The following is a 230,686-nucleotide window of genomic DNA, read 5'->3' on the forward strand; positions in this document are numbered from 1 at the left end:
CAAAGTTTGTGTAGATCTGTAGTTCATTCAGGAGATAATCTAACGGGCGAGGGTGAAGGAGACGATGAGCAAATCAGAATCAACCTCTCCTCCGTACCTGCCGATGTTCATAGAATTCTTATCGTTGTAAACATCTATGATTGTGTGAATCGCAAACAGGATTTTGGCATGATTGAGCGTGCATATATACGCATTTTGGATGGGAAAAACTCTCAAGAGCTGGTCAAGTTTAACCTATCCGATAGTTATTCAGGCATGACAGCCCTCATCTGTGGCGAAATGTATCGACATGGTGCAGAGTGGAAATTCTCTGCAATCGGTGAAGGTGCTCATGCGGTACATATCGATGAGCTTGCTCGTCGTTATACGTAGTAAATGATTACGCATAATGCAATTTTGCATCTAATTATATCGTGAAGCGGAGATGAATCGAATGGCTATCAATCTATCCAAAGGTCAGAAGATCGACTTAACCAAAACAAATCCGGGGTTGGCCAAAATCACTGTAGGTTTGGGCTGGGATACCAATAAGTATGATGGCGGCAAGGATTTTGACCTGGATGTATCCGTGTTCTGTGCGAATGCTGACGGTAAGGTTAACGGAGAAAAGAATTTTATTTTCTTCAATAATCCGCAAAATGAAAATGGTTCCGTTGTTCATACGGGTGACAACCGTACGGGTGAAGGGGATGGCGATGATGAGCAAGTAAAAATCGACCTACCTAACGTTCCGGCAGATGTCGAGAAAATTGCATTCACCATTACCATCTATGAAGCACAGGAGCGCAGCCAGAATTTTGGACAGGTATCCCGCGCATATGTACGTATCGTAAACGAAGCGAATTCGGAGGAATTGATCCGTTTCGACCTTGGTGAAGATTTCTCCATTGAAACAGGTGTTGTGGTTGGCGAGTTGTACCGTCATAGCGGTGAGTGGAAATTCAGCGCGATTGGTAGCGGTTATCAGGATGGTCTGGTTGGCCTTACACGGGATTATGGTTTGCAATAGGCTCCAGTGAATATATCCATTTCTGACCTTATACAAGACAGGGAAGCCGTCGATTAGACGGTTTTCCTTTTCATTACTGTAGGCATCTCTCATGAAGAAAGGTGGACGAATATATGACAATTAGTTTGGCTAAAGGACAACGTATTGATCTGACCAAAACAAACCCTGGTTTGACAAAAGTTGTGGTGGGCCTTGGATGGGATACCAATAAATATAGCGGCGGAGTCGATTTTGACTTGGATGCTTCAGCATTTTTGCTTCATGAAGACGGTAAAGCCAAAGGAACGGACGATTTTGTATTTTACAACAATCCAACGGGCGGTGCCGGGTCACTAACTCACACGGGAGATAACCGTACAGGTGAGGGAGAAGGCGATGATGAGCAGATTATCGTAGACTTCAGCAAAGTTCCTGCGAATATTACCCGGATCGGTATTACCGTAACGATCTATGATTATGAAGCACGTGCACAAAATTTTGGACAGGTGTCCAACGCTTTTGTTCGCGTCGTAGATGCGTCCAACGAACGTGAAGTTCTGCGTTATGATCTGGGAGAAGACTTCTCGACGGAAACGGCTGTTGTTTTCTGTGAATTTTACCGCTCAGGTTCCGATTGGAAGTTCCAGGCAATCGGTAGTGGTTTCGCCGGTGGACTTGCTGCGCTCTGCGAGAACTACGGATTAGATGCCAAATAGGAGAAGAAAGGTGAATCTGTTATGGCTGTAACTGTCGTCAAAGGGCAAAAAACGGACCTGACCAAAACCAATCCGGGACTTTCACGTCTTACGATTGGTATTGGTTGGGATTCTCCTTCAGCGCTTGAACTTGATACATCTGCATTCCTTCTCGGGGCTGGTGGTAAAGTATCCGGTGATGAAGATTTTATCTTCTATAACCAGCCAACAACGGCATTTATTACGTACAAGGATACACCGCAGCAATCGGACAAAAAGCAATTTGATATTGATCTGAGCAAAATTCCTGCCCGTATTGAGAAAATTGCGTTCAGTCTGACCATCTATGAAGGTGAGTCCAGAAACCAAAGCTTTGGTCAGGTTCAGAATACCTATATTCGCTTTGGGAATGCCAGTAACGGACAGGAAGCATTGAGATATGATCTGGCTAGTGGATTTACCGTGGAAACGGCGATCGTCATTGGCGAGTTATATCGACATAACGGAGAATGGAAGTTTAATGCGATTGGCTCCGGTTTTGCCGGGGGACTAAATGCATTGTGTGGCAATTTTGGCGTGAGCGTCGAGGATAATGCTTCATCTTCACAATCTGCTCCTCCTGTACCTCAGCCCCCAGCGCCGAAGCCTCCGGCTCCGCCAGCTCAACCGCCTCAACCCAAGATTGAACTGAATCTGAACAAGATTGAGCTGAAGAAAAAAGGCGATACGATTAACCTGAAGAAAAATGCAGGAGGACTCGGAGAGATTTTAATCAATCTCAACTGGAATCAACAGACCAACCGAGGGCTGTTCGGGCGAAACAAGAGTGTGGATCTGGATCTCGGTTGCCTTTATGAAATGATGGATGGCAGTAAAGGGGTCATACAGGCTCTTGGAGAATCATTCGGGTCCCTTAACCGATATCCGTACATAGCTCTGGACGGGGATGACCGGACAGGGTCAGTGAGGACTGGAGAGAATCTTCGTATTAATGGTGAACGTGTTGCTCATATCAAGCGTATCCTCGTGTTCACTTACATTTATGAAGGTGTCAAAAACTGGTCACAGGCTGATGGAGTCGTAACGATTAACCAGAAAGACGGTCCTGATATTATCGTCCGCATGAATGAACATGGAAGTTCCTTGGGAATGTGTGGTATTGCCATGTTCCGCAACGTGAATGATGAGACGTTCAGTATTGAAAGAATTGTCCAGTTCTACAATGGACACCGCGCCCTGGATGAAGCCCATGGGTGGGGAATGCGCTGGACTGCCGGCAGTAAATAACAATTTGAGTTAGCGGAGGCTGCCTTTTCATGTTTAGTGATTTCTTTAAAAGCATTAGTGAGAACTACGGCCATTTCTTCTCTTGGACCGAGATTGTAGCCACACTATCTGACCCTGTAAGCTGGGGGATTATTGGTAGCTTGATCTTGCTGGAGGGGCTTCTGTCTGCGGATAACGCGCTGGTACTGGCTGTTATGGTTAAGCATCTGCCCAAGGAACAGCAGAAGCGAGCATTATTCTATGGTATCTTAGGAGCTTATATTTTCAGGTTTATTGCGATTGGGCTGGGGACATTCCTCGTGAAGATCACCTTGATCAAAGTGCTCGGAGCATTATACCTGTTATACATTGCCTACAAAGGACTATTCAAGTCTCAGGAAGACGAGAATCAGGAAGGCAAGCAATATTCATTCTGGAAAACCGTACTCATGGTCGAACTGATGGATATTGCTTTCAGTATTGACAGTGTTATTGCGGCGTTTGGTATTAGTGAGCAGATTTGGGTACTTTTCCTCGGAGGTATCATCGGAGTACTCATGATGCGTGGTGTTGCGCAGATCTTCCTTAAACTTATTGACAAGTTTCCTGAACTGGAAAAAGCGGCATTTATCCTTATTGCTATTATTTCAGTGAAAATGATGTTGAGTGCTTTTGGTTTCCATATCTCTAACGTGATCTTCTTCTCGTTATTGGTCGCTGTATTTGCTGGAGCGATTCTCCTCGGTTCGGCAAGAAGAAAAAAGGAAAACAAAGGTCAGACCTCTTAAAAAATGTAACTCTGCCCTCAATCCCTCCGCTTCTTGGAGGGATTGGTTTTTATACCCCGACAGCATTCATTTCATCATGCAGACTGACTTGAAGTCAGAAGATGCAAGGAGGAGAATAACCTGAAATATTTTAATTTTTTGAACTCTGAGGAGGAAGAAGCGCTATTTTTTTCTTCACCCGTATCGTTTAGTCATCGAACCTCCAAAGAAATACTGGCATATGCTGTTGGGGCTGCTTTGTACATGCCAGCCACCCGTCCGCATATTGCGGACGATATTATGAACGGTAAGCATGAAGGACTCACGACCATCATCATTGACCTGGAAGATGCAGTAGGTGACGAGCAAGTAGAATTTGCGGAGCAATGTTTGGCGCAGCAGCTTACATTTCTAGCAGGGCACCTGGAGACGGGAAAGTTATCGCCCAATCAATTGCCTTTGCTTTTTGTCCGGACGAGGTCCCTGGAGCAGCTGGAACATCTTTTTGAGGTGTTAGGTGAGCGAATGACCTTGTTAACAGGTGTGGCACTTCCCAAGTTTGACTGTACGAATGGAAGGGCTTATCTGCAGCTTGTTCACGAATATAATCAGCAGAAAGACAGTACTCATCCACTCCTGTACGCTATGCCTATTTTGGAGACAGCGGGTGTAATCTATCGGGAAACACGCTGGGATACATTGATCCAAGTGAAACAGATTGTGGACGAGTATGCTCCCTATATCCTGAACATCCGAATTGGTGCAACGGATTTCTCAAGCTTGTTTGGTCTGAGAAGAAGTCCGGAACTCACGATATATGATATTGCAACCATACGTGATTGCATATCCGATATCATCAATCTATATGGACGTGCAGACAACGGTTATGTAATATCCGGGCCGGTATGGGAGTATTTTAGCCAGCGGGAGCGTGTATTCAAGCCCCAATTAAGACAGACGCCATTCGAAGAATCACTAGGTAAGCCGGGCAAGAACCTGAGAATGAAATACATCTCTAACTCTATGGATGGACTCATGCGTGAGGTCATGATGGATAAGGAGAATGGCATTGTCGGAAAAACGATCATTCATCCAACACAGATCAAGCCCGTTCAGGCGATGTATGTCGTAACGCATGAAGAATTCATGGACGCACAGGGCATTGTAGGCCGTAATGACGGAAGCATGGGTGTTTTCAAAAGCACGTATACCAATAAGATGAACGAGATTAAACCACACTTGAGTTGGGCGAAACGAATTTTAATCCGATCACAAATATATGGGGTGTTACATGAACAGCAGCATTATGTCGGGCTCTTGCCCAAACATGAACAAACATACGTTTCCTATTCTTGATCAATTCCATGTCACGATTGAGACCACACATAATCCATTGGAAATTCCATTGGAGAATCTGTTCTCCATGGCGGCTCGATTGAATAAAAAACGATCATTTCTCTTTGTCAGTAAATTGCTTGGCAAGCATATTGCCGTCAATCCGTATACTTCACTGCTCAGCGGAGCGGCTCTGGCGGTTCTGCTGTATGAAGATTTAAGTCAAGGAGAAGACAAACGAATTGCAGCGTGGAAACAATGCATGGTCCGCGGATTAATTGATCCGGATCAAGCTCGTGAGGCTTATGAGTCTTTAATGAAAGTTCAGATGACTTTGCCTGAAGACGTGAGATTTGTCGGTTTTGCCGAGACAGCTACCGCTCTGGGACACAGCATGTACGAGCTGTTCGCTGATCGTGCAACGTATATTCATTCCACAAGAGAGTACCTGCCTGAAATCGAGCCGGATATTCAATTCGAGGAGGAGCATTCTCATGCGATGTCTCATCGCTGTTACGCTCTGGACTCGGAATCACTCGCAGAGGGTGGACCTCTTGTTCTTGTGGATGATGAGATCACAACGGGCAATACCACATTGAACATTATTCGGGATATCCAGCGCACCTATCCGCGCAAACAATATTATATTGCGTCTTTGCTGGATTGGCGGACTGATGCAGATGAGCAGAAATTCACAGCACTGGAACATGAACTTGGAATAACGATCACTCCACTATGCTTGTTAAAAGGAAAAATTCAGGTGATGGGCGAACCATCTATCGATGCTTCTGGAGAGAAGACGGGTACTGAATCCGCATCGTTGATACATGTTATATCTGTTGCCGGTGAACTGGAGCCATGGCGCGCTGTATCTGCGGATTCGAAGGGGAATCGCTGGTCGGCTCCTTATCTTCGGTACACAGGCCGATTCGGCATTCATTCAAGTCATAATGCTGGTCTGGACTCAGGTATCTCCAGGATCGCAGCCCTGTTGCGAGAAAAAAGGAAGGGCCGGCATACCCTTGTGATGGGTACAGGGGAGTTTATGCATATTCCGATGCGAGTTGCCGCTGAGATGGGTGACGGGGTGATGTATCAGTCCACGACTCGGAGCCCAATCCATACGGTGAATCGTCCAGGATATGCAGTTGTTGCAGGTGAAGGATATGCTTCGCCAGAAGATCCGACTGTTCGCAATTATATATACAATGTATTACCTGGGCAATATGATGAGATTTTTGTTTTGATGGAAAGACATATGTCTGAAGAACGAATGCAGCCTATGCTGGATGTATTGTCCCAACTCGGATGTAAGCAAATATACGTGGTGTACTGCGGTGTTCCACAGGAGGGCTGAGAAGACAGCTATGAACTTACCTACAATTGAGAGTGTGCTGAAGCGCAAAGTTAAATCACCTGACCCACTAGGCAGTTATGACCCGTCTGACGTTGTATTTCTGTTGAAGGATTTAAGTCATATTCAGTTGGAAAAAGAGACCGGAGAGCGTGAACAAGCCATTCAGTCGGGTGTGCATTATTCGGAAATGCTGCCCGTGGAGTATCACCCTACGGATGAATATATTGAGTTGTTCCATGATACATTGGCGCAATCTGCAGAGAAGGTCGCTATGGCTGCCGCCGTTGTAGCGGAGATGATCGTGCGCAAGAGGGGACTGGATACCGTTCTGGTCTCGCTCGCTCGTGCCGGAACGCCAATTGGCATTTTGGTCAAACGTTATATTTCCATGAAATATAATGTGGATATGCCTCATTACAGTATTTCCATTATTCGTGGAAAAGGGATTGATGAGAACGCCATTCTATATATTGGGCAGCAGCATGGACTCCATGCACCTATTCAATTCATTGATGGCTGGACAGGCAAGGGAGCCATTCGCAAGGTGCTGGTGGAAGCTTGTGAAAGCCTGAATGAACGTTATAGCATCAGATTGGATGATGATCTTGCCGTGTTGGCCGATCCCGGGCAATGCTCGGCTACATATGGAACCCGAGAAGATTACCTGATCCCAAGCGCTTGTCTGAACTCAACCGTATCCGGCCTAATGAGCCGTACCGTACTGCGGGATGACCTCATCGGACCGGAAGACTTCCATGGAGCCAAGTGGTACAAAGAGTGGGCTTCATCCGATCTGTCCAACGTGTTTGTGGACCAGGTATCTGATTACTTTGCCAAAGTTGAACAGGAGGCATCCCTTCAAGCGGATGAAGCACTTGCTCATCCCCCCGAAGTGACCTGGCAGGGAATGCAGGATATCCAATCCATTCAACAGGCATTCGGTATCGGTGATGTGAATCTGATCAAGCCAGGGATCGGAGAGACGACGCGGGTACTATTGCGCCGTGTACCTTGGAAGATCCTGATTGATCGTCCGAACAATCCTAATCTGAGACATATTATGCTGCTCGCACAAGACCGGGGTGTCCCGGTTGAAGTGTTCCCTGGATTGAGCTATTCATGCTGCGGTATTATTCAATCGGTAAAGGGGGGCGGCGAATGATTTATGCAAGTGATCTGGATCAGACCCTGATCTATTCCCGGCGTTCGATGGGCGTTTCCGAGGATGCCCCAGGACTCGTCCCAGCCGAATGGATTCGTGGTGAATTATCAGCCTTTATGTCAGCCGAGGCGTTGCATCGTCTCAAGACTCTCCCCGAAGATATTATATTTATCCCTGTGACTACACGGACAGTGGAGCAGTACCAGCGTATTCGGATTTTTCAGCAGGATGTCATTCCGGCTTATGCGATAACGAGTAATGGTGGAAATATTCTAATTAACGGTGAAGTGGACCTGGCCTGGAACGAATATGTTCGTTCTCAGCTTCAACAGCATTCGGCTACGGCAGATGAGGTAAGACAGATGTTTGGTGATGTGCTGAACAGCGACTGGGTTGCAGGGGAGCGACTATGTGATGAGTTGTTCTATGCCTTTGTCATTCATCGTGACCGTATGCCGTTAGAGCAAGTTACAGAGAAGATTCAGGCGTTGGGAGCGTTGGGATGGGAGGCTTCCATCCAAGGGCGCAAGCTGTACCTTGTTCCTTCTGGAGTGAACAAGAGCGCTGCGGTAGAACATGTTCGACAGCAGATCGGACATGTTCCTGTTATAGCCTCTGGGGACTCTTTACTGGATCGTTGTTTACTCGATTTCGCAGATTATGCTATTGCTCCACGGCATGGCGAACTTTACCGGGAGAAGCAGCGGAATCCCGATGTGATCCCTTACCAGTTCACCGAACAATCCGGTATATTTGCCGCCGATGAGATATTGGAATATGTCCGCTCTACACACCATGTTGCGATAGGAGATGCTGTCTCATGAACAAGACCCGTATTTATTTTAATCGTTGGTTCTCGGTGGCGTATCACTATATGAATCTGATTCGAAACAACGAAGATGGTATGCAGTTCGAGATCTACGGCACGCATTCCGATCCGAATAACATGGCACTCCAGGGATGTGATCATGCGGAGTTGGAACCAAAGGTTACGGGAAAAGAGTATGTTGATTTCTGTCTTGATTTTTGTCGTAGACATCAGATCCATATATTTATCCCACGTCTCCATATGCTGGATATCAGTAAGAATGCTCATCTTTTCGAAGAGATCGGCACCAAGGTTCTGGTTTGCAAGGATACAGAGTTGTTGGAACAATTGATGGAGAAAGACCGTTTCTATGAATCTGTACGTGAACTGGGAATCATGAATATTCCGGATTACTTCACTGTCAGCAATGCCTCCCAATTCAAACAGGCCTATGATGCACTTTCCAACACTGGACATGAGGTGTGTTTCAAACCATGTAATGGTGAAGGCGGCATGGGATTCCGGGTGATCGACAATAGTCGTAATCCATTGGAAGAGTTGTTTGGGCACACTCAGAACCGTATCTCTTTTGAAGATGCTTTCCGTGCCTTTTCTACTGTGGAGTCCTTTCCAAACATTATGGTCATGGAACGTCTCGAAGGTTATGAATACAGTATAGATTGTTTGGCTAACAGTGAGGGGAATCTGCTCGCGGCTGTGCCTCGCTGCAAAGCAGGTGGACGACTAAGAAGGCTTGAAGAGCATGCTGAACTATTAAAAATTGCAAGTGATGTTGCTGCTGCTTATCGCATTCCATATAACTTCAACATCCAGATGAAATATCGTAAAGAGACTCCGAAACTTCTGGAGATTAATCCAAGAATGTCCGGGGGATTACATGTGTCCTGCCTTTCGGGAATCAATTTCCCATATCTGGCTGTGAAGCTGGCTCTGGGTTATGAAGTCGGCCCCCTTTCTCCGCAATACGGTATATTGGGAAGTCATGTGGAACAACCATTAATTATGGATACGCAGAAAGTTAGAAGCCATTAGAGATTAGTTTCCAAACATTGACACCTTCTGACTGGTTTTCTTACAATACGATTATGAAGATGATCTTGATAATTACACAGGAATCAAGTGATCAAGTGCAGTCTTCATTTGTTCATTGTATATCATGTGTTGTTACAGGCAGGAGGATAAACGATGTTACGCATAACAAAAATCGGGCTGGGTGCGCTGATTGGATATGGCCTTGCGGCTGTAAGCAGTCCCTTTGTTCCTGAATTTGTATCATGGGCAATCCCGGCTTTGGCGACAATGGCCGGAGGTATAATTCCTTCAAGGCCCCCTGGGCCAATCATTGAGACATCTGGTTCTGACCCCGATCGCAGAAGAGTTGTTGAAATGAACGGCGGAGCAGGGGAACAAGCTGTGGGTAATCGATCTGCTAACCAGGAGGTCAGTCCGACCACTGAACGTGCAGAAACCTCTGGACGATCGGAAGCAGGACGTTCGCCACAACAAGAAGAATCAGATCCTATTTTTGGTCCAGTCATTGAATATCTCGAAGTTTTGGAAGATATGGTGATCTCTGAGGGCCAAAAAAATGAACTGGACAATGAAATTGTGGAGAAGTCATTAGCCCTTTTTGCCAGATTGCAGCGAGTCATTCCGGCACTGAAAGAGTTAAACAACGGGGATATTAACCATACGATGCGCAGATTGATTTTGAAAGATTTAAATGGTTTTATTAACCCTTTTCTCCGTTTGAGTGGAGAAGCCAAGCGAACCAATCGCAGAATGTTGTTAAATGGCCTGAAGGATGTCGATTCCAAGATTTCAGAGATTGTATCTACAATCGAACATAAAGATCTATTGGAGCTTCAGAACAAAGCAGAGCTTATTCATCAAAGGTATAATAGCTCCGAATTATAGGAGGGATGGTTGGTATGGCAACGGAATATATTCAATTAAAACAGGATGACCAGCAGCGGATTAATCAGGAGGCAACCCAATTAATTCAAAAGGTATCGCAAACCGATGCTGTTCAACTGGATTTATTAATGGATGATATCGGCAAGCTGGGTGTGAAGACACAGGAAAAAGCGGGACAAACGCTGAAAATGCTGGATCGACCTGTGAATGATCTCATGTCCGGCAATCGGGCTGAAGTGTCCACGATGATCTTGAAGCTGAGAGATGAGTGTGAAAGTTTACAGCAGAGCAAAAACGTTAGTTTTGTAGGGCGGTTACTGCGCAAAAGTCCACTGAAGAACTATGTCTACCGTTACCAGTCTGTGCGAACCAATATTGATAGTATTATTAATGGTTTACGGGATGGGAAGGACAATCTGGAAGAGAGCATTGTGAGTATGCGTCAGTTAAAACGGTCTTCCATTCAGGAGATTTATAACCTGCAAACCAAAATTGCTTTTGGTAATCAGTTGAAGGATCTGTTTGAGGCAGAGATTGCCAAGCCTGAGAATGAGAGCCGCAAGGCTCACTTGGAGCGTGGATTGCGTAAGGTGGTTACCCGCACTCAATCCATGACCGAAATGATCATGCTGTATAATCAAGCTATTGCAGCTACGGATATTATTAATGATAATAATGATAAACTTATTGATTCCGTGAACAATGCCATTGATAAGACAGCCAATCTGATTACGGTATCTGCCATGATTGCCATGGCTTTGAATGATCAGGAAAAGGTCATTTCCGCTGTGGAAGCAACCAATAAAACAATTGAAGAACAGTTCAAGGAAAATGCCAGATTACTGCGTACAACGACAGAAAAGACCAATGATTTGTTAGCCAAACCGGCCATGTCCATGGAATCGGTGAACCAGGCCATCGGAGATCTGATGTCTGCTCTCGATCTGTCTGAGCAGTCCAATCGCCGCATTATCGAGAGCTGTAATGACTATACAGCCAAGATGACTGCGCTCAATGCAGGCATGAGTGAAAGGTTGGGGCTGGAGGCTCCCAAGGCGGGGAATATTCAATCTAAAAACCAACCCGATGCCAACTCGTTAAGCTCTTATTTGGATTAGTTTTACATTTGGTTTCTATGTTTGAGTTTCATATTTTTTTCATAGGATTGAAGTAGAGAGGCGCTGGTGCGTCTCTTTTTTGCGTCTATAGCTTGAATTCATAGAAATCCTTAAGGTCGAGATCAATGCAGGTTTATTCAATTTTTCAAGCGGGAATACTGGGCATATACTGCATTCTATTGCATACCATATGTATATATGTTGCAGCTTCATAATGAAAGGGGCCAGGGGTATGCTATCTCTCATTATTGCCGGTATTGCCTGTGTATTAATCGTTGTTGCAAGTAGCGAGAAGGCTGAGTCGATTGCGGAGTTGAATGACCGTTAAACTTCTGTATTTTTTATGGAGCGTTTGATAGAATGAAGGTAAACTTTGGAAGTGTGTGAAGGAGATTACTTAACATGCTGGAATTTTCATTCGAAATTATTGACGAGACCAAGATTAACATTCAGTACAAATACGGCAGTCAGTTATTTAATTTTAATCTTTTTTGGTCCAATGGACATTGGACATTGCATCCATTTGATGGCATTCTAATCGAGAATCGGGATATGTGTAGCCTAATTGTTGCGGACTTGCTGAAGAACAAGGATTTTCACGTGATGCTTGCAAAAGAAAAGATCATGCTATCTCATTTGCGAACTACCGTAAATCTTCAGCCTGACGATCCGGAACAATTCGAAGTAAATCCTCGAATCGATGATCGTTCATATCAGGGTGATGATGGTCTCATGAGTTACATAGAAAATCATAGTTTTGAAGAGATACTTCAGCAAGAACAGCAGCAGATTCATGCAAGAGTGGAGTTTTTTCAAGAGATCATTCAAAAAATGTTCATGGAAGGCATCGGACCCGAAGACCCTGATTTTAGCAAGGTTCAATCGATTATTCGAATATACAAGGATACATTTGATAGGCTGGGGAATATCAGCGATAATCATATGGGAGATTACAATAACAAAAGATGGTAGATTTATGACTCTGATATATTGGTGGAAGGTCAACCATCCAAAATAATAATGAAGTGTGCATTAATCCAAGTCCGGGCCATGCCGGGCTTTTTGGTTTATTCATTTTTTTTGTGAAAACGTCAAACTTTGCAGGTCTGTAATGTGTTATTTAAGTAATGTAGTGGCATATTTAGGTGGGGAATACAAATATATAGGCGTGTTAGTGAGGTTCGATAAGGTCAGGTGCGGTCTCTCAATAATGTGCTCATGGGAGGAAGGTTCAGATGATTACACCTACAGTAGCAAGGCAGGAAGAGGCTCAATTATACGAGGAGTTACGGCGTGCGGTCGAAGAATTCGAAGAGGGCGAGCAGAGACAAACTGTTCTGAATCGGATGATCAGACAGCTCAGGTTCGCTAAATGGCGTAAAGATCGAATGCGTAAGATCGATGCATACTGCCAAAGGATCAAGCCCGCGACATTATGGATTATCTTAACCACAGGTGCTCTGGTGCCCGTCTTGTTATTCACGATGTTCATCTGGGTATCTCTATGGGTAGAGTAGCAGACAACTAGAGAGATAAGGAGAGATCAATTCCGTATGTTATTTATTGTGTTTTTGATTGCGCTCGTATTTGGTGTTTTGTTGATTTTTCGAATGGATGAGGACAGAAGGTTAAAAGCCGGAGCGCTGACCGTGGTCGTGTTCAGTATTTTGCTGTGTATGCTACTCATATTCCAAATGGGTAGTTACGGAGGCGATTCTTTTAACTATTTGGGGTTTTTTAACATGTCGTATGGAGCGGCCAACGTATGGATTCACATCTTTATTGTGACGACGCTGGCGGGGTTACTGACGTATCTGGGTGCGAGTGAGTAGTAGAGAAGTGAGGTTAGACCGTGAGGGGAGTTGGTCAGGACTACTCGTCACAGTCTAACCTTTTGCATATAAAGAAGTGTAACTAATCTCATAAAAGAGCCTTGCTTTTTTTACAAGGATGAGTCACTCGGGTAAACAGAACCAATACTGTTTAGTGTAAATCATGAGTATTCTTGTTCAAAGATTGTACGTTTCCCTGAATGTACTGGTGGTAATCGCGGAAGCTGCTGATGTGATGCAAGGAATCGGAATTCTCGGATTGAATCTTAATCTTGCCATCCTGAGGCAATTTCTTCATCTCGGCAATGACCGATTTGGAACCTTGAATATCACCTGACATGTCCTGAATTCGCTGTAATAAAGCGGGATGTCCTTCATGCTGGAGCATTTCGGCGAGTGGTCTCATCTCCTCCAGCTTCTGGCTCGACCGATCAAGCACGGTCATTACTTTGTCTCCATCTGTGCTTGCACTAAGCGAAACCATCCGGTGGATATGATCTTTCTCCATACGCTCAAGTGCTTCGAGATGGGAAGCTTCCAGTCGTTTGGGATCGCTCCAACTCTCCGATCGGACGGTGTCATTCTGCTGCTGGGAAGCATTATTCGCAGTGCCATTGCCACATCCCCATAACAAAGTTGAGCAAGTTAACACAGCTCCAACAGCAATCATACTTTTTAATCTCATACTGTCACTCCTTCGATAATTTCCTGAAGGTAGTATGAGCAATTATATCCAAAATGATGCTTACTCGCTTCATTTCTTTCCCATAATTAAGCATATCACTGGTTTATCTGGTCAAAACGGCCTAGATGAATTCAAATTTATTTAGCTATTCAAACGAAATTACAGACTTTCTGCTTATTTTTGCAGGCATCTGTTTTCGGGTGTATAGATATTGATTTATAATGAATGGATATAAATACAGGTAAATTGTTACAAATAAACTACACCTAACAACTGAAAAAAAAGAGACCTGGACGTTTTGTCCAGGCCATTCCTAATGAAATATAAAAATTGGTGTATCACTTTGCAGTTTTTTCTCAGGAAGAAGGTACTTCCTTTTTTGGATTTCGACTGTCGATAAACCAACCTGGTCCTTCTACACTGATAACCTCCTGTGAGTCGTAGTTATAGGAAACGGTGATACGTTCATCCTCATGTCCCGTTATATGACCGTATAGATATAGACGTGAATGGATGGAAGGATCATCAATATCGTGACTCGTTACAATAAAGTCCGCATTATAGTATTTCTTTATGTACTCAACACTTATTGGTGTAGCTGTTTCAACAATACTTTGCTTATCTGAGGTAGACATACTTGAACATCCTCCTAATAAGAATAGAAAAATAAGTAAGGTCAGAGCTGCAGGTTTTATTCGCATAAGCGTTAATTCTCCTTTTATGGAAATAAACTCTAAGCACACTTTAATACAAATTAATGTAATAGACAAGGTGGGGTATCATGACATACATAAATGATAAGACCTATTGGACCATTGCTGATGAGGTATACAAACGAGATTTACCATCTTCCGGATATAAGAATGAAAATCTTCCAGGTTGGACAATAGTTGAACCGAAGGGGGCCATGCTTCATGATACAAATGGTTCTGGATTTGATGCTACTGTGTTTTACAATGAGGATAATAATCAAGTTATTATTGGTTATCGGGGAACTGAACCCCCTGATCGTCCCAAATGGAGTGTACTAACAGATTGGGAGACTGATTTAAATGATGTTGTAGGTAATCGAACCAAGAATTTGGAGGAAACTCACAATTATATGGAGCAGTATAAGGAAGAGATTGCGGCGCTGCCTCTGCATCAACAAATGCCTTTTATTGAAGCTGAATCTAGGTATCAGAATAATCAATTTATTCAGGCACTGAACCTCTTTGATAAAGTAAAGGAGGAGTACCCGGAAGCTGATATCTCAACCACTGGACACTCGTTGGGAGGTGCTCAAGCCGAATATGTTGCGATTCGTAATGGAGTATCATCAGCGAGTTATAATCCGCCAAGTATCGTAAATTTACTTCCTGATGATTTGCAAGAGAAGGTTCGGAACGGAGATTATCTGAAAACGAATGTGGCCTATGTCCATCCAGGGGATTCTGTGGGTTCTGGTGTGAAGAATGCCGAGCAGCATGTTGGTGCTACTTATTATATCAATTCTACTTTTGAAGATGCTAATCGTTACGAGACAATCCCCATGTTCTTACCGATACCTCGCGAGACGTGGTGGGAACAAAGATTGTTCGGTAACAAGTGGTCGTTTGAATTTATTCGTGTCCCGTCTATATCCGGAGAACAGAGTGTATTATCCAAGTTTTTGGATTCCATGCTAGTCGGTCAGAGAACACATAGTATGGATCATTTTACATTCGATGAGAAAGGGAACATAAGTAATACATTGTTTACGATAGATGGGCAACGTGTGGATGGTCAGCCTAGAGTAGAAAATTATTCAGAGATGATGAAGGCAAGAGAAGAGTTTAAGGAAGCGATGAATATGCTGGTTGAGAAGCATGGTTCAGCTATGGGAGGGTTCGGCCAACTTGCGGCAACAGTACTAGGAATCAGTCCAGACGCTATGAATAGACAGAACTCAGCATACTATGTTGGCGACCGACATGGGAGCACTATTCAACTAACACCTGAGGAGCTTGGACATTCTTCCAGACAGATGCGGGAAAGTCTGCATGGCTTTGCCAATGATGCCCGCTCTTCAATCCAGATGTTCCAAGCACATATATCAACAAGTGAGAGTCAGTCCTTTACACCCATTGCCTATGATGCTACGGCAACGTTGGAGCGGATTAATCGGTGGTACCAAGAATCCATTACAGAGATCGCAGATTATATCGAACGGAAAAGACAGGATTTTGTTCTGGCAGATCGATAATAGTTTAGCTGCAATGAACTACAGGAGGTGTACATATGGGGAGAATATCTGTCTCTCTGTCAGATTTGAGAAGAGCGATCCAGCAGTGTGAACAGTTACAGCAACGCTTGATTCAACAGGAGCAGCAGATGCGAAACATATATGGAAGACTGCAAGATTGGAAGGGAGAATCTGCTGTACAGTTGTCTGCAAAAATGTCAGCGTTTCTTGAAGGAACTACATCCAAACTAGCAGAGCTAGAAGCACACAAAGAACAATTAAAACAATATATAAGGAAGATGGAAGAAGCCGACCGCGAAGATCGACGCAAAGCTCGGAACCTTTAGTAATCGTCCTTATTTTTCGAGCTGGGAGGAATAATGTTTATCTATAACAATTTGATCTGGCGCTGGACCATCAATCTTCTGTATCCTGCCATCATCTTTGTCTTCCAGAGCTGGGGACCGATACTGGATACTTGGACAGGTCCTATTTTGTTCGTCGCGGTGTTCTGCTTTCTATGGAGTGATGTGAAAGATATGTTCCTTTCTACGGGCTTGACATGGTTTATTGCCATCCCGTGTTGGTGGTATTGGATTGAGCGTCCGAAACCATCATTCGGTGCTGAGAATTTTGCCGCACATCTATGGTTAATTGTACTTATGTACATTGTCTTTGTGCTCATCCCTCAGACGTTGGTCCTGACTACGCGGTTGCGGGTCATGGATTATTATAAGAAATGAAAGTTACAAGACCTCGCTATGAACGGTCTGACTCCTGCGGTAATCCAGCAACCGATTAAGGAGATGATATGGGACATAAAAGGTCTGAACGACGAAGGATATATTATCTACTCATCTCTTGATAATGAAGAGTAGGAGGTGAATTATAACCTAAAAAAATAAGCCATCCTCCTGTGTTGTTCCTCATGATAAGCGGGATGGCTTGGTTCTATACTTTTCTCTTATATTTTCCTGTATATGGGATCGTAAGGTGTATATTGAGTTCCTCAATAGAATCCTCGGATAGAATTAATTTTTCTCCGTCACCGGATAACTTGTGCCACAATTTCGGGTCTTTGCGGTACAGTTTTTCTTGCAGGCCGAATACATCAACTCCTCGTTCCAAGCCATGGCGATACGTTTCCATAATCTGTTCTTTTAGTTTATCTTCACTTACCCGGGTCATTTCATCGTATGGCATGGGAACCAGATATTCATATAATGCTGTTAGATATTTGGCATCAATAGAGAATGTGACGTGATCTCCGTGGATAATCGGTTTAATTTTAATGGTAGGCAGACCAACACTGAGAGCGCCGTAGATGACATTGTCCTTCTGGATCAGCAAGGGTGCTCGGCGCATGCCTTTGACTAGCCAGTGGTAACCCGGTAGATCATTGTGTGACATGAACTCAAAATTCTTTCCCGTCCTCTCGAAAAAGGCTCCTTCGATCAGGAACAGATCATGTTCTTTTTTATTTTGGAGCCAGAGTTCCTTATTCAAAGAAATGACTGGTAGATACGTCGTAGTTGCTGGATCATTGTGCGTTGCAATCAATTCGAAGCTGAGTACGGGTGCAAATAAAGAGTTTTCCATGTAACTGGGCAAAGGATTGTGGAGGATGCTATCCAGCGGTGAAAGATTGTAGATGGATGCTGTGCTCAAAATATCCAGTAAAGGTTCACGTGTACCATATACCCAGGTGGTATAACGGGCCTCGGGGAAGCGCCCGAGCATGTCAAACACATCCTTGATGTGTTTGTTATTCAACACTCCGTCTGCAAGTACAATCGCGGTCACATGTCCCCAGGCAATGTGTAATTGTGAGGCACGCCATAATTCGTTCATCGCGAGACTCATTGTCTTCCCTTCAGCATGACCAACCCAGATCGGAGGTGCTTCCGCAGTTTTGCTGGAGCTCTCACTTTTGGCTATACTCGAAAAATCCAGTGTCTGTACATAAATGTGATACATACCGTCTTTGAAATCGATACCGATCGCCTTTGCATAGTCTACCTGCTGAATTTCGTATGCACTCCAGCATCCGGTCGTCATGAGGACTAGGGAAAGACTCAACAATCCTAGCACACAGCGACGCAACAGTCTGTTCATCGTTCATTACCTTCCTTGCGCGGTTTCTGCGTCTCCAAATAGACAGGTCTGCGTTTGCCAATGCCCGTTGGCATTTTGAATAAAGATGAGAGGGCTTGTTTGAAACTCAGTGGGGTTAAAGGCGTCAGATAGGGGATGCCAAATGACTTGAGATCAGTCAGGTAGATGAGAAACAAAATCATTGACAGAATGAACCCGTAGATGCCCAGTGTTACCCCTAAGACAAAACATAGAAAACGAAGAATCAGGATGGAACTTGTCATGACTTGATTGACAATGGTTGCTCCAGCAACCACCGTTACTGCAATAACGACAATCATCAACGGGGATACCATACCGGCACGGATGGCTGAGTCCCCGATAATCAAGCCACCCACGACCGTTAAGGTCTGACCGATGGCGCTTGGCAAACGAACCCCGGCTTCCCGGAACAATTCCATCAGCAACATGATTAGAAACATTTCTATGCCCGATTCCATAGGCAAACCCATCCGTCCAACAGATATTGTTGCCACGAGTGGAAAAGGAATCTGATCCATATGAAAAGAGGTTAACGCAATATAAAATCCGGGCAAAAATATGGTGACCAACAGACCGATAAACCTCAACATGCGACCTACATTGACAGGTAAAAAAGGAAAGCTGGCATCTTCTGGTGATTTGAGCAACAGAAACAGATTAACGGGTCCGATGATTGCACTGGGATTACCATCTACAATAAGAATGAAGCGACCATTGAGCAAGCATTCTGCTGCAAAGTCTGGCCTGCCGGTATAGTGAGTTAACGGAAATAAGGTGATCTTGGCAGGTGATAACAACTCTTCAAGTTCATTGGCCGTCATGATACGCTCTGTTTGGATTGTGCGTAGACGATGCTTGACTTCATCAATTAATTCCGAATTGGCAATGTTCTTGATATACATCAATGCTACCTTGGTGGCTGACCGTGAGCCAATAAGTTCGATATTGCAGGCTAATTGGTTGGTACGCAGTCTGGTACGAATCAAAGCGACATTCACTGCAAGAGGTTCGATAAAACCGTCCCTCGCTCCACGGATGGATACTTCTGTCGTGGATTCTTCCGGTGTCCGTGTAGGTATGTTGGAAATGTCTAGACTCCACATGGCTTGAAGAGAGGGGAGGCAGATTAGAATATGTCCTTCAAATACACGTAGGGACATGAGTTCAGTCCCATACGCCGGATCATTCAGATCAAGAGTGCTCCACTGGAGGCTGATATTTTTTTCGATGTCAGAAATGCGAACAAAATGAGTTGATTCATAGGTCCTTTTCAAATCTGGCAGAATGATATCATAGATGGCTTGAGTATCGACCATACCGCTGCAATAGCACATAATCAGCTTCATTTGCGAATCGCCAAATATATGTTTATCGATGATGACATCATCAGACCCGGCAAAAAAGGTTGTCAGATTGTGTTCGGTCATATGGAAAGGTGTATTCGGTTCAGGTTTTGTTGGTGTTGTTTTGGGTGGATTCGACATGTTGAGCAACCTCCTTGTCCTTTTTGTGAATGAGAGCGGCCAGCGTTAACAGGACAGTAACGATTGCCACATAAGCCAGCATGACGGGAAACTGGATATGGTCCACATAATAATCCACATAATCAATGCGCCACCACTGGATGGCAAAAGCGCACATAACGAATGAGATACAGAGAATGGTGATATATCGCTTCTTCGGTCTGCGGATATCCAGCAGGTCCACGATAAGATATATCGAGATGGCTACTCGGGCGAATGAACCGCTCAGCCATTGGTATATGGAGAGAAAATCCACGTGCTGAAACAACTTGCCGATATTCACAAGTTTCCATTGTTCATAGGGACTGTTTCGCTGTTTGGCAGCCTCTTCCGGTCCAAATTCCACAATGGCTCCCATGGTAGGTCCAATGGCCATACTGATCATGAAAATTCCAAGTAACAGGACATGCCACCAGCGCAGTTTGCTTTTGATCTCATGCTGGAATAACATTAGAATCCAAATCTCCATTAGTCCGGCAAGAGAATAGATCATACCCCGCATAATCGGAGCGAAGCCGTGTTCCATCATGGGGAATAACTGACCATAATCTTTATACTTCATATTGGCAGACATGACGAAGTAGCCAAGCAGAATAACTAGTGGCAGAAGGATGCTCGAAGTCATGGCAATAGAACGGATTCCTTTAGCTGCTGACCATGCTGCAACGAGTACACCGACTCCGGCTAACACATAGGTGGGTGTGAACGGTAGATAGGTAGATACCGTCCAGTTCGTTGTTTCATATAAAGTATGTGTCCCTAAAGCAAGCAGCAAAATTGCAGCGGTTATGCGAAAAATCCACGATGGAATAATGCCAAACTCTCGGGTGATCCAATCGGTCAACCGCTGTCCACGCACGCGCCGAATAACGATAAACATCATGCATAGAAACAACATGAAGAGCGGTGCAGCTACAACAACTGACAACCAGCCGTCCCGACCAGCCTCTTCAAGAATTGCAGGAATGGACAAGACGTGACAGACCAGTCCGGCACTTAATAAAATGATGGAAAAGGATAGCCAGATCGTAATTTGTCCTTTTTCCTGGCTCATTGCATTCACCGTCCGCTCAAGGTAGTTTCCGTTAGGTTGCACAGCATATGGGAAATTGATTCCTTTTTCAGATTTTTTCACAAAAAGCTGCAAACGAGATGGACGGACTAACCAGAAAGCTATAACATACAGATATAGCAATGTCGAAGACAAGTACTGAGCGAAGCATAGAGAAATAGGGAAAATAGGGAGGAAACCTGCGATGACAAATACAACGAAGGCACCTGGAGAGACGAAAGTTGGCTTTATTGGTACAGGCGTGATGGGGAAAAGCATGGCTGGGCACATCCAGCAAGCGGGATATCCGCTGCATGTGTACACACGAACCGCTGCCAAGGCGGAAGCGTTAGTGAAAGAAGGCGCCGTATGGCATGATACACCAGGCAAACTGGCTGCCGCGTGTGATGTCATCATCACGATGGTGGGTTATCCCAAGGATGTGGAGGAGATCTATCTCGGTGAAGATGGTCTCGTAGCCAATGCTAAACCGGGGTCATATCTGATTGATATGACAACATCCAGTCCGCTTTTGGCGGCAAGAATCTCTGAAGCTGCGGAAGCCAAAGGACTGCATGCACTGGACGCGCCTGTATCGGGCGGCGATATCGGAGCGCAGAATGCCAAGCTGTCCATTATGGTTGGAGGAAGCTCGGCGGCCTTTGAAGCCGTGCGTCCGCTGTTTGAGCAGATGGGCAGCAACATTGTGCTGCAAGGCAAGGCAGGAGCCGGGCAGCATACCAAAATGTGCAACCAGATTGCCATTGCCTCTGGCATGATGGGCGTATGCGAAGCACTCGCCTATGCCAAGACGTCTGGTCTGGACGCGGAGACCGTGCTGAAGAGCATTGCTACCGGGGCAGCCGGAAGCTGGTCACTCAGCAATCTCGGTCCGCGCATGATCGCAGGCGATTATGAGCCTGGATTCTATGTGAAACATTTTATCAAAGACATGGGCATTGCACTGGAGTCTGCAAAAGAGATGGGCATGAACACGCCTGGGCTGGCTCTGGCCGAATCCCTGTACCAGGAAATAGCGAATAATGGTCTGGAAGAGAAGGGGACACAGGTTCTCTACACCTATTATCTTCAGGCTTAACAACCAAGAGAACAGCAGCGCATTCTTTTTCGATTCAGGAAAGGTTGCGCTGTTTTTTTTATTTTACGGCTTATTTATGCGTCTAAAGTCACGGAATTGGTTAAATGTTCATATGTACTTTGCGTATTAGAGAGATTTTGGTCGTTAACCCTTTATTTTAACCCCTCTTTATCCGACATAAGTAATAGAAGTTTACATAATGAATGTGTCAAAGGATGTTATTCCTCCTGTAATGGTCACCCGTAACCCACACTATAATAGAACGGAGCTTGCCCATGTTCAAGAAAATCCTGTCTCTGTTCAAGACACAGCCAGAGCTTGCGAACCCGATTACAGCCTCCGCTTCAGCTTTACCATCGACGACAGCCATTCCTCCGCGTATGGTCCGCAGTAAACGCAAGAAAAAAGCGGAAGGGGACTGGACACGCCCGCCGGAGGAGCCTAGTACAGCAGATCAGCTGATGGGTCTTCCAAGTGAGTATAAAGTGCTGAACGATCTACTTATTACCAATCCGAAGTCACGCTCAGGTTATTCGCAGATCGATCATGTTGTAATTGGACCTCGGGCCATCTTTGTAATCGAAACCCGCAATCTGACGACAGGTGAGATTCGCGGCGGAAGAAGAGAGGCCAATTGGTCGGTCAGCAGCAGCCGGGTCAAAATGTACAATCCACTCATGCAGCATCGTGCACATGTGGAAGCCATTCATGCACACCTCGGAGACTACAAAAGAGTGCGTCTCGTCTCCATGGTGACCTTCACGAACCGTTGCCGCATTAGTGTTGATCCTGCTGTAAGATATGTGAATTCGGATGAACTGATCATCTATGACCATGAATTGGTGGAGACAATTCAGCGCAAGACGGAACGACTTGAGTCTGAAGTTCCTGAGACTGTATTTCAAGAGAAGGATATTCAGGCGATTCACGCCCTCTTATCATCGGTGAACTCGACCGATCCTCAGATTCGGTCAGAACACATGGAGAAGGCCAAAGGAATTAAATAATCACACTTCATGAACACTGTTGTCCATACGGATGACAGTGTTTTTGTGTCGATCTTGTCAGTTAATACACGAGTAGTAAAAGGCTTTAGACACAGGTATATCGTCGTATACACCCCATTTTTGACTTATGATACAATGTAGAACGTGTTCAGTTGTGAATCGATTATGTTATCTGAAAGGATATTTTTGTAAATAAATTGTTCAAGGGTTGGAGTAGAGGTTAATGTTTCTCAGGAATATACATACGATAGGGGAAGATCATATGATGAAATGGAATGATACGATAAAGACGTTTACGGTTATGTTCAGTTTGGCAGCGATACTGACAGCTTGTGGTGGTGGAGCGAAAGAGACGTCATCATCATCCGAAACAAGCAGCTCGAATGCTGCTGTAACCGAAACGGCAGCAAACGGTTCGACTGCTGGTGAGGAGACAGGTTCAGACGCCAAAGAATCTTCTTCGACTGATGACGGCAAGATTGGAAAGGACTCTACACTGGAAGAGTTGAAGCAGCAGTATGCGGATAAGCTTGGCTATATCCGTATCCCTCTTACGGATCATCCAGTGCGCCGGGTTAGTGAGAACGATTCCAAAAATATAAATGTGGCCAATTATAGTGATGCTGTTGTGGACATGAACGCAGAGGTGCCGATTCATTCCGATTCACAGCGGTTGATTGATGATGCCTTTCCTTATTTCACAACTGTACAAGCACCTGACGAATCTTATGTAACCTGGGAAGAAGCAACCAATCTGGAACGTGCCATGGTGAAAACGCTGTTTATCGCCCGTGAAGGTCTGTTGATTACGGATGATGCAATGAAAAATAAGGATTACAGCAGTACATCGTTCCAGGACTCTATGGATTTCTTCCGTGTGACAGCAAAATTTGAATCCATGGCACCTGTTGCTCAGCATCCACGTGACATCACGCTTAGTACGCTATACGACAAAGCCCGTACTTCGTGGGGCAAGCTTGCAGAGATGGACCCGGAGCAGGATGAAGCGGCGTTTGCCGAGATGTATAAGACGGCGAGAAGTGATGCCAATAATGCCATGGGGCTGCTCAATGTTCTGCTGTCTACAAATGAGGAAGAACGTGTAGAGGAGATCTACGGAAAGTGAAAGTAGTAAAGTCATAGTAGTGATGAACAGAATTGGAATGCGTTGAACGAATGAGCTATATGCCTAGGTCTCACATAGAACCCTGACTACCGGGATAATCGGTGGTTAGGGTTCTATGCGTTGTAGCGAAGGGGTGCTTCATTTTTTGCTGCCAAAATGATGATAAGTTTGTTGTTTGGGAAAAGTAGGGTAATAAGAATAGAAGCGGCATTGTAAAATACGCTATAATAACCATATGTGTACATAGAAATGATTACATATTGGACGCAGTGGAGAAATCAACATGTCTAATGGAGGCTCTGAGCTGGAACGTGTTATCGGTTTAGGGTGCTCCGAGCCGGAGGAATGCTTATGATCAAGCTGTTGTACTACTTGAAGAAGTACCGAGTTGCCGCGATTGCAGCCCTGGTCATGATGTTAATTGAGCTTGCAGTGGAGCTGGCTCAGCCTTATCTGATCTCCAAGATCATTGATAACGGTATTCAGCAGGGAGACCTGTCGGTCGTCTGGTTATGGGGTGGTGTGCTGGTTGGCAGTGCTGTCGTGGCTTTTGCTGCCGGAATTGCCAGTTCGTTCTTTGCATCCCATGCGAGCCTGGGGTTTGGATACGATCTGCGGGAGAAGTTGTATGACAAAGTGCAAACGTTCTCTTATGCCGTCTTTAATCGGTTCGCGACATCGTCCCTGATTACCCGATTAACGGGAGATGTGACCCAGGTTCAGGACACGGTCTTCATGAGTCTGCGCTTCATGACACGTGTACCGCTGGTGGTCATTGGCAGCATGATTATGGCAGTCATCGTGAATCCGAGGTTGGGGTTGCTGCTGGTTGTCATGGTACCTGTACTCCTCATTGTTGTGGTGTGGATGATTAAAAAGGCAGCGCTGCTGTTCCGCAATGTGCAGCGCAGACTGGATGCCGTCAATGGAGTCATCCAGGAGAATCTGACAGGCATTCGGCTGATCCGTGTCTTCGTACGGATGGGCCATGAGATTGAACGCTTTGCCGGATTCAGCGGCAAGCTGATGAAAGGCACAATCTCCGCGCTGCGCCTGACGGAGACCACGATGCCGTTCATGCTGCTGATGATGAATGTCTGTATCATCGCCGTGTTATGGTTTGGACGAGTTGACATCGCCTCCGGTAATGCAACCGTAGGTGAAGTGGTTGCGGTCATTAACTATCTGCTTCGCACCATTGGTGCCATGTCTGCATTATCATGGATTCTGGTGACGTTCTCCAGAGCAAGCGCTTCGGCACAACGACTGAATGAAGTATTTAATACGGAGGATACGTCAGAGACTGAACAGAATAAGGCGGTATCAACGACTACACCAACTGCTGGATCTGTACAATCTTCGCATTTTCCGCAATCTGTATACTCAGCGAAGAAACAGCGCACTGTGCAGGGTGCAGTGGAATTCCGCAGCGTAGGTTTCAGTTATCCGAATAGTGAAATTACAGTGCTGGACAACATCACATTCACCGCAAAAGCGGGGGAACGTATTGCCATTATGGGAGCAACAGGCTCAGGCAAATCTTCACTGGTGCAGCTTATTCCCCGGTTATACACGGAGGATCAAGGTAAGGTCCGAATTGATGGTACGGATGCAACAGAACTGGATCTGTCCATGCTGCGTGGTTCGATTGGTTATGTGCCTCAGGAGGTTGTGCTGTTTACCGGTTCCATACGGGAGAATATAGCCTGGGGCCGAGAAGATGCCACATTGGAAGAGATCGTGGAAGCCGCCAAGCGCGCCCAGATTCACGAAACAATAGAGAATTTACCCAACGGTTATGATACCTTGCTGGGTCAACGGGGCGTCAATCTCTCCGGTGGTCAGAAGCAGCGTCTATCCATTGCACGAGCATTGGTACGCCGACCAAGTATTCTGATTCTGGACGATAGCACGAGCGCACTGGACGTGGCGACAGAAGGCAGACTGCTGGATGCACTGGAAGAATTGTCGTGTACCACGTTTATTATTACGCAGAAGATCAGTTCCACAACATCTGCGGATCTGATTCTGCTGCTGGATGATGGACAACTCATTGGACAGGGAAAACATGAAGACCTGATGGAATCATCAGAGCTGTATCGTCGAATTCATGAATCACAATACGGGGAGGGTGCACAGCATGTTCAAAGCATTCATTGAGCCTTTCCGTCAGCCGCCACCGCCGATTGACCCGGAGACGCTACGATCAGGCGGTGGTCGCAAACCCAAGGCAAGAGCGAAGAACTGGTCCGGTACACTTGGTCGGATCTGGACCTATCTGGCACGGCGTAAGGTCAAGCTGTCCATGGTATTGCTGATGGTTCTTGCCAGCTCCGCACTCGCTTTGCTTGGCCCCTACATGGTAGGGGTGGCCGTGGATGATTTCATCGCGGGTGAAGCCGGTTCAAGCTGGACACGGTTTCTGATTGGATTAACCGCAGTGTACGTCTTGTTCTCTCTAACATCCTGGTTACAAAACATATGGATGATCGAAATTGCACAGGAAACCGTGTTCCGCATGCGGTATGATCTGTTCTCCCATCTGCACAAGCTGCCGATTCCATTCTTCGGTAAACGCCAGCAGGGAGAGATTATGAGTCGGGTGACCAATGATATCGAGAATGTCAGCGGTACGTTGAACAGCTCAGCGATCCAGATTTTCTCAAGTGTATTAACGCTGCTCGGAACGTTTGGCGTTATGCTGTGGCTCAGCCCGCTATTGACCCTGCTTACCTTTATCGTTGTGCCTTTGATGGCCATTGGTATGCGTTGGATTACACGTAGAACGGGACCACTCTTTAAGGAACGGCAGCGCAATCTGGGTGAACTTAACGGTTATATTGAAGAGACGTTATCCGGGCAAAAGATCATTAAGGCATTCTCCCAAGAGGAGCGGGTGATTCGCGGTTTTGAGGAACGGAATACCCGCATCCGGATCTCCGGTTTCTGGGCACAGACGATCTCTGGTTTTATCCCCAAACTGATGAATGGATTGAATAACTTGAGCTTTGCGATTGTCGCGGGCATCGGCGGTATTCTGGCGATTCAGGGTTCCGTAACGGTCGGGGTGATCATTATCTTTGTGGAATATGCCCGTCAGTTTACCCGTCCGCTCAACGATCTGGCGAACCAGTGGAATACGTTATTGTCCGCAATTGCGGGGGCTGAGCGTGTATTCGAGGTGCTGGACGAAGATGAGGAAGCGAAGGATGAAGGGGCAGCGGTATCTCTGGATAAAGTGGAGGGAGCCGTTCGTTTCGACAAAGTATCCTTTGGATACGATGAAGGACGTAACATTTTGCATGACATCAGCTTTGAAGCCAAACCGGGTGAGATGATTGCCCTGGTAGGTCCGACCGGAGCGGGGAAAACAACATTGATTCAGCTGTTATCCCGTTTCTATGATCCGACAGGTGGAACATTAACGGTAGATGGTCGTGATATGACCACCATTCGACGTGAGAATCTGCGGTCTCATATGGCGTTTGTGCTTCAGGATTCATTCCTGTTTCAGGGTACGATCCGGGAAAATATTCGGTTTGGCCGTCTGGACGCAACGGATGAAGAGGTGGAAGAAGCCTCCCGTCTGGCGAATGCCCATTCGTTCATTGTGCGAATGAAGGATGGGTACGACAAAGTGCTCCAGGCCGACGGAAGTGGTATCAGTCAGGGGCAGAAGCAGTTGCTCGCCATTGCCCGGGCAATTCTGGCTGACCCTTCCATCCTCGTACTGGACGAAGCAACGAGCAGTATTGATACCGTCACGGAGATCAAAATCCAGGAAGGGCTGCAACGTCTCATGCAGGGACGAACCAGCTTTGTCATTGCTCACAGGCTCAACACGATCCGGCAGGCCGACCGAATTCTGGTGCTGAAGGATGGGCATCTGCTGGAGCAAGGTTCGCATGATGCGCTGCTGGAACAAGGCGGTTTCTACAGCGAGCTGTATTACAGCCAGTTGCGTAAGAAGGCGCAATAGAGGATTAAAGCGCAATAAGGTGCAGTAAGGGAAGGCAAGGTGACTAAGGAATACAGGAATTGGTTCTGCTGAAGATCGCTTTGCGCTCAAGTTTGGGAAATGACTTGAGCAGTACCTTTTATTCTGGTGAGGACGTTAACGTGGACAAGGCTCAATATTGACAAAAGGATTGGAGACCCTAGACGGGGGCCCCAATCCTTTTTTTATATGTGCGACAACTTTAACGAACATGACAAAAGCTATTTGGCGAAATACAAAGGTTGTGAGATTCTAACGAACCAGAGAGATGTTATTGACCTGAATGAGCGTATTTTAAGCTGATGCTGGCCTGGAAATCGGAATATAAGGCTTCTGAAGTTCGTTACATTTTGAGATCATTTAAAAAAACCTCGAATAAGGTGCCTGATGTTCGTTAGCGTTCGGACCTACCTGCGAGTTGCCCTTGTCGGAAGCTGAAGCTGAGGAAATCAAAGTATAAGTTAAAAAGGGTTGACCTAAGGGAAAGCGAATCGCCGAGCTATTGTGGAGTTGGTCACTCGGTGCAATCAAAGGAAGAGCAGGAAGGAGGGCATGAGGATTATGCCTTCTTTCCTGCTCTTGTAATTTACACGTACAATGGCGAATGCACCGACGAGTGCACTGACAAATGTACTGACAAATGCATCGCATTATACAACGCGGCATCTGAACCTGACATTTACTTTGTTACACTGCTCAGCTTAAATGCTCCGTCTGTCAGCTTATTCGTATTGGCGAAGTCCACACCAGGCTGAGTTGTTGATGGATCGATGATCGCAATCGCAATATCATAGGTGCCAGCAGTAAGACCGGAGACCGAAATGGAGTCGGTCAAGGTGTAGGTACCCGTTTTCCATGTGGTCAGATTAATGTTTGTAGTTTTCTTCGCAACAACGGTATTGCCGCTGCGGAGTTGAATCTCAACCGGCCAAGCAAACGGGAAATGCTGTACGCCTTTATTTTCCACCTTAATCGTTGTGGTAAACGTGCTTCCGCTAATGGTGGATGGATGCGATATTTCCTTCACGACAAAGTGGTAACCCATTCGTTTCTTGAGTGCGTCAATATTGGCCTGTAATGCATGATTCAGCGGGAGTGAGGCCGGAGAATTCGGTCCAAGCCAGCTTGGTTTACTTAGCTCCGTTTGACGCAATGTTTCCGTAAATCCGCTACCGGAGGTTAAGGATGCCAACATTCCTGAGGCACCGCCATAAAATTCTCCACCAGAGATACGGGTTTCCCAGAAGTTCGGGTGTCCTGGTTGCTGCTGGCCGATGTCATCCCAATAGCCATTCTGGGTACCTGTGTACCAGCCCCAATCGGCATCGAAGCTGTCTTTATGTCCAAACACATCGTTGAACATGCCCATAACCATGCCTTTATTGTTGGTTTTCGCCAAGGCGATACTGCGGCGGATCAGAACCTGCATTTTGTCCTCTTTGCCAGCAAAGGCATCAATGTAATGCTGAACATACTTGTTCGAGATGTCATTGGTAGGGAAAGCGCCTGTGTAATTGGTTTCACCATTGGGTCCGACATAAGGCCACGTATGGAACTCGCCCCAGTGACCGAGGGAACCGATCTGGACAAAAGCGACCGGACGATCATTCGTATTGTACCTTGCGGCAATGGCTTCGATGGCTAATTGGTGCCGTTCTTGCAGATAGGTGGAATTGTAGTTGGGGGAGAAGCCCATGTTGTTGCCTGTGCCCATGCCTCCGGTTGTATCGTTGTATACGGTTCCGGGTGATTCTCCACGGGCAACCATGTCATTGTAGAGCCAGTCGGGAATATCCCGATGAGCCTGTCCTGTTGGGCTGTCCAGAATGAAGCGAAACACCACTTTGACGCCTTTACTTTTCCAGTAGGCAAAATTATTGGTGGCTTCAATCGCACTAAAATCATAGGTGCCTTTGGTGGACTCCAGCTCCTTCCAGGTTACGCCGGCATATACGAGCCTGTGCGGCTGTGCATATGTCGTGCTCTTGGCCGAAGGCGCCCAGCCTTTGAATGGATTGTTGAGTGGGCTGTCCAGCTCTACAGGATTCACCACGGTATTGTTCCCCGTACCCCCGCCCGATCCAGACGAGGTCAGGAGATAAGCGGGCAGTATTTGTCCAGCTGCGGGCAGTCTGGATGTATCCGAGCTGTTATCGATATACCCGACTCGAACTGTACTGCCTGCACTGATTTGCAGTGTCGAGAGAGGGATAGCAACCTCGATGATGGAGGAGCTACGGTAGAATTGGGAGCTTGTTAATGTGCTGTTGAAATTCCAGCTCCAGTCGGTTCCGCTGCCGCCATAGCGGTATAATCCCGTATTTTCAAGGAGCCACTCCACACCTGTAGTCCCCCAGCCCGCAGCCTGGTAACCGGTTGAAGTATTATTATCGGTGTTAATCCAGAAGTTGCCCATCGCCGTACTAAGACCAGAGCCTTGAACGAGCAGATAGAGGTTGGTCCCATCATTCGTTACTTTGAGCGTCTGGGCTGTGCCGCTATTGGTCGTGAGAGTACTAACGCTGCTCCAGTCGCTCACATTGCCATCAATGGTGATGGTTGCAGCAGAGGCTTTGGGTAAGGCTCCCGCAGGCAAAAGCAGGGTAATCATGAGGACAAAAGCCAAAAATAGTCCAAAGCTCCTCTTACTTCGATCAAATAATCTTGTCATGGTATACCTCCTGAATAATGAATTATGGATGATAACTCGTTCTGTCACACCTTCATGTCATGAGGGACAGTTAAGGAAGCTCAACTCCTTTCGAATCCGCATGGAGCGGTACGATAATGACGTTGTATGTAAGAATCATGGTAGTAAGTGAGGGTAAATGACTGAAAAGATGAGGGAATTAGTTTGCGGCAAATATAAAATGTGATATTAGTTCTTGAATTCCGCGTCTAAATTGCATTATAGGGGATGAATAGAGGAGATTCAACAGATTTTTTCCAGAATTTATTGAGTTTTCTATTGAAAATGAGAGTGTCTAATTGAAAAATGAACAGGTATTTTTATGAATTCAATGTTAATTTTGCCGCAATAAAAATAGAATTACAATAAATTATGTGACATAGAAATAAAAATGTAAACGCTTAATTTGCGATAATTTCAGAGTTAAGTAGTTTATTTGTATATAAAAACGCTTGAAAATATGTTGCGGCAAAATAATTAAAAATCTAGCCAAAACCAATTGACAAGCAAATAAAACTATTTTACTATCGTTACATAGTCATCGTCTTGTTAGATTTCTTTACATCGAATTGGTGTCAAGGCATTTGCCGCAAATTTATGAGCAACGGAGAGTGTAAGCATGGGGAAGATAAAAATGGCTTTTATCGGTGTAGGAGACATGGGGTCACATCATTGTATTGGTTTTGATTTGCTCGAAGAGAGTGAGGTTCGTTATATCTGTGATATGAATGAGGCCAATGTGGCACGTACACTGGCTGAACTCAAGAACAGTAACCCCACTATAGTTAGTGATTATCATGAACTGCTTGCCAAGGAAGATTTGGATGCGGTGGTCATCAGTGTGCCGAACTATCTGCATCGTGAAGTAGCGGTCGCTTTTTTGGAAGCTGGCAAGCATGTATTTCTGGAGAAACCGGTCGCCCATACCATTGAGGACTGTGATGCCATTATAGAAGCGGCGGAAGCCTCGGGACAGGTATTGCAGATCGGATTGGTTTATCGGTATTCGAATCTGTATCGCCGAATGGAGAAGGAATTGGAGAACGGCCGTCTTGGCGAAGTGAAATTGATGTGGTGCAAAGAATTCCGAGACCCGTTCCCACCTGCGGATTGGTTCTATGACAAAACCAAGTCCGGGGGAGCGATTGTAGAGAAGGACTGTCATCACTTCGATATTTTCAACTGGATGATCCAGGCGAAGCCTGTCCGCGTATTTGCCTCTGGAGGCCAGCATGTGATGAAGCAAGGAGAGCGCAATCAGATTCAGAATTCATACAGTCACTATCCGACAAAAGAAATCTCGGATACCTCCATCGTCGACCATGCCTTTATCACCATTGATTATGATAACGGCAGCAAGGCCAATCTGGGCCTATGCATGTATCTGAAACCGCGCAATCTGATGGGAGAAGGGCTTGAGATTGGCTTGATCGGAGAGAATGGCGGTCAGATGGTGGCCCGTAATGACAAGACGATTGATATCGTTGGCGGGCAGGACTGGACGAAGGATCATCTGGAGATTGATGTGACCTCGGATTCCATTATGGGCGGTCATACGGGGGGACAGACTCAGCGTATTGATTTTCTTAAATGTGTACAGGAAGGCAAGCAGCCTTTTGCAAGTGCACAGGTTGGTCGTAACGCGTTGCTTATTGCCCTGGCGGCAGAGAAATCCATTTTGGAAGAACGGTATGTCTATTTAGAAGAAATTTCAGGCTGAGGGGTGTCATCATGAACAGGTTGAGAAAATATGACACGCTGCTGTTCTTTCTCTTCATTTTGCCTTGGATCATTGGATTTATCACCTTTTTTATGATTCCTTTTGGAACCTCGGTATTCTATGCCTTTACGGATGCCAGACTTCCTGGAGCAACCAACTTCAACTTTGTCGGGATCGATAATTTTACACACATGATGGACGATCCCATCTTTTTGAAAAGTCTGCTGAACACGATGTATTTTGTAGTATTTGGTGTTCCGATTGTAACAGCAGGCATGCTTGGTCTGGCAATGCTGCTTAATTTTAATGTCAAAGGAATTGCCTTGTTCCGCACCTTCTTCTATTTGCCGACCTTGGTGCCGATTGTGGCAACGGTCATAATCTGGCGGCTTGTATTCAACTCCGAATTTGGCATCTTGAACGCTGGACTTGGCGCACTTGGTATAGGCAAAGTGGACTGGATTGGCGGGGAACATACGATTAAGCCGGTCATCATCATGCTTCAGGTCTGGATCTCCGGCAGCGGGGTACTGATCTTCCTGGCTGCACTGAAAAATGTACCCAGACATCTGTATGAAGCGGCAGCCATCGATGGTGCCAGCGGGATACGTCGATTTTTCCAGATTACGCTGCCCATGATCAGTCCTTCCATTCTGTTTGTCATCATTATTCAGACCATGTATAACTTTCAGATGTTTACGGAAGCACTCCTGTTATCCAAGGGTGGTCCGAACTACTCTGCCTATACATTTGTCTACAATATCTACAAGTCGGCCTTTACCGATCTGAAATTCAGCATGGCGATGACACAGTCCATTTTCCTGTTCGCCGTGATCTCACTTGTCACCCTGATCCTGATGAAAGTATCAAACCGCTTTGTGTACTACGAGGGAGAACGATAGGAGGAGAGTTACATGAATAGCCGAAAAATAGCGGTAAAAACGTCCCAATATACGTTGCTGATCGCAGCGTTAATGCTATTCGCAGGGCCTCTTGTATGGATGCTCTCGACCATGCTGAAAACCAAAGCGGAAACGTATAAGATACCTCCAACCATCCTGCCAGACACATTCAGTCTGGAAGCCTTTGAACGATTGTTCGCTGTACAGCCGATGATGTGGCAGTGGATTCAAAACTCATTGTTCATTTCCTTTTTTGTTGCAGCGGGAGCGGTGGTGTCCAGTTCACTTGTCGCTTACGGTTTCTCCCGCTTTGTGAACAGATACCGTAATATGTTGTTCCCGGTTGTACTTGTTACGTTGATGATTCCCCCGTCCATTATGATGATTCCCTCATACGTCCTTTTTTCCAAGTTAAACTGGATTGACACCTGGTTGCCGCTCATTGTTCCAGCCTGGCTCGGAGGCGCCTATTATATCTTCCTGTTTCGCCAATTCTTCATGACCATTCCCCAGGAGCTGGATGAAGCTACATATCTCGATGGCGGCAATCGCTGGACGGTATATGCACGAGTGATTATGCCGCTGTCCAAACCCATTATTATGACAACCATCATTTTTGCCTTTGTGAATTCCTGGCTCGATTTTCTGGGGCCGTTCCTGTATATCAAAAATGCAGAAATGTTCACCCTGAGCGTAGGCTTGCAGCTCCTGATTGGTCAGACGAGCCAGGATCTGCCAGCACTTGCTGCGGGAGCATTCATCAGTATTGTTCCGATCGGTCTGCTATATCTGTTTGCACAACGTTATATCGTTGAGGGGGTGGTGCTCACGGGCACCAAAGGGTAGAGAGGCTGCCTGCTTTCCGGTTTTCAGGTGAACAGGACTTATTGATATGACTTAAAGGGGAGCTGTGTATATGAAAGCGAAGAGCAAACGGCTATTCAATGTGTGGGCACTTGTACTTGCTACAATGGTGGTCATCAGTGGATGTGTGAATGGAGGATCGTCGGAAAATGCCAACTCTGGAGGTTCCGGAAGCAGTGAAGGCTCAGGCGAGCCGGTAACCATCACGTACTCACAATGGGGGACGGCAGAAGAGCTTCATCGTACACAGGAACTGCTGGATCAGTTCATGAAGGCCAATACCGATATTAAGGTCAAACTGGAAGGCAAGGATTGGGGCAGCTATTGGGACGGACTGACAGCGAATGCGGCGGGGGGAACACTGCCGGACGTGTTCAAAACGAGTTATGCATACGTGGAGAAATACGCCGAACTGGGTATTTTCAAGGAATTGGATGGCTTGCTGGCGGAAAATCAGTTTGATCTGAACAATGTGGACAAAAGTCTGCTAGGTCTTCACCAGTATCAGGGTAAACAAGTATCCTTACCTATCGATGCCAACGTCATCGTATGGTATTACAACAAGGCGATCTTTGAGAATGAAACCACGAATCCTCATGATGCTCCCGTCCCTTCGCTCGAGCCCACATGGGATGAAATTACCGATATTGCAACCAAGCTGACGCTGGATAAGAACGGGAAAAGCGCAGACGAAGCGGGTTTTGATGCCGGAAACATCAAGCAGTGGGGCTTGTCCATTTCACCAGGATCAACGATGGATTGGTTTCTGGAGCCGGAACTGTGGTCCAATGGTGCGAAGCTGGTGAATGATGATGGTTCCCTTGCGCTTGAGACACCTGAAGCGATGGAAGTGCTGAACTATTTTATTGACTTGACCAAAAATAAAAAGATCAACACCACACCTGCACAGATTGAAGGTTTAGGTGGACAGGTGAATCTTGCGATTACGACATCCAAAGTAGCGATGAATCCGGGTGGCAGCTGGAATACAACCAACTACCAGGAGGCTGGCGTAGATTACGGTATCTCGTATTTACCAAAATTCAAAACAAACCAAACTGTTGTTCAGCCGGCAGGTCTTGCGATCAGTTCCAACACCAAGCATGAAGAGGCGGCATACAAGCTGCTTGCCTGGCTTGCGGGTCCGGATGGACAGACTGAACTTGCAAAGCAAGGCTATTCCATTCCGGCTAACAAGGCCGCAGCGGATGCTTATATCGCTACTGTAGGTGAAGATAATAAAATCTTCCTGGATGCTCAGCAGTATGGCATTGTATCCCCATTTACAACCAAGAAAACCGATCTGGTCTGGACGTACGGCGAGCAATCACTCAAACTTCCTCTCGCTGGGGACGGTGACCTAACCGCAGCATTGAAGGATTTGGCCTCCAAGATGCAATAAGCAGATAAAGAGGTGGAGAAATAGAAGGCTATAACCAATTGGCGGCAGTCGTGGGGAGATCGAGTTCCCTGGCTGCCGTTATTATGTTACGGAGACTGTGTTCTTTGTTGTAAGGGGCGGTTGGAAAGGAAAGGGAAGGGGGTGTCTTGTTGTTCGATGCCTCGTATCGTATTGACTTATGATGAGTTGAAATATAGAATTATATTTGCCGCAAATTTGGTTATGCAGGAATGAAATTGCCCCAATACGAATGGGGTTTTAAATACATAGATTAGAGGAAAGGTGGGGACTTCACATGGCAAAATTGAAGGATATTGCAGACCGCGTTGGTGTATCGATCTCTACCGTTTCACGTGTGATGAAGAACGATGTCAATCGATCGGTCAGCGATGAAACCCGCAAAAAGATCTGGGACACCGCTGAGGAGCTGGGTTATCGCTCACAGCGTCCGGCCAAGAAAAAGAAGACTGAACCTAAAACGGCCTATGCAATTGGTTGTGTGGTCGCCATTCCGCAGAACAAATACAACAGCCCTTATTTTTCAGTCATTATGGAAGGCATAGAGAAGCAGCTTGCTGAAGCGGGAATGCGGCTGGAATTTGTGTATAGCATCGAGAACGATGGAGATACCGTACAATTGCAATCTCTGGTGAAGGAACATCGGATTGATGGCATGATTGTAGTGGAACGAATTGACCCGGAAGCTTATCGCTGGCTCAAAGCTAATGTACGGACTGTTGTTGGAGTGGACATTACGGACCCGGACATTCCAGTCGTTGGTTATGATCGTGAAGAGGCGGCGAGAGAGGCCACGAATCATCTGATTGAGCAAGGACATCGGATCATTGCCTACATTGGCGGTGCGGAGTACAAGAATGATTTTCGTGAGGAAAAACGTTTCCTTGGATACCAACGTGCGATGAATGGTGCGGGATTAACGATTGATGATCACTGGGTTATTGATGTGAAATGGGATGTTTCGCTGAGTTATGAATTGACCAAGCAGGCATTTACCAATAATGCGAATAGACCTACAGCCATTTTTGCCGCCAGTGATATGATGGCCATTGCAGCCATGCGCGCTGCAACAGAACAGGGACTCCGCATCCCGGAGGATATCGCCTTTTTTGGGGTGGATAATATTGAAATATCCGAATTCACCTCTCCGCCATTATCGACCATTCATGTACCGAAGCTGGAGATGGGCATGTTCGCGGTTAAACAGCTGCTCGATTATCTGGATCATCAATATGAAGTGGCTGTCAAAATGATCGTTCCGTACCGCTGCATATTCCGCCAATCTTCCAATGGCAAAATAGAATAGCTATCAACCCAAGAGTTCCCTTGTCCAAGTTGGACGAAGGGAACTTTTGATTTAAGAAATTAATCGTAGATCACATTTTTCCCTTCTTCACTTAGTTTCTTTAAAGAGGTGAGCATATGATTGATCTCTTCATCAGAGTGTCTTTCCCAGGAAGCTAATTCCGCTACTATTTTTAGAGGTGATTTAGATCGATATGAGCGTGTTGGATTGCCGGGGAATCTTTGATCCGTTAAGTTAGGATCATTTTCAAAATCTCCTAATGGTTCTACAATGTAGATTCTTTCTTTGGCATTCGTTTTTGCTAATTCAGCACCCCACTTAGCAGCATTTAATGTTCCGGTGAAGTAAATGTGGTTAGATTTTTTATCTTGGTAGTTGGATAAGTATTGCGGTTCTAATAAATCTCCAATGTTCAGTTCTGCTTTAGTACCATGAAAAAAGGGTCCATGATCTAATACATTTTTTGGGTCATTCATACGGATGCACCTCTTTTTTTAGATTTGTATTTTAGCAGTATAGTGTAGGAATCGCCAAAAAAACAGTCTATAAAAAACATAAAAATAACGTTACAATAGAAATAGAGAGAATGATATTGAGCGGAAATTATCTATATAGGCTGAATTAAAGGGTATGGTTTGGCACAGAAAAATGAACTATTTATGTTGTTCGTGATATTTCAAAAAGCAAGGAGCAGACTGCACTCGGCAGTCTGCTCCTTTTTTATAGCATTCTGGACAACTTCCGGTATTCCCGGGGGGAAATGCCTTCATATTTGCGGAACATGCGGCTGAAATAATGAATGTCCGGGTAACCGCTTTGTACACCGACCGCCTCAATGGAATGATCGGTTTCCCGCAGCAACTTACGTGCCTCGCTTAGACGGATGGATTGAATGTATTCATTGGGCGGCATGCCCGCAATCTGTTTGAACAATTTGGCCATGTGATCCACACTCAGGTTTAATTGTTTGGCGATGCCCGAATTGGTCCACGGATTGGAAGGGGCGCCCTCTATACGTTTCATGAGCTCAACCAGCTTCTCTCCGTGTACCGAATCATGGCGTGACGAACTTCGCCAGGATGAACGCAGCAGATGGGTCAATATTTGCAGCATCAAGGCTTTGCATACCAGCTCATATCCCGGTGGGCGCATCGTAAATTCATGTACCAATTGTTCCATAAGCTGCACGGTAGCTGGAGAAGGGGTATAGGTCGGGTTGAAGGATAGCGGCGTCATGCCTTCTGCGCAAGCTTCCACTGCGAATTTATGATGCAGAACAGTCTCTTCGTTCACAACCATATCGGCCTCGGTCTGAATGGTCAATTCGTTGAAGAAATCAAAATGAATGCCAATGAAACGTGCTTCCGGGCTGGAAACCACCTCATTCTGATGATAGACACCGGCAGGCAGCAAGATTAGCTGACCAGCCTTCAGATTAAAATTAATATCGTTCATATAAGTTGCAGCTTCGCCTTGAGAGACGTACAGAAGTTCAAAATCATACAAACGCCGCTTTGCCAGTTTGCCGGGAGGAAGGCTCTGGAATTGAGCATAATGCACGTTGGGGGACCATTCCTTGTAAGTGACGGTTCGTTGCAGAGGATATATCGCTTGTTGCAGAGACATAAGTTCCATCTCCTTTTTCAATGAGATTGGGCCAAATAGATCTAATTGAAACTAAACGGAATTGTGCAAATAATCTCTTTATCTCCTAAATAAATAATCACGTAATTTATTTATAATATATGTATTATCACATGTTCTTACGAGAGAGACAACATCACGGATTAAGCTAAAAAAGGAGAGGATGGACATGAACTCTCTCCCGGTGGAACGGAGCACGAGTTATTGTTGCGAACGACTCAGGTCCGTTGCACAGAATGGATTTCCCACGGCTACGGATTGGGAGCGATGTGTTCCAGTGGAACTGGTGGACACGGTAACAGGCAGACCACCTCATCAATCTACAGAAGTTCGATTTGGCTGGAATCCCGAATACTTGCATATTCGCTTTGTATGCCAGGATGATCACGTCGTATCTGATTTCACGGAAAGGAACCAGCCATTATACGAGCAGGATGTGGTTGAACTGTTCATTGATGAACAGGGGGATGGCAGGAACTACATGGAACTTGAGATCAGTCCGCACAACGTGATATTTGATGCACTCATTCACAATAACGACGAAGGTTCAGCATTCCAGGCAGATGTAACCTGGCAGCTGGAGGGGTTGCATACGTCTGTGGAAGTGGATCGTCAGGGCCATCGGGTGTATCTGATCCATATTCCAGCGAGTAACTTCCAGTCGCCCCTGACTAAAGGGGCGTGCTGGAGGGTCAACGTGTACCGTATTGATGAGAATGTGCAGGGAGATCGGGAGTATCAGGCATGGCAGCCCACAGGGGCTGTAAACTTTCATCTACCTGCCCGGTTTGGTTATTTTCAATTGGGATAGCTGTGCATCACTGAAGAACAGGTTTGTATATTTTGGAGGAGGGTATTCGGATGAAAAAAGGGATTAATATATGGTCGTTTCCAGGAGATGCCTCTATTACGGATTGTATTCAGACGGCGAAGCAAGCTGGCTTTGAGGGGATTGAACTATCCCTTAATGCAGAAGGTGAACTGAGTCTGTCTGCCACAGATCAGGAGGTTCGTGACATTCAGGGACGTCTGGAGGAAGCTGAACTCGAAATCGCGGGACTTGCAACCGGGTTCTACTGGGATTACCCGATGACGAGCGCTCGTCCGGAGATTCGCACGAAAGCACTGGATGTGTGTAAAAAACAGTTGGAACTTGCCGCGGCATTTGGTGTGGATACCATTTTGGTCATTCCGGGCGCGGTTGGTGTGGATTTCATTCCAGACAGCGAAGTGACGGATTATGAAGTTGCTTATGAACGGGCGCAAGAAGCCCTTGCGCACCTGCTGCCGTATGCGAAAAGTGCAGGCGTATCCATTGGCATTGAGAACGTATGGAACAAGTTTTTGGTATCCCCGTTAGAACTGCGTGCCTTTATTGATTCTTTTGGCTCAGAGTATATAGGTTCGTATTTCGATGTGGGCAATGTCGTGCAGAACGGTTACCCGGAGCAGTGGGTTCGCATTCTGGGTCATCGGATCAAAAAGGTGCACTTCAAGGATTACCGTCGTCAAGCGGGAGGGCTTCATGGATTTGTGGATCTGCTGGCTGGAGATGTGAATTATCCGGCGGTGATGCAGGCATTACAGGCTATTGGTTACGACAACTACGTGACTGCGGAGATGATTCCGCCTTACGCTCATCATTCGAAGCAGATCATTTTCAATACATCCAAAGCGATGGATGCCATTCTTGGGCGTTCTCAGTAACAAATTCGGATAACAACGTTTATTGGAGTGTTCATTCTATTTTGATATGGGAGGTAGAAATATGTTAAAAGTGGGATTGATCGGTTTTGGGTTTATGGGACGTATGCATTTTGACAACTATGTACGCCTTGCCTCTGAAGGGGAACCCGTGGAATTGGTAGCCATCTGCGATCTGAGAATAGAGGAATTGAAGCACGGTAAAGCAGCCGGTAATATGGCAACAGAGCAAGAGGTATATGATCTCACACCTTATCGTTTGTACGACAATATCGACGCGATGCTGGAGCAAGAGGAACTGGATATCATTGATATTACGCTGCCCACACCATTGCATGCTGAATTAACATGTTCCTTGCTGGAGAAAGGTTATCATGTATTGTGTGAGAAACCGGTTGCGCGCCATTCGGCGGAAGGCTGGAAGATGGCAGAAGCCGCCAAAGCGACAGGAAAAACACTGATGATTGGGCAATGTTTACGCTTCTGGCCAGCCTATGCCTATCTAAAATCCGTAGTAGAAGATGGTCGTTATGGAGCGGTCAACGCAGGTTATTTCTTCCGCGGTTCGGGTTTGCCTCAAGAGTGGTTCCTGGATGGGGAGAAAAGCGGGGGCTGCATATTAGATATGCACATTCATGATGCGGATATTATTCACTGGGTGTTTGGCAAACCGGATCAAGTATCCACGCTCGCTCGCAACGTCATTCCGGGAAGCGGTTATGATACAGTGTCTACCAATTATGTGTACCCTGATGGAAAAGTGCTGAATGCCCAAGCCGACTGGACGTTGGGGGGAGACTATGGTTTCTCGATGACGTATCGGGTGAATTTGGAGCAGGGGAATCTGGTCTTTGAGAATGGAGAGCTAAAAGTAAATCCCAACCATGGTTCTGGTTTCGTCGCGGAGCTGTCACCCGACTCGGGATATTATCACCAGCTCAAATATTTTATCCAGTCTGTTCACACGGGCACGCCTGTATCTGTATGTACACCAGAGAGTGCAACAGGCACGCTTGAGTTAATTGAAGCCGAGATACGTTCAGCAGATGAGCACGGCACATTGGTTACGGTAAATTAGGGGCAGATTGAGAAGTCGTAGAGTTGATATTGTAAAAATAAAGAAGGGGCTGTCCTTGTCATGAATATGACGGGACGCCCCTTTTAAGCATCGAGGGGGTGGCTCGTTCCACTCGCTTACAATTACGGTGTGAGCAGAGAGAGGCGCAAAGGGATGAGCGCTAACGAATCGGAGACACGTTATTCAGGAGTATGAAGCAACTACGGAAATCTAAGGAACCTGAGACGCCCTATTTAGAGATTTTGAGCCGTATATCGCGTTAATCTTCAGATTTTTAGGAAATAGCGTGTCTGGTGTTCCTTACAATTAAAAATGAGGGGAGGGGGCACTAATAAGACTCCCAAGGTTCCTTAGAATAAAAATGAGCATACTAGTAGCTTAAAACAAGAAACGGCCTACAAGCCCACAAGCATACAAGCAGCTCACACGCTAACTTGTATGCTAAATCCTCTTAAAGCCGCCTAAACCCTCCTAAATCATTCTAGATCATTCTAAATCCTTCGAAATTACTTACCCGAGTCCATCGACAGTAGCAGTCATTCCCCCTTACGACCAACAACCCGCCAGTTATCCGCCTGCTCCACTGTTAAAGGTTGGTGTCTGCGGATGTAATCCTCTACCAGTGCGGCCATATCCGTGGCTCCTTCGTGCAGCACTTTTTTACCTGGATACATCGCATAATCTCCACCGCCAGCAGCACGGTAGCTGTTCATCACAACAGAGTACATGCCATCCATGTCCATTGGCTTGCCTTCACGTTCCAGCTTCACAACTCGACTACCTACAGGCTGGGAGATATCCAGCTCGTATTCCATACCAGCCCACATATCGTAATTATAATGCTGAGGTTTGGGTTCCATATAAGCCGGATTGACTGCCACCTCGCCAGAAGCATTTACTTCAAAGTAACGAGCTGTTTGTTCCAACGCCTCCCGGACATCCTGACCACTCAGCTCCAGCACGGTCAGAGTATTAGGATAGATAAAGTTGGATAACACGTCCCGTACGGTGATGTGACTCCCGAAACCACGGGCTTCTTCACTTAGCATGGCGGTATTGGAGAGCTGCGCTCCAGTCGCTTCCATCTGCACTTGATGTACAAAAGCAATAAAAGGATGCGCCTTAAGCCGCAGAGCCGTTGCATTGGAGATGGACAAATCCCCAGCAACCTCGCCAATCGGTTGATCCAGCCATGCTTGTGCTTCAGCTTCCAGCTCGTCCGTAAGCTTCATAACTGTAGCATCAGGTTCGACCTCATTATGTTCATCCAAAAGCAACAATCGTGCCTTTTTATCTGTAATCTTCCATTCCCCGCCCGATGATTGCTCCAACTGAACGGATACATGCCCCGCACCATTTCCGCTGAATCCCGGCTGAATGACGGTTACACCATGGATAGTAGCGGTAAGCTGACGATGCTGATGTCCGGTAATCAGCACATCGATGCCTTCGATGTCCCGACAGATGGCATAGCCTTGATTTTCTCCAGTTAACCGTTCGGCAGGCTCTCCTGTTTCCAGATCACTCTCAAACCCGCCATGATAACTGACAACCATTACATCTGGTTGTTCATGCTCGCGTATATAGTTAACCCATGTACGAATGGTCTCCAAGGCATCAAGGAACTGCAGACCTTCGATATTCTTCGGATGCTCCCAGTTCGGGATATAATGTGTCGTTGCACCCAAGAGTGCAATTCGAACACCGGAGGAGAGTGTCTTCATTAGATAGGGAGGGCCGAAGGCTGGTAGAGCTGCACCTGTTGGAAGATCTTTCGAAGATTCTGATTCATTGTCTCTGTCGTGCTCAGCATGAACAATGTTGGCTGACAGCCAAGGGAAGTTGGAAGCTTCAACTGCTCGGCGCAGCAGATCCTGACCATAGTTGAACTCGTGGTTACCCATCACCGCAGCATCATAACCGAGTTCATTTAGAACTGTGATGAAGGGATGCCCTTCGTTGTTGGAAATCTGTGAAGCTGCATAAGAGGCCAAGGGTGATCCTTGCAGCAGATCCCCGTTATCCACCAGCATCAGTTCAGGTGAACGCTCGCGTTCCTTACGAATCAGGGAAGCCAGCAAGGCAAGCCCAGCCGGGCGGTACGCATTGGTATTGTAATGAATGGGGCGAATTGCCCCGTGCAGATCACTGGTATACAGAATATCGAAGCTTGCCGTAGGGTGTATGGATGTCATTTTACAATCTCCTCTAATATATAAGTTCTTCCCATATCTTCAACCATAATGAGCCTATTTTAACAGACTACAAGTCGCGCTGACAGCCTGACAGGAAACTTTACAAAACTCCAAATTTCGTTTCACATCGCGCAAATATTTGGCAATTATAGTAGACAAGTACTGAAAAATAGAAACTCTTTGGAGGGTGTTCGTTTGAAGAAGTCTGCATTATTTTTACCATTGTTGATTTTGGTTCTGTTTCTGAGTGCTTGTGGGTCTAGTAGTACAACTGGTTCGGCTAACGGGGAGAATGCGAGTTCGAATGCATCCGGCACGGCGACGGCAGAGACAGAGAAGCCTGTCGAAGGTTATGTGCCAACGGAATTGACGGTTCAATTTGTTCCTTCCCAGAATGCAGACACGCTTGAAGCCAAAGCAAAACCGCTCGAGAAGTTGCTGGGTGACAAACTGGGCATCCCGGTAAAAGTCAGCGTATCCACGGACTACAACACAATTATTGAAGCCATGGCTTCCAACAAAGTAGACGTAGGTTTCTTGCCTCCGACAGCTTATGTACTGGCGAAAGAAAAAGGCGCTGCACAAGTTATTCTGCAAGCACAACGTTTTGGTGTAAATGATGAGACTGGAGCTCCAACAGAGCAACTGGCGGATTCCTATAAATCCATGTTTATCGTGAAAAAAGATTCGCCGATTCAATCCATTGAAGACCTTAAAGGTAAAAAAGTCGCTTACCAAAACGTAACGTCTTCCGCAGGTTATGTATGGCCAGCAGGTCTGTTGCTCGACAGAGGCATTGATCCATTAAAAGATGTAACACCTGTAACGTTGAAAGGTCATGACCAAGGTGTGATCGCTGTATTGAACGGTGACGTTGATGCAGCAGCGATTTTCCAGGATGCCCGCAACACGGTAGCCAAAGACTATCCGACTATATTTGAAGATACACGTGTACTGGCGTTCACTGAGCCTATTCCTAACGATACCATTGCCGTTCGTACAGACATGAATGCCGATTGGACTGCGAAGATCAAACAAGCCTTCATCGATATCGGTAAAGATACGGAAGGTCACCAGATCATCAAAGAAATCTATACGCATGAAGGTTATGTAGAATCCGATGATAGCAAGTTTGAGATCGTTCGTCAGTATGGCGAAAAAGTGAAAGGTGAATAATTTGGATCCAAAAGTAGTTCGGGATCTGTTCACTTTGTAGTCGCTCTCTTGGATGGGAACAGCTTAATCGTAGCAATGGACAGGCCAGTTCAGCGTGATCTACGCTGCGCTGGCTTGTGCCATTATAGCAAGGACTTAGGTATGGTTGATCATTATGAATGAAAGAAGGATTATTGCCATGATTGAGCTTCATAACGTTACCAAAACTTACGCTAACGGCACCAAGGGCCTGGATAATATTAATCTAAAATTTGAGGAGGGGGAATTCATTGCTGTAGTGGGTCTGTCGGGTGCGGGTAAATCAACTCTCCTGCGATCCATTAATCGGCTGCACGACATTAGTGAGGGCGAGATTCTGATTAACGGAAGTTCCATCACGAAGGCACAGGGCAAACGGCTACGCATGATCAGACGTGACATCGGCATGATTTTCCAAAGCTTCAATCTGGTGAAACGGTCCAGTGTACTCCGAAACGTACTTGCTGGACGCGTTGGATATCATTCCACCATGCGTACCATTCTGGGTCGTTTTCCCAAAGAGGATATTGAACTTGCATTTACGGCGCTGGATCGCGTAAATATCTCAGAGAAAGCCTATTCCCGTGCAGATCAGTTGTCTGGTGGTCAGCAACAGCGTGTGGCTATTGCCCGTGTACTGGCTCAGGAAGCAAAAATCATTCTGGCTGACGAACCAGTTGCATCACTCGACCCGCTTACAACGAAGCAGGTTATGGATGACCTGAAACGCATCAATCAGGAGCTTGGGATTACCACGATTGTCAATCTTCACTTTATTGATCTTGCGAGAGAGTATGCGACCCGTATTGTCGGATTGCGAGCAGGCGAGGTCGTATTCGATGGCCCGGTGGAAGAGGCAACGGATGAGCGTTTTGCAGAAATATACGGCAGACCGATTCTCGCTGACGAATTGCTGGACAAGCAGGCTGTGCATGAGCAGGGAGAAGTTGTGGTATGAAGGGGCAGTCCAACGTTCCACTTCAGAATGTAGGCGGAGTGGGGAAGGAACCTGGTTCCAGCCCGGCTCAGGTTGTGAATCGCCCGAAACCGCCTGGGCGTACGAAACATCTGCTCACCCTGGTGATCATTCTGCTCCTTCTGTGGGCCAGTGCCAAGCAGACGGATGCCAGCTTCACGGAGCTGTTTGAAGGTTTTCCCAACATGCTGGATCTGCTGAAGGAGATGTTCCCACCCCGGTGGAGTTACTTTGATAATATCGTGCAAGGCATGCTGGAAACGATCCGAATGGCCCTGATTGGAACAACCATTGGTGCCATTATTGCGATCCCGATCTCGATCATCTGCGCGGGTAACCTGATGCCGAGTCGCTGGATCTATTATCCGGCGCGCTTTCTGCTGAACCTGATTCGGACTGTACCGGATCTGCTTCTTGCTGCTCTATTTGTAGCTGTGTTTGGTCTGGGTCCAATCCCCGGAATCTTGGCACTGGCTGTGTTCTCGGTTGGTCTGATTGCGAAGCTGACCTATGAGACACTGGAAACGATTGATCAGGGGCCGCTGGAAGCGATGACGGCTGTCGGTATGAACCGGATTCAGCTCATTGTATATGGCGTGGTGCCGCAATTGGCTGCTCAGTTCACATCCTATGTGCTGTATGCTTTCGAAATTAATATACGTGCTGCTGCCATTCTCGGACTGGTGGGAGCCGGAGGAATTGGACTCTATTATGAGGCCACACTTGGCTTCCTGGAGTATGACAAGACCAGCGTAATCATTCTGTTTACCCTCGTCATTGTTCTGGTCATTGATTATGTAAGTACTAAGCTGCGGGAGAAATTGCTATGATGAAAAATGAAACAAGCCGCATCCGGCCAAAACCACGGAAGAACCCGCTACGCTGGGTCATTGTGTTACTGCTGATCCTTGTATATGTCTGGGCTCTCGCCGGTGTACCATTCACTGGCTTTAAGGAAACTGCTGCCCAGATTATGAAGGCTATTGTAGCCGGAATATTCTCACCGGATTGGGATTTTGTATACTTGCCAGAGGGAGAAGACCTACTTCGGGGACTGCTCGATACACTGGCGATTTCCGTGTTGGGTACCGTAATCTCGGCAGTACTCTGTATCCCGTTTGCTTTCTGGTCTGCCCGCAATATGAGTGGGCATCGTTCCATCTCGGGTGCAGGGAAAATGGTACTCAGCTTCATCCGCACGTTCCCTGAGATAATCATGGCCTTGTTGTTCATCAAGGCAGTGGGTCCCGGATCGTTCGCAGGGGTACTCGCCCTTGGATTACACTCCATCGGCATGTTGGGCAAATTGTACGCAGATGAAGTCGAGAATATCGACTATGGCCCATCTGAGGCGTTGCTTGCCTCTGGAGCCAATCGCATGCAGCAGTTGTGGTTCGCCATCCTGCCGCAGGTGATACCTGGGTTCCTGAATTATACGTTGTATCGTTTCGAGATTAATGTACGTTCTGCGACCATACTCGGCGTAATTGGAGCAGGGGGGATTGGAACCCCGCTGATTTTTGCACTTAGCACACGGAACTGGCCGCGAGTAGGTATAATCCTGCTGGGAATTATCGTGATGATCACGATTATCGACTTGATCTCGGGATATATTCGTAAGAAGCTGGTGTAGGCTAATGTGAGGCTACGAGGCATATTAGATAGTGGTGCCATAAAGTATATTAGATAATTAAGTAAGGTTAGATGATAGAGTAAGAGGAGAGGACTATTCGCTGCCAGAAATATAGCCAGGGATAGTCTTTTTTTTGTGTCTGTAAATCAACAACAGAATGTTTTATTGCCGTGCTGATCATTATTCATAAGGATGTTCAAAGAATATGCAGACCGAGGATTGAATTAATTTCCAATGACATGTAGTATTAATAGATTCCTATATAAAGGCAATTAAGGATATTAATCATTATTCCTCATAGATAACCATTACAAGTAATCAGTTTTTCAAAAGGAAGGTGACCTATGGAATTATTTCAATATATATGGATTGGGTTTATGGTACTCCTGTTACTCTACAGAATGGTTTTTCAGAAGTTTAAAAAACATAACAGAGAAAATATTGGACTCAGTGCAATCCTGATTATTTTCACGGGAAGCGCTTATACGTTTACACACATGAACTTGATTTTTGTCATCAGTATCATCGCCGTGGCCGCTTGTTCTGCGGTATGGAACAGCATTCTATTTGTGAAAAATGGATATGTGCCTGAACGTTTGAAATGAATCCACGCTCTGCATTGCATTTACAATATGTAACCATAGTCGTCGCAGGAGCTGGTCTAACGAACTTGAGAGTCCTTATTGGTAACATGAGGCGTCACTGGCATTCTAACGAATCGTAGTGACGCTATTTGTTGAGTCTAACCTGAATTAACCCTCTTGGAGCGGAAATATAGTTAAATAGCGACACTGAGGTTCGTTAGATCTTAGAATTCGGTCAAAATGGCTGAATAAGATCTGTCAGATTCGTTAGCCGCGTTAAGGGGGAAGGGTATCACGTGAAACTCCCAATACATAAGCGCACGAGTCAATGAGCCGAGAAGCCCGCGATCCCAAGAGCGTCAGCCCCTGAGATTCATAAGTAACAAGTCACTTTAGCGTCATGAGTGAATTGGTACCGTAAAAGTCAAAGTATTCCGATGTTCCTCTGCTCAACTAAAAAAAACCGAAACCAGGTTGCCCTGAATCAGGCAATGTTGGTTTCGGTTTTTTAGTAGCTTGGTTAAAAGTCAGGCTTCTTTATTAAGACCTAGCTAGCCAAAGGCAACGCTTTGGTTACTTGAACTGTAATTGTCTCTGTGCTGGTTACGCCTGCGGCGTTGATCAGCTCAGCGCGGTACGTGTATGTTCCGTTAGCACGACCGGACAATTCCGTAACCGCACTTTGAGAAGCGGGTGTAGCGGCTTTCAATGCTTGTGTATCAATCAATACATCATTCTCATAGAGACGGTATTCGGTAGCGTTCGTACCCCACCAGAGGTTCATAGATACGCTGTAGTTGCCATCACCATCCCAGTTGTTTTGGGACAATGTTGCTTTGCCTGGAGTGGCATTGGTTACTTGTACTGTCAGTACCTCACTGCGTGTTGTGCCTTTGTCATTGGTCAGCTCGGCAACGTAAGTATACGTGCCATTCGTTTTGCCAGTAATGGCGGTTTTAGCAAACTGTGAAGAAGGTGTAGCCGCAGTCAACTTCTGCGTATCAATGAGAACGCCGTTCTCATACAGTTTGTATTCAGAACCATTTTCGCCCCACCAGAGGTTCATGCTTACGTTATACGCACCTTCGAACAGGCCAGTCGTATATCCATTATCAGAAGAAAGCACCGGTTTACCCGGCGCTTCTGCAGCTGGAGTGGAAGGCTGTTCGCCTCCACCTTGATCCTCAGCAGGTACAAAATCATTCAAGCTTCTAGGTTTCAATTGATATACGTCTTTGAAAATAGCAGAAACGCCTGTGATATCAATTTTGTCCCCAGCAGTATAAGGAAAGGAAGTATCTGTCACACCTGTACGGGTGTCTACACGGATGTGTGTAGTTGCTCCGTCCGCAGCCACTGCGTCAAATTCGAAAGATCCAGCCGGTGTAGCACTGATGATATTCTCAATCGTTACATCTTTCAATTGAACCAGTTGACCCTGGTTCGCATCTGTAATGGCTGTAACTTCAATTGGAGCAGGTACGGAAGCCGTACCTGTTTTCTCAATCGCAACGATGTCGGTAAGCTCGAACTCGCTGTTATAGATGGTTGTTGCTGCCGTTACTTTCACCGTGTCACCTGCATGAAAGCCACTTGTGTGTTGGAAGACATAAATTCCGGCAGTTTCATCTTGAAGATAAAAGGCTTGTCCACCGAATGCACCTGGTTCTGTCGTTACAACACCTTCGATGGTTACGGTCGTACCGACAGCTTTGGTGCGTGCTTCAGCAACGGTAATCGCTGCTGGAATCGGTCCTTCTTCTTCCGGAAGCTGTTCAGCTGGCACATTGCCAACAGTCACGGCATTGGTAATCAGGTTACTGCCGTTCAGACGGAGACGCAGGCTTGCAGCGCCAGTTGTACCCGGTTTGATACGTACATTCAGATCTTTGATCCCGCGACCTTGGCTATCCGAGGTTACACTGAATGTGGAGCTGTAACCGTACGATGTCGGCCAACTACCACTTTCATTCTGAATCATGGCTACCTGTGTTCCGCCAGTCAGATAGATACCAGCACTATAACCGGATACGGTTGTGTTTGGAGCCATGTTCTCCACAACGACACGAATCTGGAAGTCTTCTGCATTCGGAAGCGTATCCTGTTTCACGAAGCTGTAAGAAGCATTGGCGCTGGATGCAGGGCCGCCGTAAGAACCAGCCTTGAACGTGGAACGATCGTACCACTTGTATCCGGCAGCAGGTGCGGCCCAAGGTTCAGCCTGTGGTTCTGTAGAAGCAGCCGGCTCTTCGAATGGCAACAGCGCTGTAGCTGTATCCAGTTCAAGTCCGTTTACTTGAGTGAAGTCCGTGTAGTTCTCTTGTGTAGCAAGCCAGTTCACCGTGTTCACGAGCAATACGGCATCATCGACTTCTTTGAATCCGTCATAGGTTGTTTTGCGTGTGCCCGTCTCTTCACGCAAGTATTTAGGCGATGCATCTTCTACTGGAGAGGAGTCACCGATGAAGGCAGCCTTACCTGCTCCAAGCTTGGATACGGCTACGTAAGGACCTTCTTCGATCCCGCCGCCGTTGTATACGCCTTGGTCCACCGCGTTGTTCCATTTTGCGTTGGTTTTTGGCAGGTACACAATGCCTTTTGCCTTTTCCGGATCAGTGATTGCGAGGGTTGAGCCGGCATGCATGGCTACAGCCGACACACCTTCTGTGATGCCGAAGGCTTGATCTGCCGGTACAATGATATTGGCATTGATATCGCCAAGTGCGTTATAGCGGAATCGTACGCCAAAATTATCGGACAACCAGTCCGAGCTGGTGATGTTTTGCATGGCTTCAGAATTACGCTCATCTGTGCTCATGCCTTTGGCTGGATCTTCGAATGCTCCACGACGATAGCCGTTGATAACTTCAGAGCCATCCCAGCGGTTTTTATTACGGTCTGCATTATAGTGATCTCCAACGAAGAAGATGCTGCCGCCTGTTTCAACATATTGTTTGAGTGCTGCCTGTTCGGATGTTTTGAAAGGAATTTGAGGCTCTGCAATAACGAATACGTTATACTCTTTCAGATCATCATAGGTAAATGGAGTCGTCTTGCGAAGTTCTTTGACATAATAACCATCATTCGCGAGTGCATTCCCGAAGTCAGAGAAACCTCCATCGATGACCCAGTCTGCTGCTCCAGCCGTCTGGCCGTGTGAGTTGTCGAACAATACTTTCTTGCCTGCATTTTGGTTCACAACCTTCGCTTGGATGAATGGTGCCGGGTCTGTCGGTCCTTCCGCATGAACCGATGCATCTCCGTTCCATAATCCGATCTGAAGCGGCAAAGCCATGGACAATGCGAGGAGTGATTTTAGAAATACTCCGCGCATACCTGTTAATTTACCCAACCAAATCCCTCCCAGATATTAGTTAATTCATGAGTTCGTCCATATTCTACCACATGAAAATCTCACATAGTCATAACAATTTGTAAAAATTAACTCGATATTTGTAAAATTGGGTCTTTTGACATATCCATAGGTATTTCGGTCCTGTCTTAACACTCCCATCCGGCGTCACTGTTGATTTTGCATAAAAAAAGCCATCTCTATGAGATGACTTTGGCCCGAATTCGATTGACGGCATGGAAGACAGAAGACTTAATCATGCCTTCACTGCGATTCACCAGCTCTGCCGTTTCCTTGATGGAGTATCCGTGGATGAGGCGAAGTTCTAATATTTTTCGGTGTTCCGTGTTGTTGATATGGGAGACAAGATCATGAACGCCTTCATTAATTTCAAGTTGGGGTGTGTCGAGGTGATGGGTAGGTACCTCCAGACGGCTGTCACGTTTAAGTGTACGGGTTCGCCTGCGGAAACTGTCCATGGCAAGGTTTCGGGCAATCCGTTTGAGATAATAGAGGAGTCGATCTTCAGGGATATCTACGGTCACATTCATCAGTCGAATGAAGCAATCCTGAGCCAGATCTTCTGCGTCTTGTGGCTGTTTGACGATATGGGATAGATACCGTGTGATTTCTGATTTATAGTTGACATAAGCATCGTTGATTTGTGCAGTGTTCATATGATGTGAATCCCCCTTGGATACAGATCAGGCTTGGGTCCGGTCTGGTATGAGTCTCTTATGATCCAAGTATATCGGGAGGTTGTTTCCAAACGGTTCAGAGTTGTATCGAAGTTGTAACATTTCGTGCTTCCCTCTATTCAAGCACAAGGCTTGGGATACAAAATATAGGCAGATGAAATCCATAGAGCAGGGAGATTACGAGGGTATCATGAGACCAAAAGAGATTTTAATTATTGAGGACGAGGAGTCCATTCGAGATATTTTGTCCTATTCGTTACGCAAGGAAGGATTTGAGATCAAGGAAGCAGCTACGGGTAAAGAGGGGTTGAATCTGCTTCGGGATTCGAAGCCGGATCTGATCCTGCTGGATCTGATGCTACCGGATATGAGCGGTTTTGATGTGTGTCGGCAACTGTCTGTGAACTCCAAGATACCCGTCATCATGATCACTGCGAAGTCTGACATGCTGGACAAGGTACTTGGCATGGAGCTTGGGGCAGATGATTATATCACGAAACCTTTTGATATCCGTGAGGTGGTTGCGCGCATTCGGGCGATCTTTCGCCGGATTGATCTCATCAGCGAGACACTGGAGAATCAGTCCTATGAGGTGGTCAGGCTTGGCAAGCATATTGAGATTCGCAAGGATGAACGGGAAGTGTGGAAAGACGGGGAACGCGCAGGACTCACCAATAAGGAATATGACCTGTTGTTATTTCTCGTGACCCATCATCGTAAGGTACATACACGTTCTGAACTGCTGGACAAGGTATGGGGATTTGATTTTGCAGGAGATACCCGAACGGTGGATATTCATATACAACGGATTCGCAAGAAATTGGATAGTGGTGTGCAGGGCATTTCGATGATCGAGACTGTATTTGGTGTAGGGTATAAGTTGAATATTCAGGTGCAGACATGAAGTGGACCATCCAGTTCAAAATGGTGGTGCTCTTCTCGGTCATCGTCTTTATCGGATTCTCCGTTCTGCTGATTCTGTCCAATAAGGTGGCACAGGAGAATATGTATCGGGAAGTGCATGAGGACATGGTGCAATCGAAGAAAAATCTGGATATCGCGCTGAATCAGTACTTCCTGATTCATAACAAACGCATGAGCAGAGACTCGCTCGAAGCAGGAAGCCGCGAGCTTGCGGAGCAGATTGGTTCAGCCGTTGGCGGAAAAATTACCGTATATCGCCCTGATGCTTCACCATACGGATCTACTGGCAGTGAAGCTAATGTCGCTATGCGGTCTGACCATCCTGATGTGAAGGCGGCCATACAATCCAAGATCGCGTATACCACAGTTGTGAATAAAGGTCGTGTCACCTCCAGTCTGTCCTTTCCACTTCAGATGGATCAACAATTGATCGGAATTGTGCAGATGGAGAAGGATTACACGGATTTGTTCAAACGCAACCTGCGTTTTCAAAATACGATCAAACTGTTCGCGGCGGTGATTTTCGTATTTGTATTTATCGCCTCCATCTTTATTTCCCGGAAAATCACCCAACCTATCCGTGTACTCACGAAACGTTCTGCGGAAGTGGCTCAGGGGAGTTTGAATGCAGACATTCAGATAACCACTAAGGATGAGATTGGTGAACTGGCTTCAAGCTTCACCATCATGATTGATCGTGTGCGGGAGCAGATTGATGTGATTGAGCGAGAACGGGACGAAGTGAATCAAGTACAGGCGCGAAGCAAAGTCTTTTTTGACAATGTGACACATGAACTGAAGACACCACTAACGACCATTCTGGGATACGCCCAGATATTGCGGGATAACGGATTTACCGATCAGGATTTTTTTGACAAAGGCATGAATTATATTATCAAGGAAAGCCAGCGTCTCAACACGATGGTTGCGGATATCCTGGAGGTCTCGGTCTCCTCTGCGGTCATTCAGGCGTACCGATTCGAACGTATCGATGTATCGGATGTTATTCGTGAAGCTTGTGAAGACATGTCGATTAAGGCGGGCAAGTACAATATAGGCATTCACTATGAGCTGGAGGAACACCAGTATCTACAGGGAGATCGAGACAAGCTGAAGGAGGTATTCCTCAACGTTCTGGATAATTCGGTTAAATACAGTGATGTCAATTCAATCATTGAAGTACAATCCTTCCGGTTAGGTGAGACTATCGCTATTGTGTTTCGTGATCAGGGGGAAGGAATTGGTGCTGAAGCACTCCAGCATGTATTTGAACCCTTTTACCAGGATAAAGGAATCAACAGGGTGGAGAAGGGCAGCGCAGGACTGGGCTTGTCTATTGTGAAGAACATCGTGGAGCGTCATGGAGGAACAGTGGAGATGAAGAGCATCATGCGGCAAGGGACACAAGTAAATATCAGTCTTCCGGGGGAAATGAACGCATGAGACATCCAGGATTCTGGCGAAAGCACCGTGACAAATTGATGTTGTCAGGGCTGTTAATCGCATTTGTCAGTGGAATTTTCGGAATCGGCAGTCTGTTCAGTATGGGGAATCTCAAACCAAGAACGGTGATTATGCCAAGCGAGCAATTCAACAGCCGTCTGGCGCCGCCGCCCAGCAGTACGATTCAAGTCGAGTCGGCAACAAAGATTCCGAATGACTTCGCAATCTATGATTTTGAAGTGGTAGACCGAAATACAATTATATTAAATCAACCGGAACCTTCCTATTCAGGGCTGCGGCTGTCTCTCCTGCATCTGGATGATAATGAAGTGAAAAATATTGCAACGAATACGGATTACGGTGTAGTCATCAGCCCGGATCACAAGAAGTTGATATACTCCCAATATCGGGCGGGTCAAGCGCAGAAGACGACGTATGAGTATATGATTCAGAGCGGGGAACGTCGCAAACTTTCGAACGATAACTCGTATTACAGAGTGTTTACAGGGAATGAATCCTACATCGGTCAGGATGATCTCTTATTCAAACAAGTCGATCTAAAGCAGGGAACGAGTCAGACCATCTACACGCATGATGAGCTGATGGGCATGTTTGCTGGAACAGGACAAGGACAAGAAAAAGGATCGAGTGATACATTTATCGTTATGGATGTCTTTGAGGTCAGTGAAGATCTGAAGCAGTTCTATATGCTGGTGATGCTGAAAGAAAACTATGCCATATATCGTGTGTCGCTTGAGGATGCGCATGAAGTGAAGGCATATGCGGCAATGGAAGAGATTCAACAGTACAAGTTACTGAAGAACGGGGACATGCTCATCCAGGGAACGATCAATAAGGTGCAGGGATTATATCGGTATCGCGCAGAACAGAAGCAATATGAACTGGTCCTGAAAGGGTCCATCTGGAGCTTCGAACTGGATGCAGATCAATCGCGAATTGCTTATTTTTTGCCAATGGATAATCAGAATCAGAAGAATGAATTGCATATTGCCTATCTGAATGACAGCAAGCTTTCGTCAGATACGGTGATCTACCGTAATATTGATAGCTTCATCAAACTCAGATGGAATGATGACGAACTATTTGCAGTAGGAAGCACCATGGATAAAAGTGAAATGTACCGCTTTAGTTTCAGAGCCTGGTAAGCTATGGAAGGTATAAGATAAGACCTTGGTCTGGATGAGGCTGGCGACAGCTCCCATGCGGACAAGGTCTTTTTGTTATGACAATTTACAAATTGGATACAACTCCGGTCAGCCTGGATACATCTCCACCCTATAATAAAAGGGAATGTGCTACGCGAATTCATACATACATGTTCATAGAAGACCCGTTTCCGTCTCGAGAAAATGGGACTTTTTGAACAACCTCTGTACATACTTGGCAAGTAGAAAGGAAGACATGCAGTAATGCTTCAAGTTGATCAATTATCCCACTCGTTCCGTAATAGCCAGGGAATCGTACCGGTGCTTCAAGACATCAACCTGACGATTGCAGAAGGCAAGATGGTGGCGCTGCTGGGCAGTTCAGGTTCAGGCAAGTCCACGCTGCTGAATCTGATGGCGGGGCTGATGAAGCCGGATCAAGGCAGGATTCTGATTGCGGGACAAGATATTGTTCGTTTCAGTGAGAATCGCCTGGCTGAGTTCAGGCGCAGTCATATCGGATTTATTTTCCAGTCGTATGAGCTGCTGTCCAATCTCACGATTCGGGAAAATGTAGAGTTACCGTTGGTGTTCATGGGGATCAGCCCTTCGAAGCGCAAAGCAAAAGCATTGAAACTATTGGATCAGGTTGGACTAAGTGAAAAAGCAAACTTGTTCCCGTCCCAGTTGTCGGGCGGTCAACAACAACGTGTCAGTATTGCACGCTCACTCATTACCGAACCCTCGGTGATCTTCGCAGATGAGCCTACCGGGAATCTGGATACCGAGACAGAGGAAGAGATTATTGCAATTTTGCAGCAGCTTAACCGGGAGCTGAATACCACCTTTGTTATTGTAACACATGAAGCAGAAGTCGCGGAACAGATGCAGGTTGTACTTACATTGCAACATGGAATATTGGTTGAAGAGGCTGTAAGGGAAGTTTGAGGCAAAAGGAGAGGAAATGTGAGAATACGGGATGTAGCACGTATGGCCTGGGGACAGATCATTCGCAGGAAAATGGTCACACTGCTGTGCATGATGGGGTTGTCCATCGGTTCTGCCGCCATGATCATTGCACTTAGCGTGGGGCAGTCCGTACAGGCCTATAGCGAGAAAACATTGAACGACAATTACAAGATGGATGAGATCACAATTACGCCCAATGAAGGCATACGTACGGGGAACGGCAAGGGGGGCGGTCAGAGCTCGACATTTGAACGCGGTGCGCTGACGCTGGAGAAGATTCAGATTATTCAGAGAATTCCCCATGTGGTTGCTGTGGCACCCATGTTAAAGCTGGATTCGTTGGAGATGGTGCTTCCGGATGGTCGCAGTACATACGTTGAAGTTATTGGCACGGAGCTGCAGACCCTGGGCGGGTTCGGATATAAATATGCCGAGGGACGTGCGGCGGAGGATGGTCGTATGGCGGTGACCAGCTATGGGGCCGCATTCGGACTTGTAGACCCGAAAGTAACTCAGAAGTTATTCGAGCAGTTGAATGCTGATCCATATAACAATGAGCTCCTGCAGCAGTATACGGAAATGTCATCCAAGCAGGATCAGTTGGTTCAGCAGCGTGTCCAGTTCCGATATGAAGATTATGCGGATGCGAGTAAAACCAAAATGAGTGGGTCTGTACGTGTATCAGGCGAGCTTACGAAACCTTCCAACATGGATGAGATGAGTGCTCAGGGTGACAAAAAAGTATATCTGCCGCTGGACACAGCACGTGCATTGCAGGATGAGCTTGGATTGCAACAGGCGGATAGTAGTGCAGCCAAGCGTCTGAACTCAGCCTTGGTCAAAGTGGAGGATAAACGCTATGTATCCCAGGTTGAAGAACAGATCCAGAAGCTGACGTTAAATACACAGAGCAATCTCTTCCAGGAGGAAGCAATGGCTGGCCAACTGGCGATGTATCAACAAGCGGCATTGGGCATCGGTGGTTTTATCATGTTGCTGGCCTCGTTGTCCATTGTTGTAGCGATGATCATGTCTACGCATCAACGGCGCAAGCAGATTGGTGTAATGAAGGTGCTGGGGGCGAATCTGTGGCAGATCCGCCAGATGTTTATAACGGAAGCAGCGATGCTTGGATTAATGGGCGGCTTGGCAGGTGTTGGAATTGCTTTTGCTGCCCTCGACGGGGTGAACAGTCTGCTCGCGAGTCAGATGGCAGATCAGGTCAGTGGTCCGATGACCGTGGTTATTCAGCAGTCCGCTCTGCCGCTCGGCATCGTGTTTGCTGTGCTGGTCGGTGTTGTTTCGGGAATATATCCGGCAATTAGCGCATCGCGGACCAACGCATTAGCTGTGATCAAATCAATGTAATTTTATCAGCGAAAGGGAAATTGGGCACATGAAGAAATGGATTAAAATCATCATCACGGTTGTACTTTTGGCAGGTGTGGGGTACTGGCTGTATGAAAAGTACAAACCAAAACCGGAGGCACCTGTTGAGATCCCGCCGCCAATTACGTTTGATGTTACACAAGAAACGATGACGCAAACGATTCAGGTAAAAGGGAAATCCGTATATACCGATCAGACGGATATCTATGCTCCATATGCTTCGAACATCCAGCAGTGGCATGTGAAAAGTGGTGAGCAGGTGAGCAAGGGGGATATCCTGTTTACACTCGACACGTCCACGTTACAAACGGAAGTCGAACAATTGCAGAGCGATCTGGAGAAAGCCCAGCTTGAAAATAAGATGAATCAGGTTAGCCTGGATCAGGCGAATATGAGCGAACCGCTTGGCGTGACGGAAGAAGAGCGCAAGAAGGCATTTGCGGACCGGGAAGCCAAACGCCTGACGTATGAATTGAATCAAAAAGCACTGGTCCTGAAGGAGAAGGAGATACAGAAAAAGCAGGCCGTGATGAGCAAGTCCACTGTGTATGCTTCCGCCTCCGGTATATTTCAGATGAATGAAGAGGACAGCAAGACACGTGCAGTGACGGAAGGACAGCTAATCGGGTCCATTACCAATATCAGCAAACTGAAATTCATGACGATTGTTGGCGAAGAAGAGATGTTCAGACTTAAGGTGGGCATGCCGGTTAAGGTACGAATGACAGCGCAGAAAGACCTGCAATTCACCGGGAAGGTAAGCAAGGTGTCCAAGTTCGCCCGGAAGAGTACCGATACAGACCTCAAGCAGGCTTCGCAGTTTGACGTGGTCATTGATCTGAAGCCGGATGCAAGGATGTATGGAGGCGTGAGTCTGGAAGGCGATATCGAGACGATGCGTAAGGATAAAGTGACGGTTGTGTCCAGCTTGGCCATCATGCGGGATCAGACCGAACCTTACGTCCTGTTAGACAAAGGGAACGGACTGACAGAGCCGCTGACCATTAAGGCTGGAATGGAATCGGGGGACAAGACGGAAGTGGTAAGTGGGTTAAAACCGGGAGATGTCGTTGTTCTGCCCTAGACAAACGGGTGAAATTCGACCTTAATCAACACGAGGTTCATTGTGGTATAAGGCCAGGATGAGCCTCTGGTGTGGTTAGGGGCAAGGGGTGTCCAGATTCCTGCCTGGATTATGGAAAAAAATATAATTAAATTTATTTAATTCAATTTACAGTAATATTTACATGTCGTATAATCGTACATAAGGAGGTGACACCGAACATCAAGTTTGTAGATGGGCAGGCGATGGCCTTTTTTTAAACCGATTAAAGAAAGCGCTTACTGAAGTGAAAGATTCAAGTATCCTGTAAATCCATCTCCACACTTCTTCATGTCTAACACACAATCACCCACACCCACCACATTATACTCATTCTCATGGTTCACCCTCACACAATTTGTTTGATCAAGATTCCTGTTATACAACCATTTCTTATGGAGGTGATACAACCAACTCATCCGAACGTTCTCTTCGTGCTAAGCATTATCATGACACAGAGGATCAGACATGAGTACAACCCAATCTAACTAAAGGAAAGGTGGAACTATGAAGACTACATTGAAAACCAGATCAAGAGGTAAGAAGATCCTGCGCAAAGGAGTAAAGCAAATGTTGGCGGCAACACTGCTGGCGGCGGGGATTTTCCCGGGAATGTCTCCGGGCCTGACTCAGGCGGCTGAAGCACATGTGGATAATCCATTTGTAGGGGCAACAGCTTATTTGAATGAGGACTATTCGGCTCTTGTGGATACGTCCATTGCGTTGACCAATGATGCATCGCTGAAGGCACAGATGGAGACGGTCAAATCGTATCCAACCGCAGTGTGGATTGACCGGATTGCTGCGATCTATGGCGGTACGGACAATGCGGGTCGCAAAAGCGTTGAGGAACATCTCGATGCTGTTCTTGCCCAAAAGAAACCCGGGACACCAATAACGGCTTCATTTGTTATCTATAACTTGCCAGGTCGGGATTGTCATGCCCTTGCTTCGAATGGTGAACTTCCACTAACACAGGCTGCACTACAGACGTATAAAACGGATTATATTGATGTGATTGCAGATATCTTCGCAGATCCGAAGTATCAGGATATTCGCATTATCGCTGTCATTGAACCGGACAGTCTGCCTAACCTTGTGACCAACCTGAGTACACCAGCTTGTGGTCAAGCCAGCTCAACAGGTATCTATGAGGCCGGTGTGAAGTATACATTGGACAAGCTGCACGCGATTCCGAATGTGTACAACTATCTGGATATCGGTCACTCCGGCTGGCTTGGATGGGATAACAACCGTTCTGCAGCAGTTGCGTTGTATACGGACGTAGTAAATGATACTGCGGCAGGTCTGCAGAGTGCAGATGGCTTCATTACGAACACGGCGAATACCACACCGCTGGGAGAGCCGAACCTGTCCAACCCGGATCTCAATATCGGTGGACAACCGATTAAATCAGCCAAGTTTTATGAGTGGAATCCGTATTTTGACGAAACCGATTTCACCGCTGCGCTGTATACCGATTTTGTACAAGCCGGCTGGCCAAGCAGCACAGGTTTCCTGATCGATACTAGCCGGAACGGTTGGGGCGGGGTAGACCGTCCAACATCGGCTACGGGCAGCAACATCAACGATTATGTGAATTCCGGACGTGTAGATCGCCGGGAGCATCGGGGGAACTGGTGTAATGCCAGTGGAGCTGGCATAGGGGAAGTCCCTAAGGCAGCGCCAGGACCAGCGCATCTGGATGCTTATGTCTGGGTGAAACCTCCAGGTGAATCCGATGGCTCCAGTTCCGAAATTCCGAATAACGAAGGCAAAGGTTTCGACCGGATGTGTGATCCGACCTTCACCACTCGGGATGGTGTACTAACAGGTGCATTGCCCAATGCTCCGGTATCGGGTCACTGGTTCCATGATCAATTCGTGGCACTGGTGAAGAACTCATTCCCTGTGCTGCCTGCAAGTAATGGTGGAGGCAATCCTCCGGGAGGTAATACAGCTCCGGCTGCACCCACAACTTTGACGGCTACTGCCGGTAACGCTCAGGTCTCCTTGACGTGGACGGCTTCTGCAGGTGCAACGAGTTATAGCGTGAAGCGGGGACTGAGCGCATCAGGTCCATTCACAACGATCGCAGCCAATGTGAGTGGAACATCTTACACCAACACTGGCTTGATCAATGGCACAACCTATTATTATGTGGTCACGGCAACCAATGCTGTAGGTGAAAGTGTTAACTCTGCCACAGCAATTGCTACACCGGTTGCAGGTGTAACGGCGCCAGCTGCACCGACTACGCTCACAGCAACCGCAGGTAATGCACAGGTGAGTCTGACGTGGACTGCCTCTACAGGTGCAGCAAGTTATAATGTGAAACGGGCGCTGAGTGCAGCAGGTCCGTTCACAACAATCGCGACGAATGTGAGTGGTACGTCATACACCAACACTTCCCTGACGAACGGAACAACGTATCATTATGTGGTAAGTGCAGTGAACACAGCAGGGCAAAGTGCCAATTCTGCTGTAGCTTCCGCGACACCTCAAAGTGTCGTTGTACCGACAAGTGATCTTGTCCTGCAATATCGTGCTGGAGATACCAATGCGCTGGACAGCCAGATCAAACCGTATTTCAACATTAAAAATCTGGGCAGTACTGCTGTGAATCTGAGTGATCTGAAGATCCGGTATTACTTCTCCAAAGAAGGATCGGCTGCAATGGATTCTGCCATTGATTACGCTCAAGTTGGCGGAGCCAATATTCAGCGCACCTTCACAGACTCGTATGTAGAGCTGAGCTTCACAGCTGGCGCTGGTAGCATTCAGGCTGGTGGACAGACTGGCGATATCCAGCTTCGCATGTACAAAACAGACTGGTCCAACTTTGACGAGACGAATGATTACTCCTTCGATCCAACGAAAACATCCTATCAGGATTGGAACAAGGTAACACTCTATCAAGGTGGAAACCTGGTATGGGGCATTGAGCCTTAAACTTTATTTGTAACTGTCTTAACCGCGATCCTCAGTGTGTTAGAGGATCGCGGTTTTTGCTATGCATTACAAGAGTCATTCTAGATTGAAGTTCTCACTTGAACAATGTATGTATAATCGCTTGAAGATCCGTAATTAGGGATGTAAGAGCGGGCGTATCAGGCTGGACTGTCCTCTGTTCATGAAAATGAGCAGGGGACAGCCCTATTTCTTTTCTAACGAACAGAGGACACGCTATTCAGTTGAATTGATGCATTTGATAAATCTAACGAATCGTAGACACGCTATTTAGTTAATTTGGGTAGATTTTGATCCTCTTAGACTCGTTTTGGTCCAAATAAGGTTACTGAGATTCGTTAGGATTCGTTGTTGCAGTTTCACCACCTAATAGGGTGCGTGGGATTCGTTAGAAAAAACTTGGCGGTGAGTCGGAATCATGCTTCAGCTTGAATCGTTCATCGGTTTGATTTCCGAAGTGACTCCTAAAAACACTGAATATTGATCGTTTTGGACGGATATTTGCCTAGGGTCTGGCAGGCAGGATGTCTATAATAGAACCGGATGGGCGGGATCACCTCGCTCAGATTGGAAAGAGAATGAAAGGAGGACCGCACTCTGGTAGTCGGGCAAGCTGATTTCTCTTTTTTAATTTTGTAAGCGTAATCATTAAAGTTTGGAATCATTCGTTGAAGAGGTCTACATGGGTGATCGAATGCCCATACGGGTAATTGAATGCTCAATCATCATCGAAGTGTATCAGCATCATCTATTCTGTCTCAAGGAGCGTGAAGGTGGATGAACTCAGAAACAACAGCGCCGGTACATAAGGGATCGGCTTCAGGTCAGCAATCCGGTCGCAGGAAGGCACGGCTGCCACTTGCAGCCAAGGTACTCTCTTCGGCACTCAGCGTAGCTTTGCTTATCGGAGGAACAGCGGGAGTCACTGGAGCCGAAGCTTCGAATGGAAATAGTACAACGGAGAGTGGCCTGCAATCACATAAGGGGGGCAGTCACTTGAAAGAGATTCAACTGGAATATCTGGATCGCGGTCTGGTAGCTGCATCAACATCCGAAGGTGTTTTTCTTAGCTGGAGATTGCTTGGTGACGAGGCCACAGGGTATAGCGATAAAGGGCTGACAGGTACGGACTTTAACGTCTATCGTGATGGCAAAAAGATCGCTACGGTCACGGATAGCACCAACTATGTAGATGCCACAGGTAAATCCTCTTCCCGTTATGAAGTGGCAGCGGTGAACAAAAAGGGTAAGGAGAGCAAACGCAGTGCATCCATCAAACCTTGGGCGAACGGCTACGTGGATATTCCACTGCAAAAACCGGCCGATGGGGTGACGCCTGCCGGCGAAGCCTATACGTATTCCGCCAATGACATGAGCGTGGGTGATGTGGACGGGGATGGCCAATATGAGTTTTTTGTGAAATGGGACCCTTCCAACGCCAAGGATGTATCGCAAAAAGGATACACGGGTAAAACCTACGTAGATGCTTACACCCTGGACGGACAATTGCTGTACCGGATCGATCTTGGAGTCAACATTCGCGCAGGTGCTCATTATACACAGATGCTTGTTTACGATTTTGACGGGGATGGCAAGGCTGAGATGATGTTCAAGACTGCTCCGGGCACGAAAATAATCCAATATAACAAAAAAGGAAAAGTGACATCCGAGAAGTATATCACCTTACCGAAGGAAGACCGCAAGGCAGGCGTGAAGAACGAGGATGATTATCGTTTAAGTGCTGACGGTTACTACGATCACGTGGTGGATATGTTCAGAAACTGGCATAAACACGAAGAGGTAGTGAAGGGCAACTGGCCTGCGACATTGGAAGAGGCATTTGGAATGGAGAAAAAGTATAACTATCCATTATCTCAGCAGGATGCCGAGAGCTTGGCCGATTACTTCATTGATGTCTACGCGGTAGAACGCAGCAACCGAAATGAGTTGCGCAAGTTCGAAGGCTTTATCGTGGATGGGCCGGAGTATGTCACCGTATTTGAAGGGAAATCAGGCAAAGAGCTGGAGACGATCCCCTACGAACCTGAACGTCATGATGATGGCTTGATGTGGGGCGATTATGCCATGGCACGGATTGAACCGGGCAATCGGGTGGACCGTTTCCTGGCGGGCGTGGCTTATCTGGATGGCAAGAAACCATCTGCAATCTTTGCACGCGGATACTATACACGTTCAACCATGGTTGCTTATAACTGGGATGGCAAGAAGCTGAAAAAGGAATGGAAAGTGGACAGCGGCTGGACACCGATGAAAAATCCGTTCAATGACGGGCCGCATGGCGTGGATGGCACAGATCCCGTGTACGGCTCGATTACAACCCAAGGCGCGCACTATTTCAGTGTGGCGGATGTGGATGGAGACGGCAAACAGGAGATCATCTATGGCTCAGCCACAATTGATCATGATGGTAGCGTACTGTATAGCTCCACAGACCTGATGCCAGCCGAAAGTGCTGCACCGGGAACGATTGCCCGTCTGGGTCATGGGGATGCCCTTCATGTAGCAGATATCGACCCGGATCGTCCGGGACTTGAGATCTTCATGGTTCACGAGGGTGGTCCGTGGGCTCCATATGGCTACTCCTTGCGGGATGCGAAGACCGGAGAAGTGATCTATGGCGGATACACAGGGAAAGATACGGGACGCGGCATGGTGGGGGATGTTGATCCAAACCGTCGCGGTCTGGAGACATGGGCTGTAGGCTTATGGACAGCACAGGGTCAGAAAATCAGTGATCAAGCCCCGGGAACGAATATGAATATCCGTTGGTCTGGTGATATGACGACACAGATCGTAGACGGTGCGATTGATGTTACTCCAACCATCAAGGATTGGAATCGTGGCACGTTGCTGACGGCAACAGGCACATTGACTAACAATTACACCAAAGGTACGCCTTCTCTTGTAGCTGATATCTTCGGGGATTGGCGGGAAGAGATGCTGGTGAGAACCACCGACAGCTCAGCAATCCGCATCTATCTGAGTACCGAGAAGACAGACCGCAAGTTGTACACGCTGATGCATGATGCAATGTATCGTGTAGGTATTGCCGGACAGAACAGTGGATACAATCAGCCTTCTTATCCGTCCTTCTACATGGCATCGGATATCGACTGGTCCAAAGTACCGCTGCCCAAGTTCTACACGCCAGGTAAAGGCAGAAAATAATTGAAGTGCTTTAAAGCTCTGGAATCTCCCATGTGTCTTGGCATATGGAGGTTTCAGAGCTTTTTTACATGAGGATCGGTGGACATCACTTGGCGTTTTTCAATCTATCCGTGATAAGTCATTCTTCTACATCCTTAGTTAGAGTCTAGATGCGCGGTAGAAGCGAATGCCTTTATGGTGTATTTACCTTGATCATGTATTAAGGTGGTGATGGAGCACTCAGGAATAAGCTGATTCTGCATCGCTATAAAGTCGGAATGCCAGACATTAAGCTCGCGCTCGGTGAAGGTTTGCACCAGGAAATCCGTAATGAGTCCACCATGTGTAACCACAATAATGTTACTGTTCTCCTGCTCTTCATTCGTCAATTCGGTTAAGCGGGAGGCCAGACGTTCACCAGCCTGTTTGGCCGAGTCTCCCACGGGTGGAATGTAATCTGGGTCAGACGTACATCGATCCCACATCGCAATGAATTCTTCGAATGACTGATCTGGGCAATCTCCCCAATTGGCACGTTCACGCAGGCGAGGATCTTCGGTTATACGGGCATGGGTATGGCGGGCAATCATACTTGCAGTTTCTTGGGCACGCCGAAGTGGGCTGGTAAGAATTTTAGTAACAGGAAAGGCAGCTCTGGCAAAATGAAGTGCTGTGGCTTCGGCTTGTAACGCCCCTTCGGAAGTGAGGGAGACATCACCGATTTGTCGTTCTTTAAGTCCATGTCTTACCAGATGAAAGGTGGTACTCATGCGTGGAAACCTCCTTAGTTGTAGACCATTTACATAAAATATTAGATAATATACTAATTATATATTTGTCTAATTAAATAATGCAAATGAGACTTTTAAGCAAGACAGTTTATATCCAACCTACATAATTGTTACAATGGAGAAAAGTGAGGATCGATCGTTGAAGGACTGGAGGTATGGACATGAGCATCTCGAAGCGCTGGGCAGGAAGTCTGTATCAGGAGGCATTGCGAACAGAGGATTGTGGGCCGCGTTTTTACGCGTACTATTATAAGCAATGGGACAACTACCGTATGTCCTATCACCATCATGATTCCATGGAGATTATGTATATTATTTCGGGAATGTGTCGTGTGGACGTACTGATGCCGGACGGGAGCTCGGAACAGGCTGTTCTGAAAAAAGGGCAGTTCATTATGCTCGATGCCGGCGTCCCGCACCGTTTGCTGGTGGAAGATGGCGTGCCTTGCCGGATGCTCAATGTAGAGTTTGGATTCTCGGGAACACCAGCCGGTCAGCTGTCCATTCGACAGCTCGTACAGGAAGAGGAAGAAGTCCACACTTTGCTGGCCAATGCCTCGCCATATCTGGTACTGCCTGACCCGGAAGAGGTGTATTACATTATGAAAAGTCTGGTGTTGGAGCTCGATCAGCGTGGTCTATTGGAGCAGGGAAGATCCTCTGTCCCATTAGGCGTTATTCCCAGAGAGGACCGCGCACAACATCGCGAAGCCCGGAATCTGTCGTCCCCGGAACAGGGAATGCTGGTGCGCACGTTGTTCATCCAGTTGATAGTCCGTGTAGCACGTCTGCGCGGAGAAATGAACCGGAGTGCGCCAGATCAGGCGGAGCTGTATGTCAAACGAACGATCGAATTCATGCACCATAATATGGATCGCAATATTCAGATGAAGGACATTGCCGCAGCCGTCAATCTGCATCCGGGTTATTTGCATCGCATTTTCCGTCAGCACACGCAGCGTACACCAACCGATTACCTGACCATGCTTCGCATGGAGAAGGCCAAGATGCTGCTACAGCAGACGAATATTCCGATTTCTGAGATCTCCGACTATGTTGGAGTAGGGAGTCGTCAGTATTTTCATATGTTATTCAAAAAATATACCGGCTGTACGCCTGTTGAATTTCGCTCCTCGATGGAACGACATGTGAGTCAATATCCGACGGATGAATGAGTCATTTGCAGTAATTTCGAAGATAAGTGTATTAGTGGATCTGGTCTTTAAAAGTTAGGATTTTTGACAACAGGGACTTGAACAGGTCATGATTTTGATAACGCTTCCCCTATTGGCGTTGGTACAATGATTTCATGAAGAGAGTCATTAACCGAAGCGAAATATTCGGATTAGGGGAGGATATAAACATGTCGTTTAAAGTGGCGTTTATCGGGGCAGGAAGTATCGGATTCACTCGGGGATTGCTGCGGGATTTGCTCACGGTACCGGAGTTTAACAACATCGAAATTGCGTTCTGCGATATTAGCCAGCACAATCTGGACATGGTGACGGAGCTGTGTCAGCGGGATATTCGTGAGAATGGATTGAATATTCAGATTCAGCCGACAACGGATCGGAAAGAAGCGTTAAAAGATGCGAAGTATGTACTGTGTACGATTCGTGTTGGTGGACTGGAAGCTTTTGCAACGGATGTGGATATTCCACTGAAATATGGGGTAGACCAATGTGTCGGCGATACGCTGTGTGCAGGTGGCATCATGTACGGACAACGCGGAATTGCCGAGATGCTGGACATCTGTAAAGATATTCGTGAACAGAGCGCACCGGATGTACTTCTCTTGAACTATTCCAATCCGATGGCGATGCTCACATGGGCATGCAATAAGTATGGCGGTGTGCGGACGATCGGACTGTGTCATGGCGTACAGCATGGTCATCATCAGATTGCGGAAGCTTTTGGCTTGAAAAAGAGTGAAGTGGATATTATCTGTGCCGGCATCAACCATCAGACCTGGTATATTCAGGCTTCTCATGAAGGCAAAGATCTTACAGGTGACCTGCTCGAAGCCTTCGAAAAACATCCCGAGTACAGCCGCACCGAAAAAGTGCGGATCGACATGCTGCGCCGCTTCGGATATTACAGTACAGAATCGAATGGTCATCTGAGTGAATATGTGCCGTGGTACCGCAAACGTCCGGAAGAGATTAACGAATGGATCGACCTGGGCAACTGGATCAACGGAGAGACAGGTGGGTATCTGCGGGTATGTACCGAGGGGCGCAACTGGTTTGAGACGGATTTCCCTAACTGGATGAAGGATGAACCGATGCAATTCATTCCCGAAAAACGGGGCGAGGAGCATGGTTCGTACATTATCGAAGGGCTTGAGACCGGACGTGTCTATCGCGGACATTTTAATACCGTTAATCAAGGAGTCATCTCGAACCTGCCGGACGATGCGATTATTGAAGCACCAGGATATGTGGATCGCAACGGCATTTCTATGCCACATGTAGGTGATCTGCCACTAGGACCAGCCGCGGTATGTAATGTGAGTATTTCCGTGCAACGTCTGGCAGTTGAAGCTGCGGTGAACGGAGACGACCAATTACTTCGTCAGGCGTTCATGATGGACCCGCTCGTAGGTGCCGTATGTAATCCAAAAGAGATCTGGCAGATGGTCGATGAGATGTTGGTTGCACAGGCTCAGTGGCTGCCACAGTACGGGGATGCGATTGCTGCCGCAGAAGCAAGACTTGCTGCGGGTAATCTTATTCCGACGAAGGAGTATGAAGGTGCAGCACGTCTTAAGGTGAAAACCGTTGAAGAGATGCAACAGGATCGTGATGCTGCCAACAAAAACGCAGGTGAATCCGATAAAGGCAAGGATCGTGAGAAAGTGCAGCAATAGACAAAACGAGTATAGGGCTTCTCCATAATTGGAGGAGCCCTGTTTTATTTTTTTGGACGCCGCGGACGAAGGCTAAAGTAACGTTCACATCGTGCTTATGAATTGTATTATAACCACCTCTTTATTCCTTCCAGGTGAAGAGCAAGAGAGGAATATTGCAACGTTGCTCACTTTGAGGCGTATTTACCATGTGATGCATATTACCTTTACAGACATAGTAATATGTCTTATAGTATACGAAGGATGGAAGAAAGTCGGTGAATTTTGCAGATGGATGTTCAAGTAATTAACAGTGATCTGATTCGGGGCAATATTGACCCCATCATTCTGAGTGTACTTATACCTTCTGATAACTATGGTTACAGCATTATTAAGGAGATCTATCGCAAGAGTGGAGAGCAGTTTGAATTGAAGGAACCTACGCTTTATTCCAGTTTGAAGAGGTTGGAGAAGAGTGGATATGTGGAGTCCTACTGGGGGGAAGAGACGCAGGGAGGACGACGCAAATATTACCGGATTACAGTGCAAGGCCTCGAAGCCTATAGAGAGCAGGTTCAAGCTTGGCAGGCAGCCAAGGCACTGATTGATTGTATGATTGTCACTGGAGAAAAAGGAGATGAAGACCTATGAGATTGGAAGCACGCATCACCCGTCATGTGAATCGTCTGTTCGCTCACTCACCAGATACATTGGATAATCGGGAATTAAAAGAAGAGATTCACAGTAATCTCGCTGCGCGGATTGACGATTATATCTCGCAGGGGATGAGTGAAGATAAGGCGTTCCAGACCGCCATTCAGCATATCGCTGGTATGGATCAAGTGATGAGTGACCATCGGAGAGTGCAACGTGTTCCGTACTGGACAGCGTTATTACAGTCTGCTCTGATATATTGCCTTATAGCCTGGATCATAACCATTCCAACGAGGGTGGTGATGCAAGGCTCCGCCATAAACAACCTGCTTATGCTCGTGAGCCTCCTTGTTGGGGGATCATATGTATTGTATATGTTGACCAACAGGACGAATGATCCGGCAACTTCAGTGAAAACTACAGTGATTCAAACCGATGCCTTTATGCGGTGGAATCGCAGAATTTGGTGGTTATGGGCGGTGTTCATGATTGTACTATGGGGAACACAGGCGGCGTTGCGATTTGGAAGCAACATCTGGTTTAATCGACCCATTCAGGTGGATGGACCTTATCAATTTGCTGTGATGGCCATTGCCTTTGCTATCCCGCTATTGAGCGTTATTATTCCTTTGGTAGTGCATCGGGCGTATCGGATCATTAGCAAATATGAAGTGAGTGATGTGTCATGAGAGGAAAAAATATATGGATTATTGCACTCGTTGTTCTCGGTGTGGTTGGCCTTGTGTTCGTGGAGGGTTTCGTTAATCCGAGGATCGAGGCACAGCAGGATCAGTATGAAGCAGAGCAGAATAATCCGCTGACGCATGATTTTGCCGCTTTAGTGAAATACCGCAGTCCCTACATGGGTGATAATTCCAACCTTAGTCATTTGAATCAGGCCTTACCTTTACGAGAAAGATTGGATGGTTACCAACTGTACCCGGAGACGTTCACGGCTCAAGTGAATTATAGCTTGGATACGCACGAGATGGATACAGAGGAACTTGAGCGGATACTGGTATATAATGCGATTGCGAACTTTGTGATGATCGATAATCTGGAGCAGGTTGTCTACCAGTTAGAGAATACCAGCTATACCTTACGTCGTGAATCTGCCCAACAATGGACAGGTACGGAATTAAAGAAGCTTCAGAACCTGGAGCTATGGAATTCGATTGTACGCGAGAAGCTCGTGGAAACGGCACAAGTGAAAGCAGCTTTTTCACAAATTGTTGACAATTAAGTTGCATGAAATAGAAGGAAATAGGCAAGAGACTCGACTCTTCTTCCATGCTATGTTATTATAAATCTCTGATAACGTGGTAACGAACTAAAGCGTTTGGTTTTGGTTATAGATATGGAGGGGTTCAAGTTGAGAAAAAAAGCGATTCTACTATTATTCATTAGTATATGTGTATTGATTGTAGCGGGTTGTTCCAGTTCCGCAAGCAAAGACGATAACACGATTGTTGTAGGCATTGACGATAAGTTTGCTCCAATGGGTTTCCGAGATGAGCAGAATGAAATTGTTGGTTTTGATATTGATTACGCACGAGCTGCAGCGGAGAAAATGGGTAAAGAAATCACATTCCAGCCGATCGACTGGTCTTCCAAAGAATCAGAGCTGAACAGTGGTCGGATCGACATGATCTGGAACGGATACACCATTACGGATGAGCGCAAGGAGAAAGTGCTCTTCACGAAGCCTTACCTGGAAAACAGTCAGGTCGCGATTACCTTGGCAGACTCGCCAATTACGAAGCTGGATGAACTTGATGGTAAAAATGTGGGATTACAGGCATTGTCCTCGGCGGCAGATGCACTGGCAGCTAGTCCCCTGAAGGATAAAGTAAAAGCTTCCGAATTCAAAGATAACGTGCTTGCTCTGACTGACTTGAAAACAAAACGTCTGGATGCGGTCATCATTGATGAAGTAGTCGCGAGATACTACATGTCCAAGGAAGAGGGAGCATTCAAACTGCTGGATGAATCTCTTGCACCGGAACAATATGGAATAGGTATCAAAAAAGGCAATGAAGAGCTTCTGAATCAGCTGCAAAAAGCCTTGGATGAGCTCAATGCAGACGGAACAGCAGCTAAAATCTCCACTCAATGGTTGGGTGAAGACAAGGTTCTGAAATAGACAGGTTACACACCTGATATATAGTTTGAACAAAACGGACCCCGTATTCCACGCTGGAGCGATACATGCCCCAGAGGAATGCGGGGTTAACAGATTAGAGGAGACAAAATAATGAGTTGGGATTATATATTGACCATTTTAAAACCTATGCTAGAGGGTGCACAAACAACGATCATCATGTTTTTGGTAGCCATTGTATTGTCTGTCCCACTTGGATTTGCTGTAACGCTCGCCATGAGGAGCCAGTTTAAACCATTGGCATGGTTTGCCCATACGTATGTATATGTGATGCGGGGAACCCCATTACTTCTACAGGTGTTTTTCTTTTGTTTTGGCCTTCCTTTGCTTCCGGTAATTGGTGAGCATTTGGTGTTTGATCGCTTTGTTGCAGCGGCGATTGCGTTCATCTTGAACTATGCGGCGTACTTTGCTGAAATCTTCAGAGGCGGGCTGCTGTCCATTGATAAAGGGCAACATGAGGCGGCAAAGGTACTTGGATTAACGAAGTGGCAGACGATGACCAAAGTCATTATTCCTCAGATGATTCGTGTGGTACTGCCCGCAACAGCCAATGAGTCCATTACGCTGATCAAGGATACGGCACTGCTCTATGCCGTGGCTGTACCCGAGCTGTTGTATTACGCCCAAGCGGCAGTGAATCGGGACTTGCAGTTAATCCCGTTCTTCGTAGCGGCGATTATGTATCTGCTCATGACTCTCGTGCTTACTTTACTGTTCAAGGCGCTGGAGAAGCGGTTTTCATATGAATAAATTAAATCTGATTAATCAAAGGACTGTCTGCATATGACCCATATAATAGAAGTAAATCAGTTGAGAAAATCATTCGGCACACTTGATGTGCTGAAGCAGGTATCCTTCAATGTGGAACCAGGCGAAGTGATCGCCGTAATTGGGCCCTCGGGTTCAGGTAAAAGTACGATGCTGCGCAGCCTGATTCATCTGGAGGATATCTCGGGCGGAACGATTCGCATTCAGGATCAGACATTGGTGGATAATGGTCGTTACGCGGGTGCCGCAGATATTCGCAAGATGACGGATCGTATGGGTATGGTATTCCAGCATTTCAACCTGTTCCCACACCTGACCGTACAGGCTAATCTGGAACTCGCACCGAAGACTTTGAAAAAAGAAAGTTCAAGTGTCATCCGGTACCGCAGTCTGGAATTACTCGGCAAAGTAGGACTGTCGGACAAGGCTGATGTCTATCCAGCCAATCTGTCGGGTGGACAGAAACAGCGTGTTGCCATTGCACGTGCACTCATGATGCAGCCTGACATTCTTCTGTTTGATGAGCCGACATCGGCCCTCGATCCGGAGTTGACCGGGGAAGTGTTACGCGTAATCAAACAACTTGCGCAGGAAAACATGACGATGATGATTGTCACGCATGAGATGGGCTTCGCCCGTGATGTTGCGGATCGTGTGTTCTTCATGGATAACGGGGAGATCGCAGAGGCGGGACCGCCAGAACAGATCTTCGGCAATCCAAAGCTTGCACGTACTCGGACATTTTTGCAGCGGGTGGAAGTGGAAGGATAGAAGACATTGCATCTAAGAAATGTGGAAAGAACGCAATCCTATGAGTAGTAAGGGATTGCGTTCTTTTTTAATAATAGCTTATGTCCACAGGTATGTATTCCAGATAATTAATACCATGGTCAACACGATATAAGTCACTACATTCCAATGTGTTCGAATTGCATAAGTGGTATAACTCATAATTCCAAACAAAAAAATACTAAATCACAACGAGTTCTAAACTTCATATTCTAGAAGTACAATGTTTAAGCTTACGCTTCAATTACGTGTTCAGAGGAGGGATAAAATAAAATTAATAACAACTTGCTATTTACAAAATGTGGTACACTCATGCCCTCTAAAACATTATAATGAACATACTTATTAAACAGGGAGAGGTTCTACGTTGGAACATCGCGATCGCGAAAATGATGTGAATCGTTATTATAACGATTCACTTCCACCACCACCTTATGTAATACCAAAAACCAATAGTAAATCAATTGCAGCTCTTGTCTTGGGCATATTGTCCATCGTAATTCCATACGTGGGATTACTGATTGGTATTGTTGCCATCATCATTGCCTCTATATCGCTCAAAGAAATGAAGACCCGCATGGAACAGGGCAGAGGATTAGCCATTGCTGGCCTTGTCTGTGGAATCATCAGTGTAGCGTTGTATGTATTACTGATTACGCTCGCGCTGTTATTTTCTTTTGCTGTCTCGAGTTCTGATATGTACTCTACATACTAGGAATAGGAAGAATATAAATGCTATTGATCACTAGAAAATCTATATACCGTTTAGTTCAACCATACAGAGAACCTGATATGCTGGCCTGTTACGCCATTTCACAGACGATTTCATCACCGACGAGTAAAGCGATTTTACTAATCAATAGAGACAGATTAAAAGTTCTCTTTCTCAATGTATTTTCCTCGAAAGTTGTAGAAATAATTGATTTTGCTTTGGATGATCTGAAAAATCAAAAATTAAAATCTGGAATGGGGCTCTCCGCTATGTGGTCATTCCAGCTCAATGGTACCCATTGGCGATTTAGCATGATCAAGAAAATGCTTACCCTTGGCTCCATGCAAGGTGATTTACTGAGTTTTCTGAACCAACACATTGTGAAGGATCTTGGCTAAACTCAATATCAAAACTAACAAAAAGACAAAGGCATATCCTTTTAGCCCAGACTTGCGATCATCCAGCGAGTCAGGACAAGGGGATATGCCTTGTCTATTTTTTCATACTACGCGTGAAGTGCAACTTCACTGCTAACGTTTTCGCTCTCCGTGGTGCGGTGCATCAGGAAGTACGTTAGAGTTCCTCCAAGACCAATTACCGCAAAGATGCACAGTATACCGAGCTGATCCCAAGCCACGCCGAACTGTCCGCTTGAGATAACTGCTTTATAACCTGTTACCGAATAGGTCATAGGCAGCCATGGATTAAACACCTTCAACCAGTTTGGAATCAGTTCGAGCGGGAAGGTGCCCGCGCTGGTCGTAAGCTGGAAGATTAGCATCAGAATTGCGAGGAATCGTCCCGGATTTTCCAACCAAGTCACCAGTGCCTGAATGATGTACATGAAACTTAGGCTGGTCACAAAGCTGAACAAGAGGAACAACGGAACGCTCTGAACTTTCAGACCCAAGCCGTACAATACGAGCCACGAAGCAAGTAGGGATTGCACAGCACTCATAAGTGTGAAAGCCAGCGTTTTACTCACAAAACGATTCCAGCCACTTGCCTCGCTAACCGTGCTGCCGCGTGTTGGCACAACCAACGTGGCGATCAATGCCCCGACAAACAGCCCCAGTGACAGGAAGTATGGCGAGAATCCTGTACCATAATTGGGTACCTCATTATATTTATGCTCATCGACCTGAACAGGCTCCGCATACATCGTTACCAGTTCATCGGTCTTTTTCACACTCCCCGTCTGCTCAGCCGCTTCATTCAGCTTGGTGGCAAGTTCACCAGAGCCATCCGTTAACGTCAACGTACCTTCTTTTAACTGACCGGCACCGTCATCCAGCTTATGTGAGCCATCTGCAAGTTTTGAGATTCCGTCTGTGAGCTGGCTTACACCCGCAACCAACTTGCCTGCACCCGCATCCAATTGACCTGAACCGTCCGCAAGTTTGGCTGCTCCAGACGCTGCTTCGGATAATTTGGAATTGAATTGCTGTAGGCCCGTCGCAAGCTTTTCGTGTCCGGCGGATAATTGCGTGGCACCTTGTACGAGTTGTTGTTCACCCTGTGCCAACTGGCTGCTGCCTTGATGCAGTTGCTGCTGTGCAGCGTACAGGTTTTGGCTGCCTGCGACCAACTGCTGTCCGCCCTGATACACTTGTTCACTGCCAGCGGCTACGGCCTGACTTGCTGCCAGGAGCTGCTGAACAGCAGGACTTGCGGCCAGTTCCGGACTGGCTTCAGCCAATTGGGCGAGCCCTTGTGCAACCGCTTTGGCACCTTCACTAACTTTGCCGCTGCCCTCAACAGTGCTTTGCAGTCCAGCTGTTAGCTTCGCACTACCTTCCTCGGAAGCCGCCAGCCCTGCATCCAGCTTAGCCGCGCCTTCCTGAGCAGATTGAAGACCAGCCTGTAACTGTTTGCCGCCCATTTCGGCCTGGGTTGCTCCATCACTCAGCTTCGTGCCTGCTGTTGCGAGTTGGGATAGCCCACTGGAAAGGGCACTTGCGCCAGTATGAAGATCACCTGTGCCTTGGGCGAGAGTGGACGTACCTTCTTCTAACGAAACCACGCCCGTTTCGAGCTTGTCGGTGCCAGCAACCAGTTTGGAGAGGTTCTCTTTTAATGTAGCAGCACCCTCATCCAGTTTGATCGCACCATCATGAATCTGACCTGCGCCATCCCCGGCATCCGCCAGACCGCCTGAGATTTTTTCGACCTGATCCAATAACGTTTCGGTATACGATTCTGTGACTTTGGCAGCAACTTTGGAGCGGATTTGTTTAACCGCCGTGCCACCGATCTGACCCGCGAGGAAGTTGTATCCTTCATTGGGTTCGTAGATCAGATCTGCTGGCTCAGGGTGCTCATCCATCAATGTCGTTGCTCTGGAGGAAAAGTCCTCCGGAATAACAATCGTCATATAATATTTATTGTCTTCCATGCCTTGATCTGCTTGTTCACGAGTGACGAATTGCCAGTTGAAATCATCGCTTTTTTTCAATTCATCGATCAGATTCTGACCGACCTCCAGTGATTTGTCGTTGTAGACTGCACCCTGATCCGTGTTGACCACGGCTACAGGTAATTCATTCATTTTGCCATAAGGGTCCCAGAATGCATTCAGGAACAGGCCGCTATACAATACCGGAATGAACAGTACAACGAGAATCGGAATAAATACTTTTGGTTTCTTGAAGGCGGACTTTAGATCCTGCCCAAATACGTGGAATGATTTCATCATGTTCTCTCCCTATCCTTACGCTCATCCATTTGTTCTATCTCTATTATGTGTTGGATCTAGTGGGTTGCCTTTCTCTAGGTGGGGGATAAGCCATTCTTGAGAAAGAGGCCCACAAAATCCTTGATCTGATCCTTATGCAGCGTAGGATGCGCTTTGTTCCAATCCGAGGTTAAGGTGACATACAGCTTCAGCAGGACAAAAGAAACCAGTTTGGGATCGTCTCTGCGAATCTGCTCTAACTCCATGGCACGGCTGACCTGACGCTCCAGATATTCGAGAATGGCTGTCTCCACTTGCTGCAAACCTTCCTTGGCTTGCAGTGTACCGAACTCGTTAACCTCCTGAAAAAGCTTGATCAACAACTCATGTTCCTCCCGGTACTCCAGCAGAGAGTCCATACTCATATGCACGTTATCCAGAAAGGAATTCTCTTCCTTCACGGTCTGCTCTGTAATCTGTCTCATGTCCGTAATGATCGAGCGCAGAATCTCGCTGAACAGTTCTTCTTTATTTTCGAAAAAAGTATAGATCGTTCCCTTGCCCACATTGGCAAGTCTCGCAACCTGCTCCATCGTTGTGGCCTTGTAGCCAAACAGGGCAAAGGATTTCTCGGCAGAGTCCATAACCTGTTGCCTTCGATCTATCGTTTTCATGGTATTTACACCTCCTTGTGGTTGAAAGGATAAATGGGAAGATAAAACTTTTATGACCGATTTACTATTATGGTCAGTTGGTCGTTAACAAATGTAGCACTTGAACAGGGAAGGTGGATGTGATCTTTGTCATAAAAGTGCTGGGATAGGTTCCATAGGTGCGAATGTGATGCTCATATGAAAAAGCAATGACGGAGCGTTTAACGAGTAAAATACTGAGCGAAAAAAAGCTTGTAACTATGTCTTCGTTGAATCCGTCTAATAGGTTGAGGTGATTGAGAATGAAACCATTTAAATATTGGAGCCAGCGTTTGAGTATGCTTTTGATGCTAGTCATTATTGTTGGCTGTGGAATATCGAATAAGGGGGAAATAACATCCAAACCCCATGAAACGAATACGGAAGAAGTGGCAAAGGAATCAACGAAGGGATGCCCGGGAACCATTGAATGGATTGATTTTCTGATGTTCAATGATGTTACATACTTTCAAAACAACGAAGGGACCAAAGAGGTACCTGCAGAGCAAATTGGGGACAGGATAGGGGAAGTGAGCTACATGCTGAACGAGCATGTGTGTGCGGATCACGTGACCGAGAATGGAGATGCGGCATATCTTCCAATTGGAACGGTTATATATGAACTAAAAGGTTATAAGTCACATTATCGCGTGGTAGCGAATAATAAGGTTTACGAAGCAAAAGAAAATCCCCATGCGAAGACAATGGGAGACCTGATGGACATTGAAGGCAAAGTGGAAAAAGTCAGCCTTGAAAGCGGCAATGATGGCAGCTCAATTGGTGACTTCCCCCAGGAAGCCGCATCTGAATTCATGAACGAGCTTCTGCCGTTGCGATACGTTGGCTTTGATGAAGTGTATAAGAAATCCAAGCATGAGACAGGAATTTTTTTACGTGTGCATCTTCAAGATGGAACATCATTTCGAATGGTTTATTACCCAAAAGCAAATGCTTTCTCAGCAGGAGCATTTGGAACAGAAAAGTTACAATTGTTAATCGTTTCTCAGAGAAAAGAAATTAAAGCAGCTGCTGGATTATAGAGTGGAGTGGAGTGGAGGTTCAACAATTCAGCTACAATGACGAGAAAAAGATGATTATAAATGCAGAAGAATTACTGTCTGTTAAATGATACCTGGAATCTATCCACCTACTCTGGTAACAACAAAAAACCAAGGCTTCGAGTTAGTCACTCATGCGCCTTGGTTTTTTACTGTGTCGTAATTTTGGTTATCTGCGACTTATTGCTTCTATTCTGCTCGTACTTTAAAGAATGAGATCAGTTCTTGCAGCTGCTCGGATACAACCGAGAGTTCATCGGAGGCACTCACAATGGCAGCCATGGAGGCTTCCTGCTCTTCAATGGACTGCTCAATTTGTTTACTGCTATTCGCTGCCTTGCTGACATTGGCAGAGAGTTCATCCGCCGTAGCAGACATTTCTTGTGTACTTGCCGAGATTTCTTCGGTAGAACTGGAGATATCCTGAATCTGGTTTGCAACTTTATTCGTAGCAGTCAGAATATTCTCGAAGAATACACCTGTCTCTTGGGTAACTTCCAAGCCTTTCGTTACTTCCTTGGAACCCAGCTGCATCGCCGCGGCAGACTGAGTGATATCCCGCTGGATCTCCTCAATTAATTGTCGAATCTGCTTGGCTGATTCCTGGGATTGTTCCGCCAGATTACGCACCTCGCCTGCAACCACGGCAAAACCTCGTCCTTCTTCACCCGCGCGTGCTGCCTCAATGGAAGCATTGAGCGCCAGCAAGTTGGTTTGTCCGGCAATCTCCGTAATGAGATTAACAATGTTGCTAATCTCATTCGAGTTATTTTCCAACGATTGAATCGAGTTCGACGTATTTTGTACTGCACCGGAGATCAAGCGCATCTGCTCAATAACTTGCTGCATCACCACATTACCTGTACTGGAGCGCTGCTCCATGCTGAGTGCTTCGTCTGCCACATCAGCTGAACTGCTGGCGATGGTCTGTACGACCGTTGACATCTCTGTCATGGCACGTGCATTCTCTACCGTTGCTTTGTCCTGAGACACCAGTCCGGTGGAGATCTCCCGAATATTTGTGCTGATGGATTGAATGTTCACATTATTTTTCTCGGAAATGCCCAGTAGTTGTTTGGAAGATTCCGAGAGGTGATGTGAAGTATTCTGTACTTTATAGATGGTTGTATTGAAGCGATGGATCATCGCATTAAACTTCTCGTTGATGATACCCAGATCATCTCGCCCGGTGTCGATGATTACGTCCAGATTACCCGTGCTGACTTCTTCGATACCTTTCATCAGGTTGCGAATTGGAAGCAACGTTCTTTTCAGCAATATGAATTGCAACACCATGAACAGGATCAGGAATCCGACAAGGAACATCAATCCGTACGTAAGCAATTCCTTAAGTCCTTTTGGAACGGCACTTGCATCAACATCGAAGTAAAGAGCAGCGTACATGGAGCCATCTGCATTATTAATAGGGTAGATCAGAGTGGTCCAAGTTCCGTACTCGTCCGTGTAGAAGTCACTGAAAGCAGGCTTCCCGTCCTTTTTCATCTGTTCCAGCACCACAACGTTATTTTGAGGTAGCGGATACATGGCACCTGCGGGCAGATTACCTTCCTCAAATGGTTGCAACAGGTTCGTTGGAATGGCGATGATGGACGTTCCGTCTCCTTCTTCAAGTTCTGAACCGAAAATGTACGCCTGTGCGATGTTTGGATAGAACTCATGGATGGAATCAAGGTAAGCTTTCATTTCCTGCTGTACAGGACCGGAGTAGCTTTTTTCCTTAGCCGCTTCTGCCACTTTGGCAGTGTCGAGATCATCGTACCATTTCTGGGTGATGACGGTAGCCTGGTCGTGCAGCTGTTCAACCAGAATGTTTTTCTGCAATTGATATGCGGCAGTGATCAGGATTACACCAATCAACGTGATACTGCCGAATGAAATCACCAAATTTTTGATAAAGAAAGGCATGGTACTCCAGCGAAGCTTATTAAACAAGATGGTTCACTCCTTCTACAAATATGAAAATGCACTATACCTGGATGGGATGCTATACGCTATGTAATCTAACGAATATTTAGTGGGAAATGATTATCGTGCAACTTCTATAATTCTTATTTTTACTGTGGTTATGTGACATTCTCTTATGATGCAGTGTGCTTCTTGCATTGTTACAAGTTCTACTTCACTTATAGGACCCCCAGGTAAGTTACTTCGTAGAATATATCGTTATAAAGTCATATTAATATTAGCTTTTCGTGCAAAAATGGTTCTAAGGTACTGGTTCTGTGGGCGTGTTTTTCGTTTTCGATCTTTATTATTACGTTTGTTAATGCAAGGTCAGAAGGACTGAAACATGATATAACAAGACGTTGGATTGATGACTAATTTCAAAATAAATGGGACTCCCCTTTCATAAAGGGGACCTTTTGGGTTTGTTTGCCATGACCTAAAGAAAACACAAGAGAACGAAAAGACAGTCCATTGTTGCCCTTATGCAGGAGCGCTAAGATAAAGTTGTTAAAGCGTTTACATTATGGATTGAAGGGAGCTTAACTCGGATGCCAGAAATTACGATCAGGCTGTATGAAGGCAGGACGGATGAGCAAAAGCAGGAGATAGTGGAGGTGTTCACACGCGAGCTCTCGCGTATTATCGACCGTGAGCCGAATTATATTTCCGTTGAATTTAATGAAATCCCATGGGACGAGAACGTTCCTGATAATTTGAGAGCCATGCAAACACAGAAGCAGGGAGGGGAGAAGACGTGAAGCCGGCGGATATCGTGCCACCAAGCCGGGGAACAACCGGACTTCACTCGTCTGGTCTGGGCACCCGGCTCGGAGATACAGGACGTTATCTGTGGCGATACCGGATCCTATATCTGCTCTCCGTACCGGGTATCCTGTATTTTTTCCTCTTCAAATATGTGCCTCTCTTCGGCTCCATCATTGCCTTTCAGAACTACAACATTTTCAAAGGTATCACCGGCAGTGATTGGGTAGGATTGGAACATTTCCAGAAGATGTTCAGCCATTATGACTTTTTGCGAATTCTCAATAATACACTTCTGCTTGGACTATATGATCTGGTAATTGCATTCCCGGTACCGATCTTACTGGCCATTCTGCTAAATGAAGTACGGATGATTGTATTTAAGCGGTTGCTGCAAACGATTGTATACATGCCTCACTTTCTATCCTGGGTCGTTATTAGCGGAATCTTCATGGGCATTTTCTCGATGGATGCCGGGGTGGTGAACAAGGCACTTGGGTTTCTGGGGATGCAACCAATCTACTTTCTTGGAGAAGACTCGTATATTCGTTCCATTCTGATTGGTTCCGGCATCTGGCGTGACTCTGGGTATGGAACGATTATTTTCCTGGCAGCCATTGCTGGCATCAATCCCGATCTGTATGAGGCGGCAGAGGTGGATGGAGCCGGACGTTTGAAGCAAATATGGTCGATTACCCTGCCATCCTTGCTGCCGACGATTATGATCCTGCTCCTGCTGCACATTGGGAAGTTCCTCGATCTGGGCTTTGAGCGTGTGTTTGTATTCCTGAATCCGCTCAATCTGGAATCGGGTGAAATTCTCGATACGTATATTTACAAAGCCGGGCTTCTCTCACAGCAATACAGTTATACAACGGCCATCGGATTGTTCAAGTCGGTCGTGGGTTTGATGCTTGTTCTACTCGGTAATTTCTTCAGCAAAAAAACAACCGGCGAAAGCCTGTATTAGGAGGCGAGCTCTATGCGTACCCCCAGTGTCCGTTACCGTATATTTCGCATTGGTAATCTCGTTTTTCTAACGCTGCTCTCGTTGACGATGATTCTGCCTTTCATTAATGTGCTGGCCCAATCACTCAGCAGCTCGGAAGCGATCATGGGTGGAAAGGTTAGCTTCTGGCCTGTTGATTTTACCTGGATCAATTATGAATATGTATTTGGCGATGCTGCATTCTGGAGGGCATTTGCGGTATCGGTTGGGGTGACGCTGTTCGGGACGCTGGTCAATCTTGCGGCAACGGCATCACTTGCGTATCCTGTGTCTCGTCCAGAGTACAAGGGACGCTCTCTCGTTGTCATGTTTGTCCTGGTAACCGTCGTATTCTCGGCGCCGCTCATTCCGAACTTTATCCTGATGAAAGAACTGCATCTGGTTAACAATCCACTGGTGCTGATTGTGCCCGGAGCGATTAATGCCTTTAATTTCTTCGTTATGCGCTCGTTCTTCGCACAGCTGCCGGGTGAGCTGATTGACGCTGCTCGTATCGATGGCTGTGGAGAATTCGGTATCATCTGGCGTATCGTCATCCCATTGTCCAAACCGGCCATGGCATCACTCGGTATTTTCTATGCGGTAGGCCACTGGAATGCGTATTCCACGGCGCTCTATTATCTGAATGATCCGGCCTGGTGGCCGATCCAGGTAACACTCAAGAAGCTGTTTGAAAGTGACGATATTTCCGTCGATCCAGGTTCTGCCGTCTATAGCACCCTTGCGCATACATCGCCGGAAGGCATCAAAATGGCAACCATTATTATCGCCACCTTGCCGATCATTATCATTTACCCTTTCCTGCAAAAGCATTTTGTAAAAGGAATCATGGTCGGCTCCGTCAAATCTTAAGTACAAGCAACATACAGATCTGACGGAAACGGGGGAATGGCGATGTTCAGAATCTTGATTACGGACGATGAGCCAATGATTCGAATGGGTCTGGCGAAGATGATCAAACAAGCGGGACTGTTCGACTGTGAGATTCGGCAGGCTGCACATGGGGAAGAAGCTCTCCAAGTGATGGGAGACTTTCGGCCGCACATCCTGTTTACGGATATCCGCATGCCAACGATGGACGGTATTGAGCTCTGCCGTCGTTTATCCGAGCAAGGCAGTACGATACGCATTGTTGTGGTCTCCGGTTATTCGGACTTTGAATATGCAAGAGCCTGTATGGATTATGGGGTAAAGCGATATTTGCTGAAACCTGTGGGACGACAGGAGCTTCATGAACTGCTGCTCAAATTGCTGGCATCCGAAGAGGATAAACCTACGGTTTCTCTTGTACCCGTGAGGGAGCTGAACGATTGGGCGATGCGTCTGGAAGAGGCGATATGGGAGCTAAGACAATCCGATGTGACGGAGTTGCTCGCAGCATGGTCAGATCGTTATCCGGCATATGCCCTGATGCCTGAGCAGACAGCGGAGCTTTTTCAGGAATTGCTGGAATTGATTGTAGCCAGAATGAATGCACGGGGAAACGGAACCATGAGTACGTCCAGTCAGATTAATGAAAGCGCTTCCTCAAAAGAGTGCTTCAAGGCTCTGGGCAACGAAATCCATATGTTGATGAAGACGATCAAGGAAAAGCGCAGCGGCAAGCGCAAACATCCGGTGGAAGAAGCTAAGGCTTATCTGGAACAGCATTTGCGCAGGGAAGTGTCGCTTGACGAGATTGCCGCCAAGTTGGGACTGAACCCGTCCTATTTCAGCCAACTGTTTAAACAGACGACAGGTCAGACCTTTATTCAATACCGGATACGCAGCAAAATGGAACTGGCCAAACGCATGCTGGAACAGCCGGGCAACCGGATTACGGATATATCCTACGAAGTGGGGTATGCGGATCATCCCCATTTTACCAAGACATTCAAGAAGATTACCGGACTGACCCCGTCCGAATACCGTAGCAAGTTGGGCATTGAATGATGAAGCGCAGCTTGTCGATCCGCCTGTTCTTTCATTTTGCCATCGTAATTACGTTGTCCCTGTCTGCTATCGGCTTGTTTACCTACACCTATGCCTCAACTGAGATGAACGACCAGTTGGCGGGCAACATCGCCCAAACGATGCGTAATACGGCGTACCAAACCGACCTGTATTTGCAAAATTATGATCGCTCAACGTACTCTATCCTCTCTAATGGAAGTGTGAAGCATTTCCTCGATATGAATTCGGAGGATAGTTATGCCTATTACGAGTACAGCCGTCAGATTAAAAGGAACGTGTTCCCGCCTGTATTTATGTTATATCCACAGATCAAGTTCCTGTATGTTATCGGGGAGAACGGGCGGGTTGTCATCGATGACAACCAGAATTCAGCGGGCATACCCGATATCGATGCTGCCCAGCAGTATAAGGAGCTGCTCGCTACGACCCCTGCGAATGGCGAATCGACGTTGCTCACCCGCAGTATTCGCAGTGGACAGAGTTCGAATGTCATTACGATTGCACGCCGGATCAGGGGGATGTCCTCCTACACACCAAACGGAGTGCTGGCGATGGAAGTGAATGTGCTGGAGCTTGACAACATCTGGGGAGAACTCGATCTCGGTCAAGGGGGATATCAGTATGTGATGGATCAGAACGGAAATGTCATCTACCTTCCTGGGGTCGAGGAGGCGCAAACCGTGATGTCATCCAGCACCGTGGACAGACTTATGCACATGGAGGCAGGGTCACTGGAACAGAACACGGATGGCACCAAACGGCTGTTTATATCGGAACTGTCTGCCTATTCGGGCTGGCGCTTTGTCGCTTCCGTGCCGCTGTCGGAGCTTCAAAGGCCGATTGCAACGATTCGCTCAGCTACATTATGGGTTGGTGCAGGAACCTTGCTCGCTGCGCTTGTTGTGGCGTATCGGATCGGAGCATCTCAAGTGGAACCCATTCGGGTGCTGATGAACGGAATGAGACAGACGGAGAAGGGAATCTGGAACAAGGTGGAGATGAAGGAAAGGCGTGATGAGATTGGCGTGCTGATCCGCAGCTATAATCTGATGGTCAGCCGTTTGTCGGACATGATTGAGAGTGTATATGAGTCGGAGCTGCGCCGCCAGAAGTCGGAAATTGAGCTACAGCAGGAGGCGTTGGAACGACACCGTGCGGAATTTCAGGCGCTCCAGTTGCAGATCAATCCGCATTTTCTCTACAACACGCTGGAGACGATCAAATGTTATGCCGTTGTACAGGACTCCGAAGAAATTGCACAGATGGTGGAATCGATGGCCCATATGCTCCGTTATTCCATTCAGACCAATCTGGAGGAAATTACGGTGGCCAATGAGTTGAAGCATGTGCTCGCCTACCTTTCTATCATGAAACATCGCATGGATCGGGAGCTTGAAGTGGAGGTCATCATTGCACCGGATCTGTTGCTGGAAAAAATGGTTCGTCTCACCCTCCAGCCCCTGGTGGAGAATGTGCTGCAACATGCGTTTCCACAGGGCATGGAACCGGGTCATTATATCCGCATCGATGCTCGGCGCCTGGAAGATCGCTTCCTTGTGATCGTGCAGGATAACGGCATGGGCATGAACGATGAACGCCTGAAGAAGCTGCGTGACCGTCTGGAATTAAATCGTCTGGCAGGGGAAGATTCCGATGATTTCTACCATCGTGGAGGCATTGGTCTCATGAATGTCCATCGACGGATTCAACTGGTATTTGGAGAAACGTATGGCTTGATGATTGAGAGTGAGCGAGGCTTGGGAACGACCATTACGATGGCGCTTCCGGCCGATCAGCACAGCAAGCGGATTTAATGTAATTGAAACCAATAACAGGGAGGAAGATCAAACATGAATATTAACTTGCAGAACAAAATTGCGTTGGTAACAGGTTCCAGTGGAGGGATTGGCGCTGCTATTGCCGGGTCATTGGCTCGCTGTGGGGCAAAGGTGGCTGTGAATGGTCTGCATAATATGGAGCGGGCGGAGGAGGTCGTGGCAGCGATTCGGGATGCTGGTGGTGAAGCGGCGGCATTTCAGGCCGATGTGACCGATATGGATGCCATAGAATCGATGGTTGGGGATATCACGCTTCGTTTCGGCGGTCCAATTGACTTGTTAATCAATAATGCGGGGCATCTGGTGGAGCGGAGCCCTATTGAAACGATGAGCGAGGAGCTTTACAGCCGGATTATGGATGTCAATCTGAAGAGCGCCGTATTTGTCTCCAAAGCGGTCATTCCTGGCATGAAGGCGGCTGGAGGCGGACGAATTATCAATCTGACCTCGGTAGCGGCTCATAACGGGGGCGGGCCGGGTGCAGCTATTTACGCAGCCTCCAAGGCGGCTGTCATTGCGTTAACCAAAGGGCTTGCCAAAGAACTGGCTCCTGGGGGGATTACGGTTAATGCCCTTTCACCGGGCTTCATTGGACAGACGGCATTCCATGCTACGTTCACCTCGGCAGAAGGCCGGACTTCTGCAGTAGGCAGCATCCCGCTTGGACGGGAAGGGACTCCCGATGATGTTGCAGGAGCGGCGTTGTACCTGTGTTCTGACCTGGGGGCTTTTATCACCGGAGAGACGATAGAAATCAATGGCGGAATGTACATGCGTTGAGGCTACAACATTGCGATAAGGAGGGAATGATACGATGGAAGTGAAACGGAAGCTTGCAGAAAGACTGTTGTACCAACCTATTAGCGGGCCGTTCCATGTGGACTATGCACCTGATGAACATACCATTCTGGCAGAGAATCCGCCAAGGTTTACCTGGATGGCGGCACAGCAGGAGGATGAGAATGCCTATCTGCTGCAAGTATCGGCGAGCCCTTCTTTTCAGAAAGAAGAGACGATGACCTTTACGCCGCTCCCGTATAATTTTTTCACACCTGAGCGGGTGTTTGAACCTGGAGAGTATTATTGGCGATATGCGCTGCTTATAGATCAATCAATGCAGCAAGGAAGCGAAGCCGAAACGGATGCCGTGCAGGAGAAACAGCAGGAAATGTCATCATGGAGTGAGGTGCGGCGGTTTACGGTTCCAGCGGGACTACCGGAGACACCTCTACCTTCCCGGGCACAGCGATACGTTTGCACAGACACATCTCACCCACGGCTGTGGCTTGGTGAGCGTGGACTGAATGCGCTTGCCGATGGTGTTGCGTCCGACTCCACGTATTGCGGCTGGGATGTGTTTATGGCAAATTCCGTGGAACCGTGGGCAGACCGTGAGCCAATTCGTGAACCGCTGCCTTACCCGGAGAACAAACGTGTCGCCGCGTTGTGGAGACAAATGTACATTGACTGTCAGGAAGTGTTATATGCCATTCGTCATCTGAGTATCGCTGGGCGGGTGCTTCGAGACGAACGGCTGCTTGAAACGGCGAAAACCTGGCTGTTGCATGTGGCGGCCTGGGATACGGAGGGAACAACCTCCCGCGATTATAACGATGAGGCAGCCTTTCGGGTCGCAGCGGCGCTTGCTTGGGGCTATGACTGGCTGAATGATGAGTTGAACAGTGAAGAGCAAGATGTGGTAAGACGCAGTTTGCTGCGGCGGACAGAACAGGTAGCCCAGCATGTGATGGTCCGCTCAAAGATTCATCATGTGCCCTATGACAGCCATGCAATTCGTTCATTGTCTTCCGTACTTGTACCGTGCTGTATGGCTTTGTTGCATGAGGAGCAGCAAGCTGCAGCGTGGCTGGATTATGCGATCGATTATTATGCCTGTCTGTACTCCCCTTGGGGTGGCAGTGATGGGGGTTGGGCCGAAGGACCGATGTACTGGACAACAGGCATGGCCTATGTAACCGAAGCGATGAATCTGCTGCGAAACTATGCGGGCATCGACTTCTTCCGTCGACCGTTCTTCCAGCGTACCGGGGATTTTCCACTCTACGTGTACCCGCCTGATGCACGGCGCGCCAGTTTTGGAGATCAGTCTACGCTGGGTGACCCGGTCAATTTGAAAACAGGCTATCTTGTGCGCCAACTGGCAGGTGTTACAGGCAACCGCTGGTACCAGTGGTACTTTGAGCGTGTACGCCAATCCGATCCGGGGACAGAGGGAGCCTTTTATAACTACGGTTGGTGGGATTTTAACTTTGACGAATTGGTATATCGCCACGATTATCCGCAGGTGGAGGAAGAGTCACCTGTGAACATCGAGCCGCTCAAATGGTTCCGGGATGTGGGATGGGTAGCTATGCATCACCGGATGGATGATCCGGATGAGCATATGATGCTGCTACTCAAGTCAAGCCGTTATGGCTCCATCAGCCATAGCCATGCGGATCAGAACAGCTTTACCCTGCATGCATTCGGTGAGCCGCTTGCGGCGGATACCGGCTATTATATCGCGCATGGAAGTTCCTTTCACCGGGAATGGCGCAGGCAGACACGCTCCAAAAACAATCTGCTGATTGGCGGAGCAGGTCAGTATGCCGAGAACAACAAAGTGCTGAACATGGCGGCAACCGGGCAGATCGAAGATGCCTATTGGCGAGACGGTGATGGTTATGTGCGCGCGGTAGCGACCGATGCCTACGCCAGCACCGTACCGCATGTGAAGCGTGTTGTACGGGAAATACATTTTCTGCAATCATCCTACTTCGTCATTGTGGACCACATTGACCTGAAGAAGCCGGACAGTGTTCAATGGCTATTCCATGCACTACACCCGTTACAGCTGAAAGGGCAGACCTTCCGTCTGAACGGTACTAAGGCAGGGCTTGAGGGGACATTTGTCTATGCTTCCTCCGGTGAACTGTCGCTCAGCCAGACGGATCAATTCGCAGAGGTGGACCCGGCAGAGTATGAAGGGCTGGACAGACATTATCATCTAAGCGCGGAAACACGGCCTGCTTTAAGCCATAGAATTGTAACGCTGCTTGTGCCATATAAGATTGAGGAGCCGAAGTACGTCCCTTATTTCATCGATGACCAGGATCACGGCATTCATCTCTATTTTACCGACAACGGTATAACAAAGAAGATCGAGGTATCCAAGACGTACTAGTAAGTGTTGACCTAAAGAAAACGCAATCTCATCTAAAACATCCCCATTGTTGCAGGCGGTGGGGATGTTTTAACATCTATTTGAAAGCGCTTTACCAACGAGTGGTACCTAAATCTAAATCAGGATGAAAAGAGGGGTAGTATGAAAAAGTGGATGGTCACAGGCATGGCGCTATTGCTGGCAACAACCGTCATGGCGGGATGCAGCACTGGAAGCGGGGCGAAATCCGGTGAGAATGGGGGAGACGGCAAGACGAGGTTCTCCATGTCACTGCGAACGCTGGCGTATACGTATGTGGAGAAGTCGCCCGACATCAACCAGGATAAATGGGTGAAAAGGCTGGAGGATCTGACCAATACCGATCTCAAAATTGTCCTGGTGCCTCATAAGGAATATGAGCAGAAAATGGTGCAAATGTTTGCCACCAATGATATTCCTGATGTGGTGCAGGGTGACGGCGGCGTCAACGGCAAGGAGATGGCCGGCTCGGTCGAAGCCGGAGTATTTCAGCCACTGGATGAGTTGTTGCAGCAGTATGGGCAAGATTTACTGAAAGCCGTGCCGAAGGAAGCCTGGGACCAGGTCACCCATGACGGCCAGATCTATGCCATCCCTGAATATTTATCCAATCCATCCCGCCGGGCAACCTGGATTCGTAAGGATTTGCTGGATCAAACCGGATTGCCGGTGCCTACTACGGTGGAGGAGACAATGGAAGTGCTGCGCGCCTTTAAAAAGCTTGGCGTGGAGAATCCATATATGGGGCGTGAGGATTTCAAATATGCGGATACCTTCTTTGGTGCCTATGATGTGCAGCAGTTCTTGTCCATGATGGAGCAGCAGGGCGACCAGATTGTACCGAAGTTCATGGATAACGAGAATATGCAGCAAGCCCTGACGATGTATAAGACGATGTATGAGGAAGGGCTTATCAACAAAGAGTTCGCAACGATTAATTCCACCGTATTCAAAAATACGATCCTCTCCGGCAAAGCAGGCATGTGGTCCATGAATGCCAACGAACTGATCCAGTGGGAGAAGCAGATTAAAGCGTCGGTTCCCGATGCCAAAATCGAGATTATCCCTTCCCCTGTCGGCCCGGATGGAAAAGGCGGTTATTATCTGTACGGTCCTGTGACACGTGCCTACTTTATTAATAAGGATGCGGCCGATCCGGCTTCCATTATCCGTTTTTTCAACTGGATGGTGTCTGACGAAGCGGAGAAGTTCTTCACGTACGGTACGGAAGGAGAGACCTATACAGAGGATAATGGTGTGATTTCATATACAGCTCCGACAGACTCTGCTGGCGTGGACGAGGAGCGTTACCGTCAATCGTTCTTATGGTTCGTACAGGACACAACATACAACAAAGGCTCCCTATCCCTGACTGAAGAAGGCAAAAAGCTGATGAATATTTACGATACGGTTTTAGCCAAAGAAGGTCGGGATGGCATTAACTTTGATCCGCGTTTGGAAGCTTTTGTACAGAATCCCGATATTGCTCCCAATTCGGATACACCTCCTCAGGTATTGCTCACACACATGATCAAGATGGTATATGGCAAGGAGCCGATCTCCGATTGGCCAAAGGTAGTTGAGGAATGGAAATCCAAAGGCGGGGATCAGGCCATCAAGGAAGCCACAGAGAAGTTCAAGAACGGTGAAGGCGTGTCGGCACCGCGTCGCTAGAATTGTTCGACATAAGCATGATTAACATCAGCAATTGCAAAGGTATAACGTCAGGAGATTGGACTACCGTGCGGAGGGGATACAAGTGAATAATTTGTTCAAAACGTGGAAAAAGCGCGTTGTCCTTGTTGCCATGTCTATGATTCTCATTAACGGCACCATCGTTCCCATGCATGAAGTCCGGGCGATGGAAGATGTAGTTCCTAGCTCTATTCGTAACCCTATACAGGAAGAAACAGAAAACGTCCCGGAGCCGGAGGGCCCGGAGCTGGAGATTTACGCGGAAAACTTTGATGACCCGGACAATTTTGGCTCTACAGGTGGAATTGCATTGAGAGCTCCCTGGTCGCAGGAAGGGGCAGGTGGAAGCAAGGCCAAGACGTCATCTTCCACGACTGCTCCCTCGCTGCCCAATATGATCAAGATAGACGGAACCGATGCGCTTGCACTGCCTCTAAACTTGACTGGATACGGAAATATACGGCTGAGCTACTACACGCGTGCTTCCTCCTATATAAGTGGAAGTGTGATTATCGAATGGTCGAAGGATGGTGGCACATCCTGGACGACGCTGGAGACATTTGAACTTCCCCCGGGCACCCCGGACCTGAAGAATAAGGAAGGCAATACGCTAAAAAGCTGGACGCTGGGTTCGGAAGCGAACAATAACAGCACGGTCAAAATTAGATTTCGGACAGGAGATGCCATGCAGGCCAACATGTATATCGACAATGTTGCCATATACGGTCAGGCTATTCCCGGAATAACGCCTGCCCCATCCCCAGTGCCGCCTGGAGAAGAGAATACTGAATTCACGCCACCGCAAGGAGTGACTTTATACGAGGATGTGGAGATCGGTACGGCTGGTGGGCGGGCGATGTATTCGTCCATTGCCGTTCCCGAGACAGCGGCAGCTGAACCGATGCCAGTCATGGTCTATATCCATGGAGGTGGATGGAATCACGGGGACCGGAAGCAGGCATTGAACTCCATATGCAACTATGTACTCAAACGCGGTTACATCGGTGTGTCTCTGGACTACCGACTGACGCCTGAGGCACCTTTCCCTGCCCAGATTCAGGATGTAAAGCTTGCTATTCGATACCTGCGAGCTCACGCTGAGCAGTACAATCTGGACCCAAGCCGTATTGGTGTCTGGGGATCATCGGCGGGCGGACATCTGGCTGCATTGCTTGGTACGACAGGGGACATGGTCGCTGGTAACACTGTAGAGCTCGATACAGGGGTGACAGTAGATATACCTGATCTGGAAGGTTCAGGCGGATGGTCTGAGTATTCCGACAAAGTGCAGGCGGTCGCCGACTGGTACGGACCTGCTGATTTTACAACGACATTTGCTAATAACTATAGCTCGGTCACAGCTCTGCTTGGCGGGCATCGCGCGTTCGATGTTCCGGAGCAGGCCAGACTTGCCATGCCGGGCACGTATGCCTCACCAGATGATCCACCATTCTGGATTCGGCACGGTGATGCTGACGCCACTATTCCCTATACCGACAGCGTTACTTTCGCGGGACAGCTTCAATCTGCGGGTGTGCCGATTGTGGATTTGAAAGTCGTGCCTGGTCAGGGCCATGGATTTACAGGGACCGCTTCCGAGACTGCGAATGCAGAGGCATGGGCTTTCATGGATGAACATGTGAAGAACCGGATTGTAACGGAGCCTATTATTTTCAAAAGCAATCCTGAAGACACTTCGCCTGAAGATGAAGAAGTGGCTGAAGAAAAACCGTTGATTGAAAAGGTCATCGCCAGTAAGCTGCCAAGCGACGATGCGGCGATTGACAGCAGCAAGCCTGACCTGAATTTCAATCAGGCCACGGGCTCCAGCAACGGATTACTGAGCATCTCTTCCACTTCATCAACCAAGAAATATGTGTACTTCAAATTTAATATGACTGGAAATGAGCCGGAAGGAGATCGGTATCGATTGCGGATTGCCGCCAAGAAAGGCACATCAAATATTGATACCACGTTGTCTCTGTACGGTTTGAATGTAACAGACTGGAGCGAATCATCGTTAACCTGGTCGAATGCTCCGGTCCAAAGTCTGAGCGAAGGTTCGCTGCTCGGCACATTCCAGGTTACGGCAGATCGGAATGGAAGCCCGGCCGTCTATGAACTGGATGTAACCGATGTTGTGAAGAGTCGTCCAGATGCGGAGCAGGTTGCATTTTTGCTTGCGGATGCGGAATCAACGGGTGTTTCCATAAACGTATACACCAAGGAAGCGAACGGAACGAGCAATCCGCGTCCACAGTTAACAGTCATTGCTTTGATCGAAGAAGGCAGTGACACGCAGTCACCCGAATGGGAGCAGGGAGCTGAGCTTGAGGTTCGCAACTGGGGGACAGATTTTGCGGAACTAAGATGGCCAGCGGCCAGCGATGATACAGCTGTATCTGCCTACCGAATTTATCGGGATGGAGTCCTGCTGGCAGAACAAAGTAAGCGGTCATTTCGTGACAGCGAACTTGCAGCTGGGACATCGTATACGTTTCAAGTGAAAGCAATTGACGAGGCGGGCAATATCAGCAGTGCTCTATCAACCGAAATGACAACCCTAGACGTCCCGTTATCGTCCCTGCCTGTGGCTTCTGTCACGGCAAGTGGCAGCGACGGCAACCTAGCGACCAATACCATCGATAATAACAGCTATACACGCTGGTCTGTTGCCGGGGAGGGGCAATGGATCACATTTGATCTGGGTCAGATACAGTCAGTGGGTTATGTGGGGATTGGTTTTTACAAAGGGGATGTCCGAAAGACCTTTTTTGAGATGGAATCGTCTGTTGACGGTGAGCAGTGGACCCAGGTATTCAACGGCGAAAGCAGTGGGGATACAACCGAAATGCAGGCATTTGATATCCCAGACACTTCTGCACGTTATGTACGAATCACAGGGCATGGCAATTCAGATGCGAGTATTTACACAAGTCTGACCGATGTGCATCTGTATGCCCCTTTTGCAGGGGGAGGGACACCTGTGGCTCTGATTCCATATATCGTGCCACAACCACCTGAAGGGACGATGCCCTTTATCGCCCCAGGTCTGACGGAAACAGATGGCACACCACATGTTGTCCATGTTCCACATGCCGTGACCGGACGTACAATTGATGTACGGGATTTTGGAGCAAATCCTGCCGACAACACGAGTGATGACCGACCAGCAATACAGGCTGCTATTGATGAGGCTGAGGTGGGTGATGAAGTGTTTTTACCCAATGGAGTGTACAATTTGTTATCCGGGCCGGATGGAACCACCAACCTGATGCTCAAATCCGGCGTGAATCTGAGAGGAGAGAGCCGTGAAGGAACCGTGCTCAAGACATCGCTGGATCAGGTAACGGGCAGTGCCGTTCTGAAGGCATCAGCTCAGCATAGCATTCTCGTATCCAACATGACCCTAACTTCATCCTGGTCCGGCAGCTACACGACGGATCATCAATCCAATAATCCCTCCGCTGGGGGGCCGGATAGTCTGATTCACATCGCCAATTATGGTGAGTTACCATCGTATGACATTACAATTGAAGGCGTAATTGTGGAGAAGTTCAAACGAATGGCGATCCGAATTGAGCACAGCCGCGATGTTGTTGTGAAGCATGCAACCTTTCGCAATGCAACAGATCTGGGCCCCGGAGGTTCAGGATACGGAATTTCGATTCAGGGAACGGCCAAGACCGATCGACTTGGTTTTGATAATGATACGTTATGGAATGTGGTGGAGGACAGTGCATTTGAGGGTCCTTATCTCAGACATGGAGCACTGATTCAGTTTGTGGCTCACAATAACGTGTTACGCGGCAATACATTTAATGGAACCAAGCTGGATGCCATTGATCTTCATGGTGAACTGGAGTATTTGAATGAAATCTCCGGCAATGTCATTACGGATGTGCTGACAGGTGCAGGGATTGGGCTTGGCAATACAGGGGGTTCAGCGCCCAGCAACCACAGCAAGTCTGGCAAAGGAAACTACATTCATGACAACACAATCAAGAACAGCCGGATCGGTATTTCGGTGACGATGGGTACTCCCGATACTCTAATTGAAGATAATCTCATCGAGAATACAACCACGATTGCAGATGCGGCTGGAATCAAAGTATTAAATGGACCAGGTACGGTAATTCGCGGCAATGTGATTCGTAACAATACTGCCAGTGGATACTGGGGCGTACGGCTTGAGCGCGACAAAGGCGATGCTGGAGCTGGCAATATAGGCGAAGGGAATCCCGAGAATGTGTTGATCGAGGATAACCGAATCGAAGGTAACACAAACGGAATCGGCTTGTTTGCCGGAGTCGGCATTCTGCTAAACGCTAACATTCTAAACAACGTGAATGAGGACTACTACCAAGCAGAAGGTGTGACCGTTACCGAACTATAAAGGATCAGAATAAGTAGCCTAGCAGGTATCTATATAAGTTGAAGCTCAATTTTACACCTAAACGGAGAGTGCAGAACCAATTTGAAGAAGCGTAGCGTTAGCCTTTTATCACCGGATTTTCCCCATAAACAAAGGGAATGATGAAAATCTGGGGATAAGAGCGATCGGAAAATGGTACTGCAATCGGAGTGATAAGGTGTAACATTCATAGTTCAACTTATGTAGCCTGATGGGCTACTTTTTGTTGTAGTCGTTATTTAAGATTCACTAAAGGTTCGTCCTCTACCATGGTTACATAAGCCTCAGTTGCTTAACAGAAACCAAGAAGGAGGATTCATCATTTGAATATACTATTACGAAAAGTTGCAGTAACGGCATTATCCGTGACTATGGTAACGTCATCTTTTGGCCTGATGGCAGGTCCAAATACGGCATTTGCCGCAGAGAGCACAGCGACAACCGCGAGTGCAGGCGTGACACAAGCTTATGAATCGTTGTTCCAGACGGACAACGTGATTGATGTGAATGTAACGATTGATGATGCAGACTGGAAGAGTATGCTTGAAAGTCCGCTCGATAAGGATTACAAGAATGTGAGTGTGGACGTGGACGGCAACAAGCTGGACAACGTTGGTTTCTCCACCAAGGGGAATCTGACCTTGAAAGCCGTAGCCTCGATGGAGGATTCGGATCGATACAGCTTCAGACTGAAGTTCGATAAATACGACAAAACACAAACCTTGCTCGGACTGGACAAAATGGTGCTCAATAACAACTATGCAGATCCATCCTATATGCGTGAGGTACTTCACTATGAAGCGCTTCGCAGTATTGGCATGGATGTGCCGATGACAAACTATGTTAATCTGTATGTTAATGGCGAACTGGTCGGTTTCTACACCGGGGTTGAAGCCGTAGATGACAGTTACTTGGAACGCAACTACGGTGAGGATTACGAAGAAGGCGTGCTATATGATACAGATGAGAAGAGTTATCTTCAATATGAAGAGGGCAGTGACTACAGTACAATCACCAAAGACTTGGGTACGGATAAGGACAAAGCCAAACTAAAAACCTTCATCCAAACGCTGAACGAGATGCCAGAAGGTGAAAAGGGTGATATCGAGAGCGTGCTGGACGTGGATTCGGCGCTTCAATATATTGCAGGCAACATGGTTTTCGGCAACTATGACAGCTATAGCGGCGACAAAGGACATAACTACATGCTCTATGGCGATGAGGATGGCAAGTTTACCGTTGTACCTTGGGACTTTAACATGTCCTTCAATGGATACTCCGGTGGAGGCGGACGTGGCGCAACAACCGGATCAACCACAACCAACACCAACGCAACGAACGTATCTGTGGACGAGCCTGTACTGGGCATTAGCATGGAAAATGTACCGATGATTAATAATCTGCTTGCTGTGCCGGAGTATAAGGAAAAATATATGAGCTACGTCAATGAACTGACGGACTATATGGAAGGCATTCAGAATCGTATTACTGATCTTGCCAATGAGATTCGTCCATATGTAGAAGCAGATCCAACGAAATTCTATACGACAGAACAGTTTGAATCCAACATTGCTTATTCTGCCAATGCAGATGTCGCTGGGGGGATGGGCGGTACACCACCTGAAGGATTTGAGGGAATGACACCACCTGAGGGCATGGAAGGCATGACACCGCCGGAAGGTTTCGAAGGAATGACACCTCCAGATGGAGCAACACCTCCGGTTGGCACAACGGGAACAGGAACAACAGATAGTACAGGCAATACGCAGACACGTCCTGGCGGTAACTTTGGCGGTGGAGGCGGAGGTATGGGTTCCATGGCAGCCGGGTCACTAACCACATTTGCACTGAACCGCCTTGCAAATCTGCAAGAGCAACTTGGGCGTGAAGTAACGCCGCTGCCTGAGACTGTGGAAGAGACAGGTTCGAATACTTCATCCGGAACAAGTGACAAAACCATTACTGTAACACTCGATGGTAAATCGATCACATTCCCGGATCAGGACCCACTGCAGCAAAGTGGCCGAGTGATGGTACCTGTGTATGCAATCCTCGAAGCACTTGGTGCAGAAGTGACTTGGGACAAAACGGCGAAGACCGTAACAACCGTTCTGAATGACCAGACTCTTGTGCTCAAGATCGGAAGTAGCACAGCAATGGTAAATGGAGAGACAATTGAAATTGATGCCCCCGCGATCATTCAAAACAGTCGTACACTCGTACCCGTTCGCTTCATTTCAGAAGGACTGGGATTAGCCGTGGATTGGGATCAAGCTGCTGCACAAGTAAGCCTTACATCCAAATAAGCAATATCTTCTGCGGAGCAACGTTGTTGTACGGAGAATGAGAGAAGGGATTCGATGGTCAGATCGAATCCCTTTTTGTTCTGCTTTTGTAGATTAGAAAGGAGCGAAGACATATCTAATTTATCGTTCCAGATTGATATTTAATTTCCAACCAGCAGATCATTCTCACATAATTACGGAGAAAGCGGAAAAACTTTGATTTTTAATTTCAACTAAATGTGATGAAAGTCACTGAAATATTATAAAAAATGTGAAAGCTCCTACCGATAAGACTATAGTGATATTCGAAACAGACTCGAAATCGGCTTGAATATCCCCACAATTACATAGGGAAAAGGGTGGCTCACACACATGCGAAGCATGAGCATCGGTACCAAAATCAGTTTGATCGTTATCAGTATATTTATCGTCTTCTCCTCAGCCGTGGCGGTAAGTGTAATCATGGAGATGAGACAGGGGATTACGACATTCGCTACAGAGAAGGCGAAGCGAGATTTGGAGATGGCGAATAGTATCATTACATATAAGTATCCAGGAGAGTGGGCCATTCAAGACGGACAATTATTCAAGGGAGATATCGCGCTGGAAGGTAACTTCGAACTGGTGGATGAGATTGGACAAGCATCTGGGGACACGGTGACCATCTTCCGAGGTGATGAACGTGTCGCTACGAATGTTATGATAAACGGGGAACGTGCTGTTGGCACGAAGGTATCTGAAGAGGTCGCCCAGATCGTTTTGCAGCAAGGGGAAAAATACTTCGGTGAAGCCGTGGTTGTGGGTCAGAAATATCAAACGGCCTATGAACCCATCAAGAATGCATCCGGGGAGATTATCGGCATTTTCTATGTTGGTGCTTCTCAATCATTAATTGATGTGATTATCTCCTCGTTCCTCAAGACATTCCTGATCGTATTCCTGCTCGCAATGTTGGTCGCAATTACCCTGATCCTGTGGTACGTTCGCAGGGTGAGAGTACGAATCGAACGGGTATCCGTGGCAATTAAGCGGGCGGGCACAGGTGATTTTACACAGCCTGTAGTCGATAACGTCAAAGATGAAATTGGCATGCTGGGCACGGGATACAATGAGATGAGAAGCAATCTGCAGATGATCATTCAGGGTGGACTTCAAGCTGCGGAGAAAGCAGAGCATTCGACTGGATTGCTGCTCAAGATTGCGGATCAGACGGGTAATGAATCGGCACAGATCGCATCTTCTGTTGAACAAGTCGCGCAGGGAGCCGAGCGTCAGACGGTCAGTACGGAAGAAAATCTGCAGGCGATGGAAGAAGTGGCTATAGGCGTACAACGTATGGCAGACAAGGCCTCCAGCATTTCTGACTCTGCTATGTATTCACGCAACCAGGCAGAGACCGGAGGTGAAGCGGTGCAACTTACCGTTCAGCAGATGTCTACGATTGAATCCTCCGTTACCAGAACGGATGAAGTCATTCGCATGCTGGAAGGGAAGTCGGCACAGATTAGCCAGATGGTTTCCACCATTCATGAGATTGCGAATCAAACGAATCTGCTCGCCCTCAATGCATCGATTGAAGCGGCAAGAGCCGGGGAACATGGCAGAGGATTTGCCGTGGTATCTACCGAGGTTCGTAAACTGGCTGAACAAGCGGGAGACTCTTCAGATCGTATTGAAGAACTGGTCAAAGCCATGGAACAAGATATGCAGCAATCGCTATCGGCCATGTCGAGAGTGAAGGATGAAGTGCAAGAAGGGCTGCGCTTGACCCGGGAAACGGAACAAAACTTCAGCCTGATCCGGGATACGAACTTGCGTATGGCGACAGAGATTGAGGACATGGCTGCGACGAGTGAAGAGATGTCCGCAGGCGTGGAGCAGATTGTGGCTTCCGTACATGAGATCGCTCGCCATGCGCAGACGGCCAGTACCAATTCACAGCAGGCTGCCGAATCTGTTCATGAACAGCTCAAGTCGGTAGAGCAGATCAAGGCTTCTGCGGCTATTTTGTCTGATGTGTCGACAGAACTCCAGACTTCACTTCGTCCGTTTAAGATATAATATCTGTTACAATAGGGAAAAGGAGGGACTTCAATATGGCTCCTGATAAAACAAAACTTTTCCCCAATGAGAATATCCGCACCGTATGTTACATTCAAAACCTGCCGCCACGTTCCAACGTGGACATCGGTGGTTATACGTATTATAGCGATAACACCAATCCGCCAGAGCAATTGAGCAATTCTATGACCGGATACAACATCATTATGACTTTATTGGTGATCGCCTGGTTATTGGCAAGTTCTGTGCAATTGCGGAAGGTGTGACATTCATTATGAATGGCGCGAATCATCGGATGGAGGGCATGACGACGTATCCTTTTAACATTTTCGGTGGAGGATGGGATCGTGTGACACCTACACTTGAGCAGCTTCCATATAAGGGTGACACGATACTGGGGAACGATGTATGGCTTGGACAACATGTGACGATCATGCCTGGTATCACGATTGGAGACGGGGCAATCGTTGCCTCCAATTCAACTGTTGTGAAGGATATCGAACCCTATACGATTGTTGGTGGTAATCCAGCCAAAACTGTTAAAAAGCGTTTTGATGAAGAAACAATTGCACTGCTGCTGGAATTGAAGTGGTGGGATCAGGATGAGGAGTGGCTGGATACGCACCTGGAACGTCTTGTCTCTACATATGATCTAGAGATATTACGCGGACTTTTGAACAGCAAGTAGAGCAGGTAGAAAGTGTATTTAACCAAAGCAAATCAGGCCCTGGACCGTTTTGAGCGGATCAGGGCCTCTTGTTGTCCAAGATGAAATGTTAGATTAGCGGATGGGGGGACGTAGAGTGCAATCAGACTTTGCTAGTGGGGGTTTTGAATGAGTATGAGTTTCTGCATGATCCGTGTTTGTCTGTTTGCCTGAATAAAAGTTAATGATATCATCAACGGTAGTAAACACGACATTTAAATCCATATTATCATTGTGTGTTTGAATAAAAACCTCTTTTCAATGGGTTGTTGCGTTGTTTAATTTAAAGCTTCTTTCATGCTTAAGCCTGCTGTGAATACAGGAACTTTACCTGCAGGTAGTTGAATTTCTTTGCCTGTTCTCCGACTTCTTCCCGTTCTTGCCTCACGCTTCTGTACTTCAAATTTCCCGAATCCAACCAGTTGAACTTCTTTACCTTCTTTGAGAGCTTCCAGAATTGAGTCCAGTACAACGGTTACCGCCTTTTCAGCATTCTTCTTGGAGAAACCGCCAGCCTTGGCTACTTCTGTGATCAATTGTTCTTTATCCATGGGGAATACCTCGCTTTCATTGTTGGGGTGTGAAATTCTGTGCTGTACAACCTATGAGTAAATAAAAAGCTGCCTTATTAATAAGGCAGCTTTCATATAATTAAAGTTTAGTAACGTTCTCAGCTTGTGGTCCACGGTTACCTTGAGTTACTTCAAATTGAACGCGTTGACCTTCGTCCAAAGATTTGTAACCTTCACCTTGAATTGCACTGAAATGAACGAATACGTCTGTTCCTTCTTCAGTTTCGATAAAGCCGAATCCTTTATCCGCGTTGAACCATTTCACTGTACCTGTTTGCATGTGATTCCTCCAAAAAATAAGTTTTTAGCCGATCATTATGACGAGTATATTTGAAAAATTGACACTCACCTGGTGCATTTAAACCACAGACTTGATGTCCGCTAATGTATCGATTAATATTATAATACCATGTCCGCTAATATAAGTCAAGATTTGGAGGTGATTTCTAATGAATCAGTCATCAGGGATTTCGGTGCAGCGGGAGCCAACGATAGAAGAATTCATTCATATGCTTGCCAATGAGGATGAATTACAGCCCAAAACCGTGAAGGAATATGCAAGTGATCTGAAGCACTTTATTGAATGGTACAAGGAAAACACCCTGCTCGGGGAAAAGGTTACATTGAGAATTGAAGATGTAGATACATCCACTTTAGTCCATTATCGTGAAGATTCACACAAGGTTATGCTATTGAAACCAGCCACCATTAACCGCAGGTTGATTACGCTGAAGCGTTTTTTCAAATGGGCTGTTCTGGAATCCAGACTCAATCATGACCCCTCCAAAGCATTAAAATTCATTCCGGAAGACAAAGTCAGTCCACGCCGAATGACATCCGAAGAAGAAGAAGCGTTCCTCGAGGCAGTGGAGTACGTTAACTCTCTTCGTGATCGGACTATCCTGACCCTTATGTTCCATACAGGCTTGCGAACGATGGAGGTATGCAATCTCACGCCTGGTGATATTGAACTTGGTAGACGAAGTGCTTACCTGACAGTGAGAGCCGATAAACGCAACCGGGAGCGTAAGGTCCCTTTGAATATGCAGTGTATTGTAATATTGAATCAGTACTTATCTGATTTTGCTACCGATCATACGTACCTTTTTCCTTCAGAAAAGACAAACGATCGTTTAACGGAGAGAGCACTACGCCATCTGATTAAAAAAGTAATGATTGCAGCAGGGCTGGAAGGTCTGAGTTCACATGATCTGCGTCATCGTTTTGGCTACGCCATGGCAGAGCATACGCCACTGCACCGTTTGGCGGAGATGATGGGGCACACCAATCCAGATACGACAATGATTTATATCAAAGCATTAAGTACGAATCAGCGGTGAAAACAAGAATAAAGGATCCATATGATAGTTAGAATTAAACCCCTCTTATTAGAAGTTCTTCAAAATTTCCGTGTTTGTATTACTTTAACCTAACCTTGGCATTCATATACTCTCCTTCACATTTCACTTAGGCACTGCCCGACAGGGTTGCCTTACCTCTCTTGAAGAAAGCGATTACATATCCCTGATAATATTGTATATTATGATGGCAACCTTGGATCTGATCAACATGATTCCTTAGCATTTGGCATAAATTCGGTGAGAAATAAGAAATCCAATGATTCACAATATCACACATATATCAGTTGTTAGGGCATACAGCCCATTATAAAAAGGAGGAATCCGAACGTGTACCGGGTACTGCTGGTGGATGATGAAGAAGATGTGCGGGAAGGACTTGTTGTAGAGGTCGATTGGGAAGCGCTCGATCTGCGGATTGTCGGTTTGGCTGAGAATGGGCGAGAAGCTTTGGAGATGGCGGAGCGGGTGGAGCCGGATATTGTGGTGACCGATATCAGCATGCCCTTCATGAATGGTCTTGAACTCGCGCAAAGATTGAGGAAGCGTAATCCACTTGTGAAGGTGGTCATCTTAACTGGATATGATGAATTTGATTATGCGAGGCAAGCCATCTCGTTAAGTGTGGATGAATATCTGTTGAAGCCGTTCTCGGCAGGACATCTCACCGAACTGCTCACAAGACTGCGCGCCCAGATGGCCGCTGAAGTGGCCGAGCGTGAAGATGTACAGCAGCTGCGTGAGCACTATCATACCAGCTTGCCATTACTGCAGGCAGATCTGATGGCGACCCTGCTCCATCGGCAGAAATCTTCGACATATATTCATAGTAAAGCCAAACAATGTGGTTTGGATCTGGCAGGAAAACGCTACGGGGTGTCTGTATTGACACTGCATATGGAAGGAGATGTGCAGAAGGACAAACCTGAGGAAGTATTCAACGAGCTGCCGCCGCGGCATAACCAATCAACATCTGAGGAAGCGGATCAGTCTGAGCTATTCGTTCCCGGAGGTTCATTGCGTCAATCGGAAGATGCTGAACTGAAACGCTTTGCTGCACTTAACATTGCGGCAGAAGTATGGGTGGAACACGGGGCTGGTCATGCCTTTATGCATCAGGAGACGATTGTCCTGCTCTATGTGGATCGCTTGGGCGGTACAGATGGCGCGAAGCGACAACAGAAGGCATTGGAAAATGTGATGCGCAGCATCAATCACTACTTACGTATTCCCGCTACGGTGGGATCTGGTCAGATCGTGGATACACTTGCGGAGGTGAATCAGTCCTATGAAGATGCCCTGCTCGCCTTGGATTATCGGCTTGTACCCGGAACGGATTCAATCATATATATCGCGGATGTAGAGCGGCAGACGGCGGGCAAGCTGCGGTTCGACGAGTTGAAGCAGCAGACGCTGACACGTTGTCTTAAGGCGGGTACACAAGTGGAACTGGAGGAAGCACTGGCGATCATTTTCCGGGAAATTACAGTGGAACATGGGCGCAGTGATATTCAGCTCTATCTGATTGAAGTGTTAACAACAGTATGGAAGGCAGCGCAGGCATCCGGAGAAGAGATGGAGGACATCTTTGGAGCAGGGTTCCAATTGTATGCAGATCTGTTCCGACTGCCAGGTCTTACTGACGCACAGAAGAAGGTACGGGAGGTCTGTCTACTTGTACAACATCGCATTGCCAGTGGTCGCCAGCATGTATATAAGGATATTGTTGAGCAGGCGTTAGTCTTCACCAAAGAGCATTATGCCGACCCGGATCTGTCCATTCAGAAGGTGTGCGGACATTTGCATATCAGCTCCGGTTATTTTTGTGGCATTTTCAAAAAAGAAGTGCAGCTTACCTTCCTGCAGTACCTGATGCAGATCCGGATGGAGGCAGCCCGTGAACTGCTTCGCTCGACAGAGCTGAAGTCGTTTGAGATTGCGGAGCAGGTTGGCTTTGCTGAACCGAACTACTTCAGTTTTTGTTTCAAAAAACATATTGGCGTCTCGCCCAAAGAGTATCGTAAACAGGCTTCCCAGGCAGCACATGAAGGTTCAATCCGATGAAGTTCTGGTCCAAGTGGTTGAACTCCATGGAAATTCAATTTCGCTCCAGGCTGCGCTCGTCCAGAGTCAGCAGTATCCGTTTTATTATTACGTGGTCCTTCTCCGTCTTCATCGTTCTGGTGCTGACCATCATGGCGATGCTTCTGCATGACAAGTTCACGCAGGCTGCCGAGCGAAGTGCGGAACTGACGACGAGACAGATTGTGGATCAGGTCAGTTATAACCTGGAGGATTACGTCCGCAGCATGTCTCATCTGTACCGTGCCATTGAGGAACATATGCTGCGTGACGGGAAATGGGAAGGGGAGTTGGTGGACAAACAGCTCGACACATTGCTCAGCAGTCGTGAAGATATTATCTCGATTACCCTGCTCGATTCCACGGGTCAATTGCTCAAGAACCGACCTACAGCTGAATTAAAACCGAGTGCCCATGTGACACAGCAAGGGTGGTTTCAGTCTGCGCTTCGTGTGCCGGATCACCTGAGTTTCTCGTTACCTCATATTCAGAATATGTACACAGGCCCATATAAATGGGTCGTTTCCATGAGCAAAGGCATAACGATACGGCAAAATGGTCAGGATCGGCAGGTTATCCTGCTGGTCGATATCAATTTCAAACAGATGGATGAATTGAGCCGCCGGGTCAGTCTGGGGCAACGGGGATACGTCTACATCATTGATGAGAGTGCGGGCAATATTGTGTACCATCCGCAGCAGCAATTGATGTATATGGGACTCAAAAGTGAGAATATCGAACAGGCTTTGGTGGCTTCCGGCAGTTACGAAGATGAGGCAGATGGACAGAAAAGGCTGAATACCGTGAAGTCCGTTGCCAATATTGGATGGAAAATTGTCGGTGTGGCCTATTTGGATGAAATTATGACAACACGTCAGGAAGTGAACGGATATCTCATTCGTGTATTGGTCGTTGTGCTCGTGCTGGTCATTCTCGTATCGCTGTTTCTTTCCTCCAGTCTGACTCGTCCGATCCGGCGAATGGAGCGCAAGATGAAGGCTGTGGAGCGCGGGGATTTCAACGTGGAGTTGCCTATCGAAGGACCGCTTGAAGTGGAACGTTTATCGCGTCGCTTCAACCTGATGGTCAATAAAATCCGAACCCTGATGGATGAGATCATTCATGAACAGGAGCAGAAGCGTCGTCTGGAGCTGGAAGCCTTGCAGGCCCAGATCAATCCGCATTTTTTGTATAATACGCTGAATTCCGTGGTGCGCATGGTAGGCATGAGCCGTAATGAGGAAGTGATCACGATGATCACATCTCTTTCGCGCCTGTTCCGCATCAGTCTCAGTCAAGGTAAAACGATTATCACGGTCAGGGAAGAGCTGGAGCATGCGCAGCATTATTTGACGATTCAACAGATGAGATTCAAACGCAAATTCAACTTTAACATTCAGGCAGATGAGACGCTCCTGGAATGCCTGACCTTAAAGCTGGTGCTTCAACCCCTGATTGAGAACGCCATTGTTCATGGCATCGAGTACCACATGGACGAAGGAAGTATTGAGGTCGATGTTTATTGTGAGGACAACAAGCTGGTGTTTCGCATTAGAGATAATGGGGTCGGCATGACGGAAGAACAGATGTCGGGATTGTTAAGTGGCCGTCCGGTTGTCAAAAGCGGTGCAGGATCAGGTGTCGCGGTACGCAATGTACATGACCGAATCCGGCTCTATTACGGGGAGGGTTATGGTCTTGAATTTGCAAGTGAGCTGGAAGAAGGCACCACGGTATGGATTCGAATTCCCATTCAATCGCAGCAGAAGGAGGTCGAGCCTGATGACGGACAAACAAGCGAATAGGAACGATGCCCGTAGAGTTAAAGGATTGAATATTTGTACGTATTGGAAAAAGGTTGCTGCGAGCATCCCGGGATTTCGGAAACGTCGGTTGTTAACTGGGACAGTTGCAAGCTTCTGTCTGCTTATAAGCAGTGCCTGTGGCCTCTCGAGTCCAGATGCTGCGGCAGTACCATCACGTATTGCGCTGATTACACCAGCAGGCACTGGCGAACTTGCGGAAGCCATCCGGCTTGGTGCCGAAGCGGCTGCCAAAGAGAGTGGGGTGGAACTGATTACCGTGGAAGCATACCCTTCCGAGGGTCATGTGTACACACCTGCCCTTCTGGACGCTGATCGAAGTCAGATGAAGGTCAAACAGGCAAAAGCGAACAGCCAAACGTTGTCTCGCAGTGTGCGAGAGCAAGCACAGGTTGAAGCTGCCGCATTGGCTCTGAAGCAGGGGGCATCAGCTCTATTGGTTGATCCCCTGAGTGAGAAGGCACTTAGCAATATTATTCAGGAGGCACAGACATCGAATTCCGATGGAACCATCGTTCCTGTCATTGTGCTTAACGATGAATTTCCCGTGAAAGGTGTAACCAGTATCATCTCCATGGATAATGTCGAGGCAGGGAGACAGGCGGGCCAGGCCATGGCGGAGCTGCTAAAAGGGCGAGGGCGTGTAGCATTATTGGGTCCAGACCCCGTTAATTCCGGTCTGATTCAGAGAGAGCAGGGGGTAATGGAAGTCCTGGTACAGTATCCTGATATTCAAGTGGAACCCAAATCGATATGTAATACACGGGATGGATGTTGGCAGACTGCGAAGCAATTGCTGGACCAGCAGGATGTGGATGGCTTTATCACTCTTCAGGAACCGGCTTCACTGGGAGCAGCTGATGAACTGAATCGACGCAACTCTGCAGACAAGATAAGAATTGTTGGATTCGGCAGTGAACAACAGCAACTGGAGCAATTGCAAGAAGGGGTCTTTGATCATCTTATCGTCCAGAATGGATATAGCGCAGGTTATCTGGGATTGAATCAAGCCGTTGCACGGCTGAACAATCAACAGGTGCAATCGAGAGTTCTACTTGAGACGAAGCTGGTTAGTACAGACAATATGTTCTGGATGGATAACCAGAAGCTGTTGTTTCCTTTTGTACAATGAACGGATGCTGGAACGAATGATGAATGAAGAAATTAAGCTGTTTTTTAACTTGAGGAAGATTTCGATAGAACAGGTGAAGATATTGTATTCGAATTTAATGTAAACCCTTTCATAATAAAGACATCGGTTAAGCCGAATGAACTTGGGGGAGGTCATTAGGATATGAAGAAAACATGGATGACACTGTTGATTACAGCATGTATGGTTGTGGCGGCGGGTTGCAGTAGCGGTGGAGACAGCGCAGGTGGAAGTACAGGAACAGATACAGGAGGCCAAACAGCAGCCGGGACGGGAACGCCCAAGATTGGTGTCGCCATTTACAAATTCGATGATACATTCATGACGGGGGTACGTAATGCGATGACCGCAGCAGCGGAAGGTGTTGCGACTCTGGATATTGTGGATAGCCAGAATGCACAGCCAACCCAGAACGAGAAGGTCGATCTGTTTGTGTCCAAGAAATACAATGCCATGGCCGTGAATCCGGTGGACCGGACGGCAGCAGGTGTCATTATTGACAAGGCCAAGGCAGCGAACATTCCAGTGGTTTTCCTTAACCGTGAGCCCGTGGCTGAAGATATGAACAAGTGGGATAAAGTGTACTACGTAGGAGCAAAAGCGGAGGAGTCCGGTACGATCTCTGGACAGCTGATTGTGGACTACTGGAAGGCACATCCGGAAGCCGACAAAAACGGCGATGGCAAACTGCAATACGTCATGCTGAAAGGGGAACCGGGTCACCAGGATGCAGAGCTTCGGACCAAATATTCGGTTCAGGCCATCCAGGATGCCGGTATCGAAGTGGAAGCATTGGCGGAAGACACGGCAATGTGGGACCGTGTGAAGGGTCAGGAGAAAATGCAAGCGTTCCTGGCATCCCACGGCGACAAGATTGAAGCCGTTCTTGCGAACAATGATGACATGGCCTTGGGTGCCATTGAGGCATTGAAAGCAGCCGGATACTTCAAGGATGGCAAATCGATGCCGGTTGTAGGTGTGGATGCAACAGCTCCAGCCATTCAGGCTCTACAGGATGGAACGATGCTGGGCACGGTGCTCAATGATGCCAAGAATCAGGGGGCAGCCACGGTGGCACTGGCTTCCGTACTAGCCAAAGGTGAAACACCAACGAAGGAAAATACCAAATACGATATTACCGATGGTAAATACGTCTGGATTGCATACAAAAAGATTACCAAAGACAACATTGCCGACGCCCAATAACAGCACGAGACAGGGACGTCCGACATTCGGGTAACGTCCCTTTTTTGCTGGTCATATGGAAGGGAGGAACCAAGATGGAGTCACCTTACCTGCTGGAGATGAATGGAGTCTCGAAAGCATTTCCTGGTGTGCAGGCACTAAGTCAGGTCACATTTAAAGTGAAGCCGGGAACGGTTCACGCCTTGATGGGAGAGAATGGAGCGGGCAAATCCACACTAATGAAATGTCTGTTCGGGATGTATCATCCGGATGAAGGAACGATACGCATCGAAGGAAAGGATGTGGATATTCCGAATTCCAAGGCGGCACTTCAGCAAGGCATATCCATGATTCATCAGGAGCTGAATCCGGTCCCGCATCGACCGGTGATGGAGAATATCTGGCTGGGGCGTTTTCCGATGAAGGGAATACTGGTGGACGAGAAACGGATGTATTCCGATACACTGGCTCTGTTTAAGGACCTGAATCTGGATATTGATCCGAAGGCTCAAGCGGGAACATTGTCTGTCTCCAAGATTCAATCGATGGAAATCGCCAAGGCGGTCTCATTCAATTCCAAAGTTATTGTCATGGATGAACCCACCTCTTCCCTGACAGGCAAGGAAGTGGAGCAACTCTTCGCCATTATTAATGAACTACGCAGTCGGGGGGTGTCCATTATCTACATTTCCCACAAGATGGAGGAGATCCTGACGATCTCGGATGAAGTGACAATCATGCGTGATGGCTTCGTTGTCGGGACTTGGGATGCTGCGGATTTAACGACAGATCTGATTATTACACGCATGGTGGGTCGTGATCTGGATGAACGTTTCCCGGAACGCACCAACGTACCCGGTGAAGTGATATTAAAGGCCGAGGGTCTGACATCCAACCAGTCCAAATCGTTTTGTGATGTATCCTTTGAGCTGCGAAAAGGTGAAGTGCTCGGCATTGGCGGCTTGGTTGGAGCACAGCGGACAGAACTGATGGAATCCTTGTTCGGACTGCGCGGACTCGCTTCAGGTACGCTTTCGATTCATGGGCGCAAGGTGAAGATTAATTCCCCTGCAGCAGCGAAGCGTCATAATATCGCGTTGCTCACGGAAGAACGAAGGGTTACAGGAATATTCCCAGTATTGTCGGTGTATGAGAATACGATCATTGCCAGTCTGGGGCGCTACCGCAATCGCGTGGGCTTGCTGGATGAGAAAAAGGGACGGGAAGAAGCACGGGAACAGACGCAGAAGTTCAGAACCAAAACGCCTTCAGTTAACACGCTGATTCGAAACCTGTCGGGTGGTAATCAACAGAAAGTTCTGCTGGCCCGCTGGTTGCTGACCGATCCGGAGATTCTGTTGCTGGATGAACCGACACGTGGAATCGATGTAGGAGCCAAGTTCGAGATTTACACCATTATTACGGAACTGGCTCGTCAGGGCAAAAGCATTATTATGATTAGTTCGGAGATGCCTGAACTGCTTGGTATGTCGGATCGCATTATGGTGATGAGCGAAGGGCGTCTAACCGGAATCGTGGACGGAGCCGAGGCAACAGAGCAGGATATTATGAGGCTGGCCGCTCAGCAGCGGATGGCTTAGTCAGGAGGGAAACGGATGAACACACAGATGATCAATCAAGTGAAAAATTATGTAACACAACGCGCTATCTTTATCGTATTGATTCTGCTCATCATTGGTATAGCTATTGCTGATCCGAATTTCCTTGCCTTCTCTACACTGCGGGACATCTTACAGCAATCCTCCACACGGGCCATTATTGCACTCGGTGCAGCCTTTATCCTCGTCACGGGTGGGGTCGATCTGTCCGCGGGAAGGGTGGTTGGTCTGACGGCTGTTGTATCGGCATCGATGCTGCAAATTGATGAGTATGCGAACCGCTTCTTCCCCGATCTGCCCCATTTGCCGGTGTTGTTGCCGATTCTGGTTGGAATCACCGCAGGTCTATTCGTGGGTTTGGTCAATGGACTGATTGTCGCCAAATTACATGTACCCCCTTTTATTGCAACGCTGGGTACAATGGTTGCCGTGTATGGACTGAACTCCATCTATTTTGATACGGAACCCAACCAGTCACAGCCGATCGGAGGATTAAGACCTGATTTTACCGTCATTGGCTCTGGATACATTGATCTAGGCGGGGGTTATTCCATCCCGTATATTGTCCTTATCGCTATTGCGGTGGCTTTAATCTGCTGGGTGATCTTTAACAAAACACGTCTCGGCAAAAATATGTATGCGATCGGCGGTAACATTCAGGCAGCGCATGTATCCGGAATTCATGTGGCCCGCAACCTGGTTGCCCTGTATGCCATTGCGGGTGCGTTATATGGCCTGGGTGGTGTGCTTGAGGCAGCCCGAACGGGTGGAGCAACAAACAATTACGGTAATATGTATGAGCTGGATGCGATTGCCGCATGTGTGGTAGGTGGCGTATCAACGGCGGGTGGTATTGGAACGGTACCTGGAGTTATGGCGGGTGTGCTGATCTTCGGGGTCATTAACTATGGTCTGACGTTTATCGGTGTAAGTCCGTACTGGCAATTGATTATCAAAGGATTGATCATTGTTGCTGCGGTGGCTTTTGACATCCGTAAGTATATGGCGAAGAAATAAGATTAACGTGAAAAGGTTACACCAGTCACTCCGATGACAGAACAACCTTCTGATCGCTGTTATCCCCAGATTTTTTGATTCCCTTCTAAAGAAGTGAAAATCCGGGGATAAAGGCGCACGCTCCGCTTCTTCAGGTTATTTCTGTCCTCTACGTTATCGTGTAAACAATTTGTTCATCTTATATGGTAAAGCAGCAAAAAAGCCAGCTCTCGGGATATAGAGAGCTGGCTTTAAGCGTTATGCATTTACAAACCAATCTACGACAGTAATTATAGGACCAATAATACAAAATACCAGCATAAATGCGGCCACATTACGGGCAACACTTGTGCCATAATGCGCACGATATTTTTTGGCGATCAGGAAGGCTGGAATCCAGAAGAGGGCTGCTACTACAAATGGAATGTGAAGTCCTTGAGTTCCATTGCTATAAATAGGTATGTTTATTAAGTTGAAAAGGTAATGACTGATCATAAAATTGGCTTTGCCCCATGGAAAGTTAAAGGCAAGACCCATCGTCAGTACGAGCAGAGACAGCGTCCCGAAGCCCAGTGGTTTGCGTTGTGTAGTCATATGACATCCTCCATAACCAAGAATTTATCCTAAATTAATCCATTAATGTATTGTAACACAATACTAACCATGCGTAGAGGAATTGTTTCACTTTTGTCGATTACAATTACATCATATGTCCTATTGCCTTCATAAATTATACATTCATGTGAATTTGACCAGCCTCCATTAATCGACAACATCAGCTAATCATAATCGATATAATACATGTACATAAGTTGTTTGATGTGAGTTTTATGTCAAAGGGGGCGAGGCTATTTGCTAAGTTACACGATGAAAATGGTAATTTTCCCACTGGGCTGTTTGCTTGTCATTCTGTCCTCTTATGTTCTAAGGCTTACCCCTCATTTGGCAGTCATGTTGCTTTCGGGGACTTTATTGGTAGCAAGTATTTATGGGGAGAGAAGATATCCTGTACTTAGGAAATTTCAATGGATTTTTCTCGGAACATTCCATTATTTCAGTGAGCTGAACTGGTGCAACATGTTGTATTATATGCTCATCCTTTCCATGATCCAGGGCAAACAGCGTGTAGCGCAGACCTTGCCCATTTCACTGCTGTTTATGCTGGAATATACGGTGATTCGCCTTTCCTATGTGCCTATAGATGCATATGCATTGCTGGTATCCATGTTTGATTTGTTAACCTCTATTGTCATCATATTTTTATATCATACCTTGGTTAACAGTGAGACCGAGAAGCGCAGACTTCGGGAAAAAAATCGGTTCCTCACCCTCCATGATCCGCTGACCGGACTGCTGAATTACGAAGGGTACATGGAGATGCTAAATAAGGCAGTAGAAGAACATCGCTCTTTTTTGCTTATCCTTTTGAACGTTAATAACTTTAGCGGTTATAAAAAAGCTTCAGAAGATCCTTGGTGTACGGTAATCACAGGTACAGGCCAGATGATAAGCAATCATTTCACCGAGGCCTATGGCATATCCCGGTATGCAGGAGATCGATTCGCGGTCGTTTTGCCGGAGATACAGGATGTGGAAGAACGAATGTCGTCATTGCTATCCGTTCAGCTGCAAGGACTCCAAGTAAGCTATAGTATCTCCCTGTACCCGGAAATGTCGAATTCGTTGCAGCACTTTATGACGGTGGCCGAGGATAGACTGCTTCAACAACAGCGCAGCAAATGGCTGAAAAATGAAGAAGAAGTATTTCGTTCCGAAAGGCTAAGGGCCGTAGGTGAACTGGCCGCGGGGATGGCTCATGAAATTCGGAACCCGCTTACTGCAATTCGAGGATTCCTGCAGCTGTCACGTGGACAAGCATTTAATATCGCACCATGGTATGAAGTGATTATGGGTGAGGTGACGAGAGTGACCGATCTGACGGCCGAATTTTTACAGTTTTCGAAACCTCATGCCAATCATATGAAGCCGGAACAATTGGGCCACTGCCTTGAGCGGGTGATGTCTTTGACCGAGTCAGATGCGGCATCCCGTGGACATCGAATTACACTTGAAATGTCGAATGAGCCAGTCGTAATCAACATGGATCGGGATAAGATTGTGCAGGTATTGATCAATCTGATTCGTAACGCCTTTGAGGCAATGACAGACCCTGGCGAGGTTCATATGGATTTGTTACAGGAAGGAGACGCTGTACTTATTTCCATTACAGATACAGGAAGCGGCATTCCGGAAAATTCGCTATCCACAATCTTTAATCCCTTTTATACAACTAAAGAAGAAGGGACGGGACTGGGACTTGCACTCTGCCAGAAAATCGTTCAGGACCACAATGGCAAAATCACTGTCCATAGCGAAATGGGGGTTGGTTCAACCTTCACGCTTCATCTGCCAATGGAGACGTAATGCGTATATCAAATATAGGGATAGTAGCAGCATGCTTTCATTTAAAAAAAACAAAAAAACGCCGCATTGGGATTGAAGAACCCCATGCGGCGTTTTGTATTTCGAATAAACTATTGTGCACAAACCACATCGGTTCAGATCATTTTAGCTAATTTCTAAGGAACATAGGACGTCTTATTTGGCCCTCAGGTCCTTACTTTAATTTGTAAGAAACTTCAGACACGTTATTTCCCAAAAAAACATGAAAAAAACGCTGAAAACGCCTGTTTACTCGGATATAACGTGGCTCTGGTTCCTTAGATTTCTGAAGGAGCTTCAAAAGTTTGAATAAGACGCCTCAGATTCGTTAGAGCTCGCCCCACACGCTTTAGTTCGACTTATTTAGATGCCCCTGATGTAACTGATAGTAGAATCCTTGTTGCTGCATCAATGCGTCATGGCTTCCACGTTCAGCGATCTGTCCATCATTAATGACGAGAATCTGATCGGCTTCACGAATTGTGCTCAGTCTGTGGGCGATGACAAAGCTGGTACGATCCTTCATTAACGTCCGCATCGCTTCCTGGATCTTCATCTCAGTACGCGTATCAATGCTGCTTGTTGCTTCATCCAGAATAAGAATGGCCGGATCAGCCAGAATTGCCCGGGCAATGGTCAGCAGCTGTCGTTGTCCTTGGCTTAGATTGCTGCCCCCGGAAATGATGGGGGTATCGTAGCCTTGCGACAGTTTGCGGATGAATGAGTGTGCATTCGCAAGCATAGCTGCTTGCCTGATCTGTTCATCTGTTGCGTCTGGCTTGCCATAGGCGAGATTGTCGCGAATGGTACCCGAGAACAGGTAGGCATCCTGAAGTACAATGCCGAGTTGCCGACGGAGTTGATCCTTCTCCAGTTCCGAGATGTCACATCCATCAATGGTAATCCGTCCGCCTGTAATCTCGTAGAAACGGGGTAACAGGTTGATGATAGTCGTTTTACCTGCGCCGGTGGGTCCAACAAGTGCAATCATCTCGCCAGGGTTTGCAGTAAAACTGATCTTCTTCAGAATGTCTCGTTCCGCACTGTACCCGAAGGACACATCCTCAAATACAACTTTACCTTGAATCTGATCCAGTTGTTTCTTCTGTTCCTCCACATATTCGCCAGGCGTATCCATGATGTGAAACACACGTTCAGCACCCGCAATGGCAGCCTGAATCAGATTGTACTGATTGGCCAGATCGCTCAGCGGTCGCTCAATCTGGCGGGAGTATGCGAGAAAACTGACAATTAGTCCGATGGACGTCAGATCATGATAAGCCATCCATCCACCTACAGAAGCCAGTATGGCAAAACCGATATTGTTCATCACGTTCATCGTAGGCCCAACCAAACCCGAAACAGTCTGGGCCTGGGTGCTGGATGTACGAAGTTTCTCGTTCAGGTTCTGAAAATGTTGATGTGCCTGATCCTGACGATTATAAGCCGCTACGACTTTCTGTCCAGCAATGGTTTCCTGAGCATACCCATTCAGTTCACCGAGCAATTTTTGCTGGGCGGTGAAATGTTTGCGTGTTCTTGACGCGATCAGACGAGTGGCGATGGTAATTAAGGGTACCGTCACCAGACTGAGCAGGGTAAGCCGAACATCAAGTGCGAACATGATCGACAAAGAGCCAACGAGCAGGATGGCACTGGACATCAACTGGGTTACGCTTTGATTCAGCGTTGTAGATACGTTGTCAATATCATTGGTGGCCCGGCTCATCAGATCCCCGCTTTGATTTTTATCAAAAAAGCTGACAGGCAGCTCTTGCAGTCGGGAGAACAACGCATGACGCAGATCTTTAACGGTCAGTTGGGACACACCAATCATGACATAGGATTGAGTCCACATCAGGAGTGAGCCAAGGACATAAACACTCAGCAAGAGGAGACATTCTTTCAGCAAACCCGCTGTTACTTTGGGAACGATATGTTCATTAACGGCACGGCCGAGAAGATAAGGTCCCGCCAGATTGAGCAGTGTTCCGAGAGCGGTCAGCACCAATGCAGCAATAACTCCTTTGCGATGACGTCCCATGTATGACCATACCCGGATTAAGGCGTGGCGAGCATTTTTAGCTCTGACTTTGGGAACAGGTCCTCTGCCCGCTGGTCCGGGTCTTCCGATGGGAGGCACGACCGTTTGTTGTATGGAGGAAGAGGCAGGCTTAGCCAAATTGAACATCCTCCTTCCGTTGCTGCGAATAATAGATCGATTGGTAGTGAGATGAATGAGCCATAAGGTCATCATGTGTGCCCCTGGCAACGATCTGTCCTTCATCAATAACATATATACAGTCTGCATCCTTCACGGAGGAGATCCGCTGTGCAATCAAGAAGGTGGTACTGTCTTTCATCAAGGATTGCAATGCCTTCTGAATACTTGCTTCTGTGCGCAGATCCACAGCACTGGTGCTATCATCCAGAATCAGCACTTCCGGTCGCATGAGCAGGGCACGTGCAATGGATATACGTTGTTTCTGCCCACCGGACAGATTGACTCCGCGCTGACCCAGTTCCGTGTCATACCCGTCTTTCAGTTTCATAATAAAATCATCCGCAGCTGCAGCTTGTGCCGCAGCTCGCAATTCAGCATCTGTTGCACCGGGCCGACCAAAGCAAATGTTATCCCGGATGCTGCCGCTGAACAGAATGGATTCCTGGAGCACAATTGACACACGGCTACGAAGATCCTGAAGATCCCAGTTGCGTACGTTCACTCCATTCACGAGCACTTCACCCTGCGAAGCATCATACAGACGGGGAATCAGCTGCACCAGCGATGTTTTGCCTGAACCTGTGGAACCGATCAGGGCCACTTTCTCACCCGGGCGAGCGATCAGGTTAATGCCAGAGAGTGCATGGTCTCCGTCATAACGGAAAGACACGTCCCTGAACTCCACTTGACCAGCTGTGCGCGACACGACAGGAGATGGACGGGATGATCTCTGGTGGTCACGGGTAGACGGAAGTGACTGTACAATCCTGGAGTTATCGCTTCCTGATTGAATATCCGGCTGTGTATGTAACACCTCGTTGATCCGGGCGGCAGATACCTTGGCTCGGGAGAAACTCATCATCATCATGCCGATCGACGTGAGGGATGAGAGTACAACCGTGACATAGTTGATAAAAGCAATCAGATCTCCGGCAGCAATATCGCCTCCAACTACCTGGAAACCTCCGAACCACAGCACCGCTACAATGGTAGCGTTCAGCATCAAGCTGAGCACGGGTGCATTCAGCGTGACTATACGCCAGGCTTTGAGGGCGGTTGAAGTATAATCTTCGTTGGATTGCTTGAACCGCTTTTTCTCCAGACGTGCACGTGCAAACGCCTTGACGACACGGATGCCGGCAAGATTCTCCTGGAGCACGGCGTTGACCTGATCAAGCTTGCTCTGAACACTGGCGAACAGCGGATAGGAAGCTTTTATCAGAATAAATAAAATAATAAACAGTACCGGCACAGTGGCAATAAGAATCAAAGCCAGATTCACACTAATCGTAAATGCCATGATGATACTACCGATGATCAGCATCGGCGAACGGATGAACATCCGCAGCAGCATCTGTACAAAAGTTTGCATCTGTGTAATATCACTGGTCAGACGAGTAATCAGAGATCCTTCCTGAAACGTATCCAGATTACGGAAGGAGAAGGTCTGAATATGATCAAACAGTTCCTGACGCAGGTCCGTGCCGTATCCTACGGCAGCTTTGCTTGAATAGAGTGTGCAGCCTGCGCCGCCAACCCAGCCGATTAACGCAACAAGTAACATGATCAGACCTGTAGTTACGATATGGGACAGATTTCCTGCAAGTACACCATCATCCACGATGCTGGACATCAGCTTGGGCTGGAGCAGATCCATGGTTACCTCAAGTACCATGAGTAGCGGGGCGATGATCGCCGCTGACTTATACGGTGTCAAGAATCGTTTTAACGTCCACAATAGGAAATCACCTCAGTTTTAATTGCATAAGTAAATCAATTTCATCAACCTTTAGCTGCTTCAAGCCAGTTGTTATTAGCGATATCGAGAGTTTGCATCACCTCAGGATTCACGCAGGTTTTGGAGCATTCGCTGTGCAAGTGCAGACATGATCTCGGATTCTTCCGGCGTAAAATCTTTCTGAGCCTGCTGTTCCAACTCCTGAATCACGATCCTCAATTCTTGCAGCGCGGAGCGTCCCTGATCCGTCAGGTATACCCGCAGACTGCGCAGATCCTTCGGGTCTGCTTCACGTCTCACATAACCGGATGTTTCCATGCGTTTGAGCATGACGGTTACCGTTGCGGGGCTGCGCTGAAGTTGTTCGGCCAGTTTTTTCTGGGATTGGCCATCCTCCCGTTCAAGCTGGAACAACAAAGGGGGCTGCCCCGGGTATAACTCGGGGTGGTTCACAAGTTTCTCATGAACCTTGTAACGTTTGAGTTTCACGAGTTCGGATAGCTGTCCCATTAACCGATCATTGTGGACTGGGTTCATATCATCCGCTCCATTTCTACCTTCATTTCATCTTCTCGGTACTGAAAACTAGACATTTTTGAACACGTCATTTAGTTAGTCGACTAACTAAATTTTAAGTTTGATTTGACATATCGTCAAGTGAATACAGATCATTTATTTTGGATTGGAAATATTGACCTGAGATAAAACGATGTGATAAATTGATATTATCTAATTGTTAATAACAAAATGTTAATAACAGAATGGGGTTTATATCGTATGACTAACGAAGGTTCCTCTGGAGGAAATGCTCCCGATTACCAGGAGCATCAGGATCAGGCACATATTAGTGAAGAACAGTTTTTGGACAGCTATGATGCTGGCGATTATGAACGTCCTTCCGTCACCGTGGACATGTTGGTATTTACGATCCGCAGTGAAGCTCAGGATAATTATCGCAAGCTCGCGGAACCCGAACTCCAGTTGCTGCTGATTCGTCGAGGCGGCCATCCCTATCTGGGACAGTGGGCGTTACCGGGCGGATTTGTCTCCATGCAGGAATCACTGGAAGATGCTGCTCGGCGGGAATTGTTGACGGAGACGGGGCTGGATGATATTTATCTGGAGCAACTGTACACCTGGGGAGATGTCGATCGAGATCCACGTACACGGGTTATCAGCTGTTCCTATATGGCGCTGGTGGATAGCAGCGAGCTGGAGCTTGAGGCCGGTGATGATGCCAGTGAAGCCAGTTGGTTTCGGGTGGAGCAGCGTCTTCTGGAAGAGAAGCGCCATATCCATGAGCGTGGACGTGTGACAGAACGCAGGCTGCAGTTGATTTTGACCAATGGAACAGAAGAGTTGTCAGCCGTTGTTGAGACAAAAGAAACGATAGAAGGCAAAGTACGGAGCCATCGTATGACCTTGGGTGAGGTTCAGGGGATTGCATTTGATCATGCCAAAATCATTCATTATGCACTTGAGCGTCTGCGATCCAAGATCGAGTATACGGATATTGCATTCAATCTGATGCCGGAGACGTTCACACTGACTGCACTTCAGAAAGTACATGAGATCATCAGTGGCAAAAAGCTGCTGGCTGCCGCTTTCCGGCGCAAAATCGCCGATTGGGTCATTGAGACGGGAGAATATGCGAGCAGCGCCGGTCATCGACCATCCCGTTTATACAGATTGAATCCCGAGAGGCATACACCATAGAAACGGTTGGAACCAATGAACTCGTACGAAGTGATTCAGGCCAGAGGCCCGGATCGTTGTATACTTGAGGAGCAAGTAAAGAGGGGATATGGATGGAAAAGTTTACGTTTTTCTGGCGGACAGCATCGCCGTTCTCACAGTGGCACCCGGCGGACTTTACCGTTAACGGGGTTCACTACACGAGTGCGGAGCAATACATGATGCACCAGAAAGCACTGCTGTTTGGGGATCAGACCATGGCAGACAAGATTCTGAAGGCAAGCTCTGCTTCGGTACAAAAAAAGCTGGGCAGACAGGTCGCAGGTTTCGACCAGACGTTATGGGAAGCTGAGTGCCAGCGCATCGTTTACGAGGGCAATTTGGCCAAATTCACACAAAACGAAGAACTGCTAACCGCACTGCGTGCCACTCGTGGAACGACCCTTGTGGAAGCAAGCCCGGATGATCGCATCTGGGGTGTGGGACTGGCGGAGGAAGACCCGCGCATTCGCAATCGAAGAACATGGCGGGGAACCAATTGGCTGGGTGAGATTCTGACCCGTCTAAGACAAGATATAGGAAGTGATTCAGATGAGTGATTCTAGTAGATCAACGGGTAATGGTGGCTCCAATTCACGTTCCAAGCGGGCTAATATCGCACAGCAGACGTTGGCTATTTTGGATGAAGGGCATTACGTAAATGGGTATGATCGCAAGGTTGGGATCGGTACCGATGTGCAGCAAGCCATCCGAAATTCGGTGTTATACCATCCGGCAGCATTGTCCGGGCTCAGAGAAAAGCGTCGTACAGAAGCTTACGTTGGAATTCAACCCGCGGCCCCATCATCTGAAGTTGAGGCTGCACCGGGTCGTATTGAAGTTACTGGCGAGACTACACTTGGAGCCGCTTCACGTTTGGCGGTAGCTGAAGGAAGAGAAGATGTGGTCTGTCTAAACTTTGCATCGGCCAAAAATCCGGGCGGTGGCTTCCTAGGCGGAAGTCAGGCACAGGAAGAGAGTCTGGCCCGAGCGACAGGACTATACCCGTGCATCGCACAAATGAATGAAATGTACGATTACAATCGCAAACAGCGATCGGGTCTCTATTCGGATTATATGATCTATTCACCGGATGTTCCGGTGATCCGTGATGATGAAGACAGGCTGCTGGATAAATATTATGTATGCTCATTCATTACTGCGCCGGCGGTGAATGCGGGTGTGGTGAAAGAGCGTGGAGAAGCGGATGATTTACAGATTGAATCGGTGATGAAGGAACGCATCCGTTATATTCTGGATGTGGCTGTTGCGAATGGTCACCGCACGATTGTTCTGGGTGCGTACGGTTGCGGCGTATTTCGTAATGAACCGGCAGTAGTGGCGAAGTATTTTCATGATGTGTTAGTGGGAGAGGCTTATAAGGACGCCTTTGAACGCATTGTATTTGCCGTATATGATCGATCAGCAGATCAGAGAACATTAAAGGCATTTCAACGTTTTTTGGCAGAGGTCTAATAAATAAAATAAGGATCTGTGTAAATAGGATAAAGGAGAGAGATGACATGCAATTTCATGAGAGACAACAGGATTTATTTGATCTGGGAGATGATTACTCGCTTGCGCACTGCATATCAGCCGATGCAAGGATGGGCAAGGGCATTGCGGTACAGTTCCGCGAGCGATTCGGTTTGGAGAATCTACAAGAACAGGCCAAACAAGAGCCGCTTGAGATTGGACGATGTTATCCGGTAGGACGGACGCTCAATCTGGTCACCAAAGCAAAGTTCTCCAATAAGCCGACGTACCAATCGTTGACGAATGCGGTAGAATCCATGCGGGACGTATGTGTGATGGAAGGGATTACGAAACTGGCGATGCCCCGGATCGGATGCGGTTTGGACAGACTGAACTGGGAGAAGGTCAGTCCAATTATTCAGAAAGCTTTTGCCGATACGGATGTTGAGATTATTGTCTGTACAGTGTGAGCGTGCTTGGTGGAAAAGGGTAGATCGCAGCCTGCTGACAGATTCAAAACAAAAAACCTCAGCTTTGACCGGAATAGAGCGTCAGTATGATTCATACCAACGTTGTTCCGATTTCAAAGTGAGGTTTTTTTTGTTATTTTTTGGAGAACATTTCTTTGGCTTCATCCATGGCCATTTTATTACCGATTGATGAGTAATCGAGCCAAGGTTGTGCCCCAATCGGGTAGACATGACCGGCTTTGACTGCTTTCAGACCTTGCCAGATCGGATTGTTTTGCAGCTCCTTGAACATGGTTTGGGCTTCATCATCCGAATTCACAACCACAAAGATTGCATCTGCATCATAGTCCGGCAAGATTTCACGGGAGACGACCTGGTACGGTTTCGTTGAATCGATATCTGTGATGCCTTTGGCAGGCGTCAGACCGAGATCCTCATACAAAATGGGACCCATGGGACGGCGTGTACTGAACACACGCAACTCTTTGGCAGTAACACGAATCGCCATGACTGTACCATCACCAATCGTGTCATGAATCAGAGATTTCACTTCTTCCGTCTCAGTCGCGTAGTCCTGAATGTATTGCTCGGCTTCCTTCTCACGATTCACGAGTTTGCCAATGTCTTTCAGATGATCACGCCATGTACCGTCATCCAGATTGAAGACATGCACCGGAGCAATTTTTTCGAATTTGGCAATATCATCACCGGAGAATTCTTCGTCCAGATAGATTACATCGGGTTTTAGAGCAAGCAAAGCTTCCATATCCGGATCTTTAACCGGACCAAGTGGCGTTGTATTTTGAAGACGATCAGCAACGTGAGACAGGAACCCTTTGGCTTCGCCACCGATAACAGAACCAACTGGCGTAATCCCGAGTGATAGCAGATCATTGGTCAGATGGATCGACATGGAGGCAATACGTGGTTCTCCTGAACTTGCACTGTTGTCCTGATTGTTGGTTGAAGTATCCGTGGATGAACCACCAGAAGCAGATGACGAGTTATTGGCCGTTCCACAGGCAGCGAGCACAAGCACCAGACAGATACTCATGACAAGCATAAGATTTTTCTTTAACATGGGTAGTCACATTCTCCTTGAACATCTCTGGGATGTAATTATTGTTTTTGTAAAAAAAAGATCACTTGCTTCGTACTAACAGGTACAAAAAGTAAGGTGCGCCAATCGCGGCGACCACTACACCTGCCGGAATGGCGTTAGGCTGAAAGATCGTTCGCCCGATCGTATCAGCGCTCACCAGAATAACCATCCCAATGAGTCCGGCAGCAGGGATCAGATGCCGATGCATCGGACCGACAAGTCTGCGCGCCAGATGTGGTGCGGCCAGACCGATAAAGCCAATCCCCCCGGCCATCGATACACTGACGGCAGACAAGGCTACGGCACAGAGCAACAAAATAATACGCTGGGATCGAACAGGCGTCCCAATGCTGGTTGCGGCAGCATCTCCAAGGTTGAAGGCATCGAGCGTTTTGGATCGACTCCAAATGTACGAGATACATAGCACCACCCAGGGAAGCAACGCTTGCACATGAATCCAATCCCGCCCCCAGACGCTACCTGCCAACCAGCGGGCGGCAAAGGAGTAGGTGTCTTCATCCAAACGCAGGGATAAGTAGAGGGTCAACGCATGGAACCCGGCCGCTACCGCGATTCCCACCAGAATCAGCTTAATGGGAGATACGCCGTTATGGCGATCATAAGATAACAGCATGATGATCAGGGCGGCGGCAACACTGCCTGCAAAAGCGAACAACGGAATCAGCAAGGCTACAGAGCCATCCATTGTAAAGGAGAGACTAACAAACACCATTAGTCCAAACGCTGCTCCTGCATGTAATCCCAGAATGCCCGGGTCCGCCAGCGGATTGCGGGTAATCCCTTGCAAGGCTGCTCCGGCAATACCAAGTCCCGCTCCGGCCAGTACAGTGACCAGGATGCGAGGCAGTCGGTAATCAAACAGAACAATCTGATCATCCGAACTGCCATGACCAAGCAAGGTCTGTAACACAGCCACTGGGGAGAGGCGAATGGTTCCCGTGTTCAGGCTGATCACAATAACGGCAATGGCGATGCAGAACAGTGTGATGCTGACGACTAACGAACGTTTACCTCGTGATCGTGAAGGTGTATTGAAATTCATCGCTATAAGGCCCTCCTTTCTTTACGGGCCAGATATAGGAAGAACGGTACACCAACAAAGGCGACCATAATGCCTACTGCGAGTTCTTCCGGCGGGTTCACGATGCGTGAGCCCAGATCGGCGAGCACCAGTAATATCGCACCAAGCAGAGAAGACATCGGAATGATGAGTCGATAATCCACACCCACCAGTTTGCGTGAGATATGGGGGATGACGAGTCCAACAAATCCAATTGAGCCTACTGCCGACACGGACACACCAGCCAGCACAACAACTGCTGCGAGGGCGAGAAACCTCGTCCAGCGCAGGTTGATCCCGAGATTAATCGCGACTTCTTCTCCGAGTGACATAAGGGATACACGCCGGGCGAGTGGCATAATCAGGACGAGTGTTGCGAGCAGCACGGGAAGAATCAGCTTGAGATGCCGCCATTCAATTCCGCCAAAACCTCCTGCATACCAGAAGGCCAGATCCTGACTCAGGTCAAAATAAATGGCAACGCCTGTGCTGAGCGAGGTTAACATGGCTGCAATAACTGCCCCTGCGACCGTCAGTCTGATGGAATTCAGACCACCCGGTGCTGCCATTCCAAGCAGGAAGATAAGCAGTGTGCCCAAGACAGCCCCCACGAATGATAAAACCATGATCCAGCCATATGGCAGTCCGGGCCAAAAGGCGAAGCTCAGTGCTACCACAAAAGTGGCTCCGGCATTGATGCCCAGAATGCCCGTGTCTGCCAGCGGATTACGTGTAATGCCTTGCATTAAAGCTCCTGCAACAGCAAAGGCAGCGCCGATGATAACCGCTGCAAGCACACGAGGCAGCCGCAGTTCATGAATAATCTGATGTGGTGTCAAAGCCGGGTTGTACTGGAATATGGCAGCCCATACGGTTTCCAGCGTTAGTCCTTTGGCACCTAACGAGATGGCGACAAACATACTTAGCAGCAGTATGGCTATGGCAGACAAAAACGTCAGCCCAACGGTCACCGCAGATTTTTTTGAATTAGATGGACGATGTGGCAGTCCCGGATGTTGAATACGGGTCACTCCTTTGGTACCAACAACGTATTTCATTGTTATTGATTATCATTATCAATTAGTCATCATTATAGAATCTTAATTCAGGCCCGTACATGGCATAAATTAAGATTCTGGAGATGGACATTTTTTAGATTACAAAAGTGAAGGTTTGTTCGTCAACATAGAGAGCGCTTCATCGAGCTGGATGTTGATGGAATATGGAGCATATACGACCCATGAGTTCCAGTCGATGAGATGCACACGTCCGTTTTTTACCGCGGGATGGCTGTTCCATAGTGGATTCGAAGCCATCTCTTTCCATAGTGTTGCCTTTTCATGCATAGAATTAATCGCCAGTACCAGCACATCTGCCTCCAAACCATCCCACTCTCCTGGTGTGAAGGGCAACCAGTTGAATCCGACGCCGGGAGGTTTGCCAGCCAGTTCGGTCTGAATGCGCTGAGGAACGGCCAATTGCAGACTGCGGTAAAAGACATGTCCGAAGTTGCGATGGCTGTACATCCGTGGGCCTTTAGGCGTTAACGTGCCAACGGCAACGGTAATATCTCCGACGATTTCCTTCATTTTTTTGCGTGCACGCTCCGCTTTGCGCTCATGTCGATCCAGCCAATCTGTCGCGGCTTGGGTACGATCCACAATGGATGCGATCTGATGCAGATGACCGAAGACGTCTGTCTGGTTCCAGGGAATGGTGATGATAGGGGCGACATCGCCAATATGCTCCATGGCTTTTGCAGTGGCATTGTCCTTGGTCAGAATCAAATCAGGATTCACATTGAGGAATGCCTGACGTCCTTGTTCCCACGGTTCGTAAGCATGGAAGGGCAGTGCCAGCGATTTGGGCAGATGAGGCAGGTGCCCCTGGATCTGAGCTGCGCATGGTGTGACGCCAAGTGTCATCAGATGGTCTGTGTATGGATAGGAGAGCGACACGATGTTCCGGTGAACCTGCTTCGCATAGGAAGTTGGCGCATAACCAGCATGGTTCCGGAAACGTCGGCTGAAATAGAATTCGTCACGGTAACCCACTTCACGAGCCACATCACGGATACGCAGATCGGAAGTGAGCAGCAATTCCTTGGCCCGGTTCATACGCAGATGAGTGATGTATTCAATCGGATTCTTCTGCATGCGGCTCTTGAATAGCTGTGAGTAATAGGACGGATGCATGTCGGCCAGTTCAGCCAGCTTTTCCAGCTTGATTTCGTACATATAGTTTTCACGCATATATTGCAGGGTGGACCTGAGCCACTGTTCCGGTTCCTCCTGCCCAGCCGCTGCGTCAGTCTGATCTTCTTGTTGTTGAGGCCAGAGCATATGCAACAGTTCCGTCAGGAGGAGCTGTGCCTTCAAGTCTTTTTGTGCATTTTCGTTGTTAAGGTGTGTAAGCTGCACGGCAATGCGCTGTATACCGTAAAAGGGGCCCTGAATCCAGCCTGTAACTGGTGAACTGAGTTCACGTTCGTAGATGCGTCTGGCTTTGGTTTTCTCCGTAGCCCGATACAGATCGAAATGAATGATATACAGTTCAATATCATGGTCTTCATCTCCGATCAGTTCAATTGAAGCGCCGGGTGTGCACAGACAAGCTGATTTGCGAACCACGTGGAATTCGGTCCCATTCATGATCAGTTGGCCTGTGAATTTGTGCATGTATATAAAGGTATGATGAGCAAGTTCAGTAGTGGACCAGCGCCATTTACCACGGGTTATGATATGTTCTGCCTGACGAAGTTCGATCAGGGTATCATTCAGGAATGCATCCAGATCTGCCCGGTTTGAGGGTTCCTTTTCTGAACGGGGATTTGTCTGCTGATGCAACAGGTATGGATTGATGCCGCTGTGGGCCGTACCAGGGATGGTAGTCATGGTGCTTGTGACCTCCTCTCTTTTGAAAAGTTATTAGGTAATCATTGAACAGTTATTTAGGTCATGATTGAAGCGGGAACGTACGATATTTTGGCGGACCTGAACGTCTTTGTTGAACATCCATTGATCGCGTGGCATTAGGAAAGAATTGTATGGATTGAATAGGGGCATATACCCGGATCATGCCGTGTGGACACATGTGCAGATTTTGGATCGCGCTTTGTGATAACTATACCAAGAGCTTACCGTCAGCTCGGAGTCGCTGGATTATAATTGTTGGCTGCGTTGCTGTCTGGGCCTTCGCAGTATAGTCAGATATTTTTATATACCTGTAAGACAGGGATAGGATGTTGTTAATCAGGTATGATGGTTGATTTAACCGGATTATTGTGAGTTACAACCATGCCACGGGACAAGACCTTTTGGCTCCTAGTCTGCTGATAATCTTAGCAAATCTACTGAAGAATTGAAATGTACACAGATATGTTCGAGTTGCTGATAAGGTGGAAGTTTAATGAACGTATATAAAAGTAAATAATCGAAACCGTTTTCTGACGTAGGCATTTCTTTTTGGTAAAATAAAGGGGATAACCTGTTGGCCTGATCTGAATCATGAACTTTTTCAACACCATTTGCAGTTAGGGAGGCTTTAAAATGACCGAAGTAGCGGGACGGGACAAAGTACGTTGGGGCATTATGGGCACGGGATGGATTGCATCCCAGTTTGCAAAGGATCTGGAGCATGCCGGGAACGCAGTGAAAGCAGCGGTAGGTTCGCGGACAGAGGGAAGCGCGGAGAAGTTTGCAGCTGAATATGGTTTTGCACGCGCTTACGGCTCGTATGATGAGATGCTTCAAGATCCTGAGGTAGATATTATCTATGTGGCAACACCACATCCTGTGCATAAGGAGAATGTCATGGCTTGCCTCGAGGCAGGTAAGGCGGTGCTCTGTGAAAAGCCGTTTACGATGAATGCGCGTCAACTGGAGCAACTGGTGGAGACGGCACGGGAGCGCAATCTTTTCCTGATGGAAGGGATGTGGACACGCTTTTTGCCGCCGATTGCTCAAGCTAGAGCATGGATCGCAGAAGGTCGAATTGGTGAAGTACGTTTGCTTCAGGCAGACTTTGGATTCCGTGCCGGTTGGGAGCCGGAAGGAAGGTTGCTTAATCCGGATCTGGGCGGAGGAGCTTTGCTTGATGCAGGGGTGTACCCGATCTCCTTTGCTTCGATGATCTTTGGCGAACAGCCCCAGCATGTATGGAGTGCGGCCAATATTGGTGAGACGGGTGTGGATGAGCAGTTTTCCGTGTTGTTGTCCTATTCCGAGGGACGCTCCGCTTCATTGAGTGCTGCCATTCGTCTGAACCTCAGCAATGAAGCGGTCATATACGGTACGGAGGGCAAGATTCGTCTGCCTTTGTTCCTCGCGGGCAAAGAAGCTTATCTGCATGTGAACGGTCAGGACGAGCCGGAGAAATTCACGGATGATCGAACATGTATTGGTTATGCTTTTGAGGCAGAAGAAGCCGGACGCTGTATCCTCCAAGGTCGGACGGAGAGCAATACGATTAAACTGGACGAATCCCTGGAAATTATGAAACTGATGGACACGATTCGGGGTCAGTGGGGATTGCGTTACAAATCGGAGTAAACAGACAGGAGCTGACGTGTAATGGTGAAAATTCTGATATCCGGGTTTGAACCTTTTGGCGGGGACACAGTGAATCCGACTGGAGCGTTAATGGAAGCTCTTACGAACGAGGTGGTGGAGGGGGCTGAGCTAAAAACAGTACTGTTGCCCGTGCACTTCGATGAATGTGCAGACCTGCTCATCGCAGAGATGGAAGCCTATCGGCCAGATGTTGTCATCGCCTGTGGGCTGGCCAAGGGCAGAACATGCATCACACCGGAGCGGATTGCCGTGAATGTCAAAGACATTCCGCCTGGCTCCTACGCGGATAATCAGGGGCAACGTCCCGTGGACGAGCCCATTGTAGACGGCAGCCCAGACGGTTTGTTCTCCACGTTGCCGATCCGAGCCATGGTAAATGACATGTCAGCAGCAGGTATTCCCTCAGCCGTCTCTAATACAGCAGGCACGTATATCTGCAACAACACGATGTACCGGTTGCTCGATCACATTCGAGTAGGGCAACTTCCGATCCGTGCCGGATTTGTACACTTTCCTGCCTCGACAGAGATGGCTGTGTTGCAGCCTTCCGTCCCTTCGCTACCTATACCCGTGATGCTGGATGCGCTGCGGATGATGATCCGCACCATTGTGGCTGAATCGTAGGGAAGGTTTGCTATCGTTCGGTTGCGGTTGCAGCAGATCGTAGGCGATGGTTGGATTTGTATCGTAGACCGCAATTGTGAATGGGAGAGCAGTGGGCTGGGATAATGGAGTACAGTAGGGTTCAAGATGACGTGGAGAGCATGGAGTTGCATGGGGTTCTTTCTGCTTTGATCTTGGGTTGAGTAGAGTGATAGATATGAAGTTGAACATGAAGTGGAATAAAAAGTTGAAATAAGAAGTTGAATATAGAATTGTATATAAAGTCAAAAAAAGAGTTGTCCCATCGTCATGAATCTGACGTTAGGGGGCAGCTCTTTCTGCTTCTATGTCGAGATCGTGTGTCGCTCAAGTCTAACGAACCCAGCGCACGCTATTCGCTTAAAATTTGCACATACCCAATTCTAACGAATCGTAGAAGCGTTATTGTGTGGAAATAAGCGAAATTTCAGTGATATGCCCCATTTCTAGATGAATAGAGTGTCTGAGATTCGTTAGAATTCTCAACGCATGATATTAGGCTAAATAGGGTGCGTAGGGTTCGTTAGATTTAGAGCGTACAGATTATAGCTAACAAAATAGATAAAGAAATAACTAAAGAAATAACTAAAGAAATAACTAAAGAAACAGTTAAGAAATAGCTGAAAAAAATCAAATATTAGATCCGCAACAGATCAAGATCGAACTCGGGAACGAGTCCTTCTTTCATGGCACGTCCAAGTAGTGCAGTAATCGCACCATATCCATCATCGCCCAGATTAGCGCTGAATTCGTTAACATACAGTCCGATATGCTGTGCAGCCACGTCAGGATCCATTTCTTGAGCATGTTCCATCACGTATGCTCTCGACTCATCCGGGTGCGCCCATGCATATTCAACGGAGGCGCGTGCCCATCCGGCGAGGGCGTGAGCATCCATGTCGCGACGTGCAATGATTGCTCCGAGCGGAATCGGAAGACCGGTATCGCTTTCCCACCAGTTACCAAGATCCGTCATCAGTTTGAGATCATAGTTCTGGTACGTGAAGCGTGCTTCATGGATGACAAGTCCGGCATCGATCTTGCCGTCCCGCACAGCAGGCATGATCTGGTCAAATGGCATGACCACAATCTCACCTACGCCGCCAGGAACATTTTGTGCTGCCCACAGACGAAATAATAGATATGCTGTTGAGCGTTCGCTCGGCACAGCAACTCGTCGTCCAGACAGATAGGCTGGATCGGTCGTTCCGTTTGCGGTCAGAACCAGCGGACCGCATCCTCTGCCGAGTGCGCCTCCAGCAGGAAGCAGAGCGTAGTCAGATAACACGTATGGCAGTGCTGCATAAGATATTTTCATCACTTCAGGTGTGTCGGGTCCATCCGGATTAGCCGCCAGACCATTGGTAATATCAATATCAGCATACCGGACATCCAGCTCAGGTGCGCCCGGGATCAGCCCGTGCACCCACGCGTGAAAGATAAATGTATCATTTGGACAAGGGGAAAATGCAATTTTCATGATGTAATAACCTCCCGTAAAATGGAACTTGCAGCCTGGAGCGCATCGAGGGCATCCTTGATGCGCCAAGCGTCGCGGTCGCGTGGACCGACCGCGTTGGATATGGCCCGCAGTTCGAGTGCTGGCACGCCGAACTGCTGGGCAGCTGTTGCCACGCCGAAGCCTTCCATGCCTTCGGCGGCGGCATCTGGCACGCGGCGCAATAGCTCCGCGGCCGTCTCCGCTGTTCCGGTCGCCGTGGACACGGTGACCGCAGTGCCTCCGCTGACAGCGAGCCCGGCCCGCTGCAGCTCATGGCGCAGGCGAGCGGCAAGCTCCGCGTCCGCCGCCACAATGGACGAGCCGAATCCGAGCTCGTCCACACTAAGGAAGCCGTCTGGCGTCTGCGAGCCCAGATCGGCAGCAACCATGGCGTCGGCTACCACAAGGGAGCCGACGTCCGCCCGGCCGGGGAACCCGCCGCCGATGCCGGCACTGATCACCAGCCTGTAGGCTGGTGAATATCCGGCCCCGGCAAGGGGCCCCGGCTTTGAAGATGTGGCAGATGTCTGTGCCACATCCGATGGGCTTGGCGCGGTGGGACCGTGCGCCAACGCACTTGTGCTTGCAGCCGCTACGGCATATGCCAATGTAGCGGCTGTTCCCGCAGCGGCCGAGGCTGGGCCAACGCCCGCAGCAATGACGTCAAAACGTTCCGCGGCCGTGTCGCCCAAGCCGCGTAGGATCGCATCTTTTTCCGCATCCACCGCAGTGACAATTAACACACGTGATGATGAAGTTGTTTGGACCGACCGGATATCTGAAGTGATCATCTCCCCGGTTATTTCTCCCGGGTGTCCATTAGCTTCGAGTGATGCGTTCGGTTTATTACTTTGTTGTTCATCCTGTTTATGTTCATTCATCTCGAATTCTCCTTGTGAGGTATTAAGGGTGTAACAGATGCTTTGGAGGTAGCTTCCTACAGAATGTTTCAGCTACACTTCTTCTGCTGTATTCCTGCTTTGAATATTTATTTTCTGAATATTTATTTCTCTGTGAATGTATAGTTCAACTTGTATCCGTTAAATACGATCATATATTTGTCCACTACAAAAGAACATTTATCTCAATTTTGTCTTTCAAAGAGTGGACACTTTTTCTAAAAAGGTACTATATCTCTCCAAATAAATGAAACACTACATATAGAAGTTTTTTGATTAAAGAAATGTTAACAATCTATATGCAGAATATTAATTTCAGCTTGATTACACATGTCCGTGTCCACCCTTTGAAAGACATATCTACAATATGTATGCGCAGGGCGGACAACACGAGTTGGCACCTCATACGAACAGACAAATATCAATCTTCAAATTTCATACCAACAAGCCTCATGAATAATGGAGCGGCTCTACACTTGACTCCTCATAGTAGCTCATTTGTGCAAACCCAAACTTAAAGCCAATATATAGTCTTGCTACTCTAATGTAGATGCCTGTTGAACAGCCAACCACCGTGCAGACAATGAATCGACCAAGCAACACAACATATAGCGCATGACAGACCTAACAATCAATCAGGTTAAACGTGCACAAAAAAGTAATCAAGATACAGTGATTATTGAACAATAGATCATCTCCATCATAACGGAAGGGGAAAGACCTGAACAACCTTTGCATGTAATTCTGTCATAAGCGTCAAGCAAAGGTCCGGGTAGGCGTATCACATCAAATAACCATAACGCTTCAAGTAGACGTATCACTTCAGTAAGCCTATCTCACCTGACCTCATATAAATGCCACTCTAATTATATCCCGTCCTAAGTCGAGACGAACTTGCTCCCAAATATTTGATATGTCAAATAAACCATATGTTATCTCTTTTAACGTACTCCGAATAAAACAGGAAGTCAAAGTTAACGGTTGACAATCCGATTTAACTGTATTAATAATAGTAGTACAGTTAATACACCTAATACACTTCAGATACAGTCATTTAAACCCATAGGTTATTTCAAACATTTACAGAAAGGAGGTGCGGGATGTTCGAATTAGATGTACGCAGCCGTAAGGCGATCTACGAGCAACTGGTGGACAAAGTCAAAGAAATGATCGTATACGGTATTCTAAAGCCCGACGAGCAGCTTCCTTCCGTTCGTGCGTTATCCACGCAACTGACTGTGAATCCGAATACGATTCAGAAAGCGTATCGCGAGCTTGAACGTGAAGGTTACATTTATTCTTTGCAGGGAAAAGGGAGCTTCGTATCATCGTCAGTGGAACATCCGAATGAAGCCATGAGAGATGAGATCAGAGAGTCTCTGGTGAAGTTGATTGCAGAAGCTTCGTATTCCGGTATGACCAAAGCGGATATGACGCTTTTGTTTGAGGAAGCGATGGCCCGTATAGAGAAGGAGGAGCCTCATGATTGAGCTGAATCAAGTCGTCAAAGCGTTTGAACAGGAAAAGGCAGTGGATGGCGTAACGATGAACATACATAAGGGATCGATCTATGGTTTGCTCGGTTCCAACGGGGCAGGCAAGACATCGCTGCTCAAAATGATGGCTGGCATTTACCGTCAGGACAGCGGGACAGTACGTATCGAAGATAATGAGATTTATGAAAATATGGATCTCAAAGGCCGCACGATTTTTATGGCAGATTCGCCCTATTTTTTCCCGCAATCTTCAATAACACAGATGGCTGCATTCTATCGTTCCGTATATCCACACTGGAATGAGGATCGGTTCAAGCAACTGGCCACCGTGTTCAAACTGGATATCAAACGCAAGCTGCATCGCATGTCCAAAGGCATGCGCCGTCAGGCAGCCGTATGGCTGGGACTTAGCTGCATGCCTGAAGTGCTGCTGATGGATGAGCCGATTGACGGCCTCGACCCGGTCATGCGCCAGCAGATCAAAAACTTGCTCTTCCAGGAAGCAGCTGAGCGTCAGGTAACCATTGTTATCTCGTCACACAACTTGCGTGAGATTGAAGATCTGTGTGACCATGTGGCGATTATGCACAAAGGCCGAATTATTGTAGAGAAGGATCTCGATGATCTGAAGGCCGATACGCACAAAATTCAGGTTGCTTTCCGCCACCCGGACCATGCCAAAGCCATGGATGAACAGATTAATATTTTGCATGAAGAAAAACGGGGAAGTGTATCCCTGTACATTGTCAAAGGCAACCGACAACAGGTAACGGATCAATTCCGTATACATGATCCTTATCTGCTGGATGTACTGCCTCTGACGCTCGAAGAAATCTTTATCTACGAAATGGAGGACGCAGGGTATGATATTCAACCGATTGTTCTGTAACCGGGGCATCCTGATCCAAAATTTCAGACAGCATGGATGGATCGGCATTTTATATCTAATCACGTTGCTGTTCTCGTTACCGTTATATATCGCTACGGAGTACAGGGACGTGCCACAGCAGATTACAAGTCTGTTTCAGGCCAATGGTGAAGTGCAGATTCTGTTCGCCATTACACTACCCGTAGCGGCTGGAATCTTTCTTTTTCGATATATTCAATCTGGTTCACCTTCTGATCTGTTCCATAGTTTGCCTTTACGTCGTAAACATCTGTTAACGGTTAATCTGTTGACTGGATATGCCATGATCCTGCTTCCAATCTGGATTACAACTGCGATTACCGGCTGGGTATGGGCAGTGCTGGACCAACCTGCATTTCTGTTTGACGGCAGTGCGATCTGGATGTGGGGCTTGAGCATGAGTATTTACTCGCTGTTTATGTTCATGCTAACTGTGGCAGTCGGCATGTGTATTGGTCAATCTGTATTGCAGGGGCTCACCGTGTACGCGCTACTCTTGTTACCTGTTGTTGTGTGGTTCATTATGTCACTTCATCTCCAGCATTATTTGCTTGGATATCCGTACGATGAATTGGGACGTAATGCGGAAGAAATGTCACTTGTTCTTCGTGTAGCTTCAATCAGTTATTCTCCTGTCACTAATGGAGAGCTTATAATCTATTCGATATTTACAATCCTGTTTATTCCGCTGACTTATGTGCTCTATGCAAAGAGACAGGTTGAGTCCGCTACACAAGCAGTTACATTCACTCTAGTAAAACCTATATTCCGCTTTGGTTTAATGTTTACGCTTGTTCTGATTGGCGGAGCTTACTTCACGATTATTGCTCCAAGAGAATCAGCCGGATGGGGAATCTTCGGATATATTCTTGGTGGAATTGTAGGTTATATCGTTGCCGAGATGATTATTCGTAAAACATGGTTGATCTGGAGCAGCAAGTTACTACCCAAGATGGTTCTATATGGTATTATCGCTGGTCTGATACTGTACGTACCTATTGCCGATTGGAATGGATACGCTGCCCGAGTGCCTGAACTGAATAAGGTTAAAAGTATCAAGCTTGGCGGGGATCGTTATATCTATAGTAATGGTGTCAATCAGAAGATGGATGACGGTCACCTCTATTCCAATGATTCGGAATACATGGGGGCAGTTATCGCTCTTCATCAAAAAATTGTCGATTCCGATCTTCCTTTATTGAATGATCCGATCAATCCAGGGATGCGTAACGATGAGTATGTATATATTAACTACAAGCTGGATAACGGCAAGGTGATGAAACGTAAATACTATATTCCAGAAGCTGAATTCCATCAGGAATTGATGGCTCTGAAACAATCCCAGGACTACAAAAGAGTTGCCTTTGAAACGTATAAGCTGGAAGAAGATGCATTAAGTTTTGGCATTCGTTCTTCCACAAGTTCATACCGAAAGGTGTACATCAGCAATCCGGAGCAAGTCCGTGAGTTCAAGGAACTATTGAGACAGGACATTTTGGATCAGACCTACGAAGAACAGCGCTCTCCGTGGCAGTCGTTTGCTTACGCAGAGATGAATCAGGACTCGTCTTCGAAAGATCCAACTCAACCGAGGGAGATGTGGAATTTTGAGATCAAACCTAGCTATGATCGGGTGCTGGCCTGGTTGAAGGAGAACAACTTATACGACCAGTTGCTTGTCCAGGCAGACGAGATTGTCTCCGCACAGTTTGTGAAGCAGGAGATCAACAGTCCGGGTTCGCTTCAGTGGGCGAACCCGGAGCCCGAATATATCGATGGGAGTCTAAGTATCAAGAAGCAGGTCGCAACCCAAAATAAAGAAATCATTAGCGATCTGCTCAAACGTCAACGGTCTGGTTATCTAACAGAGAGAGATACCATCTACCAGATTAAGTTGAATGTGACTCGTGGCGAGAACATCTACATGATGCTGAAAGAAGAAGACCTAACAGAGGCAATGAAAGCTATACTGGTCAATCAATAAGTTGAGTTATATAGGTTGTTAACCATAAGCGGGAAGGGTTCACCCGTTGATTAAAGGGTTGATATTAGACCAGGAAAACTAGCATGACTTGACCAGATACAGCGAATGGAATATATTAGAAAAAGGGAAGGTTCGAGCGACTCGTTCAATCGAATCTCATATGGAACGGCTTATGAGGGAAGCACCCGTAAGAGCAGGCAAATGCCTGTCTTGCGGGTGCTTTTTTGTCGTTCGCTGATTTCGTTGGCGATTCTGCTACATATTTTAGAAGAGAGGGTGTAGAGACGCATGCAAACAGAAGCATGGAAGGAAACGATAAATGGACATGAGGCCATGTTAGCGATGGTATATAGTTGTTCCCTATTGGAATTATCAAGATCACATCACTTCATAGACCATCATGGTTTCTTGGAAGGAACGAAGGTCCGACAGCCTATCGAAGATTTAGCTTTAGAGGACATGGCTTCAATGGAGACAAGTGTAGGTCCATCTCGTGTTCTGACAGGACATAGCGGTAGTCACGCAGCACGTCAACGTAAAGTCCAACGATCTCATTTGCGATCATTCGCTCCTCTTTTATTTGGATCACGCCTACTTATAGGACTTGTGATTTTGTTCGGCACAGGCATGAGCTATTTTGCTTCTTCAGTCGAGGCGGCGGGCATAGATCTTGGTGTAACCGCGCAGAAAGCCTGGGACTCCGTTTTGAACAAAGCCGATGCCCAAACCAAGTTAACCTTGAAGCAAACGTATGAGAAAGTAGGGAACTGGAAGGCTCAAGAGCAGGCTTGGGAACAAAAAATAAAAACACTTCATGCCGCCAATACCGCGGAATTGGAGCGATTGCGTGTAGTAATAAGACAAACCGATGACGCGAAAATCGCGGCTTTATCTGAAAAGGTAAAACAGACCCAAGCCCGATATGAACCGCTATTCGCCCTCTATAGTTCAGTCAATCGACAGCTGGATGCAGCCAAAGCCATCAAAAATAAGGAATGGAGTGCAGCAATCCGTACGCAGGCGGAGACATTAAAACCCGTTGTGCAGCTCGCCAGAGAAGACATTCGGATCAAGAAAAAGGAACTTGCTGAAGCGCGTAAACGGAAGAGCACTGAAATAAAACGTTTACGAGCTATGCTAGCAGGGGCCGACTCGGCGAAAAAACAGATTCAAACGGCTAAAAAACAGGCAACTCTGGCAAAAGAACGATATTCGGGCGCGCTACAACAGTTCAAACAGAATACAAAGCAAGGCCAAACGTCGCGTGTACTCAGCTCATTGAACACATTGGCTTCTGCAGCAGAGAAGTGGGCAGGTACAAAACAACATATCCACACTTTGGAGCAAAAAGTATCCACTACATATATGAAAGTCAGACAGGAAATCGCCAAGAGATCCAAATAAGAGGAAACCCGGTCCTCTCCGCAACGTACACCACTTTAGATGTAAAGACGCTTCGATGATGATGGAACGAGGTGAAGCTGTTGCAGTCCAAGTTGGAGGCAAAACGTACGGGGGCAAGAGGGTTTAAACGTAAACGGTACTGGATTCCCAGCGTTGTACTCATTTTCATCATAGGTTTTGTTGGAATGGGTGCTCAATTCACACCCAAAATAACGGTATTTTTATTAAAATCATTCATTGAGATTGCTAATCAAGATAGGAACAGCAAAGATCGTATAATCTCGGAAGGCGTAACTCGTGTTGCGAATGTGCCCTATGCAGACGAAGGCCGTAATGACAGTACGCTGGATATCTATCATCCTTCCGAAACATCGGAACCTTTGCCTGTCGTGCTGTGGGTTCATGGCGGTGGATGGGTCTTGGGAGACAAAGCGGACATCGCAGATTATGCCGTACAATTAGCCAAGCAGGGTTACGTTGTCGTCAGTATGAATTATGCGCTCGCACCAGATACGACATATCCCACTCCCGTGATCCAGACGAATCAGGTTTTGACTTACGTGAAGAACCATGTCAGCGAGTATCAGGGTGACCCGGATAACATATTTCTCGCAGGCAACTCGGCAGGTGCCCAGATTGCAAGTCAGACTGCGGCCGTGGTGACGAATCCATCCCTCGCCAAGCTGATGAATATAACACCATCCGTTCAGCCAGAAGAATTACGTGGGGTTCTTCTATTCTGTGGTCCTTACAATCTGAGCACAGTAGCGGAAACAGGCTTTCCACTCATACGTACATTTCTCTGGTCATATACGGGAGTCAAAACATTTGAAGACTACCCGAGACTGAATGAAATGTCGACCGTGCTTCAGGTTAACGAAGCGTACCCGCCTGCATTTATTACCTCAGGCAATGATGACCCGTTGACCAGTCAATCGATTGAGCTGGCACAAGTCTTGAAGCGGCTTGATGTTGATACGGAAACGTTATTTTTCTCGAACTCCTCAGAGAAGCTGGGACATGATTATCAATTTGATCTGAAGAGTGATGCTGGTCAACAGGCAATACGTTCGGCAGTACGATTTATGCAACAGTATAGTCGATGAGCAGACAAGTCTGTGGTACACTCGAAGCAAATGAGGGCGCAGGAGGAGAAGCATGGCAGACAAAGAAGATTTGACCCGGTTCGGGGTGGCGTTTCCGACACCTCTAATTGAGCAGTTTGACCAGTATATTGAGGAACAGGGATACAAAAACCGATCCGAAGCTTTCCGTGATCTTGTTCGCAAAACATTACTGCAACCCTCTGTACTACAATCCGATCAGGATGTGGCTGGCACCATTGTGATGGTCTATGATCACCATATCAGTGATCTTCCGATTCGCTTGATGGAGCTGCAGCATGAGGCGCATCATGACATCATCTCCAATATGCATGTACACCTGAACCATGACCAATGCCTGGAGGTCATTGCAGTACGGGGAAACCTGGGACGGTTGCGACATCTGCATCAACAGATCCAGGTGCAAAAAGGGGTCTTGTATGCTGAGCTTTCTGTGACTTATGTGGATGAACTCAACAAACTGGCTCATACTCAGAGTCTAGATCAGGAAGACAATCCGAATCAAAGTCAGGATCACAGTCACAGTGTGAATCAGCATGGTCACAGTCATCATCATCGTTCTGCCGATTAAGATGAAATGAAGTGTGAATTAATTTCTATGAAAATATAGCGAATCTAAAAAACAGACCTTTGGTTAGATGCCAACCGTCTGTTTTTTTGTTGTTTGTTATAATACCTGACTTTATAAAAACAATCCAGAGGCTCGATTATGGAGTTTACCCTATATTTTATTTCTAATATGAAAATATTTGGATTTATGAGTTAACTTTATTGACATAAGTTTTGTGTTTTGTGCTACAATTTCCGTAAAAAGTAACACGAAATGAATCAGAGTAGCACAAAAATAGAGGGGGAACGACCAGAATGGGCAGATTTTCATGGAGATGGGGAAAACGAAAAGTTAGAACAGGATTAGGGATCCTGCTTGTATGTTCTATTGGATTAACCGGTTGTGCGCAGGGGACAGCACCAGCAGCGTCATCAGCAGAAAATGGACAACCGGGGACTACCCCCACTAAAGACGAATTGGTGCTGGCTGTTGGTACCGAGCCGGAAGGCGGGTTTGATCCGACAACCGGATGGGGGCAATATGGTTCACCGCTTTTCCAGAGTACTTTGCTGAAGAGAGACGCCAAGCTTCAACTGGTTAACGATCTGGCTACGGCATACTCCGTTAGTGAAGATGGGTTAACCTGGAAGATTACGCTTCGGGATGATGTGAAGTTCTCTGATGGGGAACCTTTGACGTCTGAGGATGTGAAATTTACGTTTGATACGGCTGCTCAGAGTGGTTCTGTGATTGATTTGACGAATATGGCTGATGTGCAGGCACCTGATGATCAAACGGTCGTATTCACACTGAAGTCGCCGCAGTCAACATTCATCAGCCTGCTGACGACACTCGGTATTGTGCCTGAACACGCCTATGGTGCTGATTATGCAGAGCATCCGGTTGGATCAGGACCGTACAAGCTGGTTCAGTGGGACAAAGGACAACAGGCCATCGTTGAAGCCAATGAAGAGTATTACGGTAACAAGTCTGCATTCCACAAACTCACCTTCCTCTATCTGGATGAAGATGCGGCCTATGCTGCTGCACAGGCAGGTACAGTGGATATCGCTGCGATCCCGGCAGCATTTAGCAAACAACAGGTGAATGGCATGACATTAGAGGCCGTAAAAACGGTAGATAACCGGGGCATTATGTTCCCCATGCAGCCTGCTGGTGCCAAGTCGGGCGATGGTCTCCCCGCAGGGAATGATGTGACATCCGATCTGGCGATTCGCCAAGCGGTGAATGTCGTGATTGATCGTAAGGCTTTGGTTGAGGGTGTACTTGAAGGATATGGTCGTCCTGCTTATTCCGTCAGTGATGATCTGCCTTGGAGCAATGCAGAAGCTGTATTTACGGATGCCAATCTTGATGAAGCGAAGCGCATTCTGGCGTCTGGTGGCTGGGTGGATGCAGATGGTGATGGTATCGTCGAGAAAAACGGCACGAAAGCCGAGTTCAATCTGCTTTATTTTGCAGGGGATTTAACAAGACAATCTCTGGCCTTAGCTGCTGCGGATATGGTTGCCCAGGCGGGAATTAAAATCAATGTTGAAGGCAAAAGCCGTGAAGAGACGAAAAAGATGGCTTACTCCAACGCTGTATTATTTGGTTGGGGCAGTCATGATCCACTGGAAACCTATAACCTCTATAGCAGTACCCACAAGGGAGAGGGATATTACAATGTAGGACTGTACAGTAATCCTGTGGTGGATTCATGGATGGAGAAGGCCCTTCAGGCCACCAGTGAGGAAGAGGCATTGCCCTACTGGCAAAAAGCGGAATGGGATGGCACAACAGGTTTCAGTTATCAGGGGGATGCACCTTGGGCGTGGCTCGTAAATATAGACCATCTGTATCTGGTTACGAATGGATTAAACATTGGCGAGCAGCAGATTCACCCCCATGGTCACGGCTGGCCAGTGACATCCAATCTGGAGGAATGGTCCTGGGATAACAGCGCGAAATAAGAAGCATAGCGGTAGCTTTAGCCTGAATTGGGGAGAGATTGGATGACGGGCAGGAATGGATGGGCCAGATTTGTTGGTAATAAAGTGTTGCGACTTGTATCTCTATTGGTTGGAGTCAGTGTGGTGTCTTTTATATTAATGCAATTTTCCCCTGTGGACCCGATCGAAGCTTACATTGGTGGAGACATGATCAGGGTAAGTGCGGAACAGCGCAGTTTAATCGAAGAGCGTTGGGGATTGAATGACTCTCCAATGGAACGATTGCTGACCTGGGGACAAGCACTGATTCAGGGAGATTTGGGAACATCAATGATCTATAGACAACCTGTAGCGGATATTATCCAGGAAAGATTCATGAATTCTGTCGCGCTTATGGCTGTAGCCTGGCTACTGTCTGGTATCTACGGGTTCACTCTGGGTGTAGTTGCTGCCATGAGAAGAGATTCAAGGCTGGATCGCCTGATCTGCTGGTATTGCTACACGCTGGCCTCTACGCCGGTATTCTGGATTGCGCTGTTGCTGCTAATGGTATTTGGAGTGTGGCTCGGATGGCTTCCAGTTGGCCTTGGGGTACCCGCAGGGATGTCGGCTGATCAGGTGACCTGGGGAGATCGGGCTATTCATATGATTCTGCCAGCGTTGACTCTCAGTCTGACCGGGGTAGCTTCCATCGCGCTGCATACCCGGCAGAAGCTCATGGATGTGCTGGATTCGGATTATATTCTATTTGCGAGAGCACGGGGTGAGCGTGGATTTCAGATGTTTCGTCGACATGGGTTCAGACATGTTGTTTTGCCAGCGATCACGCTGCAGTTTGCTTCGTTCAGTGAACTGTTCGGCGGGGCTGTGCTGGCAGAACAGGTATTTTCATACCCTGGCCTTGGTCAGGCAACGGTTCAAGCGGGGTTGCGTGGAGATGTTCCACTGCTGCTTGGACTTGTGATGTGCAGTGCGATTTTTGTTTTTACGGGTAATATGATTGCCGACATTCTGTATCGCTTGATCGATCCACGAATGAAGGAGGAGCTGATATCATGAAGCAGACTGTAGAACGTTCCTCTGAGCAGACGGCAGATACAGCCCAAGTACAGAAAGTGAAAACTGCAAAACAAGAGATAAGGTACAACATTACTTCGGAATTTCTGCAAGTGGGGGCTGAACGAGAAACAAGCCAAACTAGAAGAGGAGGATATGCTCGTACCAAAGACCAACATTTCCGCAATCCTCGCCAAAGAGCGGTGATCTGGGGAAGCCTTGCAGTGATCTGGATTATCCTTGTGTGGTCGACGGGAAGGCTACTACCCGCTGGTTCTACGCTGACTTCATTAATGGATCGAAATCTGTCTCCAACCTGGGCGCATCCATTTGGCACAGATTGGCTCGGAAGAGATATGTTCATGCGTACGTTAAAAGGACTGGCAACCAGCATTCAAGTGGGACTACTTGCTGCATGTGGTGGCGGATTGATCGCACTACTGCTGGGTTTGGGGGCGGCTTCTAGCCGAGTTGCTGACCGGGTAATCTCATGGATCATCGACCTGTTCCTGAGTGTGCCTCATCTGGTATCGCTGGTTATGTTGGCCTTTGTATTTGGTGGGGGTTTGGCAGGAGTGGCGGCAGCCATCGCGCTGACGCACTGGCCGAATCTGGCCCGGATTGTACGAGCGGAGATGATTCAACTGAAATCCGCGGAGTACATTCAGATTTCACACAAGTTGGGTCAATCGCGATTACGGATTGCGGTGCAGCATATGCTGCCACATTTAGTCCCGCAACTGTTTGTAGGCGTACTGTTAATTTTCCCCCATGCGATTCTGCATGAGGCAGCCATTACGTTTCTGGGGCTGGGGTTATCCCCGCAGCAACCAGCAATTGGCATTATTTTGTCAGAGTCGATGAGATATTTATCTGCTGGCATGTGGTGGCTCGCCTTTTTCCCGGGACTGGCATTGTTGCTGGTTGTTCGTGCGTTTGATGTATTGGGCAACAGTCTGAAGACGTTGACGGGTACAGGTAGTTCAAGGGAGGTGAGGTAGCCTATGGCTCTTCTTGATATTCAGGGAGTATCGGTGTCGTTTCGGCGCGCTCGCGGCTGGTTTGGACACGAACAGACGTATGTCATTCAGAATCTGGATCTTTCCATAAACGAGGGCGAGATTGTCGCTATTGTAGGCGCAAGCGGATCGGGTAAAAGTGTGCTGGCGCAGGCCATCATGGGTATTCTGCCTGCCAATGCCAAGTTGGAAGGTCGAATGAGCTACAATGGCGAGCCCTTGACCTCAGAGCGGCAGCTTCATCTGCGTGGAGACGAACTGGTGTTAATTCCGCAATCCGTCAGTTATTTGGACCCGCTGATGAAGGTGGGGAGCCAGGTTCAGTCGGTAAGCCGGGGTGCCGGACAGAAGCGCAGATTCATGAATCAATCCCACGTGAAAAAGTCGGAGCAGGAGCTGACGGAGCGTTATCAACTCCCACGGGGAACGGGCGAGAAATACCCGTTTGAGTTGTCCGGAGGTATGGCAAGGCGAGTGCTGATGGCTACAGCGACCTCAGGCCAGCCAAAGCTGATCATTGCCGATGAGCCGACACCAGGCATTCATCCCGAAGTGCTGGCCGAGACGATGAAGCAATTTCGCGAACTCGCAGATCAAGGTGTAGGCATCCTATGGATTACGCATGATGTTACGACTGCACTGACGGCGGCCGATCGCATCGCTGTATTTTATGCGGGTGCCAATGTAGAGACAGCCCAGGTGGATGATTTTACGGGCAATGGAGAACGACTGCGCCATCCGTATACGAAAGCCCTTTGGAATGCGCTGCCGCAGAATGGATTTCGGCCACTCCCAGGCTCCCAGCCGTTGGCAGGTCAAGGGATCATTAGAGGATGTTCATTTGCTCCCCGCTGTAGCGCAGCAACCGCTGCATGTATCTCTGAACGTCCTCCGCTTCGTCAGATACGAGGCGGAGAAGTGAGGTGTCTCCATGTCACTTAAAGCACAGGATGTAAGTTATCGTTACGATCAGAAATCGTGGGTGTTTCAGCAGATGAACATGCAGGTGCAACAAGGCGAAGTCGTTGGCTTGTGGGGACCGAGTGGCTGTGGGAAAACAAGTCTTGGGCGCATCCTTGCAGGATATGCCGAACCCGTGGCAGGACAAGTATTACTGGATGGTGAACCGCTCCCTCGTACAGGGGTATGTCCGGTTCAGCTGGTGTATCAGCACCCGGAGAAAGCTGTGAATCCACGCTGGCGGATGCGTCGTGTCCTTCAGGAGGCGGCTGTACAGGATGAGCAGTTGCTCGAAGCTTTGGGGATTCAGCAAGCTTGGCTGGACCGCAGACCGGGTGAATTATCCGGTGGGGAACTGCAACGATTCTGTGTGGCGCGAGCACTCGGTACATCGACACGTTATGTGATCGCAGATGAAATGACCACAATGCTGGATGCGATCACGCAGGCACAGATCTGGCATACCGTGATGGACGTGGCTCGCCAGCGTGATCTGGGATTACTGATCATAAGCCATGATCGGGATTTGCTGAACAGGTTGTGCGACAGAATTATTCCGATGCCGATGTCGATGTCACTGTAAGGTTAATTATGTTTCAATAAATAAATGGATTGAATAGAAAAGAAGAGAATAGAAAAGAAAAGGGGTGTCCCCTGTGCAGTCATTGACCATGAATGTGAGTCATGGACTTGACTACGGGGCACCCCTTTTTCCCTTTTACAGATATTCGTCATTTATCGATCAGCACACGTTCTGTTCGCAACGTGCATAGAGGTAACTGTCAGCTTATTTGTCCGACAGTTTGCTGAGCAACACAGATAATCTGCGCATCGCCTCTTCAACCGTGGAACGCGGACAGGCTACATTAATACGCATGAATCCTGTACCTTCCGTTCCAAAGGAGCTTCCGTCATTAAAAGCAAGCCCTGCTTCATGAAGCAGCATATTGCACAGTTGTGCATGTGGGATATTCAGCTCCCGGAAATCCATCCATAACAGATAGGTTGCTTCGGGCAGATGCATTTTGATCTTTGGCATATGTTCCGCAACATATTGCTGTACATACTCCATATTCCCATGGATATATGCAAGGCATTCTTCCAGCCATTCCTCGCCATCATTGTAAGCAGCTTCGGTTGCAACAGCCCCCAGTGTGCTGATACCGGCAAGTCCCATCGTTCTTACACCCTGCGCGAACGATTCCCGTAACTTGGCATTGGGGATAATGATGTTGGACGTGCAGAGGCCGGGAATGTTGAACGTTTTGCTTGGAGCCGTACAGATGATACTTAGATCGGAGACGGCGTCCGAGATCAGGGCCAGCGGTGTATGAGCTCCGCGCTGGTGAACAAGATCGGCATGAATTTCATCCGATACTATCAGTACGTTGTATTGCAGACACAGCGACGTAAGGCCTTCAAGCTCCTCACGAGTCCATACACGTCCAACCGGATTATGTGGACTGCACAGAATCAGCATTTTGACCCGACCGGTCTGCAAGCTGGATTCCAGTTGTTCCAGATCCATCGTGTAATGACCATTATTCTCTACCAAAGGATTGGTGATCAGTTCACGGCCTTGACCACGTACCACTTCATAGAAGGGAGCATACACCGGAGTCTGGATGACCACTGCATCTCCCGGATCCGTAAATCGTTGTACAGCAATGCTGAGTGCGGGTACTATCCCTGGCGTGAACACGATCCAGTCATCGTTAATTTTCCAGTTGTGGCGCCGTTCCATCCACCGTGCAACGGCTGCATGATAGGCTTCTGTACGCACCGTATACCCAAATATCCCGTGTTCCATTCGTGTTTGCAAAGCCTCAATGACGGATGGTGGAGCAGCAAAATCCATATCCGCCACCCACATCGGAAGCGCATCCGCAGCGCCGAAGATTTCCTCAAGTGCATCCCATTTCTCTGATCCAGTTGAGATCCGGTTAATAGATTGATCAAATGTACTGTTATTGTTCATTGCAAAAAATCCCCCTTGAATTCCGTTCCCTCGACCACAATCGACATATAATTATCTACTATATCGGTTCATTTCGCAACTCTTGAACGTGCAAGCAGAGCTTCATAGGTATGGTCCGGAATTCAGGACTTTATTCATATAAGAACAACTTAACGAGTCAGAGAACAACTGTCATACGACAAAGACTATTTTTATACGTCCTTTGTCCTGTTTTGTTCATATACCGTTTACAACCTCTTGTTAGATGCTATTATATGGCTAACATTGGGTGGAACAACGGGCTGTTATTCGAATAAGCTCGTACCCATACATGATGAGCATAACGACATGAGTCTTTTGCGTAAATCGTGCGGTTGTCATGAATCGTATGATGCATAAGGCTGACAATTGAACTCAGGAGGCGTTTAGGATGAAAAACAAGAAGTGGTTGATTACTGCGAGTGTGTTCGGCATGGTGTTAACCGGATCGGCAGGTGTGTATGCAGGTACACAACTGGAGACGATCAAGGCTTATCTGAACCATGGACTCGCCATCGAAGTGAACGGACAGAAATTCACACCGACAGGTGACCAGGGCAAAAAGCTTGCGCCAATTACATATCAGGGTAGTACATATCTTCCCGTTCGTTCGATTGCGGATGCACTGAAGACTGAAGTGAAATATGATTCCCAGAACAATAAAGTGAGCATCGGCTCATCAAGCTCCTCTGGTGGGTCTACATCCACAGGCAACAACGGATCAACATCACCTTCAACAGGTACTAACACACAGGCTGCAGGTGTGAAGTCCAAGTATCTGCCAGCAGATTTCCCATTACCGAAGGATGCGAAGGCGACAAGTCTCGTTGAGAACATCATGGATGGCAACAAAAAAGTGGTCCTCACGTACACAACAAAAGAAACGTTGCTAACCGTTGGAACCTCCTACAAAGACTATTATCAGACCAAAAACTTGACTCAAAATACGCAGGATATAGAGGCAGACGGATTCAGTATCGTGGGTCGTGAAGATGGTAAATATGCCGTAACCATCACAGGTTCTGTGTCTGCAACCAACAGCGATCTGAATGAAATTACCGTGGTGTGGGGCGAAGAGTAAGCGACGAGTATAACCACATGTCCTCATACTAACGTGCTTGAGTCATTCAAAGTATAATGATCCGTATTTTTCTATTATTCAAAAGGTAACGCCAAAAGCCGTCCGTTGAAATCGAAACAGATTTCAACGGGCGGCTTTTATGTTTGAATTCATATCTGGTCTATTCTTCTCGGGAACTTGATGTTGTTTACAGGTACTCGTTAAACCAACCGGTAATATGCTCCAGACGGCGTACCCTTAAGTGGGGATGACCGCCGCGAGACAATTCATGGTTGGCCCCAGGGAAACGAACGAGACGAGTCGTCTGCTTGCGCCGTTTCAACGCAATGTATAATTGCTCGGCCTGTTCAATCGGACACCGCAGATCCTGTTCGCCATGCAAAATGAGCAGCGGAGTACTCACGTTGCCGACATAAGCGAGCGGGGAATGTTTCCACAGTTTTTCAGTGTCATCCCACGCGTTGCCGCCAATCTGATCTTCTGTGAAGAAATAGCCAATGTCACTGACGCCGTAAAAAGATAACCAGTTGGAGATGGAACGTTGGGTCACAGCAGCTTTGAAGCGATCGGTGTGCCCAACAATCCAGTTGGTCATGAAACCACCATAACTGCCACCGGTTACGCCCAGTCTGGATTCATCAATAAATTCATACTGGGACAGGGCATAATCCACGCTCTCCATGAGATCGCGATAGTCGCCTCCGCCGTAATCGCCACGACAGGCATCTACAAACTGCTGTCCGTATCCGAGTCCTCCGCGTGGATTGATGTACACAACAGCATAGCCTTGTGCGGCTAGAATCTGGAACTCGTGCATGAATGTGAAACCATACATCATGTGCGGGCCGCCATGAATCTCCAGAATGGTCGGGATTTTGACCCCGTCAACCATACCACGAGGTTTCATGATCCACCCTTGCAGCCGCAGGCCATCCGAGGCGTTGAACCAGAAGGTCTCGGGTGAACTAAGATGGATCTCATCCTCAAGCTGTGGATTGCTGCGGGTAAGCTGAATTGGTTCTACACCGGAATCTTCCGGTTGTTTATACATATAGAGATCACCAGGATTTCGCGTATTGGCAACAGCAGCAACGATCTGTCCGTTTTCCAATTCGGCAAATTGATAAATCTCCTGTTCATCAGGCAATATATACTCGGCACTGCTGCCGTCTATTGCGAATTTGGCGATGCGTACACTACCATGAATGGTCGCTAGGCAGAGGATGGATGAACCATCCCGGCTGAATACAGGTCCCGTGGTTGTCAGATGTGATCGCATATCACCAACAATGCTGTGATTCAACTGTACGTCCCAATCCGTGCTCAGACATACGGGTTCACCACCTGATACAGGCAGGGTATATAACTTCACAAGTGTGGCATTTCCATAAGAACGGTCACTGGCGAGCAGGGCCAGGGAATGTCCATCCGGTGCAAATGTCAGTCGGCTGAACGTATATCCTTCCGGGGTCAACTGCTGCACATCCGACCCGTCTGCCTTGGCAAGGTACACATGATTGGTCAGGGTGTAATCGTTGTGTTCCTCGCCTTCTTCGGGCATCTGTGCAATCCATACGATGGATGTTCCGTCCGGGGACCAAGCGTAGTCTCCAACGTCATAGTGACCAGTAGTTACAGGAATGGCTTCCGCATCAATGGGTGCAAGAGCAAAGAGATGGGATCGTTTTCCGTCCCATAATCCGCCCGCATCTGATTTCATGCGAATTCGGTCCACAACATGTTCTTGCGGCAGTTTATGGTTATCGTCTTTAGAATCGGTATGTTCTGATTCGTCTTCTCCGCTCATATCCACGGATGATTTCACAAGTAGGGTATGGCCATCTGGTGACCAGAGCAAGGAGCTGACGCCATGTTTCAGGTGACTGATCTGCTGTGCTTCTCCGCCATCTGTTGCGATAATCCACACCTGGGGTTTCCCATCAACCTCTCGTAAAAAAGCAAGCTGGGACCCATCCGGTGACCAGGCAGGGGAATGATCCTTCTCTCCAGAGGTAAAGGGCCTGTCCTTCTGACTCCCCAGATGCAGCAGTCTCAGGTGAGAACAATAACCGTCACGTGCTTCATTCGTTTTCCGGCTTACATATACCAGTTGTCCGCCTTGAGGAGACGGGGTCGGATCGTTAACCCATGTAATCTGATAAAGATCTTCCGATGTTATGCCGCGCTGACTCATCATTGCTTGTCCTCCCACCATGAATTAGAATTGGCTATTTTCCTAACCTTTCCATTTATATTAACGGAAAGCAAGGGACAGGACAATAAGTGTAATGAAGGAGGAGTAAGACATTTAACTCAATGTATATTAATTGAATTAAATATTTGCACGTAACGTAGAGGACAGAAATAACCTGAAGAAGCGGAGCGTTCGCCTAAAAGCTTTCTGAAAGAAAGCTGCATCGGAAGCATAGGCTATCCCCGGATTTTCACTTTGAGAAAGTGGATTCGAAAAATCTGGGGATAACAGCGATCGGAAGGTTGTTCTGTCATCGGAGTGACCCATGTAAAAATTCTTTAGTTCAATTCATATAAGTGTGTTAAAGGAATTGCTCGAAAGATGACGAATCCTAATGTTGAATAACCGCAGAAATGACGAAAAATGGTCTTAATTCAATGTTTAACATTGGTGAATTTGGTTTAATGTACAATGCAATTCCTGTTCTACATTTAAGTACTTGGTTCATAGCCATTCGTTTATATAGAACGCGTAAGATTCAGTCGTAATGAAGGAGGAACGTCACGTTGAGCACATCCTATGAACAGCATGTAGAATATCCAAACCGGAAACGAATGGCGTGGCTTACGGCGGGGGCGGCACTTTTTGTGGCAGCCGGATTTTTTTTGATTTTTGATCGTTCTTCAGTTACGAATGATTCCATCCTCTCGGGGGTGATTGGAATACTATCCATTTTGTTTTTTGGGCTATGTTTCTGCTACAGTCTGGTAAAGATGATTAAGAAGGAACCTTCTTTTGTGATCAATGAGGATGGGTTTGTAGATGCATCTTCTTATACCGCAGGAGGGGCAGTGGCCTGGAAAGACGTTGAGAATATTTTTATGTATGAATTGATGGGACAGAAAATGATCGGGGTTAAATTGCGGGACGAGAAAGCCTTTCTGGATCGTCAGAATGGGATGAAACGCAAATTGATGACGGTCAACAGCAATATGGTCGATGCGACCATCAGCGTTGCCCAGAGTAGCCTTACCATGCCACTGGATCAGTTGTATATCATGATGATGAGGCACTGGAGACATGTAAGCGATGGCATGATTTATGATTCGTATAGTCATCGTTAGAGAGGTCACAATGTCCATAAAGTCTTCAGAATGGAGGAATATAGATGATGCATGGTGATCAGACACGCACGATTCTGCTTCCAGATGGAACTGTCCTGCCCGCGATCGGACAAGGCACGTGGTACATGGGAGAGAAGCAATCCAGCCAGGAAGAAGAAGTACGGGCATTGCGTTCCGGTATTGAACTGGGAATGACCGTGATTGATACGGCAGAGATGTATGCAGAGGGTGGAGCAGAAGTTGTTACGGGAAAGGCTATCTCAGGCCTTCGTGATGAAGTCTTTCTCGTATCGAAAGTGTATCCCCATCATGCAGATCGCAAGCAGATGATCACGGCCTGTGAGCGCTCTCTCAAGCGATTGGGAACGGATCGTCTGGACCTGTATTTGCTCCACTGGCGTGGAGGTGTACCGCTCGAAGAGACGGTTCAGGCTTTGGAACAATTGAAACAGTCCGGTAAAATTCTGCGATGGGGTGTCTCGAATCTGGACACAAGGGATATGCAGGAATTATGGAGTTTGCCAGAGGGTTCTCTGTGCATGGTGAATCAGGTACTGTACAATGCAACTTCGCGTGGTATTGAACATGATTTGCTCCCCTGGATGCGGGAACGTAGCGTTCCTGTTATGGCATATTGTCCACTGGCTCAGGGGGGCAGACTTCGGAGTGAATTGTTGGAGCATCCGGTCATTCAGGAGATTGCGCAGGATCGAGGAGTTACAACTTCTCAGATCGCATTAGCCTGGGTGATCCGGGACGGAGATGTGCTGGCGATTCCCAAGGCGGTACAGCTGAATCATGTGGCAGACAATGCAGCAGCAGTGAATATCGTTTTGACACAAGAGGAACGGACCCGATTGGATGAGGCTTTCCCTGCACCTAAAGGCAAGGTACCTTTAGACATCGTGTAGATGGTATCTTTGAACGATAAGCATGTGAGTAAGGTGAAAATACGAATATTGAGCGATGCAGGGCAGATCTATACGATCTGCTCTTTTTTTTGTATGTGCACAGAAATCGGAAGCATGTCCATCAACGAAGCGAATATATATTTTGACAAATGGGCTTTACAACACTATATTACTAGTGTACTATGTAACTAACACACCAGTACAGAGAGGAGCGAGTGCTTTGTGACTATGGAATTTGATAACAACTTACCAATATATCTGCAGATTATGCAGTACATCAAGAGACAGATTGTAACCGGGACACTTCAGGCAGGTGACAAAATCCCTTCGGTTCGTGAACTGGCGGCTGAATTACAGATCAATCCCAATACAGTACAACGGACATTTCAGGAACTGGAGCGAGAAGAAGTGGTCGAAACCAAACGGGGCTTGGGCAGATACGTGACAAGTGAGGAGCGGAAGATTATGACGATCAAAAAAGAGATGGCCAGTGAGTTGCTGGAACGCTTTCTAACCGGAATGCAGGAACTGGGGATTGAAGAGCAGGATATTTTATCCATCGTAGCCGATGCCGTTGCGGAAGGAAAGGGAGGAACAACGCATGAGTAACATCCTTGAACTGAACCAGATTAACAAGACTTATGGCAATAAGAGAGCGCTCAGTAATATTACATTGGATATTGCTCCTGGCCGAATTGTTGGCCTGCTGGGTAGTAATGGCAGTGGAAAAAGCACACTTATGAAACTGGTTGCAGGTTTGCTGCATCCTACCAGCGGAACGATTCAAGTGACAGGTAAGCCTGTTGGGCTGGATACGAAGTCATTGGTTTCATTTATGCCGGATCGCCCATTAACCGAGAAGTGGATGAGAGTGCGGGATGCGATTGCGTACTACCGCGATTTCTATGCTGATTTTGACGAGGAGAAGGCACGGGAGATGCTCGATTTCATGAACCTTGTCGAGAGTGATCGGGTTCGGCATCTATCCAAAGGGATGAATGAACGACTGCAACTAACACTGGCGTTATCCCGTAAGGCTCGTCTATATCTGCTGGATGAACCGATTGGCGGAGTAGATCCGGTTGCGCGTGGCAAGATTCTGGATGCGATCGTCAAATTCTATGATGAAGACAGCAGTCTGATCATTTCAACACATCTGGTGAATGATATCGAACGGATTTTTGATGAAGTGGTCTTCATTCGTGAAGGTCAACTGGTGATGCGGGAAGAAGTGGAAACGCTCCGTCTGAAATATGGGAAAAGTGTGGATGAGATGTTCAAGGAGGTCTATGCGGAATGATGACATTATTGAAGTATGACTTTAGAAGGAACTGGAATACACTGCTGGCGGGGCTCGTTATTTTGATTATTGCGCAAGTGGCGCTATCCCTTTTCATGTCTGAGGTCGCAGGGGTTGTGCTTGGCATTATGGGTTATGTTGGAGTAGGTGTGGCTGTTTATGTGAAAATGATCAAAACATACACGTCCAATATCCGCTCTTATAATCGCCGTCTTTTACCCGTAACAGGCCTATCGCATGTGTTGTCTCCTTTGATCTTTGGAGCTCTTTGCGGGCTGGGATTAGTCGTTATATTTACGATTCATGCCTACATTTATATTTCAATGAAGCTCAGAATGAACATGGCTACCCATATTGATCTTTCAGGTCTGCATGTATCGGATTATGTTAGTTTGTTACTGTTTATCGCATGGGTTATCGTATTCATGACCGTGATCATCTTCCTTTCGATCTCGATTGCAGGCAGCTTCCGTTGGAGAACCGGACCATGGATCGGAATCGTTGCATTCTTGGTCCTCGTTAATCTGATTGGCTGGTTGGAGAATATGATTATGACAGGACGCTTCAGTCCAAATGAGATGTTCCGTTACACCGAAAATAGTACAGGGATTTCAATCACAGCCAATGGCGTATTATGGTCGGATGGCATGTGGGGAAGCACTATATTCGAAGTGATCGTAGCGATCATTCTGGTGTGGGCTACCATTTACCTGAACAACAAAAAAGTTGAAGTCTAAGGACCGCGCTATAAGCAGGTTAGAATAAAACGACACGGGCGACGAGAGTTGCTCGTTTTGTCATACCGAGATTTCACTTTTTGAATCGCATCCCAATGAATACACGTAATTCTATATAAATAGAACTAGACATTTACACAAAACGGAGAGGACAGAAAGGACCTGAAGAAGCGGAGCGTTCTCCTTTATCACCGGATTTCCCCTCATAGAAGGAATCAAAAAAATCTGGGGATTACAGCGATCGGAAGGTTGTTCTGTCATCGGAGTGTACAGTGTAAATATTCTTTAGCGTATTCATTGGTTGCTAAACCCGGTTAAAGAGAACGAAAGGGGCCATGTAAGGGAAAGGAGAACGTAATATGGAGCTATACTTCAGGGATAATTTTTTTAATGCGGGTTACACCGAAATTATGAATTCGAATCAGGAACAGGCCGGACATCTGGATTTGAAAAGTGTTTTTGGCTCTTCGCTCGATGTATCCGATCACTCGGGATTGGTCTGTAGCGGCAAATTCCGCATGTTAACCAATCGTTGGGATATCACTGCAGCCGATGGGAGACATCTGGGCGTATTGCGAGCGAGGTTTAGTTTCTTCAGCAAAAAGTATGAGTATGATGCAGGATCGCGCGGTATATACGATGTGTCTGCTCCCGCATTTTCGCAGGAATATGATGTCAGTGGAAGTGGTGGACGCATCGTGGCAAGTTTCCGTCGCACCAGTGGCTGGTTTAGTTCAGGGGCATTTGTATTGGTTAACCAGTCTGAACAACTGGACACATATGAATTAATTGCAGTCGTCATGGGTGTGCATGCGATCAACAAGAGACGAAATTCAGCTGCCAGCAGTGGCGGAACCTAGTTTAGGCTCATGAACAGTAAAAAGGTCTGGATGAGATCATCCAGACCTTTTTCATATGGGTTTATTTTTTGGCAAAAGGTTAGGGTTAATCCACTCTTACGTAATCAATGACCATCGGCTTTTGCAAGCGGTTTTTCCTCATGTTGGCGGTGCTGAGCTTCATTGGAGTGTTCGGCATGGTTATCAGGCTCTTTTTCCGCATAACGTGCCAATGCCTTCGCAGCAGTCTCGGACATTCGCTCCCGCAACATTGGATGGTCAGCGATTCGAACCCGTTTGCCGAGAAAACGCATTTTGGATAAGACATAATCCATCTCATTTCGCGGGATGGTCAGCTCAATCCGATATGTCTGCTTGGCTTCCGTGTACTCGACCTGTTTCTCGAAGCATGAGAAAGCATAGAGGATTCGGGACAGCTCCTGATTGAACTCCGGCAACACTTCGATGGTGATCGTCGTTTTGCGCTTCTCCGTAATTGCAGCAATTCGGGCAGTATAGCCAGAAGAGGTATCCGGGTCAACCGGTTGGGCTTCCACGGCAACGATGCTGTGCAGCTTGGTAGACATGAGTTTGTCGAAGCGAGGTGCGTACCAGAGCACATACCATTCTTTTTTGACCATGGAATACTCCAGTTTATACGGGAAACCAAATTCATCATGGCTTGTGCGTCCATTGCGGACGCGGCCTGTCATTCGAAATCCCTGATGTTGCAGAATGATTAGCCGTAATGGTCTAAGTAGTGGATGAGAGACACTGTTTTCCTCACTTTTGGCTTTTTCGGTCAGATAGTTCTGAAGATTCAAATCCTGCTCACCGTTCAGCATGTTGTGCATTTTATCCAATGTTACAGCGCTCAGGGCTTCTCTTGCGGCAGGGTGATTCAGCATCATGCGAAGCCAGGCCCGTTCCTGTGAGGTCCAGGTAAACAGTCCGGTTTCATTCAGTCGGGTCATCATCTGGTAATTGAACATCTTCTCGAACAGGTTCATAATATTCCGCAATCTCCTTCCATTCCTGGATCATCTCCTGGCGTAGTCTCTGAGGTGCGATGATTTCGCAGCTTGAGCCAAAACTTCGTAACCACGGTTTGATCTCGGTGGTACCATTAACCTGGATTTCGTAGAGAAAGGAATGGTCCGTTTCGGGTATGATCTTGCCCCATTGACCTTGCAGACGAACCCGATCCAGAATGAAGTTGCGCTGACCTCGCTCCGGGTGGAAAAAGCGAGCTTGAACTGTCACGGTATTTCCCGTATCTACCAGCCAACTGTAGCGACTAATGTCAGTCCACTGCTGCTTCAACTCGAGCATGTATTCCTCTTCTACGGAATCCTCTTCCTCCAGTTGGGTTATGCCTTCCATGCGGAATTTCACGAAGCCACGGCGGCCCTGAAATCCAATGACATACCAACGACCATACTGATGGTCATAGACTACTTCAAGGGGCACGATCCGGTTGGATCGACCACCTGCTTCTCGTTCAAAGCGTGGGTTCGTATTCTGTGAACTGTAGCTGGATGGTTTTTTCGGTGAATAGTATAGGAACTGCACACGCTTGCGCTGACGAATCGCACTAAGCAGCGTGTAGAGATGAGCTTCGTCCAGGATACGAGAATAATAGTGATACTTGTAGATATAGGGTTCGGTGGCTTCTTCTTGCGGAAAACTTGCGGTAATGGCTTTCTTCAGACTGTCCCGCAATAAGTACCCCTGTACGGAAGGAACCTGGGTATTTGCCATTATATCCACAAAATCATACAACTCCAGCTGTTCCTCCACGGTTAATTCGGTAAGGACATCTTGCTCCAAAGCATAGCGATACGGTCTGCCACCCGGCTCTTTTCGAATAACGCCAACCTCTTCCAGATATTTCAGATCAGAGCGAATGGTTTTCTCGTCAGGTAACGCCAGATCTTCCGGCAGATCAGCACAGCAGGCGTCCAGCAGTTCCATTGCGGTCAGGGCTGTGTTCTGTAGGGTATGCAAAAGGACGGAAAGGCGCTGAACTTCAGTCTCTTTCATCGACTTGGCGCGGAAGAGGAAGAGCAGCATGGGCTCTGCGGATTCTCCGTACTGGAAGCGCACGAGGTCTGCCATTTCCCGGCTTGCTTCGGAACCTAAACGTTGATCAGCGACGGTCTGCATGATTTCTTTTAACCTGCGATTGGTTTTATCAAAGGTATGTACGGATATGCCAAGCCGCTCGGCGTACTGTTTGCGGGTATATGCACCACTGGTCAGGGATAACATGCGTAAGAACTGAATTTCTTTGTCAAAACTCTCTTTAGCCATGAGTATTCACTCCTTGGTGGCCTGGAGTCAGGCGGATATAATGGACGACGATGTTGGCAGAACAATTCTGCGGTATAGGAACATTCTTGAACTTTCCATTGACGATATCCCTTTATTGTAGCAGGAAGAGTGTCAGGTTTCATTTTAAACTTATAAAGGTTGACTCCATTGCAGAAATTCAGTCGTCGTCATACTTTCGCCATGTTCGCGTGCAGATGTGTGAGGCATAATGAGGTTGTGAAGCGGGGCAGCAACAAGCACTGTGGATCAAGGTTCCGAGGCGCCAGGGAGGGTTACTTCGACTGTTAATCGACCAGGTCGTTGGTTCGAATCCAATCGCCGCCGTCCATGGCGGTGTAGCTCAGCGGTAGAGCGGGTATTATACCTTCCCCCCTTTTTCCTCGGAACATTTTATTATGAAAGAACAGCCATTAGACTCACACCAGGAGGTCATGAGGGATGAGCAGAGCGAAACAATTATTCAACCAGCCTCAGCCAACGACACGTAATCATGGGGGCTACGGAGCCTATGAGCGATTGGTGGAGGAACAATATATACAGATGTTGATGACCAATACATTGAACAATACGTTCTATGCCGATACCCATCTCCTGATGGACGACGCGATGGTCAGTCATCAGGAGATGGCTGCGGTCGATGCAGGGTATATGGCGCGGGCACTGGTCTATGCTCGTAATGAAGGTTTGATGCGATTACAGCCTATATATGGGCTGGCACTATTGTCCAAAGTGGACGCGGATCAGTTTGCAAAGGTGTTCTCCCAAGTCGTACAGACACCGGCTGACTTGGCTGATTTTCTGACCATTCTGAGAGGAATGGGTCGAGGGCAGGGCGGTCGAGCAGTGAAGCGTCAGGTGAGTCTCTTTTTGAACGGGATCAGTGAATACTGGGCGGTCAAATACAACGGACGCGGGCGAGGATACAGTCTGGGTGATATGATCGCTACAGCACACCCCAAACCGATCGATCTGAAGCAGCAAGCCTTGTTTCGTTATTTGCGCGGGCATGAGGTGGATCTTACGGAACTGCCACAGTTGCAAGCGCTGGAAGAACTGAAAGCTACGCCCAACCCCGCAAGCCGGATGCATCTGATCGAGAAAGGTAAACTTCCGTACTCGGTGGTCACCTCGATCATGCAACCGACACGCACGGTGTGGGAAGCGTTAATGTCACAAATGCCGACCTTTGCGTTGCTGCGTCATCTGAACGCAATGGATCGGGCAGGGGTTTTTGAGAAAGCAAAAAATATCGATGCCGTTACACGTCGTCTAACGGATGTGGAGGCCCTACGTAAGTCACGAATACTGCCTTTCCGATTCGCCAGTGCGTATGAAATGATTGCGAGGGAAGAGCTGCGGGATGCTTTGCGGCAAGCGGTGGAGCTATCCATTGGCAACCTGCCAACGCTGCCGGGAAGAACGGCTATTTTCCTGGATCGTTCCGGTTCCATGCAAGGGGATTATTTACGCATTGGTTCGGTGCTGGCGTTGGCACTTTATAAACAAACGAGAGGTAACGCACTGTTCTGGTTATTCGACCATTTGGTTGAGGATGCTCGCCCGCAGATGAATGAAAGCATTCTTTCTCAAGCTCACCAGATTCGCGCACAAGGTGGAACAGATACAGGTCGACCCGTGCGGGAACTTCGGGATATCGGAGAGAAAGTGGATCAGATCATTATGATTACCGATGAACAGCAAAATGAAGGCAGCCCGTTATATGCCGAGCTTGAGCGATATCGTCGGATGATGAATCCGGAGCTAAAGGCATTTATTGTGGATATTGCACCTTATCAGCAGGCAATGGTACCGCCACGGGATGGCAAAACCTTTTACATCTACGGTTGGAGTGAGACGGTATTGACGTATATTGCTGAGACTGTGGCCGGATATGATACACTTGCGAACCGGGTGAGAGCGATGGAGATTTAATTGAGGGAATTTGGAGGCGGCTGACCATGACCTACGTTCATGAAGAAATGAAAGATACGATCAGACAACAGCTCAAGCAGATTGAACAGGAGGAGAAGGTACGAATCATCTATGCCTGTGAATCGGGCAGCCGGGCGTGGGGATTTCCTTCCCAGGATAGTGATTATGATGTGCGTTTTCTGTATGTGAGACCGCTGGAATGGTACTTGTCGATTGAGGATCGAAGGGATGTTATTGAACGCCCGATCAGTGATCAGCTCGATATCAATGGTTGGGATCTGCGCAAGGCGTTGAAGCTGTTTCGCAAATCAAATCCGCCCCTGTTGGAGTGGTTGCAATCCCCCATCCAGTATGATGAACAATACAACGTGGCACAGCATATCCGTGCACTTTCACCGTTGACCTTCTCGCCCAAGTCCTGCATGTATCATTATCTGAATATGGCGAAGGGCAATTTCCGGGATTATTTACAAGGTGAGCGAGTAAGAATTAAAAAGTATTTCTATGTGCTGCGCCCCTTACTCGCATGTAGCTGGATCGAACGTCATGATGCGATGCCGCCGATGGAATTCGAAGAGCTGGTGCAAGAACTTGTCCCTGCGACTACACCGCTATATACGGAAATTCATGAATTGCTGCGCCGGAAAAAGGCAGGTGAGGAACTGGATCTGGAGCCGCAGTTGCCAGCAATACAGACTTTTTTGGCGGAGAAGATCGAGCATTTTGAACAACTGGCCGGACAGATGGATAATGAGCAAATCATTCAATTGGAGGAATTGGATCGGATTTTTCGTTTGGCATTGCAAGAGGTGTGGGGCGAAGGGGAATAATTAGGACGGTTCTTACCCCAGGCGAGCGATCAAATGAGGGATGTTCACATCTAGAACGTTATAAAGTCCAAGTCGACTGACTGATTGTGAAGACTTGCGATGGAGAGTAAGTTCTAAGGAACACAGGACATCTTATGTGGCATCCAGAGTGTCTTTTTAAATTATAAGGAACGTGGGACACGTTATTGCCCGAAAAAGTCGGATAAAAGGATAGAAAAAGGCGGTTTAGCTTCATTTAGCATGATTCTGGTTCGTTAGGTTTTAGGTGGCGCTTCTCATCATGAAATAAGACGCCAGAGATTCGTTAACGTCATCATGCACTTGTGCTGCTCTGGCTTCGGGACGTTCAAGTATGCTGGGGCTTTCAACAGGTTTGCAGACACGCTCTGATGCGTGATGAAATTTTCAAATAAAAGGAGGAGAACTGATGCATCTGATCTTGAAGGCAAGCGGCGCTGACGCGGGAGTTGTATCCCGTTTGTTAGCGAAGAACCCGCTGAATATATATGATCGCTTAGACAAAGGTGTGCGTGTAAGAATGGTGTACACCAAGACAACAGAGACCGAAACAGAAGTGCTGATTCATGCCGAGCCTGATCCTGTGGATCTGGTCAGAGGCACACCTGATGGGTATGACATAACGCAATATATCAATGATCGTGAGTTTGTGACGAGCAGCCTGTTCTGCTCCTACATACGTGGGGCGCTAGGGACGGCCCTGAATGGCAAGCCCAAGGAAGACTATGTGCAATGGGTAGGTCACTCTTTTGAGTTGGAAATGATCTTTGGACCGGTGGCCTCCGATCTGCCGGATCGGGTTGTGGAGGAATTATTCTCGCCATTAGGATACGCAGTTTCGATGGAACGTGGAGAGTTGTCTTATTCCTTTGATCTGAAAAATAAAAGCACAGTTCGCCATATCACCTTGCGTGGTCGTAACACGGTACAACATGCACTGCGTCAGCTTTTTCTGCTGATCCCAGTGCTGGATAATTACAAACATTATTTCATCAGTGAAGATGAGATCGATAAAATCAAGCGTTACGGTGAAGGGTGGCTGGATGCTCATCCACTGAAAGAACTCATTGTGAAGCGTACGCTTCGTTTTGCCGAACTGATCCGGCAGTATGAGCGTCAAGAGGGTGCTATGTCTGCGTCTTTTGGACAGGAGAGCGGAATAGCTCAAGTCTTGAATACGGTTATTCAGAAGAATAACGTGGGACTTCAGGAAGAAGGAGAACAAGAATATCCCGGGTCCCACTCCGATTGCGATGAGAAGCAACTGAATGCAGATACTAGAGGTACAGTTGTAGGTACGGATGCAGATACAGGTACATCTGGACGAAATGGCAGGCAATCTGAACAATCTGAACCGCCTTTACGGTTAAACGAGTTGCGTTATCGAGCGATTACAGATGTGGTTGCAGCGTTACCATCCAAACGAAGCATTGTGGATATGGGAGCGGGTGAAGGAAAGCTGTCTGCCCGTTTGGCATACATTCCAGGTGTGGAGTCGATTATGGCCGTTGAACCTTCAGGTCAGTCACGACTACGAGCGATGGAGCGCTTCGCGAAGCTGGAGGGTCGTTCTGGAGTGGTGGCTATGCCGGAGCCGATTATCGGTTCACTTTTTTATTTTGACGAGCAGATGCAAAACCAGGACGTCATGATCCTGTGCGAAGTGATTGAGCATATTGAGGAATATCGTCTGAACAGAATTATGGACACAATCATGAACGAATATCAGCCAGAAGTGCTGCTAGTCACTACACCCAACAAGGAATATAACGAAGTGTACGCAATGGAGCAGGAAAGTTTCCGTCACCATGATCATCGCTTTGAGTGGACCCGTGCGGAGCTGGCTTCACGGTGTGAAGAATGGACGCAACACGGAAACTATGGCTATGAAATTAAGGGTATTGGTGAGCATGCAGAAGGATATGGACAACCAACTCAACTGGTCATTTTTGAGCGGAGAAAGGAGAGTCAATCATGAGGAGAAAAATGAGACCAAACGAAATCTCGGATAATGGCAGAGAACAGCAGGATCGGAAAAGTTGGACGGAGGAAAGACAGCGTGAGATTCGTCTACCCCACGCAGGCATTATCGTTCTCGTCGGCCCATCCAACAGTGGCAAAAGTACGTTGCTGGATCGCCTCGTTGAAGAAAGCGTCATTCGGCGCACGGAAGCCGTCTCGTCCGATCAATTCCGCATGCTGGTTGGAGATGATGAGTATGTGGATTGGAAAAACCGTCCCCGCAGTGAAGCGGATGTGATCTATGCCGAGTATCAGCAAGTATCGGCCAAAGCCTTTGAAGCGATGGAGGCGATGCTCGCAACCCGCTGTCGTCTGAACAAGCTGACCTGGGTGGATGCGACACATCTGTATCCAGAGGATCGGGAGCGACTGATTCAGGTGGCAAGAAAGGCTCACGTCCCTGTGATTGCAGTCGTACTGGATATCCCGGAAAAAGAACTTCTGGAACGTGATGCCCGGCGGGAGTATCCGCGTGGACGTCAACGGGTGAAGCAACAGGTCCAGCAGTTCAAGCGTACATTACGCTCGATCCGTGAGGATGGCTTTGATGCCAGTTATGTGCTGAAGCAGCCGGATGAGATTGCGTTTGTCCGCACATCCAATCCGCTGGTGACTGATATGGGTACAGGTATAGATATCATCGGAGATATTCATGGTTGTTACGAAGAAATGATGGAATTAATCGTGCGTCTCGGGTATGTGGACGAGGATGCAAGTGGCTTGTACCGTCATCCTGAAGGACGAAAATTGGTTTCGGTCGGCGACGTAACGAGTCGTGGACCAGAATCATTAAAATGTCTGTTGTTCTGGCAACGTCATTGTGACGCCGAGCTCGCCTACATGATTGACAGCAATCACGGCTGGAAGATTGCACGTTATCTGGATGGTCGTGATGTTACGCTGAATCATGGTGACGAACGGGTAGAGATGGAGTTGCAACAGTTTGAGCAGGAGCATGGTCAGGAGACGGCGAAGCGAGTACGTGCAGAACTTAGGACATTTCTGCTAGATGCACCATCTCATCTGGTGTTTTCCCGCAATGAGGTAAGACAAGTCGTTGTTGCACACGCAGGGATTCGAGATCATTTTATCGGGAAACAGTCCAAACGCATTCAGGATTATTGCCGATATGGCGATGTGGACGGAACGGATGAGCAAGGTCGGCCGGTGCGCAAGGATTGGTACGTGGATCACAATTCAGGTGAATGCATCGTTTGGGGACATGATCCTCGTCCATATCCTACGATTGTGAATGATACGGTCAATATTGATCAAGGTGTCGTTTTTGGTGGCATGCTCACTGCTTGGCGAATGCCAGAACGTGAGGCAGTCAGTGTTCCGGCGAAGCGGGATTATGCGGGAGATCCGGATAGTCCATTAAAGCGCTGGGAACAGCGGCGTTTTGCTCCGCCCAATATACGTAAGTTCAAGGAGGGTTTCACAGTTCAGACAGCATCTAAACTGGACGTGTCTGTACACGGTGAGGTGGCGAAGACGGCGATTGATACGTTCTCCCATTTTACTGTACCGCTGGAAGAACTGGTCTACATTCCGCCTACGATGAGTCCACCGCCAGGTGTATGTTCTGTAGAGGGATATCTGGAGCATCCATATGATGCGTTCCAGTATTATCGCTCACAGGGCGTTACCCGTATGATTGCCGAGAAGAAACACATGGGCAGCCGGGCCATTTTACTTCTTTTCCGTGATGAGCAAGCTGCGGTGCAACGAGTGGGCCGACCGATGCTGGGGAATATTGTGACACGGACGGGCCGATCCTTTTTTGATCCTTCGACAGAGCAGAGTGTGCTCTCGAAGTTACATGCGGACTTGACCGCAGATGGTTATTTTGAACGTCATCAGACGGAATTCGTATTGCTCGATGCCGAGATCGTTCCTTGGAATCTAAAGGCCCGCGAGTTGATTGCTTCACAATATGCACACGTGGCCGAAGCCTCACTTATGGATCGTTCTACGGTTCTGGACAAACTGCGTGAAGCTGAAGCGGCAGGTCGGAATGTAGATGAGTGGTTGCAGAAGACAGTAGGTAAACTTGCTAATGCCGAGACGTTCCGCGATGTATTCCAGAAATACTGCTGGGATGTGGATGATATCGGAGACATTCAGATTGCGCCGTTCCACACACTGGCACATAGCTCAGGAGCATTTTGGGAGCAAACACATGAATGGCATATGGAACAAAACCGTGAGTTCGCTCGCATGTCAACCTTGATGATGGAGACGGAATATCGCATGATCGCAAGTGAGGCAGATGAAACGGATGTTATTCGTTGGTGGGATGAGATTACCGCGGAAGGACATGAAGGTATTGTCATCAAACCTGAAATGTTCCGCGCCTGGAATAACAACAAAATGATTCAGCCTGCGATTAAAGTACGAGGACGTGCATATTTACACATCATATACGGAATGGATTACCTGATACCTGGAAATCTGTCCCGACTTCGTAAACGCAAAACGTCCAAAAAAGAACGCCACGCCTTAATGGAGAGTGCTTTGGGCATGGAGGGTATTGAGCGCTTTATACGCAGAGAGCCAGTGGAGCGAATTCATGAATGTGTGCTAGCAACGCTATCGCTGGAGTCGGAGCGAGTAGACCCGCGTTTGTAATCTGTTAAAGTAAAAGAATAAGAAATAAAGATGAAGCTGGTTCGGAGTTAATCCAAACCGGCTTCATGTGCGTATAAACTTTGTTAAAGCAAGTTCCTTATCAGATATGTGTGCTTTCTGCTGCAAGACTTGAGGTGAGCCGGATCAGTTGGTATGTGCAACCGCGCGAATCTCAACCAGTTGATGAGGGAAAGCCAGACCCGATGTGCCGACCATCGTAACTGCTGGACGATGCGTACCAATGTACTCTTTGTACACGGCAACACATGGCTCAAGATGCTCTTGAGGATGAACCAAGAAAATCTCCAGTTCAGCAATGTTCGACTTGGTCACGTTGAATCCTGCGAGTACGCGATCCAGGTTATCCAGTGTCTGGCGAACCTGTGCTTCAATATCATCCACACCAATGAACGTCCCCTGCATATCATGCGAAAATTGCCCTGCAATGTAGATCATACCGTTAACGCTGTATCCCTGAGCCACGCTGAATGCTTCTTCCCACGGTACACCGTGGCTATAGATTTGAGTTGTAGTCATATGTTTTTCTCCTTTGTAATTCAAGATATGCCCTAGTATAAACGGAGAAAAACAACTTGGGCAGTACGCACTTTCATGACAGTGACTATCCAAAAGGATAGTATTAACACGGTGTTTTGTGAGCCTTACGACTCATTTTAGGAAATCTTTATATCAGGATATTTAATTTAGATATAACTAACTTAAGTCCTATATCCTTCCCCTAGAATCTGGGTAATAATTAGAGTAGGCAAGTGATTGATGGAATCTCATAACGTAACGATAGGGGGTAACCTGTATGGCATCCGTAATTCTGCTGGTGAAACAGACGGAGGACGAGGAGAAGGTTATTTATCGATTCGGACCGAATGAGCGTAAGATGGGGCTCATTGAGATGAATAAGATCAAGGAAAGTGTGAGGGAACTAGAACCTGTTCATGTGGATGGTGTAAGTCCGAGCTTTTTCTTTAACCGAGCCGCGCAGCGACTGGTACGATGTTTATTCAGGGAAGGCGGCAAGTTCCCGGAACGAACGACGTTTGAATCATAGTCCTATGGCAGGCTGCATGACAAGTAGGCTCAGCAGGCAGTTGAGAGCTCATGGGTTAAATAATGGAAGAAGTCCAAGAGACCAAAGGTAGTGGCTCTTGGACTTTTTTGCGTGTGCTGCACATTTAAGTATGGGAGATAGGGACCGCGAAACGATCGATCCATTCTTGCAATTGTTTACGAAAGGAAGAATTGGTATGCTGGTCAATCTCGATGTTAGAATTATTTTCACTGGTGGAATCTCTGCTAGTCATGCTCCAGATACCTTGTTCGGTATGAAGCAGCAGGAGAGCTTGATTCGGCAGAGGAATTACATCTTCGGCATAATTAATGATACTGAGGTTATCCACACTACATCCAGAGGTTTCAAAAGAGTTATGCCATACCTTCAATAACTCGCGTGTTTCTAGAGGTAGCTCCCAATCCTCCATGAATCTATCTAACAGCATATGGTTTTCCTCGTTCGTCAGGATAGCCCATTGTTCCTCTGTTATCGTGAACTGAGTAGGTTGATCAATGAAAGGTGTGTGTTGCCCTATGTAAAATTGGAACAATTCCTCTTCCCATTCCTCAGGTTCTGTCCAGGTGAACAAATGCACACGTTGATCCACTGCCAAATGATAGAGGTATGTATCGTTGTTATCCGTACTTTTGTGAATGGTTAATACCTTTTCTTGTTCAAGGCTGTCTGAGTATGCTCTAATCATGCTGTGGCTTTGGGTAAAATGCATAAGCATCTTCAGGAACTCCGGCTCGATCTCTATCTTGGTATCTTCCATATGCAAGATGAGCCCCTTGGATAAAAGACCGTGAGAGGCAGCTCTTAGAACGAGTTCCCAGTGTTGTTCAGATAACTCGCCATACATCGGTTTTAGGAGACCGGCTGCAATGTCCTCCGCGCCAAGTGTGGCCAGCGCAAATCCGAATTCTTCAATGGATAAGGTGACAAGTGGTTTATTCATGAACTTAACCGCCTACTTTCCATGTAGATTGATAGATACAAGTTACCTTTTTTAGAAGGTCATTTGTGCTCATTCCAGGTTTTCCGAAGTAATTTAAGAATATCGTTTTCCTGATGTTTCAGTAGACTATACGTATAAACTTTATAGCTCTTTCCATCAACCATTTTGAATAAGTAATAGGATGGAGTAGGTTGAATCCATTTGTTTAGTCCCGGTGCTACGAAATCAATGGTGCGTATATCCTTCCAAGATATCTGTATTCCTGTATTTGTCTTAATACCAGACAGATCGAAGGAAAATAAGATGTTTGTTCCAAATACTCTCGTGATGTTCCAGATAAACAGACGTCCCACAAACCAAAAGCTTAAGAATGCCGCACTAGTAAAGTACAAGGTTTGAAGTACGCTATTGTCACCATAGATAACATCTCCAATCAAGACAAGTCCAGCAATGATAAAAAGAGCAGATATCAACGTATGACGAATTGCATATTTGCGTTGGTATGTAACGAGCTGCATGGATACCTCCTAAGTGTTACTTGAAGAGTTTACTAACCCATCGAATTCCTTTTTCAGCCGCTGATGCTATATGTTTTCCTGCTTAACTACCTATAGCTCCACCTACATAAGCTCCAACTGCTGTTCCTGCAGGCCCGGCAAACGATAATAGGGTCCCGCCAACAATAGCCCCCGCTCCTGCAGAGGCAGACTTGATCACGATATTCGATGTGGACACGGCGAGATCTGTTTTGGTTAATGTTCCTTCCTTATACTTGGAAACTGTTTTAACCCCTTCATCCCAAACATTAAGTCCTACGTTGATAGGGAACAGTTTTTTGCTTATCATTGTAGGTATTTTGGAAATCTTCATACCGTATTGACCTTTATTCACACCAGCAATAACATTGCGGGTCCATTGACCGAAGCTGTTGGCTTTGTTGAAACCAAGCCCGATATCACCTACTTTTAATTTACCTGCAAGTCGATCGAAACCCTTCAATCCTTTCATGACCAGACCCGGGCTGCGGAATTGTTTATCCAGTTTCCGTGCCATGTTACTCAGAAAGGAATTCCCCTTTCCCTTCACCCAAGGAGCATTATGGATTTTGGCACGGCTGGAGTTCCGGGGATCTACTTTGAAATGAACCGTTTTGGAGAGTACCATGGATGTAGCCATAGCAGAATATAGTCCTGTTCCAATCAGGCCTACATTTCCATGAATCCCATTCATTTTATTCCAAGACTTACTTCCTTGATCATATATATCCGATAGCGTCGTTTTTACATCTTTCCCAGAAGTGGATTGGCTTGAACTGGTCTGTACACCATGCCCGTGAGATTGATCCGTTTGTGAGAAACGAGTTGCAATGGTATGTAGTTCCGTGCCGATCGCAGAGACTGAGCTAGAAAATCTCTCCATTTGCCGATGAGCCACCTGAAAGTTCTGAAAGAAACGCTCCTGTGTGATTCCTGACCACTGGCCCTGTAACGTACTTATATGTCTGCTTAAATTGTTAATCATGCTACGACTATGTTCCGAAGCTTGAGCAAATTGGTTGGAAATTGCATGAAGCTGCTCAGGCGTTACAATAATCCTGGTCACGACATTCACCTCGTGGAAGATAAAATTAAGAATTTCTACAGATTATGTATAGATCAAAAATGAAATGCTGTGAAATATTTACCCACTAATTTTAAAGGTCGAAACGTTTATTCGCAACGGATAATAAGCAATTGACGCGCAAAACAGTCCTTTGGTCGGGTTAAATATGTGCTCTTCGTAATACTTTGTTCCTGCAAATGGGACGAACAGTATAAACAAAGAAGCCCACAACCTTTTATAAGGGCGTGGACTTGTAAATTTTATTTTGGTCTTAACGGAGGGATATACTTATGAACAATCCTCATCTAGAACGTTTTGGCATAAGAGATCAGTGCGGTAATCGTGATGATGTTCAAGAGCGTTGAGATCAGCACCGTCTGGGCTGCAAAATCAGGTTCGTTATCGTATTCTTCCGCCAGGATGGATGCGTTGACACCTGTCGGCATACCCGAAGCGATAATGAGAGCCTGTGCAGCAATGCCTTCCAATCCAAGCATGAGCACAATCGAAATTCCGATCGCGGGGCCAATCAGGAGTCGCAAAAATGTGCTAATATACACATCAAGACGGTACAGCCGGATTGGGTATTTTACAATCTGCGCCCCTAGTGTCAGTAACGCTACGGCAACCATACTTTGCTGCGCATAGGTCAGTGGCATGGACAGAAACGTCGGCAAGGGAAGCTTCCACATGTGAAACAGAATCCCCAGCAAGAGCGCATAAGGAACGGGCATTTTAAGAAATCCAATAATCACCGCACGGTAATTACCTTTGAGCTTCGCGCCTTGAATGGACAACACGCCATAGGTAAATGTCAGTAATGCCTGTAAAGACATGACCAGCGCCTGAATGGAAGAGGCGAGTGGATCGCCGCGGAATACCAGTGCATTAATGGGCAGGCCATAGTTGCCTGCGTTATCCAGCATAATACTGTTGTTGAAGGCAGCCTTCATGCCTTTATTCATCCGGAGAGAACGGGACACGACTGAACCTATAATATAGAGAATCAATACATAGATTGCGTAAAATAATGTCACAGTCCCGAGCAATTCGCCCGACATATCCGAGTGATACATGCTCATAAAGACGGCTGCGGGGGTAATACAATAGAAATTGATTTTGGCGAGGGTGTACAAGTCCAGCTTGAACACCTTTTGCATCCAGGATCCGACGGCGATCAGGAGAAAAACGGGTAGGACGACTTCAAGCATGATGTCTGCAATCATTAGTTCAGCTTCCTTTTTCATGAAAATTTCATCCGATTTCGAAAATGCTTTGCTTATTATATCATTTTATACACAACCAAATGTGGGAATAGGCTAAAAAAGATCAGGAGGTGTTGCATCATGATTCCAGATCATCTGGATGTTGGTTTATCGATATTGTTTATTGGCTTCAATCCGAGCATTACGTCTGGAGAGACGGGGCATCATTACGCGTACAAAGGAAACCGGTTCTGGCGCATTCTTGAACGGTCGGGATTAACGCCGCGTTTATATGATGCACAAGAGGATGGAGAGTTGCTGAAGCTGGGGTACGGATTCACCAATATCGTGGCCCGTCCCACCAGAGGTGTGGAAGATATTACGAAGGAAGAGTATGCAGAAGGACGCCAGATTTTGCGGCAAAAGCTGGAGGAGTACCGGCCGGACATCGCCTGTTTTGTAGGAAAAGGGGTATACACCCAGTACAGCAAACGTTCCAAAGTGCAGTGGGGATTTCAGGATGATCCGGTCGTCAAGGAAATTCAGGAATTCGTCGCTCCATCGTCCAGTGGACTCGTGCGCATGTCGATGGATGAGATTGTGGCGATCTATTCACAGCTTGCTGATTTTGTTTCGGACAAGAACAGGGAGAATTAAGAGGAAGAAAGACAGGAGAGGTAAGATAGCAGCAGTAATAGGCTACCACGAAACCTATAGAGAATGTGCAGCAGCGATCAAAGAATGTTGGTACGCAGAGTTCACCCGGTCGGCAATCGCCGATCAGGGCGAATTCTTTTTTTTGGATAAAGTGAGAGGTTTCGGGAATGGTTTCCGTCTATATAGTACAGAACCATGCATGGAAGCTGTAGAGAAGGGGGATTACATGACTCAACAGATACCGGAGGAGGAGCTTATTGAGCGCATTATTGCAGGGGATAAGCAGTTGTTCTCTGTGCTAGTAGATCGATATAAAAATAAAGTCTATGGCATTATGCGCGGAATGGGTGCGAGTCATCCGGATGCACAGGATCTCGCTCAGGATACGTTTATTCGTATCTATCGATATCTTCCGTCGAGGCGGGAGGGAAGGAGTTTCTCGTCGTGGGTGTACACCATTGCGGTGAATAGGATGCGGGATTTTATACGGCAAAAGAAACCCGTCATGTCTCCGGTCGATCAGGGGATCGAACCTGTCAGTAACGAGACACCGGAAAAGCGTGTGCTGCATAAAGAGATGCAGCGTGAAATATATCGACATCTCGAACAGTTGCCTGATTCGTATCGGCTGGTGTTATTACTGAAGTACACAAACGAGTTGAGCTATGAAGAGATTGCGGATGTTACGGGTTTGAGTTCAACCAAAGTGCGTAACGCCCTTTATCGCGGGAAAAAAACGCTAAGGAAGCAAATGGAACGCAAAGGAGGTTTAGCCACGTATGAAGCCTATTTCAAAGGATGAAGATCGGTTGTGGGAAGATCATCTGTATCGAGAGGAGCCGGACTCCGATTTTACGCTTAAGCTCATGCAGAAGCTGGATAGCGTGTCCATGGAAAGTGGAGAAGACGGAAGTCCATTCGTAAAAAAATCCATAAAAGCGCATTGGAAGCGCCGGACGGGGATCGCCGCCGCGGCAGTTGTAATACTTGCCGGAGGGGCCTGGTTTGCTTTTGATCGTACAGCTGAGCCAGCGCAACCCGCGGTAAATGCTGTGGATCGTCTGCCATTGCCTAACATACCTGTGCCTGAAGCATTGAAATATTCCTATTTTGCGGATGATTATAAACGTCTTAAACCTCTTGGACTTGTGGTTAATCCGGATATCCATATCAATGACCAGGGCTACACGCTTAAAATTGAAGACGTGCTTGTAGACCGATCTCATATGGTAATGACCATGCAACAAACAACACCTGATGGATTAGGGTTATCACGGTCACTGTATGCGATGGGGAGAATTCATGTTACGGATGAAGAGGGGCGACAGGTTGCCACTCTTGCAAGAGATGCAAGAACAAAGGGCCCTCTAACTGAACGGTTGTTATTCCAGTTTTATGATGAAATTCCGGATAAAGTTGTCGTGCGGGGTGAACTGCGTAATTTAAATGTGGGCAGATATTATGATTACGAGAAGAAGTCCTACGAAGATAGAGATGTTAAGGTGGATTGGAGCTTCCAATTCAATATCGATATGACCAAAGCCAAAACATTGGCTGTTGAAAACTCTATGGATAACACATATACGACGCCAGAAGGACTAAAGCTTGATATGACACAGCTTGTACGTACGCCAAATGGAACCCGGCTAGATCTAAATGTGAAGCTGGAGGATAAGCTTCGTGGCAAAGTTGATGAGAATTGGGCGAGTTATATGAGTATCATCTACCATCTTGAGATTCCTGAAACAAATGAATATCGAATTTTCAATGGAATAAGACCAGATGCCCGTCAAGCCAAGTTTCAGCTCCAAGATCTGAGTGACTTAAGAAATGGTGGACCGTTGAAGTTGTCTGAGACATGGGACCCTGCATTTGTTACGGTAGATGCGAAGAACATTCGCTTTGTTCTGGATGGTTACACCCTCCCGGTGAAGGAAGAGAAATCAGTGGAAGTTGATCTGGAGAAGAGGCGTAAAGACACGAATTTTTATACTTTTGCACAATTTGAACAGCTTGGAGATAAAATATTATTCTATGATTTTGAGTACGAGCCACTGATGGAATCGTATGATCCTCCGAAGATTGATGTAAAGGAAGGGTATTCACTAGTTCTGAAGGGGAGTGGGACGTTCCGAAATGCTTTCATGGGTGATCGCTGGGTTGCAGTAGATTCGGATGGAAAAGAGTATCCTGTTGAAGTGAACGGTTATCCGGATCAACCTAATAATAACGGTGAATACGTTGAAGATGATCTGCAATTAAAAATTCGGGGGTTTAACGAAGAAAAGGGTACAAAATTCACTTTGAAAAGAACAGTAGTCAATAGAGAGTATCGCGATGTGAATTGGGAAGTGGATCTTCCATCGTACGATAGCCTGCCTTGGCTGAAATAACCACTAGTATATCTTTGGCCATGAAGTGAAGAAACGCTTGGGATGAAGTAAGGATGGATCAACAGGATTGAAGAGTGAATGTATAGACATATAAAAGTATAAATGACTAATATACGAAAAGGCCCTGCATCATTGTGCGGGGCTTCTTTTCGTATGCATCAGATATAGCGGGAAAAGCTTGTACCTAACGAATTCATCTTCATAAAAGAGAGGTGGCGCACGCCGAATTACGCCGATTCCCTTGGAATTAACGTAGTCGATAACATCACCGTTTCTTTCGGAGTTCCCGGGCGTTCGATCCGGCGTTGTAAAGCTTCAACCGCACGTTGTCCAAGCTCCTCTTTGCACAGATTAACCGTTGTCAGGGGTGGGGAGGAAGTCACTGCAGAATGTACATTGTCGATACCGATGACAAGGCAATGTTTCGGTGTGGAGATGCCCATCTCCTGTAATTTGTGCATCCACTGCAAGGCAATATCATCATTAACACCAATCCAGGCATCGGGACGTTCGTCACCTGGCATGTTTTGAATGTTAGTGGCTAACTGATTAACCCATTCCCCGTTCTCATACGGAATATTCCATTCTCTGAAGCTGGTCGTATGACTGGTATCCACATGGAAATGATTCAAGGCCAACTCAATCCCGATCTTCCGCTGCGCGAAGCTTGCAGCACGCCCATCATCTGTGATGAGTCCGATCCGTCGGCAATTCATAGACATTAGATATCTCGCAACAGTAATGCCAGCTTCCAGATTATCATGGCTGATCGTATCACAATTCAGCAGCGGCTCCTGATGATCTACGAGAATAATAGGCCGACCCGTCTGAGAGAGGCGTTGCAGAACCGTATGAGGAAAAGCACCCATGACAATAATTCCTGCACAACGTTCCCAGTCCAAATGAGGAGCAATAGCTTTTTCGGGAGAGGTGTTCTCGTCCGTCACTCCGAGTGAGGGAGATACAATGGCATGATGCCAACCACGTTCATTACAAGCGGAGATCATGCCTGACAGAAGACGTTGCCAGTAGTGGGGTTCACCGCGGTTAAGCTGATTCATGCATATGAGAACAAACGGGGGATCGGACGGATCTGCATGGTTTGCGGCAGTAGAACTGTTAGTAGCCCCCGGGGTACTTTGGCGATATCCCAAAGCCCTGGCGAGTTCCAGTACCCGAGCACGTGTCGCTTCACTGACACCCGTCTTGCCACTGAGTGCGCGGGAGACGGCATATTTGGATAATCCGAGCTGGTCAGCCAGCGTCTGAATGGATACTTTGCGTGACATATCATTACTCCTTCGTATGTGAGCAATTTGTACAATTGCAGATGTAAAAAAACGTTTGAAATGTGCATTAAGATGACTTTTATGAATTGACGATCATCGTCTGACACAGTACACTTACAACTAATAATGTTATTATAAATTATCATAACAAAAATAACAATAGCGTGAGAGTTAGTATTTGGGTTCATTTATACTAATTTGTGAGACTTTAATTCAAAGGAGATAACATCTATGGAACAGTTCAGATTACCGAAAATCCCTATGCAGCACCTGGAATTGCCGCAAGCTGTGCAGGATATTCTGACTGAGGCGGACGAGCGTTTGCAACATCGACCGAGATTGCTGGAACAGTTTCGCAATTGTTTTCCGAATACCCTGGAAACGACGACGAAGCTGCATGATGATGGGACAACCTTTGTGATTACTGGGGATATTCCTGCCATGTGGTTAAGGGATTCGGTAGAGCAGGTCATGCATTATGTTCCACTTGCGAAGCATGACGAGAAGTTACAGCGAATCATCGGAGGCCTGATCAAAAAACATACATTTTATGCAGATAAGGATATCTATGCCAATGCGTTCAATGAAACGGCGAATGGATGGCATTGGGATGCCAATGATGAGACGCAGATGTCACCATGGGTATGGGAACGGAAGTTTGAGCTGGATTCTCTATGTTTCTCCATGAAGCTGGCTTATACATATTGGCGGGAGACGGAGCTGACGGATATATTCGATGAGCGATTCAAGAAAGTGATGGAAAATATTGTAGACCTGTGGGAGACAGAACAGCACCACGGAGAGCGTTCATCTTACCGGTTCATGCGTCGCAATTGTCCAGCCCATGATACGCTGCGTAATGAAGGATTGGGTATGCCTGTGAATTATACGGGTATGATCTGGTCCGGATTTCGTCCGAGTGATGATGCGTGTGATTTTCATTATAATATTCCGGCGAATATGTTCGCTGTGGTAACCTTGCGCCAGATGGGGGAAATCGCGAAGTGGGTGTTCCGGGATGAACAACTGGTGAGCCGGATGGCTCGATTGGAAGAAGACATAAGACATGGCATTTCCCTGTACGGTACTTATCGTCATCCAGAGTATGGACAGATCTATGCCTATGAGACGGACGGTTACGGCAACTTTTGTCTGATGGATGATGCGGGCACGCCTGGGCTGATGTCCATCCCGTATATGGAGTATGCTTCGGTGGAGGATGCTGTGTATCAGAACACACGCCGATTTATTTTGAGTAGGGAGAATCCGTTCTACTATGAAGGGAAGGCAGCCAAAGGGATCGGTAGCCCGCACACCCCGCCGGGATACATCTGGCACATGGCGTTATCCATGCAGGGTCTGACCGCAGACAATGACGAGGAAATGCTGGCCATGATTGAATTGCTGGAGAACACGGATGCGGATACGGGATATATGCACGAGGGTTTCCACGCCGATGATCCCAACACGTTCACCAGACCATGGTTTGCTTGGTCCAACAGCCTGTTCTCGCAACTGGTGTATAAGGCAATGAAGAAAGGGATTCTATAAAATGATGTAAGTTCAAAAAAAGTGCTCACTGCTCGCGAAGCAGCCGTTTCGGTTACGAATCGTTCTTTTGATCGCTGTTATCCCCGGATTTCCTGATCGACTCTTGTAAAGTCGAAATCCGGGGATAAAGGCGAACACTTCGTTTCTTCAGAATCGATTTCGTCCCCTACACTACTTCTGCTATTTGGCATGACCTTTTTTTGACATCATTTTTAGAATAGGAGAGTAGGTAAAAAACAATGAAGCCCAAACTGCTGAACTTTGCAGTTTGGGCTTTGTTTAATTGATGTACACAGGCTTTTCTATGTGTTTTTCAGCAGATCGGCGATGAATACTTTCTGGCCTGTGCGTGCGCTTTCGAGGGATGCGAGGACCATAGCCATGCTGAACTGGTTATCACTGCAATCCGTTTCAGGCAATCGACCTGATTCGAGTGCAGCGAACATGTCTTCGAGGCAGCCATGATGACCTGTTTTGTCCATGACAGGCAGTTCCGCTTCGATCCGCTCACTTGGCTGGAAAAAGGATGGTTTGCCGTCAGCATCCAGGCTTTGCGCAGTGACCACCTCAGCATAGATGTCATCATGACCATCCCAGATCGCAGTTCCTTTTTCACCCGTTACGCGCCAGCTTGCTTCCCATGATGTGGGTACACCCTCCGCGCACCAGGAGCCGCGATAGTTGAATACGGACCCATCGGACATCTCAAATATACATAACGCCATCGCATTGCCCTGATACCAGGAACCTGGAGGATTGAACTCATGGCAGTACACTGATACCGGGTTGGCTCCGAGAATATAGCGTGCCTGATCAAACGTATGTATGGCCATATCGAGCAGCAGCGGGCTATCCATTAGATCCCGGAATCCCCCGAAATGAGGTCCGATGAAGAAGTCGGCTCCTGCGTAACCTACCTGCCCTATAGCTCCGCCGGAAATGAGATGCTGATAGGCGCGGATACGTGGATCGAACCGACGATTCTGCATCACGGCTTGAATATGTCCTGTACTGCGAGAGGTTTGCACAATATCTGTGCAGTCGGAGAAGGACTCTGCGAGGGGTTTCTCGCCAAATACATGACATCCCTCCTTCAGCGCTGTCATGGCAATGCCGTAATGACTCGCCGGAATCGTGACATCGAATACGATATTCGCGCCAGTCGCTTGAATGGCCTCGCGGATATCGGTGAACGTAGGGCAGGTGAGGCCGTGTCTTGTAGCAAAAGCAAGGGCTGTCTGTTCATACAGATCAACCAGCCCGACGATTTCTGTATCCGGCCTTTGCAAGGCATAGTCCGCCCACGTGTTTGCCATGGCACCGCAGCCAGCGATAATTACCCGATAAGGATGACTCATCCGCTCATCTCCTTCGTATGGATTGTGTTGTGTAGTACTTTATACCGGATTGGGCACAAAATCGCCGCCGCGACATTGTTTCAAATACCGCAAAGCATGTACCTGTCCTGTCATTTCGAGTTCGTCTTTGTAGACGGGATCATGCCAGCCTTCAATATCAATCGTGCCCTGGTAACCGTTCTGACGCAGAATGGTGATGATGTCTGCCCAGTTGTTATCCCCGAAGCCGGGTGTGCGGTGCCAGACAAATTCACGTGGGCCGTGTACGCCGTATTCCTTGACAATATCCCAGGCAATCGTGGCATCTTTGCCATGTACGTGGAACACTTTGTGAGCCCATTTGCGCAGCTGCGGTATCGGATCGATCAGGCTGGACATTTGGTGGCAAGGCTCCCACTCCAGACCAACATTTTCATCTGGGACAGCATCGAACATCATCTCCCAGGCCGTCGGGTTATGGGCAATGTTCCAGTCGCCTGTCTGCCAGGTGCCACCCATATCACAGTTTTCAAAAGCAATGCGTACACCCCGGTCTGCTGCCCGGCGTGCCAGTTCGCCAAATACTTCCTTGAATCGGGGGATGGACTCGTTAATGGGTTGATCGGTTAATCGTCCGGTGAATCCGGAGACGATATCTGCACCGAAGAGCTGTGCATGATCAATGACCCGCTCCCAGCTTGCTAGTGTATCGGCGTTGTCCCCGGCTCCCGTGAGCGGGTTACCAAATACACTCACCGCAGAGATGACAATACCTTGTTCATCCACGATTTCACGGACACGTTTGGCTGTCTCTGCCAGGTCCAGATCACCAGTGGTTTGCCAGAAGGTCAGGTTAAATGATTCGAAGCCATGTTGCATGATCTGCGGGATAACACGGACGGCGTCCTGCCCGCCTACAAGGGTACCGATGCGTAATGATTTATTCATGGTTGTATTTCACTCCAATATTGGCTTATAGTACTTCGTGACACACTCATTATAGCCGTGCATTAACGGGATGGCTCTACACAATCTTGTGTAATATTAGTCGGATCTTGTGAAGAGGGGGAAGAAGTCGTGCTGGATCTGAAAGCGCTTCACGAAAACACCCGAATTGACCATAAATCACATCCATTTCAACTGTTCCAAAATCGATGCTCAGATATGAAAGCGGAAGAATGCATTCTGTATTTGCATTGGCATGAACATTTTGAACTGATTGTCATGCGCAAGGGAAGTGCGCTGTTTCATATTGATAGCAAACCATATGTGGTTAGCGCAGGTGAGGTCATCATCATTCCTGGAGGTACGTTGCATGTGGGGTATGCCTTGGACGAGGGGGATGTGCATTATGATTCCGTTGTAGTCAACCGTGCACTGTTTCATGATTTCACCCACGATCCCGTGCATGAGCAATATGTCGCGCCGTATCTGGAGGGAAGGGTGAGATTTCCGGTCAAACCGGCAGAGGAAAACATCGCCTGCACAGGCTATTATTCTTTGCTAAATGAAGCTGTGGAAGAAATGGCATTACAGCCCCCGGCTTATCAGCTCGTGGTGAAGTCCAAGCTGCATGCCTTATTCACGCTGCTTGCGCGAACCTTTATGCCGCAGCAGCTGCCGGATCGATCGGTGGGATCGTATTTTCCCAATCGCGAACGTTTCAAACAGTTGATTGCACAGATTGAAGCGGACCCCACAGGTAAGATGTCTGTTACGGAAGCGGCAAGCCATGTTGGACTGAATGCGTATCATTTCTGCAAAATGTTCAAAAAGCTGACCGGACGCACCTTTGTGGAATACGTGAATGGGTGCAGGATGAGTGAGGCCGAACAACTCCTGCAAGGCAGCAGTCTGACCATTACGGAGATCGCCGCCAGAGTAGGCTGCGACAACGCCAATTATTTTACGAAGTTATACAAACAGTACAAGGGCATGACCCCTTCACAGGGGCGGGGGAGAAAAGAAGGTTAAGCGCAATTAGTATGCAATCATAATGGCAGTCTCAGATAAAAAGGCATCATGGTGTTTGTATTCCTATACAACTCGCAGTCATGATTATAAGCAGAAGCAGAGCGTACGGCAGTAATTACTGTACTATCAATGTACTAATCACCATACTCCATACTTGGACTTACATCCATGAAGAATAACCCGGATCGAGGCCAACTCAAGGCGTTCTTCCGGGTTGTTTGGATTGCAGAATCAGAATAACAAGACTGTCCTATAATGTGTACAACGTACTCATTTCATAAATCTGGAGAACAATCTATTCGCCTTTTTGGAGAGATCGTCCATTTTGACATTGGCATGATCGAGCTGATTGTACCCCCATTTGATCGTCTGCAGCATGCGCGGAGATATGGGCGTTCCTTTGATTCGCGGATAGATGTTGTGATAGGCCCAGACGAGATGCTCCCAGCGATTGTCATTGCCGTCCTGAATGTATTCGGATACGTCAATCACTTTCCCGCGCCCGTCCTGAAGAATTACATTTTTCAAATGAATATCACGGGGGTTCAGCCCGCGGCTGCGAACGGCTTCTCGCGCTGCGTCCACATCGAGCATCACCTGCTCGGGGACGGGGATTCCTTTTTCCAGACATTCCAGCAGGGTATCTCCGGGTTCAAAACTAATTACGAGAACATTTCGGCCGCTGCCGTAATAGGTAGGGAAATATGGCAGACCTTTGAGTTGTTCGTATACCTGCTTTTCATTTTCGAGTTTGTCCAAGGTATGATCCGAGTACATCTTGAAGGCATACTGCGGCAAACCGTCATACGTAAATACAGCCGCATCCGTACCTGTGCCAATGCAATTCAATCCTTCTACATCGCCGATGATGTTCACGAGCTCATTCCGGTCGCTTCCGATGACTTGGATCTGTTGTAATGCTTCTTCCGCCTGGAACCAATCCGGTCGATTCATGGGTGGTGCCTCCTTTTTGGATATGCCTGTACAGAATTTACGCATAAGTTATAATTTGAATTGTCCACTGGGCCATCACGCGCGTTGCAATATAAAGATCAGTGTGCATATTCTAACGAACCGTATAAGTCTTATTTTGCTGAAATCGGCAGTTCTTAGAATGTAACGAATCAGAGGCACGTTATTGGCTCGTTTGCACACTGTAAACACGTGATCCAGTCGGAATGAGACTATATAACGTGTCTGAAGTTCGTTAGATTTGGATCGTGCTGTACATCCATGTAATAAGGTGTATGTGATTCGATAGAGCTGGGCCAGACTAGTTCAGCTTACCTTCGTTAAAGGTTCGGTCAAGGCTACCTTCAACCCAACCTTCAATCCTACCTGCAATGGCAACACACTACCTCCAACTCTACTGGCAATAGCCACACTACCTTCAACCTATCGGTAACCCTACCGGTCGCTCACCCCGGCAGTTCTCTACAGAAATTTTAAATCCCGCTCTTCAGTTTCAATGTCCTCTTTTTACTGCCCTCTATGAAGTATATTATGCGTTCTGCTCCGCAATTTCATCTTTTGGTGATGTTACTATATAAACGATACGGATCGAATCGGAAACGGTTGCGTCAGAAGAAAATAACGGAAGTGCGCTTGCGGCAATGTTGCCCTGGCTTTATACTGTGAGCATTAAGGGATCTCATGCAGATCCGGCATACAGAAAGGCAGAAATCCTTATGGCACAATACCCGCAATGGTCTTATTCGCAGTCGCGGGCGAGTATGTTCGATGAGTGCCTGCGCAAATATTATTATCATTATTACGGTGCCCATAACGGCTGGAAGACAGACTCTGCTGATGAGATGCAGGTTCGTCTGTACCGTCTGAAACAACTTAGTAATCTGTACCTAGTCTTCGGAGACCTTGCGCATCGGATGTGTGAGTCGGCGGTACGCAGCAGGGAAGAGGGCAAGGATAAGCCGCGTGAACACTTTCTGGAACAGACGATACGCAAACTGCTGAATCAGGCATATGTGGAATCAATGGATGCGGATCAGTGGCGACTGAATCCCAAAAATCGCACGATGCTGTCCGAGATCTATTACGGGGATGATACGTTAAATGACCGAATCGCTACGATTAAGGAGCGAGCTTCGGCCTGTGTCAGTAACCTGTACCAGACGCTTACGTGGGAGGACTTGTCCCGGGCAAGCACGGACATTCTGGAGATCGAGAAATGGGATACCATGATGCTGCACGATACACGTGTGTATGTGAAGATGGACTTATTGTATCGGCGCAGTAACGGCAATATTGTCATTGTGGACTGGAAGACGGGCAAGGAGGATGACTTCTCTGATCAGCTCATGTTGTACGCATCGTATGTAAGAGAGCACTACCGTGTTCCCTTGGAGCAGATTGAGCTGCGAGTGGAATACCTGCTAACGGGAAAACACCGGGAGTTTACAGCCACAGAAGAGGATATTCGGAAAGTGGAGGAGAACGTGGGTCGTTACATCGAGGAGATGCGATCTTGTGTAGAGGATGAATACTATAACCGTCCAAAGGACGTCAGCTATTTCACAGCGATGCCTTCGCACCGGTCCTGCCGGGATTGCAACTTCCGCGAAGTATGCAGTGAACGGGCAGTCTGAAGCGCCATAACCGGATGAACATAAGACAAGGCCTTATCCGAATTAATCTATTTTATATGTGGCAAAAAATCAAGAAGCGCGAGCCGGGTAGAACATCTACCCGACTCGCGCTTCTATTGCGTTCCACAGGCCTGGCGACATGGCGCCGGGGTGGAACGATCCTATCCAGATTACTGGACAGCGGCGGCATTCTCCAGCGCCTGGCCCACAGGAACATAGGCATGCCCGAGATCCCGGGCAACCGCCTCATACGTGATATGTCCATTCAGCGCATTGACCGCGCTGCGAATGGACGAACTGCCGCGAATCGCGGCTGCTGCACCGTGGTTGGCCAACTGCAGCGCATAAGGCATGGTGGCGTTGGTCAGCGCCACCGTAGACGTACGCGGCACAGCGCCCGGCATGTTCGCCACCGCGTAATGCACGACGCCATGTTTCACATAGGTTGGTTCATCGTGGGTGGTGATATGATCAATGGTCTCAACGATCCCGCCTTGATCAATCGCCACATCCACAATGACCGATCCCGGTGCCATCGTCTTCACCACCTGCTCCCTGACTAGCGTTGGCGCCTTGGCGCCCGGAATCAGCACCGCACAGATCAGCAGATCTGCCGCCGCAACAGCTGCCGCAATGTTGGACGGGCTGGATACCAGCGTGTGGATCTGATTGCCGAAGATATCATCCAGCTGGCGCAGCCGATTCAGATTCAGATCGAGGATGGTTACATCCGCTCCAAGGCCAATGGCAATCTTGGCTGCATTTGTACCCACCGTACCGCCGCCAATAATGACCACTTTCCCCCGACTGACACCAGGTACACCGGACAACAAAATGCCCTTGCCACCTTCGGTCTTCTCCAGCAGCTGTGCTCCAATCTGAGAGGCCATGCGGCCTGCAACTTCACTCATGGGTGTTAGCAGGGGCAGCGTACTGTTGACCTCCAGCGTCTCATAGGCGATGGCTGTTACCCGACTTGCGATAAGCGCCTTGGCAAGCTCAGGTTCCGCTGCGAGGTGCAGGTAGGTGAACAGAATCAGCCCCGGACGAAAATATTCATATTCACTGGCAAGCGGTTCTTTCACTTTGATGATCATATCGGCCTCGTTCCACACTGACTTGGCATCAGGACGAATCTCGGCGCCCGCAGCTTGATATTCATGATCCGTGAATCCACTGCCAATCCCTGCGCTTTGCTCAATCATCACCTGGTGACCGGCTCTGATGAAATCAGCAGCCCCGGCCGGAGTCATTGCTACACGATTCTCATTATTCTTGATTTCTTTGGGAATTCCGATTCTCATCACCATGCACCTCGTCCATTTATTGGTTGTTAGCTTATACTACAAGTTTATGACCTGGATATTCGTTTTGCACCTTACTTGATGTCTATTGTTTTGAAATATCACTCAACATATTGTCGAAAAAGACTGTTCAGGACATTTGTCCATAGATTATAATGTAAGAAAAAATAACACGAAGAGGGATTGCCATTGCAAAATGACCGCGTGTTTACGATTAAAGATATCCTTGCACGTCCGATATTTGGCCGAGCACGATTAGCGGCAGGGAAGGATGGCGTGAATCGTCAGGTAGGATGGGTTCATGTGCTTGAGATTACGAATGTATCTCCATTTGTAAGTCCCCATGACCTTATTTTATCCACTGGACTGTGGCTTCAATCGGAAGAAGGTCGCGAAGAGTATCTGCTGCAGCTCATTGGAAGTGAGGCAGCGGGGTTATGTGTGGAGTTTGGTACCAGCATACACGGAATCCCGGAAGAACTGATTGAACTGGCGGACAGACACGAGTTTCCGCTGATTGTATTCGAGCAACCAGTTCGTTTTGTCGAGATCACACAGGATATTCACTCTCTGCTCATTAATCATCAACACCAGTTGCTGAAAAGTCTGGAAGCTTATTCAAGACAGCTTCAGCAACGAACATTACAGAGTACGGATATGTCTGCTGTGCTGAATCTGCTGCATGAGTATGCTGCCAAACCGGTAGTGTACATTTCGTCCATGGAGCCGGGCAGTTTTGTGCCCGAACTTGTACCGGAGGTGGAACAGACCATCTACACCTGGTATGAGCAAGAGGTAGAACATCTGGATTTGAATGATTCAGATACCGAATTATGGTTCCATATGGATGAAGAGAAAGTTCTGCTGTGCCATCCGGTCGTCTGCTTCGGCCAGGTTTTTTCTGCTGTAGGCATGATTGTGCATCCGGCAGCTCCAGTGGAATATCTCAAGCTGCTGCTTGACTACACCGCGAAGGCAGCGGCAGCACTCACACTTCGTTCCCAGTTTCTTGAAGAGAAGATGGTCCGCAATCAAAATGAACTGATCCAGGATCTGATGAATGGCAACATCCAGCAGGAGGACCAGGCTCAGACTCGAATGGGGCTTCGATTGCTGGTGAAGGGACAGTACTGGTTCGCAGGTGGGGTCATCGAGATTGAACATCGATTGAAAGGCACAGGCCGGGAGCGAATGGAAGCGAATCATCAGGATGTTCTTGTCCTGCTTCGTTCCCTGCTCAAGAAGAACAATCTGCCTAGCCTGATTATGCTGAAGAACAACCAGGTATATCTGTGTTGTGCCAAGGAAGCGGTATCGGCTGCTGCACGTCATCAACTGCTGCGATTGCTTGAAGGGATTGCCCTGGACGTGAAACGGTTTGCCAGTCGTAACTTGAAGCAGGTTATCATTCATGTGGGAATTGGCAAGTTCCGCAGCCGTTTGACCAGTCTGCCGGAGAGCCTTCAGGAAGCCTATCAGGTCATCGAAGTTTCGAGGTCGGTAGATCAGATGGAACATGTTCACTTTTACGATCGTATGGGTATATATCAAATGTTAAAGGCATTGCCCCAGTCGTTCCTTCAACCCTTTGTTCAGGATCACCTGGGTGTCTTGATTGAACATGACCAAACGCATCACCTGCGATTGGTAGAGACATTGGATGCTTACCTGCAGAACTTTGGTTCCAAACGGGATGCAGCCGCCCAGTTATTTATTCATCGGCAAACGTTGTACAACAGACTGGAGAAGCTGGAAGAACTGATGGGGCCAGATTACATGGATCAAGGGAGAAGAATCTGTCTGGAGATGGCGCTACTGGCACACGCGATGATCGAGAATGGACAGTGGCAATCCTCTTGATGCGGTGAAAGGGATGCAAGACAGACTGTGCATCGATTTTACATTACTTTGTGCACAGTCTAGCAGTTTTTACTAATCCGCCGGGTATGTTGTAATGAAACAGGCAGGCGTTGCAGGGTGGAAGTGGAGCGCCGGCCCCGATAAAGCTTCGTTTGACCAGAAGATGGTGCTAGTGATAATGAAGAGGGAGCAGCCAGGCGATACGGGGGTGATGACCGGTCGGGGCGTCCGTCTGTTTCTGCTTCAATGGCTGCCGCTGAAATGCCGCTTTGGTGCAGCCACTCCTGAAGTCGTATTGGATTGATTCCGAGTTGTCCGCTCAGATTACAGATATCGAGGTTTATTCTCACACAAATCCGCCTTTCCTGGAATATCGGGCTGGTAGTAGGGTTTGAAAGGGAAGCATGAATTCGAGATCAGTAAATGCTCATGTACATGGTAATCGTAACTTGATCGGCGGAATGATCCATTATATTGAGAAGTAGCGCGGAAGGGGTTATGTATACCCTGTTAAATGTTCTCCTATCCGCTTTTTTGATAATTCCCTATAAATTGGCTTTTAACAAGATTCTATCACTTCACATGAAGCTGTGCGTCTCAATATAGTCTCAATTTTGGTGAAAAAATAAATACATTAAAAGTACCAGTATCTAGTACGGAGGACATATATGGGAAACAGTAGTGAGGCTCAATATGACGAGTATGTTGAGGATGGCAAACGTTTTGTTGGTCGAATCAAGGAACTGACAACACTGGAACGGTGGTTCAATCATCCAGAAGCCCCATTGACCATATTTTCAATTACCGGCATGGGAGGTATCGGTAAATCTTCATTGCTTTCAGAGATGTTATCTGTCTCTCGGAATCGAGGTGCGACAGCAATCTGGATGGATGGCCGATCATGTGGTGGGACACCTTCCGTTTTTATGGATTATTTGTCCTCTACATTAGGATTGGAAACATTGGATAGTGAAGGATACCCACGGCCATTGAGTCTGCTGAAAGACACATCAATCGAGAAGCGAATGGTCCTTGCAGTGGATAATTATGAAGAGCTGGCTCTGTTAGAAAGTTGGTTTATGGAAGTATTTGTATCCAAACTTCCGTTAAGAGGCATACTTGTCATTCTTGCATCACGCCCGGAATTGGCATCCACTTGGCGGACACATCCCCGATTGCATCAGCGATTTATACAGATGCGGCTTCAACATTTTACAGTTGATGAGATTACGGAATATATCATGGTGGCAGGCTCTCTGAATCAGGGCATGGCAGGCACCATTACGAGAATGACCGATGGGCATCCACTGGGTCTGGCCTTAGCTGTAGAAGCTGCGGATCAGAGAAGGAATCTTCCGCAATCCGAATGGGCTGAACTGTCGCATATGATCAGTGCTCGATTATTATTGGAACTGACTACACCTCGTCTGCATCCCATGGTAGAGGTACTGACATTGCTTGAGACAGCCAATCAGGAATTGTTATCATCCGTACTGGATATGATCGTGACACAAGAAGAGTACCACATGCTGAGACAGATGTCGTTTATCCGTTCTGGCCCGGATGGTCTTGCCCTGCATGATATGGCCAGGGTACATCTACTCCGGGACTTTCGTCAACGTGAGCCTCATCGGCTGCAGACCATGCGCATCAAGATTGTGAAATTGCTAAAACCACTGCATGAACAGGCGGGGCCACATGAACGTCGCCAGATCGCCCGGAAGATGCTGTTGCTCTGTCAGGAATCCATGCTTCAATACCGCAAGTACGCGGATGTATCCCGTGATTCCTTGTTCTCACCTCTGGAAACGATGAGAAGCGAGGATCTGCCAGCTCTGCACAGCCTGTTACAACAATGGTGCGAGTACAGTGTGGAACCATGGCAGGCTGTACCCTATGGCCCCTTCCTGGATGAACTGGCACACCGTTATCCCGAAGGAATCGTATTAATGCGTGACAAGCTTGGGGAGACAATCGCCATGTTCATTACAGTCCTTGTGCATAAGGATAGTAGTGAGCTGCTGTTAAAATATTTCCCGAATGAGATGTATGAATGCTTCACACCACAGGAGCTGGAAAATAACCCGGATCAGAGTGATACACACTTTGCTTTGCTGGCTGCCGCAAGAGATGATGTGCCTGGTTATACACGGGAAGAGCTCGTTGGATACATGACACTGGACCGACTGGCACTGCTGGGTGATGGTGCGCGAGCGATGCTCGTCGCAACGAATCCTCATCTGAAACTGTTTTTGCAAAGTATTGGATTTCAGATGCGAAGAACAAGCACCCGGGTCTGCGACAGCTTTGAGCATCAGGCGGACGTACTTGAATTGGATTTGCGTAGTGGGCAATTCGGACAGTGGGTCATGTCTCTGCTTGATCCGGAAGCAACAGAGAATCGGATACAGCCGGAAACAACGGATGCAGATGACTCAGTCTGGACTGAACAGGATGTTCGCAAGATGTTGGGATACCTTCGATCTCCTGGAGAATTACATGAATACGCTGGCAGAGTTACAGGAGTAAGGGATGGTATCCAATTACAGCTGTATGTCATGGATTTGTTGGAAGGCAGAGTTCATGGTCTGTCCCCGCAGGATCAGATGCTGTTGTACGCGGCCTACTGGACGCATGCTGGCAATCCAACTGCCGCAGCCCAGACGTGTTCCATGAGTCGGGCGACCTTCTATCGCCATCTCAGAACAGCGCTGACTCGCTTGGCGCGGATTTTGTAGGTAGCTGCCGATCCATCCAAACCGTAATTACGACAAGAAGAGGCGGGTCATAGACCAAGCCTCTTCATGCGATTATAGAGCGTTGCTCTGGAGATGCCGAGTTGTTTGGCGAGTGTTCGTTTGTTGCCACCTGCTTCTTTCAGATATTGAACCAGAAGTTGCGCCTCATAGGTGTCCAATTTTTGCTGGAAGGTAACAGGGGAGACTGGATCTGAATGCTCTGAATGCTCTGAATGCTCTAATTCGTCTGCAGCTTCAACAGTTCGAGGTTCTTGTTCGTCTCCCAACTTCTTCGGATGTTGCTGATATTCGCTATTGGCCTGTGGATGGATTCCCGAGGTCAGTTGAACTTCGGACTGCTCATGCACGATGAGGGAGGTGAGGGTGTCAGGCAGATATTCCGGCTTCACCTCGCCATCTGTCGTCAGGATGGTCAAGCGTTCTATCACATTTCGTAATTCACGGACATTGCCTGGCCAATCATACTGGAACAGAAACTTAAACACTTCAGGTGGAACCAGCTCAATATGACGGTTATAGAGCAGAGAGAATTCTTGAAGGAACGTCTGGGTTAATTCATATATATCCTCCTTGCGTACACGAAGTGGAGGGATGACGAGGTTAATGACATTCAGCCGATAGTAGAGATCTTCCCGGAATTGATTGCGTGCAATCATATTCAGCAGATTCTGATTGGTCGCAGCAATAATCCGGCAGTCCGCCTGTTTCATGCGTGTTCCGCCCACGGGGAAATAACTCTTCTCCTGCAACACCCGAAGCAGCTTCACTTGCAATTCCAATGGCATCTCACCGATCTCATCCAGAAAAAGCGTCCCCCCTTCGGCAAGCTCAATCTTGCCCTTTTTGCCTTTGGGATCCGCTCCGGAGAACGCGCCTTTCTCGTAGCCAAAAAGTTCACTTTCAAACAATGAAGCAGGGATTGCTCCGCAGTTAATCGCGATGAATGGTGCAGTCTGCAATTCACGAAGATCATGAATGGCTTTGGCGAATAACTCCTTGCCTGTACCGCTCTCTCCGAGAATCAGTACGGTTGCTGAGGTGGTACTGATCTTGCGAATGGTCTCCAAGCACTGCTGAATGACCGGGCTGCTGCCCTTGATTCTGGCGAATGGATCTAATTCGGGCCGTAGCCGAGCAACGGCTTTCTCCAGATGCTGGACTTTGGAAGTCATATGTAAGAGTTCCTGATGTAATCGGATTTCAGTTGTTATATCCACTTCAGCAGCAACTGCGCCCACAATATGTCCATCCAGTTGGACAGGACGGGCATTAATTAGAGCGAACAGGTCGGGCCGTGGCTGATGCTGTTTGCGATAGACCGTTTCGCCGGTATACAGCGTCTTGAGAGACTGTAGCCGATCTGGAGGGAAAAAGTCCGCTGCGGGTTGTCCGATGATGTCTTTTTTGCTGATCGAAAAAACATGCTCCGCGCCAGTTGTCCAGTAGGCTACCCTGGCCTCTTCATTAATTAATGTCAGAGCTGAGCCTGCTGTCTCCAGTGTGGTCTCAAAATAAGCTTCTATCAGGCGATGCGCATGCATCATGGCATGCAGGACATCGGATACGGCGATATATCCCACGTATTCGCCCTGATTATTCTTTATTAATAACAGGGGACTCTTAGCAAACAAAGGGATCACTTCCGCAAGTTCGATCGAAGCAGAGACGACAGGCACAGGAAGACGACCATATGATAATGTTCCATTGGGTTGGCTGTACAACCAGGCATATTCTGTATTGCGGCGTACAAAGACAGGTCTGTCCGTACCGATATGGAGTTCTGACGGTATAGACTGAGGTGTGGTTTCGTCATATAGTACTTCATCCAAAATACTCATATCTGTTCGTAACAAAGCATTCAGCTCAGGAAGTAAATGTCTCATCGGGATCACCTCGGTTGCAGCATATACTTATAAAAAATGTAAATGTGAAATTATGTATATTATAACGTTCTGATGAAGCTGTGTATATATTTTTTGACATCAGGTGTGCAGGTTGGGATATTGACTTGATAAATAAAAATTCATTTTTAATTGTATGCGATTACATTGGATCGAAACGAAGATAAGCGTTGATTTTAGCTAGAATCCAAAGCCTCTAAGTGAATTTTATGTTAAAAAACATAACGTATATATCTTTGAGAAATAGAGCAGATAGAACGGACTAAATAGGAAAGTGGTGTGATTTAACTTTATGAAGAGGTACAGATGTGTCTATTATATTGGACATTTCAATTTGGGGATTCTTATTTTTTAGACATATGAATGAGTTGATATCGTGTAAATTTGAGAATTCAGTATTATAGCTCAAATAACCATGCTTTCCCCAAAAAACAGGAGAGCATGGTTATTTATTTATCGAAACATATTCTTAACGACCATCCAGAGATTAGCCGGTTTTTCGGCCAAACGGCGCGTATAGTACGGATACCACATGGTGCCATAAGGGACGTAACAGCGAATGCGATAGCCTTCTTTGGCGAGACGTTCCTGTTCGCTCATGCGCAGTCCATATAACATCTGAAATTCAAAGGCATCTGGCGAAATTCCACGGTCTTTAGCATATTGTTTTGTCCAGTGGATGATGTGATCATCATGCGAGGCCACCGCAGTGTATACACCCTGATCGAGGTGATTACGAATCATCGTTTTGAATTGATGAATGACTTCAGCGGTATTTTGATAGGCGACTGATCCGGGTTCTTTGTATGCACCTTTAACGAGCCGGAGCCGGATGCCTTCCCGAATCATATCACGCGTATCTTCTTCGGTTCGATGCAGGTAGGCTTGCAAGACTGTGCCCGTATTGTGCAGTCCTTCCGAGTGCAGTCTTCGAACAATATCCAGCGTTGCTTGAGTGAATGGACTATCCTCCATATCAATTCGGACAAATAGATCATGCAATTTGGCTTGTGCGGCAACGGCACGGATATTTCGATAGCCCTCTTCCGGGTCCAGAGCGAGGCCCATCTGGGTTGGTTTCAATGACACGTTGGAGTCTACACCTTCACGTGCGATGCCTTCTACCAGTCGTATATACTCATCCCTGTATAATGCCGCTTCGCTCAGGCGGGTGATACCTTCGCCCAGATGATCGAGGGTAGCCATTATGCCTTTATTATTGAGTATGCGGATCTCATCGAGAGCTTCTTCCAAGGTGTTTCCTGCAATAAACTTCCCTGCAAGCTTCTTGCCATATTTGATGGACAGGTTCTCTACCGCTTTGTTGCCTGCCACGGTCAATAAGGTCTTGCGATATATTTCCGTTCCTACACTCATTTTCGTTTCCTCCTTCAGCATTGTGCATCATTCGATTCAGGCTCGGTGGAATCATGCTTTTTTTATCCCTTAATAGAAGCAAGAAGCATGCCAGATTTGGCGAGGCTCTACTATTTTTCACGAAAATTTAATAAGAAAAATATTTCAGGTCCAACCGGAGTTGGCACGGATTTTGCTACATATATTTGGTGAAGAGTAACATGCAAAATAATTCAGGCGAGCAGCCAGTGAACCCCACATCCTGAAGGAGGAATCATTGATGAATATCCCTTTTGTTAACGAACCATTCACACCCTTTGCGGTCCAGGCGAACCAGGAAGCATTTGAAGACGCACTTCGTCAGGTAGAAGCTGAACTTGGGCAGGAATACCCGATTATTATTGGTGGGCAAAAAATAACAAGCAGCCGCAAGTTAACGTCCGTGAACCCCGCGGCCAAGAATCAAGTCGTCGGAACGATCCATCAGGCAGATCAGGAATTGGCCGAAAAGGCCATTCAGACAGCAGCGGAGACATTCCACACTTGGAAACATACCGATCCGAATGAACGGGCTCGATATCTATACAAAGCAGCTGCCATTATGCGCCGTCGCAAGCATGAATTCTCCGCATGGATGGTCTATGAAGCCGGCAAAACCTGGCCTGAAGCCGATGCGGATACAGCGGAAGCCATTGATTTTATGGAATTCTATGCACGGGATATGCAGCGACTAAGTGAACCCCAGCCCCTCGTGCGAATTGCAGGGGAAGATAATGAACTGAGTTATATACCGCTGGGCGTTGGTATTGTTATTCCACCTTGGAACTTCCCGCTGGCGATTATGGCAGGCATGACCTCTGCTGCACTGGTCTCTGGCAACACGGTGGTATTAAAGCCTGCCAGCACAACTCCGGTAATTGCCGCGAAATTTATGGAACTGCTCGCAGAAGTTGGCCTGCCGGATGGGGTCGTGAACTTTTTACCAGGACCAGGCAGTGAAGTGGGCGATTATCTCGTGGATCATGCGCTCACTCGGTTTATCAGTTTCACCGGTTCCAGAGATGTAGGACTGCGAATTAATGAACGTGCAGCACGTACAGCGCCAGGCCAGAAATGGATCAAACGGGTCATTGCAGAGATGGGTGGCAAGGATTCCATCGTTGTAGACAGTGACAGTGATCTGGAGCTTGCGGCAGAGTCCATTACCGCTTCGGCATTTGGTTTCTCCGGGCAGAAATGTTCGGCGTGTTCCCGAGCGATTATTCATAAGGATGTATATGATGAAGTGTTGCAAAAAGTGATTGAACGGACACAGAAACTGACGATGGGCAGTCCACTTGAAGTTGGCAGTCAGGTTGGACCGGTTATCGATGACAAGGCATATGCGAAGATCACGGAGTATATTGAGATTGGCAAGGGAGAGGGGCGTCTTGTGCACGGTGGCGGTACAGGGAATGTTGAAGGTTATTTCATTGAACCAACCATCATTGCCGATGTGGACCCCCACGCCCGGATTGCTCAGGATGAGATTTTTGGACCCGTGCTTGCATTCATCAAAGCCGAATCTTTCCAGGACGCATTGGATATCGCCAATAATACCGACTATGGACTGACCGGCGCGGTGATCTCGCGTAATCGTGAACATCTGGAGCAGGCCAGACGCGAGTACTTCGCGGGTAATCTGTATTTCAACCGGAAATGTACCGGAGCACTGGTGGGCACGCATCCATTTGGCGGATTTAACATGTCAGGCACGGATTCCAAGGCAGGTGGAAGAGACTATCTGCTGCTGTTTACACAGGCGAAGCTGGTATCGGAGAAATACTAGACAGAAACTCATGATCGGACGGAATTCCTCTTACAATCGCGTGAATAGTATGCTATTATCCCTGCAAATCCTTTTGTTCGTATAAAAAACAAATGCTTATTACTCAGCTAGGCATAAGGAGGGAAACGGATGTTAGGTGTTCAGTTGGTGCAGGAACAACGTATTCGGCTGTCCATCACGCCGGAGATGAAACAATCCTTTCATTTGCTAACCATGTCCGGACAGGATCTGACTCGGTACTTGCTGGATGCGGCAGAGGAAAATCCAGTTCTTGAACTGGAAGAACAAGCTGGGCCCCTTGCCCGAATTCCACGGCGATTGGATCAGCGCAGGTATGATTCCTACGATCCGCTGCTTCAGGTCAGAGGTGCCGAGTCTACATTGGAACAATTGCTGATTGCGCAAATTCGAGTGATGACAATTCCAGAGGAATTGGAAAATACGGCAGTGTATTTGGCAGGATGCGTCAATGATGATGGTTATCTGACCGTTGAACTGGCAGAGGTGCAGGCAGCGCTTGAGCAACCGATGAGCAAAATTGTAGCGGGACTAGAGCTGCTCCAATCGCTGGACCCTGCTGGTGTAGGAGCGCGGAATTTGCAGGAATGTCTGTTGCTCCAGATTAGACGTGATTCATCGGCTGCGCTGTATGCGGAGCGGATGGTGGAAGCGGGATTGGAAGCACTGGTTCCTTTTCACCCAGGTAGAACAGGGAGTCGATTAGGTATGACTTCACGGGAAGCTCAGGTTGCCTACGACTATATTACACGTCTCGACCCCAAGCCCTGCCGATCCATCGGATGTACGGAACGACCACATTACATTATTCCAGATGCCATTGTAGGGTTGCGTAACGGTGAGGCCCATTTCAGCCTACATGTGTCAGGTAACCCTCGTGTATCGATGAATGAAGCGTGCATCCGCTGGATCAGGGAAGCGGCGCCAGATGAAATCTGGGCTCACCGCGCCGCAGAAGCGAGGGCGATTATTCGGAGTGTACACCTGCGGCGCAGGACTTTAGTGCGTGTGCTGGCGGCCGTGATGGAAGAGCAAAAGGACTTTTTGGTCAAAGGCCCATCCGCGTTAAAACCGCTTAATCTGGCTATTATTGCAGAGAAGATTGGCATGCATGAATCAACGGTAAGTCGTGCCGTCAGTGGTAAGTACATTCACACGCCATATGGTGTATATGAACTCCGGGCTTTTTTTGCCTCGGGAATCCGTACAGCGTCAGGGAATAAAACATCAGCATCAGTAGTGAAACGAAGATTAAAAGAAATCATTCGTACGGAACAGACACAGCGGCCATACTCGGATAGTCACTTGACTACACTGCTTGCCGAAGAGGGGATTGTCATCTCCCGCAGAACGGTTTCCAAGTACAGGGAGGAACTTCAGATTCTGCCTTCCCTTGAGCGTAAACGATGGGCTTAACCAAATAGCTGGTGTCTGTCTTACCATCTCTGAACAAACAATAACCCCCGCGAACCGGATGAACGGTCTGCGGGGGTTATTGTTGCATGATTGGTGTATCGGTTCCTGCGTTAGATTTCCAGAGTTCCTACAAGCGTTCCATATTGCGCAGGAAATGTTCCCCGGCAATTCCTGGCGTGGTCATCTGCTCCGGATGAAGAATCTCTTCCAGTTCTTCCGGAGTCAGCAGTCCGCGTTCCAGAATGATCTCTTGCAAGGTAAGTCCAGTTTTGAGCGCTTCCTTCACAATGGAAGCCGCCACATTATAACCTAAGTGTGGGTTCAGCGCCGTAACCACACTGAAACTTTGTTTCATGATTAATTCGCAGCGCTCACGGTTAGCATCCATCTCTTCAACCGCATAACGTGTGAACACATCAATCCCGTTATTCATGATTTTCAGTGATTGCAGCAAGTTAAACGCAATGACCGGGCCCATGACATTCAGCTCGAATTGACCAGCTTCACACGCCATGCAGATGGTATGGTCATTCCCCATCACCTGGAAGGATACCTGGTTAATCACTTCTGCCATTACCGGATTGACTTTGCCCGGCATAATGGACGACCCTGGCTGACGCGGTGGCAGGAGTAGTTCATTGAATCCTGCACGCGGACCTGAGGCCATCATGCGAATGTCGTTACAGATCTTGGACAGACTGACTGCACATACCTTCAGTGCCGCCGAAAGTTCCAGATAGGCATCCGTGTTCTGTGTCGCATCCACGAGATCCTCAGCTGTTTGTAGTGGTAGTCCGGTAACATCAGATAGGTGTTCCGTAACCTTAACGATGTATTCAGGTTTCGCATTAAGCCCTGTACCTACGGCAGTTGCACCCATGTTAATCGTAAGCAATCGGCGATTGGCGAATTCCAGACGCTCGATATCCCTGCCGATGACACGGGCATAAGCTCCGAATTCTTGTCCAAGGCGAATAGGCACGGCATCCTGAAGATGGGTACGGCCTACTTTGACCACATCGTTGAACTCTTCTTCTTTTTTATGGAATGCTTCCTGCAGTCTCTTCATGGTAGCGAGTAACGTCTCGGACAGTTGATATGCCGCAATACGCAGTGCTGTAGGTACCACGTCATTGGTGGATTGGGACATGTTAACATGGTTGTTCGGATTGCAGTGGAAGTAGTCTCCCTTGCTTTTGGTTAACAGTTCCAGTCCGCGGTTGGCCAAAATTTCGTTCATATTCATATTCATGGAGGTGCCTGCACCGCCCTGAATGGAGTCTACAATAAAATGATCCAGATGATGGCCTTTCATCATTTCTTCAGCTGCCATGACAATCACTTCGCCGATTTTGCTTGGGAGCATTTTCAGTTCCATATTCGTAATTGCCGCTGCTTTTTTCACCGCAGCCAGAGCTGTGATCAGCTCCCGGTGTACCGGAACGCCGGTAATCGGGAAGTTCTCCACGGCCCGCACCGTCTGAATGCCGTAATAGGCATAAGCCGGAATTTCTTTTTCACCGATAAAATCTTTCTCCGTCCTTGTGGACATAGTAGACATTTCGTTCGCCTCCAGTGGCATCCAATAAATAGGTCAGCTCCGGCAATGCCGAAGCGCACTCAGTATATCATTTAAGCAAAATGGATGCCAATCTAAATCATTTAGCCTCTTGTGCCGATAATAAATAAAATTAAGGATATTAAATGGAATATTATTCAATTTTATGAGAAAAGGAGGGGTGGCTAAGCTTGTCTTATATATTATGCGCTTCATGATAGAGAAGTCATGCATGAACGGTAAATATGGGGCGGATAGAACGTTTTCAGTGATGTATATCACATGAAATTTGGTACATGATTGGTAAAATAGGAAAAAAGGACTACGGGGTGTAAACATGAAATGGACTTTAGGCGCAAAGACAGTCGCAGGTTTGGTACTAATCTCAATTATTACGTACGGAACTAGCGGCTTTTTTATATTTTTTGTCAAAGACTGGGTTACGTTAGATATTCCGAATTGGGTATACATATCGATTATCCTGATCATGGGGGTATGTTGGAACGGAATTCTCGGGTGGTTTGCCTCTCGCTGGCTGACTCGTCCGATTGTTCATCTGTCTCGTGCGGCGCAACAGGTCTCATCTGGTGACCTGACAACGGAGATTCCGCAGCGGCGTACACAGGATGAACTTACTGTATTATATGATGCTTTTCGTGTAATGGTCTCTAATCTCAGAAGTATTGTGAACGATATTTCGGACAGTACACGAACTACATCACAGAATGCGCAGTCGCTTAGTGAAGCGATTACCCAAGCTGCGGAGCAGATCGAGATGATGTCAGAAGCGGTGGATCATATTGCGGTAGGTGTAGAAGAGCAGAAGGTTACTTCCCATCAATCCCTGATCACGGCGGATGAGATGCTGAACGATTTCCAGCGTATGCATAGCCAGTCCATGGACATGACAGAGATGTCCGGTCAGATGGAACGATCGGTGGATCATACGAAACAGACATTCTCATCGCTGATGAAAGGCATGGACGAGCTGGCCGAGTCGCACAATCGTTCCCGCGACATAATGCTACTATTGGAGAAGGAAGCCTCTGATATCGAGGTAATTACCCAGTCTGTCAAAAATATTGCTGAGGAAACAGGATTACTTGCCTTGAATGCTTCCATTGAGGCTGCACGAGCTGGCGAAGAAGGATCTGGTTTTGCAGTCGTGGCGCAGCAGATTCGTAAGCTGGCAGACGAGAGTAAGGAATCGGTCCATCGGATTAATGAGCTAATTAGTCGTGTGCAGCAGCGAATCAGGGAGACAGCACAACTGTCTCATGAGCAGCATGGTCTTGTGGTTAATGAATCGGAGCGGACCATCTCTGTGGATCAGACGTTGCATGAACTGACAGGCACGGTGGAAGTATTTATGAAGGGCGCGCATGATATCGGTTCCAAGATCGCAGAACAGACTGGCCGCGTGGAGCAAACGCATGGTCATGTGAAGAAGATCCAGGGGAAAGCCGGATCGTTCTCGGATGAGGCGAGACGAATCATGGATGCCGCACACGAAGAGACAGCCATCATGGAGGAGATTTCTTCCTCGGCTGAAGAACTGAGACAATTAACCGATCGGTTATTGGACAAAACCAAAGCATTCCGGATGCAGCCTTAAGCTGTGTTCGGGATTTTTTTTGCTTTTTGAGAACAGTTTTGGCATAATAATTTGCTTATTCTGGTTAAAGCCGAACGTTCTTTCGTGAAAACAGAAATTTGTAAAGATTATTTTATGAAAGATTAACAAATTCGCAACTTGCGGGCGATAAATGAAGATATAATAGGATTATCACAACAGATAAAGGAGCCCAGTATATTGAAAACTTGGACAGGTATCCTGCTGATGATTATTTTGGCGGTAGCTACGATTAGTACAACTTCGGCTGCCAGAACCATGAATGAATCGCAAAAACAGCTTAATATAGATGATCAATCCAGCCAGACCGCAGCGGTCGAGGCTTCCAATATAGATAAATTGCATGACACAGCGAAGACAACACAGGAATCAACCCCGGTGAAAGAGGAATACGTTTCGGTAGCTCCAGAGAATGAGAATGTCAGATTATACCCTATGAAAGTTGAGGGTTCGGGATATATATATAACGGAATGATTCTGGAAGTGGACGGCAAGACAAGAGAATTTAGTGATTGGCAAGGAGAAGGCGGGTCTTACAAACCCGAAGTGCACGAGCTGGATCTGAATGGAGACGGACAGAATGAGATCGTTGTTCTGTACACGGAAGGGCATGGAACAGGTATTTATTTGGGACAAGCACGTATCATTAATTCGGTAACGCTAGAAGAGATGAAGATGCAATCTCTGGATGAGATTGCGAAACAGCATGTGAAGTCAAAAGTTACGGTTAGATCAGACCGTGTGGATGTGGATGTCGCCGTTGATGGCGTTCAAGCAGAACCTTTACGGATCGAGGAAGATACGAGTGGCGGCGTTTATAACAAAGAGTTGGGATTCGGTGGAGTAACCTATTACAGTGTGGAGGATGGCCGACTTGTCGTATCCGCAGCAGGATCTTATGGTGCGGCTTTATATGCGGGTGATCTGACATTCGCTTACGCCTATCAAGATGGTGAGTGGAAGGCGGTAGATTTGAAATACAGCATGGAAGTATATGAAGAAGAATATTATGAATCCTTTGATTGATAACATCGTGTTGATAACGTAGTGCAGCGGGAATTTGGAAGTTCTCGAATGTGAAATGTAGTGAGCGTCTGAACAGAATATCCCTTATCTGCGTTTGCAGACAGTGGGAAACAGGGCGAGGCTGAAAAAAATTGGGACATACTGCCTCGTTTTTGTGCTGCCTACAGATAGGAACTTTGTACTAAAAATGCAGTAAACAATTGACATTATCACTTTAGTGGTTTAAATGTATAAAGGACAAATCATTTTAACGTTCAGGAGGGATTTTGATGAAGAAGAAGGTTGTACTAGGTTTGATGGTAGGCACATTAACGCTTGGGATCGGGACGGGTGCGCTCGCAGCAACAGGGTTGGAGCAGATTAAAGCCTATCTAAACAGCAAGATTACGCTAAAAATGGATGGTGCCACGGTGAAAGCCAAAGATGCCAATGGTAAAACGGTGTTGCCTATCACTTACAACGGAACAACTTATTTGCCTGTGCGTGCTGTGGGATCATTGCTTGGGACAGAGATCACGTATGACAGTGCAACTTCATCCGTCCTGATTGGCGGAACAAATGGATCTGCGCCCGTAACGAGCGGAAAAGTAACGCTGAGTGCACTTGGAACATCCGTACTGGGATCTACCGCTTGGCACACCAAAGATCCTAAGGATACCACATATAAAGGCAAGGATTACAAGGATGTTTATCTGCATAATGATCCTAAGAAACAGGGGGATGATATCCAGATTAATACGGATAAAAAGTATTCTTCTCTACACTTGGAACTTGCCGCGCTAACAGGAAATCAGGAGATTCATATCTATGATCAGGATCTCGCGACACTCAAAAAGTTCAATATCACTCCAGAAAGCGGTATGATGAGTCTGGATGTGGATGTTAAAGGTACAGACGCTGTCTATGTAGAGATTGTATCTGAAGATCCGGGTTCGGCTCTGTTTGTACCGCTCACAACATCGTATCTGACGAAGTAAAACACAATCTGCAAGTTTGCCACCTTACAGAAGGGGCAAGGCAAGCATACACATAAAAAAACGATGATTCACTAGCCAATCCCTGAACCGTATCCGGTATTCAGAGTTGCCTGGTGAACATCGTTTTTATTTTCGATTCATGCCGGATTGTACAGCTTAAGCGCGATTAACGAATGACGGTATCCAGTGGTTTCAGATTCGCTTCAATCTCAGCGCGGCGTCCTTCGAGGAATGGAGGCAGCGCCAATGATTCTCCCAGATGCTCCATTTCTTCGTCTGTATCAAATCCCGGACCATCGGTTGCAAGCTCGAACAGAATCCCGTTTGCTTCACGGAAATACAGGGAGCGGAAGTAGAAACGATCTACAAAACCGGAGTTAGGGAATTGGAAGTTATGAACCCGTTCCACCCATTGTTTCAGTTCTTCTTCATTGTCCACGCGGAATGCAACATGGTGTACGCTGCCACGTCCTGGACGTTCTTGGGCAAGGTCATTTCGTTCTTCCACATGCACCTCGGAGCCGCTACCACCCTCACCGGATTCAAAAACGAGTACATCAGGCTGACCAGGAGTGAAGGCAGGATAACTTCCTTTCGCTCTGAAACCAAGCAGTTCGGTCAGAACCGGAGCGGTAAGGGAAGCATCTTTTACCGTAAGATGGATGGGACCAAGACCTACAATGCCATATTCAGCAGGCACAGGACTCTGATCCCATGGTTTACCCCCAGCAACACCTGCATTGTTTTCATCCGAGACCAGAATCAGACGTTGTCCTTCAAAGTCTGTGAACGAGAGCGTGGCACGACCACCGCGTTCAACAATCTCTCCATGCGGGACTTCGAATTCGTCAAAACGTTGCTGCCAGTACGTAAGTGCCGCATCATTTGGAACGCGCAGTGATGTTGCCGAGATGCTGTTCACACCTTCACGAGTCTGTCCAGCCATCGGAATCTCGAAGAAGGTAAGTTCTGTACCTGGATTGCCTTTCTCATCGCCATAGAAGAGATGGTAGACGGACACGTCATCCTGGTTGACTGTTTTTTTGATCAGGCGCAGACCCATGACATTGGTGTAGAAACGATAGTTCTGATCGGCATGTGCTGTTAGCGCGGATACGTGGTGAAGTCCTTTGATTTGCATAATTATTCCTCCTAGTTCAATTGAACAAATTTTGAGTTTATTTAAAATGATTTCCGTTTAAGAAAGTTACTAACTTTTCGTTTGGTTCGGTTCTGGATTTATCTTAACATAAAGATATTTAAATTACAATGCTTATTTAGAATTCCAACTGGACAGCTCTTTCATTCAATGGCAAAATGAAAAAGTTAACATTAAAGAGAGATAATGTAGCTAAGATGTTCGCAAAGGAGAGAAGAGATGCATGGCGTATCCACCATGGCTGGACCCTTATGATGCAGAGCCGTTTATCCTGTTCTCCACTTCACATATCGTAACCATTAGCTTAATTGCATTAATTATTATGCTATTGTTTTTGCTTCGACACCGTCTTCGATCTTGGTCAGAAGGGGCCCGCCGCAAACTGCGGATTGTTCTGGCCTGTATCATGTTTACCTGTGAAATCGTGCTGCAAATCTGGTATGTGTACGGCGACGTATGGAGCCTGCAGACATCACTGCCACTCGAATTATGCAGTCTGTCTCTGCTATTATCGGCATTGTTACTACTGACACGCAGTCGACTGTTACATTCTGCGCTGCTGTTTGCAGGCATTGCTGGAGCCCTTATGGCGATCCTGACTCCTAATCTGGGTTATGCTTATGCGCATTTTCGATTCATTCAATTTTTCGTCGCTCATGCCTGTATCATTCTGGCTTTACTATACATGACCTGGGTGGAGCAGCTGCGACCTAGCTGGAGATCTGTAGCAGGTTCCATGATATTTGTGAATGTGGCAGCACTCATTGTATACGTTGTAGATGTTTTGCTTGACGCAAATTACATGTTTTTGAGATACAAGCCGAGTACACCCTCAGTGCTTGATATGTTAGGTCCGTATCCCATGTACATCCTTGGGGAAGAGATACTTGCGCTAGTCTTGTTTTCGCTGATGTACGTCTTGTTCTTTGCCATTCCAGACCGAATGAAGGATCGTGTGAAAAAGAATAAAAGCTCCGCGATATAGGGATAATCCTTGTAGTTGCATCTGCACCGAATTATAAACTTCCTATAAATGGAATATCCCGCAGTAATCTGACCGGATCAGATCGCTTGCGGGATATTTGGGCGTTGTCCCTGTATTGGGCCAACGTATATGGATATGTTTATCCACGGAGCAGAGATTCCGCACCATCCACGTAGATTCGTGTACCTGTAACATGAGAGGCTTCATCAGAAGCAAGGAACAGAACGAGGTTAGCGACTTGCTTCGACGTTCCAGGTTCGCCCTTGAGCGGATGTTCATGACCCTCAGGGAATTCAACAGGAATCTGTACTTCTTTCAGATCATCCGACGGGTAGGTGTTATCATCAATGTTGGTATCGATGGCTCCCGGGCAGACGGCGTTTACACGGATTTTATAACGAGCCAGCTCCAATGCAGCCATCTTCGTAAATGCAGTTTGTCCTGCTTTGCTGGAAGCGTATGCAGAGAATCCGATTCCTGAGAAAACCCGGTTACCGTTGATGGAACTGGTGATTATGATGCTGCCACCATGTTCTTTCAGATGAGGGATGGCATATTTGACGGTTGCGAAGGTTCCGCGCATGTTGATCTCCATCGTCTGGTCCCAGTCCTCCATTTCCATCGTTTCAATCGGAGCCATCGTTCCGTTGATGCCGGCATTCGCAAATATGATATCCAGCTTGCCCGCTTCAGCCGCAGCCTGATTGATCGCCTTCTGCACTTGGTCCGGTTTGGAGATATCACATTCGATCACATACGCTTCTCCGCCAGCCTTTTCAATCGTCTGTTTGGTTTCCTCTGCAGTTTCCGGTGTACGATCCAGCATGTAGACTTTGGCTCCATGCTCGGCGAATCGAATGGCGGTAGCTTGCCCAATACCCGACCCACCTCCAGTTACTATTGCAACTTTGCCTTCCAAACGTTGTTCAGTCATCTCTGATCCCTCCATGAGTTAGAATATCGTTGTACCTTCTACTTCTACATACCCGGCTCAAGACTGGTGAATCAATATGTGTCCATATCAAAAAAACAGGACCGCAAGGCGGCCCTGTCCTGTGAGCAGATCGGCTTCATGATCTGTCGGCTTGCAATATTATTTTGGCATGTGGGAGGTAGTAGACACCCTCAGATCATGCCCTGGCTTACTTATGTTTCTTCCAGTCCATCGCGCTGTTATTCAGCAGATATTCGAAGTCGTTATCCCGGCGCTTCTGTTCCGCTTGGCGAGCTTCTTCTGCTTGCTGGCGTTCCTTCTCTTTAAGTGCCGCCTGGGCAGCCTTCGTCTCATCTGCCTGAGCTTTCAGCTTCTCCAGCACATCACTGCTAAGCAGATCTTTCAGTGTTGTGGGTTTATCCTGTGCTACTGCCGCTTTGGGAGCAGGAGTGCGTTTCTTGGATTTTGCCATAGGAAAATCTCCTTTCCAAACATGAATCAGGTTCCATTTATCGTACAGTAGTCATAGTATATCAGGTTCCCGTAAAGCATTCCATGAATCTGCGGAACAAAAGCAGGAAAATGAGGGTTGCGTGGCGAATGAATTCGGGTATAAAATCATATACTATTACCGATACTGCGACTATTCCCTGGAGAAAGGAGTCGTTGTTCGTGGAAGTAAACCGTGGTTTACTGAAAGGGCTTGCATGGGGTGTTGCCTTTAGCTGCCCGTTATGGATTGCGATTATCGGCTGGTTACGTTTGATGGGATGGATGTATTGAGGATGATGCCGGAAGAGGTCATTTTATATAAAGTCAGATATGTAACCGCTATCATTAATATTATTAAATAAAGCTCTGCCTTGTGACATTCGCACAGGACAGAGCTTTTGTTTGTTCAGACTTCATTAACAAGTCATAACCATGGATTATCATCCGTTTGGCAAGGATGTTAATTAAGGCATTTTTACCGGTTCTGGATATTCCAGACCGTGGGTGTCCACCGTAACCTTTTTCATGACTTGATCCGTAACGGGTTTGTCAGCTTCACCTATTTCCTGAGCTGCAATTCCATCAACAACTTCCATGCCTTCAGTAACCTTGCCAAAGGTGGCATATGAATTATCCAGGTAATCCGCATCCGCTAACATGATGAAAAATTGGGAGCCTGCGGAATCCAGATTATCCGATTTACGTGCCATCGAAATGATTCCCCGAGTATGATTCAGGTGATTTTTGTGACCATTGGAAGTGAATTCCCCTTTGATTGTATAACCTGGGCCGCCCGAACCGTTGCCCTCTGGATCTCCACCCTGAATCATGAAGCCCGGAATGACCCGGTGAAAGATCAGGCCGTCATAGAACCCTTTATTCGCAAGGGAGATGAAGTTATACACCGTGTTGGGCGCAATCTCCGGATAGAGCTCAATAACGATCTTTTGACCATCCTGCATCTCAATGGTTGCCACAGGGTTTGGACCTTCAGGTGCGGCTGGCACCGGCGTTTGCTCGGCACTGGACGCAGGGCGTCCGCAACCACTAATGACGATAAGCAGCATCGCAAGAACGAGCGATACTGCGGTTGTTTTTTTCCAACGTAAAGACATGAAAACGTTCCTCCTTGCATCTCTGCATGATATATTTACTCCAAATCATATTTGGATATTTACCCAACTATCATACCGTTTTTGTGGACAGAATGGCAATGTAATACGTGTGGTTGTGGTGAACAAGGGATGGCCTTCATGGAATGTTGGGTGTAAAATAAGGAAAATGCTTCCGCATCGGGGACGTACGGGTCTGTTCCGTCCGCTCCAATATACGGCAGTCCCGGCGTCAGTAACGGAAAGGGCGTGCGGGTATATGAACTTCTCGTGGAAGCGAAATCTCATCATATTGTGGATTGGTGTATTTTTTTGCAGCACGGCGTATTCGATCTCAATTCCATTTCTACCCCTGTTTCTAAGTGCTGACTTGGGGGTTCGTGATCACCTGGAGTTATGGTCGGGACTTGCCTTTGGCATTACGTTTCTCGCGAGTGCGCTCGTGTCTCCATTCTGGGGTTCGCTGGCTGATAAATACGGGCGCAAACCTATGCTCATCCGGTCAGGATACAGCCTTGCCGTCTTGTATCTTATCAATTATTTCGTGCAGGACCCCTATTCGCTAATTGTTGTTCGATTGTTTCAGGGTCTGCTTGCAGGGTTTGTTCCAGCAGCAATTGCCCTGGTGGGTACAAATACACCTGAGGAGAAGACCGGTTATGCACTGGGTATTATGTCTACTGCTGGAGCCACTGGTGGTATTATTGGACCGTTAATTGGTGGCGTGGTGAGTCACTATTATGGCAACCGGAATGCATTTTTGTTTTCGGCAATTGTTGTATTGGTATCAGCTATTATTGCAACCTTTTGGGTAAAAGAAGAGAACTTCAACCGAAATAAAGCTCGTTCCCATGTCATGGATGACATTCGTGAAGCGAGAGCGAATCGTGTGTTTATGACGGTGCTTGGCATGATGGGCATATGTACATTCTCCGTTATGATTCTGGAGCCACTTTTGACGGTCTATGTGATGGAAATGGGCGTTCAGCCTGATCGTGCCTCACTCAGCTCAGGGATTATTTTCTCGGCGGTGGGGGTAGCGACAGTTATTATGGCACCGCGTTGGGGCAAGATTGGTACAAGGATCGGATACGGTAAAGTGCTGATCATTGGACTGGTTGGCGGGGCTGTAGGCAATCTTCTACAGTTCTTTACAACAGGTTATATCGCATTTGGCATTTTGCGATTCGTGTATGGTCTATTCTTTGCAGCTGTATTTCCGGCCATTAACGCCATGATTGTGCAGGCTACCGCATCAAGTTTCAGGGGAAGGGCTTTTAGTCTGAACCAGTCCGCTGCCCAGATCGGGACGATGGCGGGACCAATTATTGGTGGCGTTCTCGGTGGCTGGTTGCCAATACGCTGGATATTTATCATTAATGGACTTGCGCTGATCATCACTGCGATTGTAGCGAAGTGGTCGGGATTGGATCACAAACTGCCCGGAACAGGCAAGATTTCCGCTAAGCGGTGATACTGAATTGCAAAGAGAAATTGAACTTACAGGTAACGAAACGAAAAAAGATGACGCTGTGGAATTACAGACGTCATCTTTTTTAAGTCTACTACGGATCTATATAAGTTGAACTAATCTTTTACACGAGAACGTAGAGGGCAGAAATAATCTGAAGAAACGGAGTGCTCGCCTTTATCCCCGGATTATTACCTTTGAAAAGTGAATCAAAAAATCTGGGGATAACAGCGATCAGAAGGTTATTCTGTCATCGGAGTGGCAAGTGTAATACTTTATAGTTCAATTTTTATAGGAAGGCTTTATTGACCATCCGAAGAGGGCTTGCGAGAAGCCTTCTCTTTAGGAATGGCATGCTCCACCGCATCACGTTGATCCTCATCCTCAAGTGCTTCGGGGAAGGAGTCCTCAGTGAACAGTCCGAAGTCCGGGTCAATATCCCTTTCGGTCACAAGATTATCCGGTTCATGCGTATGTTTGTCGCGATCTTCCTTCATCGTGTATGCACCTCCTCATTCAGGATGTCATAACTGCCGTTAACGTCGTGGTGGGACATCGTTCTCGGGTTTGGCATCTGCACCAGCACCATTGAGCAGATCAGTACCATGGAGTGCATCCGGATCGGGGGCAGCAGGATCAACTGGACTGTTTGGTTGCAGCAGGTCTGCATCCGGTACAGATTCCAGAGGTGTCTCAGCCAAACGTGAATCCAATTCCGGCTCGTCCACAGCCGTTGCGGCTACGGGTGCAAGATCCGCATCTTCCGTTACAATCCGTCTGCCGGAAACTTCATCAAAGGTATCCATATCGCCTTCCGGGACTTCCGTCTCTGGCGGAATATCGCGGAACCTCTGATAACGGTCATAATAGCGGTCGCTCTCTTCGTTACTAATTGGTTTGTCAGACATGAATAACACTTCCTTTCATTGTTGGTTGCCCAAGCTTCTTACCCCGTAGTTACCCAAAGCGCTATTGTTGTAATCTTGCACATTTTATTATCCCCGGGGTTTGCTACGATATGAATGCCTTAGAATTTAGGGAATACATATTTAACCAGGAAGTATAAGAATCCGAAAAAGATTATCACATAAGCGGCATATTTAATAAATGTGGAAGCGACCATACTTGAATCTGATTTATGCTGAACATCCTTATGTTCCACCTCAACTGTACGATGCGGCTCATTCATTGCAATCATCTCCTTAGCGTGTTTGTTTGCTTTGAGAAACCATTACACCTGAAGCAAAGGATTGAATCTCGGTCACCGTTTTTACAGCTTTTCCTGTTTTGCCTATGTTATGATTAAGCTTGAATATGTAAGGGAGGGGTCTCAAGTGGACTGGTTCACACTGGGCAATATGATTACACGCATCCGTATCGGGCAAAAGGCGTCTACACCCGGTTTCTCCCGTACCGTCATCCGTCGTCCGGACGGTTTATTTTGGGTAGGCGGAATATGGTCCGGACAAGTTGTACAGTTGCGGGATTTCCTTTTTTCCGATATATGGACCATCTATGATGATGAGGAAACAGAGCAGTGGCTTGAATTCCGTAGTCAAGTTGAACAGAAAGAACGGGAAATGATAGAGAACCAGTTCGAAGACTTGCGTGATTAATCATATATGCATAACAATAAAATGGAAATAAAACTATAAATCGACTTAAATGTGAAAATTCATTTTATCTAAGAAGGTGACGTGACAAATGGTGGCGAATGATAAATGAGAGAATCTAAGATAGGGAAAATTGGAACTTTGAGGTGCTGTGAATGAAAAATGTGCCCAAAGCTATCGTCATCTTATGGATGAGTGTATTGATTATTCTAGGTATGCCACATGGAATGGTCTTTGCAACTACAGGAGCGATTCAGCAACCTGCATCCATTACAGGATGGGAAGTAAAATGGGGGAACGTTGACGATCAAGGGTTCATAAGTGAGGTTAAGGGAACAGATGAGATATGGGAAAAGCAGGGCATCGATAAGTTAGAGTATAGCAATACGGATCGATCGAGTTCCTTATGGACTCGCCTGACCATCCCTGAATTGAGTGAAGAAAGCTCAGCCATTCGATTTGAGAACATTAAAGGAAATCATATTGTTATCTATCTGGAGGACCGCAAGGTCTACGAGAACTACCATTACAATTATGATAATAATGCGGTGTTACTACCCTTATCCAGCGAAAATTCGGGTGACACGCTCTATGTATGGTCGCAAAATGAGAAAGGTCGTCTGGGCATACAAGGTACTGTTCAAGTTGGACCTTATGCTGCGTTACAGGAGAGATATATTCATAACGGGCTTATTGATGTCATTTTGGGTGCGACCTTTGTTTTCACAGCGATTACGATGCTGAGTTGTACGTTCTTCCTTGGCAAATTCCATAAGGGATTGTGGATCTCACTATGCATGGTGATGGGTTCCATCGGCACAATGATCATCACGTATTCGCAATTTTTGTATACATTCTATCAGGTATATGGTGACCTGTATTCGGTAGTCTTTGATCTGGCTATGCTGCTGGGAATGCCAGCGCTATGTTATTTTTTTGAGCAGATTATCGGGCCGGGACTGCATGGTATCTTCACCAAACTGCGAAAAATAACATTCATATATTCAGTTATCGCTGTGTTCTCTCTATTTATCTACGTTACTTCAGGTGGGCAATGGGAGTTTCTCTACAATCTGCTCGTACAGCGTGTGGTCGGTATGGTGCTGGTCATCCTACTGACAATTCTGTTGGTTGGAACCATCGCCAAAGCACTGCAACGAAATCGGGAAGCCATCCTGCTTGCGACAGGATTCGGTACATTTGCCTTGATCAGTGTGGCTGAACTGTTGTGGTATTATCAGCGGAGTGGGACGTATCATCTGTTATGGTGGAAATGGTCCATGGTTGCATTTGTGATCTCGCTGATTGCCATTCTCGGAAGTCGGTTTGCCGAAAAACACACCAAAGTGTTGGAGTATTCCAAGGAACTGGAGTTATTCAACAATGAGTTGCAGCGATCCGAGAAGATGGAGATTATTAGCGAATTGGCAGCTTCCGTTGCCCATGAAGTACGTAATCCGCTTCAGGTGACAAGAGGGTTCCTGCAACTTATGACAGAACAGGAAGACAACAAAAATAAGGGATATGTGCGTATTGCACTGGAGGAACTTGACCGTGCTTCGGGCATTATCACGGACTTTCTTACCTTTGCCAAACCTGAATTCGACCATATTATCTCGCTTAATATCTCGGATGAGTTCAATCATATTGAAGGTATCCTTGTACCGATGGCTAATCTGGAAGGTGGCAAAATCACCACTGACATTCCGCCAGATTTATATATTCGGGGCAATTCCTCGAAGTTTAAGCAGGCTTTTATCAACATTATCAAGAACAGTATTGAAGCTCTGCAGGGACAAGGCCAGATTGATATCTGGGCTTACAAGCAGGATGGGGTTATTAAGGTGCATGTCAGGGATAATGGAGAGGGAATGGATGAGGAAGCACTCTCCCGGTTGGGCGAGCCTTATTTCTCCAATAAAATCAAAGGCACTGGTCTCGGCATGATGGTGACATTCCGAATTGTTGAAGCGATGCAAGGACAGATCAGCTTTACAAGTACCAAAGGGGTAGGAACAGAAGCGGTTGTATCTTTTGCTGAGTTCGTCGAATGACGAACTCACAGAAGGATACAGCGGCTTTTTTTGTCCCTACCCCTAATCACTTACGTTACCAATTTAACTCACCCGATTTAACTTCTCCAAGGTCCGCAATTCACATCATAATTTACTTTGGAAGGATTGGGAGGTATGACAAGAACATAATCATTCTGCTGCTCCTCAACGGTACGTACCTGAATGTGCTCCGGGATTATGATTCCGAAAGCTTCACGAAGCGCTTGCTTCGGATTGGAGTGCAATTGTTGTCTGAAATGCTCGTCAGTCCAAGCCTTTTCAATAATATCCTCATGCAACGTTTTCTCTGATACCATCATCGTCAACATTCCCTTCATATTTGAAATTAAACTGAATCAGCTTAGTCCTTATGCTCATAATTCCAACTGTTGATCGCTGATCCAGTGATGAAACCCACCTTGGAGGAGCCGTTTCTTCCGTTGTGTAATGTCCTGAACAGCTTGTACTAAAGTGCTGCATAAATAAGAATCAAACACCTCGAGATGCGATATCCCTAAGTTAGACGATGTTAATGTACGATTATAGTGAAATGCAATGTCTACATAAGAGTTCATGAGTTGAGTGTTGTATACATTGTCATGTATACGTTCGCTAAGAGGATGAGCGGGATAGTTGTGATTCAGTGCTGCGGATATGTGGGAGAGGTAGCTGTTGTAGTTTCCATGCACAGCATCTTGATGCGTATCTGTGAAGTCATCGGTCATCTGGAGTGTCATGAGTGTAATGTTGATGGCAGAACATACTGGGATGATCCGCTCGGATTGATTCAACAGAAGGAGTGCACCCGTAGCTCCAATGAGTAGAGGGGCAGCCTTTTGCGCAATCAACAAGGGATTCTGTTGAAAATAATCAATGAAATGCTCACCCGTAACACTCACGGCCCAATCCACTACATATTGTCTGAAATAGATCCAGAACGTGGAGGAAAGATCGAATAATGCCGAGTAAGATTGAAGTGCATCCATGTAATATAAATTGCCCAGGGATAACTTCAGAGCGGCATTCTCCGGTTGTTCATCCATCACGTCATCCTGATTCAGAAAATATAACATGTGAATCAGACAGGCTGTACTTAATTGGTGTGCTTTCTCCTGAGGCAGTTGATTCGAGTACTGCATCCAAAGTGGGATGATATACCCGATATAACTGTGCCCCGAATCTCGTAACAGGGGATTAACCGAATGAAGTTGCTCCAATGCATGCCCTGACAAGGGTTCTGGATATTCCCGTACGAGTTGTTCCGCTGAAGCAAAAACGACCTCCAGATCGGAGCTAAACGGATCTAACCAATCTTTCCGCATCGTTACGTCTCGTCCTTCCTGCGATAAGGTGGTCCAGGACTGTTCGACTGAATCATGAAGTTACATTCAGTATAGCTGAAATAAAATGAAAAAAATAGGATTTTTTGTGATCAATTGTGAGAAAAATGATGACTTTTTGTATTTTATGGCATAAAAAAGTGGATTTTAGGCTCAAACTAGGAAGGTACAGAGATTTCGACATCGGAAAGGCGGCAGAAAAATGAATTTGAAATGGAAAACATGGATGGCAGCCGGATTGGCAGCCGTAGTTATAACAGCAGCAACAGGACATGTAGCATTCGCTGATTCAACGGCTCGGGCTGAGGAATATGGTGGTGCATCAAAAACTTCTTCCTCCGGCAAACCAGCGAAGCCATGCATGCAGGCAGGACACGGTCTGTTCATGATTGGTGAAACGGCAGACTTGCTTGGCATTGGACTTCGGGATCTGAAAGAACAGATGGAACTTGGCAAGACGTTGTCCCAGATTGCGAAAGAGCGTAAGGGACTTAGTGAGGAGCAGTTATTGCAGAAGTTGAAGCCTACACTTGCACAGCGTCTGGATCAAGCAGTAGAAGAGGGGTGTCTCACCAAGGATCAGGCTGCAGCCACGAAGGCGGACATGGATACCAAGTTAAAAAAGGTCATCAATACCCCGCTGCGTGATTTGCGGCGTGAATTTGCCCACCATGGCAAACGTCCCATGGTGGATAAAGGCGAAATTGCCCGGTTTATTGGAGTCACCCCTGCTCAACTTCATGAACAGCTTCAGGGAGGGAAATCCTTGGCTGAGATTGCTCAGGCAAAAGGCATTAGCGAAACACAGCTGGTTAACAAGCTGAAGGAACAGTTAACGGGTGATCTGAAGAGATTTGTGAATCAGAAGGGCAACGTGCATCCAGCCCCAGGTCCCCAGGAACCTGTTCCGGGACGATCAACGTCGAGCGAAGCAAAATAAAGAAGCGTGTCTCCATCAGGGGACGCGCTTCTTTATTTTAAAACGGCTCACTTGTTCCCGGACTGCGAGTTGCACCGGGTGAGGGGGTTCGCTCAGGTAAATTTCTTTTGTCCACAGCGCCAGCTGAATCCGGGGTTGAACGTGGTTTGCGCATTAACCCTACGGTGAAACGTGAGCCAGGAAGTTTGGAGAGTGCCCAGCTGATTGCAAGAGCAATACTAACCGTAACAAGGAACGATAGCAATGTTACAGGCAGATGCCATCCACTGAGTTGGAGCGGTCTGGTTACGTAAGCGATCGCGTAGATCACCAGTGCATGAACCAGATATCCACCAAACGAATAACGGCCAATCCAGGCTAATAGGCGCTGAAACCATGTGTCTTTGCTCCGCATCAGTACAAGGAAACCATACATCATAAGCATCTGGGCCATAATGATCAGAAATGTGGTTGGTTTCAAATAGGTGGAGATATTCAGATTAACAACATCCCCGGACCCGCGGAGCACATCGTAACCAAGCCATATATACATCCCAATAAACAGACAGATGGTCCATGGCAGTAACTTGGTGGTCCAACTTCTCCAGCTATCGACTGACCAGGCGCATACGGCACCCAGTAAAAAGTAGAACCAGTACATCACCCATGAATAGGAGCGATACTGCAGCAACGTTGACCATGGCTCAGACATGGATTCTGTCCAGCCCCCCATATTGTAGTAGGACCATTTCATAAGCAGAGCGTAGAGTGCAGCTGCAAAGAGAATTAATGTCACAATAACTTGCATTGGCGTGAAACGTATGACGTTTTGGATACGCTTCTGAATGGCTTTTGCTCCTGTCCAAAACAGGGGGAACAGAATATAGAACTGAAACACCATAATGACAAACCAGAGATGATATCCGGTCTGTGGTAGAAACAGTTCGCGAACCAGACTGCGCATATCCGGTATGCCACTGGCCCAGAACGCAGGGGTGAAAATTCGGACAGCAAGCCAATAGATGAGTGTCCATACCACAAACGGTATATAGATATCGCCAAATCGCTTTCGAATGAAGCGAGGGTATTCCGGTTTGGTGTTATGGTGATGGTAAAACAACATGACTCCCGACAGAAATACAAATGTTGGCGTACCAAAACGGGTCAGATGATAAATCATAGTCAGCATAATGGAATCGGGTTGTTCAATATCGGCGCGATAGATATACTCGGCAATATTATGCTGCATGACGATCGCCAGAAAGGCAATGCCACGCAGTTCGGTCCATTCCGCTATTCGCGGTTTTTTCACATGTAATCCTCCCTCCAGGAACCGGAGTTCATCATATAAGGGTACCTGTTAAACATTAAGGCTGCATTAAATGGGGAAAATAGGTACAAAAGAAGACGGCCGAAGCCGTCTTCTTTTGTGGGTATTAAACTGAAATATACGTTGTTTAATAATCGCTTCATTTTCAACTCTGTTATTCTCAGTTCTGTTCATCTGATGATGGAGACTCCGAGGGAGCAGCATCTTCTTCAAATAGTTTCTGAATATAGGACTGGAGTTTGCTTACATCGACACCCAGCACCTGAGCGGAGCCGACCAGTTCATTGGTGAGCAGCTTGTTCGGTGGAATCTGCTGCTGGTCTATTTCGTTCGCATGGATATCGAAGCCAAGGGACGCCAGTTTCAACATCTGGGTCGGACTAAGATCCGTCTCTATGTAAGGTGCGATCGCTTCCAGGATATCCGGGATTTTGAAGAGCGAAGTGGTACTCTGCATCTTTTTGGCCAGTTCGGTCATGAAGATTCGCTGCCGTTCGGTACGGGTGAAATCCGAGGTAGCATCATGGCGGAAACGAACATATTGAAGGGCTGTTTTGCCATCCATATGCTGCAATCCCTTTTTTAAATCGATGTCATACATATGTTTATCCGCTTTGCTGGTGTAATACATATCTTTCTCAACATCAATCTCAATACCACCTACCGCATCAACGAGTGCCATGAAGCCTGTAAAGTCCGTGTACACATAATGCTGAATGGGAATACCGAGCAGATCACTGACGGTTTGTTTGGTCAACTCTGCACCTCCGTAGGAAAAGGCTGCATTGAGCCTGCTCTTTCCATGACCGGGGATTGCGACATAGGTATCTCGCAGTACGGAGAATAGATGGGCTTTCTTCGTGACGGGATCAATAGAAGCGACCATGACCGAGTCTGAGCGTCCCGCATCGTCACCTCTTGAATCTCCGCCAAGCAGCAGAATGTTCACCCGTTCCTGGCCCTCCCATCTGGGAATCGTTGTGGTTGGGGTATCTGAGTCGCTGTCTGTGCCAGATGAGGAAGCGTTGGATGAAGTCCCAGAAGTGGTTGAGATGCTATTGGCAAAATGAACAATCGAATATCCGTAATATACAACGACCCCTGTGACAGCAAGCATCAGGGTCAGGGCTGTACCCCATAACCATTTTTTAAGCATAATCTTCACCTTTCTATGTTTGAACTGATATGTAACCCAAACTAGTTTAACAAAAAGAAAGTAAAATGTCCTCTTTGATTTCGTAACTTCGGTCAATGTGAGGATTGTTTGACAAATAGTTAGTGAATATTTAATATGTAAAAAATAATCTTGTTGTGTGTAATGGAGGTATTAAAAGCCAGTTATGAATCAATCCGTATTTCATTGGATTAATCAGTTTGCAGACCAAATTCCATTTCTGGACTGGTTTATGATTACATCATCGGAGTATGCGGTCTGGGTTATGATTGCACTACTCGTTATTGTATGGTTTCTTGGCGATCCATCCAAACAGCGTATCGTTTTCTATGCTTGCGTGGCATCCATTGCAGCGTTAGTTCTGGCGAAATGGGGCATATCACCTGCGGTCGGCCATCCAAGACCTTTTGTGGAGGGAAACGTACATCAACTGGTTGCCCATGTACCTGACCCATCTTTTCCAAGTAAGCATGCCTCCTTTGTATTTGCTCTCGCGGCTGCTTCATTCTTTATTGGGCGTCGCTTGGGGTTATGGATGCTATTACTTGCTGTGTTGACAGGGGTGTCTCGTATATACGTTGGTGTGCATTATCCAGGGGATATTCTGGGAGGATTCCTTCTCGGTAGTCTGCTTAGTGTGGTTCTGATTACAACCCGCAATTATACCAAGTCGATACCTGACTTCTTTATTAACATACACCGGCGTGTTTTTGGTTAGCGATTGAAAGAAATGTCTAGTGAATAGATGGTAGTTATTATTATTGAAAGAAGTCTCGTATCTCTGGTTCTGCCAAAGATTGGAGGCTTCTTTTGCTTTATTTTCGAAGTTACATGAGATTTGCAGAAATTGAATTCTGACATCTACAATTCATGACTAGAGGTGACGATATATTATTCATATGCATTAGTTTATGCGCTAAGTTGAGGAGTGGGGAATGTGGAAGACACGCGGGGGAATATGTTGGGGAAATTGAGGTTAACGATTCGAGGCAAGTTATTGACTGGTTTTCTGGCAGTCGTAATTCTGCTGGTTTTTGTAAGTGGCTACGCATTAGTCCAGATTCATAGTATGTCTGGCAAGGCGAATGAAGTGGATCAGACCTGGATGCCGAGTGTGAGCTTACTGGGAAAGATGAATGGTGATGTGTCGGATGTAGAACGACTCGCACTGGCCATCATTGTTGAACAGAACGAAGATGAGTCGGCTAAGATGAACGAAGCGCTACAGTTGCTGCTTACCAAGATTGAAGATGAGCGTAAACAGTTACAAACGTTAATTGCAAACAACGAAGCAGCGCTTAAGCTCTATAATGATTTTAGTACGAATTATGATGCTTATGTAGCGAAAATGCCGGCATTTGTCGAATTTGGTTTGAACAACAATTATGATGAGTCTAGCCGTTTACACACGGAGGCTTATCCACTGTGGTACACAGCAAATGACTCTATCACCAAGTTAATTAATTTGGGCAATGAAGGATCGGATGCTGCAACAAATGAGTCTGTTTTGCTTGCAGAAAATACATTTAATGTAATTTTGGCTGTTACAATTTTTGCCTTCCTGGTTGCGATGTTCATTGCTTTCTTCATTGCAAGCATCATCTCACGTCCAATCAAAAAGATGAATGAAGCTGCCATGGCAATAGCAAGTGGTGATCTGACAGGCGAGAAAATTGTACTGAAGAATAAGGATGAATTAGGCACGTTGGCTAATTCCTTTAATACCATGTCGGGTAATCTGCGCGAGATGATTGAATCGGTATCAATGACTTCCGAGCAGGTAGCTGCTTCATCGGAAGAGCTTCTTGCAAGTGCGGAGCAGAATACCCAAGCTTCGGAACAGATCTCCCAAACGGTAGAGGAATTGGCTGTGGGTACGTCCGATCAGGTCGATATTGTGAAGCGTTCTTCACAGGCGATGAATGAGATGGCTCTCGGGTCGGAGCAGATTGCTGAGCTTGCCCAGAGTGTATCTGTATCTGCTGTGGATGCGGCGAATCAATCTTCCGAAGGGAACATGATCATTCAGCAAGCGGTTGAACAGATGGGTTCTGTTCGAAATTCCATTGCTTCACTTACAGAGTTGGTAACAGGGCTGGGGGAACGTTCAGCAGAGATTGGAACCATTACCGAGGTAATCAACAACATTGCCCGGCAGACCAATCTGCTTGCACTGAATGCAGCCATTGAAGCCGCACGAGCAGGAGAGCATGGACGTGGTTTTGCTGTAGTTGCAGGAGAAGTGCGTAAGCTTGCTGAGGAATCTTCCACATCAGCCCAACGGATTACGGATCTCGTTCAGTTGATTCAGAAAGATACCGATCATGCTGTTCAGGCAGTCAAAGTGAACAGCAGTGAGACGGAAGCAGGAATCGAGATGGTTACTGCGGCAGGACAAGCGTTCGAGCAGATCTCGGATGCGGTTAACAAAGTAGCGGGTGAAATTCAAGAAGTATCCGCTGGTTCAGAAGAAATGTCAGCGAGTACGACTGAAGTCGTAGGCTATGTAAGTCAGATCTCCAACATCGCCGGAGAGGCAGCAGGCGGGGTTCATAATGTGTCTGCCGCAACTCAACAGCAGTTGGCTTCCATGGAAGAGATCGCTTCATCCGCAGGTTCATTATCCAAAATGGCTGAAGAACTGCAGGAGCAGATTAACAAGTTCAAAGTATAATCATTAAGATGTTTGGATACCTAAGGGTAGAAGAATATACAGACGGAATGGTCAGAATGCCATTTAATTTGTGGTATTGATTATAGCAAGGGCGAGAAGCTGTTTCTCTAACGCGTATATGGGTTAGAGATACAGCTTTTTTGTCGTTTGACGCAGACTAGGTCACAACAATGTTATTTCAGAAGTCACCAACGCTTATATAGCTAGTAAAACAAACGGCTATAATGGTAATTAATGGTGGAACTTACACTCAAATACACCATGGAGAGGAGCGATATAAACTTGCAGTCCAGAGTAATGCATAAGGAATATTCATGAAGAGGAGATGAATAGTTGAACATGAAGGGGAGCTGGTGGAGACGAGTCGCCATGATCGCGTTATCGGCAGGATTATTGGCAGGGAGTTTCTCGATGAACACAGGACTTCGTAAGGCGGATGCGGCCGCCGGAGATCAGAACTATGCTGAAGCACTGCAAAAAGCCATTTACTTCTATGAAGCCCAGCGTTCGGGGCCATTACCAGCAAATAATCGGGTCGAATGGCGTGGTAATTCAGGCATGCAGGATGGGTCTGATGTAGGCGTCGATCTGACCGGAGGGTGGTATGATGCCGGGGATCATGTGAAATTCGGCTTTCCGATGGCTGCTTCCGCTACGATGCTCGCTTGGTCTGTCGTGGAATACGGCGACGGATATGAACAGGCAGGACAACTGGAGGAGATCAAGGATAATATCCGATGGGCGACCGACTATTTTATGAAAGCGCATACGAAACCAAATGAATTATGGGGACAAGTCGGAGCAGGTAATACGGATCATGCCTGGTGGGGACCGGCAGAAGTCATGCAGATGAATCGTCCGTCGTTTAAGATTGATGCTTCCTGCCCAGGCAGTGATCTGGCGGCAGAAACGGCGGCAGCGCTGGCAGCGTCGTCGATTGTATTTGCAGATGATGACCCGGCATACTCGGCCAGATTGCTCCAACATGCCAAAGAGCTGTACAACTTTGGAGATACGTATCGTGGGGAATACACCGATTGTATCACGGATGCCGCAGCGTTCTATAACTCGTGGACAGGATACGAAGACGAGCTGGCATGGGGTGGAGCATGGTTATATTTAGCCACTAATGATAGCGCTTACTTGTCCAAAGCCATTGCAGCTACGGACCGTTGGTCTTCTAGCGGAGGCTCAGCCAATTGGCCGTATACCTGGACACAAGGTTGGGACAGTAAACATTATGGTGCCCAGATCCTGCTTGCCCGGATTACGTCCAACTTGAACATGCCGGAGGCGACGAGATTTATTCAGTCGACAGAACGCAACCTGGATTACTGGACAGTTGGAGTTAATGGGACACGAGTCAAGTATACGCCAGGAGGTCTTGCGTGGCTGGATCAATGGGGCTCGCTCCGTTATGCAGCGAATGCAGCCTTTATTTCTTTCGTATACTCCGACTGGGTCAGTGATCCTGTGAAAAAATCAAGATATCAGGATTTCGCCGTCTCGCAGATGAATTATATTCTGGGTGATAACCCGCGTCAGAGCAGTTATGTGGTCGGATACGGGCAAAATGCACCCCAACATCCGCATCATCGAACCGCTCACAGTTCGTGGCTGAATAACGAGGATATCCCGGCTAACCATCGCCACATTCTGTATGGTGCCATGGTCGGCGGACCGGATGCATCAGATGGATATACCGATGATATCGGAGATTATGTGAGCAATGAGGTGGCAACTGATTACAATGCCGGTTTTACTGGTGCACTGGCAAAGATGAATCTATTGTTTGGTCAGAATCATCAACCTCTTGCGAATTTCCCTGCACCTGAGGTCAAGGGTGAGGAGTTCTTTGTGGAAGCTGCCATCAAATCATCCGGTTCCAATTATACGGAAATCCAGGCACAGCTTAATAATCGTTCCGCTTGGCCTGCCCGAATGGGAGATCAACTGTCTTTTAAATATTTCCTGGATTTGAGTGAAGTGTATGCTGCTGGACGTACTGTATCGGACGTTCATGTGACCACCTCCTATACGGAGGGAGCGACGGTATCCCAACCGGTTGTGGTGAATGCAGCCCAGCATATCTATGCGATTACGGCGAACTTTGGTAATACGAAGATCTATCCCGGTGGGGAAGGGAATTATCGCAAAGAAGTACAGTTCCGCATTACAGGCCCACAGGGCGCATGGAATGCAAACAATGACCATTCGTTCCAGTCGCTGACCACAGGCAATCCTGTGAAGAGCATCTACCTTCCAGTCTATGATGCCGGAGTGAAGGTGTACGGACAGGAGCCTGGTGTGGCACCAGTTACGGTTCCAAGCGCACCTGCTAGCGTGCAGGCTGTGGCGGGAAGCAGTCAGGTTAACCTGACCTGGACAGCTGGTTCCGGGGCTGAATCGTATACGGTGAAGCGTTCCGAGGTAAGTGGAGGGCCATATACCACTGTCGCGACGGGTGTGAATGAATTGACCTATACGAACACGGGGCTGACGAATGGAACCACTTATTATTATGTAGTGACTGCCGTGAATTCAGCAGGGGAATCATCGGGTTCTATGCAGGTGTCGGCTACGCCGCAAGCAGCTTCAACAGTGCCGGGAGCACTGACTTTAAGTGGGACGGCTGGCAATGCACAGTCGGTCCTGACCTGGACAGCAGCTTCGGGCGCTACCAGCTATAAGGTACAACGTTCGGTGGCAGGAGGAACATACGCGGATGTGGCAACCGGATTGTCCATATTGACTTACACGGATACGACTGCGCTGAATGGCACCACGTACAATTACCGGATTGCAGCCATGAATGCGAACGTGCAGACGCTGTCCAATGTCCTGGCACTGACGCCTTCTGCACCTCCGGTGACGACGGATACACTCGAAGTGCAGTACCGCAGTGGAGGGTCCGGGAATTCAAGCAATGCGGTGACCCCGCAGTTCAATGTGAGTAATACCGGCACACAGGCAATCGATCTTAGTACAGTGAAGATCCGATATTATTTTACCAAGGATGGTACCGATGATATGACGTTCTGGTGTGATTATGCCCAGATGGGTACGGCCAATGTTGAAGGAACATTTGTCGCGGTGAATCCAGCGAAGGGTACAGCTGATACGTATCTGGAGATCAGCTTCAAGTCCGGAGCAGGCAGTTTGGCCGCTGGAGCAGAGACCGGCGTGATCCAGACACGCTTTTCCAAAAATAACTGGAGCAATTTCGATCAAAGTAATGACTATTCCTATGATGCCTCCAAGACGGCTTTTGCCGCATGGAACAAGGTAACCGCGTATCAGGGAACCAACAAAGTATGGGGCTTGGAGCCGTAACTGGCTGAATGTCATAAGTCGAAGAGCAGCATGGGCAGACCAACAGCGCTTATAGAGGATGTTCAAAAAGTTCGCTTTTGATTACGAAGGATGCCTGATGGCATCATCAGCATCGAATATGGAATTCAGCCGAAATAAGTGGGAGGCTTACGAAGAATGTTTCCTTGGGAAACATTGTGGTCGCTCACGTAGTTTTCCCTACGCTGCGCTACGCCATTTCTAGCTTCATCCCATCTTCTCGGTACTGAAAACCGCTCTTTTTGAACACGCATTTATATTCCACTATTCCAGGGAGGTATATATCAATGTTGAAATCAGCTGCGAAAAAAAGTTTAACAGCCATGCTGGCGGGTACTGTCATGTTGACCGGATACACCGGACTGTGGGCAGGGCCGCAAACGGCACACGCCGCAGATCAGGCCATCGAGATTCAGTCCGACAGCATCAATGAAGCCCGGTTTTTGCAATTGTATGAACAGTTGAAAGATCCGGCAAACGGATATTTCTCGCCAGAGGGTCTACCTTATCATTCCATTGAGACCCTGCTGAGTGAGGCCCCGGATTATGGTCATATGACGACGTCCGAGGCATACAGTTACTGGCTATGGCTAGAGACCATGTATGGTCACTATACGGGAGACTGGTCCCAACTGGAAGCAGCATGGGACAGTATGGAAAAATTTATTATCCCGGTCAACGAAGGTGACGGCAAGGAAGAGCAGCCTACGATGAGCTCATACAACCCGAACAGCCCTGCTACGTATGCAGGGGAAAAACCATTCCCGGATCAATATCCATCGCAACTTAATGGGCAGTATGCAGCGGGTAAAGACCCGATTGATGCTGAACTGAAGGCGACCTATGGTGACAATCAGACTTATCTCATGCACTGGCTGGTGGATGTGGATAACTGGTATGGATACGGTAACCTGTTGAATCCATCCCATACGGCTACCTATGTGAACACATTCCAGCGTGGGGAGCAGGAATCTGTGTGGGAAGCGATTCCGCATCCATCCCAGGATGATAAATCCTTTGGTAAGGCAAACGAAGGCTTCATGAGCTTGTTCACAAAGGAAAATCAGACGCCGTCAGCGCAATGGCGTTACACCAACGCAACGGATGCCGATGCACGTGCTGTTCAGGTTCTGTATTGGGCGAAGGAGATGGGATACAACAACCCGGAATATCTGGATAAAGCGAAGAAGATGGGCGACTACCTGCGCTATGGCATGTATGATAAATACTTCCAGAAAATTGGAAGTGCTAAGAACGGTACACCGACGCCGGGTACAGGTAAAGATTCCAACATGTATCTCATGGCTTGGTATACGTCATGGGGCGGTGGTTTGGGTCAAGGTGGGGATTGGGCTTGGCGCATTGGAGCGAGTCACACCCATCAGGCTTATCAAAACCCGGTTGCAGCCTATGCCTTGTCTGACCCGGCTGGCGGCCTGATTCCTGAATCAGCAACAGCGAAGGCAGATTGGAATGCCACGCTCAAACGTCAGCTGGAATTCTACACATGGCTGCAATCCCATGAAGGAGCCATTGGCGGGGGAGCAACCAACAGTATCGGTGGTTCCTATGCGGCCTATCCGGCAGGAATTAGTACCTTCTATGACATGGCCTATCAAGAAGCACCCGTGTATCGTGACCCGGATTCCAACACATGGTTTGGATTCCAGGCATGGCCGCTGGAGCGTGTAGCCGAGATGTATTATATTCTTGCCGAGAGCGGTGATCTGTCCTCTGAGAACTTCCAAATGGCCAAGAAAGTGATCACGAAGTGGATTGACTGGTCCAAGGATTATGTATTTGTAGGTGAGCGTCCGGTGACGGATGCGCAAGGCTACTATCTGAATGCGGCAGGACAGCGCATTTTGGGTGGAACCAATGTTCAGGTAGCGACAACACCGGCTCCGGGAGAGTTCTGGATTCCGGGTGGTCAGGAATGGCAGGGTCAACCGGACAAATGGAACGGCTTCAGTTCGTTTACGGAAAATCCGAACTTCCGTGTAACGACCAAAGATCCCGTGCAGGACACAGGAGTTCTGGGAAGTTACGTTAAAGCACTGACCTTCTTCGCGGCAGGGACACAGGCGGAGAACGGCACACTTAGTGTGAAAGGTCAAGAAGCCAAGGATCTGGCGGAAGCTCTGTTGGATACTGCTTGGGATTACAATGATGGTGTGGGTATCGTTACCGAAGAAGAGCGTAAAGACTACTTCCGCTTCTTTGCCAAAGAGATCTATATCCCGGCCAACTGGTCCGGAACCTTTGGTCAAGGCAATACGATTCCAGGTACAGCAGGTGTACCTTCCGATCCAGCGAAAGGCGGCAATGGCGTATATATTGGATACTCCGACCTGCGCCCGGCCATCAAGCAAGATCCGGCATGGGCTTACCTGGATAACCTGTACAAAACGTCGTATAACCCGACCACGAAGCAGTGGGAGAACGGAGCACCTACCTTTACGTATCACCGCTTCTGGTCACAGGTGGATATGGCCACAGCTTATGGAGAGTATGATCGACTCCTTGGAGATTCCGATAGTCCGGGAGTGGAAGTGCCCGGTGCCCCTGCTGGCGTAACAGCAACCGGAGGAAGCGAGCAGGTGGTTCTGAATTGGAACGCAGCCGCTGGTGCAGCCTCGTATACTGTGAAACGTGCAGAAGTGAACGGTGGTCCTTATACGTCTGTAGCAACAGGGGTCACAGGATCAACATTCACGGATACGGGCTTGACCAACGGTACAACGTATTATTATGTCATCACTGCGGTGAATGCCGCAGGTGAGTCTGCACCGTCGACACAGGCATCTGCAACACCACTCGCAGGTGTCGTTGTGCCAGGCGCATTCAACCTTACTGGAACGGCTGGGAATGCCCAGGCGGTACTGACATGGACAGCATCGACTGGAGCAACAAGTTATAAGGTACAGCGTTCGGTAGGCAACGGGGCGTATGCTGATCTGGCAACGGGATTGACTGCACTGACGTATACCGATGCTACAGCGGTGAATGGTACGGCATATAATTACCGAATCGTAGCCGTGAATACGAGTGGTCAGACGAATTCGAATGTCTTGGTATTGACCCCATTAGCCCCTCCGGTCACAACGGGAGCACTTGAAGTACAATATCGCAATGGTGGTTCAGGAACTTCAGGCAATGCGATCACTCCACAGTTCAATGTGAAGAATACAGGTACAACTGCTGTGGACTTGAGCAAAGTGAAGCTCCGGTATTATTTCACGAAGGATAGTGCGGCTGATCTGAGTTTCTGGTGTGATTATGCCCAGATTGGAAGCAGTAACGTGGAAGGACATTTTGTTTCGATCGATCCGGCCAAGGGCACGGCAGATACCTATCTGGAGATTGGATTCAAATCAGGTGCGGGCAGTTTGGCAGCGGGTGCCGAGACCGGAATTATCCAGGTGCGCTTCTCGAAAAACAACTGGACGAATTTTGATCTAACGAATGATTATTCCTTTGATTCCACCCAAACGGCCTTCAGTGCTTGGACGAAAGTGACAGCTTATCAGGACGGCGCGAAGGTATGGGGAATTGAACCTTAATCAATAAACAGCTACTTAACCAGTAGTAGGATCATTAAGGACACGAGAAATACAGATTAAGCTGGGGAGAAATCCCTGGCTTTTTCTTTTTTTATAATAAACCTTCAAATGGGTAACGGTAATTAGAAATTGAACCATAGTAATGTTTACCATATTTGCGATTTTAAACATTAAAATATAGTTCATATGACCCATGTACTGGATGAGGATTGACCTAACTCTTTTATCGGTGAAAAATGAAGCATATCAAATAGTTACAATAATTTAACCTTTGTAAAAGAAGGAATCAGCAGTGCTTTTTGCCAATAGAGGATGGACAGACCCTGTTACTTAGTGCTCAAGTGCGCCTGCATCAATACAGGACTTTTGGCTGATGAACGTTATGGATAGCCCGTTTACAATGGGGCAAGCCGGGGAGAAGCAACCCAGGTTAAAATTCTGTAACATCAGGGGGAACTCGACATCATGAATTGGAAGAAAACAATTATTACAGCAAGTGTCACAGCATCGATGCTGATGGGAAGTCTGACGACAGGAGCACTAACGGCACAGGTATCGGCAGCTGCTGTTGAGAATTCACAAGTAAAAGTAATTTGGGGCGTAAACCTACGCACAACACCTTCTTCTTCTGCGAAAGTTGTTCGCTTGATCGCTAAAGGGGAGACGGTAACAGTGCTTCAGCAATCCGGTTCGGATTGGTATAAGATTAAGGATTCTGCGAATCGGACAGGCTACATATCTTCTTCATCCAAATACACACAAGCTGTAAGTGGCGGTACAAGCGGGTCAGGTTCAAATAGTGCCACATCGGAAACCGGCAATGCGTCTGTGGAGAAAGTTATTGCGGCGGGAATGAAATATTGGGGTACACCGTATGAATTCGGAGCGAGTCGTAACAGCACAGCTACGTTTGACTGTTCCAGCTTTATACGTCAGGCTTTTATCGATGCACTTGGCATCAAACTTCCAGCTGATTCTCGTAAACAGGGAGCCTATGTGAAAGCTAAGGGTGCTGTTCAGACCAACTGGAAAAACTTGAAGCGCGGGGATCTGATGTATTTCATGTCGTATAAAGGCAGTTCTGCATCATCGTATTCGGGCGTGAATAAATCCAGCGCAACCATTACGCACACAGGGATCTACCTGGGCGACGGCAAGGTATTACATACGTATTCCAACGCCGGCGGTGGTGTAACGATTAGTGATATATCTGGAAAACATTGGGAGTACCGCTTCCTGTTTGGTGGCAGTGCGCTGTAGGTTAGAACAAGAACTTTCTTAGAACCGCTGTGATATTCTGCGGATGTTTATAGGTATACAAAACACCTTCCATTCTGCCTTTGACGGGCGAGTGGGAGGTGTTTTTGTGTTATCTATTGAACCGAACAATTCAATCCTGATAGTACAGGCGGAACAGGATGTCCTGATTGTAGTTGCCAAATCCCTCACCATACAATGTGAGTCCGCCTACATGCTGGGCATCTTCCTCTACAGATAGACGAAGGGTCCACTGGTTCCGTTCGACAGGGATATCTGAAAGTGTAATTGCGGATAGGTGTTGTCCATCAATAAATGTGCCCTCATTGGTGATTCGCAGTACCTTGAGCATGCCATATTGATTGACACTGTCGCTCCACCATTCCGGGGTGAACATGCCGCGTCCGTTGCCTGAATCTCCAGGGCTTGTCCATTCACCCAATCGGATGCCATTGAGCATAAAAGTAATATCCGAGGGCCAATTCGGATTAACGGATGGGGCTTCTGATCCGATCTCCAGGGACAGTTCAATGGCGTTGATCTGCTGTCCGGATAAAATATAGTTTGGAATTTTGTATTCCACAAATCCACGGCCAAACCACAGAATATGGGCATGCATTCGCTCGGGGTCGAGGAAATAGCGAGGGTCATCGTACTGGCCAATCACCTGAGTGGACGTTGCCAGCCCGCATGTTGGATAGACGTCAAAGTGGGTGTAGTGTCCCACAGGTACAGAAACCTCGTGCAGCTTGCGGGCTGTGCCGCTTTCCTGCGGCATGGAAATGCCAATCCAGTCTACAGCAAGGCTGTTCATTTTATGCGTGCCACCGTCTTTGCGTATCATTTTGGACTGAATAATGCCCACATCCTGAAGTTTGCGGACATGCATGGTCACGATGGCACTACTCAGACCCAATGAAGCAGCGAGGTCTTTCACATTCATGGGTGTCTCGGCAACAAGGCGGATAATCTGTAAACGTACTTCACTGGCAAGTGCTTCATATAGGGGTAGCCATTCGGCATCGGTATTTGCTCGGATCACAGTTGTTCCTCCAATATGTCTTTATAGAATTAAGTTAAACATAAATTCAGTAAAAAGAATAACATTTTGCAAAATTCAGGTTGAAATTGAGGCTATAATCGATTTTAATATAAATATGAACGTTGATCCATAGAATATCAATTAATTTTTATATTAATCTTAGGGAGTTGAAATTCATTATGGAAAAAGCAAAAATGACGGTAGACAAAGATTTTACTATTGGAGTAGTTGATAAGCGTTTATACGGTTCATTCATTGAGCATCTTGGACGTGCCGTGTATGGTGGAATATATGAGCCTGGACATCCATCTGCGAACGAACAGGGTTTTCGCACGGATGTGCTGGAGATGGTCAAAGAGCTGCACGTACCGATTGTACGTTATCCAGGAGGTAATTTTGTATCCGGTTACAATTGGGAAGATTCGGTTGGACCTGTGTCAGAACGCAAACGCAGACTGGAACTGGCTTGGAGAACAATTGAGACCAATGAATTTGGCTTCAACGAATTCGTGGACTGGGCGAAACAGGCCAATTCCGAAGTCATGATGGCCGTTAATCTGGGAACACGTGGCGCCGATGCAGCCCGCAATATTGTAGAGTACAGCAACCATCCGGAAGGTTCGTATTATAGTGATCTTCGCATCAAGCATGGATACAAGCAACCGCATGCGATCAAAACATGGTGTCTGGGCAACGAGATGGATGGTCCTTGGCAGATCGGTCACAAAACGGCAGAAGAGTATGGACGTGCTGCTGTTGAAGCGGCAAAAGTCATGAAGTGGACGGACCCGACCATTGAACTGGTAGCCTGCGGAAGTTCGAATCTGAATATGCCTTCATTCCCGGATTGGGAAGCAACCGTGCTGGATCATACGTATGATCATGTGGAGTATCTGTCCCTGCATCAGTACTATGGTAATCAGGAGCAGGATACGCCAACGTTCCTGGCACGCTCACTTGAAATGGATCGTTTTATCGATACCGTGAAGGCAACCTGTGATTATATTAAAGCGAAGAAACGCAGCAAAAAGACCATGTATCTGTCCTTTGACGAGTGGAATGTATGGTATCACTCCCATGAAAGTGACTCCAAAATGGATCCGTGGCAGATTGCTCCGCCACAGCTGGAGGATATCTACAACCATGAGGACGCACTGCTTGTTGGTTGTATGTTGATCAGTATGCTCAAGCATGCGGATCGGGTCAAAATGGCATGTCTGGCACAACTCGTTAACGTTATTGCGCCGATCATGACAGAGACGGGCGGTGGTTCGTGGAGACAGACGATCTTCTATCCATTCATGCATACGTCCTTGTTTGGACGTGGAACGGCATTGGTGCCATTGATCCAATCTCCGAAATACGATACCAAACAAATCACGGATGTTCCTTATCTCGAGGGCATTGCAGTTCATAACGAAGAGCAGGGTGAAGTGACTGTATTCGCAGTCAACCGTCATCTGGAAGAAGCGCTTCCGCTCGAAGTGGATCTGCGCAGTTTCGGGAAATGCAGCTTGATTGAGCATATCGTGCTGGAAAGTGATGACCTCAAAGCATCGAATACGGCCGCACAACCGAACCGCGTTGCTCCTCATAATCGCGGGGGTGCAGTGGTATCCGAGACCCTGATTACAGCGAGCTTGGCGAAAGCGTCATGGAACGTGATCCGTTTGAAAGTGCAATAAGGGATCAGGTAAAAGGTGAGGCACGGGAACCTGATTGCAGGTTGGATGTCCGAGAGGGATGCCTGCGGGTTAGCTTGGTTCATGTATCAAAAAAGCTGGGTGCAAGTTCAATGCATCCAGCTTTTTCGTCGTATTTTATAGGGAACAGAAGGCATGGCGACACGGGCAATAATGTGGCTGACGCGTAGCAAGCAGGGTATCGATGTAACACGTGTGTTGAACATGTAGTAAACAGTACACAGTACGGAGTAAATAGTACGTATTACACACTACATACTACAAACCACAAACCACATACTACGCAGTTACACACTGCATGTACACAGTGATCTGCGTACGTGCTAACGAACCTGGGACACCTTATTATGTCGATTATCTTTATAGTTGAAATTTAACGAATCTGAGACACCTTATCATAGTAAAATGACGGGCAAATCTCGGGAAAAGCACATCCAGATAGCGAATAACGTGTAAAGGATTCGTTAGAATATTAGATTAGCCGAAAACAGACGAATAGCGTGTGCTGAGTTCGTTACAATCACCCGCCCGTTTGAAAGGTTATTTCTCTTCAGCGTAGCGTTCACTTCAACCTCCAACCTTCAACCTCCAACCTTAAAACTTAAAACTCAAAACTTTCGCCATCACGCGGAATGAGTACCTGACCATCCAACTGCTCGGATGTCAGATAAGTGGCAAGATCCGTACGAGACATCATACAATGATTAATCGCATCCATGTGCACGGCGATGACATGAGTAGACGGCGCATGGCGCTTCACGGCTACAACGTCAGGCCCGTCCATTGTAATGGGATCACCCTCCACGAAGCGTGCGCCGCCGGCATTCACAACAATGACTTCAGGCGTGTATTGACGAATGGCTTCAGCAGGTTCTTCGCACCAGATGGTATCCCCAGCGATATAGGTGACGGGTTCTCCATCTGCTTTAAGTACGAAACCGGACACGTTACCCATACGTTCTCCGATTTCACCTGTGCCATGATGTCCGGATGTGCGGGCGAATGAGACAGAGTGATGCTCATGTTTTTCTTCGACAGCTGTTACATTTGTGAATCCGGCACCCAGAAATACATGCTCATCCCCAGGCTGGCAGATTAGAGGAATGTCTTTACCAAGTTGTTTCGCCGCTGCTTCATCCCAGTGATCGGGATGGGTATGTGTCACAATCAACAGATCTGGATTCAGATAATCCGTTTCGGTTTCAGGCAGAGCTACTCTTGGATTACGTAACTCATTGGGTGTATTGGGGAATGCGGGCATGACTTCGGCGTCCATCAGCATGGGATCAACGAGAATGTTCAGCCCTCCGTATTCCAGCCACAGTGTTGCATTGCGAATCAATTGAATTTTCATGATATTTGCACTCCTTCGGGTTGTTGAATAGTATTACCCTATATGGTATACAACCCGTTTAACGGCGTACATAACATGATGAATGGAATTAGGCTAAGCTAATTTCACCGTGAAAGGATTGCTGAAGCAAGATGAATGAAATGATAGATGACACAGATATCCGTATTTTGCAGATCCTGATTCAGGATGCCAAACGTTCTCACAAAGAGATCGGTGAAGAGGTTCATCTCACGGGACAGGCCGTCGGTGCAAGAGTGCGCAAGCTGCAAGACCTGGGGGTAATCGAAGGGTACACGGTAAAATGGAACCCGGAACGCCTTGGCCTCGGCCTACAGGCCTTTGTCACGGTTTTCTTGAACTCCGGTGACAGACATGCTGCCTTTCGTACATTCATTGCTGATCGTAAGGACATCGTTGAAGTCCATCGAGTCAGCGGAGAGGGCTGTTATCTGATGCGGGTGCAGACCAGCACCACAGAGCAACTTGGACAACTGTTGGAAGCATTGCTGCCTTACGGAAATTACAGAGTCAGCCTGTCCATAGGTGTGGAGAAATCACAGTGATGTGTGGTGTGGGAGGCTTGTCTCATCCCTCACGATAGTCCATGATCTTGCTTCTGTTCCTGCAAAGTCTCCTGAAGCAAAGTCACCGCTTGGTTCAGCTCTTTTTTGCTGAGCAGATGATCGGTCTGAATATGAGACCGGGTGCCGTCTTTCAGGAACAGAACGATCATGGGAGAAGCAGACAGGAGCCACTTGCTGCGGGCAGGTGATGCAAGTTCGACTTTGCGAATCCGGCTCCATGGAATCTTCCGCTTGCCCGTGTTCAACGCATCATCATCCCAGGATAACAACACGGCAGGGCTTCTGGTTAGTCGTGACACGAACATGAAGAATAGCGGTCCGACCAACCACATGCCCAGCACGGCAGCGATGGAATAGTATATCGTCTCCAGTCTTTCGGCTTGTCCGTCCACGATGATCCATAATAGGCTCACACACAAGAGAAGGAAAAGGAAGCATAGACTTGCTTTCCATAGAGCGGTGCTGCGTCGGTAATATATCTGCTGATAATCATGCTTGGGTATTCCAGGTTGCTGCATAGATGTTCCTCCTCATAACAATGCTGATCGATATGCCAAACGTGCCGCCTGCATGAGCAGAGCGGCATGTTCAACGTTATTGGCTATAACACAGGCTCAGATGAATTCATTAGCCCGATCTATAGTTTAACACGAACTTAATTCAGGTCCATTACCCTGATATCGCTGAATTTTTACCTGCATCACGCGCATGCGTGTACAGATCGGCATACACGCCTTGAGCCTCAATCAGCTCTTGATGTGAGCCTTCCTCCACAATCTCGCCATTCTCCATCACCAGAATTCGGTCCGCATGCATCACTGTGGACAGACGATGGGCAATGACAATGGTGGTGCGTCCTTGGGATACCGATTCCAGAGCCTGCTGCACGAGCTGTTCCGTGTGTGAATCCAGATTGGCCGTTGCCTCATCCAGGATGAGCACTCGGGGCTGGAACACAACGATCCGGGCAAACGATATCAACTGCCGCTCCCCGGCGGAAAGCCCGCTTCCGCGTTCGGACAGATGTGTATCATATCCTTGTGACAACCGTGAAATCATGGCATGTGCTCCGACAAAACGGCAGGCTTCAATTGCCTGCTCTCGCGTGATATCCTCACGAAACATTCTCACATTATCAATGATGGAACCAGAGAAGAGGAATGGTTCCTGTTGAATCAGACCCACGATCCGATGAAGTTTGGCCTGCGGCAACTGCCGAATATCGGTACCATCAATTTCGATACTGCCCTTGTCTACATCATAAAAGCGATTGAGAAGGGAGATCAGGGTGCTTTTGCCAGCGCCTGTTGTGCCCACGATCCCTACCATTTCACCTGGATAGAGGTGCAGGTTCATATGCTGGATCAGGGGCCGATCTGCCTGATAACCAAACGACACATCATTAAAATCAATCTGGCCCATCACGTTCCTAGGTTCCAGCGAAGAGGCCTGCTTAGTCTCAGGATCGGCAACTTCAGGCCGCGTATTCAGAATGTTCCAGATGCGATCCATGGATACGGTGGTGGACTGGAATGTATTCCACTGCATCGTAATCTGGTTGATTGGTTGGAAGAACTGCCGAATATAACTGATAAACGCATATAATACCCCGACTTGCAGGGACTCACCCAGAACCGCGCGACCTCCAAGCCAGACCATCATGACCAGTGCCGCATTGCCAAGGATATCAAAGGTTCGGTTGAATATGACATTGGAGCGGGCTTGAGCAATGTTGGCTTTCAGATGGAGCGCATTTTGTTCCGAGAAACGTTTCTTCTGTTCTTCTTCCTGGTGAAAAGCCTGAATCAGGAACATGCCGGACAGGTTCTCCGCTGTAAATGCGATTAAACGGGAAAGACGCGTACGGGCATTCTGATAAGCCTTCCGCAGTCGACTACGGAATAATACCGCAACCACTGCAATGACAGGCAGGACGATCAGGGAGTAACCCGCGAGCACAGGATCAAGTTGGAACATAAAGACGATAATGAGCACCAGCATCATACCATCTCGAATCAGACTGAGCAGGACTTGGGTGAAAAAGCTGCTGATGGTTTCCGTATCACTGGATACGTTCGTGACTAGACTGCCGATATGAAAACGGTCAAAGAAAGACATGGACATCTTGGAGATATGTTTGAACAGGTCCTTTCGAATCCGGGATACAATGTTCTGTCCCACATGCTGCAACAGATTATTCTGCACATAGGTAAAAATAAAACTAATAACAGCCAGCCCGAGAAAGATGGCTGCGAGCTGAACGAGAAAGCCCACACTGGTCTGGCCGATGGCCAGATGATCATCGATGGCGATCTTCACCAGATAGGGTTGCAGTAGATCTGCCGATATGCCAAGCAGTGAGCAGAAGAATATGCCGGCAAAAGCCCATTTATGCGGTTTGGCGTATGCCATCATCGCTTTGAAGGAAGTTCGTTTACTCTGATCGTCTTCTGCATCTGGTCGAAGTTCAGCGTTAGACATGATGTAATCCCTCCTCCTGCAAACGGTAGGTGGCCGCATATAACCCCTTGGCAGCCATCAACTGCGCATGTGTTCCCTGCTCAGCGACGCGCCCTTCATCCAGAACGATGATATCGTCTGCGTGACGGACCGCGCTGATGCGATGAGAGATGATCAATGTGGTCTTGCCCTTGCCGATCTCGCGCAAACTGCGCAGAATACCGCTCTCTGTAACGGCATCAACCGCGCTCATGCTGTCATCCAGAATAAGTAACTGTGCTTGCTTGATCAGTCCTCTTGCAAGGCTGGTTCGCTGACGTTGTCCACCAGACAGGGTAAGTCCACGTTCGCCAAGACGTGTATCGAAGCGATCAGGAAAACGGACAATATTGTCATAGATCATGGCTTGCCGTGCACTATGTTCCACTGTATCCAGCGATACTTCCCGGTCGCTGAATGCGATGTTATCCCGGATGGTGGTGCTAAACAGGAAACCATCCTGAGGGACATAGGCGATGCGCGATCTCAGACTTTCCAGCGATAGCT

General features: G+C 47.3%; 188 protein-coding genes and 1 pseudogene (2 of these 189 only partly in view). 130 read left to right on the forward strand and 59 right to left on the reverse strand.

Translation table 11 applies throughout. From position 1 onward, the window contains the following. From MKY85_RS05060 to MKY85_RS05130, 15 genes are all read left to right on the forward strand, one after another. Positions 1-372 carry the 3' portion of a TerD family protein gene (locus tag MKY85_RS05060; protein WP_339259079.1) on the forward strand. Its footprint begins 222 nt before the window's first position, so only the last 372 of its 594 coding nucleotides appear in the window; its start codon lies off the left edge, out of view; its stop codon occupies positions 370-372. Positions 373-433: 61 nt separating this feature from the next. Continuing rightward, positions 434-1,009 (forward strand): TerD family protein, encoded by a 576-nt coding sequence (locus MKY85_RS05065; protein WP_090917591.1) that lies wholly within the window; start codon positions 434-436, stop codon positions 1,007-1,009. A gap of 113 nt (positions 1,010-1,122) precedes the next feature. Beyond that, positions 1,123-1,704 carry a TerD family protein gene (locus tag MKY85_RS05070; RefSeq protein WP_264934654.1) on the forward strand — a complete coding sequence of 194 codons (582 nt, stop codon included), beginning with the start codon at positions 1,123-1,125 and terminating at the stop codon, positions 1,702-1,704. A 21-nt stretch (positions 1,705-1,725) separates the two neighbouring features. Then, positions 1,726-2,970 carry a TerD family protein gene (locus tag MKY85_RS05075; RefSeq protein ID WP_342571977.1) on the forward strand — a complete coding sequence of 415 codons (1,245 nt, stop codon included), beginning with the start codon at positions 1,726-1,728 and terminating at the stop codon, positions 2,968-2,970. 29 nt (positions 2,971-2,999) lie between these two features. Further along, the gene (locus MKY85_RS05080; RefSeq protein WP_339259088.1) at positions 3,000-3,737 is read left to right on the forward strand and encodes a TerC family protein; all 738 of its coding nucleotides are present in this window, start codon (positions 3,000-3,002) and stop codon (positions 3,735-3,737) included. Between the two features lie 138 nt (positions 3,738-3,875). Next, positions 3,876-5,072 (forward strand): HpcH/HpaI aldolase/citrate lyase family protein, encoded by a 1,197-nt coding sequence (locus MKY85_RS05085; RefSeq protein ID WP_342571978.1) that lies wholly within the window; start codon positions 3,876-3,878, stop codon positions 5,070-5,072. Beyond that, the gene (locus MKY85_RS05090; RefSeq protein ID WP_342571979.1) at positions 5,008-6,408 is read left to right on the forward strand and encodes a phosphoribosyltransferase family protein; all 1,401 of its coding nucleotides are present in this window, start codon (positions 5,008-5,010) and stop codon (positions 6,406-6,408) included. Before MKY85_RS05085 ends, MKY85_RS05090 begins: the two co-directional genes overlap by 65 nt. Before the next feature lie 10 nt (positions 6,409-6,418). Next, positions 6,419-7,570: a cysteine protease StiP family protein gene (locus tag MKY85_RS05095; RefSeq protein WP_342571980.1), complete on the forward strand. Its 1,152-nt coding sequence runs from the start codon at positions 6,419-6,421 to the stop codon at positions 7,568-7,570. Next, positions 7,567-8,394: an HAD family hydrolase gene (locus tag MKY85_RS05100; RefSeq protein WP_339259094.1), complete on the forward strand. Its 828-nt coding sequence runs from the start codon at positions 7,567-7,569 to the stop codon at positions 8,392-8,394. The genes MKY85_RS05095 and MKY85_RS05100 overlap by 4 nt, the downstream gene beginning before the upstream one ends. Then, complete coding sequence (locus MKY85_RS05105) at positions 8,391-9,431, forward strand: ATP-grasp domain-containing protein (RefSeq protein ID WP_342571981.1); 1,041 nt, start codon at positions 8,391-8,393, stop codon at positions 9,429-9,431. The genes MKY85_RS05100 and MKY85_RS05105 overlap by 4 nt, the downstream gene beginning before the upstream one ends. A gap of 153 nt (positions 9,432-9,584) precedes the next feature. After that, positions 9,585-10,316 carry a hypothetical protein gene (locus tag MKY85_RS05110; RefSeq protein WP_342571982.1) on the forward strand — a complete coding sequence of 244 codons (732 nt, stop codon included), beginning with the start codon at positions 9,585-9,587 and terminating at the stop codon, positions 10,314-10,316. Positions 10,317-10,330: 14 nt separating this feature from the next. After that, positions 10,331-11,434 carry a toxic anion resistance protein gene (locus tag MKY85_RS05115; RefSeq protein WP_339259098.1) on the forward strand — a complete coding sequence of 368 codons (1,104 nt, stop codon included), beginning with the start codon at positions 10,331-10,333 and terminating at the stop codon, positions 11,432-11,434. 402 nt (positions 11,435-11,836) lie between these two features. Beyond that, entirely contained in the window at positions 11,837-12,406 is a 570-nt protein-coding gene (locus MKY85_RS05120; protein ID WP_342571983.1) for a hypothetical protein, read from the forward strand. Between the two features lie 263 nt (positions 12,407-12,669). Beyond that, positions 12,670-12,951 carry a hypothetical protein gene (locus MKY85_RS05125; RefSeq protein ID WP_342571984.1) on the forward strand — a complete coding sequence of 94 codons (282 nt, stop codon included), beginning with the start codon at positions 12,670-12,672 and terminating at the stop codon, positions 12,949-12,951. A gap of 36 nt (positions 12,952-12,987) precedes the next feature. Next, complete coding sequence (locus MKY85_RS05130; RefSeq protein WP_342571985.1) at positions 12,988-13,266, forward strand: hypothetical protein; 279 nt, start codon at positions 12,988-12,990, stop codon at positions 13,264-13,266. Positions 13,267-13,417: 151 nt separating this feature from the next. Here the strand turns inward: MKY85_RS05130 and MKY85_RS05135 are convergent, their stop codons facing one another. Further along, positions 13,418-13,951, reverse strand: coding sequence for a hypothetical protein (locus MKY85_RS05135; RefSeq protein ID WP_339239937.1), 534 nt, complete (start codon positions 13,949-13,951; stop codon positions 13,418-13,420). Between the two features lie 356 nt (positions 13,952-14,307). After that, the gene (locus MKY85_RS05140) at positions 14,308-14,586 is read right to left on the reverse strand and encodes a hypothetical protein (RefSeq protein ID WP_338591354.1); all 279 of its coding nucleotides are present in this window, start codon (positions 14,584-14,586) and stop codon (positions 14,308-14,310) included. A gap of 146 nt (positions 14,587-14,732) precedes the next feature. Between MKY85_RS05140 and MKY85_RS05145 the strand changes: the two genes are divergently transcribed. Genes MKY85_RS05145 through MKY85_RS05155 form a run of 3 tightly spaced genes read left to right on the forward strand, consistent with a single transcriptional unit; the run spans position 14,733 to position 16,897 of the window. Beyond that, the gene (locus MKY85_RS05145; protein ID WP_342571986.1) at positions 14,733-16,175 is read left to right on the forward strand and encodes a hypothetical protein; all 1,443 of its coding nucleotides are present in this window, start codon (positions 14,733-14,735) and stop codon (positions 16,173-16,175) included. Between the two features lie 35 nt (positions 16,176-16,210). Next, positions 16,211-16,501, forward strand: a complete 291-nt coding sequence (locus MKY85_RS05150) for a hypothetical protein (RefSeq protein WP_339259107.1) — start codon at positions 16,211-16,213, stop codon at positions 16,499-16,501. A gap of 33 nt (positions 16,502-16,534) precedes the next feature. Next, positions 16,535-16,897, forward strand: coding sequence for a hypothetical protein (locus MKY85_RS05155; RefSeq protein ID WP_339259109.1), 363 nt, complete (start codon positions 16,535-16,537; stop codon positions 16,895-16,897). 208 nt (positions 16,898-17,105) lie between these two features. Here MKY85_RS05155 and MKY85_RS05160 read toward each other — a convergent pair whose 3' ends face one another. Genes MKY85_RS05160 through MKY85_RS05170 form a run of 3 tightly spaced genes read right to left on the reverse strand, consistent with a single transcriptional unit; the run spans position 17,106 to position 20,867 of the window. Beyond that, on the reverse strand, positions 17,106-18,269 hold the full coding sequence (locus tag MKY85_RS05160; RefSeq protein WP_339239943.1) for a Ger(x)C family spore germination protein: 1,164 nt from the start codon (positions 18,267-18,269) through the stop codon (positions 17,106-17,108). After that, on the reverse strand, positions 18,266-19,774 hold the full coding sequence (locus MKY85_RS05165) for a spore germination protein (protein ID WP_339239945.1): 1,509 nt from the start codon (positions 19,772-19,774) through the stop codon (positions 18,266-18,268). Before MKY85_RS05165 ends, MKY85_RS05160 begins: the two co-directional genes overlap by 4 nt. Then, positions 19,737-20,867, reverse strand: coding sequence for an endospore germination permease (locus tag MKY85_RS05170; protein ID WP_339239947.1), 1,131 nt, complete (start codon positions 20,865-20,867; stop codon positions 19,737-19,739). Before MKY85_RS05170 ends, MKY85_RS05165 begins: the two co-directional genes overlap by 38 nt. Before the next feature lie 202 nt (positions 20,868-21,069). Between MKY85_RS05170 and MKY85_RS05175 the strand changes: the two genes are divergently transcribed. The 5 genes from MKY85_RS05175 (at position 21,070) to MKY85_RS05195 (ending at position 28,075) form a co-directional block, all read left to right on the forward strand. Then, positions 21,070-21,963 carry an NAD(P)-dependent oxidoreductase gene (locus MKY85_RS05175; RefSeq protein WP_342571987.1) on the forward strand — a complete coding sequence of 298 codons (894 nt, stop codon included), beginning with the start codon at positions 21,070-21,072 and terminating at the stop codon, positions 21,961-21,963. A 275-nt stretch (positions 21,964-22,238) separates the two neighbouring features. Beyond that, the gene (locus MKY85_RS05180) at positions 22,239-22,970 is read left to right on the forward strand and encodes a nuclease-related domain-containing protein (protein ID WP_339239950.1); all 732 of its coding nucleotides are present in this window, start codon (positions 22,239-22,241) and stop codon (positions 22,968-22,970) included. 262 nt (positions 22,971-23,232) lie between these two features. Beyond that, positions 23,233-24,096 (forward strand): hypothetical protein, encoded by an 864-nt coding sequence (locus MKY85_RS05185; RefSeq protein ID WP_342571988.1) that lies wholly within the window; start codon positions 23,233-23,235, stop codon positions 24,094-24,096. A 351-nt stretch (positions 24,097-24,447) separates the two neighbouring features. Further along, the gene (locus MKY85_RS05190; RefSeq protein WP_342571989.1) at positions 24,448-26,256 is read left to right on the forward strand and encodes an ABC transporter ATP-binding protein; all 1,809 of its coding nucleotides are present in this window, start codon (positions 24,448-24,450) and stop codon (positions 26,254-26,256) included. Continuing rightward, positions 26,237-28,075 carry an ABC transporter ATP-binding protein gene (locus MKY85_RS05195; protein WP_342571990.1) on the forward strand — a complete coding sequence of 613 codons (1,839 nt, stop codon included), beginning with the start codon at positions 26,237-26,239 and terminating at the stop codon, positions 28,073-28,075. Before MKY85_RS05190 ends, MKY85_RS05195 begins: the two co-directional genes overlap by 20 nt. Before the next feature lie 697 nt (positions 28,076-28,772). Here MKY85_RS05195 and MKY85_RS05200 read toward each other — a convergent pair. Continuing rightward, the gene (locus tag MKY85_RS05200) at positions 28,773-30,764 is read right to left on the reverse strand and encodes a DUF4832 domain-containing protein (protein WP_342571991.1); all 1,992 of its coding nucleotides are present in this window, start codon (positions 30,762-30,764) and stop codon (positions 28,773-28,775) included. A gap of 637 nt (positions 30,765-31,401) precedes the next feature. On the opposite strand from MKY85_RS05200, the gene MKY85_RS05205 reads away from it, so the two are divergent. The 5 genes from MKY85_RS05205 to MKY85_RS05225 all read left to right on the forward strand — a co-directional run bounded on the left by MKY85_RS05205 (position 31,402) and on the right by MKY85_RS05225 (position 36,994). After that, positions 31,402-32,502 (forward strand): Gfo/Idh/MocA family oxidoreductase, encoded by a 1,101-nt coding sequence (locus tag MKY85_RS05205; protein ID WP_339239957.1) that lies wholly within the window; start codon positions 31,402-31,404, stop codon positions 32,500-32,502. 11 nt (positions 32,503-32,513) lie between these two features. Next, positions 32,514-33,404: a sugar ABC transporter permease gene (locus MKY85_RS05210; protein ID WP_339259119.1), complete on the forward strand. Its 891-nt coding sequence runs from the start codon at positions 32,514-32,516 to the stop codon at positions 33,402-33,404. A 12-nt stretch (positions 33,405-33,416) separates the two neighbouring features. Further along, on the forward strand, positions 33,417-34,250 hold the full coding sequence (locus MKY85_RS05215) for a carbohydrate ABC transporter permease (RefSeq protein WP_342571992.1): 834 nt from the start codon (positions 33,417-33,419) through the stop codon (positions 34,248-34,250). A 70-nt stretch (positions 34,251-34,320) separates the two neighbouring features. After that, positions 34,321-35,670 (forward strand): sugar ABC transporter substrate-binding protein, encoded by a 1,350-nt coding sequence (locus tag MKY85_RS05220; protein ID WP_342571993.1) that lies wholly within the window; start codon positions 34,321-34,323, stop codon positions 35,668-35,670. A 295-nt stretch (positions 35,671-35,965) separates the two neighbouring features. Next, entirely contained in the window at positions 35,966-36,994 is a 1,029-nt protein-coding gene (locus MKY85_RS05225) for a LacI family DNA-binding transcriptional regulator (RefSeq protein ID WP_278296594.1), read from the forward strand. Positions 36,995-37,053: 59 nt separating this feature from the next. On the opposite strand, the gene arr is transcribed toward MKY85_RS05225, so the two are convergent. Together arr and MKY85_RS05235 are read right to left on the reverse strand one after the other, a co-directional pair. Then, entirely contained in the window at positions 37,054-37,470 is a 417-nt protein-coding gene (arr, locus tag MKY85_RS05230) for an NAD(+)--rifampin ADP-ribosyltransferase (protein ID WP_339239963.1), read from the reverse strand. A gap of 244 nt (positions 37,471-37,714) precedes the next feature. Further along, positions 37,715-38,620 carry a helix-turn-helix domain-containing protein gene (locus MKY85_RS05235; RefSeq protein WP_342571994.1) on the reverse strand — a complete coding sequence of 302 codons (906 nt, stop codon included), beginning with the start codon at positions 38,618-38,620 and terminating at the stop codon, positions 37,715-37,717. A 187-nt stretch (positions 38,621-38,807) separates the two neighbouring features. Here MKY85_RS05235 and MKY85_RS05240 point away from each other — a divergent pair, with 187 nt between their 5' ends. The 3 genes from MKY85_RS05240 (at position 38,808) to MKY85_RS05250 (ending at position 41,420) form a co-directional block, all read left to right on the forward strand. Beyond that, on the forward strand, positions 38,808-39,449 hold the full coding sequence (locus tag MKY85_RS05240; protein WP_342571995.1) for a carbohydrate-binding family 9-like protein: 642 nt from the start codon (positions 38,808-38,810) through the stop codon (positions 39,447-39,449). 50 nt (positions 39,450-39,499) lie between these two features. After that, positions 39,500-40,345, forward strand: a complete 846-nt coding sequence (locus MKY85_RS05245) for a sugar phosphate isomerase/epimerase family protein (RefSeq protein WP_342571996.1) — start codon at positions 39,500-39,502, stop codon at positions 40,343-40,345. Positions 40,346-40,406: 61 nt separating this feature from the next. Then, positions 40,407-41,420 (forward strand): Gfo/Idh/MocA family oxidoreductase, encoded by a 1,014-nt coding sequence (locus MKY85_RS05250; RefSeq protein WP_342571997.1) that lies wholly within the window; start codon positions 40,407-40,409, stop codon positions 41,418-41,420. 536 nt (positions 41,421-41,956) lie between these two features. On the opposite strand, the gene MKY85_RS05255 is transcribed toward MKY85_RS05250, so the two are convergent. Then, entirely contained in the window at positions 41,957-43,615 is a 1,659-nt protein-coding gene (locus MKY85_RS05255; protein ID WP_342571998.1) for a bifunctional UDP-sugar hydrolase/5'-nucleotidase, read from the reverse strand. 195 nt (positions 43,616-43,810) lie between these two features. On the opposite strand from MKY85_RS05255, the gene MKY85_RS05260 reads away from it, so the two are divergent. The 5 genes from MKY85_RS05260 to MKY85_RS05280 all read left to right on the forward strand — a co-directional run bounded on the left by MKY85_RS05260 (position 43,811) and on the right by MKY85_RS05280 (position 48,023). After that, complete coding sequence (locus MKY85_RS05260; RefSeq protein ID WP_342571999.1) at positions 43,811-44,791, forward strand: phosphate/phosphite/phosphonate ABC transporter substrate-binding protein; 981 nt, start codon at positions 43,811-43,813, stop codon at positions 44,789-44,791. Positions 44,792-44,969: 178 nt separating this feature from the next. Continuing rightward, entirely contained in the window at positions 44,970-45,767 is a 798-nt protein-coding gene (phnC, locus tag MKY85_RS05265) for a phosphonate ABC transporter ATP-binding protein (RefSeq protein ID WP_145320996.1), read from the forward strand. Further along, positions 45,764-46,615: a phosphonate ABC transporter, permease protein PhnE gene (phnE, locus tag MKY85_RS05270; RefSeq protein WP_342572000.1), complete on the forward strand. Its 852-nt coding sequence runs from the start codon at positions 45,764-45,766 to the stop codon at positions 46,613-46,615. Before phnC ends, phnE (MKY85_RS05270) begins: the two co-directional genes overlap by 4 nt. Further along, positions 46,612-47,418 carry a phosphonate ABC transporter, permease protein PhnE gene (phnE, locus tag MKY85_RS05275; protein WP_339259131.1) on the forward strand — a complete coding sequence of 269 codons (807 nt, stop codon included), beginning with the start codon at positions 46,612-46,614 and terminating at the stop codon, positions 47,416-47,418. Before phnE (MKY85_RS05270) ends, phnE (MKY85_RS05275) begins: the two co-directional genes overlap by 4 nt. 344 nt (positions 47,419-47,762) lie before the next feature. Beyond that, positions 47,763-48,023, forward strand: coding sequence for a hypothetical protein (locus MKY85_RS05280; protein WP_342572001.1), 261 nt, complete (start codon positions 47,763-47,765; stop codon positions 48,021-48,023). Positions 48,024-48,549: 526 nt separating this feature from the next. Here MKY85_RS05280 and MKY85_RS05285 read toward each other — a convergent pair. Beyond that, positions 48,550-51,297 (reverse strand): DUF5689 domain-containing protein, encoded by a 2,748-nt coding sequence (locus tag MKY85_RS05285; RefSeq protein WP_342573276.1) that lies wholly within the window; start codon positions 51,295-51,297, stop codon positions 48,550-48,552. Positions 51,298-51,554: 257 nt separating this feature from the next. After that, positions 51,555-52,031: an RNA polymerase sigma factor gene (locus tag MKY85_RS05290; RefSeq protein ID WP_339259133.1), complete on the reverse strand. Its 477-nt coding sequence runs from the start codon at positions 52,029-52,031 to the stop codon at positions 51,555-51,557. Positions 52,032-52,242: 211 nt separating this feature from the next. Here MKY85_RS05290 and MKY85_RS05295 point away from each other — a divergent pair, with 211 nt between their 5' ends. From MKY85_RS05295 to MKY85_RS05330, 8 genes are all read left to right on the forward strand, one after another. Continuing rightward, a complete protein-coding gene (locus MKY85_RS05295; protein WP_253430918.1) occupies positions 52,243-52,956 on the forward strand; it encodes a response regulator transcription factor in 714 nt (237 codons plus the stop codon). Then, on the forward strand, positions 52,953-54,419 hold the full coding sequence (locus MKY85_RS05300; protein WP_342572002.1) for a HAMP domain-containing sensor histidine kinase: 1,467 nt from the start codon (positions 52,953-52,955) through the stop codon (positions 54,417-54,419). The genes MKY85_RS05295 and MKY85_RS05300 overlap by 4 nt, the downstream gene beginning before the upstream one ends. Further along, positions 54,416-55,585 (forward strand): hypothetical protein, encoded by a 1,170-nt coding sequence (locus MKY85_RS05305; RefSeq protein ID WP_342572003.1) that lies wholly within the window; start codon positions 54,416-54,418, stop codon positions 55,583-55,585. Before MKY85_RS05300 ends, MKY85_RS05305 begins: the two co-directional genes overlap by 4 nt. A 264-nt stretch (positions 55,586-55,849) precedes the next feature. Next, positions 55,850-56,533, forward strand: a complete 684-nt coding sequence (locus MKY85_RS05310; RefSeq protein ID WP_339239975.1) for an ABC transporter ATP-binding protein — start codon at positions 55,850-55,852, stop codon at positions 56,531-56,533. 18 nt (positions 56,534-56,551) lie between these two features. Next, complete coding sequence (locus MKY85_RS05315) at positions 56,552-57,922, forward strand: ABC transporter permease (RefSeq protein WP_342572004.1); 1,371 nt, start codon at positions 56,552-56,554, stop codon at positions 57,920-57,922. Positions 57,923-57,950: 28 nt separating this feature from the next. After that, the gene (locus tag MKY85_RS05320) at positions 57,951-59,027 is read left to right on the forward strand and encodes an efflux RND transporter periplasmic adaptor subunit (RefSeq protein ID WP_342572005.1); all 1,077 of its coding nucleotides are present in this window, start codon (positions 57,951-57,953) and stop codon (positions 59,025-59,027) included. A gap of 525 nt (positions 59,028-59,552) precedes the next feature. Further along, on the forward strand, positions 59,553-61,997 hold the full coding sequence (locus tag MKY85_RS05325; protein ID WP_342572006.1) for a glycoside hydrolase family 6 protein: 2,445 nt from the start codon (positions 59,553-59,555) through the stop codon (positions 61,995-61,997). A 795-nt stretch (positions 61,998-62,792) separates the two neighbouring features. Further along, positions 62,793-65,204 (forward strand): rhamnogalacturonan lyase, encoded by a 2,412-nt coding sequence (locus MKY85_RS05330; RefSeq protein ID WP_342572007.1) that lies wholly within the window; start codon positions 62,793-62,795, stop codon positions 65,202-65,204. Positions 65,205-65,338: 134 nt separating this feature from the next. Here the strand turns inward: MKY85_RS05330 and MKY85_RS05335 are convergent, their stop codons facing one another. Next, positions 65,339-65,953 carry a histidine phosphatase family protein gene (locus MKY85_RS05335; protein ID WP_342572008.1) on the reverse strand — a complete coding sequence of 205 codons (615 nt, stop codon included), beginning with the start codon at positions 65,951-65,953 and terminating at the stop codon, positions 65,339-65,341. Between the two features lie 182 nt (positions 65,954-66,135). Here MKY85_RS05335 and MKY85_RS05340 point away from each other — a divergent pair, with 182 nt between their 5' ends. From MKY85_RS05340 to MKY85_RS05385, 10 genes are all read left to right on the forward strand, one after another. Then, on the forward strand, positions 66,136-67,149 hold the full coding sequence (locus MKY85_RS05340) for an AraC family transcriptional regulator (RefSeq protein ID WP_342572009.1): 1,014 nt from the start codon (positions 66,136-66,138) through the stop codon (positions 67,147-67,149). A 188-nt stretch (positions 67,150-67,337) separates the two neighbouring features. Next, positions 67,338-68,843, forward strand: a complete 1,506-nt coding sequence (locus MKY85_RS05345; RefSeq protein WP_339259152.1) for an alpha-glucosidase/alpha-galactosidase — start codon at positions 67,338-67,340, stop codon at positions 68,841-68,843. A gap of 270 nt (positions 68,844-69,113) precedes the next feature. Then, on the forward strand, positions 69,114-69,473 hold the full coding sequence (locus MKY85_RS05350; protein ID WP_339239986.1) for a PadR family transcriptional regulator: 360 nt from the start codon (positions 69,114-69,116) through the stop codon (positions 69,471-69,473). Further along, on the forward strand, positions 69,470-70,165 hold the full coding sequence (locus MKY85_RS05355; protein ID WP_339259153.1) for a permease prefix domain 1-containing protein: 696 nt from the start codon (positions 69,470-69,472) through the stop codon (positions 70,163-70,165). Before MKY85_RS05350 ends, MKY85_RS05355 begins: the two co-directional genes overlap by 4 nt. Continuing rightward, a complete protein-coding gene (locus MKY85_RS05360; protein ID WP_342572010.1) occupies positions 70,162-70,719 on the forward strand; it encodes a DUF4825 domain-containing protein in 558 nt (185 codons plus the stop codon). The genes MKY85_RS05355 and MKY85_RS05360 overlap by 4 nt, the downstream gene beginning before the upstream one ends. A 129-nt stretch (positions 70,720-70,848) precedes the next feature. After that, positions 70,849-71,619 carry an amino acid ABC transporter substrate-binding protein gene (locus tag MKY85_RS05365; RefSeq protein WP_342572011.1) on the forward strand — a complete coding sequence of 257 codons (771 nt, stop codon included), beginning with the start codon at positions 70,849-70,851 and terminating at the stop codon, positions 71,617-71,619. 111 nt (positions 71,620-71,730) lie between these two features. Next, entirely contained in the window at positions 71,731-72,390 is a 660-nt protein-coding gene (locus MKY85_RS05370; RefSeq protein WP_342572012.1) for an amino acid ABC transporter permease, read from the forward strand. 33 nt (positions 72,391-72,423) lie between these two features. Further along, entirely contained in the window at positions 72,424-73,179 is a 756-nt protein-coding gene (locus MKY85_RS05375; protein ID WP_340909845.1) for an amino acid ABC transporter ATP-binding protein, read from the forward strand. Positions 73,180-73,564: 385 nt separating this feature from the next. Next, the gene (locus MKY85_RS05380; RefSeq protein ID WP_342572013.1) at positions 73,565-73,912 is read left to right on the forward strand and encodes a DUF4190 domain-containing protein; all 348 of its coding nucleotides are present in this window, start codon (positions 73,565-73,567) and stop codon (positions 73,910-73,912) included. A gap of 17 nt (positions 73,913-73,929) precedes the next feature. Then, positions 73,930-74,307, forward strand: a complete 378-nt coding sequence (locus MKY85_RS05385; protein ID WP_342572014.1) for a hypothetical protein — start codon at positions 73,930-73,932, stop codon at positions 74,305-74,307. Between the two features lie 107 nt (positions 74,308-74,414). Here MKY85_RS05385 and MKY85_RS05390 read toward each other — a convergent pair whose 3' ends face one another. Next, on the reverse strand, positions 74,415-76,601 hold the full coding sequence (locus MKY85_RS05390; protein WP_342573277.1) for a YhgE/Pip domain-containing protein: 2,187 nt from the start codon (positions 76,599-76,601) through the stop codon (positions 74,415-74,417). 77 nt (positions 76,602-76,678) lie between these two features. Further along, entirely contained in the window at positions 76,679-77,257 is a 579-nt protein-coding gene (locus MKY85_RS05395) for a TetR/AcrR family transcriptional regulator (RefSeq protein WP_339239997.1), read from the reverse strand. 281 nt (positions 77,258-77,538) lie between these two features. Here MKY85_RS05395 and MKY85_RS05400 point away from each other — a divergent pair, with 281 nt between their 5' ends. After that, a complete protein-coding gene (locus MKY85_RS05400) occupies positions 77,539-78,315 on the forward strand; it encodes a hypothetical protein (protein ID WP_342572015.1) in 777 nt (258 codons plus the stop codon). Positions 78,316-78,522: 207 nt separating this feature from the next. Here the strand turns inward: MKY85_RS05400 and MKY85_RS05405 are convergent, their stop codons facing one another. Beyond that, positions 78,523-80,259 carry a HAMP domain-containing methyl-accepting chemotaxis protein gene (locus MKY85_RS05405; RefSeq protein WP_339242932.1) on the reverse strand — a complete coding sequence of 579 codons (1,737 nt, stop codon included), beginning with the start codon at positions 80,257-80,259 and terminating at the stop codon, positions 78,523-78,525. A 590-nt stretch (positions 80,260-80,849) separates the two neighbouring features. Here MKY85_RS05405 and MKY85_RS05410 point away from each other — a divergent pair. The 12 genes and pseudogenes from MKY85_RS05410 (at position 80,850) to MKY85_RS05465 (ending at position 100,208) form a co-directional block, all read left to right on the forward strand. Next, positions 80,850-81,059 carry a tautomerase family protein gene (locus MKY85_RS05410; protein WP_339240000.1) on the forward strand — a complete coding sequence of 70 codons (210 nt, stop codon included), beginning with the start codon at positions 80,850-80,852 and terminating at the stop codon, positions 81,057-81,059. Positions 81,060-81,115: 56 nt separating this feature from the next. After that, complete coding sequence (locus MKY85_RS05415) at positions 81,116-82,033, forward strand: ABC transporter permease subunit (RefSeq protein WP_253442400.1); 918 nt, start codon at positions 81,116-81,118, stop codon at positions 82,031-82,033. Between the two features lie 12 nt (positions 82,034-82,045). Further along, positions 82,046-82,924: a carbohydrate ABC transporter permease gene (locus MKY85_RS05420; protein ID WP_124117211.1), complete on the forward strand. Its 879-nt coding sequence runs from the start codon at positions 82,046-82,048 to the stop codon at positions 82,922-82,924. Positions 82,925-82,966: 42 nt separating this feature from the next. Next, positions 82,967-84,004: a response regulator gene (locus MKY85_RS05425; RefSeq protein ID WP_339259160.1), complete on the forward strand. Its 1,038-nt coding sequence runs from the start codon at positions 82,967-82,969 to the stop codon at positions 84,002-84,004. Beyond that, complete coding sequence (locus tag MKY85_RS05430; RefSeq protein ID WP_339259161.1) at positions 84,001-85,839, forward strand: sensor histidine kinase; 1,839 nt, start codon at positions 84,001-84,003, stop codon at positions 85,837-85,839. The genes MKY85_RS05425 and MKY85_RS05430 overlap by 4 nt, the downstream gene beginning before the upstream one ends. A 36-nt stretch (positions 85,840-85,875) precedes the next feature. Continuing rightward, positions 85,876-86,643 carry a 3-oxoacyl-ACP reductase family protein gene (locus MKY85_RS05435; protein ID WP_339259162.1) on the forward strand — a complete coding sequence of 256 codons (768 nt, stop codon included), beginning with the start codon at positions 85,876-85,878 and terminating at the stop codon, positions 86,641-86,643. Positions 86,644-86,677: 34 nt separating this feature from the next. Beyond that, positions 86,678-89,047: a DUF4962 domain-containing protein gene (locus MKY85_RS05440; RefSeq protein WP_342572016.1), complete on the forward strand. Its 2,370-nt coding sequence runs from the start codon at positions 86,678-86,680 to the stop codon at positions 89,045-89,047. A gap of 141 nt (positions 89,048-89,188) precedes the next feature. Then, complete coding sequence (locus tag MKY85_RS05445) at positions 89,189-90,739, forward strand: extracellular solute-binding protein (RefSeq protein WP_342572017.1); 1,551 nt, start codon at positions 89,189-89,191, stop codon at positions 90,737-90,739. Positions 90,740-90,824: 85 nt separating this feature from the next. Continuing rightward, the gene (locus MKY85_RS05450) at positions 90,825-95,156 is read left to right on the forward strand and encodes an alpha/beta hydrolase fold domain-containing protein (RefSeq protein WP_342572018.1); all 4,332 of its coding nucleotides are present in this window, start codon (positions 90,825-90,827) and stop codon (positions 95,154-95,156) included. A gap of 341 nt (positions 95,157-95,497) precedes the next feature. Then, positions 95,498-97,480, forward strand: a complete 1,983-nt coding sequence (locus tag MKY85_RS05455) for a CotH kinase family protein (protein ID WP_342572019.1) — start codon at positions 95,498-95,500, stop codon at positions 97,478-97,480. Between the two features lie 351 nt (positions 97,481-97,831). Continuing rightward, positions 97,832-99,520 (forward strand): methyl-accepting chemotaxis protein, encoded by a 1,689-nt coding sequence (locus MKY85_RS05460; RefSeq protein WP_342572020.1) that lies wholly within the window; start codon positions 97,832-97,834, stop codon positions 99,518-99,520. A 35-nt stretch (positions 99,521-99,555) separates the two neighbouring features. Further along, positions 99,556-100,208: pseudogene (locus MKY85_RS05465) on the forward strand (CatB-related O-acetyltransferase). Positions 100,209-100,504: 296 nt separating this feature from the next. Here the strand turns inward: MKY85_RS05465 and MKY85_RS05470 are convergent. Together MKY85_RS05470 and MKY85_RS05475 are read right to left on the reverse strand one after the other, a co-directional pair. After that, positions 100,505-100,777, reverse strand: a complete 273-nt coding sequence (locus MKY85_RS05470) for an HU family DNA-binding protein (protein WP_169480336.1) — start codon at positions 100,775-100,777, stop codon at positions 100,505-100,507. 100 nt (positions 100,778-100,877) lie between these two features. Beyond that, the gene (locus tag MKY85_RS05475) at positions 100,878-101,078 is read right to left on the reverse strand and encodes a cold-shock protein (RefSeq protein WP_017690333.1); all 201 of its coding nucleotides are present in this window, start codon (positions 101,076-101,078) and stop codon (positions 100,878-100,880) included. 169 nt (positions 101,079-101,247) lie between these two features. Here MKY85_RS05475 and MKY85_RS05480 point away from each other — a divergent pair, with 169 nt between their 5' ends. From MKY85_RS05480 to mglC, 7 genes are all read left to right on the forward strand, one after another. Next, positions 101,248-102,138, forward strand: a complete 891-nt coding sequence (locus tag MKY85_RS05480) for a tyrosine-type recombinase/integrase (protein ID WP_339259173.1) — start codon at positions 101,248-101,250, stop codon at positions 102,136-102,138. A 348-nt stretch (positions 102,139-102,486) separates the two neighbouring features. Next, on the forward strand, positions 102,487-104,220 hold the full coding sequence (locus tag MKY85_RS05485) for a response regulator (RefSeq protein WP_342572021.1): 1,734 nt from the start codon (positions 102,487-102,489) through the stop codon (positions 104,218-104,220). Between the two features lie 26 nt (positions 104,221-104,246). After that, a complete protein-coding gene (locus tag MKY85_RS05490; protein ID WP_342572022.1) occupies positions 104,247-106,043 on the forward strand; it encodes a sensor histidine kinase in 1,797 nt (598 codons plus the stop codon). Next, positions 106,021-107,193 carry a substrate-binding domain-containing protein gene (locus MKY85_RS05495; protein ID WP_342572023.1) on the forward strand — a complete coding sequence of 391 codons (1,173 nt, stop codon included), beginning with the start codon at positions 106,021-106,023 and terminating at the stop codon, positions 107,191-107,193. The genes MKY85_RS05490 and MKY85_RS05495 overlap by 23 nt, the downstream gene beginning before the upstream one ends. A 162-nt stretch (positions 107,194-107,355) precedes the next feature. After that, a complete protein-coding gene (locus MKY85_RS05500; protein WP_342572024.1) occupies positions 107,356-108,417 on the forward strand; it encodes a galactose ABC transporter substrate-binding protein in 1,062 nt (353 codons plus the stop codon). Between the two features lie 74 nt (positions 108,418-108,491). Continuing rightward, positions 108,492-109,997, forward strand: a complete 1,506-nt coding sequence (locus MKY85_RS05505; RefSeq protein ID WP_342572025.1) for a sugar ABC transporter ATP-binding protein — start codon at positions 108,492-108,494, stop codon at positions 109,995-109,997. Between the two features lie 15 nt (positions 109,998-110,012). Beyond that, positions 110,013-111,032 (forward strand): galactose/methyl galactoside ABC transporter permease MglC, encoded by a 1,020-nt coding sequence (gene mglC, locus MKY85_RS05510; protein WP_076214373.1) that lies wholly within the window; start codon positions 110,013-110,015, stop codon positions 111,030-111,032. 237 nt (positions 111,033-111,269) lie between these two features. On the opposite strand, the gene MKY85_RS05515 is transcribed toward mglC, so the two are convergent. Continuing rightward, entirely contained in the window at positions 111,270-111,605 is a 336-nt protein-coding gene (locus MKY85_RS05515) for a hypothetical protein (RefSeq protein ID WP_342572026.1), read from the reverse strand. Positions 111,606-111,863: 258 nt separating this feature from the next. Between MKY85_RS05515 and MKY85_RS05520 the strand changes: the two genes are divergently transcribed. Beyond that, positions 111,864-113,435 (forward strand): ATP-binding protein, encoded by a 1,572-nt coding sequence (locus MKY85_RS05520; protein WP_342572027.1) that lies wholly within the window; start codon positions 111,864-111,866, stop codon positions 113,433-113,435. A 367-nt stretch (positions 113,436-113,802) separates the two neighbouring features. Here MKY85_RS05520 and MKY85_RS05525 read toward each other — a convergent pair whose 3' ends face one another. From MKY85_RS05525 to MKY85_RS05535, 3 genes are all read right to left on the reverse strand, one after another. Continuing rightward, positions 113,803-115,635 carry an ABC transporter ATP-binding protein gene (locus MKY85_RS05525; RefSeq protein ID WP_342572028.1) on the reverse strand — a complete coding sequence of 611 codons (1,833 nt, stop codon included), beginning with the start codon at positions 115,633-115,635 and terminating at the stop codon, positions 113,803-113,805. Continuing rightward, positions 115,628-117,415: an ABC transporter ATP-binding protein gene (locus tag MKY85_RS05530; RefSeq protein ID WP_342572029.1), complete on the reverse strand. Its 1,788-nt coding sequence runs from the start codon at positions 117,413-117,415 to the stop codon at positions 115,628-115,630. The genes MKY85_RS05525 and MKY85_RS05530 overlap by 8 nt, the downstream gene beginning before the upstream one ends. Before the next feature lie 102 nt (positions 117,416-117,517). Beyond that, entirely contained in the window at positions 117,518-117,952 is a 435-nt protein-coding gene (locus tag MKY85_RS05535) for a MarR family transcriptional regulator (RefSeq protein ID WP_339240032.1), read from the reverse strand. 240 nt (positions 117,953-118,192) lie between these two features. Between MKY85_RS05535 and MKY85_RS05540 the strand changes: the two genes are divergently transcribed. From MKY85_RS05540 to MKY85_RS05555, 4 genes are all read left to right on the forward strand, one after another. Next, positions 118,193-119,131 (forward strand): NUDIX domain-containing protein, encoded by a 939-nt coding sequence (locus tag MKY85_RS05540; RefSeq protein WP_342572030.1) that lies wholly within the window; start codon positions 118,193-118,195, stop codon positions 119,129-119,131. A 92-nt stretch (positions 119,132-119,223) separates the two neighbouring features. Then, complete coding sequence (locus MKY85_RS05545) at positions 119,224-119,709, forward strand: NADAR family protein (RefSeq protein WP_342572031.1); 486 nt, start codon at positions 119,224-119,226, stop codon at positions 119,707-119,709. After that, positions 119,702-120,625: a TIGR02452 family protein gene (locus tag MKY85_RS05550; protein ID WP_342572032.1), complete on the forward strand. Its 924-nt coding sequence runs from the start codon at positions 119,702-119,704 to the stop codon at positions 120,623-120,625. Before MKY85_RS05545 ends, MKY85_RS05550 begins: the two co-directional genes overlap by 8 nt. 47 nt (positions 120,626-120,672) lie before the next feature. Then, on the forward strand, positions 120,673-121,095 hold the full coding sequence (locus tag MKY85_RS05555) for a macro domain-containing protein (RefSeq protein WP_342572033.1): 423 nt from the start codon (positions 120,673-120,675) through the stop codon (positions 121,093-121,095). A 133-nt stretch (positions 121,096-121,228) separates the two neighbouring features. Here the strand turns inward: MKY85_RS05555 and MKY85_RS05560 are convergent, their stop codons facing one another. From MKY85_RS05560 to MKY85_RS05575, 4 genes are all read right to left on the reverse strand, one after another. Next, positions 121,229-122,176, reverse strand: a complete 948-nt coding sequence (locus MKY85_RS05560) for an iron-hydroxamate ABC transporter substrate-binding protein (RefSeq protein WP_342572034.1) — start codon at positions 122,174-122,176, stop codon at positions 121,229-121,231. 61 nt (positions 122,177-122,237) lie between these two features. Then, on the reverse strand, positions 122,238-123,260 hold the full coding sequence (locus MKY85_RS05565; RefSeq protein WP_342572035.1) for an iron ABC transporter permease: 1,023 nt from the start codon (positions 123,258-123,260) through the stop codon (positions 122,238-122,240). Between the two features lie 2 nt (positions 123,261-123,262). Next, entirely contained in the window at positions 123,263-124,336 is a 1,074-nt protein-coding gene (locus MKY85_RS05570; RefSeq protein WP_339259190.1) for an iron ABC transporter permease, read from the reverse strand. A 99-nt stretch (positions 124,337-124,435) separates the two neighbouring features. Further along, the gene (locus MKY85_RS05575) at positions 124,436-126,172 is read right to left on the reverse strand and encodes a helix-turn-helix domain-containing protein (protein ID WP_342572036.1); all 1,737 of its coding nucleotides are present in this window, start codon (positions 126,170-126,172) and stop codon (positions 124,436-124,438) included. A gap of 654 nt (positions 126,173-126,826) precedes the next feature. Between MKY85_RS05575 and MKY85_RS05580 the strand changes: the two genes are divergently transcribed. Continuing rightward, on the forward strand, positions 126,827-127,828 hold the full coding sequence (locus tag MKY85_RS05580; protein ID WP_342572037.1) for a Gfo/Idh/MocA family oxidoreductase: 1,002 nt from the start codon (positions 126,827-126,829) through the stop codon (positions 127,826-127,828). A 21-nt stretch (positions 127,829-127,849) separates the two neighbouring features. Beyond that, positions 127,850-128,473: a pyroglutamyl-peptidase I gene (locus MKY85_RS05585; protein WP_342572038.1), complete on the forward strand. Its 624-nt coding sequence runs from the start codon at positions 127,850-127,852 to the stop codon at positions 128,471-128,473. A gap of 655 nt (positions 128,474-129,128) precedes the next feature. Here the strand turns inward: MKY85_RS05585 and MKY85_RS05590 are convergent. Further along, on the reverse strand, positions 129,129-129,971 hold the full coding sequence (locus MKY85_RS05590) for a 1,4-dihydroxy-6-naphthoate synthase (protein WP_339303764.1): 843 nt from the start codon (positions 129,969-129,971) through the stop codon (positions 129,129-129,131). Continuing rightward, positions 129,968-130,873, reverse strand: coding sequence for a futalosine hydrolase (locus MKY85_RS05595; protein WP_342572039.1), 906 nt, complete (start codon positions 130,871-130,873; stop codon positions 129,968-129,970). Before MKY85_RS05595 ends, MKY85_RS05590 begins: the two co-directional genes overlap by 4 nt. A gap of 1,118 nt (positions 130,874-131,991) precedes the next feature. Between MKY85_RS05595 and MKY85_RS05600 the strand changes: the two genes are divergently transcribed. From MKY85_RS05600 to MKY85_RS05650, 11 genes are all read left to right on the forward strand, one after another. Next, complete coding sequence (locus tag MKY85_RS05600) at positions 131,992-132,381, forward strand: GntR family transcriptional regulator (RefSeq protein ID WP_339240045.1); 390 nt, start codon at positions 131,992-131,994, stop codon at positions 132,379-132,381. Continuing rightward, positions 132,374-133,276 carry an ABC transporter ATP-binding protein gene (locus MKY85_RS05605; RefSeq protein ID WP_342572040.1) on the forward strand — a complete coding sequence of 301 codons (903 nt, stop codon included), beginning with the start codon at positions 132,374-132,376 and terminating at the stop codon, positions 133,274-133,276. Before MKY85_RS05600 ends, MKY85_RS05605 begins: the two co-directional genes overlap by 8 nt. Then, entirely contained in the window at positions 133,251-135,278 is a 2,028-nt protein-coding gene (locus tag MKY85_RS05610) for a hypothetical protein (RefSeq protein ID WP_342572041.1), read from the forward strand. Before MKY85_RS05605 ends, MKY85_RS05610 begins: the two co-directional genes overlap by 26 nt. A gap of 468 nt (positions 135,279-135,746) precedes the next feature. After that, positions 135,747-136,682 (forward strand): hypothetical protein, encoded by a 936-nt coding sequence (locus MKY85_RS05615; RefSeq protein WP_342572042.1) that lies wholly within the window; start codon positions 135,747-135,749, stop codon positions 136,680-136,682. 80 nt (positions 136,683-136,762) lie between these two features. After that, the gene (locus MKY85_RS05620) at positions 136,763-137,788 is read left to right on the forward strand and encodes an alpha/beta hydrolase (RefSeq protein ID WP_342572043.1); all 1,026 of its coding nucleotides are present in this window, start codon (positions 136,763-136,765) and stop codon (positions 137,786-137,788) included. 52 nt (positions 137,789-137,840) lie between these two features. Beyond that, positions 137,841-138,377, forward strand: coding sequence for a nickel-responsive transcriptional regulator NikR (gene nikR / locus MKY85_RS05625; protein ID WP_342572044.1), 537 nt, complete (start codon positions 137,841-137,843; stop codon positions 138,375-138,377). A gap of 293 nt (positions 138,378-138,670) precedes the next feature. Further along, entirely contained in the window at positions 138,671-140,329 is a 1,659-nt protein-coding gene (locus MKY85_RS05630; protein WP_342572045.1) for an ABC transporter substrate-binding protein, read from the forward strand. 42 nt (positions 140,330-140,371) lie between these two features. Continuing rightward, positions 140,372-141,367: an ABC transporter permease gene (locus MKY85_RS05635; RefSeq protein ID WP_342572046.1), complete on the forward strand. Its 996-nt coding sequence runs from the start codon at positions 140,372-140,374 to the stop codon at positions 141,365-141,367. Beyond that, positions 141,364-142,365 (forward strand): ABC transporter permease, encoded by a 1,002-nt coding sequence (locus MKY85_RS05640; RefSeq protein WP_342572047.1) that lies wholly within the window; start codon positions 141,364-141,366, stop codon positions 142,363-142,365. The genes MKY85_RS05635 and MKY85_RS05640 overlap by 4 nt, the downstream gene beginning before the upstream one ends. A gap of 3 nt (positions 142,366-142,368) precedes the next feature. After that, positions 142,369-143,325, forward strand: a complete 957-nt coding sequence (locus tag MKY85_RS05645) for an ABC transporter ATP-binding protein (RefSeq protein ID WP_342572048.1) — start codon at positions 142,369-142,371, stop codon at positions 143,323-143,325. Next, positions 143,315-143,926, forward strand: coding sequence for an ATP-binding cassette domain-containing protein (locus MKY85_RS05650; RefSeq protein WP_342572049.1), 612 nt, complete (start codon positions 143,315-143,317; stop codon positions 143,924-143,926). Before MKY85_RS05645 ends, MKY85_RS05650 begins: the two co-directional genes overlap by 11 nt. A 204-nt stretch (positions 143,927-144,130) precedes the next feature. On the opposite strand, the gene MKY85_RS05655 is transcribed toward MKY85_RS05650, so the two are convergent. Further along, the gene (locus tag MKY85_RS05655) at positions 144,131-145,321 is read right to left on the reverse strand and encodes a MalY/PatB family protein (protein ID WP_342572050.1); all 1,191 of its coding nucleotides are present in this window, start codon (positions 145,319-145,321) and stop codon (positions 144,131-144,133) included. A 409-nt stretch (positions 145,322-145,730) separates the two neighbouring features. Between MKY85_RS05655 and MKY85_RS05660 the strand changes: the two genes are divergently transcribed. After that, positions 145,731-146,420 (forward strand): stalk domain-containing protein, encoded by a 690-nt coding sequence (locus MKY85_RS05660; RefSeq protein WP_342572051.1) that lies wholly within the window; start codon positions 145,731-145,733, stop codon positions 146,418-146,420. 187 nt (positions 146,421-146,607) lie between these two features. Here MKY85_RS05660 and MKY85_RS05665 read toward each other — a convergent pair whose 3' ends face one another. Further along, positions 146,608-148,617, reverse strand: a complete 2,010-nt coding sequence (locus tag MKY85_RS05665) for a S9 family peptidase (RefSeq protein ID WP_342572052.1) — start codon at positions 148,615-148,617, stop codon at positions 146,608-146,610. Positions 148,618-149,180: 563 nt separating this feature from the next. Between MKY85_RS05665 and MKY85_RS05670 the strand changes: the two genes are divergently transcribed. From MKY85_RS05670 to MKY85_RS05695, 6 genes are all read left to right on the forward strand, one after another. After that, positions 149,181-149,738, forward strand: coding sequence for an STM3941 family protein (locus tag MKY85_RS05670; protein WP_342572053.1), 558 nt, complete (start codon positions 149,181-149,183; stop codon positions 149,736-149,738). 44 nt (positions 149,739-149,782) lie between these two features. Next, positions 149,783-150,649: an aldo/keto reductase gene (locus tag MKY85_RS05675; RefSeq protein ID WP_342572054.1), complete on the forward strand. Its 867-nt coding sequence runs from the start codon at positions 149,783-149,785 to the stop codon at positions 150,647-150,649. A 222-nt stretch (positions 150,650-150,871) separates the two neighbouring features. Beyond that, positions 150,872-151,258 carry a GntR family transcriptional regulator gene (locus MKY85_RS05680; RefSeq protein ID WP_076331852.1) on the forward strand — a complete coding sequence of 129 codons (387 nt, stop codon included), beginning with the start codon at positions 150,872-150,874 and terminating at the stop codon, positions 151,256-151,258. Further along, positions 151,251-151,949, forward strand: a complete 699-nt coding sequence (locus MKY85_RS05685; RefSeq protein ID WP_339259224.1) for an ABC transporter ATP-binding protein — start codon at positions 151,251-151,253, stop codon at positions 151,947-151,949. The genes MKY85_RS05680 and MKY85_RS05685 overlap by 8 nt, the downstream gene beginning before the upstream one ends. Continuing rightward, the gene (locus MKY85_RS05690) at positions 151,946-152,686 is read left to right on the forward strand and encodes a hypothetical protein (protein WP_342572055.1); all 741 of its coding nucleotides are present in this window, start codon (positions 151,946-151,948) and stop codon (positions 152,684-152,686) included. Before MKY85_RS05685 ends, MKY85_RS05690 begins: the two co-directional genes overlap by 4 nt. 359 nt (positions 152,687-153,045) lie before the next feature. Next, positions 153,046-153,546: a hypothetical protein gene (locus MKY85_RS05695; protein WP_342572056.1), complete on the forward strand. Its 501-nt coding sequence runs from the start codon at positions 153,046-153,048 to the stop codon at positions 153,544-153,546. Between the two features lie 104 nt (positions 153,547-153,650). Here the strand turns inward: MKY85_RS05695 and MKY85_RS05700 are convergent, their stop codons facing one another. Then, the gene (locus MKY85_RS05700; RefSeq protein ID WP_342572057.1) at positions 153,651-154,535 is read right to left on the reverse strand and encodes a WYL domain-containing protein; all 885 of its coding nucleotides are present in this window, start codon (positions 154,533-154,535) and stop codon (positions 153,651-153,653) included. Continuing rightward, a complete protein-coding gene (locus MKY85_RS05705) occupies positions 154,483-155,838 on the reverse strand; it encodes a WYL domain-containing protein (protein ID WP_342572058.1) in 1,356 nt (451 codons plus the stop codon). The genes MKY85_RS05700 and MKY85_RS05705 overlap by 53 nt, the downstream gene beginning before the upstream one ends. 459 nt (positions 155,839-156,297) lie before the next feature. Here MKY85_RS05705 and MKY85_RS05710 point away from each other — a divergent pair, with 459 nt between their 5' ends. The 4 genes from MKY85_RS05710 (at position 156,298) to MKY85_RS05725 (ending at position 163,292) form a co-directional block, all read left to right on the forward strand. Beyond that, the gene (locus tag MKY85_RS05710) at positions 156,298-157,791 is read left to right on the forward strand and encodes a TROVE domain-containing protein (protein ID WP_342572059.1); all 1,494 of its coding nucleotides are present in this window, start codon (positions 156,298-156,300) and stop codon (positions 157,789-157,791) included. A 26-nt stretch (positions 157,792-157,817) separates the two neighbouring features. Continuing rightward, positions 157,818-158,621, forward strand: coding sequence for a nucleotidyltransferase domain-containing protein (locus tag MKY85_RS05715; protein ID WP_342572060.1), 804 nt, complete (start codon positions 157,818-157,820; stop codon positions 158,619-158,621). 427 nt (positions 158,622-159,048) lie between these two features. After that, positions 159,049-160,617: a 3' terminal RNA ribose 2'-O-methyltransferase Hen1 gene (locus MKY85_RS05720; protein WP_342572061.1), complete on the forward strand. Its 1,569-nt coding sequence runs from the start codon at positions 159,049-159,051 to the stop codon at positions 160,615-160,617. Next, positions 160,614-163,292 carry a polynucleotide kinase-phosphatase gene (locus MKY85_RS05725; protein ID WP_342572062.1) on the forward strand — a complete coding sequence of 893 codons (2,679 nt, stop codon included), beginning with the start codon at positions 160,614-160,616 and terminating at the stop codon, positions 163,290-163,292. Before MKY85_RS05720 ends, MKY85_RS05725 begins: the two co-directional genes overlap by 4 nt. Before the next feature lie 144 nt (positions 163,293-163,436). Here MKY85_RS05725 and MKY85_RS05730 read toward each other — a convergent pair whose 3' ends face one another. Next, entirely contained in the window at positions 163,437-163,829 is a 393-nt protein-coding gene (locus MKY85_RS05730; protein WP_339259235.1) for a RidA family protein, read from the reverse strand. 277 nt (positions 163,830-164,106) lie between these two features. On the opposite strand from MKY85_RS05730, the gene MKY85_RS05735 reads away from it, so the two are divergent. Next, entirely contained in the window at positions 164,107-164,358 is a 252-nt protein-coding gene (locus MKY85_RS05735) for a hypothetical protein (RefSeq protein WP_342572063.1), read from the forward strand. A 124-nt stretch (positions 164,359-164,482) separates the two neighbouring features. On the opposite strand, the gene MKY85_RS05740 is transcribed toward MKY85_RS05735, so the two are convergent. From MKY85_RS05740 to MKY85_RS05755, 4 genes are all read right to left on the reverse strand, one after another. Further along, entirely contained in the window at positions 164,483-165,319 is an 837-nt protein-coding gene (locus MKY85_RS05740) for a hypothetical protein (protein ID WP_342572064.1), read from the reverse strand. Between the two features lie 59 nt (positions 165,320-165,378). Further along, entirely contained in the window at positions 165,379-165,837 is a 459-nt protein-coding gene (locus MKY85_RS05745) for a hypothetical protein (RefSeq protein WP_339259241.1), read from the reverse strand. A gap of 82 nt (positions 165,838-165,919) precedes the next feature. Further along, positions 165,920-166,921, reverse strand: a complete 1,002-nt coding sequence (locus MKY85_RS05750; protein WP_342572065.1) for a WXG100 family type VII secretion target — start codon at positions 166,919-166,921, stop codon at positions 165,920-165,922. Between the two features lie 305 nt (positions 166,922-167,226). Beyond that, on the reverse strand, positions 167,227-168,147 hold the full coding sequence (locus MKY85_RS05755) for an AEC family transporter (protein ID WP_339242935.1): 921 nt from the start codon (positions 168,145-168,147) through the stop codon (positions 167,227-167,229). A 120-nt stretch (positions 168,148-168,267) separates the two neighbouring features. On the opposite strand from MKY85_RS05755, the gene MKY85_RS05760 reads away from it, so the two are divergent. The 3 genes from MKY85_RS05760 to MKY85_RS05770 all read left to right on the forward strand — a co-directional run bounded on the left by MKY85_RS05760 (position 168,268) and on the right by MKY85_RS05770 (position 171,176). Then, positions 168,268-168,783, forward strand: a complete 516-nt coding sequence (locus tag MKY85_RS05760; RefSeq protein ID WP_342572066.1) for a mismatch-specific DNA-glycosylase — start codon at positions 168,268-168,270, stop codon at positions 168,781-168,783. Between the two features lie 226 nt (positions 168,784-169,009). Further along, entirely contained in the window at positions 169,010-169,585 is a 576-nt protein-coding gene (locus MKY85_RS05765) for a sigma-70 family RNA polymerase sigma factor (protein ID WP_342572067.1), read from the forward strand. Continuing rightward, positions 169,563-171,176, forward strand: a complete 1,614-nt coding sequence (locus tag MKY85_RS05770) for a hypothetical protein (RefSeq protein ID WP_342572068.1) — start codon at positions 169,563-169,565, stop codon at positions 171,174-171,176. Before MKY85_RS05765 ends, MKY85_RS05770 begins: the two co-directional genes overlap by 23 nt. A gap of 227 nt (positions 171,177-171,403) precedes the next feature. Here the strand turns inward: MKY85_RS05770 and MKY85_RS05775 are convergent, their stop codons facing one another. Beyond that, positions 171,404-172,465: a LacI family DNA-binding transcriptional regulator gene (locus MKY85_RS05775; RefSeq protein WP_342572069.1), complete on the reverse strand. Its 1,062-nt coding sequence runs from the start codon at positions 172,463-172,465 to the stop codon at positions 171,404-171,406. Positions 172,466-172,696: 231 nt separating this feature from the next. On the opposite strand from MKY85_RS05775, the gene MKY85_RS05780 reads away from it, so the two are divergent. After that, positions 172,697-174,016: a glycoside hydrolase family 125 protein gene (locus tag MKY85_RS05780; RefSeq protein WP_342572070.1), complete on the forward strand. Its 1,320-nt coding sequence runs from the start codon at positions 172,697-172,699 to the stop codon at positions 174,014-174,016. A 302-nt stretch (positions 174,017-174,318) separates the two neighbouring features. Here MKY85_RS05780 and MKY85_RS05785 read toward each other — a convergent pair whose 3' ends face one another. Beyond that, positions 174,319-175,374: a Gfo/Idh/MocA family oxidoreductase gene (locus tag MKY85_RS05785; protein WP_342572071.1), complete on the reverse strand. Its 1,056-nt coding sequence runs from the start codon at positions 175,372-175,374 to the stop codon at positions 174,319-174,321. 39 nt (positions 175,375-175,413) lie between these two features. After that, entirely contained in the window at positions 175,414-176,301 is an 888-nt protein-coding gene (locus MKY85_RS05790) for a sugar phosphate isomerase/epimerase (RefSeq protein WP_076214488.1), read from the reverse strand. Between the two features lie 129 nt (positions 176,302-176,430). On the opposite strand from MKY85_RS05790, the gene MKY85_RS05795 reads away from it, so the two are divergent. After that, positions 176,431-177,327, forward strand: a complete 897-nt coding sequence (locus tag MKY85_RS05795) for an AraC family transcriptional regulator (RefSeq protein ID WP_342572072.1) — start codon at positions 176,431-176,433, stop codon at positions 177,325-177,327. A gap of 270 nt (positions 177,328-177,597) precedes the next feature. On the opposite strand, the gene MKY85_RS05800 is transcribed toward MKY85_RS05795, so the two are convergent. Further along, on the reverse strand, positions 177,598-178,281 hold the full coding sequence (locus MKY85_RS05800; protein ID WP_342572073.1) for a serine/threonine protein kinase: 684 nt from the start codon (positions 178,279-178,281) through the stop codon (positions 177,598-177,600). Positions 178,282-179,015: 734 nt separating this feature from the next. On the opposite strand from MKY85_RS05800, the gene MKY85_RS05805 reads away from it, so the two are divergent. Next, complete coding sequence (locus tag MKY85_RS05805; protein WP_339240108.1) at positions 179,016-179,933, forward strand: PD-(D/E)XK nuclease family protein; 918 nt, start codon at positions 179,016-179,018, stop codon at positions 179,931-179,933. 170 nt (positions 179,934-180,103) lie between these two features. On the opposite strand, the gene ald is transcribed toward MKY85_RS05805, so the two are convergent. After that, complete coding sequence (gene ald, locus MKY85_RS05810; protein WP_342572074.1) at positions 180,104-181,237, reverse strand: alanine dehydrogenase; 1,134 nt, start codon at positions 181,235-181,237, stop codon at positions 180,104-180,106. Positions 181,238-181,426: 189 nt separating this feature from the next. On the opposite strand from ald, the gene MKY85_RS05815 reads away from it, so the two are divergent. The 3 genes from MKY85_RS05815 to MKY85_RS05825 all read left to right on the forward strand — a co-directional run bounded on the left by MKY85_RS05815 (position 181,427) and on the right by MKY85_RS05825 (position 185,835). Beyond that, on the forward strand, positions 181,427-183,097 hold the full coding sequence (locus MKY85_RS05815) for a PucR family transcriptional regulator ligand-binding domain-containing protein (protein ID WP_342572075.1): 1,671 nt from the start codon (positions 181,427-181,429) through the stop codon (positions 183,095-183,097). Between the two features lie 172 nt (positions 183,098-183,269). Then, complete coding sequence (locus tag MKY85_RS05820) at positions 183,270-183,401, forward strand: hypothetical protein (RefSeq protein ID WP_339240112.1); 132 nt, start codon at positions 183,270-183,272, stop codon at positions 183,399-183,401. Between the two features lie 364 nt (positions 183,402-183,765). Continuing rightward, positions 183,766-185,835 (forward strand): hypothetical protein, encoded by a 2,070-nt coding sequence (locus MKY85_RS05825; protein ID WP_342572076.1) that lies wholly within the window; start codon positions 183,766-183,768, stop codon positions 185,833-185,835. 47 nt (positions 185,836-185,882) lie between these two features. Here MKY85_RS05825 and MKY85_RS05830 read toward each other — a convergent pair whose 3' ends face one another. Further along, complete coding sequence (locus MKY85_RS05830) at positions 185,883-187,739, reverse strand: sigma 54-interacting transcriptional regulator (protein WP_342572077.1); 1,857 nt, start codon at positions 187,737-187,739, stop codon at positions 185,883-185,885. 471 nt (positions 187,740-188,210) lie between these two features. Further along, complete coding sequence (locus tag MKY85_RS05835; RefSeq protein WP_339259266.1) at positions 188,211-189,134, reverse strand: proline dehydrogenase family protein; 924 nt, start codon at positions 189,132-189,134, stop codon at positions 188,211-188,213. Positions 189,135-189,393: 259 nt separating this feature from the next. Here MKY85_RS05835 and pruA point away from each other — a divergent pair, with 259 nt between their 5' ends. After that, positions 189,394-190,941: an L-glutamate gamma-semialdehyde dehydrogenase gene (gene pruA / locus MKY85_RS05840; RefSeq protein WP_342572078.1), complete on the forward strand. Its 1,548-nt coding sequence runs from the start codon at positions 189,394-189,396 to the stop codon at positions 190,939-190,941. A 129-nt stretch (positions 190,942-191,070) separates the two neighbouring features. Then, positions 191,071-192,375, forward strand: coding sequence for an RNA polymerase factor sigma-54 (gene rpoN / locus MKY85_RS05845; RefSeq protein ID WP_342572079.1), 1,305 nt, complete (start codon positions 191,071-191,073; stop codon positions 192,373-192,375). Between the two features lie 127 nt (positions 192,376-192,502). Here the strand turns inward: rpoN and MKY85_RS05850 are convergent, their stop codons facing one another. Beyond that, positions 192,503-193,936: an aspartate ammonia-lyase gene (locus MKY85_RS05850; RefSeq protein ID WP_339240121.1), complete on the reverse strand. Its 1,434-nt coding sequence runs from the start codon at positions 193,934-193,936 to the stop codon at positions 192,503-192,505. A 334-nt stretch (positions 193,937-194,270) separates the two neighbouring features. Here MKY85_RS05850 and MKY85_RS05855 point away from each other — a divergent pair, with 334 nt between their 5' ends. The 3 genes from MKY85_RS05855 (at position 194,271) to MKY85_RS05865 (ending at position 197,569) form a co-directional block, all read left to right on the forward strand. Further along, entirely contained in the window at positions 194,271-195,548 is a 1,278-nt protein-coding gene (locus MKY85_RS05855; RefSeq protein WP_339240122.1) for a methyl-accepting chemotaxis protein, read from the forward strand. Between the two features lie 198 nt (positions 195,549-195,746). Beyond that, positions 195,747-196,592, forward strand: coding sequence for a hypothetical protein (locus MKY85_RS05860; RefSeq protein ID WP_342572080.1), 846 nt, complete (start codon positions 195,747-195,749; stop codon positions 196,590-196,592). Between the two features lie 269 nt (positions 196,593-196,861). Then, complete coding sequence (locus MKY85_RS05865) at positions 196,862-197,569, forward strand: hypothetical protein (RefSeq protein ID WP_342572081.1); 708 nt, start codon at positions 196,862-196,864, stop codon at positions 197,567-197,569. Between the two features lie 166 nt (positions 197,570-197,735). On the opposite strand, the gene MKY85_RS05870 is transcribed toward MKY85_RS05865, so the two are convergent. Next, entirely contained in the window at positions 197,736-198,710 is a 975-nt protein-coding gene (locus MKY85_RS05870) for a ring-cleaving dioxygenase (protein WP_339240125.1), read from the reverse strand. A gap of 241 nt (positions 198,711-198,951) precedes the next feature. Here MKY85_RS05870 and MKY85_RS05875 point away from each other — a divergent pair, with 241 nt between their 5' ends. Continuing rightward, positions 198,952-199,713 (forward strand): TIGR02206 family membrane protein, encoded by a 762-nt coding sequence (locus MKY85_RS05875; protein WP_342572082.1) that lies wholly within the window; start codon positions 198,952-198,954, stop codon positions 199,711-199,713. A 139-nt stretch (positions 199,714-199,852) separates the two neighbouring features. On the opposite strand, the gene MKY85_RS05880 is transcribed toward MKY85_RS05875, so the two are convergent. From MKY85_RS05880 to MKY85_RS05890, 3 genes are all read right to left on the reverse strand, one after another. Continuing rightward, the gene (locus tag MKY85_RS05880) at positions 199,853-200,647 is read right to left on the reverse strand and encodes an SDR family NAD(P)-dependent oxidoreductase (protein WP_339240128.1); all 795 of its coding nucleotides are present in this window, start codon (positions 200,645-200,647) and stop codon (positions 199,853-199,855) included. A 208-nt stretch (positions 200,648-200,855) separates the two neighbouring features. After that, a complete protein-coding gene (locus tag MKY85_RS05885; RefSeq protein ID WP_342572083.1) occupies positions 200,856-201,119 on the reverse strand; it encodes a YqkE family protein in 264 nt (87 codons plus the stop codon). A gap of 484 nt (positions 201,120-201,603) precedes the next feature. Then, positions 201,604-202,254 (reverse strand): peptidylprolyl isomerase, encoded by a 651-nt coding sequence (locus MKY85_RS05890; RefSeq protein WP_339259280.1) that lies wholly within the window; start codon positions 202,252-202,254, stop codon positions 201,604-201,606. Between the two features lie 256 nt (positions 202,255-202,510). Here MKY85_RS05890 and MKY85_RS05895 point away from each other — a divergent pair, with 256 nt between their 5' ends. After that, positions 202,511-203,725, forward strand: a complete 1,215-nt coding sequence (locus MKY85_RS05895; RefSeq protein WP_339240133.1) for an MFS transporter — start codon at positions 202,511-202,513, stop codon at positions 203,723-203,725. A 299-nt stretch (positions 203,726-204,024) separates the two neighbouring features. On the opposite strand, the gene MKY85_RS05900 is transcribed toward MKY85_RS05895, so the two are convergent. Together MKY85_RS05900 and MKY85_RS05905 are read right to left on the reverse strand one after the other, a co-directional pair. After that, complete coding sequence (locus tag MKY85_RS05900) at positions 204,025-204,219, reverse strand: hypothetical protein (protein ID WP_339240136.1); 195 nt, start codon at positions 204,217-204,219, stop codon at positions 204,025-204,027. A 39-nt stretch (positions 204,220-204,258) separates the two neighbouring features. Beyond that, positions 204,259-204,630 (reverse strand): hypothetical protein, encoded by a 372-nt coding sequence (locus MKY85_RS05905; RefSeq protein ID WP_339240138.1) that lies wholly within the window; start codon positions 204,628-204,630, stop codon positions 204,259-204,261. A gap of 426 nt (positions 204,631-205,056) precedes the next feature. Between MKY85_RS05905 and MKY85_RS05910 the strand changes: the two genes are divergently transcribed. Beyond that, the gene (locus MKY85_RS05910; RefSeq protein WP_062832955.1) at positions 205,057-205,338 is read left to right on the forward strand and encodes a hypothetical protein; all 282 of its coding nucleotides are present in this window, start codon (positions 205,057-205,059) and stop codon (positions 205,336-205,338) included. A 152-nt stretch (positions 205,339-205,490) separates the two neighbouring features. Continuing rightward, complete coding sequence (locus MKY85_RS05915; RefSeq protein WP_339240139.1) at positions 205,491-207,389, forward strand: HAMP domain-containing sensor histidine kinase; 1,899 nt, start codon at positions 205,491-205,493, stop codon at positions 207,387-207,389. A 77-nt stretch (positions 207,390-207,466) separates the two neighbouring features. On the opposite strand, the gene MKY85_RS05920 is transcribed toward MKY85_RS05915, so the two are convergent. Both MKY85_RS05920 and MKY85_RS05925 read right to left on the reverse strand, forming a co-directional pair. Continuing rightward, positions 207,467-207,709, reverse strand: a complete 243-nt coding sequence (locus MKY85_RS05920; protein WP_017690236.1) for an NHLP leader peptide family RiPP precursor — start codon at positions 207,707-207,709, stop codon at positions 207,467-207,469. A 54-nt stretch (positions 207,710-207,763) separates the two neighbouring features. Continuing rightward, a complete protein-coding gene (locus MKY85_RS05925; RefSeq protein WP_342572084.1) occupies positions 207,764-208,711 on the reverse strand; it encodes a hypothetical protein in 948 nt (315 codons plus the stop codon). A 220-nt stretch (positions 208,712-208,931) separates the two neighbouring features. Here MKY85_RS05925 and MKY85_RS05930 point away from each other — a divergent pair, with 220 nt between their 5' ends. Beyond that, positions 208,932-209,669, forward strand: coding sequence for a hypothetical protein (locus tag MKY85_RS05930; protein ID WP_342572085.1), 738 nt, complete (start codon positions 208,932-208,934; stop codon positions 209,667-209,669). Positions 209,670-209,706: 37 nt separating this feature from the next. On the opposite strand, the gene MKY85_RS05935 is transcribed toward MKY85_RS05930, so the two are convergent. Both MKY85_RS05935 and MKY85_RS05940 read right to left on the reverse strand, forming a co-directional pair. Beyond that, positions 209,707-210,960 (reverse strand): acyltransferase, encoded by a 1,254-nt coding sequence (locus tag MKY85_RS05935; RefSeq protein WP_342572086.1) that lies wholly within the window; start codon positions 210,958-210,960, stop codon positions 209,707-209,709. Between the two features lie 178 nt (positions 210,961-211,138). After that, positions 211,139-212,134, reverse strand: a complete 996-nt coding sequence (locus MKY85_RS05940) for an LCP family protein (protein ID WP_342572087.1) — start codon at positions 212,132-212,134, stop codon at positions 211,139-211,141. Positions 212,135-212,318: 184 nt separating this feature from the next. Here MKY85_RS05940 and MKY85_RS05945 point away from each other — a divergent pair, with 184 nt between their 5' ends. From MKY85_RS05945 to MKY85_RS05965, 5 genes are all read left to right on the forward strand, one after another. Continuing rightward, positions 212,319-212,870 carry an undecaprenyl-diphosphatase gene (locus MKY85_RS05945; RefSeq protein ID WP_339240148.1) on the forward strand — a complete coding sequence of 184 codons (552 nt, stop codon included), beginning with the start codon at positions 212,319-212,321 and terminating at the stop codon, positions 212,868-212,870. Positions 212,871-213,110: 240 nt separating this feature from the next. Further along, the gene (locus MKY85_RS05950; protein WP_342573281.1) at positions 213,111-214,826 is read left to right on the forward strand and encodes a methyl-accepting chemotaxis protein; all 1,716 of its coding nucleotides are present in this window, start codon (positions 213,111-213,113) and stop codon (positions 214,824-214,826) included. 411 nt (positions 214,827-215,237) lie between these two features. Next, positions 215,238-218,159 carry a glycoside hydrolase family 9 protein gene (locus MKY85_RS05955; RefSeq protein WP_342573282.1) on the forward strand — a complete coding sequence of 974 codons (2,922 nt, stop codon included), beginning with the start codon at positions 215,238-215,240 and terminating at the stop codon, positions 218,157-218,159. Positions 218,160-218,464: 305 nt separating this feature from the next. After that, positions 218,465-221,740 (forward strand): glycoside hydrolase family 48 protein, encoded by a 3,276-nt coding sequence (locus MKY85_RS05960; protein WP_339240150.1) that lies wholly within the window; start codon positions 218,465-218,467, stop codon positions 221,738-221,740. Between the two features lie 465 nt (positions 221,741-222,205). Then, on the forward strand, positions 222,206-223,000 hold the full coding sequence (locus MKY85_RS05965; RefSeq protein WP_339240152.1) for an SH3 domain-containing C40 family peptidase: 795 nt from the start codon (positions 222,206-222,208) through the stop codon (positions 222,998-223,000). A 130-nt stretch (positions 223,001-223,130) separates the two neighbouring features. Here the strand turns inward: MKY85_RS05965 and MKY85_RS05970 are convergent, their stop codons facing one another. After that, entirely contained in the window at positions 223,131-224,039 is a 909-nt protein-coding gene (locus MKY85_RS05970) for an ArsR family transcriptional regulator (protein WP_339259292.1), read from the reverse strand. A 179-nt stretch (positions 224,040-224,218) separates the two neighbouring features. Between MKY85_RS05970 and MKY85_RS05975 the strand changes: the two genes are divergently transcribed. Next, complete coding sequence (locus tag MKY85_RS05975; protein ID WP_339240155.1) at positions 224,219-225,724, forward strand: alpha-N-arabinofuranosidase; 1,506 nt, start codon at positions 224,219-224,221, stop codon at positions 225,722-225,724. A 619-nt stretch (positions 225,725-226,343) separates the two neighbouring features. On the opposite strand, the gene MKY85_RS05980 is transcribed toward MKY85_RS05975, so the two are convergent. Further along, entirely contained in the window at positions 226,344-227,096 is a 753-nt protein-coding gene (locus MKY85_RS05980) for an MBL fold metallo-hydrolase (protein ID WP_342572088.1), read from the reverse strand. Between the two features lie 131 nt (positions 227,097-227,227). Between MKY85_RS05980 and MKY85_RS05985 the strand changes: the two genes are divergently transcribed. Beyond that, positions 227,228-227,659, forward strand: coding sequence for an Lrp/AsnC family transcriptional regulator (locus MKY85_RS05985; RefSeq protein WP_339240158.1), 432 nt, complete (start codon positions 227,228-227,230; stop codon positions 227,657-227,659). A 29-nt stretch (positions 227,660-227,688) separates the two neighbouring features. On the opposite strand, the gene MKY85_RS05990 is transcribed toward MKY85_RS05985, so the two are convergent. From MKY85_RS05990 to MKY85_RS06000, 3 genes are all read right to left on the reverse strand, one after another. After that, positions 227,689-228,198: a hypothetical protein gene (locus MKY85_RS05990; RefSeq protein WP_342572089.1), complete on the reverse strand. Its 510-nt coding sequence runs from the start codon at positions 228,196-228,198 to the stop codon at positions 227,689-227,691. Between the two features lie 151 nt (positions 228,199-228,349). After that, positions 228,350-230,161, reverse strand: a complete 1,812-nt coding sequence (locus MKY85_RS05995) for an ABC transporter ATP-binding protein (protein WP_342572090.1) — start codon at positions 230,159-230,161, stop codon at positions 228,350-228,352. Further along, positions 230,154-230,686, reverse strand: the final stretch of a protein-coding gene (locus MKY85_RS06000) for an ABC transporter ATP-binding protein (protein WP_339240161.1). 1,210 nt of this gene lie beyond the right edge of the window; the window shows 533 of its 1,743 coding nt (coding positions 1,211-1,743); its start codon lies off the right edge, out of view; the stop codon is at positions 230,154-230,156. The genes MKY85_RS05995 and MKY85_RS06000 overlap by 8 nt, the downstream gene beginning before the upstream one ends.

The sequence above is a fragment of the Paenibacillus sp. FSL R5-0749 genome (genome assembly GCF_038595085.1).
Taxonomy (GTDB): Bacteria; Bacillota; Bacilli; order Paenibacillales; family Paenibacillaceae; genus Paenibacillus.

Excerpts from the sequence above, each read along its gene's own strand:
- MKY85_RS05135 (WP_339239937.1), bottom strand. The coding sequence starts at position 13,951 with ATGAGATTAAAAAGTATGATTGCTGTTGGAGCTGTGTTAACTTGCTCA.
- MKY85_RS05735 (WP_342572063.1), top strand. The coding sequence starts at position 164,107 with ATGGCATCCGTAATTCTGCTGGTGAAACAGACGGAGGACGAGGAGAAG.
- MKY85_RS05515 (WP_342572026.1), bottom strand. The coding sequence starts at position 111,605 with ATGACTACACAACGCAAACCACTGGGCTTCGGGACGCTGTCTCTGCTC.
- MKY85_RS05665 (WP_342572052.1), bottom strand. The coding sequence starts at position 148,617 with ATGATGAGTCAGCGCGGCATAACATCGGAAGATCTTTATCAGATTACA.
- arr (WP_339239963.1), bottom strand. The coding sequence starts at position 37,470 with ATGAATGACCCAAAAAATGTATTAGATCATGGACCCTTTTTTCATGGT.
- MKY85_RS05330 (WP_342572007.1), top strand. The coding sequence starts at position 62,793 with ATGAACTCAGAAACAACAGCGCCGGTACATAAGGGATCGGCTTCAGGT.
- MKY85_RS05930 (WP_342572085.1), top strand. The coding sequence starts at position 208,932 with ATGAATTTGAAATGGAAAACATGGATGGCAGCCGGATTGGCAGCCGTA.
- mglC (WP_076214373.1), top strand. The coding sequence starts at position 110,013 with ATGAACACACAGATGATCAATCAAGTGAAAAATTATGTAACACAACGC.
- MKY85_RS05560 (WP_342572034.1), bottom strand. The coding sequence starts at position 122,176 with ATGTTAAAGAAAAATCTTATGCTTGTCATGAGTATCTGTCTGGTGCTT.
- MKY85_RS05545 (WP_342572031.1), top strand. The coding sequence starts at position 119,224 with ATGGAAAAGTTTACGTTTTTCTGGCGGACAGCATCGCCGTTCTCACAG.
- MKY85_RS05850 (WP_339240121.1), bottom strand. The coding sequence starts at position 193,936 with ATGTCTACTATGTCCACAAGGACGGAGAAAGATTTTATCGGTGAAAAA.
- MKY85_RS05385 (WP_342572014.1), top strand. The coding sequence starts at position 73,930 with ATGCTATTGATCACTAGAAAATCTATATACCGTTTAGTTCAACCATAC.
- MKY85_RS05405 (WP_339242932.1), bottom strand. The coding sequence starts at position 80,259 with ATGCCTTTCTTTATCAAAAATTTGGTGATTTCATTCGGCAGTATCACG.
- MKY85_RS05710 (WP_342572059.1), top strand. The coding sequence starts at position 156,298 with ATGAGCAGAGCGAAACAATTATTCAACCAGCCTCAGCCAACGACACGT.
- MKY85_RS05480 (WP_339259173.1), top strand. The coding sequence starts at position 101,248 with ATGAATCAGTCATCAGGGATTTCGGTGCAGCGGGAGCCAACGATAGAA.
- MKY85_RS05585 (WP_342572038.1), top strand. The coding sequence starts at position 127,850 with ATGGTGAAAATTCTGATATCCGGGTTTGAACCTTTTGGCGGGGACACA.
- MKY85_RS05440 (WP_342572016.1), top strand. The coding sequence starts at position 86,678 with ATGGAAGTGAAACGGAAGCTTGCAGAAAGACTGTTGTACCAACCTATT.
- MKY85_RS05985 (WP_339240158.1), top strand. The coding sequence starts at position 227,228 with ATGAATGAAATGATAGATGACACAGATATCCGTATTTTGCAGATCCTG.
- MKY85_RS05180 (WP_339239950.1), top strand. The coding sequence starts at position 22,239 with ATGTTCAAGAAAATCCTGTCTCTGTTCAAGACACAGCCAGAGCTTGCG.
- MKY85_RS05115 (WP_339259098.1), top strand. The coding sequence starts at position 10,331 with ATGGCAACGGAATATATTCAATTAAAACAGGATGACCAGCAGCGGATT.
- MKY85_RS05790 (WP_076214488.1), bottom strand. The coding sequence starts at position 176,301 with ATGAATAAATCATTACGCATCGGTACCCTTGTAGGCGGGCAGGACGCC.
- nikR (WP_342572044.1), top strand. The coding sequence starts at position 137,841 with ATGGCAGACAAAGAAGATTTGACCCGGTTCGGGGTGGCGTTTCCGACA.
- MKY85_RS05460 (WP_342572020.1), top strand. The coding sequence starts at position 97,832 with ATGCGAAGCATGAGCATCGGTACCAAAATCAGTTTGATCGTTATCAGT.
- MKY85_RS05470 (WP_169480336.1), bottom strand. The coding sequence starts at position 100,777 with ATGGATAAAGAACAATTGATCACAGAAGTAGCCAAGGCTGGCGGTTTC.
- MKY85_RS05615 (WP_342572042.1), top strand. The coding sequence starts at position 135,747 with ATGGAGACAAGTGTAGGTCCATCTCGTGTTCTGACAGGACATAGCGGT.
- MKY85_RS05375 (WP_340909845.1), top strand. The coding sequence starts at position 72,424 with ATGACCCATATAATAGAAGTAAATCAGTTGAGAAAATCATTCGGCACA.
- MKY85_RS05255 (WP_342571998.1), bottom strand. The coding sequence starts at position 43,615 with ATGACATCCATACACCCTACGGCAAGCTTCGATATTCTGTATACCAGT.
- MKY85_RS05580 (WP_342572037.1), top strand. The coding sequence starts at position 126,827 with ATGACCGAAGTAGCGGGACGGGACAAAGTACGTTGGGGCATTATGGGC.
- MKY85_RS05325 (WP_342572006.1), top strand. The coding sequence starts at position 59,553 with ATGAAGACTACATTGAAAACCAGATCAAGAGGTAAGAAGATCCTGCGC.
- MKY85_RS05220 (WP_342571993.1), top strand. The coding sequence starts at position 34,321 with ATGAAAGCGAAGAGCAAACGGCTATTCAATGTGTGGGCACTTGTACTT.
- MKY85_RS05240 (WP_342571995.1), top strand. The coding sequence starts at position 38,808 with ATGAACTCTCTCCCGGTGGAACGGAGCACGAGTTATTGTTGCGAACGA.
- MKY85_RS05310 (WP_339239975.1), top strand. The coding sequence starts at position 55,850 with ATGCTTCAAGTTGATCAATTATCCCACTCGTTCCGTAATAGCCAGGGA.
- MKY85_RS05660 (WP_342572051.1), top strand. The coding sequence starts at position 145,731 with ATGAAAAACAAGAAGTGGTTGATTACTGCGAGTGTGTTCGGCATGGTG.
- MKY85_RS05435 (WP_339259162.1), top strand. The coding sequence starts at position 85,876 with ATGAATATTAACTTGCAGAACAAAATTGCGTTGGTAACAGGTTCCAGT.
- MKY85_RS05125 (WP_342571984.1), top strand. The coding sequence starts at position 12,670 with ATGATTACACCTACAGTAGCAAGGCAGGAAGAGGCTCAATTATACGAG.
- MKY85_RS05070 (WP_264934654.1), top strand. The coding sequence starts at position 1,123 with ATGACAATTAGTTTGGCTAAAGGACAACGTATTGATCTGACCAAAACA.
- MKY85_RS05800 (WP_342572073.1), bottom strand. The coding sequence starts at position 178,281 with ATGAATCGACCGGATTGGTTCCAGGCGGAAGAAGCATTACAACAGATC.
- MKY85_RS05110 (WP_342571982.1), top strand. The coding sequence starts at position 9,585 with ATGTTACGCATAACAAAAATCGGGCTGGGTGCGCTGATTGGATATGGC.
- MKY85_RS05745 (WP_339259241.1), bottom strand. The coding sequence starts at position 165,837 with ATGCAGCTCGTTACATACCAACGCAAATATGCAATTCGTCATACGTTG.
- MKY85_RS05950 (WP_342573281.1), top strand. The coding sequence starts at position 213,111 with ATGTTGGGGAAATTGAGGTTAACGATTCGAGGCAAGTTATTGACTGGT.
- MKY85_RS05425 (WP_339259160.1), top strand. The coding sequence starts at position 82,967 with ATGTTCAGAATCTTGATTACGGACGATGAGCCAATGATTCGAATGGGT.
- MKY85_RS05945 (WP_339240148.1), top strand. The coding sequence starts at position 212,319 with ATGAATCAATCCGTATTTCATTGGATTAATCAGTTTGCAGACCAAATT.
- MKY85_RS05225 (WP_278296594.1), top strand. The coding sequence starts at position 35,966 with ATGGCAAAATTGAAGGATATTGCAGACCGCGTTGGTGTATCGATCTCT.
- MKY85_RS05595 (WP_342572039.1), bottom strand. The coding sequence starts at position 130,873 with ATGAATGAACATAAACAGGATGAACAACAAAGTAATAAACCGAACGCA.
- MKY85_RS05760 (WP_342572066.1), top strand. The coding sequence starts at position 168,268 with ATGATTCCAGATCATCTGGATGTTGGTTTATCGATATTGTTTATTGGC.
- MKY85_RS05635 (WP_342572046.1), top strand. The coding sequence starts at position 140,372 with ATGACGGGCAGGAATGGATGGGCCAGATTTGTTGGTAATAAAGTGTTG.
- MKY85_RS05320 (WP_342572005.1), top strand. The coding sequence starts at position 57,951 with ATGAAGAAATGGATTAAAATCATCATCACGGTTGTACTTTTGGCAGGT.
- MKY85_RS05925 (WP_342572084.1), bottom strand. The coding sequence starts at position 208,711 with ATGCGGAAAGATTGGTTAGATCCGTTTAGCTCCGATCTGGAGGTCGTT.
- MKY85_RS05685 (WP_339259224.1), top strand. The coding sequence starts at position 151,251 with ATGAGTAACATCCTTGAACTGAACCAGATTAACAAGACTTATGGCAAT.
- MKY85_RS05285 (WP_342573276.1), bottom strand. The coding sequence starts at position 51,297 with ATGGCTTTGCCGCTTCAGATCGGATTATGGAACGGAGATGCATCGGTT.
- MKY85_RS05915 (WP_339240139.1), top strand. The coding sequence starts at position 205,491 with ATGAAAAATGTGCCCAAAGCTATCGTCATCTTATGGATGAGTGTATTG.
- phnE (WP_342572000.1), top strand. The coding sequence starts at position 45,764 with ATGAAGGGGCAGTCCAACGTTCCACTTCAGAATGTAGGCGGAGTGGGG.
- MKY85_RS05650 (WP_342572049.1), top strand. The coding sequence starts at position 143,315 with ATGTCACTTAAAGCACAGGATGTAAGTTATCGTTACGATCAGAAATCG.
- MKY85_RS05190 (WP_342571989.1), top strand. The coding sequence starts at position 24,448 with ATGATCAAGCTGTTGTACTACTTGAAGAAGTACCGAGTTGCCGCGATT.
- MKY85_RS05975 (WP_339240155.1), top strand. The coding sequence starts at position 224,219 with ATGGAAAAAGCAAAAATGACGGTAGACAAAGATTTTACTATTGGAGTA.
- MKY85_RS05835 (WP_339259266.1), bottom strand. The coding sequence starts at position 189,134 with ATGAGTGTAGGAACGGAAATATATCGCAAGACCTTATTGACCGTGGCA.
- MKY85_RS05995 (WP_342572090.1), bottom strand. The coding sequence starts at position 230,161 with ATGTCTAACGCTGAACTTCGACCAGATGCAGAAGACGATCAGAGTAAA.
- MKY85_RS05600 (WP_339240045.1), top strand. The coding sequence starts at position 131,992 with ATGTTCGAATTAGATGTACGCAGCCGTAAGGCGATCTACGAGCAACTG.
- MKY85_RS05920 (WP_017690236.1), bottom strand. The coding sequence starts at position 207,709 with ATGATGGTATCAGAGAAAACGTTGCATGAGGATATTATTGAAAAGGCT.
- MKY85_RS05575 (WP_342572036.1), bottom strand. The coding sequence starts at position 126,172 with ATGACTACCATCCCTGGTACGGCCCACAGCGGCATCAATCCATACCTG.
- MKY85_RS05195 (WP_342571990.1), top strand. The coding sequence starts at position 26,237 with ATGTTCAAAGCATTCATTGAGCCTTTCCGTCAGCCGCCACCGCCGATT.
- MKY85_RS05300 (WP_342572002.1), top strand. The coding sequence starts at position 52,953 with ATGAAGTGGACCATCCAGTTCAAAATGGTGGTGCTCTTCTCGGTCATC.
- MKY85_RS05755 (WP_339242935.1), bottom strand. The coding sequence starts at position 168,147 with ATGATTGCAGACATCATGCTTGAAGTCGTCCTACCCGTTTTTCTCCTG.
- MKY85_RS05990 (WP_342572089.1), bottom strand. The coding sequence starts at position 228,198 with ATGCAGCAACCTGGAATACCCAAGCATGATTATCAGCAGATATATTAC.
- MKY85_RS05610 (WP_342572041.1), top strand. The coding sequence starts at position 133,251 with ATGATATTCAACCGATTGTTCTGTAACCGGGGCATCCTGATCCAAAAT.
- MKY85_RS05880 (WP_339240128.1), bottom strand. The coding sequence starts at position 200,647 with ATGACTGAACAACGTTTGGAAGGCAAAGTTGCAATAGTAACTGGAGGT.
- MKY85_RS05655 (WP_342572050.1), bottom strand. The coding sequence starts at position 145,321 with ATGAACAATAACAGTACATTTGATCAATCTATTAACCGGATCTCAACT.
- MKY85_RS05370 (WP_342572012.1), top strand. The coding sequence starts at position 71,731 with ATGAGTTGGGATTATATATTGACCATTTTAAAACCTATGCTAGAGGGT.
- MKY85_RS05715 (WP_342572060.1), top strand. The coding sequence starts at position 157,818 with ATGACCTACGTTCATGAAGAAATGAAAGATACGATCAGACAACAGCTC.
- MKY85_RS05295 (WP_253430918.1), top strand. The coding sequence starts at position 52,243 with ATGAGACCAAAAGAGATTTTAATTATTGAGGACGAGGAGTCCATTCGA.
- MKY85_RS05355 (WP_339259153.1), top strand. The coding sequence starts at position 69,470 with ATGAGATTGGAAGCACGCATCACCCGTCATGTGAATCGTCTGTTCGCT.
- MKY85_RS05695 (WP_342572056.1), top strand. The coding sequence starts at position 153,046 with ATGGAGCTATACTTCAGGGATAATTTTTTTAATGCGGGTTACACCGAA.
- MKY85_RS05960 (WP_339240150.1), top strand. The coding sequence starts at position 218,465 with ATGTTGAAATCAGCTGCGAAAAAAAGTTTAACAGCCATGCTGGCGGGT.
- MKY85_RS05550 (WP_342572032.1), top strand. The coding sequence starts at position 119,702 with ATGAGTGATTCTAGTAGATCAACGGGTAATGGTGGCTCCAATTCACGT.
- MKY85_RS05555 (WP_342572033.1), top strand. The coding sequence starts at position 120,673 with ATGCAATTTCATGAGAGACAACAGGATTTATTTGATCTGGGAGATGAT.
- MKY85_RS05785 (WP_342572071.1), bottom strand. The coding sequence starts at position 175,374 with ATGAGTCATCCTTATCGGGTAATTATCGCTGGCTGCGGTGCCATGGCA.
- MKY85_RS05830 (WP_342572077.1), bottom strand. The coding sequence starts at position 187,739 with ATGAGACATTTACTTCCTGAGCTGAATGCTTTGTTACGAACAGATATG.
- phnC (WP_145320996.1), top strand. The coding sequence starts at position 44,970 with ATGATTGAGCTTCATAACGTTACCAAAACTTACGCTAACGGCACCAAG.
- MKY85_RS05250 (WP_342571997.1), top strand. The coding sequence starts at position 40,407 with ATGTTAAAAGTGGGATTGATCGGTTTTGGGTTTATGGGACGTATGCAT.
- MKY85_RS05505 (WP_342572025.1), top strand. The coding sequence starts at position 108,492 with ATGGAGTCACCTTACCTGCTGGAGATGAATGGAGTCTCGAAAGCATTT.
- rpoN (WP_342572079.1), top strand. The coding sequence starts at position 191,071 with ATGTTAGGTGTTCAGTTGGTGCAGGAACAACGTATTCGGCTGTCCATC.
- MKY85_RS05165 (WP_339239945.1), bottom strand. The coding sequence starts at position 19,774 with ATGTCGAATCCACCCAAAACAACACCAACAAAACCTGAACCGAATACA.
- MKY85_RS05335 (WP_342572008.1), bottom strand. The coding sequence starts at position 65,953 with ATGAGTACCACCTTTCATCTGGTAAGACATGGACTTAAAGAACGACAA.
- MKY85_RS05210 (WP_339259119.1), top strand. The coding sequence starts at position 32,514 with ATGAACAGGTTGAGAAAATATGACACGCTGCTGTTCTTTCTCTTCATT.
- MKY85_RS05500 (WP_342572024.1), top strand. The coding sequence starts at position 107,356 with ATGAAGAAAACATGGATGACACTGTTGATTACAGCATGTATGGTTGTG.
- MKY85_RS05605 (WP_342572040.1), top strand. The coding sequence starts at position 132,374 with ATGATTGAGCTGAATCAAGTCGTCAAAGCGTTTGAACAGGAAAAGGCA.
- MKY85_RS05890 (WP_339259280.1), bottom strand. The coding sequence starts at position 202,254 with ATGTCTTTACGTTGGAAAAAAACAACCGCAGTATCGCTCGTTCTTGCG.
- MKY85_RS05130 (WP_342571985.1), top strand. The coding sequence starts at position 12,988 with ATGTTATTTATTGTGTTTTTGATTGCGCTCGTATTTGGTGTTTTGTTG.
- MKY85_RS05725 (WP_342572062.1), top strand. The coding sequence starts at position 160,614 with ATGAGGAGAAAAATGAGACCAAACGAAATCTCGGATAATGGCAGAGAA.
- MKY85_RS05495 (WP_342572023.1), top strand. The coding sequence starts at position 106,021 with ATGACGGACAAACAAGCGAATAGGAACGATGCCCGTAGAGTTAAAGGA.
- MKY85_RS05825 (WP_342572076.1), top strand. The coding sequence starts at position 183,766 with ATGGGAAACAGTAGTGAGGCTCAATATGACGAGTATGTTGAGGATGGC.
- MKY85_RS05640 (WP_342572047.1), top strand. The coding sequence starts at position 141,364 with ATGAAGCAGACTGTAGAACGTTCCTCTGAGCAGACGGCAGATACAGCC.
- MKY85_RS05780 (WP_342572070.1), top strand. The coding sequence starts at position 172,697 with ATGGAACAGTTCAGATTACCGAAAATCCCTATGCAGCACCTGGAATTG.
- MKY85_RS05720 (WP_342572061.1), top strand. The coding sequence starts at position 159,049 with ATGCATCTGATCTTGAAGGCAAGCGGCGCTGACGCGGGAGTTGTATCC.
- MKY85_RS05390 (WP_342573277.1), bottom strand. The coding sequence starts at position 76,601 with ATGAAATCATTCCACGTATTTGGGCAGGATCTAAAGTCCGCCTTCAAG.
- ald (WP_342572074.1), bottom strand. The coding sequence starts at position 181,237 with ATGAGAATCGGAATTCCCAAAGAAATCAAGAATAATGAGAATCGTGTA.
- MKY85_RS05855 (WP_339240122.1), top strand. The coding sequence starts at position 194,271 with ATGAAATGGACTTTAGGCGCAAAGACAGTCGCAGGTTTGGTACTAATC.
- MKY85_RS05105 (WP_342571981.1), top strand. The coding sequence starts at position 8,391 with ATGAACAAGACCCGTATTTATTTTAATCGTTGGTTCTCGGTGGCGTAT.
- MKY85_RS05215 (WP_342571992.1), top strand. The coding sequence starts at position 33,417 with ATGAATAGCCGAAAAATAGCGGTAAAAACGTCCCAATATACGTTGCTG.
- MKY85_RS05360 (WP_342572010.1), top strand. The coding sequence starts at position 70,162 with ATGAGAGGAAAAAATATATGGATTATTGCACTCGTTGTTCTCGGTGTG.
- MKY85_RS05885 (WP_342572083.1), bottom strand. The coding sequence starts at position 201,119 with ATGGCAAAATCCAAGAAACGCACTCCTGCTCCCAAAGCGGCAGTAGCA.
- MKY85_RS05675 (WP_342572054.1), top strand. The coding sequence starts at position 149,783 with ATGATGCATGGTGATCAGACACGCACGATTCTGCTTCCAGATGGAACT.
- MKY85_RS05305 (WP_342572003.1), top strand. The coding sequence starts at position 54,416 with ATGAGACATCCAGGATTCTGGCGAAAGCACCGTGACAAATTGATGTTG.
- MKY85_RS05345 (WP_339259152.1), top strand. The coding sequence starts at position 67,338 with ATGTCGTTTAAAGTGGCGTTTATCGGGGCAGGAAGTATCGGATTCACT.
- MKY85_RS05445 (WP_342572017.1), top strand. The coding sequence starts at position 89,189 with ATGAAAAAGTGGATGGTCACAGGCATGGCGCTATTGCTGGCAACAACC.
- MKY85_RS05690 (WP_342572055.1), top strand. The coding sequence starts at position 151,946 with ATGATGACATTATTGAAGTATGACTTTAGAAGGAACTGGAATACACTG.
- MKY85_RS05630 (WP_342572045.1), top strand. The coding sequence starts at position 138,671 with ATGGGCAGATTTTCATGGAGATGGGGAAAACGAAAAGTTAGAACAGGA.
- MKY85_RS05410 (WP_339240000.1), top strand. The coding sequence starts at position 80,850 with ATGCCAGAAATTACGATCAGGCTGTATGAAGGCAGGACGGATGAGCAA.
- MKY85_RS05980 (WP_342572088.1), bottom strand. The coding sequence starts at position 227,096 with ATGAAAATTCAATTGATTCGCAATGCAACACTGTGGCTGGAATACGGA.
- MKY85_RS05895 (WP_339240133.1), top strand. The coding sequence starts at position 202,511 with ATGAACTTCTCGTGGAAGCGAAATCTCATCATATTGTGGATTGGTGTA.
- MKY85_RS05590 (WP_339303764.1), bottom strand. The coding sequence starts at position 129,971 with ATGAAAATTGCATTTTCCCCTTGTCCAAATGATACATTTATCTTTCAC.
- MKY85_RS05865 (WP_342572081.1), top strand. The coding sequence starts at position 196,862 with ATGAAGAAGAAGGTTGTACTAGGTTTGATGGTAGGCACATTAACGCTT.
- MKY85_RS05570 (WP_339259190.1), bottom strand. The coding sequence starts at position 124,336 with ATGAAATACGTTGTTGGTACCAAAGGAGTGACCCGTATTCAACATCCG.
- MKY85_RS05200 (WP_342571991.1), bottom strand. The coding sequence starts at position 30,764 with ATGACAAGATTATTTGATCGAAGTAAGAGGAGCTTTGGACTATTTTTG.
- MKY85_RS05155 (WP_339259109.1), top strand. The coding sequence starts at position 16,535 with ATGTTTATCTATAACAATTTGATCTGGCGCTGGACCATCAATCTTCTG.
- MKY85_RS05730 (WP_339259235.1), bottom strand. The coding sequence starts at position 163,829 with ATGACTACAACTCAAATCTATAGCCACGGTGTACCGTGGGAAGAAGCA.
- MKY85_RS05185 (WP_342571988.1), top strand. The coding sequence starts at position 23,233 with ATGATGAAATGGAATGATACGATAAAGACGTTTACGGTTATGTTCAGT.
- MKY85_RS05955 (WP_342573282.1), top strand. The coding sequence starts at position 215,238 with ATGAACACAGGACTTCGTAAGGCGGATGCGGCCGCCGGAGATCAGAAC.
- MKY85_RS05235 (WP_342571994.1), bottom strand. The coding sequence starts at position 38,620 with ATGTCTCTGCAACAAGCGATATATCCTCTGCAACGAACCGTCACTTAC.
- MKY85_RS05540 (WP_342572030.1), top strand. The coding sequence starts at position 118,193 with ATGACTAACGAAGGTTCCTCTGGAGGAAATGCTCCCGATTACCAGGAG.
- MKY85_RS05805 (WP_339240108.1), top strand. The coding sequence starts at position 179,016 with ATGGCACAATACCCGCAATGGTCTTATTCGCAGTCGCGGGCGAGTATG.
- MKY85_RS05120 (WP_342571983.1), top strand. The coding sequence starts at position 11,837 with ATGCTGGAATTTTCATTCGAAATTATTGACGAGACCAAGATTAACATT.
- MKY85_RS05160 (WP_339239943.1), bottom strand. The coding sequence starts at position 18,269 with ATGAACAGACTGTTGCGTCGCTGTGTGCTAGGATTGTTGAGTCTTTCC.
- MKY85_RS05140 (WP_338591354.1), bottom strand. The coding sequence starts at position 14,586 with ATGTCTACCTCAGATAAGCAAAGTATTGTTGAAACAGCTACACCAATA.
- MKY85_RS05475 (WP_017690333.1), bottom strand. The coding sequence starts at position 101,078 with ATGCAAACAGGTACAGTGAAATGGTTCAACGCGGATAAAGGATTCGGC.
- MKY85_RS05775 (WP_342572069.1), bottom strand. The coding sequence starts at position 172,465 with ATGTCACGCAAAGTATCCATTCAGACGCTGGCTGACCAGCTCGGATTA.
- MKY85_RS05645 (WP_342572048.1), top strand. The coding sequence starts at position 142,369 with ATGGCTCTTCTTGATATTCAGGGAGTATCGGTGTCGTTTCGGCGCGCT.
- MKY85_RS05350 (WP_339239986.1), top strand. The coding sequence starts at position 69,114 with ATGGATGTTCAAGTAATTAACAGTGATCTGATTCGGGGCAATATTGAC.
- MKY85_RS05565 (WP_342572035.1), bottom strand. The coding sequence starts at position 123,260 with ATGAATTTCAATACACCTTCACGATCACGAGGTAAACGTTCGTTAGTC.
- MKY85_RS05900 (WP_339240136.1), bottom strand. The coding sequence starts at position 204,219 with ATGAAGGAAGATCGCGACAAACATACGCATGAACCGGATAATCTTGTG.
- MKY85_RS05700 (WP_342572057.1), bottom strand. The coding sequence starts at position 154,535 with ATGAACCTGTTCGAGAAGATGTTCAATTACCAGATGATGACCCGACTG.
- MKY85_RS05145 (WP_342571986.1), top strand. The coding sequence starts at position 14,733 with ATGACATACATAAATGATAAGACCTATTGGACCATTGCTGATGAGGTA.
- MKY85_RS05290 (WP_339259133.1), bottom strand. The coding sequence starts at position 52,031 with ATGAACACTGCACAAATCAACGATGCTTATGTCAACTATAAATCAGAA.
- MKY85_RS05205 (WP_339239957.1), top strand. The coding sequence starts at position 31,402 with ATGGGGAAGATAAAAATGGCTTTTATCGGTGTAGGAGACATGGGGTCA.
- MKY85_RS05770 (WP_342572068.1), top strand. The coding sequence starts at position 169,563 with ATGAAGCCTATTTCAAAGGATGAAGATCGGTTGTGGGAAGATCATCTG.
- MKY85_RS05905 (WP_339240138.1), bottom strand. The coding sequence starts at position 204,630 with ATGTCTGACAAACCAATTAGTAACGAAGAGAGCGACCGCTATTATGAC.
- MKY85_RS05170 (WP_339239947.1), bottom strand. The coding sequence starts at position 20,867 with ATGAGCCAGGAAAAAGGACAAATTACGATCTGGCTATCCTTTTCCATC.
- MKY85_RS05150 (WP_339259107.1), top strand. The coding sequence starts at position 16,211 with ATGGGGAGAATATCTGTCTCTCTGTCAGATTTGAGAAGAGCGATCCAG.
- MKY85_RS05175 (WP_342571987.1), top strand. The coding sequence starts at position 21,070 with ATGACAAATACAACGAAGGCACCTGGAGAGACGAAAGTTGGCTTTATT.
- MKY85_RS05280 (WP_342572001.1), top strand. The coding sequence starts at position 47,763 with ATGGAATTATTTCAATATATATGGATTGGGTTTATGGTACTCCTGTTA.
- MKY85_RS05875 (WP_342572082.1), top strand. The coding sequence starts at position 198,952 with ATGGCGTATCCACCATGGCTGGACCCTTATGATGCAGAGCCGTTTATC.
- MKY85_RS05090 (WP_342571979.1), top strand. The coding sequence starts at position 5,008 with ATGAACAGCAGCATTATGTCGGGCTCTTGCCCAAACATGAACAAACAT.
- phnE (WP_339259131.1), top strand. The coding sequence starts at position 46,612 with ATGATGAAAAATGAAACAAGCCGCATCCGGCCAAAACCACGGAAGAAC.
- MKY85_RS05430 (WP_339259161.1), top strand. The coding sequence starts at position 84,001 with ATGATGAAGCGCAGCTTGTCGATCCGCCTGTTCTTTCATTTTGCCATC.
- MKY85_RS05870 (WP_339240125.1), bottom strand. The coding sequence starts at position 198,710 with ATGCAAATCAAAGGACTTCACCACGTATCCGCGCTAACAGCACATGCC.
- MKY85_RS05535 (WP_339240032.1), bottom strand. The coding sequence starts at position 117,952 with ATGAACCCAGTCCACAATGATCGGTTAATGGGACAGCTATCCGAACTC.
- MKY85_RS05420 (WP_124117211.1), top strand. The coding sequence starts at position 82,046 with ATGCGTACCCCCAGTGTCCGTTACCGTATATTTCGCATTGGTAATCTC.
- MKY85_RS05490 (WP_342572022.1), top strand. The coding sequence starts at position 104,247 with ATGGAAATTCAATTTCGCTCCAGGCTGCGCTCGTCCAGAGTCAGCAGT.
- MKY85_RS05245 (WP_342571996.1), top strand. The coding sequence starts at position 39,500 with ATGAAAAAAGGGATTAATATATGGTCGTTTCCAGGAGATGCCTCTATT.
- MKY85_RS05395 (WP_339239997.1), bottom strand. The coding sequence starts at position 77,257 with ATGAAAACGATAGATCGAAGGCAACAGGTTATGGACTCTGCCGAGAAA.
- MKY85_RS05740 (WP_342572064.1), bottom strand. The coding sequence starts at position 165,319 with ATGAATAAACCACTTGTCACCTTATCCATTGAAGAATTCGGATTTGCG.
- MKY85_RS05940 (WP_342572087.1), bottom strand. The coding sequence starts at position 212,134 with ATGCTTAAAAAATGGTTATGGGGTACAGCCCTGACCCTGATGCTTGCT.
- MKY85_RS05400 (WP_342572015.1), top strand. The coding sequence starts at position 77,539 with ATGAAACCATTTAAATATTGGAGCCAGCGTTTGAGTATGCTTTTGATG.
- MKY85_RS05075 (WP_342571977.1), top strand. The coding sequence starts at position 1,726 with ATGGCTGTAACTGTCGTCAAAGGGCAAAAAACGGACCTGACCAAAACC.
- MKY85_RS05095 (WP_342571980.1), top strand. The coding sequence starts at position 6,419 with ATGAACTTACCTACAATTGAGAGTGTGCTGAAGCGCAAAGTTAAATCA.
- MKY85_RS05340 (WP_342572009.1), top strand. The coding sequence starts at position 66,136 with ATGAGCATCTCGAAGCGCTGGGCAGGAAGTCTGTATCAGGAGGCATTG.
- MKY85_RS05100 (WP_339259094.1), top strand. The coding sequence starts at position 7,567 with ATGATTTATGCAAGTGATCTGGATCAGACCCTGATCTATTCCCGGCGT.
- MKY85_RS05065 (WP_090917591.1), top strand. The coding sequence starts at position 434 with ATGGCTATCAATCTATCCAAAGGTCAGAAGATCGACTTAACCAAAACA.
- MKY85_RS05080 (WP_339259088.1), top strand. The coding sequence starts at position 3,000 with ATGTTTAGTGATTTCTTTAAAAGCATTAGTGAGAACTACGGCCATTTC.
- MKY85_RS05705 (WP_342572058.1), bottom strand. The coding sequence starts at position 155,838 with ATGGCTAAAGAGAGTTTTGACAAAGAAATTCAGTTCTTACGCATGTTA.
- MKY85_RS05765 (WP_342572067.1), top strand. The coding sequence starts at position 169,010 with ATGACTCAACAGATACCGGAGGAGGAGCTTATTGAGCGCATTATTGCA.
- pruA (WP_342572078.1), top strand. The coding sequence starts at position 189,394 with ATGAATATCCCTTTTGTTAACGAACCATTCACACCCTTTGCGGTCCAG.
- MKY85_RS05965 (WP_339240152.1), top strand. The coding sequence starts at position 222,206 with ATGAATTGGAAGAAAACAATTATTACAGCAAGTGTCACAGCATCGATG.